This window comes from Gemmatimonas phototrophica (genome assembly GCF_000695095.2).
GTDB classification, from domain to species: domain Bacteria; phylum Gemmatimonadota; class Gemmatimonadetes; order Gemmatimonadales; family Gemmatimonadaceae; genus Gemmatimonas; species Gemmatimonas phototrophica.
The window spans coordinates 860,775-1,091,460 of the sequence record NZ_CP011454.1; the positions used below are offsets into that span (position 1 = coordinate 860,775).

Genomic DNA, 230,686 nt, shown 5'->3' on the forward strand with positions numbered 1-230,686 from the left:
GGCTCCATCCGGCACGAGCTAAGGCGACAATCTGCTCACGATAGGCCGCCGGATAGGCAGCGGGACGACGGGGCAGCGGGAAATTCCCCTCTCGCACAGAGATGGAGGCTCCACCGAAACGGGGCAACTTCAATCAGTAACTGGGTCACGTCATTTGTACCTTACCTGCTAAGCGGATAAAATTAAGACGAGCAACCGTGTAAAGCGCACGACCCTCTCGCCGTCTTGTCAGCAAAAGTAGTAAGGTTCATAGGTTCACGCGCAAAGTTTACATTATCAACAAACGACCACCACAAAACGCCAAGCTTACGATGCTGACCCGATTGCTGAGATCTGCAATTACCGAAACCTATGAATTTGTAAACCGATGTTTGCCTCCCAGGACTCATGCAACCGCCGTCATTGCCCCGGCATCACAAGGGAGCTTGGGTGACCAAGCAATACTTCAAGGTCTCCAAGACGGATTTGTGGATCGTGAGAAGTTTGGTGAATTGAATCAGATATGTTTGCCGAACTATCAAGCTATTCAACTACGCGGAGTTCAGTCCAGGCTTACTACAATAACTACGTCTCCCTATCGAGATCGGGTAATCCTTTCTGGAACGGCACTGTCTCACTCGAATCTCGTTGTTGCAGGTGCTGACATCATGGACGGGTACTATAACTCGGGTGATGTCACAATTCGCTGTGAGCTTTTGAATCGCTGGGTTGCTAACGGTAGAAAAGCTACCCTTGCTGGATTCAGTTTTAACGAAAAGCCCGCACAAGAAGCGGTCGTTGCGCTACAATCACTCGATCCCAGTGTCAGGGTGTTTGCACGCGACCCTTTATCGCTAGAGCGTCTTCTCGCAAATGGAATCAAGGCAGAACTTTCGGCGGACCTAGCGTTCCTTATGAAGCCCCAAATTGACGCGCAAGCGCATCACGAAACGATCGATTTCTTTGAGCGGCAGGCTCATGCGTCGGTAAAGGTGATCGGCGTAAATTTGCATGGCCCGCTTTTCAATGTAGATCACGCGAATCGGGCGAATGAGACGGCGAAAGCCGTTTCAACGTTTTTGCACAATAATCCTGATTGGTCTGCCTGTTTTGTGCCTCATGACTATCGAGGCGACTGTTCCGATCTTGACGCGCTTCAGAGTCTTCTGAGACATTGCGATCCAAGCCTATCGTCTCGAATTCATCTTGTGGAAAAAAAGCTATGTGCTTGGGAGGCAAAGTGGATCGCGCAACAGCTCTCGTTGGCTGTCTCAGGTCGGATGCATTTTGTAATCGCGTGTCTCGGGTCAGGCGTTCCTGCATTAGGCGCGAGCTATCAAGGAAAGTTTGAAGGTCTCTATCGTCACTTTGGTGTTGATGACATGGCTATTCAAGAGTCCTTCTGGTCCTCATCAGTGAATCTACTCGGAGCAATTGAAAGTGCCGTCAATCGACGAAAGAACATAAGTGATTCAATCCTCAAGGCTATTCCGGGTGTACGAGCACTTGCACAGCAAAACCTACCTACGTCCTAACGAAAGAGGATCGTCCACAGCTCCGTTAAGCCTAGGTATGTAGAAGCTCTCCCTTAACAGCCTCACTTATTGGGCTCTCAGGCAGTATTTGTCACACTGAATGACCCCATTTTCAGAAGACTGGCTTCGTTGAGAACAGTCGCCAATGTGTGAAAGTTCAGTGTTTATCGTCAACAAATCATTTGGGCCCTTTTGTACCTTGGTCTTCCACCCATTCAAACACAATTCGAAGGATCCTTAGAAACCCTTCAGCAAGGTGCACATAAGAAAGTGTCAACACCCAGAAGGCAAAAGCGAATTCTTGCAATCGGAAGCATGCCGCCCTTCCCGCCTCCATTAACAGGTGCGCAGCAGCGGGTATATAATGTCACAGCAGGACTCGCTAAGCACTATCAAGTTGTACTGATATGTCCGGAAAGAGCGGAGTATCCGACTGCTCCTTCAGCGCTGTGCTCTGAGTTGGGAATTCAGGAGTACATTGGAGTGCCGTTCTCCTCCAATCGCGGATATTCACGTTGGGCGGGTGCGGTAACAACCGCAGCAGCGCTGCTACCACGCGCGGTACCTGCTCACATTGAAGAATCAATCCCTATGCCGCTGCTTCACACGATTCAAGAGCTGCACATGAAAAGTCCTTTCGACGCGGTTTGGGCTTTCCGCTCGTGGTCTGCAGAACTTGCAAAGCGTGCAGGGCTTCGCTCAATCATTGCGGATATTGATGATTTTGAGTCAAGGATTTGGGCACAAGAGATTTCCTCACTCGGAAGCTACGGCCGCAAGCCACTTCATGTTCACCTGGCTAAACGACTTGCTAAATACGAGGAACGCCTCCACCAACGATTCTCTGCGGCCGTCGTGGTAAAGGAAGAAGATCGTGTGCTAATGACGAAGGAAGCAAATTGCAGGATATTTTGTGTCCCCAATGGAGCTGCGATTCCAGACGAAGGGTCTCTCATAAGGACATCGGTATCTGCTCCGTCAGCTCTGTTTGTTGGAACGCTCAACTACCAACCAAATATTGACTCCATCACATGGTTTGCCGGTGAGATCCTGCCCAAGTTATTGGAGTTGCACCCAATGCTCAAATTCATAGTTGTAGGAAAAGGTCGTCTCCCTGCGACGGCCTCCTGGGTGAATGATCATCCGCAGGTGGTCATTCACGAATCTCCAGCAACTCTACTACCCTATTACAATTCAGCCACTGTGGCGGTGGCGCCAATTCGAACTGGTGCAGGAACCCGAATAAAGGTACTTGAGGCGTTGGCTCACAAGTGTCCGCTCGTCGCAACAAGTGAAGCCGTGGCAGGAATTAACCTTACAAATGGTGTTCATTTTACTCGAGCTGACGATGTACAGGCTTTCGTTGAGGCATGTAGCAGAATCGTTCAGAACAGACAGCTTCAGTTGGACTTAGGCGAAGCCGGATACAATTGGGTGTCGCGCTTTGCATCATGGGCGAGAGCTGGAGATGATGCAGCCGCCGCTGTTTCGGCTGTTCTCGCCAAAGGCAACGAAGTCTAGCCGAACTTCGTTGCGCCCCAACACTAGGGGAAGCGGGTGTGCACCTGTCAATTATACTACTGCCTTCGAACAGCCATGTCAGTGGCTATTGGTAGTCCCTCAAAACGTCAACAATTCGACTGATTCCTTGCTGCTCTCTGACTCCGAAAGCATCAAGCAGTGTTGCAAATTTAAGTCTCATATTTGAGATCTCCGGAGTTCTAGCCAGAAGAAGTGAATACTTCCGTACGTCCGCCGATAATGTACGGATTTCGCGGCGTCCTTTAGTGGCTACCCACTGATTTTCGAGAGAGGCTTCTATCTCTAGCGGACAGGCCTCGTGGCCGGGATACGTTTGCCACGGCGTGGATTGCGCGAGTGCTGATAGGCTTCGAAACCATTCCATGTAGAGTTTATGCCCTAAACGCGCCGATAATGCACAGGAGAAATAGCACTGCAGAACGTTTAGATCATAAAAGGGCAACAGGAAGTGAATCCCGTTCGCTCCCAGGTTCTCGAAATGAAAGTCGAGATGACGCCGTTGATCATTTAGTGCAAAGAAAGTGAAGCTCGCGCGGTCGTCTGTTACCTTCTGAGCGTCCCGAACCGCTCGTTCAAGATCCGATCGAATCTCTTCTTGTACAAGTCTTCTATGTTTCCCAGAGAGAAGTAGCACTGGAATTTGAAGGTTGAATCTTTCAAATAGCGCTTCGGCAACAGGGATTGCGGGATTCGTGAACAGGTCAATTAACTCCTCAGTGCAGTACACGGCGCCTGCGCAGACACTACCTCCATCACCAGACCACGCCCAGGCCGGCCTAGTCTTCATGTCCGAGCTGTTCAGCGAGTCACCAAGAAGTCCTGCCCAATCAATTCGTCCTCCGGGAGGGCGAGAACTGTAGGAGAATTGCACCTTCGCTTCGCGAGCGAAACGTTTAGCAAGCATGAGATCCTGAGTGCCGGCATTAGCGAAACCAAATGTTATTGGATCTACTCCTGACTCAATTAGAGAGACCACAATTGAGCGTGAGTCAAGGCCGCCGCTCAAAAAAGCGATGTTGGAACCCGTTGCTTTATGTCTTATGTCGATAGCACTTCGAAAGGCTTCACGGATAGTTTTAACCTTATCAGAGAGTGCCGCCTCGGAAAGCTCGAGCTCACTCCAGTCAAAGTACCGCGATACGCTGAATCCTTCGATATCAACACGGATGTGCTCGGCAGGGGCGTTACGCGCGACTCCCTTCAGGATGGTTCTCTCGTTTAGCGGGAATCCGAGCAGACCCGTTTCAATGGCACCAACGATGTCCAGTTCGTAATCTACGGAATTTGTTGCAGCCTTTATTGACGAGGTTACCCTTAGCTCTTGATGATCATGCGACCTGTAAAATGGCCGTACCCCTAAGGCGTCGCCAAGGATGACCCCTTCTCCAGAGGCCTTGCATAACAGTAGTGCCGTGAAATTTCCTCTAGACTCGAGTGCTGCCTTTACCGCAATCCGTGAAAGCGATTTAACATTAACGTCAGTTACACTGTTGAGCTGACCAGCCTGGAGTGCAAACGCTCCACTGAACTCCTCCGCTACAATGATGGTGAGCTCTTTGGATTGCTCCATTCTGATGTCACCCTGGACCGAAATAGTCCAACTCGCGACTGTACCCTTGATCTCAATGCTACGTGTAGCAGAGTTATCACCCGCAATGCCGTTAGAAAGTGCGATGTGTACGCGCATCATTGCAGAAGTGGATTAGGGGCGGCCTACTATCAGAAATGCTGAAGACTTCAGTACTTCCAGAATCCCAAAGAATGATGGTTTTGCGCATAGACTTCGCAGCGCGAGAGTGAGGGAGTCTTTATATAGCCGCTCCTTCCGAAGGTGATAAGCAGCGTCTGCTTCCAGCGCGGCTATACGTGTCCAGACGGCTCGCTGAAAGCCAGCTTCGCTTTGGAAAAGCGGATGGCGCAGCAGTGAAGTGGTGTACAGGATCCTAGAATAGAGCGCAGCTGTGTCGCGCCTTGAGTCAAGTCCTGTACCACTACGGCGATAGACTGCAGTTGGGCAAGGCGAAAACGCGACAGTAGCACCAGCGAGCGCGCGCATCATAAAGTCGGCATCTTCAGCCACCACGAGCCTTCGATCAAAAGCAATGCCATGATCCTGTAGAGTCTCTCTTTTGAACGCACTCGCGATCACATTGATGGGACAGCCACTATTGGCTGTAATCGATCCTAGAGCGCTAGCGTTGACTATATGCCAGCGCCCATTGGTTCCTTCAGTGGCTGCGAGGATATCGGACAGCATTCCACGAATGCCTAGCGCTGATTCGGTACTGCGCTCACCGGTGGTAACATCCTCGAAAAGGTAATCTGTAAAAAGAATGCTCGCAGCCGGAATCGCCTTGAATGCCTCGCCGAAGAGCCGTCTTCTACCCGGAAGGAAGGTGTCATCACCGTCCAGGAAGCTGACCCACGTTGATTGGGATGCGTCGAGGCCTCTGTTCCTTGCTACAGAGACTGACTTGCTGGGAGACCCTGCAATGATCCGGATACGGACGTCTGATCGACTTAGCTGCTTAAGAATGTCGACAGAATCATCAGATGATCCATCGTCTGAGATGATGAGTTCATCGTCGTCGTCAAGTTGGTACAGGATGTCCGGAATGCTGTCTTTCAGCAAGCCGCCCTGATTGTAGCATGTTACGACTACCGACAGGTTTGACATTTCTTCTAACTCTTTTCGATCGTCTCAATTCCTGCAAGGACTCGAAAGCCTGCATTGTTTGACGAAAGATCCGCGAACGAACCGTCGCCTACTACACGCCCTTGATCTAGGACAATAATTCTATCGCAGGCTTCCACCGTCCGTAGCCGATGGGCAATGAGGATGATTGTACGACTCCCACGAAGACCGTTTACTGCTTCCATTACAGCGTCCTCAGTGATGCCATCAAGGGCGCTTGTCGCCTCATCAAGAATCAATACCTCTGGAGTATGGTAAAGCGCTCTCGCAATGCCAATCCTTTGTCTTTGACCACCACTGAGGCGGACGCCGCGCTCGCCAACTACGGAATCAACACCTTTTGGAAGTGATTCGACAAACGACAGGCATTGGGAAAGTGATAATGCCTGAAGCACCGCGTCTCGATTTATGCTCTCTGGTCGTACGCCGAGTGCAATATTCTCCGCAATCGTCGCATTAGAAAGAAAGACATGTTGAGGTACATATCCAATCTGTTCACGCCAGCTTGTGAGTCCCAAAGTGTCGAGCGACTGACCGCTTACCAGTATTTGACCCTTCTCAACTGGATAAAGCCCCAATAGCACGTCGATCAATGTGGTTTTCCCAGACCCTGATCTGCCCACGAAACCAATCGCTTCGCCTCGCTTTATTGAGAGGGATATGCCATTTAGGGCAGCATGTTGCGCGCCGGGATAAGAAAAGTGCACATCTTTCACAAGCAGGAGTGGCTCAACACGAGGGATCGGACTCTTCTCGTGGGCAGTGTTCTGCGGGATATTCTGAGTTGGCGGGATTTCGCTTGTATGAATCCAGGAGCTGTGGAGTTCCATGAGCATAGACTCATGGTATTTAATCTCCATCAGCGAAGCATAAAGCTGCTGAAATGACGGGATCAAACGAAACGCGACGAACGCAAACAGCGCAAGCGTTGAAATGGCAGAGGCTGCGCTTGTTCCTGATCCATCTGTGAGGGACAGGGCAATGAAAATAACTGCCATCATTCCTACAGGCTCAATGACGTTCCGTGGCAATGCACTGGCGAGCGTACTCTGCGCTTGGGTCTTGGCAATAAGTTTCGCGCTTGCCCTGAAAAGATGAACCGGAAGTTGAGTGCGCTCGAGTACCAAGAGTTCCTTTATGCCACCAAGTGCTTCAATCGCAATACGTGTGCGATTCGTATACGACTTTGAGGATGCCGCTCCGATTCGGGTCTGCCATTGCTTTAGTATCATAAACAGCAAGGCATAAGTGCCGCCGAACGTAAAAACTGCTATCGCTGCGGCTGAAGCGGCACGCGAGAGCAAAAGACCCACCAATGCGACAATAACGAGAGTGCGGGATCCAATGACGAGCGTTGCGGTGATGACTCGGGTCAGAGCGTCAACATTGTTGAACAGAATCTTGGTTAAGGTTGAACTGTCTGTCTTCGCATGAAACAGATATGGCTGACCTAAGAATCGCTCAAACAGCCCCACCGATACTTTGGCTCGAAGGCGATTCGCAAAGTATGCCTGATAGGTAGCATTGCTGGCCGAAACAATGCTGTTTAGGAGAACGAAGATGCAAACACTTACTCCCAGGTAAACGACCTCTTGTCGGGCCGTCTGTGCTCCAAGGTCAGTGAGGTAGCCATGCAAGCGTGGAAGTCGATCAATCTCACTCGGGTCCAGTAGTACAGCCATGAATGGCGCAATTGAGGCGACACCAACAAGCTCGGCGAGGGCCGCCGTCATACTCGTGAAGAACAGCGCAATGAGATGCAGCCGGTCTCTTCCGGTTATGAAAAGCCGAAATACCTCGCCGAGGCCTACTTTGCCCCGAGGGGGAAACTCAACCTGCAGTTCAAGATTCTTGGCGATCACTTCCGAATGCTATCCTTGCGCGCCCGCGGAAACTTATCCGACAGCGTATCGGTGTACTGACGCTCACCTTCACCAATGTAAATCTGGCGCGGCCGCGCGATCTTCTGCTCCTTGTCTAGAATCATCTCTTCCCACTGCGCCATCCAGCCGGACACACGCGCCACGGCAAACAATACCGTAAAGAAGTCCGTGGGGAATGCCATGGAGCGATAGATGAGCCCCGTATAGAAGTCCACGTTGGGGTACAGCTTGCGCGCAATGAAATAGTCGTCGCTCAAGGCAATGCGCTCCAGCTCCAGCGCAATCTCCAGGTCCTTGTCCATGCCCACCTGCGCAAACACTTCGTCGGCCAGCTTCTTCACGATGCGTGCCCGCGGGTCGTAGCTCTTGTACACCCGGTGCCCAAAGCCCATGAGGCGCTGCTCGCCTTTGCCGCTCTTTACCGCCTCAATGAACGCGGGAATGTTCTTCTTGTCGCCAATGTCGCTGATCATGCGCAACACCGCTTCGTTGGCGCCACCGTGCAGCGGGCCAAACAGGGCGGCAATGCCACCCGCTACCGCCGAGAACGGGTCAACACCGCTGGAGCCAATGGCGCGCACCGCGCTGGTGCTGCAATTCTGCTCGTGGTCGGCGTGCAGAATGAAGAGCACTTCCAGTGCCTTCACAAACACCGGGTTGGCTTCGTACTTGGGCTCCGACATGCGCGCTACCATGGAGAGGAAGTTCTCCGTGTAGCTCAAATCGTTGTCGGGATAGATGAAGGGCAACCCCTTCACGTGACGGTAGGCAAACGCCGCGATCGTCGGCAGCTTCGCCATGAGGCGAATCATGCTGATGTAGCGCTGGTGCGGGTCGTGAATGTCGCGCGCCTGCGGGTAGAAGCTCGACAGCGCCGCCGTGGCGCTGCACAGCATGTTCATGGGGTGCGCGTCGTACCGGAACCCTTCCAGAAACTTGCGGATGTTCTCGTGCACGTACGTGTGGAAGGTGATGTCGTGCACCCAGGTGTCGTACTGTTTCTGATCGGGCAGGTTGCCGTGACGCAGCAGGTACGCCACTTCCAGAAACGTGGCGTTCTCGGCCAGCTGCTCAATGGGGTAGCCGCGATAGCGCAGAATGCCCTTGTCGCCATCAATGAAAGTGATGGCGCTGCGGCACGACGCCGTGTTCATGAACGCCGGGTCGTAGCTCAGCGTGCCGAACTCGCCGGCTTCCCGCTTCACCTGCTTGATGTCGGAGGCGCGAATGTAGGTGTCGCCTTCGGGGCCTTCGGTGCGAATGGGCGCACTGTACGAGGCGCCGGTGCGGCTGTCGCGAATCTCGAGGGCGTCGGGGGCTGCAGTGGTGGGCTGGCTCATCGGAGAGTGACTACTCCAGACAACGCTGGGGAGGTGAGCAGGACATCGGGAACGCACACTATGTGCGACCGGGGAGTACGTACACCAAAAACTAAGGCCGTGCGCGCCACCGTGAGACTAGGGCCTCGGGGCAAGTCGAACGTCAAAGCCCAGGGCGGCGCCCGGGCGGCCGGCAATGGACAGATCGCGCAGCTCACTGTCCATAACGGCCAGCATCTGCTGGCACATGGCAATGCCGAGCCCGGCGCTGCTCACCAGGGGGTCGTTGGAGAGCTGTCCGTTGCGCCTCAGCTGCGCCTGCACTGAGGCGGGGAGCCCCATGCCGGTATCGGCCACGACAAATCGCACCAGGTGGTCGCCCAGCTCTTCGGCCGTCACCGTCACCGAACCGGTGGTGGTGAACTTGAGGGCGTTGGTCACCAAATTGAGCAATACACGATGCAAAGCGCCGGGGTGGCCAATGCGGCGGTCGGCGGCCGGGCCACTCCAGCGCAGCAGTAGCTGCTTTTCCTCGGCAATGGGGTGCACCAGCGCCCGGACCGTCTTCCAGACTTCGGCAATGCTGAAAGGCATGGGTGACGCCGACCCCACATCGTGGGCGGTGCCCCGGGCCACATCGAGGGCATCGTTGGTGAGCGACGCCACACCAAAGGCGGCCGAGTAGAGTAGCCCCAGCTGCTTCTCCTGCTGTGGCGTAACGGGGCCTGCCTGCCCGGTGCGCAGCCGCTCAATGAGCATGAGCATGCTGGAGAGCGGCGAGCGCAGATCGTGCGTGATACCCACCAGTAGCCGCAAGGCGTCGGGGAGCGCAGCGGAGGGCAACGGCGCACTGTCGTTGAGCGCCTGGGCGCCCTGCGCAACCAAGGCTGCAATGGCCTCGGGGCTTACATCGATGTTTTTCGCACCGACGGGTTCAGCGGTAAACCCGTCTGCCTGGTGCAGCACTTCGTCTGGTACTCCCGTCATTCAGACGCTCCCGACAGCACATCCCGCTTGAAGCCATGCTTCTCCATGAGGCGATAGAGCGTGGTGCGGTCAATGCCGGCCAGGCGCGCGGCCTTGCTCATATTGCCCCCTGCCCGGGTGGTGAGGCGGGCCAGGTATTCCTTTTCGAAATGCGCGATGAGATTGTCCTTGGCCAGGTGGAACGCCTCGTTCATGATGCCGGCTGGCAACCCTGTGTCGCTGGCCGCGCTGGCCGGCGCATCGTCGTACACCGGGATATCGTCGGGGGTAATGCTGCGCCCCCCGTCGGCAATTACGGCCAGGTGTTCAATGATGTTCTGGAGCTCGCGCACATTGCCGCGCCACGGGCGCGACTGCAGGAAGGCAATGGTTTCCGGCTCAAAGGATGGGGCCGGGGCGCCGCTGGCGCGGTGCCGTTCCCACGAGCGCTTCAAGAAAAACTCGGCCAGCAGCGGAATGTCTTCGAGTCGCTTGCGAAGCGGTGGCAACTTGATGGGTACCACGCGCAACCTATAGAAAAGGTCTTCGCGCAGCAGGCCCTGCTGTACCGCTTCCTGCGGGTCGCGGTTGGTGGCCGAAATGAAGCGCACATCTACCACGGCGTCCTGCGTTTCGCTGCCCAGCCGGCGCACGACACCGTCCTGCAACACGCGCAGCAGCTTGGCCTGCAGCGGCATGGTCATTTCGGTGAGTTCGTCCAGAAACAGCGTGCCGCCGTTGGCGACCTCCAGCAGTCCGGCCTTGTCGCGATCGGCGCCGGTAAAGGCGCCCTTGCGATAGCCGAACATTTCCGATTCAAGCAGGTTGTCGGGGAGGGCGGCGCAGTTCACCGGCACCAGCTTGCGCTGCGTGCGTCGGCTGTGCTTATGGATGAACTGGGCAATCATTTCCTTACCCGTACCACTTTCACCGCTAATCATGACCGACGCGTCGGTGGCCGCTACCTTCTGCGCCAGCTCAACCGCCTTGCGAAAGCTGGGGGACACTCCCAGCAGCGCCATGGGCTCACCACTGCCACTCTGGGTAACCAGGTTGGCCGGCTTGATGACTTCGCGGCTTTCGCGGGTGGCAGCGGCGGCGTGGGCCGCGCGCCCTACCAGTACTTGCAGGTGGCTGGCCGAGAAGGGCTTGGGGAGGTAATCCCATGCGCCGGCGCGCAGGGCGTCAATGCTGGACTGAACCGACGGATTTCCGGTCATAATGACCACAATCACGTCTTTGTGGGCCTCAACTGCCGCCTTCAGCACTTCCATGCCGGAGATGGAGTTCATGAAGAGGTCCACGAGTACCAGATCGAACTTGCGGCGGCGCACCATTTCGAGGGCTTCTTCGCCGCGTCCGGTGCTGGTCACATTATGGCCGTCCATCTGGAGGACGGAGACGCACCCTTCTCGGAGGGTGCGGTCATCGTCCACCACGAGGATGCGCATCCCCGTTCCCTTATCAGGAATGGTGGTTGCGCCGGCATCGGCGAGGAATGGATCAGTCATTGCGTATGCGGCGTAGGACGAATGCGGGCGGTGCGGAGTGAGGCATTGGTGCTGCAGGGCTGTTGCGCTCGTCCCATGTTGCCACAGGGTGTCGCACCGCAGCCGGAAATGGGGCGAATGCGGGGTAGAAGGCGAAATACCGTGACGCGTAGCCTACGTCAAGGGATTTCCGTTGCCTGCTTCCAACAGTCATCGTGTCGTGACTGCAACACTCGGCAAAAGGTCACCAATTTGTTGCAGAAACGCGGCTGGTCCGTGCGCTTACGCATCACCGTGTTGCCAACCAGATTGAACAGCCGTCATTAGCCAGACATTACGCCAGTTCCCCACGCCGTCATTTATAAATGTCCGGACAGCAGATTCAGCCCGTTTCGCCGCGCGATGTTGCGCTGGAACCATATCAGGATGGAGCCCCTCCGGCTGACTGGGGGGGCGGGCAGGAGGCAGCCCCGGAGCCCAAAGGGCCTTCGCTGGGGCGATATTTGGCGGCCATCAACCGCTTCAAGTGGCTTATTATGCTGCTTGGAATTGTTGGGGCGGGGGCCGGCTACATGGCCACCACCTTCATTGAACCCGAGTTTGAGGTGCGCGCCACCATCCTGCTGGAGCAGGGGACGGGGATAAGCAACGGCGGACAGAGTCGCGGCCCCATTCAAGCCGACGAACTGCTGCAGGCCTCGGGGTGGCAGGACTTGCTTCGCTCCTTTGCCATCGCCGACCCAGTGGTGAACAGCTTGGCCTTGTTTGTTACCCCCTCTGCCGCTGGCGACAGCACTCTGTTCCGGTCGTTCCGCGTAAGCGAGCAGGTTCCGCTCAGACCGGGTGCGTACATATTAAAGCTGACTGGCCAAACTTACACTCTGGAGACATCGGGTGGCCTGCAGGTTGAGCAGGGAGCAGTGGGCGATTCGGTTGGCACGCGTGTGGGCTTTATGTGGCAGCCCACATCACAGGCGCTGGCTGGGCGGAAAGACGTGGGATTCAATGTGCAGACGCCGCGTGAAGCGTCCATTGCGTTGATCAAGAAGTTGAAAATGAATCTGGCCAACGGTTCATCGTTCCTATTCCTCAATCTCACCGGCAACGATGCGCCGCGCACTGCGGCCACATTGAACGCGTGGGTCGAACAATTTGTGGTGGTGGCCACGGCACTCAAGAAAAAGAACGTCACCTCAGTGGCGGCCATTCTGGAAGGGCAGCGAGAGTTCGCCGCCAAGAGCCTCAACGAAGCCGAAGGCGCGCTGGAAAGTTTTCGCGTACGCACGGTAACGGAGCCCACCGAACGCCAGACCATAACCCCTGGCATTGAGCTCACCACCAACCCGGTCTTTGATAACTACTTCAGAGACAAGGTGCTGGCCGATGGCTACCAGCGCGATCGTGAAGCGCTCGAGCGCATTCTGAACGCCGGCAAGCAGGGCGCGCCCATCACCCGGGAAGCCGTGTTGAGTGTGCCCAGCGTAAACACCGACCCGGCCGCAGAAAATCTGCGGAAGGTGCTGGCGGAACAGGCAGATCGTGAGTTCAACCTGCGTCGCCTCCGCGAGAGCTACACCGACGAATACCAGAAGGTAAAGGACGAGCAGGCCGCACTGCAGACGTTGCGGACCGTCTCGGTGCCAGGCGCGCTTGATGCCTATTTGGGGCAGCTGCAGCTGCGTGAAAAAGCCCTCGTGGCCACCATTGATCGCAGCAGCAAGGACCTGCGCAACATTCCGGCGCGCACCATTGAGGAGCAACGGCTCAAGCGCCAGGTGGAGGTAAGCGATGCGATGTATCGCAACCTCAACCTCAAGGCGGCCGAAGCCAAACTGGCCGAAGCGGCCACCATTCCCGACGTCAGCATTCTTGATCCGGCCGTTGCACCCCTCAGGCCAACCAAGAACACCGCCCCGGTCATAATTTTCGCGGCAGTTGCTGCCATGCTTGGTCTTGGTGTGGTGCTGGCCATTTTACTTGATCAGGTGGACAAGCGCTTCCGCTATCCAGAGCAGGCCACGGACGATCTGGGGCTGTTTGTGCTGGGCGTGGTGCCGGTCATTCACAGCAAGGGGAAGCGCGGCAAGACGGATGAAGCTGCTCAGGTGGTGGAGTCGTTCCGCACCATTCGCATGAATGTGCGCTACGCCGCGGACCCATCGCGACCGCTCACCATGACGATTACCAGCCCTGGCCCCAACGACGGCAAGAGTCTTATCTCGAGCAACCTTGCTCTGAGCTTTGCCGAATCCGGGGCACGTACGCTGCTCATAGACGGAGACATCCGTCGCGGCGAGCTGGCCAAGACTTTTCAGATTACCAGCAAGCCGGGGCTCGTGGAATACCTGGACGGTACGGCGCTCATTGCCGAGGTACTGCATCCGGTCCAGTCGCACCCCAATCTCACGGTAATGCCAGGTGGCGCGCGTCGCCGTCGTGCACCGGAACTGCTGGCTACGCCACGGCTGAACCAGCTCATCAATCAGATGGCTGCCGAGTACGATGTGGTCATTGTAGACTCGCCGCCGCTTGGCGCCGGCTTTGATGCCTATGCGTTGGCGACCGCAACCGGTAACATGGCGTTGGTCATGCGCGCCGGCGTGACCGACCGCAAGATGGCCGCAGCCAAGATGCAGGTGGTGGATACGTTACCGGTTCGTGTCATGGGTGCGGTGCTGAATGGCATCAAGATGACCGGGGCATATCAGTATTATTCCTACTATCAGGACTATGCCGCGACCGATGAAGAGCCGGTGGCGCGTATCACCGACGGTACACGTGGAGATGGAGAGATGAAGCAGGGAGGGCGCTCGTGATGCGCCATACAGTGTTGGCCAAGCAGATTACCGGTGCCGCGTTGCTCGCCATGCTGGCGACGTTCCCGCTGCAGGCGCAGGAGGCAAGCCCCTCGGGCGCGCAGCGTGCTTCGCGTGCGGAGCTGGCCGAGCGGATATCAACGTTGGAGCGGCAGGTGGCAGGGAGCGCGCTCAAAAAGGATGCGCGAGCCAAAGCAATGGCAGAGGTCGCTGCAATAAAGGCGCGATTGCAGAGTGGTGATTTCAAGGTGGGCGATCGCTTTGTACTCACTATTCGGCAGGACAGCGTACGGTCGGATACGGTAGCCGTGCGCGACAGCCTTAAGGTCAGCATTCTCAATATTCCTGATGTCACACTGGAAGGCGTCTTACGCTCAGAGTTGGACGCGCGCATCAACTCTCATGTCGCACGATATTTGCGCAACGTGGATACGCGTACGCTCATTCTGACGCGCGTGTCCATTCTTGGTGCGGTACAGCGTCCGGGTTTTTATTATGCGGTGCCCGACCGTCCGCTGTCGGATTTGGTCACGCTGGCCGGCGGGCCGGCCCCAAACGCAAAGCTCACAGAACTAGAAGTTAACCGCGGCAGTGCTTCGGTGGTGAAGTCCAAGGACTCCAAGCGCTATCTGAAAGAGGGGCGTACGCTGGAGCAGGCAGATGTACAAAGTGGTGATGATGTTCATATTCCGCAGAAGCGAAAGATCAACTGGCAGCTGGCGGTTCAAATGCTGTTCATTCTCTCGTCGCTCACGTTTGCGTTCATCAACTTCCTGCGCTGGTACTACGACCGCGAAGTTTGAGCGTCTGATTATTCATGTCCCGATTTGAATCGGTAATCCCCATTTCCGGCGGTTCCAAGAGTGCTTCGCGCGGTGAGCGTGAGGCACCGGTTTCGGCGTCTCCGGAGATTGCCGAGTATGCCGGCGCCAACGGCCCCAATGACGACTTTGAGCCACGCGAGCGCTCGGAGCAGGCGTCACGCGTGTTCAATTTTTCTGTAGCGTTGGCCATGCTGGTGGTGGCCACGCCGGTTATGGCGGTCACGGCGGCGCTCATTCGTCTCACTTCGCGTGGGCCAGTTTTTTACACCCAGGTTCGGGTTGGCATTGACCGGCGGTGGAACCGTACACGGGCGCTGCACGAGCGGCGGCGGGAAGACCTGGGGGGCATTCCGTTCACTATTTACAAGTTCCGCTCCATGCGCGTGGACGCTGAGGTGAATGGGCAGGCGGTATGGGCCACGCAGAATGACGACCGGGTAACACCCATAGGGCGGTTCATTCGCAAGTCGCGCATTGATGAGTTGCCGCAGCTGTACAACGTGCTGGTGGGGGACATGAATATTGTGGGTCCCAGGCCGGAGCGTCCTTCAATCTTTGTGCGATTGCGGGAGCAGATTGAGGAGTATCCGGTGCGCCAGCGCGTAAAGCCGGGAATAACTGGTTTGGCGCAGGTCTCAAACCCCTACGATCGCGACCTGGATGATGTGCGGCGCAAGGTGTACTTCGACATCCAGTACATGCGTCGTCAGAGCCTGTGGGAAGACATTCGCATCATGCTGATGACGGTGCCGGTGATGATCTTCCGCATTGGGGCACACTGAGCACAATACAATAGGTAGAAGGTGACACGGAAAGCCTCAACACGTCCATTGGCTTCATAAAAAAGACCCCGCTTTTGGCGGGGCCTTCTTTATGAAGCCTGCAGAATGCGTTTACGCGACCGTATTGCGACGACGGCGTGACACAGCGAAGAGCGCCACGAGGCCAGCACCCATCAACGCGTAGGTGGAAGGCTCTGGAACAACCGTACCGCCTCCACCGATCTGTACGAGGAACGACTGGCGCCCGTCAATCGCCGCACCGTTGCCGTTCGCCCACTCATTCCGGTCAACCAGGATCATCCAGCTGTTGGAATACGCATTGGCAGCCTTGTTGAACGGACTCGCACTGGCCGCGCCATTGTTCGACGTGTTCCAGATGTCGGTCTGACGAGTGTTGTTGTTGGCCGTGATCGCGCCCGTCATATCGTAGCCGCTCGCTCTCTCGACCATATAATTGAGGTCCAGCACATTGATCTGGTCCCACTGAGCAGCGCGCAGACCGTCAACAACTCCCGCATTGGACAGGAAATCACCGAAAGATAACAGCGTGTAGTTCATGTTCGTGTTGTACGCGAACTGGCGCTGGCTGTCGAAGCAATAAAGGATCAGATCCTGAGGCACCGTCAAAGCTTTCGGTATGCCAGTGACAGTTGCGCGCCAGCCACCGCCGATCGTGCTGAAGCCGGCCGGGTTAGCCCGGGCGACCCAGTCGGCTTGGTTGTTCAGATTGCTGATGTTGACGGTGACGTTGGCAGGCGTCTGCGCGCCAACCGGCAGGCTCATCACGCTGACGGTCGCCACCGCGAGCAAAGATTTCGAAAAAAGCTTCATCGTACATTCTCCAAAAACGGGAGTGGCGGCGCCGGTGAGTCCTTTGTGCTCACCAGAAGCCCATGGCCGGCGGATAGCTTTCGCCGTTCGGAAACATTAATAGCAAACCATGTGCCGCCGATTCTATCGCTTGTCTTCCGCCGCCTAGTATTTCTCGCTTATTGGAAATAATTCGCAATGCCTTGATTGATAAGCACTTATGGCTATCCCTGGAGAGAGAAAATCCGCGGGGGCCTTTGCGTTGAAAATCAGTTGTCAAAAAGCAGCGGCACAATCGTCAATCTGCTGCAACAGGTGTGGTAGTCACGCATCAGAACAAAATTTTCTTGCTTCGGACGCCATCAGACAGAACCACGTCGATCCGGTTGCTTCCCCCAACGAAACTGTCTCCAGGCTTCCGCAAAAAGGCGAGTATCTGCCCGGTGTCTCGATCCCGAACCATCGCCATCCGGAAGGTCCGATCATCCCACGAGACTTGACGGCGTTGACCGTCAACCCTCGTAATCTTTGTCGCTGGGAGCTCGCGGGATTGAATGGTGTCATTCCCTCCAAGCAGTAGCGCGCTCCGCTTCCCTTCAGCCGACACCAAAGCCAGCGGTGATCTAAGGGAGCGGACTACGACACGTGCGATCCGCTCACGGGCAGACGCTTCGAGTGGTACGACAACAGCGAACTGCTCGCTCACGTCCTCGCTGGCATGATCAACATGATCCATCATGAAGAGTCTATGAGCAATCATCACTCCCATGTCGTCATACAGTTCGACTTCATGGGTTGGGCGCGCCGGTTCAGCCGTTGCGCGAGTTCTCACGGGGAAACTCGGCTCAAGTACGTACCCCGAGCTTCCGCCGTGCCCCCAGACCAGCAGACCCTCCTCAATGCCAGCGCTCACAACCGAACCCGAAATCGCCCTCCACCCTGCAACTCGTCCCCATGTCCAGTCGCTGACCCACTGATTCCCGCAATAACCCATAATATCCGTTGCGGTCGGGGATACAGCGCTATTGGTTAACGAATTCCAGCCCCACGCGCCGGTGACGCCTCCACTGTATGGGTAGGCAGAGGTGCCCGATACGCCACACGGGGCATGTGCCAGCGCGAAGTTGTGTCCCAGCTCGTGCGCGGCGATGTTTTTTGCCGATGGGAAATTGTCCCATCCCACTGCCGCACGACCAGGCTGATTTCCGTAGCCTGCAACGCCAGATCCGTAGGTTGCTTTCACTACTCCGTAGTAATGGAGTGTGCTGGTCGCACCGTCTGCGGCCCTCAAAGCGTTCATTTCGTTCAGCACCGTAATCCATGCTCCATTGCCATTGCCGGATTGGAGAGCCGCTGCGCTTGACGTGAAAGGCGCGCGCACGGTCGCACGAACTTCTTTCAGTGGATGAATCAGCTTTGCCAGTTCCAAATACTGTTCCTTGTTTGCGTCAGAGACATTGCCCGTCAGTCCCTGAACGGTAACCGGCACGAACCGAACATCGAGGGCCGCAACGTCGATGGTCGCGATCGCTGCCGGGGCCCCCGTTGATGGCCAGGTATTATCGGTGCGATTGGTCTCGCCAAGGGCATTTGACGGATCTATGTCAGCGAGAATACGAAGCCCCGCGCGAACATTCGCGGCTGGAATGACCGTGTTCCAGCTTGAGCCCAACACCCCTTCACTTATCGCGGTAGGAACCGATGTGGCAGGCGCTGCGATCGTGATTGTTGACAGCAGGGTGGTATTATCGTACACCCGTAAGCGAACACTCGGTCGCACACTGTTCGCCGCATCGGCGCGAACAAAGACACGTACGAGCGCGTCGCGACCAACGACCATTGCCGTGGTACCTGCCCAGTTCTGTACCGCTTGGGTGAGGTACACGTTTTCAATCATCAAATTCGGACTCCCTCCACCGCCACCGCTCACTGCATAGCTGAACGACGCGCTGCTGGTGCCACCCGTAGTAACCGTGGCATTCGCACTGGCCGGCGTTGGGGTATATGTGCTGCCGCTGTACACCACCGTCGCCGGCGTAATGGTGTACGCGCCACTCGGAAGTGAATCCGTTGTCACGGCCCCGGTAATGCTACGAGTGGCGGCGCCAGTGAGGCTGAAGGAAGGCGTTGCACCCATCGGCAAGCCGCTGGCACTCAGGGTGAGCCGGCCAAACTGCCCCGTATACGTGACCTGCGCCGGCTGCGCCACCAACGAGGCCGTCACGGTTACCGTGCGCGAGGTGGGCGACGGCGTGTAGCTGATGCCCGACGCCGATACACTCGACGCCGACACGGTATAGGTGCCAGGCGTCAGGTTGGTAATCGTCGTCGTGGCGGTTACCGAACGGCTGAAGGCATTGGGTCCGGTGACTGTCACGTTGCCATTCGTCGCACCGGGCAAGCCGCTCACCGTAACGGCAATGGCCCCGCTGCTCAGCGCGTATGTAACGGGAAAGCGCAGCGTATCACCCGCCAGCACGGTCTGATCGTAACTCGCGGGAGTGGGCGCGTAGCTGGAGCCACCGCTCACAATGCTCGCCGCAGTAAGGCGCCACCGACCGGCCGCTGCCGAAGAGAGCGTGGTGGATGTGGTGGGGTTGGTCACCACATTCGTGGGCGACGTAAGCGTAAGCGCTGCACTGCCGCCACTCGGTACGCCGCTGGTGTTGATGATCACCACCGCTGGCATGGCGCTATAGGTGGCCGTGCTGTTGCTGGAGGTATTGGTGGTAACCGTAATGGTGCCCGCTGACACCGCGCCGCTGTAGCTGCCCAGGGTGGTGCGAATGGTACGGGCAACCACGGTATAGGTGCCTGTGGGGAGTGCAGCGAGCGTGGTGGACTGAGCGACCACCTGCGAATAGCTGTTGGGGCCTGTGACCAGTACATCACCCACGGCGCCGGCGGGGAGGCCGGCGAGCGTGAGCACAATGCTCCCGGTCTGCGAGGCGTAGCTCACCGGCGCTGCCTGCGCCACCTGCGATGCCGTAACGGAGACGGTACGGGTTGCAGGCGACGGTTGATACGTAACGCCGCTCACCGTAATGGCCGATGCCGAAACGGTGTAGCTGCCCGGCGGCAAGTCGGTAAACGTCTGTGTGGCGGATACAATGCGGGAGAAGCCATTGGGGCCGGTTACGGTAACCACGGCCGTACCGCCGGCAGGCACACCACTGAGGCTCACCGCAATGGCGCCGGTGCTGATGGCGTAGGCCACCGGGAACTGCGCCGTGTCACCGGCAAGTGTTGCTTGCGATGATGACGTGGGCGTGGGGGCGTAGGAGAAGCCGCCGCTCTGTATACTGGCCGCACTGAGTGTCCACGTGCCCGACGTACCTGAGATGAACGTAGAGGCGGAAACCTGGGCAGGTGCCACGCCCGGTGCCGTCACCTGCACCGCAGCGGCCGCGCCCGATGGCACGCCGCTCAACGTGACGCGCGCCACGGCTGGCAAGGCGCTGTAGTTCACGGTGCCGGCAATGGTACCACCCACCGGCACGTTGACAATCTGCGACGCCGGTGATGGGTCGTAGGTGCCGAGTGTGGTGCGCACGCGCTGCGCAGAAAGGATGTAGCTGCCGGCAGTGAGTCCGGCAATGGAGCTACCTTGTGTCATGGTGCGCGTGTAGCCGTTGGGGCCGGATATCAACACGCTGCCGTTCGCGCCAACCGGTACGCCGGTAACCGAAAGAACCAGCGTGCCAGAGGGCGCGGCCACGGCGGAGTAGGTCACCGGTGCCGCCGCCGCGACCAGGCTGGCCGTTACCTCAACAACACTGGAGGCCGGCGCGGGCTGGTACGTGGTGCCACTCACCGTTACCGCCGATGCCGCCACGGTGTAGCTGCCTGGGGTAAGCCCCGTGAGCGTGGTGGTGCTGGTGAGCGCGCGCGTGAAGCCGCCTGGCCCTGTCACCGTGACTGTCCCGCTGGCACTAACCGGCAATCCACTCACCGACACCGCAAGCGCGCCACTCGATAGCGCATAGGGCGCGGCGAACCGCAGCTGATCGCGTGAACGCAGGGTGCCCGTTTGCGACGAAGGGGTCACGCTGTAGGAGTAACCACCCGCTGAGACCGTTTGGGCAACTAGTGTCCACTCACCAGTAACCGTCGTTTCAATGGTGTCGCTGCCGGTCACGACGGCACTGGCGCCACCGGGGCCACTCAACGTGATGTTGGCCGGTGTCCCATTGGGGAGTCCCGAAACAGCCACCACAATTTCCGAGCGACGCAGCGAGAGGCGGAACGACGTGCGCACGGCCTGCACGGTGGCAGCCGCTGAGATCACCAGCTCCTGCGTGGCCAGTTCGGGCACCCATTCTCCTTCTGGCGTGCTCACCGGGCTCACATTCACCTGGTATCGACCCAATGGCACACCGCTCACGGTGCCACTGGTGGTGAGCCGCCGTTCAAAGCCATTGGGGCCAACAATCACGATGTTGGCCGATGCCGTCGTCGGCAGACCGCCCACCTCCACCGCCACAATGCCGGTAAGGCCGTTGTCTTTCGCGATGGGGGTGGAGGGATCCGGAGCTACAGGCGCCGTGGCATCACCACTGCAGGCACTGAGCAAGAGGCCGAGCGAAACAACAGCAGCAAAGCGGGCGAGCATATTGGTACCACAAAAGGGCGAAGTCGGTGAGCTTCATCGCATCACTCCGAGGACGAGCGACCCTTGCTGTGGTTTGCTAAAAATGCCGGGACCGTAACAGCATTGGCTGAGCACACAACATTGTCAGGACAGATCGCGCGTGGCAGCCCCGACCGTGACGGTACGCACCTTGTGCGGTATATCACTCTTGAGGGCGCACTGTTACGGCGCCGCGCTTCGTGTCACTCCGGCGGCGCATTGCCGCCGGAGGGTATTGTGGTCATAGCCCGGTGTTGTGCTGTTCGTGCCGGGAATGTGATACCAGCATTGTCTGTGTCAGGGGCGATCGAGCAGCGCCTGAGCCACACGCTCTCCAGCCTTGCCGTCCCATCCCGCAGGGCGTCGTGGCGGAACGGAGCGTATGGCCTGTGCCACAAGCCCCGACAGTGTGGTCAGGTCGTGCACCAGCTGGTTCGTCCCTTCGACCACGGTGATGGGGCGCTCTGTGTTGGGGCGCAGGGTGAAACAGGGAATCCCCAATGCCGTCGTTTCTTCCTGCAAACCACCGGAATCGGTAATGACGGCGTGCGCGTTGCGCACAAGGTCCAGCATTTCGAAATAGGCAATCGGATCCGAGAGAGTGATGCCGCCAAGGTCGATTCCCAGTGCCTTCAACTGCTGTTGTGTTCGTGGGTGCGCCGGGAAGAATACCTGCCGTGTCTTTGCCAGTTCGACAAGTTCGGCACACACGGTCCGGAGTCGCTCGGCGTCGTCCACGTTGGACGGACGGTGCAGCGTGACCACAATGTGATTGCCAGTGGCGCCAAGCTTTTGGGCAAACCCGGTCTGTTCTGCCTTGGGGAGCGACGTGAACAGTGTATCAATCATGACGTTGCCCACGAAGACAATTTCATTTGCCGGTTCGCCTTCGGCCCGCAAGGTGGCTTCGGCATCGGTGCTGGGGGTGAGCAGCAAATCCGCCAGGCGATCGGTGACCAGTCGATTGATTTCCTCCGGCATGGTACGATCATTGCTTCGCAGCCCTGCCTCAACATGGGCAATACGTACGCCAAGTTTGGCGGCCACGATGGCCGTGGCCATGGTGGAATTCACGTCGCCGTACACCACCAACCAATCGGGGCGGTGCTCGAGAAGTACAGGTTCGAAGCGTTCGATGATGCGCGCCGTCTGGGCCGCGTGACTACCCGACCCCACTTCGAGATTCACGTCGGGGGCAGGGATATCGAGGTCACGGAAAAATCCTGCCGACATGGCTTCATCGTAGTGCTGCCCAGTGTGTACGATGATCTGCTCTATGCCAAGGGCGCGTGCCGCTTTATGTACCGGAGCCAGCTTGGGAAAGTTTGGCCGTGCACCGACGATATGAAGTATTTTCAAGATGAGTCCAAATTTGAGTGAAACCCGCGTCTCATACGACGACGACGGCGGACCGGCTGTCACGCCAAAAGTATCGCTCGGAGCGGTCTTCCGAAGGGTTCGTTTCACTCAAAGTGCTCGACAGCAATCAAACATTTACGTAACCAGGCCACCCACACGATGCCGCAACACCTCACCAACGACCGCGACTTTTCACAGCAGCTCATCGCGCGTATAGCAGACAGGAGCGCCGTCATCGGGGTGATCGGCCTCGGCTACGTGGGCCTCCCGCTGGCCATGGAATTCGTGCAGGCGGGCTTTACGGTCATTGGCTACGACGTGAGTCAGCGGGTGGTGGACCTGCTCATGGCCGGGCAGTCGCACATTCAGGATATTGCCGGCGACACGGTGCAGGCGGCGGTGGCGCAGGGGCGGTTTGTGGCCACGACGCAGGAAGATCGGCTGCGGGAGTGCGAGGCCATCTCCATTGCGGTGCCCACGCCGCTCTCCAAGACGCGGGACCCGGACATGGCCTTTGTGCTGAGCGCGGCGGACGCGATCGCGCGGCAGGCCCATCCGGGACTGTGCGTGGTGCTGGAGAGCACCACGTACCCGGGCACCACGCGGGAACTGCTGCAGCCCCGCCTGGAAGCCCAGGGGCTCACGGTGGGGCGCGACATCTTCGTGGCGTTCAGCCCCGAGCGGGTCGACCCGGGCAACCCGGTCTACCACACCAAGAACACACCCAAGGTGGTGGGCGGCATTACGCCGGCCTGTGTGGAGGTGGCCACGGCGCTATACCAGAGCTGCATCGACACCGTGGTGCCGGTCAGCTCGCCGGAAGCGGCGGAGCTGGTGAAGCTGCTGGAAAACACCTTCCGGGCCGTGAATATCGGGCTGGTGAACGAAATCGCGATTGTGTGTGACAAACTGGGGGTGAACGTCTGGGAAGTCATCGACGCCGCTGCCACCAAGCCCTTCGGGTTCATGAAGTTCACCCCGGGCCCGGGCATTGGCGGGCACTGCATTCCGCTCGACCCCCACTATCTCGCCTGGAAGATGCGCACGCTGAACTACAAGACGCGCTTCATCGACCTCGCCAGCGAGATCAACTCGCACATGCCGGAGTGGGTGGTGGAACGTACGGCCGCCTCACTGAACGACGTGTCCAAGGCGGTAAACGGCAGCCGCATTCTGGTGCTTGGTGTGGCGTACAAGCGGGATATTGACGATGTGCGCGAAAGCCCGGCGCTTGACATCATTCGCCTGCTTGAGCAGCGCGGAGCCCACGTGGAATTCCACGATCCGTTCATTGCGTCTTTCCGAGAGGATGATGGACATGTACGCAACGGTGTGGAGCTCAGCGACGAGATGCTTGCGTGGGCTGATGCCGTGGTCATCATTACCGATCACAAAGCGGTGGATTACCAGCGCGTCGTGAATCAAGCCACGCTCATCATGGACACGCGGAACGTGACAAAGGGGCTCGCCCCGGGCCGCGCCCGCATTCGCGGGCTGGCCGACTCGCCCGACGGTCGGTACGAGCGACGCGCGCTTCCGCGCGATCGGTGAAAAACAAAGAGGCGCCCACTGGGCGCCTCTTTGTTTTCGTGAGTTCAACTCACCCGCTTCGTCTTCTTCTTCAAAAAATCCATCAGCACGAACTGCCCCAAACTCATGGTGTTCGTGAAGTACGCCTTGCCGCGGCTGATCTGACTCATCTGCTTCACGAACTCCACCAGCGCGCGGTCTCGGGCCAACATGAACGTGTTGATCATGATGTTGCTCTTCCGGCACGCCGCCACTTCACGCAGCGTTTCGGCAATCACGTAGCCGTCCAGCCCCATGCTGTTCTTGTAGATCTGCCCGTCGGGCATGCTCAGCGCACTCGGCTTGCCGTCGGTAATCATGATGATCTGTCGCATGTCTTTCTTTTGCGACATGAGAATACGGCGCGCCAGCTTGAGCCCTTCGGCGGTATTGGTGTGGTACGGCCCTACCTGCGCGCGCGCCAACGTGGAAATAGGAATCTCCTCGGCGCTGTCATGAAAGAGCACCACCCGAATGGTGTCACCGGGGAACTGCGTTTTTATGAGGTGCGTTAGCGCCAGCGCCACCTTCTTGGCCGGCGTAAAGCGATCTTCGCCGTACAGAATCATGCTGTGCGAAGTGTCCAGCATGAGCACCGTGGCACAGCTTGAACGGAACTCGCTCTGCCGCACCATGAGATCCTTGTAGTCGAGATCAATGGGCACATCGAGTGAACCGTTGCGTGCCAATGCATTGGCCAGCGTGGCCGGCACGTCCAGGTTGAGCGTGTCGCCAAACTCGTACGGCTTGCTCCACGCGTCGCTTTCCACGCCCGTGCTCAACTGCGGCGTATCGTGGCTGCCTACGCTGCTCTTGCCAAAGCTGCCCAGCAAATGGCGCAGCGTTTTGAAGCCCAAAAAGTCGACACCCTTGTCGGTGAGGTTGAACTGCACATCCTTGGCCGCCGCCTGGGCAATGGAGCCCTTACCGGTCACCGGCTGGTGGCCACCGGGCACGTTGGCGCCCTGGTCGGTGGACAAAAAGCCGTCCTGAATGAGGCGCTGCACCAACCCGTCCAGCAGCTCGGCCAGCTTCTCTTCGCTTACCGAGTCCCCTTCGCCTCGCAACGCCTGCAGCATTTCGGGGGTCAGCTGCCCGCTCTCAATGAGCGCGCGCAGAATGGCGTCCTTGAGGGAGTCCACACTGCGGTCGCTCTCTTCTTCGCCGGGGTCGCCCCAGTATCCCTGATTCCCCCCCGCAAAGCCCGACTGCAACAGAAAGTCGGCCAGCTGGTCGAGCAATGCCTGCAAGTCGACGGCGTCGGCCAGCTGGGGGTTGAACTTGGTGTACGTATGAAACCGCATGGGGTGCCTCAGCAGACGAAGACAGCAGAATAGCAACTATACGCTTGGTGCCCCCTCCATGATCCCGCCAGCGCCAAAAACAAAACCCCGCCGTCCGGCAGGCCGGACTGACGGGGTTTCGTTCTGTTGTACCGGGTGAGCGTCACGCCCACCCACTGGAGCGAATCAGCCCTGCGTATTCCCGTTACGCTTGCGGCGGGCGCCGAAAAGGCCGAGCACGCCGAGGGCGCTGGCCAGCAGCGTGACCGTGGCCGGTTCCGGCACTACCGTGCCCGCCGACGTGGTCTGCATGGCGATGTCGTCGAACTCGAACGCCGCCTGGTTGGAGTAGAACTTGAGCTTCCGGAAATCCTGCGCCGCCGAGGCGTCGAGCGCGAAGTTGAGGCGGCGGTTCGACTGCTGCGCCGTCTGGTTGCCGTACATCGTGGTGAGCTCCTGACCAAGGATCTCCTTGAGCACGTTGCCGTTGGCGCCAATCAGCTGGACCTTCTGGCTCGAGGCGTAGTTGTCAATGGAGCCCCAGTAAAAGCTCAACGACGACACGCTGTTGTAGGAGTTGCTCGAGAGCCACGACGTGAAGTCGATGGTGATGGGGCTGTTGGGGTACGACGTGGTGGTGTAGAAGCCGCCGCCCGACATGCTGGTAGCCGGCTTGGCCCACTGTCCGGAGGCACTCACCGTCTTGCAGCCGCCACCGGAGATGGAGATACCGGCAGCCAGCCCTGTGGTGCTGAAGCCGTTCCCGGCGTTCCCGGCGGAGCAATCGTTGAAGTTCAGAATGTTGGTCTGGCCAGCCGTCGCCGTAAACGTCGACAAAGGTCCCACGCCCGGGTCCGGCGCGCCGTTCACCGAGGTCGCCGTGACCTGCGCGCCCGCGGTGGAAGCGACAGAAGCGAGCAGTGCAGCGCCTGCAAAAATTGAACGCATGGTGATCTCCAAAAGGATTGTCCGGCATTTGCCGAGTCTGCCTGCGGGGCAGGCTCTGGCTTACGGAAGTATGAATGGCAACTCATGTGCCGCCTGTCACCACGTGGGGGCGGCGGCCGGAGGCATTGCGCAGGTCATTGAATAGCAGTCACTTAACGAATATGTGACGTGGTGCAGTCTGCCCGTGAACTCATCATCATGTGCCACACATCCGACAGCGGTGTGGTGATCTTCCCACACGGATGGGTTTGGTCTGGTTGGACGTCATTGGCAAAGCCCCAGGCGCGAAACGGGGCCAGTGCCAACGATATTGCGACGTGCCCACGCCCCCCGCCAATCGCTCCGCCAACCCGTTCCGCGCCCTCGGGCGACACCGGAATTTCCGGATTTTCTGGACTGGGCAGACGCTCAGTCTGATCGGCTCCTGGATGCAAACCATGGCCGTGGGGTGGCTGGCGCTCCAGCTCTCCAACTCGGCGTTTGTGGTGGGACTGGTGGCCAGCGTGGGCGCCATTCCCATTGTGCTGTTCAGCATGCACGCCGGGGCGCTTATTGATCGCGGCAACCGCCTGCAGATTGTGCGCTTCACCCAGGCGGTGTTTCTGGTCCAGGCCAGTGTGCTCTGGTTGGTGACCTACACCGGCCACGTGAACATCCCGCTGCTGCTGGGGCTGCAGTTCGTACAGGGGCTGGCCAGCGCCGTGGAGATTCCGGCGCGGCAAAGCATGATTGTGCAGCTGGTGGGGCGGGACGACCTGCAATCCGCCATTGCCCTCAACTCCAGTGGCTTCAACCTGGCGCGCGTAGTAGGCCCCGCGGTGGGCGGCATAGTCATTAGCCAGTTCGGCATTGCCTGGTGCTTCGGGCTGAACGCCTTGAGTTTTGTGGCGGTGTTGTGGGGACTTTATCGGATCACCATTCCGCCGGTACAAGGTCAGCATAGCGCTATTTCCGCAAGTGAACAGAATACCCTCGCCACGCCGCTGGTGACCGGGGCACTCGCCCCGCAGGCGCTCTCCGCCACCCTGCGGCAGGCGTCGGCCGATGCTGCCGAGGGGCTGAGGTATCTGCTCAAGAAAGGGGATGTGCGGGATCTGCTGCTGCTTGTCACCACCGGTGCGGTGTTTGGTGGGCCGTTTCTCACGCTGCTGCCGGTGGTGGCCCGCGACCAGCTTGGGCTGGGCGCCGGCGGCTACGGCGTGATGCTGGCGGTGGTGGGGGTGGGCGGGCTGGTGGCCGCGCTGCTGGTGGCGGGGCCGCTGTCGCACCGCGCCCACAAAGGGCCGGTGCTCATGGCGGCGGCCATGCTCTTTCCCACGCTGCTGCTGATCTTTGCCTACACCCGCAACGTGTCGGTGGCCTACGCGCTGCTCTTTGCCGCCGGGCTGGCCATGATCACCTGGAACGCCCTCTCCAACGGCGTGCTGCAAATGATGGTGGAGGAGCGGTTCCGCGGCCGGCTCATGGCCTTCTACTCCCTGGTGTTTGTGGGGCTCTCACAGGCCGTGGGGTCCTTCGCCATTGGGGCCCTCGCCCGCCTCTTCAACGCCTCGGCGGCTATTGCGCTCTGCGCCGTGGTGCTGCTGGGGGCCAGCACCCTTACCATGCGCCGCTCGCAGTTTTGGCGGCGGGTGTAGGGGCGCAGGGCGCTCCGCCGCACCTGGAGCGCCGTCGCGCTAGAACCACCACGCAGTTCCCCCAAGCCCGCCTTCACCCGGCGGGCTTTGCTTTTTTCAGGGCCTTCACCCTGACCGCCTTTCTCCTGCTCCCTGGTGGCGGTTCTCCCTGCTACCCGCCTCCTGCTCCCCGCCCCCCGCCCCTTGGTGGCAGTTTACACCTCATGCCCGTCCCCCCCGCCCAACCTCGCCGCCTCCTCGTCACCGGCGCTGCCGGCTTCATTGGCGCCAACTTCGTGCACCACTGGCACGCCCGGTTTCCGCACGACCCCCTCGTGGTGCTCGACGTGCTGACCTACGCCGGCCGCCGGGGCACGCTGGCGCCGCTGGAAGCACAGGGGGCGCTCACGTTCGTGCACGACGACATCGGCAACGGGCCGCTGGTGCGTGAGCTGCTGGCCACGCACCACATAACGCACGTGGTGCACTTTGCCGCCGAGAGTCACGTGGACCGCAGCATTGCCGCCCCCGACACGTTTGTGCGCACGAATGTGTGGGGCACACACACGCTGCTCGAGGCGGCGCGCGCCGTGTGGTGCCAAGGCGGCCGCTGGCGCGAGGGGGTGCGCTTTCACCACATCAGCACCGACGAAGTATTCGGTGCGCTGGGTGCGCACGACGCACCGTTCACCGAGGCGAGCCCGTACCATCCCAGTTCCCCCTATTCGGCCAGCAAAGCGGGCGCTGATCACCTGGTGCGGGCGGCCGGCAACACGTACGGACTGCCGTACGTCATAACACACTGCGCCAACAACTACGGGCCGTATCAGCACACCGAAAAGCTGCTGCCGCACATGCTGCGGCGGGCGTTGATGGGAGAGAAGCTGCCGTTGTACGGCGACGGCCTGCAGCAGCGCGAATGGCTGCATGTGCACGACCATTGCGCCATGCTGGAGCGGGTGTTGCTGGCGCCAGGCGTAGAAGGGGAGTCATTCAACCTTGCCGGCTACGACGAGCGCACGAATCTCGACGCCGTGACGCAGCTGTGCGCCGTGCTGGACGCGCGTTTTGGCGCCGACCCGCTGCTGGCTTCGCGATACCCCGCCTGTCCGGCCGCGCGCGGGGAGCCCTGCATCTCGCTGCTGGCGCATGTCACTGACCGCCCAGGTCACGACCGGCGGTACGCGCTAAACGGCGACAAGCTGCGGACTCGATTGGGTATTGGTCCGCGCATTCCCTTCGCGCAGGGGCTGGCTGACACGGTGGATTGGTATCTCGCGAACGCCGGCTGGTAATAGGTGTGGGGCCTTAACAGCCTTACGAGGACTGCTCCGTGTGGGCGGACTGAGCGTCCGTACGAGGACTGGCTCCGGCATGATTCCAGCGGCGTACCGCTCTGGCTGGGCTGTTCATTCCTTTGATTTTTGGATCTCGCGGAGGTGGAGCGTGCCGGTCGAATTCACCGTCGCAGTCCTCGTCCGGACGCCGTATCCGCCTCATCGGGACAGTCCTCGTAATGCAGTGCTGCGGTGCCAGCCCGTGCACCGGTGTTGGTCGCGAGCTGGGTTCGAACGTCCGTACGAGGACTGGCTCCGGCATGATTCCAGCGGCGTACCGCTCTGGCTGGGCTGTTCATTCCTTTGATTTTTGGATCTCGCGGAGGTGGAGCGTGCCGGTCGAATTCACCGTCGCAGTCCTCGTCCGGACGCCGTATCCGCCTCATCGGGACAGTCCTCGTAATGCAGTGCTGCGGTGCCAGCCCGTGCACCGGTGTTGGTCGCGAGCTGGGTTCGAACGGCCTTACGAGGACTGCTCCGTGTGGGCGGGCTGAGCGTCCAGACGAGGACTGGCTCCGACATGATTCCAGCGGCGTACCGCCCCTCCTGATTGCCGTTCACCGCCATGCCCGCCCCAGCACAAATGGATTTGAATTAATCCGCGCCAAGGCGTACCGTAGCACAACGCTTCTTTCCCGCCCCTTCTCGCACCACATAATGCGATTCCTGTTCGGCCTGGCCCTCTGCGCCGCGCTCGCTGCCTGCGGAGGAGGTGGAGACCCTGCCGCCCCTGATGTGCCGGCCGTGGTCACCATTACCCCGAACGGCGCCGCCACCCTTGCCTCGGGGGCCGGGCTACAGCTCTCGGCCACCTACCGCGACACCAAGGGGAGGGTGGTGAACAATCCGTCCATTACCTGGACAACTGCCGACGCCAGCGTGGCCACCGTAGCCCAGTCGGGGCTGGTGGTGGGGGTGCGGACCGGTACGGCTGACATTACCGCCACCTCTGCCGGCGCCTCCAGCAGTGTTACGGTGACCGTGACGCCCGGGGCCGCGGTCAAGCTGGTGGTCACCACGCAGCCCGCCGGGGCCGCGTCGGGGGTACTGCTCACCACGCAGCCAGTGGTCGAGGTGCGCGACAACGCCGACAACCTGGTCACCACCGGGAGTGTGCTCGTGGCGGTTGGGGTGAGCGGCGGCACCGTGACCGGCACCACCAGCCTCACCGCGCAACAGGGGGTGGCGCGCTTCACCGATCTCACTGTGCGTGGCACCATTGGCTCACGCACTTTGGTGTTCACGTCGGGGGCGCTCGCGTCGGCAGCCTCCAACTCGTTCGACCTTTCCGCCGGCCCAGCGGTTGCCATTGGCTATCGCGGCACGCCACCGCGGCTGCGCAGTGGCATTGCCGGTGGCGCGTCGGGAGTGGCCGCGCAGCTGCTCGACAGCGAAGGCAACGACGCGGCGCTGAGCGGCCGAGCCGTGACCGTGGCGGTGAGCGGCGGGGCTGGCACCACGAATGTGTCGGGTACTGCCGCGGTGACCAATGCGCAGGGGCGGGCGCTCTTTTCGGCGCTCACGGTAACCGGTGTGGCGGGGGCACGCACGCTCACGTTCCGGGCCGACAACATTACCAATCCGGCCACCGCGACCCTCACCTTGCTGGGTGGAGCGCCGCAACGCGTAGTGGTCGAGCGCGACGTACCGCTCACGGTGGAGAGCAATACGATTGTTTCACCGGCGCCCATTGTGCGGCTGGTGGATAGCGTTGGCAACGCCTCTCCGGAGAGTGGCGTTACGATACGCGCCACGAGCAGTGGCGCCACGCTTGCGTCGGCCACGGCGGTCACCGATACGCTGGGGCGCGCCACCTTTTCAGGGCTGTCGTTTATCAGTGGGACTGGCGCTCGCACGGTGCAGTTTGCGGCGACCGGACTGGCCGAGGTGACCTCGAGGAGTATTGAGGTCACGCCACCAGATGTGTCGCCGCAGCCCACGAGCATTCTTACGGCAGCCAGCGACGCCGATACGGCGGTGCGCAACATCGAGTTGGGCACCACCACCAGTGTGCGCACGCCGTTTTTGCTGGCGCGCGACGCGCAGGGGCAAGCCATGGCCACGACCGGCGTGCGCTGGGTCTCGCGCGATCCCACGCGTGCCACGGTCGCCGCCGACGGTCGCATTACCGGCGCGCAGCCGGGGCGCACGTTTGTGGTGGCGCAGGCCAGCCGCAACGCCGGCATTGCCGATTCGGTGCTGGTGTTTGTGCCCAGGAGTGGGACTGGCCCCATCGTGCGCGCCACGCTGCCCAGCTATCGCGTGCGCACCGACACGTTCTCCATCACCATTGAAATCGTGCCGCGTGACGGACGCACGCTCTCGGCGGCCGACATGGAAATTGCCTGGCCCGGCAGTCGCGCCGGGGTGTTCTCGCCGTTCAATGTCACGGGTTTTTCGACACTCGCGGCCAACGTGCAGACCCAGTTCGTGGATGCGCAGCAATCGCTGCGTCTCACTTGGGCGTCCACCGCGCCAGTGAGTGGCGCGGTGCAACTCATTCGCTTGCGGTGTACGGTGAACCAACGCGGGCAGGGGAACCAGGTGGTCATTACGCTCAATCAGTTGCTGCAGGGTGATTTGTCGGACATTACGGCGGTGACGAGTGTGTTCAATCCGGTGGTGGTGATTCCGTGAAGAGCGAACTGATGAGGGAGCAGAGAGCAGGGGGCAGGGGGCGGGTTGCAGGGGGGCTTGTACTGCTCGCTTTGTTGCTCGCCGGCTGCGCCAAGCCGGATTTTACGGAGGCGGTGACACCGGAGGTGGCGACATCACTGGCGTTGCTGTCGCAGCAGCGCGGCGATACGGTGTCGCTCGACATTACGCTGGGTGGTGGCGCGCCTGCGGCGTTGGGGAGCTTTACTGGCGAAGTGGTGCAGCCGGCCAGCTGGCGCTTTGTGCAGTGCGATGCGCAGCAGCCGCAGGCGCTGTTGGCGTGCAAGGCGCACGACAGCACGGTGCGTGTGGCCGCCGCGTGGGCTGGGGGGACGCATGCGGGAGCGCTGGTGCGGCTCACCTATGTGCGCGCTGGCACGGCATTGCCGTCGGACGTATGGACGATGAGTGTGAGCGAAGCCCACAGCGTGCGCGGGCAGTCGCTTGCCGATTCGTTGCAGGTGCGCGCGCAGAGTGTGGCGGGGGTGGTGCGGTGAATCCTACCCCTCGCTTTGGCCTCAAGATGTTTGGAACGGCCTTGCGCGAGGACTGCTCCGTGCCGTTTGCTGGCTCGGCGCAACTCACGACGGCTGTGCGGTTCATTCGTGCCGTGAACGAGGACTGTGACGGTACATGCGACAGGCACTCTCCACCTCCTCAAGATCAAATACTAAAAAGATTGAACTCACCGCAGCAGTATGCCGCTTGCCCCTGCCGGGGCCAGTCCTCGTCTGGACGCCCTGTCCGCCGCAACGGAGCAGTCCTCGCAATAAGCAGTTCAAAACAAGCCAGCCCCAACATCAATACTGGCCGTAAGCTCACCACAATCTTCGCCGCACTGGCGCTGAGCGCCTGCCACGCGCAAAGCGGCCGCGCGCCCATCATTACCAGCGTCACGCCGGCCACGGCCAACATCACCAACGGCATACCGGTGGAAATCACCGTACACGGTGCCGGTTTTGATTCGCTCAACACGGTACACTTTGGCCGTCTCGTTATTCCGTCGGTGCCGCGGCTGAATGACAGCACGATGCGCTTTGGGGTGCCCGTTGATGACACCTTTCTCACCGATCGTGGGCCGGCGCCGGTGCAGCCGCTTGCCAGTGGCGCCTACGACATCCGCGTTGAAAGTCGACGCGGGCGCTCCAATGCCCTGCGCATTATGCTCGTGAACGACAAGGGGGCGCGATGAACACAGGGATCATGTCGCGCGTCGTGCGGCTCACCGCCGCAACGCTGTGCGTGGTGGCGGCCAGTGTCGGTGCGCAGCAGCGCGAAGGCGATTCAGAAGTGCGTCGCCGTGCGCTCATTGAGCAGTGGGACGGTGTGGCCGGAGCCACCGAGGCCAGCACCGGGGTGTCATTCACCAGTTGGCTGGCCGCGGTGGGGAGCGCCCGTGGGTCGCTGCGCGCGGCCGTAACGGTGCCGCAAGCACAACGGTGGACAAGCATTGGACCACGCGGGCTGTACATGGACAACGGTTTCTTTGGCTCGTTGCCGCAGCTCGACGCCGGTCGCGTACCGGCATTGGCGTTTCATCCTACCGATCGCAACATCATCTACGCCGGTACGTCGGCGGGTGGCGTGTGGAAGAGCACCAACGAAGGCGCCAGCTGGGTGCCGCTCACCGACACCGAGTGCTCACTGGCCACGGGCTCCATCGCTATTGATCCGGTGAACCCCGACATCGTGTACGTGGGTACGGGCGAAGTGTACGAAGCCACCGCCGGCTGCGGCGTGCTGCGCAGCACCGACGGTGGCGCCACGTGGAGCAGCTTTGGTGCGAACGTGTTTACGCAAAATGCTGCCACCTCGTGGGCCATTTACAGCCTGGTGGTAGACCGGGCCAGTGCCGGTACCACCAACGCCACCACGCTGCTGGCGGCCACGCTGCGTGGCATCATGCGCTCCACCAACAGTGGGCAAACGTGGACGGTGGTGACCCCTGCGCTCACGTTCAGCGACCTCAAGCAGCACCCCACCGACCCCAACGTACTGTACGCGGCACGCGTGGGCGTGGCGAGCAGCGCCTTTCCGCCGGGGCTGTGGCGCTCCAACGATCGCGGCGCCAACTGGGCACAGGTGGCCACCTTTGGCACCGACTCCGTACAGCGTATGGAGATTGCCGTCTCCCCCGCACGGCCGGGCAGTGTGTGGATGCTGGCCGGTCGCCCCGATCGACAGCTGGGCGGGCTCTGGCGCTGGGATGATGCCACCAACTCGCGCACCACGCTCGACGCCATCGGGCCACGGCAACCCGAACCTTCAGGGCGCATCAACTTTGGCGGGCAGAGCGACTACAACCTCATGATTGCCGTAGACCCCGTTGATGACAACGTCATCTACATTGGGGGCGTGCGCGCCTACAAGAGCGTGGACGGCGGCACGAGCTTCCGCGAAATGGCGGAGCGCATTCATGTGGACTGGCACGCCGTGGCCGTGGACCCCAACGACGCCCGCCGCGTCCTGGCCGGCAACGATGGCGGTCTGTTCCTGTCGCGCGACAAGGGATCCACGTGGCAGTCGCTCAACGCCGGGCTCACCACCTCGCTGCACTATCCGGGGTTGTCGCTGCACCCCACCGACCCCACCGGCGTACTCACCGGGCTGCAGGACAACGGCACCATCATCACGCGCAACGGCATCGCGCAGTGGAACGGCGTGTTTGGTGGCGACGGGGCGTTTACCGCCATCAATCCCGACGCGCCCACCACGTATTACGTGTCGAGTCAGAACGGCAATCTGTTTCGCATGAACGGCACCACCGGCGCCGCGACACGCATTTGGGTCGACACCACCACCGAACGGCGGCGCGCCTTCATTGCGCCCTTTGTGCTCGACGCGTCGCGTCCGTCGCGTCTCTACTTTGGCGGTGCACGACTGTTCCGCACGGAGAATCAGGGCGCCGCGTGGACGCCCATTTCCCCCGATCTCACCCGTGGCACCGGCGTGATCAATGCTATCGCGCTGGCGCCCAGCGATTCCAACGTGATTTTCGTGGGCACCAACGACGGCAACGTGCGCTACTCGCGTGACTTTGGTGCCACCTGGCTGGCGCCGCAAACCACGCTCCCCACGCGCACCATTACCGACTTCGCGGTGAACCCCACCAACGCCAACACCGCCGTGGTCACCATTGGTGGCTCGGGTGGTCCGCACGTGTACATCACCCGCGATGGCGGCGCCACGTGGAGCAACATTACTGGCACGCTGCCCGATGTCACCACGCAAGCCGTGGTCTGGGGTCCCGGCGGGCGCCTGTACGTGGGGAACATGTATGGCGTGTACGAAAGCACCAACGAAGGGCAATCGTGGACGCGCCAGAGCGGGATGCCCACCATTCGCATTACCGATCTGGTGTACAACGCCCGTACCAACCGACTCGTGGCTGCCACTTACGGTCGAGGCATCTGGGCCTACGACTTTGCTGCGGCCACCGAGGTGCTACGCGGTGACGTGAACAACGACGGGCAAGTGAACGCCGCCGACGCGTTGCTCATCCAGCAGGCGCTCATTGGCGTACAGATCCCGAGCACCGTGTCCCTCTTCCCCGCCGCCGACGCGAACTGCGACGGGAAAATGGAAATACTGGACGCCCTCGTAGTGCTGAAGTTCGCGGTAGGAGAAACCGTTGCGGGAGCGTGCGCAGGGACACGCCGGTAACTGCGGGAACCGCTGTAAAAGCGTTATGGGTTATGGGTTACCGGGTAACGGCGGGGAACAGCGCTGGTACAGCGCTGCTCCCCGCGGTGTCCGTGAGGCGCTGTTCCCGCAGCGTCCGTGCGGGGCACACACGCGCGGACGAAGCACTCAGACCTCTCAACTCGCTTTAATCGGGCCTCTCACCCTCGATATCCATCGCACACTCGATCGTCCCACCGCGCACCTCTGACTCGCGATTCTCCGATCTCAGATCTGACCCGTCTAAATCGCGCGACTGGAGACGAGTCTGAAGTTGACGTGGATGTCGTAGAGCTGTCCGTTGTCCACGCAGTAGGCCTTGGCGCCTGGGGCTGAACGCACCTGGTACGTGGTGGGATCGAGGCGCGTGACGGAGATGTACGAGGCGCCCGTCGTGGCGCCGTCGAAGACGATGTTCCAGCGCAGCGCATTGCAGCCGCTCCCCGTGCCGGAGAGGTTGACCGCGAAAATGCCGTCGCGGGTTTCGCCAACGGCAATCGCGCTTCCGAAGGTGGCAATGCTGCGCACATTCATGAACACGGGGCGCCGGTCTACGATGGCCACGCCTGCTTCATTCACATACGACAGCGTGACCTTGCGAGGAAACGCCGCGCAGGTCCGTGTCTTGCTGGTGGGGTTGTCGGTTTGCAGTGTTGCATCGCCACTCCCCGTGGCAGAGGCAAAGATGCGGGTGCTTACGCCACACACACCGTTGGCATATACCGACTCGGTGCTGCCGCTTGTGAGATACGCGCCGTCGCCGGTAAGTCCGCTGTTCGCGGCGGGGAGGTACCAGGTCGCGGTGGGGTCAGCCGTTGTGGTGGCTTTCGCAAACGCCGGACCGCCCACTTCGGTGGTGACTGGTTCGTTGGTGGTGCAGGCGCCGAGCGGTGCAAGCAGGGCGAGTAAACAGGCGAGCGTAGTGGACCGTCTCATGTGAGGCTCCGGGTAATGAGGTCGAGGTGAACCAACGACCTCATTACTCGGACAATCCATACCGGTTTGCGGTGGCTTATGGCAGCGCGCGCTTTTTGACGGTGAATCGCACATTGAGTGGATAGCTCACGCCATTGGCCGGACAATACGCGCGATTATTGGGCGCGGGTTGTGACTCAACGCTCCACGTATTGGCGTCAAGGCGCGTGACGAGCAATTTGTCGCCGGGCACGGAGAGCCCTTCCACGAGATCATTCCACCGGAGTGATGCACAGCGAGCGCTCCGGATGGACAAGGAGAACGTGAGCCCGCGCAGCGCGGTGCTGCCAATGGGAATGGTCAGTGTCCCGTTCTCAAGTGCCCGGAGATTGAAGAAGCCTGCCGTACGCTCCACATGGCCGTCGGCATAGTGCAGCGAGACGGTACGAGGGTACAGCGGGCACTGTCGGTCGCGGAAGTTGGGATTGTCTGTTTGCATGGTGGCATCGCCGCTGCCACTGAAGGCATTGGACGAAAACAGCTTGGCCGACACGCCACACACGCCGTTGTCGTACACCGATTCCTGACCACTCACGAAGGCGCCGTCGCTGCGCAGGCCGAGGGCGCTGTCGTCGAGCGGGAAGTACCAGGTGGTCTTGGGATCGCCCAGCACCACTTCGAAGACCTCGGCGCCTACTCCCTTCTTGCCGCCCACATTGGTCACAACAATGTCGTACGACCCAATGGTGGCGTTGGCTGGTACCGCAATGCGTGCCTTGAGTGTGCTGCTGTTCACGTAGCTGTTGGAGAGCACCTGCACCTGCGTGGTATCCCCCGCAATGGACCAGCGGGCTGATGCCCCTTTGGCAAAGCCGCTGCCGCTGATGGTCACATCAACGACGGTGTCGGTACTGGCGATGGCCGGTGAGGCCCCGGTGACGGACACGGTCGTGGTGCCGCCGGAACCACTGCCCCCGCCATTCGCCCTGGCGAAGGCCGGTGTTGCGGTGGCGTCAGTGAGCGTGCTGCCGCCACAGGCGGTGAGCAGCACGAGCGACAGGGTCGCTCGCAGGAAGGAGGCGGGCGTCATTGGGTAGTGGCTGGAGACAGGAACAACACGCGGCTGCGCAATGATACGGACAACGGCATCACGTTTGCGCGACGTGGCGGGGAAAAAAGAGGACCCGGGCGTGGCGTGGTGCGGCGTGGCCAACGCGTCATCGGCCATCGCCCGACAGCTGGTACGCCGCCCAACGATACGGGTGGGACTGCTGCGGATCGCGAATCATGAGCCGTTGCGCCGTGGCGAGTGCCTCGGGGGTGGACTGACGGCGACGCGCGGTGTGAAAGTGCCGGGCAAAGCGGGCGGCCGCAGCGTCGTCGATACGCCAGAGCGTCGCGACCACGTTGCGCGCACCGGCCATGAGCCAGGCGTTGGCCAGCGAAGTAAACTCTCCCCGCGCTTCAAAGCGCATGCCCTGCCCGTTGCCGACGGCGGTTTCGCAGCCGGAGAGAAACAGGAGCGGACTGCGTACGGTAAGGCCGAGGATCTCGTGCACTTCGAGGCGGCCATCATTGGCGGACGAGGTGGGCGTCGCACTGCCACGCAACTCCAGTCGCGAGAAGAGCGGATTGTGCGCATTCACCACGGCATGACTGGCCACGTGTACCACGCCGGGTTGCTGCACCAGCGTGCGCAACTGCTGCTCGCTGGCGTCTCCGTTCAGGTAGACCGTGCCGCCGCTTTGCGCCGCCGCGTCCTCCGCTTCGGCTCGCGAGCCGGGCAGGCGGTCGGTGAACGGCGCCAGAGCGCTGAACGACGGCGACGGCCATACGGGTTGGGGTCGCGCCGGCATGGTGCGCACCCCCACCAGGAAAGCGGCGCTGGGCAGGTTCACCAGGGTGATCTCTTCCACGAGATGCCGCTGGGTGGCTGCGTTGTACAGCGCACCAAAAGGCAGTGCCGTGAGCAGGCCGTGCGGAACCAGAACCCATTGGCGCACGGTGGCAGGCAGCAGGCGTTGCACGGGAGTCACCAGCGTTTCGTGCAGCGCGGACAGCAAGGGGATGGCGGCCTGGCCAGCGTGCCGCTGTCCGAGCAGCTCACGCACCAGTCCAATACGCGCCGCCAGCGAGTCCGTAGGCATGGGGATCGTCGCCACCCGTACCGCTTCGCGCGTCACCGCAAAAATCACCAGATGCTCTGGGGTGGCAAAGTACTCCACCAGCGCTTCGTGGCGTTGCAACACGGGTTTCACGTTTTGCGGCGTGGTGAACGCCGTGGCCGGAGTACTGGCGATCTCGTGACGCTCGTTCGGTAACGGCAGCCGACTGCGCAACGCCTCATAGGCACTCCGGGCCACGCGCAAACTATCGCGCAGCTCCTGCGTCGACGCCACGAGGGCGGCACTGCGGTCGCGCGGGGCGCGGTCTTCCTGCAGGCGAAGCCGATTCACCAACGCATCAATGCGTGCCAGCAGCGCATTGGCCTCCCGCTCCACGTACAATGGCGGGTCGGTTGTGCGACGGCCGTTGCGCTGCAGCGCCTCACGGCTCTCGCGGAGCCGCTCGGTGAGTTCGCGCCCGCGGGCGGCATCGGCGACGGCGAACGCATCATCCACCAATCCCTGCGCCAAAAGCGCGAGTGTCAGATCGGCGTAGACGCGCGCCCGCGCGGCGACATAGCGCTGGCGCAGTTCCCCCGCGGCGTACTGCGCCCGTACCTGTTCAATGGTCGCAACAGCCGCTTTCCCCTCGCGTACGGCTTCACGCCGACGTCCCAGCGCGGCGTAGGCACGCGCCTTCCATGCCAGCCGTTCGGCACGAACATCGGGGCCGGCCATCTCGAACAGCGATGTGGTGCGCTCAAGTTCGTGCAGCACCCCGGGCCAGTGTGACGCACGGGCCATCTGCCGGGCCGTGGCAAGTGCCAGCTGCGAAGCCGCCAGCGGGATATCCAATTGCCGGGCAACACGACGCGCCTCGGCCAGATGACGATCCGCGCGGGGATAGTCCCGCGCCTCCTCCGCCAGTTCGGCCAACAGCAAAAGATCCTCGAGCATCTGATACAGCAGCCCGTGGCGGGCATGCCCGTTCAATGCCGTGGTGGCCATGCGCTGCGCGGCCGACACATTCCCTCGTTGCTGCAGGGCGCGGGCCTGCTGGCGTCGCACCGTGAACTGTTCCTTGGGTTGGCCCAGCGAGTCGTTGAGGATCGCCGCCTGACCGTACACGTCCAGCGCGTGCTGCGTATCGCCGGCCTCGAGATACAAGTCCCCCTGGACGCGCAGATTTTCGGCCAGTTCTCCGGCAGCGCCAAGACGACGGGCCAGATCATTGGCACTGTCCAGCAACACAAACGCACGCTGCGGGGCGCCCATGGCGGCATACGCCGTGGCGAGTTGGCCGCGCGCATTGACCTCGAGGGTCGAGTCGCCGGTGGCACTGGCCAGCGTACGAGCCTCACGCAGCAGCCCGGTGGCGTCCAGCGCGGCCCCCCGCGCAATCTGCAAGGCCGCCAGATTGTTCAGCGTACGTGCGAGGTTCACCGTGTCGGCAAGCGTGGTGAACTGCAGGCGGGCCTCGGTGAATGCCTCGGCGGCCGCGTCGTACAGCGCTCGCTCCTGCAACACCAATCCCAGATTCATGCGTGCCTTGGCAACACCGGCCGAGTCGCCCGATTCGCGCGCCACGGTGGCCGCTTCCGTGAGCAGGCGGGTCGCATCGGAGGTGCGATCTTCTTCCCAGGCCAACAGCCCCAGACTGTTCAGCGACCGAAACAGCTCGTGGCGCATGCCCAGATGCCGCTTGAGGCGCAGCGCGGCCTCCCCCCATTGGCGCGCCGATACATACTCGCCACGCTGTTTGGCCGCCTGCGCCCGACCAGTGAGCGCCCGTGCAATTCGTGAGGAATCCGCGAGGCGTTCGGCCAATGTCTGGGCCTGCGTCCAAAGGACAGCGGCACTATCAGGCGCTCCGCGATAGAGCGAATCGCCGGCGGCCAGCAAGGCATCAATGCGCTGCTGCTCGGCGCTGAGCGGGGCGCGAGCCACGGCGTCGCGCCCGCTATCGCAGGCTGCGATCGCCAGCCACGCCGCCACCGACAGCCGACCGGCCACCAGATGGAACGAGGTCTTGGAAGGCGTGCGTGTGCGCCGCATGAGTGTGCCGTGGGTCAGCGCGGGACGAGCAGATACGCGCCGGTGCTGCGGCTGCGCCCATCGAGCTGCTGGGCCGTGACGCTCCACCACGCTCGTGGTGCAGCGCGTAGCACGGCGCGAGGGAGCGTGAGCACCGTATCGCTTGTGGCGGTAGCGTGTAAAACGCTGCCGACGTCGTTCTGCACCACCAGATCGTAGGTGGCCCCCGGGGCGGCCGAGCGCCACACGAGAATGAGGTCCGTGGTGTTGGACACCAGGGAGTCGCTGGTTACCACCGCCAGTGCCGTTTCAATCTCCGGGGACGGCCCAGCACCGGCAGAAGGAAGAGCGCCACGCGTGGTGTCTGGCGTAATCGATGGCGGGGTACTGCCACCGCCCCAGCGCATCATGACTATGACGGCGGCTGCCGCTGCCAGAGGGGCCAGGTACCGTACCCGCACGGTGGGGGGCGCGGGGAGCAGCCGTCGGACTTCCACCACCTCGCGGCGGCACTCGCTGCAGAGGGCAAGATGCTGCGCCGCCACCTGCTTCGCGGGGGCGGAGAGGGAGCCGTCAACGAACGCGGCCACGAGATGCGCATCGAGGTGTTCCTCGGCTGCGCGTGCGACTTCCGAATGCATGGGCGTCGTCATGGGATACTGCTCTCCACACCGCGGGCCTTGAGGAGGCGACGCAGGCTGCCAAAGGTGGCGTTGAGCCGACGGAACACGTGAAAGGCCGTGGGCAGGCCAAGCAAGCGGGCGATTTCGCTACCCGAAAGCCCATCGTGAAACCGCAGCTTGATGAGCAACTGCTCATCCGGGTTGAGCTGCGCCATGGCACTGCTCACGGCGTCCTGCAGCTCGCGGTGGCGCACGTCTTGATCAGGGAGCGGGGCCTGATCGTCAACGGTATGGGCGATCGCGAGATCCCCATCGGTGGTAAACCGTGCCAGGCGTCGCCGAAGCTGCAAACGCGCTTCCGCGCCGTCCTTGTCCTGGGCGTCCCGGGGGCGACCGTACTGCTGACGGTAGAAATCAAGACAGAGACGGCGCGCCACCACCGTCAGCCAGGTGGTCAGTTTGCTTCGGCCGTCGTTCCGGTAGCCACGCAACCGACGGAAGTTGTCTTCCTGCAGGCGTTCGAGGACAAAGGCATAGGCATCCATGGCCTCGTCGTACTGAGGAAAGACATCCCGCGCAATGTGCACGAGCAGCCGACTGTGGTCGGCCACAAAGACCGCCCACGCGGCATCGCGGGCGTCGGCAGCAGGGGCGTCAAGGAGCGACGAGAGAGAGGCGGGCAAAAATGCGCTGGCAATGGTCAACACATGATGACACGGACAATGCTAGCACTATTGCGCGGTTACAGCGGAACTGCGGTAACCGCTGTAAAAGCGTCATGGGTTATGGGTTATCGGGTTACCGGGTAACTGCGGTAACAGCGGGCCCGTGCGGGGCACGCACGCGCGGACGCCAGCACTCGGACCTCTCAACGTCGTGGTTATCTCGACCCTCTCACCCTCGGTATCCATCGCACACTCGATCGTCCCACCGCGCACCTCTGACTACCCCAGCGTCAGCCCGAGTCTGAGCGTCCTTCCCGGCTGCGGCAGGCCGCATTGGTCGTAGGCTGCGCGGTCTCCCAGGTTGTCCACGGCAAATACGGCGGCGAGTCGTTGCAGCAGGCCGCTGCGGCGCATGGTGAATGTTCGCGTGATGGCGGCGTCGCCAATGGTTTGCGCGCCCAGCTCTACCTGACGGGCGAGGTCGGGGTGCTGGCAGTATTGCACGCCCACGTGCCGGGCCATGAGGCTCGCACGCATACCGGCCACGAGGGGCGACGTCACGGCCAGTGACGCGCGCCGTTCGGGGTTATGCTCGGCGCGGCGCTCGTTGTTGGCGCTGGTGGTGATGGACGGGTCGAGCACTCTGATGCGCTGCAGCGTGGCGTCGCCGCTGAGCGTGGTGCCCTTGAGGGCACTCGGTGTCCACGAGGCCAGCAGCTCGAGGCCGTGGCTGCGGATTTCATCGCGATTGATGCGACGGAAGAGGCGATTGGGGAGCGAGATGCGCACCACCGCGTCGTCGAGTGTATGCCGGAAGCCCACGGCCTGCAGCTGCACGCCGCGCTGGGCAAAGGCTCCGCCGTCGAGGGTGATGCCGGCTTCCATGCCCAGCAGGCGCTCGGGGCGCAGCAGGGGGTTGGGATCGAAGCGATCGAGCGCTCCGCTGTACAGCTCACGCAGGGCGGCAAAGCGGGCTCGTTCGCTCACGGACGCGTGCAAGCGTACACCATCGTTGAAGCGCAACGTGCTGCCCAGCCGCCAGCCGGCACGCGACAGCGTGCCCAGCGACGGCCGCCCCCCCGACTGCGGTGTGCGTGCGTCGTCCTGCACGACGCCACCGCTCACCAGCAACCGCTCATGAATGGGCACATCGAGTTCGGCGCCCAGGCTCGCCAGTCGCTGTTCATAGCGGGTGGCGCGGGCAGTGGCGCGTTGCGCATCAAGCGTTTCGTCGTACACCACGCGGGTGCCGGTGGCCGCGACACGAAGCTGCGCGTTGCGGGGCAGGGAATGCGTGGCCGCAACCCGATAGACGTCACTGACCTCGTCACCCAGTTCTCTGGATAACAGCGTGTTGTAGCTGCGATTCGTGAAGCTTTCAATCTCCACCTGCTGCGTGCTGCGTCCGACGCTGGCTTGCAGAGAGCCGTAGCCCAATGAGGTTTTGCGCACTCCACTGCCGGCGGAAAGAATGCCGAGTGTGCGCGACTGCGACGGATAGCGCCAATAGCGCGGCAACTGGATGTGCTGTTCGGGGGCGACCCCTCGTTCCGTGTCGTAACCCGTGGCCGTGAGCCCCACAAAGGCACCGCTGCGATGGTCGTAGCGCACGGCGGCGTAGCCGTCGAGCTGTTGCTGGTCGGTGTTGGTACGCAGCGCGCGATTGTCCGGACTGCCCGGGTCGGCGGTGCCGCCGGTGAGCCCGTCGCCGAGGTTGCCGCTGGGGAGGGCAAACCCGTCGCGCTGGCGCTGCGTGATGCCACCGCGAATGCGCAGGGTGCCGCCGGCCACGTCCATGGGGCGGGCGGCGTTGAGCGAGAGGACCCGGGACGCGTACTGGTCTATGCCGGTGCCAATCTGCAGGGAGGTGGTGCGTGGCGTGCTGCGCGCGAGCGGCCCGTTGAGGTCCATGCGAATGACCCCGCCCAGGGTGTTAGCGCCCCCCAGCAGGGTGGCGAGGCCGCGTACCACCACGATCTGCTCCACCCCCGTGGTGGGGATGAGCGACGGGTCGGTGCGGGCGTCCCACCCCACCGTGAGCGGGAGCCCGTCGAGCAGCACCGCGGCCTGCCGGGAATCGGAGCCGCGGACGCCAATTTCCATCTCGCCACGCGAATTCTGGCGCACGAGCACAAACGCCGTTTGCCGCAGCACGTCGCCGATATGCGGCGCCGGCGCCAGCGGCACGGGAAGTGAATCGGGGCGAATGGTGACTGCGGTGGCGCCACCAGTGACCGACGGCGCACGAGCCCCACGAACCGTGATGGGCTCAATGCGCCGGGCGGAGGAGTCCTGGCTGGTCTTCTGGGCCTGTACCGAGGGAACAGCGAACAGCAGAGCGGCACACCACAACAGACGAACGGGGAGTGACATGCCGCATTCTGGCGGGGGCTGCCTTAACTCCGGATTAATTGGCGTGCGTTGCTGCTCACTGCCGTCTGTGTGGCTGCGGTCAGCCGTCTGCGGTTCACCAATGTCGTGAACTGCAAGACCGCAGACGGCAGCCACTCAGTTGGCAGATGCCAGGAGCAGCAGGCTTACCCGAAGTAGTCTTGCTGCCCCTTGCGACGCGACTCGCGCTCGGCGCGCGCATAAGTGCCGGCGTCGGAGCGCGAGATCTTGCGGCGTGCCACCAGCGCTTCGAGCACCAGCTCGCAGGCCACCACGATCATGGAGTCGTCGCCCTTCTTGGCGAGGCCGAGGGCAACGACGGTGTCCACCAGCCCCGGCACGAGGTCGAAGCCCTTGCGCACGACACCAATGGCAATGTCGTCGCCCACCTGCAGGGCGCTTCCCTTGTCGAACCACATGATGATCTCGTCGGTGTCGAGATCACCCGTGCGCTCGCGCAGTGTGGCGTCGCAGGCGCGACGAATGAGTTCGCGGGCAATGTTGTTGCCGCCCACCAGCTCACCTTCGTACTCGAGCTCAATCTTGCCGGTGATGGCGGGCAGGGCCGCATACACATCGGCCACACGCGGCACCGCTTCGCTATCGCCGTTGCGCAGCGCGCGCTGCTCGGCGTTGGAGACCACATTCTCCATGGCGGTAATGGGCATACGCTGCGAGACGCCACTGCGCTTGTCGATGCGCTTGTCGTCGCGTGCCTCGAAGGCAATGCGTTCCACCACTTCCTCAATGAGATCAGGGACGCGGATCTCCACGCTGTTGTCGCGCTGCGTCCAGGCTTCCTGGCGCGTGATGCTCACACCCAGCTCCACCGACTCGGGGTAGTGCGTAATGATTTCCGAGCCAATGCGGTCCTTGAGCGGCGTGATGATCTTGCCGCGCGCGGTGTAGTCTTCGGGGTTGGCGGTGAAGCAGAGCAGCACATCCAGTGACAGGCGCACGGGATAGCCTTTGATCTGCACGTCGCCTTCCTGCATGATGTTGAACAAGCCCACCTGCACCTTGCCGGCGAGGTCGGGGAGTTCGTTCAACGCGAAGATGCCGCGGTTGGCGCGCGGCAGCATGCCGTAATGAATGGTGAGCTCATCGCTCAGCAGGTGCCCCCCGCGGGCCGCCTTGATGGGGTCCACGTCGCCGATGATATCGGCCACGGTCACGTCGGGCGTGGCGAGCTTTTCCACGTAGCGCTGGTCGCGCGAGACCCAGGCAATGGGGGTGTCTTCGCCCGCTTCTTCGATGAGATTGCGCGCGTACTTGGAGATGGGGGCGAACGGATCGTCGTTCACCTCGCTCCCCTTTACCACGGGCATGGCGTCATCGAGCAGCGAGATCATGGCGCGCAGAATGCGCGACTTGGCCTGTCCGCGCAGTCCGAGCAGAATGAAGTTGTGCCGGGCCAGCAGGGCGTTGACGATCTGCGGCATGACCGTGTCTTCGTAGCCCAGCACGCCGCGAAAGAGCGGGCCGCCGTCCTGCAGGCGGGCAATGAGGTTGCGGCGAATCTCGTCTTTGACGGATTTGGGCCGATTGGTGGCGTAGCCGGAGCGCTTGAGCGCGCCGAGGGTCTCGGGGAATCGGGACACGGCGTGGGTACTGTTGGGGCTGCCAGAAAATGGGGCCGAAAAACCGCCCGGGGTACTATGCAGGTACAAGGCACAAGCGGGGCGAAGAGTGCCCGGATTTGCGGAAGGGGGGGAGAAGTCGCCGATCCAGGGGGCGGAGAGGCGTCATTTACAGTAACAACCGAAAATCTTTGTCCCACAACGGCTTTCCGTCCCCCCAGAAGTGTGAGGAGACGATTAAGGCGCCTTGACACCAGCGTCCGGTACCATACATTCCTGTCGCTTGACCCCGTCGGCACAGACGCCGGGGGGGCCGTGCGCTTTTAGGCTGCACGGCGCTCATCACCGCACCGTATGGAGTCTCATCATGAAGCGTATCGCCCTCGTCGCCGCTGCTCTCGTGCTCGCCGCCTGCTCCGCCAAGGAAGAGGCCCCGGCCGCTGACACGGCTGCCGCCGCCCCCGCCGCCGCCATGGATTCGGCCGCGATGGCCGCCCCGGCTGATTCGACCGCCATGGCCGCCCCGGCCGACTCGACCGCGATGGCCGACACGACCAAGCACTAATCTGCTTGCGTGAAGGAAAAAGGGGCCCGCTCGAAAGAGCGGGCCCCTTTTTTGTTTGGCTGAGAGGCGGGAATCTGATGTCTGTTGTCAGATGTCGGACAATCGAAGTGCGATGAAAACGGCGTTATGTGTTATGGGTTATCGGGTAACCGAGTAACCGCGGGGGCCCAAGCCAGTGCAGGGCACTCCCAGCGAGGATGAAGCACTCGCACCTCTCATCGTCGTCGTTATCTCGACCCTCTCACACTCGATATCCATCGCACCTCTCAACTCGCAACGCTCTCACCTCTGCGTCCCGACTCGCCCGTCTCACCTACTCATCAAACGGCAGCTCGACGACGCGGGCCGTGATGTCGCCCGCCGGCACGACGACCGTCACCGTGTCTCCCGGCGAGACCTCTCGGCGGATCATGGCCATGGCGATGGGGCCCAGTCGAGGCGAGATCACGCTGCTGCGCACATCGCCCACGTCCTTGCCGGTGGCATCGGCCACGCGCGCATGCTGCGGCATGGGCTGCTCGGCCATGAGTCCGCGCAGGTGGCGATTCACATGTCCGCGGAAGTGCACGCGCGCCACGGTCTCCTGGCCGGTGTAGCAGCCTTTGGTGAAGGAGATCGCGCCGAGGGTGTCGAGGTTGGCTTCCTGCGGAATGGTATTCTCGTCCATATCGACGCCGAAGGCGGGGCGGCCGCCTTCCACGCGCGCAATGTTCCACACGGCGCGTGACGCGCGGCGGCGTGTGGACGCTTCGAGTCGCTCCCGCACAATCTCGGCATCGCGGACATCAGCCATGATGACGAAGCCTGGCAGGCTGCCCATAACGGGCGCACGCACGAGACGCACGCTGACCGGGCCAATGTTCCACATGCCATGTGACCAGACGGGCCACTCCTGGAGGCCGCTCACCATGATGTCGCCGAGGTTCTCCACGGTGTGCATGGCGCCGCCAAGATTGGCGACCGCCTGCACGGCATTGGCGCCGTAGACCATCCAGGTGGCCCACTGATCGGACTCGTCGATGACCTTGGCCAAGCGTGGATTGATGTACTTGCGGGCCAGATCGAGCCACGCTGGCGCGCAGTGCCGCAGCACGGTGAGCATGAAACGGTCGTCGTGGGTGCGCGCGATGTACATGTCGCACACCACTTTCCCCTTGGGGGTCAGCGCCACGGCGTGCATCCCCATGCCCACTGCCAGCTGGCTCACATCGTTGGTGACCAGCCCATTGAGCGCCTCCATGGCCTTCGGGCCCTGAATGGTACTCCAATGGTTCATGGCCTCAAACCACGCGGCATCACGGCGCAGATCGAGATAGGCCTCAACGTCGTCACCCACGAGCGGCTCGGGGTACACGAGGGTGGGCGCAGACGATGCAGGACTGGTGGTTGGCTCGGTCACAGTCGCAACATAATCAGCCGCCACCGCCGCCGTATACGGCGTCATTTCCCAGGCGGACCGCGCCGTCACGGCGATCTGCATGGCGTTCAGGCGGTCGTGTATGGTGTCCCAGCTGCGCCGAATGGTGTCACCAGGGCCGCGGGGGGCGTCATCGCTGCAGCGCAGCAGTGATACGTGGTGGTCGAGTCCTGCCAGAGCGAGCAGCGGTTCCACATCGCGCCGCTCACTGTCGGCCCGCACCACCACCCGGTGGCCGGCGGCGGCGGCGCGCTGGAGTCGGGCCACCATCTCCGCATCGAACGATACGCCGTGTTGCACCAGCGCCCGGTAGCCCCGCTGTGCCCGCAGCGCAATCAACTCGGGCACCGTGGGGTCGCTGGCGGCAAGCGCGGGGAACAACGCCAGCGACGCTTCGAGAAACGTGCGGCCGGGCAGTGCCGCCGCTACGGTATTTGCATCGAGCACCTGCGACTCCGCGGCCGCCGCATCGAGGACGGCGTGCACGCGGAGGGGCGTAGTGAGGGCGAGTCCGCCGTCAAACGCGATGATGGTGGCGCGCAGAGACGATGGAATCAGAACGGCTTCTCGAGGCTCTCCGACTGCGGCGTGAACAGCTCCGCACCGGTTTCCGTGATCACCATGTCGTCTTCGAGGCGAATGCCGAATTCGCCGGGAATGTAGATGCCCGGTTCATCGGAGAACACCATGCCCGGGGCCAGCGGCAACGTGTTGCCGCGCACGAGATACGGCCACTCGTGCCCGTCCATGCCCATGCCGTGCCCCACGCGGTGCGAGAAGAACTTGTAGTCGGGGCCGAAGCCGGCGTCCACAATCACCTTGCGCGCGGCGGCATCCACCGCTTCGCAGGGCACGCCGGGCTTGGCCGCCGCCAGCGCCGCGCTCTGCGCCTTGAACTCGATTTCGAACACGTCCTTCATGCGCTGCGTGGCCTTGCCCAGCACAAACGTGCGCGAAATGTCGGAGCTGTACCCTTCCACCTTGCAGCCGCCGTCAATGAGCAGAATGCTCCCTTCGCGCACCACTTGCGGCGTCGCACTGCCGTGCGGGAGCGCACTGAATTCGCCCACCTGCACGCCGGCGGATCCGTTGTAGCCCAGGCGCTTGTGCGCGAGCGACACGAGATCCCCGAAGTCGTCCTGCGTCATCCCTTCCTTGAGCGACTTGTAGGCCGCTTCGTATGCCAGCAGCGTGACTTTGCTGGCGTGACGCATGAGCGCGAGTTCGTGCGCATCCTTCACGATGCGGCAGCCGGCGGTAACGGGCGTGCCACTCACCACCTTCACCTGCGGAATGTGCGCGGCGCCGTCGCTGAACTGAAAGCGCACCGTTTCTTCGGCCGCAATGGTGGCCGTGGCAATGCCGCGGTCGCGCAGCCCCTTGGCGAGAAACGCATACGGGTCTTCGTGCTCCTCCCACGCGTACACCGTGGCGTCTTTCCCCAACGGCCCGTTGAGCGCCTGCTCCAGCGCCCGCTCCTCTTCAAACTTGGGCGTGACGAGGAACGGCGCCCCCTTCACCGGAATGATCACCGCCAGCAACCGCTCGCTCAGTCCCCAGCGCATGCCGGCGAAGTACTCCATGCTGGTGCCGCCCGTGAGCATGAGGGCATCGAGTTTCTGCTCGGCCATCAATGTGCGGGCCTTCTCCAATCGCGCGCGGCGCTCGTCGACCGAAATGGGCACCACCCCGTCCTTCATGGGCGACAGCGCGGCAATGGCCGGGGGCAGATCGCCATCGGCAGTACCGGCAGAGCCCTTGGCGTCCGCGTCAGCCGTGGCGCAGCCAGCAAGGGAGAGAGCGGCAAGTGAGCCGGCCGACGTGGACAGGAAATCGCGACGAGAGGACATGGCGAGGTGCGGGGAAGGGGAGGGAGAAATACGGCGGTGTGGCGGGAGCGCGATTACGGCTGAATGCCGCCGCCGCCATCGCCGCCGCTTGACGCGCTGGCGGCACTGCTGATGCCAAGGGTGGCAGCAAGCACGGCGATGACGGTGCCGATCAGGATGAAGGTGCGCTTGCGCGAGTACGTCCGCTTTTGCACTTGCGCTACCAGTGGCGTGGCAATGGTGATGACGTCACCGTTTTGTGTGAACCGTTCACGCGAGAGCGTGGTGGTCTGGGTGACGGCAATGGTGATGCTGTCGCGCGAGACGCGCAGAATATCGCCGTCAATTTCGCGGATGTTGTCGCCGAGTTTCTGCCGGACGGCGCTGGTCCCATCGGTGGTGAGCACTACGACGCCTTCGCCCGGCGTGGGCGTGACCCCAGTGGCAACCGGCACGTTGCTGTAGCAGCCCATGATGGGGAGCGCGATGGTCCAAGCGGCAAGCGCGATCGTCGGCACGGCGGCGCGGCGCTGGCGATGAGCAGGAGCAGAGGAGTGCGACATATGTGGCGACCTGGAATCCATGGCGTTCAGACGGAAATGAGACGAAAGGCGAGGCCGACGATGCCCCTAACATACGGCGAAAGCGGGGACCGCGGAAACCGCTGTAACTGCGGTAACTGCTGTAAAAGCGTTATGGGTTATGGGTTACCGGGTTACCGGGTAACAGCGGGAACAGCGGGCCCGTGAGGGGCACAAAAGCGCGGACGAAGCACTCGGACCTCTCAACTCGCTTGAATCGGGCCTCTCACCCTCGATATCCATCGCACCTCTCAACTCGCAACGCTCTCACCTCCACGTCCCGGCTCGGCCGACTCAGATCTCAGTTCGCAGATCTCAAACAAACAGCCCCCCGATCGGATTCGATCGGGGGGCCGTTTGTCTACCGGTCCTGCGCCAGCTCGTTAGTTACAGGCCGCCGGGCGGTCCTGTGCGGGTTGCGGGGCCAGCGGGTTCTGCTGGCGCTCGTTGTACGAGATGGGGAAGAAGCAGGGGCGGAGGCCACGCGTGGACACCCAGCGGTCGGCGCGGATCTGGAAACGATAGTGATCCGTGAGACGACGCGCCTGCAGGAACAGCGAGACGTTACGCGTGTGAATGAGGATATCACGCGCCGACGGCGTGCCGGTCCACTCGGGGAGTCCATCCACCGCGCGAATCTGGTTGATGCGCGTGGCGAATTCGGTGGTGTTGTTCGTGGCGAGTGCGGCTTCGGCCAGGATGAGCAGCATTTCCTTGGCCGACGTGGCGGTCCAGCCCACGTTCACCGTGCTCGACAAGCGGCAGCACTCATCGATGTTCTTCTGCGTCACCGGGTCCACCGCGCCCGTGACCGGATCGCGCATGGCGATACCGGCCGCACCGTCCGCCGGACGGGTGCCGGCGGCGTTGGGGACGATGTAGCGGTTACCGGCGCGGATTTCGAGACGCGAATTCATCTCGGAGCCCGTGGAGAACCAGCCACCGGCGTTCTGCGCAATCACATCAAAACGATACCGGGCACCGTTGGTGCCGAACGCGGCCAGCGCGGCCGCGGCGTCGGCGTTGGCGCCGGCGTCGTTGATGAGCGGCTGCGTGGGGAAGCCACGCGGCGCGCGCAGGGTGGCCCACACGGCCTTCGACCACTTCGCCCGTGCCTGCATACCCAGCAGGCGCGCGCGCAGGGCCGTGTTGTTGAGCGTCGTGGCAATCGCGATGCCCTTGCCGGTGTACACGATGGCCGAGTCGAACATGATGCGCATGTTCGCTTCACCAATGGGCGCACCGTTGGCCACACGATCAGACGAGATGATGAAGTCTTCGTAGTTCTCGCCAATCAACGTGTAAATCGTGGCCGCCAGGAAGTACGCCTGACCCAGGTCGGCGCGGTTGCGCAGCGAGCCAGCCTTGTCGTACTCCTCGAGCTTCGGCAACACGTAGTTGGCCATCCAACGCGCCTGGCTCACGTACGGGAACTGCCCGTCCGTGTACTCGTTGAGCGGATCACCGAGGTCACCCACGTCGAGCAGGTTCCAGTATTCACGGGAACCCACCCACGTCAGTTCGTCGGACGCGGCCCCACTGGTGCCCGTGAGCTGGTTGCCCGCCGCGTTGACGGAGCCGTATAACCCCGTCACCAGCGACAGCGCGGCGGCCGACTGCGTGGCAATGGCGTCTTCGGTGACGGCGTTGGGATTCTTGACTTCCGTGGAGAACACGGTGCACGACGACAACGCCGCGGCGCCAAGTACCGCCGCAGCGGTACCGAGCGTACGACGGAGACGTGCCGTTCCCCCAAACTTGGTTTCAGACTGCATAAGGGTCCGGGCTCCGGATCAGAAGTTGAGGTTCAGCGCGAGCGACAAACGACGCGGGATCGGCAAGCCGAAACCGTCGGTGGCGTTCTGGAAGTTGTCCGCCAGCGAACCCGTCGAGCCGCGGCCGTTTTCGTTCGATTCCGGATCCTGACCAGGATACTTGGTCCACATCAGGAGGTTACGACCGGCGAAGGTGAGCGAGGCATCGCGGAATCCGAGCTTCTTGGCCATGTCGGCGCCGAAGTTGTAGGTGACCGCGAGTTCGCGCCACCGCAGGAAGCTGCCGTTCTGCCCCTGATACAAGCCGGGCTCGAGCAGGCGACGATAGCCGCGGATGTACGTCTCCGCGGCCTGGACACGCTGTTCCGGCGTGCTGGCCGGGTTCTGCATGACCGACTGCAGCTCCGAGAATTCCCGGCGGTTCGAGCCGATGGACGGGTGCTGCGACAGACGGAATCCGTCGGTGAGGTTCGACACCAGGTAGCCGGTGCGATACTCCAGCGTGTTCTGGATCTTCCAGTGGCTCGCAAACGACCACGTGCCACCAAAGGCGCCGGTCCACGTGGGTATGCTCTTGCCCACGCGCTGTTCGAACAGGATGCCGTTGCCCTCGTAGTCAGCCAGGAGCGGCTGCAGCGTGGACTGCACCGACGACTGCTGGATGTCACGCGGGGTGGCGAAATACGCCAGCAACTCTTCACGCGACGCGGCAGTGCCACGGCCGTTGAAGTTGATGGGGATCTGGCCGTTGTTGTAGCAGGTGATCGGCTTGCCTGCCGCGTTGGTGGCCGGCACGGTGCCGCAGGCGCTGGCGAGACGCGGCTCGTAGATGGAGCCGAGGGGCGCCCCTTCCTTGAGATAGATGCGATAGCGCGCGTAGCCGCCCGAGACGCGAATGGCCGGAGCGCCACCGAGGCTCGTGAGCGTCTGGTTGAGGTACGCCGCGTTGGCGAAGAGCTCAAGCTTGTTCGTGTTCTTGTTGATCACCTGCGAGCGCAGGCCGATTTCCATGCCGTTCGCGTCGATCGTGCCGATGTTGGTCAGCTGCGAATTGCGGAAACCACCCGACGTGGGGAAGGTACGCGGCACGAGGGCGTCGTTCACGGTACGGGTCCACGCGGTGTACTCGAGGGCGACCTTGTTGTTGAACAGGCCGGCTTCAAAACCCGCTTCCACTTCCGTCGAGATTTCGGGCTTGAGGCCCGGGTTGCCCAGCTGCGACGGAATGAGGCCGGAACCCACCGCGGTGACCTGCGGCGAGAACGTCGTGAACTGGTCGAAAGCGCCGGGCTGACGGCCCGACTGACCAATGGCCGCACGCAGACGGAAGGTGGAGAGCAACGTGGAGCTCCACCCCTGACGATCCGACGGCACCACGGAGAGCGACGCCTTGGGATAGAACACGCCGCCAGCATCCTTACCGAACGCGGAGGCGAAGTCGTACCGGCCGCCAACCGTGCCGAACACCCAGTCGTGCCAGCCGATCTGCGACTGCGCGAAGTAACCGCCGTTCACCGTGGTGAGGAACGACTCACCCGCGGAGATGTTCTGACCGCCGGCGCCGACCACTTCAATGCCGGGGCCCGGGAAGAAGGCCGACGAGCCCGTGTTGGTTTCGGTGCGGTTGTTGAAGACCTGCAGACCGGCCACGTTGGACGTGGTGAACGGGCCGAAGTCGCGGTTGTAGGCCAGCTTGCCGTCGAGCGTGAGCACGCGCGTGCCAGCCGAGAACACCTGACGCGACCCGTCCGGATTGTTGGACGTGAAGAGGTCGACGTTGTAGCCGAACGGCGAGAAGCCGAAGTCGCGCTGCGCGGCGTAGTCGAAGCCGAACGTGGACGACAGCGTGAGGCGCTCGGTGGCCGTGTAGGAGGCGTCCAGCGTACCGACATAGCGCTGCGTGGACGTCTTGTTGGTCACCTGCATGGCTTCACGGACCGTCATGAACGCCTGGTTGCCAAAGGCGTTGCCGGCGCCCGAGCAGCGGCCCGGGGAGATGTACGTGGAGGCGTTGCAGTTGGCGAGCTCGGGGCGCGCCATGTACGACAACGAATTCACGCCGTAGATGTTGTTGTTGTTTTCCGGCGTTTCGTTCGCGGTGTTGTAGTACGCGTTGTTGAAACGGACGCGGAGGTTCTTCGTGGGCACCAGCGACAGGTTGGCCGTGGTCTGGATACGACGGACCACGTCCTGCGCCGGGCCGTAATCGTTGCCACCGAACGGACCATTTTCGCGGTAGTAGCGACCGGACGCGAAGTAGGTGACGTTCTGGCCACCACCCTGCACGCTGGCAGAGGCGATGTTGCCGAGGCCCGTTTCAGTGATGTAGTCCTTGAAGACCGGCACTTCGAACACTTCGAAGGCCTTGAGGCCCGGCTTGTTCCAGTAGGTCGCGAGCGAGTCGGCGCGGGCCTGCGTGCGGGCGTAGCCCGAGTTGGGGGCCACACGATTGCCGAAGTCCACCGCGTCCTGCTGCAGCTGCATCGTCCACCGCGGCGAGCTGGAGGTGCCCGACTTGGTGAAGAACTGAATTACGCCGTTGGAGGCTTCGGTGCCGTACAGCGTGGCGGCCGCGGCACCCTTCAGCACTTCGACGCGCTCAATGGTGCTGGGGTCGATGTCGTCGATACGCGAGGGCGAACCACCGCCACCGTTACCGATGCCAAAGCCACCGCCCGAGTTGATACGCACGCCATCGACAAAGATGATGGGCTCGTTGGACTGCGAGAGCGAGGCGTTACCGCGGATGCGGATCTTGGCGCCTTCGCCCGAGAGACCACCGCTCACCAGACCCGACACGCCCGGCTCACGCGCGGTGAGCAGATTGGAGATGTCGTTGATGGGGGCGTTGGCCGGCGGCTGAATGACAGCCACCGTGTTGCCGAGGCGCTTGACTTCGGTTTTCTGACCGGAGCCAGTCACGACGACCTGGTTGAGCTGAATGGCGGACACCGTGACGGCAAAGTCGCGACGGGCGGTCTGGCCGCTCGTGACGGTGACCGTGCGCGTTTCACGGGAGTAACCGATGGCACGGACACGAACCACCACTTCCGCCGAACCGGACGGCGTGGGGATGCCGGTGATACGGTAGTTGCCTGACGCGTTGGTCATCGCACCAAGCTGGGTGCCATCGATCGTGACTTGCACGTTTTCGAGGGGACGCTGGCTGACCGCGTCGGTGACGCGGCCTTCGATGATCGCGGTGGGACCTTGGGCATGACTGCGCGCCAAAGGTACCGCCAAGGCGAGCAGCAACGCGGCGACGAAGCGTGAGCTTCGGGCGAGTAGAGCTCCGGGCATTCCTTAGCCTCCTGCAGGGACGAGGGGGGCCCAACCGAAGTCGGGCACGACGAACAAGCGAGCGAATATGCAGATTGTAACCGCGACCGGCAACCGCTCGTCACACCCACTTGTCCCCGATTATTCCGCTTGGGCGAACATTAGGTGCGTTTCACGCCCCGATTTACGTTCTTAATAGTGGAAAGTGGGACAAGCTGCGTAACGGACATTCGCGAAAGTCTGGCTGGGACGTCGAACGGCAAACTGCATTAGCGGTACGCCGCAAGCCCATGCCGGAGCCAGTCTTCGTTTGACGCCCCGTCCGCCCAATCGGAGCAGTCCTGGAAATGCAGCTAATGCCCTTACCCGGTTCGGTGAGCCCCCGCTTAGCGCCGCGCCTCGCGCAGCGCCTCCAGGAGCTTCACCGCCTCGCCGTTCGCCGCGTCGAGGGCCAGCGACCGCTTTACCGACTGTTCGGCCTTGGCCAGCTCCCCCGACTGCACGAACACCAGCGCCAGCTGGAAGTGGGCAGTGGCCAGCCCTGGATCGCGGGCCAGCGCCTGTTCCAGCCATGGCCGGGCCTCCGCGGCTCGCTCGCTGCGCAACAGCGTGGTGCCAATATTGAGGTAGGGAAGCGCCAGGGTGGGGTCGAGGGAAATCGCCCGCTCGTAGGCCCCGCGGGCGCCCTCCAGATCGCCGCCCTGTTCCAGAGCCACGCCGACATTGACCTCGGCCAGCGGCTGGCGCGGATCGGACTGCAGCGAAGCGCGGTAGGCCGACAATGCCGAAGGCATGTCGCCAACGGCGGCGTGGGCAAGCCCGAGGTTCACCAGCAGCGGTGCAGCGTTGGGGATGACCTGCAGCGCCGCCCGGTAGGCGGCGACCGCCGCGGCAGTGTTACCGGCCTCACGGGCGGCATCTCCCAGCCCGCCCAGCACCATGGCCCACCGGCGCCGCAACGCGCTCTGCCGGGGCGCCTGTTCAAGGTGCTGTTCAAGCGTGCGGCGAACACCGCGGTCATGGCCGCGCGTGTAATGCAGCGTGGCCAGCGCCAAAGCCTGGACATCCAGGTCGGGGCTATCCGCCAACTGCGTCAGCTGCGCCTCAAGCGTTGCGGGAACGCTCTCCATGCGCGGCTGCGCAAAACGATCCAGCCACTCGGCCATCCCCGCCACCTGTGCCATGGCGTTGCGAGAGGTGGGGTGCAACAGTTGTGACGTGGCCGTGGCCACATCGCTGTTGCCCCGGGCGGCCAGAATACCGGCAACGGCCGGCTCGTGCGGCTTGAGCGTGCCCCACCACCGGCGCGTCTGCGCTTCCAGCTCCTGCACCGACATGGTGGCATGACAGGAGCGGCAGGAGCCCACGAGTCCCAGCGACGAGTCGAGCGCCGCGCGCGGAATGGCAATGGTATGGTCGGAGCGCCCGTACCTGATGGCACGCCCCAGCTCGTGCTGCTGCTCGTAGGGCATGTGGCAGGACACACAGTTGCTGCCAGTGCTCTTCGCCGGATGCTTGGTATGCAGCGACACATTCTCGCGCTTGCTCGCGTGGCAGCTGGTGCACTGCCGGTCGTCCACGCGACCGGGAATGGGTTCGCCTGTCACGGTACGATAGCCTTGGCTATGCGGATCGTGGCACGACGCGCAGGTCATCCCGCCATTGCGATAGCAATCGCTGGCGTAATGCCCTTCCTGATAGGCAAAAGTGCGCGTGCGCCCGTCGGGGGTGAAGGGCGTATCACCCAGCTGCGACAGCGCGACGGAATAGAAATCGGTGAGTTGCGCACCTGGTGTGTAGCCGCTGGTCAGTCGCGTCTTGAGGGCGTGACAGCCCATGCAGGTGGCGACGCTCTCGTCTTTGGAGAGGGTGGCCAATGCCACCAGCCCGATGTCCGCACTCGTACTGCCCTGCTTCATGAGTTGCACATGGCGTGCGGCCGGACCATGACAGCTTTCGCAGTTCACGGCAAAGCTGGCAATGTCGGTGCGCCACTGCTTTTTGGTGTCGTCAAACCGCACGGAGATGTTGCTGCCGTGGCACGACTGACAATTGCTGAAGCGAGGCTCGTCACCCAGGATGCGCATGGGGGGCCAGTCGCCACAGTCGGCCAGCCGCATGCTGCGGGTAACGGGCTGCCACCCTGCGTTGGTACGCGTGCCGGTGTTGCAGAACCAGGTGCGGCTGTCCTTGCTCCAGTCGAAGGGCAGAAACCGTACGCTGCCATCCATCCAGTTGGTCACAAAGCCCTGCGTGCCGCCCCCCTGCATGTGCCCTCCACCAATCACACCGGTGACGGCATAGCTGGTATCGCGTTCGCCCTCGCGCTGCACGACAAACTCGTAGCGGCCGGCGTTCTGTCGCGGAATAACCGTGGCGTCGGCAAAGCGTATGGGCGCGCCGTTGAACGGGGCGATGACTCGCACATTATTACTGCGACTGCCCGGAATGCCGCCGGCGTTTCCGTGCGTGGAGGCCCGCCAGGCGCTGCTTTGCTCGGCGTGGCACGACGCACAGCTTTCGGTTCCGGCAAAGGCGCTGGCCGGTGGGGAGACCGGCGTCTCCAATGCAGCCGTTGAGAGCGGTGTGGTGGCGTCGGTGGCCGGTGTGGACTCTCCGGTGCACGCTGCGAAGGTGAACAGCGCCGCAAGCTGCGCGAGCCGCGGCGCAAGGCGTTGGGCAACACGGCGGCGCGTCATGGCTGCAGGCCGTCGCGTGACCAGGCGGGGGGCTGGCAGTTGCACAGCGTCCGGATGTACTGCACCAGTGCCCGGATTTGCAGCGACGTGAGCGACCCTCCAAAGGCGGGCATGCGGTGAGACTTGTTCATGATGGCACCGCCGGCCTCAATGGTGTCAAAGAGGGCATCGTCGCTACGCGCACTCATGGCTTTGCCGTCACCGTGTTTGGCGGGAGGCACGGGGAGCCGCGCGGCGTTGGGGCCATCTCCCTTGCCGGTGGCGCCGTGGCAGCCGGCGCACCATTGGGCGTAGAGTGTTTTGCCGTCGGTGCTTCCCGCTGCGGGCGACAGCGGGGCGGTTACGATTTGTGTCGCATCACCACCCAGGTAGCGCACGAGCAGCTGCCGTTCGCTGGCGGGCATGCGAATGCGCGGCATGCTGGCGCCGGGTTTGGTGTGTTGCGGATCGCTCACCATGGCAGCGATGTACGCGGCATCACGGCGGGTGCGTACATCGTCGAGCGCGGGGCCCAGCACACCGCCTTCGCCCTTGAGCTGGTGACACCCCAGACAGCTCGCCTTGTCGCGCAGCAGGCGTTCGGCCTTGGCGGTGGCAAAGGCCGACAGCGGGGCGGCAGGATTTTGCGCGCTGGTCGCGGCGGGGAGCGTCAGTATGGCGATGCAGTACAACACCCGAAGCAGCGGCGAGACGTGACGCACCAGCGGGCCTACTTCTTCACCGGCGGGTCGTCCATACGCGCACCGGTCCAGATGACGGCGGAGCCACAGCCATTGCGGGTCTGGAACTGCAACGGAATGCTGGACGTGCGAGCGTAGAGTTCCACGGCGCGCACATCCTTGGGGTTGATGATGTTGTCGAGGTCACCGTCCTCGATGTTCACCAGCATGCCGTTCAGGAAAATGGCCGGGGCGCAGTCGCCAGTGATTCCGCTGCTGCGTACCAGCACGCGGTCGCGACCGAACTGACCCGGCATGGTGACGATGCCCGGCAGGCCACGGAAGACGTCGCCCATATAGATCGGCGCTTTCCGCTTGATGTCCTCTTCGGTGAGGAAATGTCCGAAGCCCAGTTTGCGACGTCGTTCAAATTCTTCGAGCGGTACGGCCCGGTTGGCACGCACACGCAACGTGTCCACCGTGGTGACCAGCGGTGTGAGCGCCAGATCGGCAACCGCGTCTCGGTTGGCCCCCAGATCTACCGACACCCGGTGCGGCTGAAAGCCTACCGCGCGCGCTTCCACGGTGTAGCTGCCTTCGGGCAGATTGGCGAACTGATATTGCCCCGCGCTGTTTGCCGTGGCCTCAACGCCGGTGCCCCACACGGTGACGCGTGCCCCGTTCACGGGTTGCCCGGTCTGGTTGCGCGCCACCCCGCGTAACGTGGCCTTGCCTGTCAGCACGCTGGTCACGCGATTGCCCCTGACCTGCGCGCGCGTGGCGGACCCAATGAACAGATCGCGCAGCAGCAGCCCATTGCCTGGCACCGGCAACTCCACGAAGCCACTGCTGTCGGCCCCGGCAAAGCCGCGCACGGTAATGGCTCCATTCGGTGGGACGCCGCATACAGCGAACGTGCCTTCGGGGGTGCTGGTAGCAATGCGCACGTTGGGGACGCGCTCCAGCCCCTGCGGTGTGACGCGGTTGGTGTTGTATTGCGCCCGCACCCGTGCGGGAGTGCCAATGGATGCGCCATTGGCGAGGCGTACAGTGCCGAAGTACATGCCGCGTGGCAACTCCGGAGACGGAGCACCACAGCGCGCTTCGATCAGGGTGCTGGCCGACGGGGTGGCCAACTTGACCATCAGCGGCTCGTCCGAGGCGACTTCCACGCGCAGCAGGCTGCTTTCAATACCCAGGCTGTCGAGAAACGGGTGCAGGAAGCCGACGAGATACACCCCGGCAGGCACATCCTCAATCTGAAAGACGCCCTGCAGATTGGTGACCCCGGCCAAAATGCGCCCGCTGGTCGCGCTGTCGGCCGAGACCAGCTGCACCGTGGCGCCGGTCAGCATGCGGGAGCGCACGCTGTCCAGCACCTCGCCACGCACGCGTGCCCGCACGGGGCTCTGGGCGGACGCCGGCACGGCGGCGGCCAGCAGCAGTGTGCACAGGAGAGTTGAGACGGGAGAGCGCATGAGGCGAGAATAGGCCAGAGCGGGCGATAAGGCCAGACCCCCTCGCCTCTGGCGTCCGGCATCTGAGATCCAGGACTGCCGAGGCGGGACGGGGAGGTGAGAGCGTTGCGAGTCGAGAGGGGCGATGGATATCGAGTGTGAGAGCGTCGAGACAACCACGATGGTGAGAGGTCCGAGCAGTTGCCTCCGCGCGGATGTACCCCACACCGACGCCGCTGGGTTAGCCGCCTCTACCCGCAGTTACCCGGTAACCCAATAACCCATAACCCATGACGCCGTTTCAATCTCACCCTCTCCCTTCATGAGTCTCACCTCGCCAATCTCCCATCTCATTCATACGACGCCGCAAGGAGTTCGACCGGGTGCACGACTCTCACCTCTGACCTCTCCAGCAGCAGGCCGGCGCCGATTTGCATGAGGCATCCCGGGTTCCCGCTGGCGAGCAGTTCGGCGTGGCTCTCCTTGATGCGCGCCAGTTTGGGGGCGAGCACGGCGTCGGAGGTATCGGGCTCAACGAGATTGTAAATGCCGGCCGAGCCGCAGCACTGGTCGGCGTCTTCGAGCGGAATGAGATCAAGCCCGGGGACGGCGCCCAGCAGCTGCAGCGGCGGCTGCACGATGCGTTGGGCGTGCATTTGATGGCACGGGGGATCGTGGGTGACCCGCCTATCCATGGTGCGCGTGCCGCGCCGCGGTCCGGCGCTGGCCAGCAATTCGCTCACGTCGCGGGTGCGGGCCGCCAGCTCCTGGGCTCGTGTGGCGTAGGCCGGGTCGTCGTGCAACAGGTGCCCGTATTGCTTGAGCATGGCCCCGCACCCGGCGGCGTTCACCACGACGAGCGCTGACGGGTGGGCGGCAAACGCGTCAATGTTTTGTCGGGCGAGGGCGCGGGCGCCCTCGAGATCCCCGGCGTGTGCGTGCAGCGCCCCGCAGCACCGTTGCCCGCTGGTGGTGCACGGGGTGAAGCCGTTGTGATTCAGTGCCGAGGTCGTGGCCTCGTTGACGTGGGCAAAAAGCCCGGACATCACGCACCCTTCCAGCAACGTCACCGGCGTGCCGTTGGTGGCGGCGCGCGTTGTGGTACGGCGTGCCACATGGGGGCTGGTAGACGCCAGCATGGCCAACGGGAATCCCAGCCGCCGCGGGACGACGGGGGCGAGCAGGCGGGGAAGCCCTGTGGCGCGAACGAGGCGCGCGGCGGCGAGCGCCGTGCGCAGCAGCAGATGATGCTGAAACACCCAGAGCACCAGACGGGCCACTAGTGGGGTGCCGCGTACTGGTGCCATCGTTGCGCGCGTGGCCTCCAGCAGTTCGCCGTACGGCACGCCGCTGGGGCAGGCGGTTTCGCATGCTCGGCAGCCCAGGCAGCGGTCGATGTGCCGCCCGGCATCGCGATCGTCGAGCGCAATCTCGCCGTCGAGCATCCGTCGCATGAGCACGAGTCGCCCGCGCGGGGAATCGTTTTCGTCTTCGAGATTGACGTACGTAGGACACGCCTGCAGGCAGAAGCCGCAGTGCACACAGGCATCCAGTCCGGCAGCGGCCTGCTGCAACGGAGAGCCGGGCAGGGCACACGCCGGGGTGCCAATGGCAGGAGATGCGGAAGTCACCGTGGCCATGGTCAGACGTCGGGGTGAGCGAGTGAGGTGGCTTGCACCGGCGCGAGCCGGTTGAGCAGATCGCGCGGATCGAGGGCGCGTTTTACCCCGTCATCCAGCGGGATGCGCGGCGTGGTGGTGTGCCGTCCCTGGTCCATCACGACGGACATGGTGTGCATGGCCCCACCGGCGGCGGCGAGGCGGTACCAGGTCGCGATATCCCGCTCCACGGCGCCGGCCGCGTGCGCCGGCACGATCACGCGGAGCGAACCGTGTGCCGGATCGTAGAGCAGCGTCGCCAGTGGGAAGGCGTCGAGTGCCGCCCTCACAAACGGGACCGCGTCGGACCTGTGGGTGCGCGCGCGCAGCACCACCGTGTTGGCGGGGGTGTGTCGCAGCGACTCGTGTACCGACGAGGGGGCCATGACCGAGGGGGGCTCCACGCCAAACGACCGCACGAGCTGCAGCAGCGCGGCGGCGCGTGCGGCGTTGCCGGAGACACGCGCCCACAGTTGCGGCGCGGTGTCTGGAGCGAAACGCAGGAGCATGGGTAGCGGCGCTCGTTGCGCCACAATGCGCGGAATGAGATCGTCCACGCCACCCACCGCGGCATTGGGCACGGTGCCCATGTAGATGTCGTCGAGCGCCGGGCTGGCGTGCAGGCGCAGACTCACTTCAGTAATCACGCCCAGGGTGCCATAGGCGCCCGTGTGCAGCCGGACCAGATCGAAGCCGGCCACATTCTTCACCACACGACCACCTACCCGCGTGATGTCTCCCGCACCGGTGATGACCTGCAGCCCCAGCACGAGGTCGCGCATGGTGTAGTCGCCGTACGTGAGCGGGCCGTACGACGCCGTCGCGACGGCCGCCCCCACGGTGGCCGTGGTGTCGCCATAGGGCGCCAGCGCCAGCATCTGGGCGTGTTCCCCGGTAATCGCGCTCAGCTCCTCGAGCGTGGTGCCGGCGCCCACCGTGATCACCAGGTCGCCCGGTTCGTATTCCACCACGCCGCGCAGATGGCGCGTGGGGAGCGGCTGCGCGGGCGCCCAGGGACCGCCGCCCTCCAGCCAGGTACCACTGCCTTCGATGCGCAGCGGTTCCTGGGTGTCGCCTATTTGCTGGGCCAGCTCGCTTATGCGCTTCATTGCTCCGTGCGCGGCGCTGAAAGTGGTGCTGACTGCGAGATGGGTTGAACAGATCGCACGGAGGCATCAAAGGCATCCAAGGCAACAACGCCTACTCCAAGGGTTGGTTGGAAAAGGCTGCAAGATTCTGTCGTTCTTGGATGCCTCGGATGCCTCGGATGCCTCCGTGCCATCGGTTCCACGGTCACGAGGTTCGCCATTACTGCGCCCGCCGTACGGAAGCTGTGCCGTGCCATTCCCGACACGCATGCACCGGAACGACTTTCCCCGGATTCGCCCGCCGATCCGGATCAAAAACGCTGCGCACGCGGCACATGCTGTCGAGCGAGGCGGCGTCGAAGAGCGATTCCATGTACGGCAGTTTGTCGAGCCCCACGCCGTGCTCGCCGGTAATGGTGCCACCGGCGGCGATGCAGGCCAGCATGATCTCCGACATGGCCGCGTGCACCCGTGCGCTTTCGTCGGCGTTGGTGGCGTTGTACGGAATGTTGGGGTGCAGATTGCCGTCGCCAGCATGAAACACGTTGCAGACACGGACATCGTGGGCGGTGGCAATGGCATCAATGGCGGCCAGCACCGCGGGCAGTTTGGTGCGCGGCACCACGGCGTCCTGCACCACCAGCGCCGGGGCCAGTCGCCCCATGGCGCCAAAGGCTTTTTTGCGCCCCTGCCACAAGCGGGTGCGATCGGCGGCATCGGTGGCCACTGTCACGCCGCGCGCGCCGCTCTCCATACAGGCGGCGCGAATGATCTCCACGTCTTCATCCAGGCCAGCGGCGATGCCATCTACTTCGCACAACAGCACAGCGGCGGCGTCTACCGGATAGCCGGCGGCGTAGATGCTGGCCTCCACGCACCGAATGGTGGCGTTGTCCATCATTTCCAACGCGGCGGGCACAATGCCGGTGGCCACAATGCGCGACACGGCGCGGGCCGCATCGGCGACCGACGAAAAATCAGCCAGCAGCGTGTGCACCGCATCGGGGAGTGGCACCAGGCGCACGGTCACTTCAGTCGCAATGCCGAAGCACCCTTCGCTCCCCACAAAGGCCCCCAACAGGTCGTAGCCCTCGCTTTCGCCGTACGCGCCACCCAACCGTGTGACACTCCCATCGGGGAGCACCACTTCGCACTCCAACACGTGATTGAGCGTGACGCCGTACTTGAGGCAATGGGGACCACCAGCGTTTTCAGCTACGTTGCCGCCAATCGTGCACACCGTCTGGCTGGACGGATCGGGGGCATACTGCAACCCATAGCGCGTGGTTTCCCGCGAGAGTCGGGCGTTCACCACGCCGGGTTCTACGCGGGCCAGCCGGTTGACCGGGTCCACATCAATGATGCGCGTGAGGCGGTTGAGCCCAATGAGCACGACGTCGTTGGCGAGCGAGCCGCCCGACAATCCGGTGCCGGCGCCGCGCGGGACCCACGCCGTGCCAGTGACGGCAAGCGCGCGCACCACGGCAATGAGTTCATCACGCGTGCCGGGGAACACCGCCAGTGCAGGGGTGGCCCGGTATCCCGGCAGCCCGTCGGCATCATAGGGCGCGAGCTCGGCATGACGGGACTTGACCCACTTGGGGCCAACAATCGCGGACAGGGTCTCTCGCATGGGACTAAAGTAGCGAGCGGAGCGCGGGCGAGTGATAGGCGGATTCACTCCAACCCGTAACCCATACGCCAAACCCGGAACTGATCGGTTCCGGGTTGCGAGTGTGCGTTCCAAGTGCCGGGTAACGTGCCTAGAGCGGACAGATCCGCCCAACCGCCTGCTTCAGCGTGGCCAGATCAAACGGCTTTTGCAGCACATGCTGGTGTTCCGACAAGACACTGCCCGGTTCCGCATCAATCACCGCGTCACCCGTCGTGAGCAGCACCCGCATCGCGAGGGCAGGGCGTTCGGCCATGAGTGCACGGACAATGGCTTCGCCGGTGATCACGGGGAGATGCAGATCGCACACGCACACATCGATGCGGGCGTCGGTGTCGTCTGAACTGCTCAAGAGCAGATCCAGCGCCGCTTGTCCGTCCTGTGCTTCAAGGACTGCCCACTGCTGACGCTCAAACCACCGCTTCAGCGCAAAGCGAATGCCTGGTTCGTCGTCAACAATCAAGACTCGCGGCAATGCATCGCCTCCGGGGGTGAAGCAAACGGTGGATACCCGCGACACCGAGTATCCACCGTTCGCAATGTATTCCTGAGAGGTAATTCTTACAACGAGGTGCGTGTGGTGAACGGTAGATCACCTTACGGCTGAGTCAGCTTCCGGCTCGGTGATTACGCCGCACCCCAGAAGCCAGCGAGGGCATTGCCGTCGGGCGATTCACGGAGCTTCTCGAAGGCCCGTTCACGAATCTGACGAATGCGTTCGCGGGTGACACCCATGAGTGCGCCAATGCGCTCGAGCGTCATCGCTTCAGCCCCTTCATCGAGCCCGTAGTACAGATAGAGAATCTTGCGTTCGCGCGGCGTGAGGTACTTCCGGAAGACGCGGTCGATGAACTCGCGCATAAGACGGAAGTCCGTGCCGTCTTCGATGTCGGCGTGGGTCTCGCCAGCGAACCGCTCGCCAAGCGTGGAGGCTTCCCGATCCTGACGGTCGATGGGCGCGTCGAGGGAGACCTCGGTGCTGCTGATCTGGCGCGCGCTGCGCACCTGCTCAACGGGCTCGCCCAGCAACTTGGCCATTTCGGCATCGGTGGGCTCGCGATTGAGGACCTGGTTCAGCACCATCTCGCCGCGCGCCATCCGAATGAGCTGCGAATTCTGGTTGAGCGGGATGCGTACGCTGCGCGTCTGCTCGGCCAGGGCCTTCAGCACCGCCTGGCGCACCCACCACACGGCGTACGAGATGAACTTGACACCCTGATCGGGATCGAACTTGCGGACCGCCTTGAGCAGCCCCTCGTTGCCAATGGCGACGAGCTCCGAGAGATCGAGGCCATGCCCCTGATACTTCTTGACGTAGCTGATCACGAAACGGAGGTTCGCCGTCACGAGCCGTTCGGCTGCGGATTCGTCGCCCTTCTGGGCGAGGCGAGCGAGGCGGCGCTCTTCAGCCGCATCGGTGATCAGCGGGAGCTTCTGAATATCGTGGAGATACTGGTCGAAGGCCGTGGAAGGAGCGGAACGGAAGAACCCCTTGGAGCGGGTCTCGGAAGTCCTGGTCGCAGCTGCTGCCTGCATACGCCCTCGCCGACATGGTACAGAAGTAAGGCCTGGGGACGGCCCGGAACTGGGTGGGAACGCCACGATAACGGTCGCAGTCTGGACGGTCAATGAAAATTTTGAGTAAGTGACGAATAAAGTCAGTCTGGCGACAGTGTACCGACATTTGTGTGATTTTTAGGACAGAAATTTCCGATCAGTCTGCTAGGAATTGCTGTGGACAAGCGGTTTGTCCCAACAGGGTGTTGCGCCGGCGCAGCGCACCTATAGGACGTACCCCTCGCTTTTTTCGTGGCAGCGTCCAGCGTGCTCTGCTTTCACGCGAGGTGTCTTTCGCATCAATCATGAACTATTTGTAACGACTAGCGGGTCATTCACATCAGCCAGGGTGCTGTTCTGTGACGCCGCCCGCGCAGAGACCGTCGTGGGTGGCGAGTCAAATCATGTGGCACAATACATGAACATGGGATCATCAAACCCAACTTTTCACCCATTCGGTCACTCCCATGCGTCGTCTCCGCACCCTGCTGGTTCTCGCCACCGCTGCCTCGGCCTCCTTTGCCACCACCGCCGGGGCCCAGTCGTGCACCACGATGGCGGGCAACCTGGTCTCGAACTGCAGCTTTGAGAATCCGGGCCCGAGCGCGGGTCCCAACTATCAGTTCCTGAGCACCCTTCCCGGTTGGTCCGTGACGTCCGGCAACAAGTTTGAACGGTGGTCGAACGGCTTCAATGGCTTCACCTCGAAGGATGGAGTTGCCCATCTCGAGCTCGATTCGAACATCGGCAACACGAGCATCTGGCAGTATCTGTCCACCGTGGCGGGCCAGCACTACACGGTCACCTTCTCGGCGGCCCACCGCTCATTGAAAACCCAGTACAGCCAGCTGGAAGTGCTCATTGGTGGCCATAATCCGAGCAACAGCATCTTCACCACACCACAGATCACCAACGCCGACCCCGGGCAGTACCAGTGGGTGACGTACCAGACGTCGTTCACGGCGACCAGCAACAACACGAAGATCGTGTTCCGTGGTATCGGCCCGTCCAACACCTACGGCGACCATCTCGACAACATCTCGGTATCGGCCACGGCCGGTGGAGTCGTGTCCACCGTCCCGGAGCCCTCGACCTATGCCCTCATGGGCGCGGGACTGCTGGCCCTCGGCTTCGTCGCCCGCCGCCGCCGGTCAAACGTCTGAGATCTGAGACGGCCGAGGCCTGACGGAGAGGTCAGAGTGTTGTGAGTTGAGAGGTGGGATGGAAACGGCGTTATGGGTTATGGGTTATCGGGTGACCGAGTAACTGCGGTAGAAGCGGGGACGACCGCTGTTCCAGCGGCGTCGGTGAGGGGCACTTCCCGCGCCGACGCCAGCACCCGCACTTCTCATTGTCGTGGTTGTCTCGACCCTCTCACACTCGATATCCATCGCCCCTCGCGACTCGCAACGCTCGCACCTCGGCATCGCGAATCTGAGAACTCAGATCTGTTCTCTCAACGCAGTCACAACGAGGTCGTCGTGGACGGGTAGGGCCCACTTTCCTTCGGCCGGTTCCATTTCGCCGATCGATCGTGGCAGCGCGTAGCGGGCGGCGCCGCTGCGCGCTTTTTTGTCGCCGTGGGTCTCGGCCACGATATCCACGAGGCGAATGCCGGGAGGCAGTTGGACCGGAAGCCCGGCGCGCTCGAGAGCGTCGCGCACGGCCAGCGCGAGGCCATGGGATGCCAGCCCGGTGAGCTCGGCCAATCTGGCTTCGGTCACCATCCCCATGGCCACCGCATCGCCGTGCAGCATGTCGTAGTGCTGCACCTTCTCGATGGCGTGCGCGATGGTGTGACCGAAATTGAGGATCTGCCGCAGCCCTCCTTCCCGGGTGTCCTCGGCGACCACGTCGGCCTTGATGTGCACACTGGCCGCAATGAGTGCGGACATTTCCGGCGCGTGAGCGCCCTGCTCCTGAATGGCAGGGAGGGCCTGGAGCAGCTGATCGAAGTAGCTGGCGTCGGCAATGATGCCGTGCTTGAACATCTCGGCCATGCCGCTGCGCAGCACGGCGGGAGGCAATGTGGCCAACACGGTGGGGTCCATCACCACCGCCACGGGATTGTGAAACGCCCCCACGAGGTTCTTGCCGGCCGGTGTATCCACGGCGGTTTTGCCACCCACGGATGCGTCAACCATGGCCAGCAGGGTGGTGGGCACCTGCACCACCGGGAGGCCGCGCATATAGGTCGCGGCCACAAAGCCGGCGAGGTCGCCCACCACGCCCCCGCCCAGCGCAATGACCGTGGTATCTCGGCCAGCGCCCCAGGCCACCAGCGCGTCGGTGAGTTGGCCCCAGCGCTCGCGGGTTTTTTCCTGTTCGCCGGCCGGGATGGTAAACAGCTGGGTGCTGGCGGCAGGGAACTGCGCCACGATGGCCGCCGCGTGCAATGGCGCCACCGCGTCGTCGGAGATGATGGCTACCCGGTGGGAGGGGGCCACTTCACGGGTGATGTCGCCCACCCGCGCCAGTACCCCTGCCTCACAGTACACGGGGTACCCGAGTGGGAGGGGCAGGGGCACGGGCCGCCGAGTGGTCACGGCGTACGCCCTACCAGGTCACTTCGCCGGCGCCGGCCCGCTTGTTGGCCACCCGGGCCAGCATGAACAGCAGATCCGACAGGCGATTGAGATAGATGACCACGAGGTGGGGCAGCTCCACTTCACTGGCCAGGTGCACCACGCGCCGTTCGGCCCGGCGACACACCGTGCGCGCCACGTGCAGGGCGGCCGCCTTGGGGGTTCCCCCGGGGATGATGAAGCTGCGCAGCGGCTCGAGCTCCTGTTCGCAGGCGTCGATCGCCTTCTCCAGTTCATCAATGCGCTGCTCGTCGATGCGCGCCTTGGTGAGATGGTCGCGCATCTTTTCGAGATCGGGGGTGGCCAGCAGTGCCCCAATGGCGAAGAGGTCGCGCTGCACGGGCACGAGGACCTCGTCGATGCGCGGAATCATCTGAATGGAACGCGCCATCCCCAATGAGGCATTGAGCTCGTCGACGTCGCCGTACGCGTCAACGCGGGGATGGTCTTTGCCAACGCGGCCACCGCCAAACAGGGCTGTGGCGCCTTCGTCGCCGGAGCGGGTGTAGATCTTCATTCCGCATAATAAGCGGGTCCCCCGGGGAGTGGAGGATCACGGCGTGCGATCTACGGAAACGCCCGTCTTTTGTGTACTTTTGGAGCCATGACGACCCACGAGATCAAGGACCTGACCATCATTGGCGGCGGCCCCACGGGGATCTTCGCCCTGTTTTACGCCGGCATGCGCGGCGCCACGGCGCAAATCGTTGACGCGCTCCCCGAACTGGGGGGGCAGCTCACGGCGCTGTACCCGGAAAAATACATCTTTGATGTGGCGGGTTTCCCGCGGGTACTGGCCAAGGATCTCGTGCGGAACCTCACTGAACAGGCGGCCCAGTTCCATCAGGAGAAGGGCATTCCCGCGCACCTGGGGCAGCGCGTCGTGGGTCTCGAGGAGCACGACGACCATCTCGTGCTGGTCACGGACACCGATCGGTTTCCCACGCGGGCGGTCATCATTGCGGCGGGCATTGGCGCCTTCAGCCCGCGCAAATTGCCGCAGGCGTGCGCCGAACCGTGGTACGGTCGTGGAGTGCACGCGCTGGTGTCCAACCCGGAGGAGTTCCGCGGCAAGGATGTGCTGATCATTGGAGGCGGCGACTCGGCGTTTGACTGGTGCGCGCAGCTGCGTGACAAAGCCAAGAGCGTCACGCTCGTGCATCGCAGCGACCGGTTCCGCGCGCACGCTGCGACCGTGTCGGAAGTGCAGGCCGCTGCCGCGCTTGGTGATGGGCGAGTGAACGTGTTCACGTTCCATGAGCTCGAAGCCATTCAGGGCACCGACACCATTACCGGTGTGACCCTCAAGGACGTGAAGGCCAAGACGTCAAAGGACATTCCCTGCGACGTCATTCTGCCCATGCTGGGCTACGTCTCCGATCTCGGGGCGCTGCTCGAGTGGGACATGAATCTCGCGAAGGATGAGATCGTGGTCACCACCATGATGGAGACCGGCCGCAAGGGGGTGTACGCCTGTGGTGACATCACCACGTACCCCGGCAAGCTCAAGCTCATCGCGGCCGGTTTTGCCGAGGCGTCCATCGCCGTGAACCAGGCCGTGCACCATGTCTACCCGGACAAAAAGGTGGCACCGGGGCACTCGTCGAATCTCGCGATCTTCGGGCAGAAAGACGACTGAGTTCTGTGGTGCTGTTGACGCTGTCCAATGCACTGGAAGAGGCTACCGGACACGCGGATCAACTTTTCGGTACGCCATGTCCGTTAGCAGGTTCACGAGCACGAACACCAGCGACAGAAAGAGCACCGAGCCTTGCACGGCGGGGAGGTCGCGCCGGGAAATGGCCATCACGACATAGCGGCCGATCCCGGGCCAGCTGAAGATCGTTTCAGTGAGAATGCTGCCGGTGAGATACGCGCCGAAGTCGAGACCAATAACGGTCACGACGGGAATGAGCGCGTTGCGCAGCGCATGCCGAACAACGACTGCGCGTTCGGTGAGTCCTTTGGCGCGTGCGGTGCGCACGAAGTCGGCGCCCAGTACGTCCAGCATGGACGAGCGGGTGACGCGCGCGAGGTAGGCAATGCTGCGTGAACCCAACGCCAGCGCGGGGAGTACGAGAAACTCTATGCGGCCATAGCCTGAGGCCGGAAGCCAGCGCAGGGTGACGGCGAAGAGCAGAATGAGCAGCAGCCCTATCCAATACACCGGAAAGGAGATGCCCAGATACGTGCTGGCCAGCGCGAGTCGGTCAAACCACCCGTTGGGGCGCACCGCGGCGAGCACGCCGAGGGTGACTCCGGTGATCGTGGCGAGCAGCATGGCCGCGCCGGCGAGCAGCATCGTGCGCGGAAAGCGCTCGGCAATGTCGGTCACGATGGGGCGATTGGTGATGTACGACCGCCCCAGATCGCCCCGCAGAATGTTGCCGGCATAGTTCGCAAACTGGACCGGTAACGGCGCATCGAGTTTGAGCTCTGCCCGCAAGCGCGCCATGGTGGCCGCATCGGCCCGCTCACCAACCATGGCCTGCACGGGATCACCCGGCGCGACATAGAGCAGCAGGAACACGACCACCAGCACCCCAGCCAGCGTGGGCACGGAGAGCATAAGACGGCGGGCGAGCAAGGCGAGCATACCCAAAGTGTAACCGCCCGTGCCTCCTGAGACTACCAGACTGCCGTCTGTCGTCTGGAGACTGCCAGACGTGGATGTGTGAGCGTTGCGACTATCGAGGGGCGATGGATATCGAGTGTGAGAGTGTCGAGATAACCACGACCATGAGAAGTCCGAGCAGTTGCCTCCGCTCGGATGTGCCCCACACGGCCGCCGCTGGAACAGCGGCCGTCCCCGTTTTCCCCGCCCTTATTCGGTAACCCGATAACCCATGACCCATGACGCCGTTACTGCTGTTACTTCCCGGCGCCCAATCGAACCGTGGTCCAGCGCTGCCCGTTGAAGATGACCGGGACCTCGAAGCCTTTGATCCACGGCTGCACGGCGTACACCTCGTTGTAGAAGAACAACGGAATCATCGCCACCTGTGCGTGCGCCACGGAGTCGGCCGACTGGTACAGGGCGGCCCGCTTCACGGCATCGGCTTCGCGTCGTGAGGCGGTGACGAGGCGGTCAAAGGTGCTGTCCTGGAAGAACGACACGTTGCCGCCGGCGCCCACGTTGGCGCTGTGCAGTAGGGGATACAGAAAGTTTTCGGCGTCGGGATAGTCGGCATACCAATCCTTGACCACGAGGTCGGTCTGGCCCGCGCGCGCGGCGGCACGCATGCTGGGCGCATCGCGCTGCACGAGTTTGATGCGGATCCCCACCACACCCAGGTAGGCCTGAATCGTTTGCGCGAGTCGCGGCCACGGGTTGGTCTGGGAGCTCCACAGCTCCAGCTCCACGCCGTTGGGATAGCCCGCCTCGGCGAGAAGCTTCTTCGCCGCCAGCGTGTCGTACGCGTGCGGCGCGCGACTGGTGTTGGCCCCTTCGAGCGATGGCGGAATGACGCCGTTGGCCACGGTGCCGCGACCGGCAAGCAGCTGCTCCAGCAGCGTTGGCACATCGAGTGCGTGCGCGATGGCCTGCCGCACCCGCACATCCTTGAGCGGGCCGCGCGTGGTGTTGACGCCCATGTACCAGAGACGCAGCGCGGGCGCGCTCACCAGGGCGCCCTTCTTTTCGTCCGTGTTTTCCCACTCGCGGGTCTGATCTTCCGGCACGTACAGCAGGTCCACCGTGCCCGCTTCAAACTCCGCCACCGCCGTGGACGGTTCGGGAATGATGCGGGCAATGAGCGTGTCCACGCTGGGCGCGCCGTCAAAGTACGACGCGTTGCGGGCGAACTTGAGGTAGTCGTCGTGCTTCCACTCCACGAGCGTCCACGGTCCGGTGCCAATGGGCTTTTCGCTGAAATCAGCCCCCACACTGTCGGGTACAATGGAGGCTACCGGCATGGCCAGCAGTTTGGGGAAGATGGCCAGCGGTTCCGTGAGCGTGATGACCACCGTGCTGTCGTCGGGAGCCGTTACCCCCAGCGACGTCCCCTTGGCATCGGCCATCGCGCGGGCGCCCGCAATGGGATAGAGCGGCCACACCGTTCCCGCCTTGGTGGCCGGGTTGAGCACGCGCGTGAACGACTGCACCACATGGCGCGCCACGAGCGGGGTGCCGTCGTGAAAGCGGACACCGCGGCGCACATGGAACGTGTAGACGAGTCCGTCCGGTGAAACGTCCCACGAAGTCGCCAGGCCGGGTTCCACCTGACCGCCGGGGGTGAAGCGGGTCAGTCCGTCGAAGAGGTACGCCACGGCACGGCCGCTGGGAACGTCCGGGGCCCGTGCGGGGTCGAGTGACACCGGGTCGGACCAATCGCGCGAGTCCACAATCGCGTGACGATCGGGCGAAGAGTCCGCCTGCCGGCAGGCGCTCAGCGCCAAGGGCGCGATGCAGGCCGAGAGGCTCAGCAGGTGGGTGCGAGCGACCGAAAGAAAAACTGAGCGCGAATTGGTGCGCATGTTGTGGTTGACGGGGTGAGCGTGTCGGTTGAGCTTTGTAGGCTATAGAACGTGCGATTATTCGTCCATCTCCTCACTGCTGCCGTCGTCTACGGCGCGTCCGTTGCCGCCACTCCGCTCGCCGCGCAGGATCTCTCCTGTGAACGTGGTGATCGTGAGGTGCGGGCGCTCCGCTTCGCCGGCAATCGCGAATATCCCGCCTCGGTGCTGGCTGCGACAGTTGCCACCACCCCGTCAACACTACCGGGTGTCCCGTTGCTTGGCACCCGCCGCTGCCTCGATCCGGTGGAGTTTGCCCGGGATGTGCAGCGTCTGGAGACGCTCTACCGCCGTCGTGGCTACCCCGATGTGAAGGTGGACACCACCGTGCAGACGGTGAAGCCGTTGGTGATCGATATCACCTTCACCATTCGTGAAGGGGAGCCCATGCGGGTGTCGGGCTTCGGCATGCGCGGGGTGGAACGGGATCCCGACTTGGAAGGGGCGGCGCGCGATTTCCCGCTGCGTGTGGGAGGGCTCTTTGACCGCAGCGCCCTCGAAGCTGGGCGCGACACCCTCGTGCGGCGATTGCGCAACCTGGGGTGGCCGCAGGCCGAAGCACTGCTGGCCTACACCACCAATACGGCGCGTCGCACTGCTGACGTGGAAGTGACCGTGGTTCCCGGTGCACGGGCCCGCGTGGGGCGCATCGCCATTGATGTGGATACGAGCAATGGGCCCCGGTACGTGTCCGATGCCATGATTCGCCGCACGATGGCGTTGCGCGGTGGCGACTGGTATTCGGTGCGCCAGATCATCGACGCGCAGCGGAATCTCTATCAGACCGACGCCTTTCAGCGGGTGGAGTTGCAGCCGGACAGTGTGCAGCCTCCAGGCGATACCGTGGTGAATCTCACGGCGCGGCTGGTGCAGGGCGACCGGTATGCCGCGCGCGGTGGGCTGGGGTGGGCCACGCTCGACTGTTTCCGCGCCCAGGGCTCGCTCACCGACCGGGATTTTCTCCCGTATGCGCAGCGTCTCGAGCTCACGGCGCGGGTGAGCAAGATTGGTCTTGGGGCGCCGCTCGATGGCGCCGACGATTTTTGTCAGGGGCAGGCCCGCAGCGACCCGTACAGTCGCACGCTCAACTACTACACCTCCATGACGTTGCGGCAGCCCGTGCGCGCCAATCAGGCGCGGGTGCCGTCGCTCACGTTGTTCAGCAGCACCCTGTCGGAGTACAAGGCGTATTTGCGACGCACTCCCATTGGTGGGGTGTTCTCGCTCTCCGACCCCTTTGCCTTCCGCCCGTCGCCAAACACCCCGAGTACGCTGTCGTATCAGCTGGAGCTGGGACGTACCGAGGCGGAGCCGGCGTTTTTCTGCGCCGTGTTCAACGCCTGCGACGCGGATCTGCGCAACTTTCTGCAGCGCAACAACCGACTGGCTGCGCTGGAATTCTCGCTGTCTCGGCAGCGCGTGAATGATCCGTTGCGGCCCACCGGCGGCACCATTGTGCGGGCGACCGTCCGGCATGCCAGTACGCTCATTGGCTCCGATCAGACCCAACAGTTCAACCGCGCGACCGGCGATGCCTCGTGGTATCGGCAGGTGGCCGGTGCCACCATTACCGCCCATGTGCGGGCCGGTATCGTGCAGGGACGCGGCAGTGGCAATGGCGTGGGCAGTTTTATTCCGCCGCAAGAGCGTCTCTACGCCGGTGGCCCCACCACGGTGCGCGGCTTCCGCCAGAATGAGTTGGGGCCAGCGGTGTACATCGTGAGCGGGTATAGCACGATTGACGAAGACGGGGCGACGTACTTCCGGGCCGACGAGCAGAGCGTGGCCGAACGGGTGGTCCCCACGGGTGGCAACACACTGGTGGTGGGTAATCTCGAGGCGCAGTGGGCGAGTCCGGTGTTGCCCAAACTGCTTGAGCTGGCCGCCTTTGCTGATGCCGGACGTTTGTGGAATCGCGGATCGGGGGCGCGGGGGGCGTCGCTGCGTGCCGACGGGCCACTGATCAAGATCACGCCGGGCTTTGGTGTGCGTGTCGCCTCTCCGTTTGGCGCCATTCGCATCGACCTTGCCTACAATCCGTATGCGCTACCCGCCGGGGCTGCGTATTTCAACGCGCCGCTTCAGGAAGGCATTGCGCCGTTGTATTGCGTGAGCCCGGGCAATACGCTCACCGTGACGGGGGCCACCGTAAACGGACAACCCCCGGTGCAGCTGTCGGGCAGCTGTCCCTCCACGTATCGGCCGTCGCGTCGCACCGGGTTGTTCGGACGTCTCAATCCCAGCATCTGGATTGGGCAGGCGTTCTGATGACTCCACGCCCCGGGCACTCCGTATGACGCCGCGCCGACGCACCATTGTGCTGGGTACGGCCGCAGTGTTGCTCTCACTGCTGGTGGCCGTGGTGGGCGGCATCGTGTCCCTCACGCAAACCGACAGCGGCCGGGCGCTCATTTTGCGCACCGTGTTGCCGCTGGCACGCGCAGCGCTGCCGGGACGGTTGTACGTGGGCAAGGTGGGGGGCAATCTGTTCAACGACATCACCATTGATTCGGTGGATGTCCGTGCCCCCGATGGTACTCCGTTCCTGAGTACCGGCCCCATTCGGGTGCAGTTCGATCCTCGTGACTTGCTCGACGCCCGCATCGCGATCACGTCACTTGATGTCACGCGTCCGATCATCAATCTCGTGGACTACGGCAAGGACGACTGGAACTGGCGACGGGCGCTGCAGCGCAATCGCGGCAAGAAAAAAGCGCCGAGCACCAGTCGTTTTGGCAAATACATCGTGATTGATACGGTGTCGCTGCACGAAGCCACATTTGTCATGCATCTGCCGTGGCAGCTCCCCGATTCTCTCAAGGGCGCCAAGCGCGACAGCGCGCTCGCCTACAATCTCGGGCGATTGGATGGGGAGGTGCGCCGAGAGGACGGCCGCCTGGTGCGCATCTATCGGTTCGTGCGCGGCAATGTGGCCATGGGACGCACACGTCTTGCGCACCCCGACAGCGCCGGCATGCGCATCCCCATGCGGCGGCTGGACGTCATGTGGATCTATCCCCCCTTCTGGTTCAAGGACCTGTCGGGCGATTTCCGACGACTGGGCGACTCGCTGTGGGTGGACAGCGCCAAGTTCGATTTGCCGCGCAGCAAGGCTCGCGGAACCGCCAAGATTGTGTGGGGGAGTAATCTCCCGGTCCGCTATGATGTGCGCCTGCAACTGGACACGGTGGCGCTCAGTGATCTGGCATGGATTGACGAAACCGTGCCGCACACGGGCGGCGGGAAGGCCTCCCTCACCATGCGCAATGATCCGGACAACCTCAACATCATTGAGTACGCCATCACCAACATGGATGCGCGATCGCTCAAGTCGCGCATCCGGGGCAACATGACGTGGGGCGTTGGTGGGTTTGTCACACGACTCACCAATGTGAATCTTGATCTGGAGCCAGCGCACACGGATCTCCTGAAGTGGTTCAACGGTGAGCCCTTCCCGTATGACTGGCGCGGCGAGGTGCGCGGCAAGGTGGTGGCGCGTGGCGGCTACGTGACCGACTGGACGCTGGATGATGCGCAGCTGGTCTTCAGCGATGCCCATGTGCCGGGCGCGGTGTCCCGCGGACGGGCGGCCGGTGCGCTCAACATTTTTCAGCCTGCCGAGGCCATTCTCAAAGGCCTCGATCTCCGGATCGACTATCTGGATTTCCGCACACCGCGTTACGTGAACCCGGTGTTCGCCGAGTTGAACGGCTTTGCCCGCGGGACGGTCCGACTGGATTCACTCTGGTACGATGCCTGGTTCCGCGACGCGGACCTGGAGCTCGTGGACGGACCGGGACAGCCGTCCCGCTTTACCGGTGCTGGCCGGTATACGCTGGTGCCGGAAGGGGTGCTCTTTGATGTGGATCTCCAGGCGTTGCCCCTGTCGTACACCACGCTCTCCAACTCGTATCCCAACATGCCGCTGCGGGGCAGCGCGGTGGGACGGATTCAGGCCAAGGGCATGGCCGAAAAGTTTGATCTGCAAACCACGCTCTCCGGAGAAGGGGGCGAGTTGAGCTTTACCGGGGTGGCCGATGCGTTGGAGCCGGCTATGGGGGCAACGGGCACGTGGCGCGTTCGTGGCGGCAATTTGCAGGCGCTCTTCGGTACCAGCGCCATGCCCACGTCCACGCTCAACATGACGGGGACGGTGGACCTGCTTGGCGAGGTAGACGCCATGGGCGAATTCATCAATAGCACGATCAAGGGGCCGCTCACCGCCACCATTGACCAGTTCTCGCGCATCGCCGATGCGCGCGTGTTTGGCGGGAGTGCATCCATTCGGTTCGACGCCGGCGTGGCGCGCGTGGATACGCTGACGGTGGAGAGTTCCGCCCTGCGGATGGTGGTCCGTGGCGGGGTCGGCCTCGATCGCAGCAAGCGCGACTCGCTGCGCTTTTCGGTGCTGGTCGATTCGCTGGGCGGGCTGCGACCCTGGTTGTCACCGTCGGATTCCACCAAGAAAGCGTTTATCCTCCCCGCCGATACGTTGCGGGGGACGATGGAGCTCACCGGGTCACTCTTCGGATCCATCGACACGCTCGATACCGACGGCATGGATCTCGATGCGCGAGGCGACTTCCGAGATCTCGTCGTGGCCAGTTCGCGCAGTGTGCGTGCCGCCTTCGATCTCAACGTGAAGGATGTGCTGCGCGGCGCCAATGGTTTGCTCACGGCCTCTGCCGACTCGGCGTACGTGGCCGGCATCGATGTGGCGTCGGCGTCCGCGCGGTCCACGTTGCGCGGCGGACTGGCCGATCGCTTCCTCTTCTCGTTGCGCACGCCGTCGGAGTCGCGGATTGCGCTGGCCGGCGGCGTATCCCGACGTGGCGACTCCACTGATGTGAGGATCGATACGCTCACCGTGCGCGTGGACAGTGCCAGTGCGCGCCCCCGCGGATTCCTGCTGGCCGGTCCCAGTACGCTGCGGCTGTTGACCAACGGGGAAGGAATGCTGGATTCGCTGGTGCTGCAGCACACCGATACCGGACGGCTCTCGCTGACTGGGCAATTGGCCCAGAACGGAATTGTCAGTGGTCGCTTGGACGCGACCGCCGTGCCACTGGGGGATGTTGGGCGCTTGTTGCGACGCTCCGGCTTGGCCAAGGGCACCATGACCGCACAGGCTGTGGTGAGTGGCACGCGCGAGCAGCCACGCATGGACGGCACCATTATGCTGCAGGACGCGGTGGCGGGACGGGTTCGACTGGGAGAGCTGACAGCGTCGGCGCACTACGACTCGTTGCGGCTCTCGTTGAATGGCGCCCTGCGTGTAAACAATACCCCCGCCCTCACTGCCACCGCGTCGTTGCCCATGGATCTGGCGCTGGCCAGTCGCAGCACGCGCACCATCGACGAGCCGCTCACGGGTCGTATTCAGGCCAATCGCACCGATCTCACGCTGCTCGAAGCGCTGTTCCCCGATATCACGCGGGCGCGTGGAACGCTGGAAACGGATGTGCAACTCACCGGCACGTGGAAGCGCCCGCGGCTCCGCGGGCAGGTGCGCATGGATGGGGCGGCGCTCTCGCTGGAGAATCTCGGTATTCGCCTGGAAAATGCGACCGCCGATATCGGACTGACGGGGGACAGTATTCTCGTCCGTCGTTTCGGAGCGGTGAGTGGCGCGGCCACCGATACACTTGGGATCTCGGGGGTCATTGGGATCACGGAAATCGACAACCCGACGTTCAACCTGCGGCTGGCGGCCAACAACTTCCTCGCGGTAGACAAGGCGCGTTCGGCCACGCTGACGTTGACCACCACCACGCCCATCACCCTCACCGGCTCCAGCGACGCGGCGCGCCTGCGTGGGGCGGTGCGCGTCGATCGTGGTCGCGTGTACATCAGCCAGCTCACGCAGCGTCGGGCGCTCGATCTGAGCGACAACCTCGATCTGGTGGACACCACCCGACTGGCCATGAACGCGCTGCTCCCCAATGCCCCCAACATGCTCATGCGGAATCTGCAGTTGGACAACGTGCGCATTGGTATCGGGGATGACGTGTGGCTGCGTTCGCCGGAAGCCAACCTGAAACTTGGCGGACAGCTGCGGGTCACGCGGGCCCTCTCCCGCAATGGCGCGGGGGCGCAGTTGGCCCTGTCGGATTCGCTCACGGTGGAGCGTGGCACCTACCAGCTCAACCTCGGGCTGGCGCGCCCCAGCTTTGAGGTGGAGCGCGGGCTGGTGCGGTTCTTTGGCGATCCGGAGCTCACGCCCACGTTGGACATTGCGGCGCTGCACACCATTCGCGAAACGCGGGCGAATTCGAATCAGCAGAACGTGCGCATTCGGGTGAACATCGGGGGGACCGTGGATCGCCCCACGTTAGCGCTCACCAGTGCCGACAATCCGCCGCTGCCGGAAAGCGACATGCTGAGCTATCTGGTGACGGGCGAACCGGCGTATACGGTGCTCGGCAGCACCTATGCTGAGCAGGGCGCGACGTTGGCGCTGCGGTTGGCGGGGTCGTATCTGTCGAGCCGTCTGGCGGGCGGGCGCTTTGATGTGGTGCAGGTGGAACCCACTGCGCTGAATCCCGGGGATGCCGCCAACCTGCGTCAGAACGGGCTGGGCATCCTGGCCTCCACCCGTGTTGGCGTGGGCGGACAGGTGGCGCGGAACACGTTCCTCACCTTCAGCACCGGCCTCTGCGGCCTGGCCCCGCAAAACGGCGGCGGCAGCGGCGACGCCCTCTCGCTGTTTGCGCAGGGACTGGGGGTCAAGGTGGAGCGGCGCTTCGAGGGAGGGCTCTCCGTGTCCGCTGGCGTCGAGCCAGGCTCCAGCGCCCAAGCCTGCGGACGGCTGGGGATCAGCCGCACCTTCCAGCAGACCCCGCCCCAAGTGGGCATCGACTTCTTCAGACTCTGGACGTTTTCGAGGTTCTGATTTCGCGGATCTGAGATCGCGGATCTGAGATCGCGGATCTGAGACTGCCGACTCGAGATGTAGAGGTCCGAGCGTTGCGAGTCGCGAGGTGCGATGGATATCGACTGTGCGAGGCCCGATAACCACGATGGTGAGAGGTCCGAGCAGTTCCTCCGCGCGTGTGTGCCCCCCACCGACACCGCCAAAACAGCGCCCGTTCCCGCCGTTACCCGGTAACCCCATAACTCATAACGCCGTTTCCGTCGCCCCTCTCGCCTCACAAATCTGACCTCTGACTCCCGCCTCTCCCGTCTCTCGTCTCAGTACCGAGACGAGCCAAGGTAACGCGCCGTTCATGCTGCGTCGGTTAGTTTCCGAGTTCCCAGCTGGCTCGTCCTTGTGGTGCCCATGATCCAGACGTTTACGCCGTCCACGGCGACGGCCATCAAGTCGTTGCACGATATGCTCGACGCGATCGATCGCGCCGAGTCTACAGGTGCGCGCGTGCAGGTGGCGGCGAATCTGCTGCACGAGATGGGTTTCGACCGGGTCGTGCTGACGCTGCGGGATCCCTCGCTCAACCCCACCGTCGTGGCCCATGCCGGCAAGACGGACATGGCGTCGCTGACCGGGCTGGGGCTCAAACCGTTGCCGGGCGCCGTTTGGCGTCGGCGCTTGCCCCATCTTGAGCGCTTCCGGGTGGGCGATCTCTGTCTGCTGGACGGGAGCGATGAGTGGGTGGCCCGCGAGTTTTTCGGTGCGGATCCCTCGCCCGCCGGCGATGGGCAGAGCTGGCTTCCCACGGATCTGATTGTCGCGATTATGCGCGGGCCGAGGCAGGACGTGATCGGCACCATCAAGCTGGCCGGTGCCCGCGACGGGCGGCGCCCCAGTGATGCGCGCCGTCGTGACCTCGCTGCCATTGTGCGTCACCTGACGGCGCGGGTGTCGTACGACGCGCTGGAAGCGCTGGCCATGTTGCGTCACGAACGGTTGTCGCTGCTGCAGGAAGCCGGCGCGTCACTGACACGTTCGCTTGACGAACAGGAGATCATGCGCGAGCTCGCGCGCCAGGTGCAGCGCGCCATTCGGTGCGACGGTATCGCCGTGCTAGTCCCTGATTTGCAGCACGATATTCTCACCACGGCCTTGCGGCTGTTGCGTGGGGTGGAGCGCCCGCGCGGCCAGGTGCGCCTCGGGGAAGGGTTGGTGGCGGAAGTGGCGCGTACCGGGCGTCCGGTACGGGTGGGCGATCGTGAGGCCGACCGCGCCCGCGAGAAGGCGGGGCTCGCCCCGCCGCTGTCGATGTACGATATCGTCGGCGAATCGGGAGCGGCCACGAGTGCCGTGGCGGTGCCCATTCGCGTTGGGATCCGTCTGCTGGGCGTGCTGGCCGTGCACTCCACCAACGCCGACATGTACACGGCGGAAGACGAGGAGATGCTGGCCACGATGGCGTCGCAGGCCGCGACAGCCATTGCGAATGCCCGCCGCTACGCCGAGAGCGAGCGCGAACGCCGCACCACGGAAGCGCTCGCCGATGTGGCGCGCGCCGTGGGCGAGTCGCTGCGCCTCGGCGAAGTGCTGCGCCTCATTCTGCGCCATGCCGTCTCGCTGCTCAACGTGGAGGGCGCCTGCATTGCCCTGCGCACTGGCGACTATCTCCACATCGTGGCGTCCATCGGAACGGCCGATGTGCTGAGCGGGGTGCACCTCCCCATCAACGCGAGCCTGATCGGGCGGTCGGTTCTTACGAACGATCTCATTCTGGTGAATGAGTTCAGTGGCGACAATGCGCTGAACCGGTCGGTGCAGCATCTGATGCGCATTCAGCGCACGCTGATTGCGCCGTTTGTGACGGGCGGCGGCACCATTGGCGCCATCTCCATTCTCAATCGCGAGAAGCCGTTCGACGGAGAAGATGCCAAGGTGTTGCAGCGGCTGGCCGATCATGTGTCGGTGGCCATTGTGAACGCTCGGCTCTTTGAGGAAATCGAAAAAGCCACGCGTGAATGGAAGGTGGCCTTTGACAGTACTGCCAGCGGCATCGTGGTGCTGGAGGAATCGCTCACGGTCAGCCGCTGCAACACACGGGCGGCCGAGTTGTGCGGCTTCAGCATTCCCGGGTTGCTGGGGCGTCGTTTCCGCGATGCGCTGGTTGGTGCCGGCGACTCACCGGAAGGGCACCAGCTTGACGCCTTCATTTCACGCGCGCTCATCGACGGTGTGCCGGTACGCGGCACCGTGCGCGACATGGCGACCGGGCGCTTGTTCTCGCTGCTGGCGGCGTCGCATCCCGATGGCGGGTGTGTCATCACGTTTGACGACGTCACCGAAACCGCCCGCCTGGCGGAGCAGCACCGCAAAGTCCTCGATACCGTCTCCGACGCGATTGTCATCACCGGGCTCGATGGGCGAATCATCTTCGCCAATCCGGCGGCGCATACCCTGTTCGGGCGGGGCAACCTTGTCGGGGAGTCCGCGTCGCGGCTGGTGTCAGATGGTTCGCGGCTGGAGGTCGAAGAGCATGAGCAGGCCGGCCGCCGCGGCGAAAGCCGTCGGTACGAATGCGAAGTCATGCACGCCGACGGGTCCGCACGCATCGTTCAGGTCAGTAGTGCACCGTTGCACGAATTGCACGAAGTCACCGGAACGGTGTCCTGTCTGCGCGATGTAACGGCGCAGCGCGCTGATGCTCAGGCGCGCCAGCGCAGCGAAGAGCTGTACCGCCGACTCGTGGAGAGTGCAACCGACGCCATCTTCACGGTGGACGCTGACGGCCGTTTCACCAGCGTCAATGCCGGCTTCCTCAAGGAAGCGGGGCTCTCGCGTGACCAGGTGCTGGGGCAGCATTATCTCGCGCTGGTGGATCCGATGGATCGCCCGGTGGCCGACCGCGAGATGCGCGCGACGCTCGCTGGCGAGCGGCGACGGGCCCAGGTCCGCTGCATTGGCGTGAGTGGATCACGACTGACCATGGTCACCACGGCCCCGTTCGAGGACAGCGGCCAGGTGGTTGGGGCGCTCGGCATTGTCCGGGACATCACGAACGACGAAGTCCGACGCGAGGCCACCCTGCAACAGGCGCGACTCGCGGCCGTGGGGCAGTCGTTGGGACGTGTGGCCAATGAACTGAACAATCCGCTGGCCAGCCTGCTGGCCGTGGCGGAATTGCAAATCAGTTCGCCCACGATGGGAAGCGAGGACCGTCGCGCCGTGTCACAGATTGTCGAGGAGGCCAGACGCGCCTCGCAGATCGTGGGGCAGTTGCTCGATACCACCGGCGAAGCGCCACAGTTGGGCGGTACGCGTGCCCCGGTGGATGTGACCACGGTGCTGAAGCGCGCGCTGGATCATCACAGCTACACCTTGCGTTCCCTCGATGTCACGGTGGAAAGCGACCTGGCGTCTGCCCTCCGATTGGTGGACGGCGACCGTCTGCAGCTGCAGCAGGTGATTTCCAATCTCATCACCAACGCCGAGCAGGCGTTGAGTGAACATCACGGGCGACGCGAACTGCGGGTGACCTCCGCCATGGATGGGGAGCGCGTTCGGATTACCGTGAAGGACTCCGGGCCCGGCATTCAGCCGCAGCACCTGAGCCGGCTGATGGAACCGATGTTCACGACACGCGGATCGCGTGGCCACCGCGGCCTCGGGCTCACGATCACGCACACGATCGTTCGTGACCATGGTGGGCACCTCGAGGTGCACTCCACGCCGGGAGACGGGGCCGAGTTTACCATCGTCCTGCCTGCCCTCCCGGCCCATGTGAAGGGGCCCAATGCCGCCGGCGGTACTGCGGCTCAGCTGGAAGTCACGCCGGTGGATACGCAGGCGATCCCTGATGAGCAGTCGCGTGGCGAGGCCATTCTGCTCATCGAAGATGAACACACGTTGCGCGCTGCCATCAGCCGGTTCCTGCGTAGCAGCGGGTACGTCGTGGAGGTCGTCGACAACGGCAGCGCGGCCCTCGACCTGCTCAATAGCAAGCGCTTCGATCTCATTCTGCTCGATTTGCGCATGAAGGGCATTACGGGGGAGGATGTGTACGAAACCATGCAGGCCATGCACCCGGAGCAGTCGTCCAAGGTGGTGTTCATGACCGGTGATCTGCACAGCCCTCAGGCCTCCCGCTTCATTCGTCTGACCGGACGCCCGGTGCTGGCCAAGCCGTTTACGCTGGCCGAATTGGCGCAACGCGTACAGCAGCTGCTGGCCTCCCAGTAGCGTCGCAGTAACTTTTCAGGGTGACTTCCCTGACGCTTTCCACCGCCGATCGCTTCACGGTGCGATCGGCCATTGCCCCGCTCCTTGGCGAGGCGAGGATTTCCGCCTCGCTCACCTCCCAGCTGCTGGGGGGCGAAGTCGTGCACCTGGTAGACGGTCGCGGCGATTGGCTGCGCGTGCGTGGTGCCGACGAGTACGAAGGCTGGACGCACGTGGGTTACCTCATGCCGTGCAACGGGACCGAGGGCACGTGGCGTATTTCGCTGGGGTGTGTCACCCGCGATGCGCACGGGACGACTCGGCGTTGGCCCTTGGGGGCGCGCTTGGCGCCAACACATGAGGTGCTTGACGGTGACGCCATTGCGTTGGAGGCCCGCGCCTCGCGTTTCCCGCGCGCCGTGCAGGCCATCGCCGACAGCGCCGCCACGCTGTTCACCGGCGCCAGCTATCAGTGGGGCGGTGTGACCCCCTGGGGCGTGGACTGCTCGGGGTTGGTGCAGCGCGTGCTGGCACTGCATGGCGTACCACTCCCGCGCGACGCCTGGCAGCAGGCTGAAGCCACCACGCCGGTGCACGACGATGCGGCGGCGCTGCATGCCCCCGGCGATCTCCTGTTCTTCTCGGACCGCGACGACCGCCGCATCACGCATGTCGGCATCTCGCTCGGCGAGCGTCGCATGGTCCACAGTGCGCTCACCCGCGGTGGAGTGGCCATTGAGCAGATGGACCAGGACGAGCCCTACGTGGCGCGACTGCGGGCGCAGTGCACCGGAGTGCACCGCATAGGGGGATAGGGCCGTCAGCTCACCATCGCCGGCGGCTGCGTGGGCAGCGCGGGCGCCTGACCGCCGTGTACCTGCAGCGTGCAGGTGGCGGTATGCTGTGATCCGACATTGATGATCATGCGATACTCGCCGGTGACATCGAGTGGCAGATCGAGCTGAATGATGACCGGCATGTCGATCTCACTCGTGCCGGCCGGTGCCGCGCCAACTTCGAGTTCGGCCTGTGAGCTCCACAATTCGTTGCCACGCGGATTCATCCAGCGCAACGTGAGCGGGTGGACTCCCACATCCTGTGAGGTGGCCTTGAGGCGCAACACGAAGGTGGTGCGGGGATGCAGGGTAGGGAACTGGCCAACCTGCACGGCGTCAAAGACGCCGAGGATGTTGAGCTTCCCTTCCTGGGAGATGTTCGCCGCGTCGGCGAAGAGCGCAAAGGAGACATGCATCCGGTGAAGATAACCCACCTCGCGCTACCCCGGGTGCCGCTGCCCTGCCTACATTGGAAGATGTCGTCTCCGTCCTCCTCACCGGCCGCCGCCGAGCGTCGCCAGCCTCCCGCCGTCGCGACCCCGAACGGGTTCGGTATGACGGACGCCGGCCTGGTGCTCATGGCGACCATCTGGGGAGTGAACTACAGCGTGGTGAAGGCCGGGCTGCAGGCCATGACCCCGCTGTCGTTCACTGCAGTGCGCATGGTGTTCGCGGCGCTCGTGCTCTTTGCCGTGGCGCAATTCATCCGCGATGCGTGGCCCTCGCGTCGCGATGCGCTCCAGCTGTTTCTGCTCGGCCTGCTGGGCAATGGCTTTTATCAGCTGCTGTTCATCTCGGGCATGGCCCGTACGCGGGCCGGTGTGGCCGCGCTCATCGTCGCCGCCGGGCCAGCCTGGATTGCCATCATGTCCCGCATGTTGGGGCGCGAACGCGTGTCGCGTCTGGGATGGGGCGGGATTGGCTTGCAGCTGGTGGGTGTTGTCTGCGTGGTGGGCAGTACGCAGGGGTTTGAAGGCGGCGAGCAGGGGCTCATTGGCGCCGTGCTCATCTCGGCCGGCAGTATCGCGTGGGCGCTGTACAGCGTGCTGCTGCAGCCGTACACGCAGCGGGCCCACGCCCTGCATCTCTCGGCCATTACACTCGCCAGTGGCGCGCTGATGATGGCCATCGTTGGCTTGCCTGACATGCTGCGTCTCGACTGGGGCGCGGTGAGTCGTACCGGTTGGGGGGCGGTCGCCTATTCGGCGCTGGGCGCCATGGTGGTGGGGTACATGTTGTTCTACCACGGCGTTCGGGTGCTGGGCCCCACCAAGACGGCCATGTATGGCAATCTCCAGCCCATCATTGCCATCGCCGTTGCGTGGGCCATGCTGCACGAGACGCCCACCAGCTGGCAGCTGCTCGGGGCTGGATTCATCATGGCGGGGCTGCTCGTCTCGCGGACTGCCAAAGTCCGACCGGCCCCGGAAGCCCTGGAGGAAGCGGCATGAAGGTGGTGTTGTTTGATATCGATGGCACGTTGCTGCGCACGGACGGTGCCGGGCGTCGCTCCATGGAGCATGCCCTGTTTACCGTGTTCGGGGCGCACGGCGATCCCGCGTATCGCTACGATGGCAAGACGGATCGCCAGATCACCCGCGAACAGATGCGCTGGGCCGGTGTCTCCGATGACGTGATTGACGCCCGCATGCACGACGTGTTCAGTCTGTACGCCGAACGGCTGGCGCAGGAACTGGCGAGCGGAACGGAGCAGGCCGTGCTCATGGAAGGAATTCCGCCGTTGCTCGAACGGCTCGGGGCGCACGAGCACGTCACCCTGGGGTTGCTCACGGGCAATATCGAGCAGGGCGCAAAGCAGAAAATTCACGCCGTGAAGCTGGCCTGGGAGCAGTTCCTGGTGAACGCCTTTGGCAGCGATCACGAACACCGGCCCATGTTGCCGGCCGTGGCGCAGCAGCGTGCCCAGGCGCTGCTGGGTCGGGAGATCCCCGGTGAACAGATGGTGATCATTGGCGATACGCCGGCTGATATCCATTGTGGTCGATCGCTCAACGTTCGCGCCATTGGCGTGGCGACGGGGCGCTACTCGGTGAGCGAACTGTTGGCGCACGACCCGGCGGCGGTGTTTGCCACGCTTGCCAATACGGATGCCGTGGTGGAGAGCATCCTCGCGTGACGATATACATGGCGGACCGGGTTGGCACTGTATGAACTCCCCGTCGGATTTCCCCCCCGATGCGCTGTCGGTGCAAGTCGTGGGCATTGTGCGCGGGCGCGAGATCAATGCCACGGCCGTCGTGACGCTCGATACGGCGGCGGTGGTGTTGTCGTGGCCCACGGCCGCCGCCTGGCGTCTGGAGCTCGACGGCATTGAAGGCGTGGGCACGGGCCCGTCGTCGCTGACGGTGTACTTGCGTGACCACGATGTGCTGGAGCTCTCCGGCAGCGACGCGTTGCGTCCGCTGGCACAGGCCATTGTCGATCGTGCCTGTCGCATGCCTGAGCTCACGCGCGGCCTGCGTGAGCTGGGCGCCGTGCGCCGTACGGATATCCGCGCCAACGGCCGCAGTCCCCTGCATACCGCGCACGATATGTGGTTCGCGCCGCTGCTCGCGGCGCGGCAGGCGGTACATGGAGTGAGCGATCCATCGCGGCAAGTCACGCTCATGGATGGCGCTGCGTTGACCGCGGCCATGTCGGCAGCCTCGGCGCAGATTGCCACGACGCTCGCGCCGGAGAACGCCGCCGAACAGCGTGCGCTGGAAGCCGCCATTGAAGATGAAGCGGCGCCGCTGTTTGCCGCGCTGGAGCGGTTACGGCTGGCGGGTCAGACGGTACAGACCGGTGCGACGGATACCCGCATTGCCGACTGGCGCCGGTGGGTACTGGCGGCGCGCGATGTATTTGCGGGCGCCGACGAGGCGTGGGGTCAGATTGCGCAGATTGTGGGGGAGAGTTGAGCGCACGAAGACTGCAAACTGACAAGTCGAACTGACAACTGAAAACTCCTACTGACCACTGAAAACTCGTGAGCCGCAGGCGAGTGGTCAGTTTTCAGTTTGAGTTGTCAGTAATCAGTATCAGTTGTCAGTTCTCAGTCCAACTGGCATTCACCCGCACCCGCAATCGCTGCCGCATCCGCTCTTGGGTTTACGGGCCGCAGCGAGCGAAGCCCACGCTCGGCGCCCCACGAAAGCGGCGGCTGCGCCGACGATCAGGACAACCACGATCGTTTCCATCTCAGCCTCCCCAGCCAAGGGCGGTACCGCCCGCGTACACGATCCAGGCGGCAACGTACGCGAGCACCAGCATGTAGCCGAACTGAATCGTGGCCCATTTCCACCCGAGCGCGCCGCCACCGGCCTCGCGCACGGTAACGGCAACCGTGCTGATGCACATGAGAGCGAACACGTAGAACACCATGAGGCCAATGGCCACCAGCGGCGTGTACACGCGCTGCCCGGTGACCGGGTTGGTTTCGGCGACCAGCTTCTCCGTGAGTGCCGCTTCGTTCTCGCTGCCGACGCCGTAGATGGTGCCCATGGTGGACACAAATACTTCACGGGCGGCGAAGGAGGCAGCGATGGAGACACCAATCTTCCAATCGTACCCCAGCGGGCGCACTACAGGTTCAATGGCGTGCCCGATTTGCCCCAGGACGGAGTGTTCGAGTTGTTGTTCCTGCTGCGCTTCGGCGGGGAGTGACGCGTCCACGGCCGACTTGGGGTAGGTGGCCATGGCCCAGAGCACGATGCTGAGCGCCAGAATGACGGTACCGGCGCGGCGCAGGAACAGCTGACAGCGTTGCGCCACACTTACCAGCAGCGACCACGCGCTGGGCAACCGGTAGGGGGGCAGTTCGAGAATCATGGGGCGCACGGGCCCCTTGAGGAGCGTGCGCTTGAAGATGGCGGCCACCGCCAATGCCGCCACCGTGCCCAGCAGATACATGCCCAGCATCGTGGCGCCCTGCAGCGTGAGTCCCGGAATGAGCGACGTGGCGGGGACAAACGCACCAATGAGCAACGTGTACACGGGGAGCCGCGCCGAACAGCTCATGAGTGGCACCACCATGATGGTGGCGAGGCGGTCCTTGGGATCTTCAATGGTACGCGTCGCCATCACCCCCGGCACCGCACAGGCATAGCCGGAGAGCATGGGAATGAAGCTTTTCCCGTGCAGCCCCACCGTGCGCATGATGCGATCCATGAGGAACGCCGCGCGCGCCATGTACCCCGAGTGCTCAAGCAGCGTAATGAACGCGAAGAGAATGGCGATCTGTGGCAGAAAGACCAGCACCGAACCCACGCCACCAAACACGCCATCGACGACGAGCGATTTGAGATCGCCGTCGGCCATGCGGTCACCCACCGCGCCACCCAGCGCACCTATGAGCACCTCAATGCCGTCCATGAGTGGTGTCGCCCAGGAGAAGACCGCCTGGAAGACGACCGCCATGAGCACGAGAAAGATGACCGGCCCAAGCACCCGGTGCAGGGCGATGCGGTCAATCTGATCGCTGAGGTTCTGCTTGATGGTGCGAGGGCGGGACACCGTACGTTCAATGACTCCCGCAATCCACGCGTACCGCACTTCGCTTTCGAGGCGATTGGGGGTGAACCCGCGGTTCTTGAGCGTGGCCATGGCATCCTGGATCTGCACCTGCAGCTGGGGCACGGTGACCAGATGCGGTTCACTCTTGCTGACGCTGAGCAGCCGGAGCGCTTCCATCCCGGCGGCAGTCGGCGTGAGTCCGGCCTCCACCAGGCAGCTCTTGAGCGGCGCGAGGGCGTCTTCCACGTCGGCAGGGAGCACAAACTTGCGCGCCGGGGCCGGGAGGGAGGCGGCGGTAATCAGGGCCCGCTTGAGCGGATCGAGTCCTTCGCCGCGCTTGGCCACGGTGGGCACAATGGGCACGCCCAGCTCGTGAATGAGCTCCGGCACATCGATCGCAATCCCTTCGTCCTGCGCGACATCAAACTGATTCAGCGCAATGACGACCGGGATGCCGAGCTCGAGGACCTGACTGGCGAGAAAGAGATTGCGCTCGAGGTGGACGGCGTCGATGACGACGAGGACGACGTCGGGGGTCCACCGGTCGGCGTCCCGGTGCAGGAGCACTTCGAGTGCCACCTGTTCATCGGGCGACCCGGCGGACAGCGAGTAGCTCCCGGGCAGGTCGAGGACCGTAATGCGGCGGCCGTCGGGGCCCTTGAAGCCGCCTTCGACTCGCTCGACGGTGACACCGGCAAAGTTGCCGACGCGCTGGCGCAGCCCGGTGAGGGCGTTGAAGAGCGTCGTCTTGCCGGTGTTGGGGTTGCCAATGATGGCGACCCGCAGCAGCTCCTGGCGGCCGTCGTGACGGGCTTCAGTCGCGACCGGCGTGGTGCTGTCGGTCGGGGAAGGTTGGATAGTCGTCACGGGGTTGCGAGCGTGTGTCGCTGGAGGATCGCGACACGGGGCCAATCAGCGCCGTCGTGCGCGTCAGGCGCGCGCGGAGACAGGCTGGACGGTGATGCCCGCAGTGAGGGCGGAGCCGAGCGCGAGGCGCGTCCCGCGCACTTCGAGGAGCATGGAGTCCCGGGCGTCGATGATATTGACGGCGGTGCCTTCACAGAGGCCGAGCGCGCGGAGGCGACAGGCTTCATCACCGGAGCACTCGATATCAATGACGGTGGCGCGGGTTCCGGCGCGACAAGCGCTCAATGCGCACGTGGTGCGCGGAGCGAGGTCAGCGGGCTGGAGCGTAGGGAGGGAAGCCGAGCGCACGTGTCTAGTTGAGAATGGTTCTCAGGGGTGATATTGGAGTATACACGAGACCGGGCGATTCCCGCAATGGGGAATTGGGTGGTCGGCATTGATACCGTATAGAGGTCTGCAACTGCGGTTCGGGGAACGGCAACCGCGGTTCGGGTTTGGACCTGCCACGGCAGTCTTTGGACAGCCACTGCAGGTGTGGACTGCCACTGCAGTTGAGGAGCACGGCGGTTTGGGTTTCTGCGGAACGTGCCGCCCGGCTTCGCCTGGGCGGCACGTTCTTGGTGGTTGATGTACCAGCCACTGCAGTGGTCGTAAGGAAGCCACCAAAGGAATGCGCCCGCCCGGCAAAGCCGGCGGGCGCTTCCATACAGACCCCAACTGCGGTGCACCTCAACTGCAGTGGAGGTCCACAACTGCGGTGGCAGTCCAGAACTGCAGTGGCAGGTCTAAACCCGAACCGCGGTTGCCGTTACACGCTACGCCGACGTCCAACCATCAGCGCCACCCCGATCGAGCCAATCGTCAGCGCGATGATCTGGGCCGTGGTCAGCCCAATCGTGAGGGCGTCGTCCTTGGCGCGGAAGAACTCGACGATGAAGCGCTCGATACCGGCGGCGATGCAATAGGCGCCAAAGAGCCAGCCGTCCTTGTGGGTGTGCTTCCGGAACCGCCACAGGATGGCAAACATGATGAATCCCATGATGGTCTCGTACAGCTGGGTGGGATGCACGGCCACCACATCGGTCGGGTTCGTGCCGGCCGGAAAATCGACGCCGAACTGCGAGCTCATCACGGCGACCGTGCTGGGGGGCGCGCCCTCAGGGAACTGCGTGGCGAAGAACCCGTTGAAAGGGCGCCCGTAGTCGTCGCCCACGGCCCAGCAGCCGGTACGTCCTACCGCGTAGCCAGCCGCAATGGCAATACCTGCCACATCGGCGATACGCAGGAAATTGAGCTTCTTGTACTTGATGGTGGCCCAGCAGAGCGCCACCGACCCAATGAAGCCGCCCCAGAACACGAAGCCGCCGCGGCTGAAGAACGCGCCGGGGTCGCCGGTGAGCACCACGTAGTAGGTCTTGGCGCCAATGAGCGTACCAATGAGCGCCGCCATCACCACATCGGGAATGGCATCGGCCTCGCGGTCATGGCCTCGTCGCCACAGCTCGCGCTGACAGACGATCTGCGCAATGGCAAACGCGGCCAGCACGGCCAGCCCGAAGCCGGTGAGTTCCAGCGGGCCAAGGTGAAAGACCGTGGGGTGGTGCTGTATGGGAAAAAGCATCGTCAAAACTTACCTGAAAAAATCCCGGGGATCGGTAACGACGCCGTGGCGGTCATGGCCGGATCGGCGTGTTCCCCTTTCATGGCGCGAAACAGCCCCGCCGCAGCAATCATGGCCGCATTGTCGGTGGCCAACCGGGGCGATGGCGCAAATACCTCGCCCCCGCGTCCGGCAAAGCGTTCCCGCATGGCGGTCTGCAGCGCGCCATTGCAGGCCACGCCACCGCCCAGTACCACCCGCGTGCGACGTCGGAGTTTCGCCGCCCGATACACCTTCTCCACCAGCGTCTCGATCACCGCGTCCTGAAAGCCGCGCGCAATGCTGGCCCGCTGTCCCTCGAGATCACCCGCCTGCTCGGCGTGACGTACGGCATGCAGGACCGCCGTCTTGAGTCCACTGAACGAGCAGTCGAAGTAGTCGTCGTCGGAGATCACCGCGCGTCGCCGCAACATGGGGCGCGGAAACTGGTGCGGATGCCCATGCGATGGACTCGGGGCGGTCGCCGCCAGCTGTTCCACCGGACGGCCGCCGGGATACGGGAGCCCCAGCAGCTTGGCCACCTTGTCAAAGGCCTCGCCTACGGCATCATCGCGCGTCTGTCCCAGGAGTTGATAGCGCCCCCAGGCCGGCACATCCAGCAGCAGGGTGTGGCCCCCACTCACCAGCAACGCGGTGAACGGGGGCTGCGCGTGCCCATGCTCCAGCAGCGTGGCAAACAGATGCCCCTCGAGATGGTGCACGGGCACCACCGGCTTGCCATAGGCCAAGCCAAGCGCCTTGGCGTAGCTCGTGCCAACCAGCAGCGCTCCCACCAACCCTGGCGCGTGCGTCACCGCAATGGCGTCCACGTTGGGCATTTCCACCTGCGCATCCCGCAGCGCCGTTTCTACCGCCGGCACAATGCCGGTGAGGTGCTGGCGACTGGCAATCTCCGGCACCACCCCACCAAAGAGGCGATGCACGTCCTGCGAGAGAATGACCAGCGACTCCAGCGTCATGGCGTCGGGGGTGCCATGCACGATGGCGGCCGACGTTTCGTCGCAGGAGGTTTCGATGCCGAGGATGCGCACGCGAACGGGTGCGGCGTTACGACTTGGGCTGCGCGAGCAGCTGCTCGAGCAGACGCTTGTTGCCGTCGTAGTTCAGGGTAAGATCGGTGTGGCCAATGAGCCGCTTCCGCACCACCCCTTCGCGGTCGATGATGAACGTTTCCGGCACACCAGTGGTGCGATAAATGCCCTGAATGGATCCGGAGGCGTCGTGCAGCACTTCGAAGTTCAGGCCGAACTCCTTCACGAAGTCACGGATCTTCTGTTCTTCGCCTGCGTTGTCCACGCTGACCGCCACAATCTTGAGTCCCTTACCCCCCAGCTCCTGGTGCAGGCGCTCGATGGCCGGCATCTCCTCACGGCACGGACCGCACCAGGTGGCCCAGATATTGAGCAGAATGACTTCGCCGCGATAATTGCTGAGCGACTTCATCTGCGGCGTCGCATCGACGGTGGACGCCGCAAAGCCCGGCGCATCAGAGCCGGTGGTGACGTTGGTCAGTTCGTCCTTGAGGAAATGCGATGCGGTGAAGGCGCCGCCGACCAGAAAGGCCACGATGCCGAGCACCACCATCCACTGCTGTTTCGCGGTCATACGCTTTCCGAACAGAGGTTGCGCAGCACGGCGATTTCCTGCTGCGGATGTGCTGCCCCAAAGACGGCGTTGCCGGCCACGAACGTGTCGGCCCCCGCCTTCCAGCAGCGGTGAATGGTGTCGCGCGAAATGCCCCCGTCCACTTCCAGCACGGCGGGGCTCTGCGCCTGGTCAAGCAGGAAGCGCGCGCGTTCGATCTTGTCCACCGAGTAGTCGATGAACTTCTGGCCGCCGTAGCCCGGATTGACGCTCATGATGAGCAGCAGGTCGAGCATGTGCGCCACTTCTTCGATGGCGCTGAGCGGAGTGGCCGGATTGAGTGCCACGCCGGCTTTGACGCCCAGTTCCTTGATGCGCGCGAGCTGACGATCGAGATGGGGCGCCGCTTCCGCGTGAATGGTGAGCACATCGGCGCCCGCCTTCACGTAGTCTTCGAAATAGTTCTCCGGCTCCAGCACCATGAGATGCACGTCCACCACCTTGGTGGTGGACTTCTTCACGGCTTCAATGACCTTCACGCCGAACGACAGATTCGGCACGAACCGACCATCCATGACATCCACGTGAATCCAGTCGGCGCCGCCGGCTTCACACATGGCAATCTCGTCGCCGAGTTTCCGGAAGTCGGCGCTGAGGACGGACGGGGCGATGCGAACGTTCATGGGGCGAAAGGGGACGAGGGTCTGGACAACGTATCGGTGCCGGTCCGCCCGTCACTGAGGACGAGGGTGACCGGTGTTTGCGGGGCGACCTGGGCTCCGGCCAGGGGCATGGACGCGAGCACGGTGCCCGCCGGCTTGGACGACGCCTGGAACTGCACTTCTCCCACCTGCAGTCCGGCATCGAGGAGCGCGTTCCGGGCGGCGCCCTCTTCCATGTCTGTTACCTGCGGCACGGCAGTGAGTTCAACCGGCGGGGCTTCCGCCTCGCTGCTCACGCTGTCGGCCTTGCGTTTGGCTTCGGCGGAGCGCTCCTGAGCCGTCGGCTCGGGGATGCGCCCCTTGGCAATGCTGTCGAGCATGACGGCGAGCGAATCCACACCGGTGCCACGCCCCGGCTCGAGTTTGCTCACGGTCATCACGCCGGCGCCGGCGCCAATGGAGACACCGGCCACGATGGCAATGAGGGCGCGAATGCCCCACAGCTTGAACGCTGCTGCTCCGGCGCGGCGGCCGCCGTTCGTCGCCTTGGTCGTAGTCTTTTTGGTGGTAGCCATCAGGCACTCCTCCGGAGACGCGCGGCAAAGGCACCGTCAAAGCCGTGGCGATGCGGCAGCACACGCAGATACCCACCGTCGAGCACATCGTCGGGGACCACGCCGGGGGCCGGGGCCTCCAGCGTGAACTCCGGGTGTGCGGCCAGAAACTGCTGCACCTGTTCGTCGTTCTCTTCGAGCTCCAGTGAGCAGGTGCTGTAGATCAGCAAGCCGCCCGGCTTCACCACCGTCGCGGCGGCGCGCAGAATCTGCTTCTGCAATGCGCCCAGCACCGCAAAATCGCTCACCTGCAACCGCCACCGCGCATCCGGGTGCCGACGAAAGGTGCCAGTCCCGGTGCAGGGCACATCCACCAACACCGCTTCCACCGGGGTGATGGCGGGGTGCCTGGCATCGGCCACCAGCACATGCAGCCGCTCGGCATCCAACCGGCCAAAGCCGTTCATCATGCGATCCACACGCGTCATGTTCCGATCGGCGGCGAGCACCAGGCCAGCGCGGCGCGAGAGCTCCAGCGCCTTGCTCCCCGGTGCGGCGCACAGGTCGGCCACGGTGCTGCCTTCGGCCACATGCGCGTACTGCACCACCAACGTGGCCGCCGGGTCCTGCACGTAGAGGGCGCCCTGCTTGAAGGCGCCCAGTTCGGTGAGCGCCACCCCTGTGGCCAGGCGCAACGAATCGGCAACGCGCGGGACCTCGTGTGTTTCCACGCCAGCGCCATCGAGCATGGCCTCCAGCTGTTCGCGCACCACACCGTACGGACGCACCACAATGCTGGCTGCGGCGTTGTTGGCGTCGAGCAGGGCCCGCGTCTCCTCCATGCCCCAGCGCTCACTCCACCGCTGCACCACCCACCGGGGATGCGAGTACTGCTGCGCCAGCGCTTCCAGGGCATCCGAGGGCGTGGCTGGCTCAATGGTGGCCCGCTCCCGGTCAATGCGCCGCAATACGGCGTTGGCCAGCTTGCTGGCTCCAATACCGTGCCGCTGCTTGGTGAGCTGCACCATCTGCCCAATGGCGGCGTAGGGCGGCACGCTCCCCATACTGAGCAGCTGATAGGTGCCCAGTCGCAGCAGATCGGCCACGTCCACATCGATCTTGGCAATGCCGCCGCGCACGCGGTCGGCCAGAATGGCGTCGAGTCGGCCGCGACTGCGCAGCATCCCCCACACCAACTCCTGCACCCAGCGACGATCGCGCGCGTCGAGGGCCAGCGTCCGCTTTTCGAAGGCGCCATCCAGCAGCTGCCCCGCCCGCAGGTCGGCCAGCATGTTGGCCGCTGCGGTGCGTGACTCCGTCACATCGGGGCCTTTCTGTTCGCCCTGGTACGGCCGCTTCACGACACTCACGGCAACGCGTCCGGCGTCACGACGTCAAACTGATCGCCGGCCGCCACACCACGGCCACGGCCCCAGGACGCGGCCGTCATGCGCGGCTTGCCACTGGGCTGCACATCCATGAATCGCACGGCGCCCACGCCGCAGCGTACCAGCAACCCGTCGTCGCCGGCGCTGCGCACGGTGCCGGGAGGGCTGGCCTGCGTAGGTTCGTCCAATGCGGCATCGCTGCCATCGCCCACGACGCGCACCCCGAAGCACTTCACATCCTGTCCCTTCAGGGACGCATACGCCCCCGGACGCGGATCAAAGGCGCGCGCCACGCGCGACACCAGCGCGGCCGGCTGCGCAAAGTCGAGGCGCGCCATGGAACGATCGATCTTGGAGGCGTACGTGGAGAGCGCGTGGTCCTGCGCAATAGCACGCGACACCCCCGCCTCGATGAGCGTCAGTGCCTGCACAATGGCCAGCGCTCCCATCTCCGCCAGCTGGTCGTGCAGTTCCCCATAGGTGGTGTCCGGACCAATGGGGGTGCGCACCACATGCAGCATGTCACCCGCGTCGAGCGCTGGTACCATCTGCATGATGGTGACGCCCGTCTCCGTCATGCCCTGCAGGATGCACGCCTGAATCGGCGCCGCGCCACGCAGCTCGGGGAGCAGCGACGCGTGAATGTTGAGCGTGCCGTGTGGCGGCAGATCGATCACGGCCTTGGGCAGAATGTGCCCGTAGGCCACCACAACCGAGATGTCCGGCGCCAGCTCACGCACCTGCTGCATGAACGCATCGCCGCGCGGCTTGAGCGGCTGCAGCACCGGAAGGCCTTCTTCGAGCGCCACCACCTTGACCGGCGACGGGTCGAGCTGCGTGCGCGAGCGTCCCCGTGGTTTGTCGGGCTGGGTGACCACGCCCACCACGTCGTGCCCTTCACCGAGAAGGGCGCGGAGGGGCGGCACGGCGAAGTCTGGCGTGCCCCAGAAGAGAATTCTCACGGGGCCGCGTCGCCTTACGCGTCCGAGCCCGCGGCGCCCTTCTCGGGGGGCAGATCGCCCACCGGAAGCACGCGCAGATTTTTCGGATACTTGGACTTTTCGTAGTCCCACTCTTTCATGGCCGATCGCTTCTTGAGCAGGCTGAGTCGGTCGGTGAAGAGTTTGCCGTGCAGGTGATCGATTTCGTGCTGCAGGCAGCGGCCCAGGAGATTGGCCGCGTCTTCGATTTCGTACCACACCCCATCGATGTCCTGCGCCCGCACCGTCACCCGCGCGTGGCGGCTGACGTCGGCATAGATCTCGGGAATGGAGAGGCAGCCTTCTTCGCCTTTCACCAGCCCGCCGTCGTGACTGACGATTTCCGGGTTGATGACCACCAGCCGGGTGTCGTCGGCGTCCACCACACACAGACGCTCGCTGCGCCCCACCTGCGGCGCGGCAAGCCCCACACCCTTGGCGGCTTCCATCGTCTCGAACATGTCGTCCACGAGACGGCGGAGCTCCGGGGTGATTTGCGTAACGCGCTCGGTGTCCTGTCGCAGGATGGGAGAGCCGAGGACGTGAATATCGAGACGGGCCATGGAACCGAGCGCTTACGCGGCGGGGGTACCACCGCCAACCGCGGCAATACGGCCGCGTTCGACGATCAGCTTGCTCTCACCCGACTTGATCGTGATTCGATCGGCCAGGGTGGCGGCGCCGTCCTTGCCCTGTGAAGCGATGTGCAGCACTTCGCCCACAATGCCGCCGGCGGTGACGATTTCATCGCCCTTCTTGAGCGTCTTCACGCGCTCCTCGTGCGACTTGCGCTGCTTCTGCTGCGGGCGGATGAGCACGAAGTAGAAGATCGCGAAGATCGCGCCGTACATGAAAATCATCTGCGGGATGGCCTGGGTAGGCGCGCCCTGCAGAAGTGCGAAGCTGGCAATGACGGAAGCGGTCATGAGGCGGTCTTTCTGGAGTGGTAGCGGGCGAGCCAGTCACGGCTCCAGCCCTCGAACGTGCCGGCCTGGACGGCGGCCCGGGCGTCGCGCATCAACGCGACAAGGAAATGTACATTGTGCAGGCTCAGGAGGCGGAGTCCGAGAATCTCTTCGGCCACGAATAAGTGCCGGATGTAGGCCTTCGAGAAGCGGGTACAAGCGGCGCAGGTACACCCCACCTCCAGCGGCTCCGGGTCAGTCCGCCACTGGGCGTTCTTGATGCTCCGGCGCCCGGTGCTGGTAAAGAAGGCCCCGGTCCGGCCCATCCGGGTGGGGGCCACACAGTCAAAGACATCCACACCGCGGGCCACCCCCTCCACCAGATCCTCCGGGAAGCCGACCCCCATCAGGTACCGGGGGCGGTCGGTGGGCAGCTCCTCGTTGACCACGTCCAGCATGGCGTACATGTCGGGCTTGGCTTCGCCCACGGACAGGCCGCCAATGCCGTACCCCACCCAATCCCCCGCGTTGCGAATGGCCTGGGCGGACGCCCGGCGGAGGTCGGCATGAATTCCCCCCTGCACGATGGGGAAGAGCGCCTGCACGGGGGTGGGGGCACTGAGATCGGTGGCCTGGAGTTCGTCAAAGGCAATCCGGCACCGGTCGAGCCACCGGATGCTGCGTTCCATGGCCACCTTGGCCAGGTCGTGCGGCGACTGCCCGGGGACCACGTGATCGAATTGCATGATCACGTCAGCGCCCAGATTGCGCTCAATGCGCATGACCGATTCGGGGGTGAACTGCTGCAGCGACCCGTCAAGGTGGCTGCGGAATTCGACCCCTTCTTCCTGGATGGTGCGCAGCCCCTCCAGGGAGAACACCTGGAACCCCCCGGAGTCGGTGAGCATGGGCCCGGACCACTGCATGAATTGGTGCAGGCCACCCATGGTGCGCACGAGCTCATCGCCTGGCCGCAGGCGTAGGTGGTACGCGTTGGCCAGCACCATGGTGGCGCCCAGCCGCGACAGGTCTTCGGGATCGAGCGACTTCACGCTGGCGAGCGTGCCAACAGGCATGAACTGCGGCGTTTCCACGGGGCCATGCGGGGTGTGAAAGACCCCGGCCCGGGCGTGGCCGTCAGTGTGTTGGGTTTCGAAGGAGAAGTGGGACACGCCGGAAAATACACTGCCTGGGCCGTGCGGTGGCTTGTGGCGTTCCACTATTGCCGGCGTCTGGGCTGACACCGCTGAACGGCATTACGAGGACTGGTCCGTGTATTCGGACAGGGCGTCTGACCGAGGACGGCGACGGTGTGAGCGACCGGCACTCTCCACCTCCGCCAGTTCAACATTTTTAAAGATTGAACACACTGGCCGCAGCAGTACGCCGCCTGACTCATGCCGGAACCAGTCCTCGTTTGGACGCCCTGTCCGCGACATCGGAGCAGTCCTCGGTTGGCAGTTCCAACCCGGCTCGCGATTCGCACCGGTGCTTGGGCTGGCACCGCTGAACGGCATTACGAGGACTGGTCCGTGTATTCGGACAGGGCGTCTGACCGAGGACGGCGACGGTGTGAGCGACCGGCACTCTCCACCTCCGCCAGTTCAACATTTTTAAAGATTGAACACACTGGCCGCAGCAGTACGCCGCCTGACTCATGCCGGAACCAGTCCTCGTTTGGACGCCCTGTCCGCGACATCGAAGCAGTCCTCGTAATGCAGTTCAACGGGGCCCGTGGTACACCCCACACGTCAGATGATGCACATCGCATCACCGTACGAGTAGAACCGATACTCGTTCTCCACCGCCACCCGGTACGCATGCATGGTCTGCTCGTAGCCGGCAAAGGCCGCGACGAGCATGACCAGCGTGGACTTGGGCAGGTGAAAGTTGGTGATGAGATGGTCAACGCCGCGGAACTGGTAGGGCGGGCGCAAAAAGATGTTCGTGTCGCCGGTGTATGGCTGCACGATCCCATGCGCATCGGTGGCCGTCTCGAGGGTGCGCACGCCGGTGGTGCCCACCACCCAGATCTTGTTGCCGCGGGCCCGTACGGCATTCAGGCGGTCGGCGGCCTCTGGGGTCACCTCACACCATTCGTCGTGCATGAGGTGCTGCGACGGGTCCTCGTCGCTGACCGGGCGAAAGGTGCCCGCGCCCACATGCAGCAGCACATTCACGCGTTCCACGCCCTTGGCCTGCATCTGCGCCAGCAGGTCGTCGGTGAAGTGCAGCCCGGCGGTCGGCGCTGCCACGGATCCGGCTTCCCGGGCATACACCGTCTGATACCGATTCACGTCGCCCGCTTCGTCCGCCCGCTCAATGTACGGCGGCAACGGTACGTGGCCATGCGTCTCAATGGCGGCGAGCGGATCCCCATCGGTGTGGAGCTTCACGATGCGCGTGCGACGCGGCGTGGTATCCACGATTTCCACTTTGAAGCCATCGGCGATGGTGACCACGCGCCCCGGGCGCAGTTTGCCGCCCGGATGAATCATGGCTTCAAAGTGCACTCCGTCGGCGTGGCCCTCGGCCGGACGCAGCAACAGAATTTCGGCCGGTCCACCACTCTCACGATGCCCCAGCAGGCGCGCGCGGAACACTTTGGTCGTGTTCAGGACAATCGCGTCCCCCTCGGGAATCAGCCCCAGCACGTCGCGGAACGTGCGATGCGACACCCCTCCCGTGGTACGATCGACCACGAGCAACCGGCTCGCATCGCGCGGCTCAACGGGCCGCTGGGCAATGCGAGCTTCGGGAAGCTCGTAGTCATAGTCGGACGTACGGGCACCTTTCGGTGGCGAAACGCCCACGGAATCGGACGGGAGGGTCATAGAAGCTGCGAAAGACAATCGAAACGGCTCCGCCGCGCAACGGCTCGGCTCGTTTTCGTCCCGCCCGGATGTGTTTCCGTCCCTCCCGGGACATTAACGAATGGAAAACTCCGTATCCCGCGAAACGCGTTTCCCGGACCCCAGGTCCGATATTTCCACACGCAGCTTGTAACGGCCGCTCGGGGCTTCGCTCATATCCAGCGAGAGATAGTCCACCAGCGTTGGCGACGCGGCCGCGGTGCGGTCGAAGCTGATGGTGAACTTGTCTCGCGACTGCTGGGGGCGACCAACGGCCTTGCCCAGTCCATCCAACACCCGCACACCAAAGCCCAGCGGGCCACCGCGCTCGGTTCGTTCCACCGAAATGGCCACCCGGTAGCGGCCATTCCCCTGCTTGGCGGTCAACTCGTACAGCTCCCACACGAGGCCGACCGACGACCCCTTGTCGAAGGCCCCAACGCTCGGCGTGGTCACGACATCCTTCCAGCTGCCCGCGGCGTTCTTGCCGTCGGCCAACGCCGGCTTGGAGCCCAGCAGCACATCGCTCATGGCAAAGCCAGTCGTGGCCACAGGGTTGAGACGCACGGTGCCACGGGCCGCGCGACGCGTATCGGCCTGCAGCGCTTCCACGCGTACCACATTGATCCCCGGGCCCAATCGGCGCGTCCATGTGCGCCGCTCCCGTTCGGTCAGCGAATCGGGGGCATACGACCCCTGCGTGGATTCCATCCCCTGAACGCGCACGAACTGGTCGAAAATGCGGAAGTCGAAATCCACCGGTACCCGGTCCAGCGGGGTGTTGCGGACCAGTGAATCCAGAGGAACACGTGCCGCCACGACCGCATCGAGTGAATCGCCACCGGCCCGGAAGCGCGCCACGCGAACTGGTATGGTGTCGAGCATGTTCGTGGTGGCGATGTTGTCGAACGTCGCGGGCAACGCGTCGCGCACGCGGTTCACGTAATCCTGATCGTTGCGCGCGATCCTGGCCGTATTGAACGACGGCACCAGATCAAAAAAGAACACTGCGGTCGGGTACTCCCAGATGAGTGTGGCGTTTGCCGCAAACTCACTCGACGTCCATGTGTTGCCGGCGGACGTGATCTCCACTTTGGGGGGACCGTAGCGCACATAAATATCACCCCGGTCGGTGTCGGCTCCCCGCAACTCCATCTCCTCATCCGTCCAGCGGAAGTCGGCGTAGGTCACGCGCGCCAGAAATTCCAGCCTCAGCTCGTTCTCTGCCGTGAGCGTAAGCGGGTCGTTCATGAGCCAGTACATGGCTTCGAGGCCACGCTGCTGCTCAGCGGGCAACGACGCGAACTGCGCCGAGTCGGTGGTGGGCGTTCGCTTGTCCATCGACTTGGGGCGCAACAGCCGAGTGAAGCGCGTAAGGCGCTCGGCCTCGGCGTCGTCCATGAGCACGAGCGCCGAGTCAAATGCGGCCTTGGCGTCGGCAAAGCGACGGAGCCGGTGCAGCGCGAGTCCGCGCGCCAGCCGCGCCTGATAATCCACCGGAAATTGCGCGCTGCGGCGCGACGCGACGCTAAGTAGCTCTTCCCACCGATCCTTGGCCGCGAGCGTCATGTACAAATGACGACTGAAGCGCAGGTTGGTGGAATCGGCGCCCACGGCGGTGCGGAAATGATTGAGTGCGCTGTCGTACGACTCGGTGCCGGTAGGCGGCTCGATCTTCTTGAGAAAGCTGGACACCACATCGCCAGCATCCTTGCGCATGAAATTGTCGTTCCCGCTCAGTTGCACACGGCGGCCATCAGCGGCAAGACCACGATTGCCGATGGACTCGTAACTGCGCCAGGCGAACATGCCGGCGATATCCGACGCCACGGCCAGCGTAGCCATATCCCCAACGCGCTTGGCGGCATCGATGCCATCGTTGGCCTGCAGTCGTCCCGCCGCCCGGGCCATGGCGTAGCCCGATTTGAGCGTGAAACGGCCAAGACTTACATGATAGCGGGCACTGTCGGGCGCGAAGTTCACGGCCAGCCGCAACGAACTGTCGGCCGCCGCCACCATGCGCACCATCTTCTGCGAGGGGAATACGTTGGGGCGCATCCTGAGCCCTGTTTGCGCCCAGAGGTACATGCCCTGGTAATACCAGGAGACGGCATCGCGCGGGTTCTTTCGCACCGCGCTGTCGAGCAGCGCCAGCGCCCGCGTGGTATCACCCATACTGGCAATGGAGTCGGCGCGCGCAGCAGGAGTACCAGCGGCGGCACCGTAGGGGGCCACCAATTCGATGGCGGCTTGCGCGGAGAGGAGCGCGGGGACGACGAGCGCGACCAGCGATACCACGGCAAGTCGCGCACGACGGCGGGCAAGAGTCAGCATATCACCGAAAATCATTGAAGGCCTGGCACTCGCGCCGAGTTCGGCGCGCCGTGGTCAAAATAGGCCGGGTTGTTCGGCGCTGCCAATGGGTGGGACGAATCCCAGGTGACGATACGCATGCGCCGTGGCGACTCGTCCCCGCGGCGTGCGTTGCAGAAATCCGTGCTGCACCAGAAACGGCTCATACACCTCTTCGATGGTCCCGGCATCTTCGCCGATTGCCGCGGCAATGGTGCCGAGGCCAACGGGGCCACCGTCAAACTTTTCGATGATGGCTCGCAGGAGACGCGAGTCCATATCGTCCAGTCCGAAATGATCCACGTCGAGGAGCGACAGGGCTGCCTGTGCTACGTCGAGCGTGATGATGCCGTTGGCCCGGACCTGGGCGTAATCGCGCACGCGCCGCAACAGGCGGTTGGCCACGCGAGGCGTGCCGCGAGAGCGCTTGGCAATTTCGTGGGCGCCGGCCGCATCCATTTCCACCCGCAACACATCACCGGTACGCCGCACAATGACTTCGAGTTCTTCGACCGGATAGAACGCCAGCTGGTGCACCAGCCCAAAACGGGCCCGCATGGGCGCGGTCAGCATCCCCAGCCGGGTCGTGGCGCCCACCAGCGTGAACTTCTCGATGTTCATGGTGACCGTCTGCGCCTTCGGCCCTTCAGACAGGCGGATATCGATCTTGTAATCCTCCATGGCCGGATAGAGGAACTCCTCGATTACCGGGCGCAGGCGGTGGATTTCATCGATGAACAGCACATCGCCTTCGCGCAGGTTCGTGAGCGGCCCGACCAGGTCGCCCGGCTTTTCCAGCGCCGGGCCGGACGTGGTGGTGAGATTCACCCCCAATTCGCGGGCAATCAGATCGGCCAGTGTGGTCTTGCCGAGTCCGGGCGGACCAAAAAACAGGATGTGATCAAGCGGCTCCCGGCGTGCCTTGGCGGCGTCGATGGCAATACCAAGGCTTTCCTTGACCTTTTTCTGTCCAATGAACTCCGCCAGCCGCTGGGGGCGCAGCGACAGCTCAACAAGCCCCTCCTCGGAGAGGGCCTCAGGGGTGGTGATTTCCGCGCGGCTCATGGCCGGAAATATACCGAAAGGGGCTTTCTGAGTCGCCAAGGCAACATTCGGCCCCAATCCGCGTATCTTTCAGTATCACGTCCCATTCGAGACCGCCTATGACGCGTCGTACCCATTCGCTGCTTTCCGTTGCCGGCCTGGCTGCCCTGGTGGTCGTTGGCTCGGCATTTACGCTGCCTGGCAAACCCCTGCCCAAGGCCAAACTGGCCGTGACCACGCCGGCCAAGGCCACAGATCGTCCGTCGGCGCTGCTCACGGGGGCCGATGCCCAGCAGCCGGTGAACATCGACTGGCGCGTGCTGGCCGGGCTCGATTACACCAACGGCAAGGCCACCGATACGCTCAAGAAGCTGGAAGGCAAGCAGGTGCGCATTCCGGGCTTTGTGGTGCCGCTCGACGACTTTCAGGAAGAGGGCGCAGAGTTCCTGCTGGTTCCGTACTACGGCGCCTGCGTGCACACCCCGCCCCCGCCCCCGAACCAAATCGTGATGGTGGAGATGACTGGCAAGAAAGCCATCAAGCTCAACCTGTTCGACGCGGTGTGGATGTCAGGCACGCTCAAGATTGCCTCCGTGGAAAGCCCGTACGGTACGGTGGGGTATACGCTCGAAGGTCTCAAGGTCGAGCCGTACTCCTCCAAGTAGGTCGCGCCGCACGGCGTATTCCCTTTCGCATTCCCTTCGCATGACGACTCCGGCATCGACGGCTCCGGCCGTCGAACTGTCGAAGCTCCGATTCGCCTACCGGACTGGCCAGGATGTACTGGCAATCGATCACTTGTCGATTGCCCGCGGCGAGACGGTGTTTCTGCACGGGCCGAGCGGCAGTGGCAAGACCACGCTGCTCGGCCTTCTTGCGGGGGTCCTGCAAGCGACGGCAGGGCAGGTGAAGGTGCTTGGACAGGACTTCAGCACCATGTCCAGCGGTGCCCGCGATGCGTTCCGGGCGCGGCATCTGGGCTACGTCTTCCAGATGTTCAACCTCATCCCGTACCTCTCCATGCGGGAGAATATTCTGCTCCCCATTCGCCTCGAAGCGGCCCGGCGGGCGCGGCTCGGCGGGCGGTCGTTTGATGAGGCGGTGCGCGATGTGGCCAGTCAACTGGACATCGCCCGCTATCTCGATACGCCAATTGGCGAGTTGAGTGTAGGACAGCAGCAGCGCGTGGCGGCGGCGCGGGCGTTGATTGGCAGTCCCGAAGTGGTGATTGCCGACGAGCCCACCAGCGCGCTCGATACCGACCGGCGTGAACAGTTTCTCGAATTGCTCTTCAAGTCGTGCGCGAACGCCAGCGCGACGCTGGTCTTTGTCAGTCATGACCACACGCTCATGCCACTGTTTTCGCGCATTGTGGAGCTGGGTGAGATCAATGCCGCCGCGCAGGTGCATCGGGTCAATACGGCCACCTCTGCGGTGCCAACCGCCGGGGGGACGCCCTGATGCTCATTCTTCGACTGGCACTGGCCTCACTGCGCAGCCGCAAGCTGACCACGGCCCTCACGGTAGCGAGCATTGCGCTGTCGGTCACGCTGCTGGTGGGTATTGAAACGGTGCGCGCGGGAGTGCGCGACAGCTTTGCCGGCACCATTCGTGGCGTGGATCTCATTGTCGGCGCGCGTGGGGGCACGCTGCAGGTGTTGCTGAGCAGCGTGTTCGGCATTGGCAGTCCGTCCGGTTCGGTGCAGCTGCGTACCATGGAGCGGTGGCAGCAGCATCCGGCGGTAAAGTGGGTGGTACCGTATTCGCTGGGCGACAGCCACCGCGGCTTTCGCGTGGTGGGCACGAGCACGGAGTTCTACGAGCGGTATCGATTTCGCAAAGACGGCCGGATTACGTTCGCTGCCGGGGGCGTAGCGCAGGCCGACAGTGATGTGGTGGTAGGCAGCGAGGTGGCGGAGCGCCTCAACTACACAGTGGGCACCCCAGTGGTGGTCACACACGGGCTGCGCGACATCGGCACCAGCAATCATGAGGCGCATCCGTTTCGTGTCGTGGGGGTGCTGGCGCGTACGTTCACGCCCATTGATCGCAGCGTGTATGTGACGCTGGAAGGCATTGAGGCGATGCACGAAGAGGGGGAGTTCGCGGCTGCGCCATCAGCAGCTCCTCCGATGCCGGTTAAAACAGGAAGCAGGGAGCAGGATGCAGGGAGCAGGAAGCAGGCGGTGATTGCGGCGAACAAACGGCGGGCGGCGGCTATTCCCACCACGCCACCGGCGGGGGTGCCCATGGCGATGCCGGGCGCGGAACCACCGCCGGGAACGCCCATGGTGATGCCCGGGGCGTCGCCACCGCCGGGAACACCAACGGTCATGCCCGGTGCATCGCCGCCGCCGGGCGCCACGCTGGTCATGCCGGGGGCCGAGCCGCCACCGCAAGTCATGGAGCAGGTGAACGCGGCGGCGGAAAAGGCGCGCGAGGCGGCCAAGGCGAAAGCTGTAGCGGCGGCAGTTACGAGCGTTTCGAAGACGGATACGACCGACACGGCCGAGGCGGAACACGATCACGGCGACGACCAGATCACGTCGTTCTTCGTCGGGACCAAAAATCGCTTTGAAGCACTGATGCTGCAGCGTGAGATGAACACCGATCTTGCGGAGCCGCTCACCGCCATCATTCCCGGCGTCGCGCTGGGCGAACTGTGGCAGAACATCGGCAGCGCCGAAGTGGGGCTGCGCGTTATTGCCATGTTCGCGGTGCTCATCAGCATCACAGGCATGCTGGTGGCGCTGTACTCATCGCTGGAAGCCCGACGTCGGGAGATGGCCATTCTGCGGGCCATTGGTGCCGGGCCGCGTACCATTCTCGCGTTGCTCGTCCTCGAAAGCACCATGCTGGCGTTCCTCGGCTGCGTCATTGGCGTAGCCATTGTGTACGCGGGGCTCGCCCTCGGGCAGTCACCCATCGAGCAACGGTTCGGCATTCACCTCGCGCTGCGCGCGTTGGGGGAAACCGAGTACGGCTACCTCGCCATGGTGATGATTGCCGGCATGCTCATTGGTTTCGTGCCCGCGTGGAAGGCGTACAGAACCAGTCTGGTGGATGGATTGTCGCCGCGGGCGTAGGACCGAAGTTCCCGAACCACCGTTGCACTGTACAACTGATGACTGAAAACTCGAACTGACAACTGAAAACTTGAACTGTACACTGAAAACGTCCGCGCCCGAAGAAGTAGTCAGTTTTCAGTTGGAGTTGTCAGTTGTCAGTTGAAGTTTTCAGTCTTGAGTTTCCTCCTTCCCTCGAATCGCCCATGCATCGCCTCGCCCTCCTCACCCTCTCCCTACTCGCCGCAACCACCGCGCACGCTCAGCGCCCCGGTGGTCGCGGGCCGGCGCCTGTGGCACCCAACCCGCAGGCGCTACCCGTTTCGCCGGCGCCCGACTATGTGCGCACCACCGCACCCACCGACGCGAATATTCTGAAGCTGTGGGAAGAGGGTATGCAGCGCTCCAAGGCGGCGGCCTATGCGCAGGCACTGCTTGATTCAGTGGGGCCGCGCCTCACCGGGTCGCCCAACATGACGCGTGGCCAGGACTGGCTGCTGGCCACGTACAAGCAACTGGGCGTGTCCGCGCGGAAGGAACGCTACGGCACCTGGAATTCGTGGAAGCGAGGGGTGGCCTTTGCGCAGCTCACGGCGCCCCGGGTGAAGCCGCTGGAAGCCACCATGTTGTCGTGGAGCGGCAATACCGCCGGCAAGTGGGTGGACGGCGATGTGGTGACCCTCAAGCCGTATGCGTCACCCGACGAGTTCAAGGCGTGGTTGCCGAGCGTGAAGGGCAAGGTGGTGTTGGCGAGTGCGCCGCGCCTCACGTGCCGGATGCCCAGCCAGGTGGCGGAGTTCGCCACCCCGGCGTCGGCAGCGGCGCTCGATTCGGCACAGCGTGACCTCACGGCCACCTATCAGGGACTTACGCAGCGCGTGCCCACCTTCTACGCCGATCTCAAGGCGGCGGGGGCGGTGGCCGTCTTCGAGTCCAACTGGTCCAGTTTTCCCGGCGTGGACAAAATTTTCGGTTCGCCGCGCAACAGTGCGTTACCCACCTTCGATGTTGGCTGCGAAGACTACGGCATGCTCTTCCGCCTCGCGCAAAATGCGCAGGGCCCCAAGGTCAAGCTGATGGCGGAGAACGAGCATCTGGGTGAGCAGCCGGTGTTCAACGTGATCGCCGAGATCAAGGGCTCATCAAAGCCCAACGAGTACGTGGTGTTGTCGGCACACTTTGACAGCTGGGAAGGGCACAGCGGGGCGACCGACAACGCCACCGGTACGGTGACCATGCTGGAAGCGCTGCGCATTCTCAAGACGGTACTGCCCAACCCGAGCCGCACGATTGTGGTGGGCCACTGGAGTGGTGAAGAGCAGGGGCTCAACGGCTCCGGCGCCTTCGCGGCCGACCACCCCGAGGTGGTGAAGGGATTGCAGTTTCTCTTCAATCAGGACAACGGCACCGGCCGCATTGTGAGCACCGGGCCCAGTATTCTCCCGGAGAATGGCCCGCGGTTGGCGCAGTACATGGGGCAGATGCCCAGCCAGCTTACGCAGTACATCCGACTCAGCGGTCCCAGCGGCATTGGCGGCGGCAGCGACCACGCGTCGTTCCTGTGCTACGGTGCGCCGGCCGCCAGCCTTGGTGCGCTGTCGTGGGATTACAGCAACAGCACGTGGCACACCAACCGTGATTCGTTCGACAAGGTCATGCAGGATGACCTCAAGCACAACGCGACGCTCACGGCCATGTTCGCGTATCTCGCCAGCGAAGATCCGCAGCCCAGCTCGCGTACGCTCATGAGCCCGCTGCCGAATGGCCCCAACGGCCAGCCCATCACGATCCCCAGCTGCGGCAAGCCGCTGCGCGAATCGACGGGGTATCGACGGTAGCAAGAAGAAAAACTGGAAACTCATGACTTGCACTGACAACTGACGACTCCTACTGATGACTGAAAACTCCCGGCAGTCCGCCAGACGTTCTCAGTTGCCAGTTCGAGTTTTCAGTTTTCAGTTCGAGTTCTCAGTTGTCAGTTCCAACGTCCTACCGCCCCGTCAATTTCCCCAGCGCACCGCGTACGACTACGCTGACATCGGCAGCGCCGCCAGTTTCCAGCACGGCCCGCACGGCGCGATCCGCATCGGCCTGGTTATAGCCCAGCGCCATCAGGGCACGCATGGCGTCATCGGCGACGGGACTTGAGGGCGCGCCAGTGGCCGTGGGCCCGCTGCCCACGCTGTCCACCTTGTCGGCCAGGTCGAGAATGATCTGCTCGGCCTTCTTGCGCCCCACGCGAGGGACGCGCATGAGCGTCGTGATGTCTTTCTCGCGCAGGGCACGTACGACGCGCTCGGGGGTGAGCGCCGAGAGAATGCCCAGCGCCAGCGAGGGGCCCACGCCTTTGGCCACCAGCAGCTTCTGAAAGACCGCGCGTTCATACGCGTGCGAAAAGCCGAACAGCTGCCAAGCGTCCTCACGCACGGCGAGGTGCGTGAACAGCGTCACCTTCTGGCCAAGTGCCGGGAGTGCCTCGTAGACCGACAACGGAATGAGGCATTCGTAGGCGAGCCCGCCTGCCGTCATGACTTCCACGCGATCGAGTTCGCGGGTAATGAGCGTGCCCTGGACCTGCGAAATCATTTGCGCTTCTCCTGTGCTGCCTTGGCGAGCAGCGTGCTGAGCTTCAGTTCGGGCAGTTTGGGAAGGGTGGCTGTCATGCAGGCGCAGAGCGCGGCCGCCACCCCGTCCGCGGCATCGGCGGGCTGCGGTGCACTCTTGAGGCGCAGCAACCGCGTGACCATGAACTGCACCTGTTCCTTGGTGGCCGCCCCCCGGCCGGTAATCGCTTTCTTGATTTCCGCCGGCGGGTACTCGTGAATGGTGAGCCTGGCCTGCTGACCCGCCAGGAGAATGACACCTCGGGCATGCCCAAGCACCACCGTGGTGCGCACGTTCTTGGCGTAGAACACATCCTCGATCGCAATGGTATCGGGACGGTGGCGGGCAATCAGCTCGCTCACGCCCGCGTGCACCTCGTGCAGGCGCTGCGCCAGCGGATCGCGGGCATTGGTGCGAATCACCCCACACTCCACGAGTGTGGGGGCACGTCCCTCCAGGGCAACCACGCCAAAGCCGGTAACCGCTGTGCCCGGGTCAATCCCGAGCACGAGTTTCACGCGAGCCTCGTGAGCCGCCCAGTCGGCATCAGTCTTCGGCCATCGCGCTTTCGTCCATCTCGAAGTTGGCATCGACTTTCTGTACGTCGTCGAGCTCTTCGAGCGCTTCCAGCAGCTTGAGCAGGTTGGCGGCGTTCTCGCCTTCCACCTTCACGGTGTTCTTGGGCACCCAGGCGAGTTCCGCGTCTTCCACCTTGTACTTCTTCGACTCCAGCCCTTCCTTCACCGCGTGCAGTGCCGCCGGCTCGGTAGTGATGGTGAACTGATCGTCCTCGCGCACCACATCATCGGCGCCCGCTTCCAGCGCCGCTTCGATGAGCACGTCTTCGTTCACGCCCTCGGCGGACACCGACATCTGTCCCTTGCGGTCAAACATGAACGCCACCGAGTTGCTGGTGCCCATGTTGCCGTGGTTCCGCGACAGCTTGTGGCGCACGTCGGCGACGGTACGCGTGGGATTGTCGGTCACGGCGGCAATCATGATGGCCACCCCGCCCGGTCCGTACGCTTCGTACAGCACTTCGGTATACTCGGCGCCTTCCAGTTCGCCGGTACCCTTCTTGATGCCGCGCTCGATGTTGTCCTTCGGCATCGACACGGCCTTGGCATTGTCGATGGCGGTGCGCAGGCGCGGGTTGCCGCCAGGATCACCGCCACCGAGCTTGGCGGCCATGGTGATTTCGCGAATGAGACGCGTGAACAGCGAGCCCCGCTTCTTGTCGGTGGCCGCTTTCGCGCGCTTGATCGTCTTCCACTTACTATGACCAGCCACAGCCCGCCCTCAGTATGGTTTGGAGGGAAAATACCCACGCCGGCGGCCCAACTGCAGTAGTGGACACGCGTAAAAGCGTCATGGGTTACGGGTTAGCGGGTCACCGAGTAACTGCGGGAACTGCGGTTACCGCGTGAACCCGGTAACCCGGTAACCCATAACCCATAACGCTGTTACGCAGACGTCTCACTCCGCTACGTCTTCAAATCGCCCAAATCGCGCGTCGAAGTACAGGTCCACGTAGCCTTTGGCGCCGTCCCGGTTCTTGAGAATGAGCAGCTCGGCCGCTCCGGAGACGCCGTGGTCGAAGTCGTACATTTCTTCCCGGTAGAGCCCGAGCACCAGGTCGGCCTGCGCGCCCACGGTGCCGCCCAGCCCGAAATCCGTGAGACGGGGACGGCGGTCTGGCCGGTGGCGATCAAGGCCGGGCAGATGTGTGGTGAGCAGTACCACCACATGGTTCTTGAGCGCCAGTCGCTTGAGGGCCAGTACGGCGTAGCTCAGCGCTTCGTCCTGCCCGTGGTCGCGATGCAGTATGCCCTCAAGGGTGTCCACAATCACCAGACCGGCGCCCGGCGTCGCCTCCACCGCCCGCTCAATGTTGCTCAGCCCTCCCTGGAGGAACGTTTCCACCACAGGGACCTGATCGCGCAGCGAGACGGCTGCCGTGGCCAGGCGAATGCGCTCTTCGTCTGTCACCGCGCCCAGCCGGATATTCTCGAGAGAAACCTTGGCGCAGGTGGCCAGCGCCCGTTCGTATACTCGGTCGGGCTGCATTTCACTGGTGAGCAACAACGCCCGCTGCGCCCCGCGTAACGCGATGCCGAGGGCCAGCGCAGACGACCCTACACTGTCGTCGCCGCCAAGCACGACGAGGTCGCCGCGTCGGAATCCCCCCCCCAACGCCTTGTCGAGTGAGGGGAAGTTGGAGGGAACGAGGTCGAGATCGACCTCCCCCGCGGCGGCGCGATCGAGGCGGGCCACGATGCGGGTGAGGGGCGAAATGTCGTGGTCGTGCGGCATGGCGTACCGGCGTCGCGGGAGAATCAGGTCCCGGCGAGCTGCCGGGCGAGCTTTTCAAGCTCCTGCACGGATGGCCCGTCGAGATGCGCGCCGGCGGCGGCCACGAGGCTGCGCAGGGCGCCGGCCACCTGGAGCGGTGTGCCGGTGGTGGACTCCACACAGCGTGCAAAGGGCACACGGGTGGTCGCCGGGAGCGCGAGCGACGCCAGCCACACTTTGGCGGCAGCGGCCCGTGACGCCCGATCGGCCGGCGGCAGCGGCTCACCGGTACTCACGCTCAACGCCAGGCGAGCGGCCAGCAACGAGGCCAGGGCTACCTCCCGGCCACCACCAAGCGGCAGCCGCCCCGCGAGGGCGGCCAGAGCGGGGAAGGGGAAACGCAGTGTTTCCAGCGCGAAAGGCAGGGATTCGGTCAGCACAGGGGATATTCTACCATGTCGGCCCGCCGTTCGGTGGATCTGCCGCACAACTGTCGGTAGCGGCGTCGTTTATCTTTTCAGAATATGGCGCAACCGGCAAAAACCATCTTGTGGGTGGACGACGAGGCCGAGCTCCTCGAGCCCCACCGGCTCCTGCTCGGCGATAAAGGCTATGTGGTGGTGACCGCCACCAACGCCGACGACGCGCTGGAGTTGCTGCGGCGGCACAGCTACGACCTGGTGCTGCTGGACGAACAGATGCCCGGAACGCGGGGGCTGGATGCCTACAAGGACATCCGGGAGCTGTCGCCCACGTTGCCGGTGGTCATGGTCACCAAGAGCGAAGAAGACGCGACGCTCAAGGAGGCCATTGGCGCGAATATTCGCGACTATCTCGTAAAGCCCGTCACGCCGCGGCAGGTGCTGTCGGTAATCACCAAGATTCTCGATGGGCCGCTCATTCGCTCGCAGGCCATGGCACGCGCCTTTGTGGAGCGGTTCCGGGCCATTGAGCAGGAACGGTACGCCAATCTGGACTGGCGCGGCTGGATTGAGCGGTTCGCGGAGCTGATGCAGTGGGATGTGGAGCTGGCCGAAGCCGGGGAGCTGGGGTTGCACGAGTCGCTGCGCGGGCTGTATCCCGACATGCACCGCGCCTTTGCCGACTACATGCGTCGGGAGTACCCGCGCTGGCTGCGCGAGCTGGAAGGCGACCGTCCGCCGCTCTCGGTGGATGTGTTTCAGGAGTTCGTGCTGCCCGTGCTGCAGCGCGATCGCAAGGTGATTTTTGTGGTGATCGATTGCCTGCGTCTCGACCAGTGGCGGGTGCTGGAGCCGTTGCTGGCGCCGCTCTTCGAGGTGGAAACCACGCACTACTACTCCATTCTGCCCACGGCTACGCCCTACGCGCGCAACGCGCTGTTCAGCGGGCTGTTTCCGGGGGAGATTGCCGCGCGCTTTCCCGACTGGTGGGGAGAGCGCGACGACGAAACGCTCAACGCGCACGAAAAGGATCTGCTGGTCGCGCAGTTGGCCGAGCTGCAGGTGGCGGCCACGGTGCGCTACCAGAAGTTGACCACCGCAAACGATTCCGACGATCTCGAGCGGCATTTGCCGGCGGCCATTGCCGGGGAAGGGGTGCATGCCTTCGTCTTCAATTTCGTGGACATGCTCACGCATGGCCGGTCGGAGAGCATGATTCTGTACGAAGTGGCGCGCGACGAGATTGCGCTGCGGGCACTTACCAAGCAGTGGTTTGAGCGGTCGGCGCTGCTGTCGCTGCTGCGCGAGGCCTCACGCCGCAATATTTCGGTGGTCGTGACCAGTGACCACGGCGCGCTGCACTGCAACACGCCAGCCACGGTGTTTGCCAAGCGTGACGCCACCGCCAACCTGCGCTACAAGTTTGGCGAAGATATTCGCTCCGAAAAGAGCGAGCACGCGCTGCTCTTCAGCAACCCCGACGATTTGCGGTTGCCGCATCGCGGTCCGGGAAACAACTCACTCATCGCGGCCGGTGACACGTTCTTTGTGTATCCCACCAAGCTGCGCGAGTATCAGGGACGGTACAAAGGCTCGTTCCTGCACGGTGGTGTGACCCCTGAGGAGTGCATTCTCCCGGTGTCGCTGCTCACTCCCAAGCGCTGACCATGGCACAGACCGGGAATGTCCGGACGCCGGGCACGTTGCTTTGGCGGCGGCTCTGGCGCTTTGTGGGACCGCACAAGGGCAAGCTCTTTCTGGTGGTGTTGCTGAACGCACTGGCCGCCTTTGCCGACGTGTTTTCCTTCACGTTGCTGGTGCCGTTCTTCAACGCGTTCTTCAAGTCGGACCAGCTGTTGCCCACCACGGGGACGATTGGGCGGCTGCTGCAAAGCTCCATTGGTTTTCTGCTTGATGAGCAGGACCGCATGGGGTCGCTGCGCAATGTGATGCTCATCGTTATTGGCGCCGTCACCCTCAAGAACACGCTGGTGTGGTTCGCCGGGCAGGTGGGCGTCAAGTTGCAGGAGTTCGTGGTGCGTGATCTGCGCACGGCGGTCTATGCGCATCTGCTGCGGTTGCCGCTGCCGTGGTTCACGCGCAACAAGGTGGGGCAGATCATTTCGCGCGTGCTCACCGACACGAGCAACGCCAAAACGGTCGTCACGGAACTGGTGACCCGCTCGCTGTGGAGTGGCGCCCAGGTGCTTGCCACCCTCGTGGCCATGTTCACCACGTCGTGGCGCCTGTCGCTCGCCGCGCTGGTCATTGCGCCCATCACCATTGGCGCCATTCAGCCGGTGCTGCGCAAACTGCGCAAAGGGTACCGCACGCTGGGCAATGAGCAGGGCGAAATGACCAGCCTGGTGCAGGAAGTGGTGAGCGGCGTGCGGCTCGTGAAATCGTATCGGGCCGAAGGGCGCGAAGAGCGCAAATTCACCGACAAGAACAACGCCTTTGCGCGTGGCTTCGTAAAGGTCGGGCGGCTGGCCCTGCTGAGCGGGCCGGTCACGGAAACACTGGGCACGTTCACGGCGGTCGCCATTCTCTGGTACGGCGCTCAATTGGTGCTCGTGGAAGGCACGCTCACCGGCGCCGAACTGCTGGTGTTTCTGGTGCAGGTCATGCGTCTGTTGCAGCCGCTCAAGCAACTGTCGCAAACGCCGGCGGCGGCACAGCAGTCGCTGGCCAGCGCCGAACGTCTCTTCGAAATTCTGGATTCGCCGTCGGAGACGGCGGCCGACCGGGGAACGCGCACCACGGCGTCGTTTACCCGCGACATCGTCTTTGAGCACACCGGGTTTCAGTACACCGATGGCGCTGCGGCACTCATCGACGTGTCGTTCACCGCACGCAAGGGCGAAGTGGTGGCGCTCGTGGGTGCCAGCGGGGCCGGCAAGAGCACGCTGGTGGACTTGCTCCCGCGATTCATCGACCCAACCAGCGGGCGCATTCTGCTTGATGGCGTGGATTTGCGCGAGATCAAGCTGGATGCGCTGCGCACCCTTACTGGCATCGTGAGTCAGGATACCGTGCTGTTCAACGATTCCGTACGGGCCAATGTGGGCTTCGGCACGCCAGATGCCACGCAGGAACAGCTGAATGCGGCCGCCAGTGCGGCCAACGCGCTGGGCTTCATTGAAGCGCTTCCGGAGGGGTGGGATACCAACCTGGGCGAGCGTGGTACCCGGTTGTCCGGCGGGCAGCGGCAGCGACTGGCCATTGCGCGGGCGCTGGTGTCCGACCCGCCCATTCTCATTCTCGACGAGGCCACGTCGGCACTGGACGTGGAGAGCGAGCGACTGGTGCAGGAGGCCATTGATCGCCTGCTGCAGGGGCGCACCGTGTTCGTGATTGCGCATCGGCTGGCCACCATTCAGCACGCCGACCGCATTCTGGTTCTGGACGATGGTCGATTGGTGGAGGAAGGCACGCACGCGGCGTTGCTGGCGAGTGGTGGGGCTTACGCCCGTCTGCATGCGCTGCAGTTCGACCCGCGCCCCGAGTAGCGCCATGCGTGTGCTTGTGGTGGCCACCACCCCGCAGTGGGACGCCGGTACCCGGCTCATGGCCTCGCTGGCGGCCGGTCTTTCTGCGCGCGGCGATGTGGTGGCCATTGCCTGTGCCCCGCACAGTGCGTCCGAAGCGGCGATTGAACGCACGTGGCCCCGCATGTCGCTGCGCACCGTGACCGGGCAGGGGTGGTTCCGACAGGGGATGAGCTTGCGCGCCATTGTCACGGCGCTGCGCCCGGATGCGTTGCTGGTGAGTGGTGAGGCCGATGCGGTTCTGGCCGCGTTTGCGATGGGGAAGCGGGGCGGGATCGTACGCCGATATACCACCGATGAGCGCGAAGGGATGACGCTGGCCGATGCGCACGACGCGTTGCCGTGGCGGGCACGGTACACGCTGTCGCGGGCCTCCATCACGGCGTGGGGCGCCTCGTCGCTGGCGCTGGGATGGCCGATGGCTGATCCTCCCGCGGATACGGACGGTGCGACGTCGGTGCATCGACTCCCGGTGGTGGCGCCGCACATCGTGCTGGTGCCGGCCGCGATGCACGATGAGGTCACCGCCAACGCCTGCGGGCCATTGCGCATGTGCGATCACGGCACGGCGCGTTGCGGATCTCCTTGCTGGGTGAGGCCAGTGCCTTGCAGGCCACGCGACTGCACGCCGCAGCGCTTGATCTGTCAGGATGCGTACAGGTCGTACCGCTCGACACGCTGTTGCACCACGCGTTCCGCGGGCCGCATCCGCAGGCAAGTGTGGCCTGGATTGCCGCCGGGGGAGATGCCGGCGCGCTGGGCACGCTGGCGGCGATGCAGCAGGGCATGCCGGTCGTGGTGCCACAGGAGGCGGCCTACGCCGAGTTGGTCACGCCGGGCGTGACCGGCTTCCGCGTTCCGGCCGACTCGAGTGTGACGGTGGTGGCCGAGGTGGCGCGGGTGCTGTCGGACGCGTCGGCGCAGCGGGCGATGGGTGAAGCCGCCGCTGTTCGCGCCGCACGGGACTACGCGTGGGACCGCTTTGTGGATACGGCCGCGACGTTGCTGGCGCAGGCCGGCGGTGTGGCCGGGACGCGGGTGACGCGCCGGCCGTCACTCACCCCGGCCTGAGCATGAGCGTTCCGGTTTCCCCCCAGAGCGCGGCGCTCGCCAACGGATCGCAGACGTGGCGCAAGCTGCGCCGCGATGGCCGCAGTTGGCTGGGAGTGACGGTGGTGTTGGTGCTTGTCCTGCTGGCCATCGCGGCGCCACTGGTTACCAGCCACGATCCGTCGCGCATTGACCTGCGTCACACGCTGGAGGCACCCAGTCGTACGCACCTGCTGGGCACCGATGCGCAGGGGCGTGATGTGTGGTCGCGGCTCGTCTACGGCGCGCGCATCTCGCTGCTGGTCGGGTTGGCGTCGCAAGGGATTGCGCTCGCCATTGGCGTTGGCCTGGGGCTTGTTGCCGGCTACAGAGGCAAGTGGACGGATGATGTCGTGATGCGAATGGCCGACGTGACCCTGGCCTTCCCGTCGCTCCTGTTGCTGATCGCCATGGCGGCAGCCTTTGAGCCGTCACTCACCATGGTGTGTGTCGTGATTGGTGTGGTGGGGTGGGCGGGCATGGCACGACTGGTGCGCGGCCAGGTGCTGGTGGTGCGCGAGCTGGAGTTCGTGCAGGCCATGCGGGCCATCGGTGCTGGTGACGCCCGTATTCTGTTTCGCCACGTATTGCCCAACGTGATGGCGCCGGTGGTGATTGCCGGCACGCTGGGCATTGCCGGCGCCATCATGGCCGAAGCCGCACTCAGCTTTCTGGGACTCGGCGTACAACCCCCTACGCCCAGCTGGGGGGCCATGATTGCTGATGGGCGCGACCTGTCGCAGCTTCGGAATGCGCCGTGGACGTCGCTGGCGCCCGGGCTCGCCATCGGGTGCGCGGTGCTGGGCTTCAATCTGTTGGGCGATGCGGTACGTGACGCAGTGGATCCGCGATCCTGAGGGGCATGTTGCCATGGCGTTCCTTCTTTCTTCCGCTTACTGCCGCGTCTCATGATCGATACGACTGCGCTCCGCCATCGTGAATACGCCTGGATGGCCACCGATCCTGGCATCTACCTCAATGCGGCATCCGTGGGTCCCATGCCGCAACGGGCGGTCACGGTGGCGAATGAGTGGAGCGCCCTGCGCGCGCAGCCGCATCATCTCCCGTTTCAGCGCATGCTCGACGCGGCATCCACGGCGCGGCAGAATTTCGCCGCGCTGGTGGGAGCGGACGCTGACGAGATTGCGCTGATGCCCAACACCACCTACGGGCTCAACCTTGCCGCCCGCGCCTTGCCGCTCCGCCCCGGGGTCATTCTGTCCTTCGACGGCGAGTTCCCGAGCTGCGTCTATCCGTTTCAGGCACTGGGCTCACGCGGTATTGAGCTGGAGCTGGTGCCGCGCGTGAATGGGTTGCCTGACGAAGACACCTTGGTGCAGGCCATTGAACAGCGCACCGATGTGGTGGCGGTGGTGGTCAGCTGGGTGCAGTTCGCGACGGGTTTTGTGGCCGACCTCGAGCGCATTGGCCATGCCTGTCGGGGCAAGGGCATCTTTTTCATTGTGGATGGCATTCAGGGGTGCGGGGTGCGCCCCATCAACCTGCATGCCTTGCCGGTGGATCTGTTTGCCAGCGGCGCGCAGAAGTGGCAGCTAGGCCCGTGGGGGACCGGTTTTGTGTACGTGCGCCGCGAATTGATCACCGCGCTCGAGCCGCACGATGTGGGGTGGGCGTGCATGAAGAGCACCACCGATTACACGCGCCTCACCGACTACGAGTTCGATTTCTTCGATGATGCCCGTCGCTTTGAAGTGGTAACGCTCGCGTACCACGATTTTGCCGTGGCCAACGCCGGGACGTCGCTCCTGCTGGAGCTCGGGGTGGCCAACGTGGCCGCCCATCTCGACGCCTTGGGCACCCGCCTGGTGGAGTGGGCGCAGTCGCGGCGGGATGTGCGGCTCGTGACGCCGCCACTTTCGTCCCGTCGCGCTGGTGTCGTGGCCTTTGCTCCCGACGCGCTCGACGAAATGGCGGCCCGCCTCACACGGGCCCACGTCACGTTTACGGTGCGCGAAGGGGCAATTCGCCTCTCTCCACACTGCTACAACAGCATGGACGACATTCACCAGGTCCTCGGGCTGCTGGAGTAACGCGTTGCCGGTGCCGGATGCATCAAAACCACCGGCACCACTGGACCTGCCGTACAGACTCGCCATCTTACATGGGCAGGTCTCTCTTGCCCACAGATGTCTCGCCACTCCAAAGCTCGTCCCCCGATGGCCCTTGCGGAGCGCACCGTGTCGGAAGCGCTGCGGCTCTTTGTGCGCCATCCGCAGGGGGGCGCCGCCCCGCCGGCCGCCGCTCATGAGACGATGCCGGCCATTCGGGGCGACGAGCTGATTGCACTGGTGGATGAGCGGACACTGACCGCAGAACCACCGCCCATGGCGATGCTCGTGTATGCGCCAGCGCCCATGCTGATGGATACCCTGCGCTTTGATGTGAGCCAGGAAGAATGGCGTCCATTTGCCCGCGCCCACGACGAGGCGGCGGGCGCCGTGCTGCGGGTCGGCGCGATGCGCGGCGGCGTGCTGGTGGCCCTCGCCTCCGCGGAACGTCCGCAGGGGCGACTCTCGCGGCTGCGGGTCCTCGTGTCACCCACGTTCCGTCATATCGGGCTGGGTCATCTGGTGCTGCATCGCGCGGCGCGCGCCCTGCTGTACGACGGCCTGCTCCCCTACGCCCGCCTGGCCACCACCGACTTCGGGGCCCGTGCACTCGCCCGGGCCGTGGGATTTGTAAATATCACCCGCAGCCTCGGGCTGGGTGGCATGACGTTGGCCACCTGAAATCGCAGACGGCGTAGCGGCCAGCCTGAATTGCCGGTACAGAGCCGGCTCCGCGCAACTGCATTACGAGGACTGGCCCGTGTGGTCGGACAGGGCGTCTCGACGAGGACTGTGACGGTGGAGGCGACAAATACTCGCCACCTCCTCAAGATCCACAATCGAAAATAATGAACAACCGTGCGGCAGCAGTACGCCGCTCGACTCATGCCGGAGGCAGTCCTCGTTGGACGCCATGCCCGCCACATCGGAGCAGTCCTCGAAAGGCAGTTGCAGTCCGGGCCAGTCAACCGCGCCGCGGCGGTGGCCCGCACTGGGCCCAACCGCTTACGGCACCTGAATGAGGCCAAACTCGCGCTGGCCTTTCTTGATCAGCAGGTGACGACCGGGCAACAGCTGGTCATTCGACACCATGGCCGACGTCACCTTGGTGCCGTTCACGCTGATTCCGCCCTGCTCCAGCAGCCGTTTGGCCGCGCCACGTGACGCGGCGATACCCAGCAACACCAAACCGTGCAGCACATCCACGTCGGCCGACGTGCCCTCCGCTGGCGCCTCGTACACGGCAAACGGAATCTCCTCGCGTAACGCCCCCAGGGCCGCCGTCGAGAGCCCCTGCGGATCGGCCTTCTCAAAGAGCAGCGCCGATACTTCCTGCGCCACGCGTGCCGCTTCGGCACTGTGCACACGCGCGGTGACGTCGGCGGCCAACGCGCGCTGCGCCGCCCGCTTTTCCGGGGCGCTGCGCACCTGCTCGTCGAGGGCCGTGATGTCCTCGAGTGACAGCAGCGTGTAGAAGCGCAGGTAGCGGGACACGTCGCGGTCGTCGGCGCCCATCCAGAACTGATAAAACTTGTACGGCGATGTGCGGGCCGGGTCGAGCCACACCGAACCGCCGCCGGTGCTCTTGCCAAACTTGGTGCCGTCGGCGTTGGTGATGAGCGGGAAGGTCAGCCCGTGAGCCTCAGCGCCCTTCGACTTGCGAATGAGTTCCAGTCCGGCGGTGATGTTGCCCCACTGGTCGCTCCCACCCATCTGCAGGGTGACCCCTTCGCGTTGGTGCAGCTCGAGGAAGTCGTAGGCCTGCATGAGCATGTAGGTGAACTCCGTGAACGAAATGCCCGTCTCCAGACGGCTCTTCACCGAGTCCTTCGCCATCATGTAGTTCACCGAGAAGTGCTTCCCGGTATCGCGCAGGAAATCGATGAGCGAGATGCTGCAGAGCCAGTCGGCGTTGTTGACCAGCTTCGCGGCGCTGGGGCCCTCGAAGTCAAGGAACTTGGCCAGCTGCTTCCGAATGGCCTCGGCGTTGGCACCGATCGTCTCGAGGTCCTGCAAATTCCGCTCGTTGCTGCGCCCACTGGGATCGCCAATCATGCCGGTGCCGCCACCCACCAGCGCAATGGGCCGATGACCGGCGCGCTGCAGATGGACCAGTCCCATGATGGGTATGAGGTTCCCGACGTGCAGGCTGTCCGCCGTGGGGTCGAACCCCACGTACGCGGAGACCTGGCCGTCGGCAAACGCGGCCGGGAGGCCCTCGGTGTGCTGGCTGAGCAGCTCGCGCCAGGCGAGTTCTGCGAGGGGGGAGGCGGAAAGTGTGCGCTCGGACATGCTCAAAACATAAGCGCCCCCTGAAGTGGTACCGATCCCTCCGCCGGGGTGTACCTTCCACCCTGCTATGGCTCTCTTTTCTGTGCTTTCGCGACGCCCCTGGCTGGGGTGGCTCCTGGTGCTCGGCGTTTTTGGCGGGGCCATTGGCGCGGGCGTGCTCGCCGGCGCCTGGGCCGTCATTTGCCGGGATGGGCGCTGTCCCTCCATTGCCTCCCTCGAGCAGTACGTCCCACGGCAAACGTCCAAGGTCTACGCCGCCGACGGTCGGTTCATCACCGAGCTCGGTCTCGAGCGCCGGACGCTCATCACGCTCAAGGATATCCCCAAGCACGTCCGCGACGCGGTGATCATCACCGAAGACAAACGCTTCTACAGCCACGACGGGATCGACTACTTCCGCATCTTTGGCGCCCTCGCGCGCAATGTGCGCGCCGGCAGCTACGTGCAGGGGTTCTCCACCATCACCATGCAGCTGGCCCGTAACGTGTTTTCCGACCGCATCTCGCGTGAGAAAACACTGTTGCGCAAGATCAAGGAAGCCCGCGTCTCCCGGGCGATTGAGCGTCGATACAGCAAGGACAAGATTCTTGAGCTGTATCTCAATCAGGTGTATCTGGGGAACGGCGCCTACGGCGTGGAGACTGCGTCGCAGCGCTATTTCGGCAAGAGTGTGCGCGAGGTCACCGTGGCCGAAGCCGCCGTCCTGGCCGGGCTGCTGAAGGGGCCGGAACGGTACAACCCTCGCCGGTTTGCCGACCGGGCCATTTTGCGTCGCAACACGGTGCTGGAGCTCATGCGCCGCGGCGGAGCCATTTCCAACGCCGACGCCTCACTGGCCAAGGCCTATCCGCTGCAGCTGGCCGAACGCACCGAGTCGGGCGACGTGGCCCCGTATTTCGTGGAATGGGTACGTCAGGAGCTGGAGCAGCACTTTGGCAAGCGGTTGTACGCCGAAGGGTTGAAGGTGTACACCACCCTCGACGTGGACATGCAGACCGCGGCCGAACGGGCACTCGAGAATCAGCTGCAGGCCATTGAAGCCGGACGCCATGGCAAATACACGCACCTGACCTACGAAGCGTACCTGGCCCGAAGCGCCGAGGGCGGAGAGACCGGCGCGGCCAACTCGCCATATCTGCAAGGCTCGTTTGTCGCCATTGATCCGCGTTCCGGTGCGGTGCGCGCCATGGTGGGTGGTCGTGATTTTGGTGACAGCAAGTTCAACCGGGCCACACAGGCACTGCGTCAGCCAGGGTCGACGTTCAAGCCCATCGTGTACGCGGCCGCCGTGCACGAAGGCTTCGGCCCGGGGCAGGTGGTAGACGATTCGCCCATTGCGCTTGATCAGGTGAGCGGCGAAACGTGGACGCCCCAGAACTACGACCTGAAGTTCATGGGCAACATGCCCATGCGAAAGGCGCTGTATCAGTCACGCAATCTGGCCGCCATTCGCACCGGACTCGCGGTGGGCAGCGATGCGGTCATCACCATGGCACGTCGCTTTGGCATTACCACGCCCATCCCGCCGTATCCGTCGGTCTTCATTGGCTCCGCCGACACGTACCCCCTGCAAATGATCGGGGCGTACAGCGTTTTTGCCAATCTTGGCCTGCGCACCACGCCGCACAGCATCAGCAAGGTGGAGAACGCCGACGGCAAGGTGGTGTGGAAGCCGGAGCTGTCGCGCGAAGCGGTCCTGTCGCCCGAAGAAGCATGGCTCATGGTGAACATGATGAAGGATGTCGTGATTCGTGGCACGGGTGCGCGCATCTGGAGCTCCGGGTTCCGGGTCCCGGCCGGCGGCAAGACCGGCACCACCAACGATGGTGCCGACGTGTGGTTCATTGGCTATACGGCCGATCTCGTGGCTGGACTCTGGATGGGGTTCGACAAGCCGCAGAAAATCAAAAGCAATGCCCAGGGTGGTGAATTGGCGACCCCGGCGTGGTCGGCGTTCATGACCGAGGTCTACCGCCGCAAGCCGCAGCCGCCTGATTGGCCACGTCCCGATGGCGTCATCGTGCGCGAAATCGATGCCGCCACTGGGCGCCTGGCCAACGCCAGCTGCACCGCCGAACTGGCGACGGAGTTCTTTGTGCAGGGCTACGAACCCACCAAGACGTGCACCGACCCATCAGAACCGTCGCCGTTTACGCTGGACAGTGCGCGGGCCTCGGTGCGGCGTGATACCGCCAATCCGTTCCGACTGCCGCCGGACTGACGGCCGGTGAGCCCCGCGCACACGCTCTACACCGCCGACTGGGTGTTGCCCATGGTCACGCCCCCTCTTCCACAGGGGGCGGTGCTGGTGCGCGACGGACAGATTGCGTGGGTGGGACCGGCGGCCCATGCCACCGCACACATGCCCGCCGACACGCCCGTGCACGCGCTGGGCACCGTGGCGCTCATGCCCGGGCTGGTCAATGCGCACTCGCATCTGGAACTCACCGGACTGCGAGGCTTTCTCGAAGGGCTCGACTTCCGCGAGTGGTTGCGCACGCTCACCATTGTGCGGCGTGATCTGCTCTCTGAAGACGATCTGCTGGATGCCTCGCGCCTCGGCATCGCGGAAGCGCTGCGGCACGGCATCACCACGCTGGCCGACTGTACCGACTCGGCGTTGCCACTGGCCGCCATGCGAGAGCTGGGCGTGCGTGGCATTGGCTACGTGGAAGTCTTTGGCCCGGATCCGCTGCAATGCGACGAGTCGATGGCGCGCTTGCGGCAACGGGTCGCGGTGTTGCGGGCGGCCGATACGTCGCTCGTGCGCACCGGAGTCTCACCCCACGCACCGTACACGGTGTCGGCGACGCTCTTTGCGGCCACGGCCGCGTTTGCCCGCGCCGAAGAGCTGCCCATGGCGGTCCATGTCGGTGAGAGTGCGGCGGAAAGCGCTTTTGTCGTGGAAGGCACCGGCCCCTTCGCGGTACGACTGCGGGAGCGGGGCATTGCGGTCGCGCCGCAAGCGTTGTCGCCCATTGCCTTGCTCGAGGACACCGGCGTGCTGGCGGCGCGGCCACTGCTCGTTCACGTCATTCGTGCCGATGACCGTGACTTTGCACGCATCGCTGATCACGGCGCCACGATTGTGCACTGCCCCATCTCCAACGCCAAGCTTGGGCACGGCATCGCACCGCTCGACCGGATGCTGGCGCACGGGATTGCCACCGGCCTTGGCTCCGATTCGGTGGCGAGCAACGACCGCATGCATCTGCTGGACGAAGCGCGACAGGCTACGCTGTTCCATGCGGTCCGATCGGGCAGTCCTGACTCCTTGTCCGCCCACGACGCGCTCGGGCTTGCTACCCATGGTGGAGCGCGGGCGCTGGGGCTCGGTGACACAATTGGTACGATCGAGCCAGGCAAAGCGGCGGACCTCGCGGCGTTTGCCTTGGACGGCACCGATATTCAGCCGGTTCATGACCCGGCGGTGGCACTGGTGCACGCGTTGGCCGGGCGCGCGACGGCCCTTCTGGTCATGGTCGCGGGGCGTGTCTTGGTGCGGGACGGTCAGCTGCAGGCCGCCAGCGCTGACTGGGAAGCGCGACAACGTGTGACGGCGGCGCGGCTGGGGGAGTGGCGGCAGCGCCGTTCGCAGTGATATGCTTCGATATGCACCCGCGCAACGAACTGGCCGTCTTCAGGAGTAGCAGTCGCCGCAGAGCCTGCGGATGGCCCGTTGTTGCCACAAGGGTCGTGCACCGCTGAGCAGTACCTCTCCCCGCTCCCTGATGGTCGGCCTTTGTGTCGACGCAGTGGCGGGGATTTGTTTTGCCAGCAGCGCACGGTTGGCCGTCTACGACTCAGCGGAGGGTAGGGCGTGATTGCCGGATGTCTCGCACTGAACGCGTCGTACGAACCACTCACCATGGTGCCGCTTCGGCGTGCGCTGCGACTTGTGATCGACGGCAAGGCCGAGATCGTGGAAGCCGACAGCCACGCCGTGGTGCGCTCCGAGCGCCAGGCGTTTCCACGGCCGGCAGTGATTCGCCTGACCCGCTACGTCCACGTGCCGCGGCGTTTCCGCCGGCAGGTGACCAATACCTTCCTGTTTGCGCGCGACGACTATCAGTGCCAGTACTGCGGTCGGAAAGCCAACGAGCTCAAGCCGCGGGAGTCGCTCACGCGTGACCACCTCATTCCCATGTCGCGCGGCGGCACGAATGAATGGTCCAACGTGGTCACGGCCTGCAGCAGCTGCAACACCAAGAAGGCCAACCGAATGCCGAACGAAATCGGCATGCAGCCGCTGCACACGCCGGTGGAGCCGCACTTCGTGCATCTCTCCTGGGCCGTGCGACGTCTGACGCCCATTCAGGCCCAGTACATCCGGACCTTCTACGGCGAGGATACGCTGCGCGAACTCGAGAAGATCGAGGGGGCTTCGCTGGCGGTGTAGGAGGATGGGAACAACTGACGACTGAAAACTCAAACTGAGAACTGACAACTCGTACTGTGAACTGAAGACTTCCTACGGTCCGCGGGAGTTTTCAGTAGTCAGTCTGAGTTTTCAATTCTCAGTTCGGGTTGTCAGTACTCAGTGAACTAAAACGTCATCGTCGGACTTCTCGCCTCCAGCTGTCTCACCTCGCCCCCCAGAATGCGCGAGGCCAACGTGCGCACGCCACGGGTGAGCGCGGACGCCGGGCTGCGTTTGCCTCGCACGGCGGGAGTGGCTTCGCCGCGCAGCCAGCGCTCCACTTCATCGAGGTCGGAGACGTCCAGCGTTTGCAGTTCGGCCTGCACGAGGATGTACCCCTTCTGTCCTCGCCTGGGCGTTGGCAGCGTCGGCAGATAGGCCAGCTCGCTGGCGGCGCGGGCGTCGGCGAATCGCAGGTAACTGCCCAGTGGGGTCACGCGCTCTCCCACCAGGCGCGCCACTTCGTAGCTCTTTTCAATGACGTTGTACTGCACAATCACATCCCACTCGGCGCGGCCACGGACATCGTCGAAGTAGCGCCCCACCGTCCACACTTCGGCGCGAATATGCAGGCGCGCCGGAAACCCGTTCCGCAGCAGTTCGCCAAATGGCTGTTCCTCAAGCACGTTGCGCACCGCCACCAGCGGCGGGTACGACTGCGCGGTGACCCGAATATCAATCTCCGGACGCGCTTGCGCCTGCGCCACAACGCTGCCGCCCGCGAGGAGCAGCAGCGTCAGCAACAGGTACCGCACTACGCGGCGCTGTGGCATACGGAAGAAGGTGGCCGGAGAGATCAGAAGCGTCGTCCGAGTCGCACGTAGACATTGGGCGACACCCCACTCTGCGAGACAGCCTGCGCGATGTACACGCCGAAGTCGCCAAAGTCGAAGCCGCCACCCAGGTCGGTGCGCCAGGTGCCGATATCCGGCACACGGTTGCGGCCGAAGCGCAGCGGATCGGCCGCCAGATCAGCTGCCGTACGCACACCCGACGTTCCGTGATTCACGAGCCAGCCGCGTCCACTGTTGGCGAACACCACCCAGGTGCCGTCGGCGCCGCCGCGGCCAAACTGCCAGCGGCGATCGCCGCCATCGTCATCACCGAACGGCTCAAAGCGGAAGTCCCCCTTCCACTCCACCTGCAGCAGCGCCATGCGCTCACACTGGGCTGGTCGGCCCAACGCCGCGTAGCCGGCCTCGTCGCCCGTGGCACAGGTGCCCACATCGTTGGTGCCAAGCGACCGACGGAAATCAAAGCCGGGCAGCGCATCAATACCGCTCACCGACAGCCGGCGCTGTACCGGTAGCGGATCACCGTTCATCCAACCGCCAAACACCGCGCGCAGATTGAGCTGCGCGTTGGGGCCCAGTCGGTTGTAGCGACGCAGGTCAAGGAGGGCGCGGCCGTAGGCCAGTCGGGTGTCGGCAACGCTGCTGGCTGTGGCCGCCAATGGGCGAGCCCCCGCGGTAAGGGCATTGCCGGGGAGGAAATCGGTGCTGGTTCCTCGCTCGTATTCCCCCCGCAGATACCAGCCGGAGAGCGGGTTCTTCGGATTCGTGCGAGTGTCGAAGGTGCCGCTCAGCGTGAGCAGGCGCATGACCCCTTCGTCACCCTGCGGGTTGGGACGTAACGCCACCTCATCATTCAGCCGGAACACATCGCGGCTGCGGCGCGCGTTCCAGCGCTCCTCGCCAACCGAGGCCCGCAGTTCGTGGCCTCGGCCGGCGAAGATCGACACATAGCCCTGTGCGCCGTGCCGCTCCCAGTAATCGCGGTAGTCGCGGGAGAAGAGAAACGTGGCCAGCCCCACTTCGGCGTCCGTAAGCTGCCAGCGTTCCATGGCGTCCACTTCGTCAAACAGCCGGCCGCCCACGGCGATGCCCCTCGTGTTCCCCTGACGCACTTCGAAAAGCACCCGGTGACCCAGGTTCTCATCCTTCCAGACGAGTTGGTCGCCGGTGCGGAAGATGCCAAAGACCTCGGCGCGTACCCGCGTATCACCATGGCGGGTGCGGAACCGGGGCCCGATAAAGATGGGGAGCCCCTCGACGCGATTGTATGTATGGGCGGTGGTAACGAAGAGCTGGCTCTGCGTGCTACCCTCATCCTCGTCGCGCACCCACTCCGAGAAACGGGTTAGAAAATCGGTGTCCGCCACCAGCGTGTCACCCGACTCCTGATAGCGATAGCGCGAACTCCAGACGCGGATTTCCCCCGCCACATTGGGGCGCTCTGGTGATTCAAAGGTGCCCCCCAGTACGGTGAGCCCTTTCCCCAGGCGGGCGCCGTCGGCCAAAAACGCGTCGCCATTGAGCACCACGACATCGCCGTAGACCACGCCGGACAAGCGGGCATTACCATTGAGAATGGCCAGGTCGCCCCTTACGGTATCGGTGGCGGCGAGCGTGAAATCGCCGCGCACCCGTCGCGTGGTGGATGCGTTGAACAGGTGCGTCACCTCGAGGGCCACCTCTCGCGGCACACTGCCCACCCGGCGCTCGCGCTGAGCCAACGCATCCCGTTGCGGGACCGCCAGAGCGGCCAGGACCACTGCAAGCGCCAGCGTGGACGGGCGCCGGAAACGGCGAGCGGGGCGAACATGACCTGAGGCGGTCATGGAAACAGTCATCCGGTACTCCTGCTGAGGTTCGCGTCCGGAGAAGGCAGGTCGTGTACCAGTGCGACCTGGATCACCCTTCCCGATGGCGGCGCAGGGGATCACGCGGGCTTTCTCCGAGGGAATATCACCCGTTCCGGGCCCCTCGCGCACGGGGACGGCGGCAGCTGTCGCCGAACGTCGGTGCGCACAATTGAGGACACCGGTGTGTCGGACCGTTACGGGGAAAGACCGATGGACATCTGCTTGTCTCGAAAGGTTTGAACGCCCCGCTATTCGGTGGCCGAGGCCAATCCCAAACGCCGCATACGGCGATACAGGTTGGGGCGATCGGTCTGCAGCCGCCGCGCCGCTTCGGCCACGTTCCCGTCGCTGTGCGCCAACGCGGCCGCAATGAGTCGGCGCTCGTAGGCGTCGAGCGCGTCGCTCAGTGGCAGCAGGTCGCCCGCATCCGTGACGGACACACCGTTGGACGGGGTCCGCTGCCCCGGACCGTGCGCGGCCTCCGGAATGACCTGCACCACGTCGGCGCGCGAGACCTCGCTGCCAGCATGCAGAATGGCCAGCCGCTCCACCACATTGGCCAGTTCACGCACATTGCCCGGCCAACGGTACGCACTGAGTGCAGCCAACGCGTCGGGGTGCCATGTGACCTGCGGACGCCCCGTGCGGGTGCGGTGGCGGGCCGAAAAGTGGCGCACCAGCGCCGGCAGATCCCCCGGCCTGTCGCGCAGCGGCGGCAGTTGCATGGGGATGACGTTCAACCGGAAGAAGAGATCTTCCCGGAAAGAACCGTCGGCCACGGCCTTGGCGAGATCCTTGTTGGTGGCCGCCAGAATGCGCACATCCACTTTGATGGGCTTGCCGCCACCCACCCGCTCAATTTCGCGGGCTTCAATGGCGCGCAGCAACTTGGCTTGCGCCTCCGCCCCCAGGTCGCCCACCTCGTCCAGAAAGAGCGTCCCGGTGTGTGCCAATTCAAAACGACCTATACGGCGTTCCGTAGCGCCGGTAAAGGCGCCGCGTTCGTGACCGAACATCTCGCTCTCCACCAGATCACGCGGAATGGCCGCACAGTTCACGCGCACAAACGGCTTGTCACGTCGCGGGCTGGATTCGTGCAGCGCGGCCGACACCAGTTCCTTGCCGGTCCCCGACTCGCCGGTAATGAGTACTCGCGCGTCGGTTGGGCCAATGCGCGCGATCATGGCGCGCACGTCGCGCATGACGGGGGAATCCCCAATCATCTCGCCCGAAATACCCAGGTCTTCGCGCAGCGCAGCGGCCGTGCGACGCGCCTGGCGCAGCTCAAACGCCGACGCGAGGGCGAGCAGCACGCCTTCCGGTGTGAGCGGCTTCTCGAGGAAGGTGAAGGCCCCCAGCTTCGTGGCGCGCACCGCGTCCGTGAGAGCGGCGCGCCCGCTCATCATGACCACCGGTACATCGGGGCGGCGCTCGCGCAGCTTTTCCAGGAGCCCCAGCCCATCAAGCTCACCCGGCATCATGAGATCGATGAGCGCGATGTCCGGTTCCAGCGCTTCCGCGAGGGCGAGACCCGTGCTGCCGTCGGCGGCATCGCGCACATCATAGCCCTCGGCGCTGAGCAGCGCCCCGACCATGCGTCGGATGTTCGGTTCGTCGTCAACGATGAGGACGCTGGGCATACGGCGGCCTTACGCCCGATGGTTGGCAACGGGCACGCCGGCCGGGACGTCCACCGGAATGGCCGGCTGCCGTTCGGAGAGCAGCCGGTTGGTAAAGCGTTGCCCCTCGGCCAGTCGCTCCATTTCAATGGCGACCGTATCCACGTTGCGTTCAAGTGTTTCGAACCGTTCGCGAAGGCGCGCCTCGAGCGCGGCGGCGTCGTTGTTCGACACATTCTTGCGATTGAGCCAACGAATGACCGCGCGCGAAATGGGCCACCAGATAAGAAAGATGGAGAGCGTGGCCGGCACCGCCCAGGCAATCTGTGCGGCCTCGCGTGGCACAAGGTCGCGCATGGGGATGACCTGCGTGGTCCCATTTTGCGACAGGGTAAGCACGCCCTTGTCGAAGTTGACGCTCACCGGATTGCCGTCGGAGTTGAAGACGATGGCGTTGGGTGCGGCGGGCGGCGGCGGCGGCTCCGCGGGATCCGTTGCATCGACCGCGTCGACCGCACGCTCGGCCTCCCGAATGGCGTTCTCGATCTGCTGGTCAGCGGCAATACGGGCTTGCTCTGCCGTGGCACGTGCCTGTTCGCCGGCCACGCGCGCCTGTTCGCCGGCCACGCGCGCCTGTTCCGCGTTGCGCACGGCCTGATCGGCATTGGTGCCGGCGGACCTGCCGGTCGACCCGAGGGAGAGACCAAAGCGCATGGTCACGGTGAGCTGCGGGGTCATCGGATGCGTTCCATATCGGCCGGCGCGCGGTCGGCCAGCAGTTTCGAGGTAAACCGTTGTCCTTCACTGATGCGTTCGACTTCCACGGCGACGGAATCGATGGCCTGTTCAATGGAGGCCAACCGATCTTCAATCGCCCGGTGCTGCTTGATGTCGTCGCGCTTCTCTATTCGCCGGCCGAACGCTTTGGCGATTGGCGTACCGATGGAGGTAATGGCGACCATGGCACTGATGGCGATCATGATGTCCACGACGCCCTCGGGCAGCGCTTTGCGGCGTGGCTCGCTGGGGGCGGCGGGCGCCGTGGTCGCCTGACCGGGGGCGGCGTCGGCACTGGAGATACTTCCGTCCTCACCAATCTTGATGCGCTGGACCTTGCCGTCGGCCTGCTGGATGCTGATGACCTGGCCACTGCCTGTTTTGAGCACTTCAACCACTGCTGGATCTTGCTGCATCACGTCTCCCGTCATGACGCCGTCACCGGCAGTCGCATCGTCATCGTGGTCCCTTGCCCGAGAGTGCTCTCCGCCTGGATGGTCCCCTGATGCGCCTGCACGGTTTGCAGGGCAATCGCGAGTCCGAGCCCGGTGCCGCCAGGCTTCGTTGTCACGTAGGGATCAAAAATGCGGGCCAGCGTGTCCGGGGCGATACCACACCCGCTGTCCCTTACGGCAATGACCACCCAATTGGTGTCAGCCGGGGACGAGGAATTTTCCGCCGCCACCGTAATGGCGACCGTTCCGCCGGCCGCGGTGGCGTCAACAGCGTTGAGCAGCACGTTGGTCACCGCCCGGACCAACGGTTCGAAATAGGCCGTCACCAACGGGAGCCCCGGCGCAATCTGCAGGTCGAGCGTCAGCCAGTCGGGAACGATGGTCTCCGCCACCCGGCTCACCAGTTCGGCCAGGTCCACCTCGGCCGCCGGGCCGTCGGGGAGGCGGCCAAACTGCGCGAAGCTCTTGGCCATGACCTCGAGGCGGGTGGCCTCTTCGGCCAGCACATCCACGGTATCGCGGAGGTCGTCGGGGACCCCGCGACGCAGCCGGTCCACCGCAAATCGAATGGGGGTGAGGGGATTCTTGAGCTCGTGAGCAAACCGCCGCGCCGATTCGCGGAACGCTTCGGCGCGCTCGGCCTCAAGCGCCCGTTTGCGTCCCGACTCCAGCTCCGTGGCCATGGTCCGCATCCCGGTGCGGAGCACTTCGAATTCCGGCGCACCGCGGCGGTCGGTGTGGGGTGGTATGGCGCGGCCGCTGCGAATGAGCCCCGTCCAGCCAACCAGTTCGTCGAGTGGCCGACTGAGCTGTCGGCTGAGATGACCGGCCACCCGCGACGCGCCCAGTGCAATCAGCACGACCACCAGGACGGCGCCGACCAACACCAACCGCATGGAGCGTTCGGTGACAAAATCAAAACGGCGCGCCAGCTGGACCGACTCGCGGAGCTCCGCCTGATGGCGTTCCAGCGCGGCGCGCTGGGCGGGGGTGAGCGGGGCTGTTTCAACCACGCGGAACGCCTCGTCGCCGCTGACGGCAATGCGTTCCCAGGCGGAACGGGCCGAGAAGAGCGAGAGGGTACGGGAGGCGGCACCGGCCCAGACCAGCGTGACCGCCACCGTGGGGACCACGGCAAAGAGCAGCAGCATGGCGAAGAGCCGTGTGCGGAACGGCGCCCGGGATGACTCCCGGGCCGCGGTCGAAGAGGTGGGACGGGCCCCGGTGGCAGAGAAATCCTCGTCCGGTTTCGTGGCGGTCAACTTCCGCATCTCGTTCATAGTCCATAATTTACGGTGTTGTACCGGATAACGCGTCCCGATAGTACGGAGTGAGATGGCAGCCTCGTGGTCCCTCGCCCCTCTAATTGCCCAGCGTGCGCAGGAGCATCCTGATCGCCCGCTGGCCACAACTGGGGAACGGACATGGACATACCAGCAGGTGGACGCCGACGCGTCCTCCCTGGCGGCAGCCTTCTCTGAACTGGGACTTGGCGCAGGCGACCGCATTGCGGTGAACCTGCCCAACGGTGTGGAGTGGATCATCACCACGTTGGCGGCGGCCAAACTGGGAGCGGTGCTCGTGCCGGTCAGTCCGTTTCTGGGCGTGCACGATCTGCGTTACCAGTTGCGACATGCCGAGGCGAGTGCGGTCGTCACCATCGAGCGATGGAACGGCGTGGACTTTCTGCAGCGGTTCGAAGAACTGCTGGGCGATCTGCCCGACCTGCAGTATGTCGTCACGGTGGGCGACGAAGACCTCTGGTACGACGACCGGATTTTTCAGTTTGAAGATCTGGTGTCGAGCGGGGCGGCCAAAACGGTGCCCTTGTTCGATGACAGCGACGACACGCGGGATCTGGCGGTCGTCTACACGTCAGGCACGATGGGCAAACCGAAAGGGGTGCAGCTCTCGCACCGGGCCCTCGTGGAGAACGCCGTCCGCACCGCGCAGGCCCTCGAGTTGTCTCCCGAGGATCGCGTGCTGGCGGCGGTGCCGTTTTGTGCCGTGTTCGGCCTGAGCGCCATGCTCGGAGCCATGGCCAGCGGGGCCACGCTGGTCACGCAGCCGACGTTTGAACCGGCGGGGGCGTTGGCGCTCATTGCCAGTGCCCAGGTCACCGTGTTGCACGGAGTCCCCACGCAGTACCACCTCCTCATGCGTGAGGAAGGGTTCGACCCGTCGCGTCTCCGCTCGCTGCGCACTGGCCTGATGGCCGGCAGTTCGGTGGGCGAAGCGCTCGTGCGCAAGGTGCGTCGCTGGTGCGACGTGCTGGTGGCGTACGGCCTCACGGAAACGGGTGCCGTCGTCACGATTACCCGCTTCAGCGATAGCGAAGCAACCCGGCGCGATTCCGTGGGCACACCAATGCCTGGCATTGATGTGATGGCCATGGACGTCCTGTCGGGCGAGTTGCACGGACCCGAAGCGGTCGGCGAAATCGCCGTGCGCGGGTCCAACCTCATGCGGGGCTATCTCCGCATGCCGGCGGAGACTGCCAAGGTCCATACGCCGGACGGGTTTTTTCTCACCGGTGATCTCGGGATCATCGATGAGGACGGAACCGTGAGGATCCTCGGACGTCGCCAGGAAACGATCTCCCGTGGAGGCACGCAGCTGTATCCGCGTGAACTCGAAGATCGCCTGCGCGCACATCCCGCGGTGGACGATGTCTGCGTGATCGGGGTTCCCCATGATGTCATGGGCGAACTGGTCTGCGCGTGCATCGTGGCAGTGGAAGGGGCCGTTATCACCGGTGACGAAATCAAACGATTCGCCCGGGACATGATGGCGGCCGACAAGGTTCCCGACCTCGTCCGCTTCTTCGATACGTTCCCCATGACGGGGAGCGGCAAGGTGCGACGGCGAGAGCTCGCGCGGTCTATCGCGCTGAGTGCGAACACCATGAGCGCATCGGCGCTCCACGCGAACGCGCTCGATCACCCAGTTCCGTACCCAGGTTAGTGCTTACATGAGTCGTCATCCGTCCCGGTCAGGCGCATCGTCGCCGGCCCGCATCATTGCGCCGTTCCACCGCGGCCCGTCATCGGTCGCCCCCATGGCCCCGATGTCCCAACCCAATGTCGCGCCGCCGGCGCACGCGCCCAATGCGGCGCTGCTCATCGACTTCGATAACGTCACGATGGGCATTCGTTCCGACCTGCAGGAGGAGCTCAAGAATCTCCTCTCGTCGGACATCGTGAAAGGCAAAGTGGCGGTGCGTCGCGCCTACGCCGACTGGCGCCGCTACCCGCAGTACATCGTCCCGCTCACCGAAGCGTCCATCGATCTCATCTTCGCGCCGGCCTACGGTTCGTCCAAGAAAAACGCGACGGACATTCGTCTCGCGATCGATGCGCTCGAGCTGGTGTTCACGCGCCCCGAGATCGGCACCTTCGTGCTGCTCAGCGGCGACTCCGACTTCTCGAGCATGGTCATCAAGCTCAAGGAGTACGGCAAGTACGTGATTGGCGTGGGCATCCGCGAGTCGTCGAGCGATCTGCTCGTGATGAACTGCGATGAGTACTACTCGTACAACGCACTGGCCGGCCTGACCAAGAACGGCGAAGACGAAACCACGCGCTGGGATCCGTGGGAGCTGGTCACCGAGTCGGTGTCGCGCATGAAGCGCAACGGCGACGTGATGCGCTCCGATCGCCTCAAGCAGGTGATGCAGGAAATCGACGCGTCGTTCGACGAGAAGAATCTTGGCCACCCCAAGTTCTCGCGCTTCGTGCACGAAGCGCAGCAGCGTGGTCTGCTCAAGGTCACGAAGCTCGAGAGCGGCCAGCTCGAAGTGGATATGCCGGAAGGCGTGCCGGTCGCGGCCGTCGCATCGTCCGCCGCCCCTGCGGAAGGCGAAACGCGCGAAGCGCGGGAAGATCGCGAGCGTCGTGGTCGCCGGGGCCGTCGCGGCCGTGGCCGTGACCGGTTTGATCGCGATCGGGAGCCGCGCGACGGTGAACCGCAGGAAACCGAGGCGGTGGATGGCGAGCCGGCCGATGGCGCGGTCGATCCGGCGCTCGAGGTGACGGCCGAAATCCCGATGCCAACCGGCGAGCCAGTGGATCCGCTGGCCATCATTCAGGCGGTGGGCATTCGTCCGCTCCCCACCGATCTGGTGCCCGATGCGGCCTCTGCCAATGCGGCCCCCGAGGCTGGTGCGGCTGATGGCGCCGAGTCGCGTGGCGAGCGTGATCGCGGTCGTCGCGGGCGTGGTCGTGGCCGTGACCGGTTCCGCGACCGTCGGGAGGAGCGCGCCGTTGAAGGTGAGGTGGCGCGGGCGCCGGAAGCGGCGCGTCCCGAGGTCTCGCCGGCCTTCCAGAGCACGGATGTGTCCGATACCATTGGCCGCAGCGGTGAACGGCTCACGCGCAGCGATGCGTTTGATCTCGTGCGTCGGTCGGTGGAGTCGCTGGTGCAGGGCGATCAGGTCACCACGGCGAGTGCGACCCGTCAGCGGGCGTTTGAACTGCTGGGCCGTGACAGCGAGTCGCTGGCGACGCGCATGTTCGAGCGCATCCTGCAGGACTCGCACGATGCCAACATGATCGACCTGCGTCGTCGGGGCGATGACTGGGAAGTGGCGCGGGCGGCCGACGCGGCGAGCATTGTGGAGCAGCTCAAGGCGGTGGACGACCAGCAGAAGGCGGAGGCCAAGGCGGCGCAGGCGCTGTTGCCCGCGGCTCCGCGTGGTATGGGCGCCCGTGGCATTGGCGGTCGCGGCAAGGGCCCCGGTGCGCCGCCCCCAGACCTGCTGATGTTCGGTGTGGTGGGCGCTCGTCCGGCCGCCCCGGCCAGCAACGGTGCCACCCCGGCTCCGGCTCCGGTCGCTGAGGTTGCGGCTGCCCCGGCGGCGGAAGCGCCGACGGTGGTGATGGACGCCGCGCCGGAAGCCCCGGCGGCGGCCAAGGCGGCCCCCGCCAAGGGCAAGAAGCCCGCGGCCAAGGCTCCGGCCAAGGCTCCGGCGAAAAAGGCCGCCAAGGTGGCTGACAAGCCTGTCGCCAAGCCGGCCGCCAAGCCGGCTCCCAAGCCCGCGGCCAAGGCTCCCGCGAAGGCGGCCAAGGCATCGGCCAAGGCACCGGCCAAGGCGCCAGCGGCCAAGAAGGCCGTCGCCAAGGCGCCGGCCAAGAAGGCGGCCAAGAAGCGCTAAGGCCTATGCATCCCGGTGCTCCCCTGCCGCCCGCGTTCTATGATCGCGACGCGGCAGTGGTGGCCCGGGCGCTGCTGGGCACGGTGCTTCGGCACGAAACATCCGAAGGGGTGGTCAGTGGCCGGATCGTGGAGACCGAGGCATACCTCGGTCCTCACGATCCGGCTTCGCATTCGGCGGTTGGCCGCACGGCGCGCACCTGGCACATGTTCGGCCCGCCCGGCACGGCCTATGTGTATTTCGTGTACGGCATGCACTGGTGCGTGAATGCAGTGACCGGCGCTGATGGGTATGGCGCCGCGGTGCTCATCCGGGCCGTGGAGCCACTGGAAGGGATTGGTCGCATGCGCGCGCGGAGACCGCGGGCTCGCCGCGACCAGGACCTCGTCAACGGACCCGGCAAAGTGTGCGCGGCGTTTGGTATTGATCGTACGCTCGACGGCACGTCGCTCACCGGCGCGGGCGCGCTGACCATTGTGGCCGGTGATGACGTGCCGGATGAGCACGTGCTGGTCACACCGCGCATTGGCATAACCAAGGCGGCGGACTGGGCGCTGCGCTTTGTGCTTAGAGCAGCCCCGCCACTTTTCCCGCGTCCTTGAACGCGGCCACCACCGCGTCGAGATCGTCGCGCGTGTGCGCCGCCGACACCTGACAGCGTACCCGCGCTTCTCCTTTGGGCACCACCGGGAAGCCGAACCCCGTCACAAACACGCCGCGCTCGAGCATCAAGTCGCTCATGCGAATCGCCAACGCCGTTTCGCCCACAATAATGGGCACGATGGGCGTTTCGCCCGGCAACGGGTTGAACCCCGCCTCCTGAATAGCGGCGCGGAAGTAGCGCGAGTTCTCGTGCAGGCGCGTGACGAGCTCCGGGTGGGACTCCGTGAATTCCACCGCGGCCAGTGCGCTCGCCGCCACCGTAGGCGGCAACGCATTGGAGAACAGCTGCGGACGCGAGCGCTGCGTCATGGTGTCGCACAGGGCGGCCGACCCGGCAATGAAACCACCCGCCGCGCCACCCAGCGCCTTGCCCAACGTGGAGGTAATGATGTCCACCTCACCCATTACGCCAAAATGCTCGGCGGTGCCGCGCCCCGTTTTGCCCAAAACACCCGTGGCATGGGAGTCATCCATGACCACGATCGCCCCTTCCTCGCGGGCGATCTGCAGAATATCCGGAAGCTTCGCAATGGCACCTTCCATGGAGAAGACGCCGTCGGTCCAGATGATCTTGCGCTTGGCGTCCTTGTTCGCGCGCAGCTTCTCGCGCAGGTCGTCCATGTCGGCGTGCTTGTACACCGCCGTCGTGCACTTCGTCATGGCCTTGGCCAACCGCACCGAGTCAATGATGGACGCGTGGTTGAGCGCGTCGGAGATGACGAAATCCCCTTCGCGCGCGATGGTCGGCGTGAGCGCTTCGTTGGCGTTCCACGCCGACACATAGCTCATGCTGGCCTCGGTCCCCACGAAGCGGGCAATGGCGGCCTCGAGGTCACGGTGCACGGTGAAGGTGCCGCAGATGAAGCGCACGCTGGCCGTGCCCGCCCCGAACTGATGCAGCGCCCGGACCCCCGCTTCCACCACGCTGGGTTCGTTGGCGAGGCCGAGGTAGTTGTTGGAGGAGAGCACGATGACTTCGCCGCGCCCTTCCATATGCACGCGTGCCCCCTGCGGCCCTTCGATGTAGTTGAGGCGCTTGTACGTGCCGGCGGCCTTGAGGGCGTCGAGCTCGGCCTGCAGTTCCTGAGTCAGTGACATGAGGTGGGGTGGCTCAGCCGATCGTGAAGATGATTTTGCCCGCGTCGCCGGACTTGATGAGGTGCATGGCCTCGTCCACCGCTTCGAGCGGCAGGCGGTGCGTAATGACCGGCGTGGGGTCGAAGGCACCGGAGCGCACAAAGCGCGACATCTGGTGCCAGGTGTCGTACATGCGACGGCCAACCACGCCGTAGATGGTGAGCCCCTTGAAGATGATCTCGGTGGCGAAATCGATGTCGATGGTGCGCGACGGAATGCCGAGCATGTTCACGCGGCCGGCCGGGCGGGCGAGCGCAAACGCCTGGTGCACGGCGCTCGGGACGCCCGACATTTCGAGCACGACATCGGCGCCGTGTCCGTCGCTGGCCGCCATGACGGCGGCGTGGGCCTGGTCGGGGTGCACCGCGTCATGGGCGCCCATGGTGCGCGCCAGTTCGAGACGCTTGGGGTTGATGTCGGTGGCAATGATGCGGGCCGCCCCCGCCGCCTTGCAGATGCCCACCGCAAAGGCGCCAATGGGGCCGCAGCCGGTGATGAGCACGACGCTGCCGGGAATGTCGGCGGTGAGGGCGGTGTGGAAGGCGTTGCCCATGGGGTCGTGGATGCCGCCAATGTCATAGCTGATGGCGTCATCGAGGTGCCACACATTGGTGGCCGGCATGGCGATATACTCGGCGAAGCAGCCGTCCCGATCCACGCCAATGATCTTGGTGGAGGGGTCCACGTGGGCGTTGCCCGTGCGGCTGAAGAGCGAACGGTCGTCCACGATATGCCCTTCGGCGGTCACGCGGTCGCCGATTTTGACGCTTTCAACGAGGTTGCCCACCGCGACGACATCGCCGGCAAATTCATGGCCGCAGATGAACGGCGGCGTGCACCGGCCGGACGCCCAGGCATCCCACTCGTAGATGTGCACATCGGTGCCGCAGACGCCAGCGCTGCGCACGCGGATGAGCACTTCGTCGTCGCGGATGGTGGGCTCCGGAACTTCCGTGAGGGTGAGGCCGCGTCCGGCGGTCTGCTTCACCAACGCTTTCATGACGCTCCAAGGCTGAACCGGAGACGTGCTCCGGAGAGAGAGGCAACGGGAGGAACGACTAAACTCGCACGGGAGCGGGGGGCGTGGAAGCGGTGCGCGCACGGAATTCGGGCGTCGCTGCGGCGTCGCGGTGATGTAATCGCGCGCGTTCTTTATACGCACTATTGCGCGTTTGAATTATCCACGCGTATATTCGCGGTAATTCAACGACTTGCGCGAACTGTCCACATCCGACTTCCCCAAGCTTCTGATTCACGTCGCATTGGGGCGCGCAGTCCTTATCGGCAACGCGTGGCGATAAAACGGCACGAGTTCCACCCGAAGTTGTGCGTCGCAAGTGCGACTCCCTTGTTTGAAGCTGACCGCTTTGCGTCGGCTTCCGCTTCGCCGTCGTTGCTCGCGCCTCTGCGCGGAACGGTGGCGTGCTCCGCTGTCCCCACCGCACAGCGTTTGAGCGCCGACACGGATTTTCCCATCGGTTTCGTTGCCTTCGGAATGGGTGCAACGTCTTCCCACAACGAGTCTTGCGTGGTCACCGCCGGAAAAATGGTTGTGACACCACGGTCCAGGTCTGCAACGCGCGCTGCAGCGCGGTCGCGGACATTCCACTACCCGCGCCTCTTCGAGGCCGTGTAGCGCAATACGACGCGGTGCATGCGCCGCCCGTGTTGTGCGCTCACCTTTCCACCGGGGGAAAGTGAGCATTTCCACCTCTCGTGAGAGGGTTGTTCAAATGGCTCCTGCCAAGAAGGCCGCCAAGAAGGCGGCGAAGAAGGGTGCGAAGAAGGTCGCGAAGAAGGCCGCCCGCAAGCCGGTGAAGAAGGCTGCGAAGAAGGCTGCGAAGAAGGGCGCCAAGAAGGTTGCCAAGAAGGCCGCCAAGAAGGGCGCGAAGAAAGTCGCCAAGAAGGCCGTAAAGAAGGCGGCGAAGAAGGGCGCGAAGAAGGTAGCCAAGAAGGCGGCCAAGAAGGGCGCCAAGAAGGCGGCCAAGAAGACCCGTAAGCCTGCGAAGCGCGCCAAGAAGGCGCCTGCTGCTGCCCCGGCTCCTGCCGCGGCGTAATTCGCTCGTTAGCGATCTCGCAGTACCCATACACGCGAAAGGCGCCGGCTTGTCTGCCGGCGCCTTTCACGTTTCTGTCAACTGTTCTCAGCCCTGCGTGAGGCGGCTTGCCTTACGCCATGCTGGCTGACGGCAGGTGAGCTCAGGCGTGGGCGGCGACCAGTTGGGTGGATTCGTCTTGCACGTCGCTTTCGTCCGGTACCGGACCCCAGACAAACGCCGAGAAGCGCGTGGCGCGCTCGCCACGACCGCCGTCCGCGATGACGATGCCAATGGGTTCCTGACTTTCCGTTGGGGGCAGCAGATGCTTGAGTCGCATAATGGGTGATCCTCCACCCGAGGTGTGAAGCGCGCAGAAGCCGTGGGCGCCGTTCGGTGTCACCGTAGACGCACGTTGACGCTGATTCTAATAGCAGGGTTGGTGCCAATTGCCAGAAGTTTTCTATCTCGTTCATTGACAATGGCTTAATGGCACTCTGCGTCCCGTCCCGGGACGGCTCGTGTCCTCTTGACACGTCACAAAAACGACAAGGCGTGTCGTTTCGCGACACGCCTTGAAAAGATCCCCGCCAGCCAGTGGTTACGCGACGGCGGCTTCCTTCCGCGCCATGAACGTTTCGCGGCGGTTGGCGCTGCGCTCCACGCTGATGGTCCAGCCGCTGTAGCGCGACGTGAGCTCTTCAATGGGAAAGGCCTCGTCGACCGTGCTGTCCGTGCCGGCGACGATGGTTTCCACCAGGTGCACACCGCCGTCTACGGTGGCGCTCTGCAGCACCTCAATGACCCGCGCCCGATCCTGCGCGGAGAGCCCGGTAAACGCACTGGGCGTGCAGACTACGGCGTGCAGCGCCACGTCAGGGGCCCAGGCCCCCAGGTCGGCGCAGTAGCCACGAACGCGCTCGGTGAGCCCTGCGGCCTCGGCAGCCCGCACCACGCGCTCCACGGCGTCTTCTGCCGGCTCCACGGCCGTTACGGCGGCGCCCCGGGCGGCGAGATAGAGGGCCGGGCCTTCGCGCTCCGCACCGGCCACCAGCACATGACGGTCACTCGTGTCGGCCAGCTCGCGCACGAGCATGGCGTTCGGATCGAGCCCCCAGTGCTCCGGCTTGCGGTACTCCTCAAGCATCTTGAGGCGTCGGCGCTTCCAGGTGGCATACGCGGGGAGCCGCAGGCGCCGCGAAATGATGCGGTCCACTTCCTGCCACACCAGAATCTCGGTGAGCGCGATCTGGTCCGCCTTACGGAGGGCCTCAACCGCTTCATCACCGATTTTCAGCAACGAGCCGCGCGAGACCGAGTCTTTGTAGTCCTCGATTTCGCGCTCGACGTACAGCTCGTACTCGTACTTGAGTGACCGGGGAGAACTGATAGCGCTACCCCTCGGGGCGTGGAAGGAATGTGGATAACTTATGTCCGATCGGGAAAACCGCAAGGGGCACTTTTGTGATTCCTTGCACGCTAAGTATGTAAAATCACAAGCGTTTGCCCGTCGACCCGTCGGAAACTGCCCGTTGCCCCCATCTCTTGAGCTATGCCGGAACTTCCAGAAGTTGAGCACGCCGCGAGCCGCCTGCGCGAGGCGGTTCTGGGGCACACGATTGCCCGGGCTGCCGCGCTGCACCCCAGCCAGCAGCGATGCTTTCCGGAAGCCGCCCAACAGGCCGTGGTGGGGCTCCGTATTGACCGGATCGAACGCCGGGCCAAGGTCCAACTGCTGCGCCTTTCCAATGGGGCCGTACTGGAGGTGCACTTCCGCATGACCGGCGACTGGGAGTTCACCGCGCTGGCTGACGCCCCTCCGCGTCTTGAGCGCGTGCGCTTCGAAACCCTGGAAGGCACGCGGGTCAGCCTGGTGGATGGGCGCGCATTCTGCGTGGTGACGCTGCACGCGCCCGGCCAGTTCGTGCCCATTGCGGCCGGTCCGGAACCGCTCACCGACGACTTTACGGTCGACGGTTTTCTGGCATCGCTTGCCAAGCGGCGCGCCCCTATCAAGCCTGCACTGCTTGATCAGCAGCTGGTGGCTGGGGTGGGCAACATCTACGCGAGTGAAGCGTGCTGGGAAGCGCGCATTCATCCGGCCACCGCGGCGAATACGCTCTCACGTGCACGCGTGACCCGGTTGCGTGATGCCATTCAGCTGGTACTCCACACCGCACCCACCGGACGGTACTACGCGCGTGATGACGTGAATGAGCGAGAGATCTGGCGCGTGTATGGAAAGGATGGTGACCCGTGTCGTCGCTGCGGCTCACGCATCTCACGATTGGTGCAAGCGGGGCGCAGGACCTTCTATTGCGGGCGATGCCAGCGGCGATAGCAGCTCCGGGAGCGGCGGGGGCACTACCGGAGCCAACCGCGGTTCCACGAACGGACTGCGCTTTCGTGAAGACGAAAATCCCACCACGCCGCGCGCGTGGACCGCACGTTCAAACGCCACGAGTGTATCGCGCGCGGTGGCGGCCCACGTAAACAGCGCGGCGCGGTGCCGTCCGGCGTCGCGCAACGACGCCCGCAGTTCGGCATTCTCTGCCAGTTGCTGCATCACCTGCGCCATCCCCGTGGCATCGTCCCATGGCACGTAGCGCGCCGCACTGCCGGCGACCTCCGGGAGCGAGCTTTCGTGCGAACAGATCACGGGCGCGCCGGCCCGCATGGCCTCCACGACCGGTAGTCCAAACCCTTCGTACCGCGAGGGAAACACCAGGGCGATGCAGCGCCGATAGAGCGTCGTCAGCTGCTGATCACTGACGTATCCTACATGCGTCAACCAGGGCGCCCGCCCCAGCAGCCCCCGCGTTTCCCGCGCCGGTGATGGGCCGCATTGTACGAGTGGGATACGCACACCACGGGCCCACAACGCGTCCATGGCTTTGTACAACGTAGGCAGGTTTTTGCGCGCGTCCTGTCCGCCTACCGTCAGAAAGAACGGGCCGGTCAGCTGTGCCGCGTCGAGTGGCGTGCTGTCGTCGGCGAGATGCAGCGGGAGATCGTCGGCCGCCAGCAACGTGACGCTGATGCGCGAGGCATCCGCCCCCACCTTGCTCACCAGTTCGTCGCGTGAAAACGAGGAGTCGGTCACGATGGAGTGGCTCAGCTGCGCGGTGCGGACATAGCGACGCTTGTACTTGGCGCGCTTGAGCACCTTCCACCACCGGTGGTCCAGCTGCAGCATGGGTGAGATGTCGTGCACCGTGACCACCATCGTGGCCTCGTGCGCTGGTGCTGTGACGAAGTTCCACGGATACCACACCACATCAGCCGTGGTGTGCGGTAGTCGATCCACCGTCTCCACCCACGTGCGCGCATTCAAGGCAGGATGCAAGGTCTGCAGCAACGTGCGCATGGCCTCCGTATCGCCAGCCCTGTCCACGTACATGGTGAAGTGCAGGTCAGGGCGTTGCTCGCTGAACTCGCGCAGCAGGTTGTGCACATATCGGCCAATACCCCGCTGCTCCTGCAACAGTCGGCTGGCCTCCACCGCGAGGTGACGCACCGCCATGGGGTGGGCATTTCCGCGAGCGGGCATTCGGCAACCGGGTGAGGGACACAGCACGACACTCGTTACTGCAACAACTGGCAGCCTCTGTACCCTACGTACACGCCACTGCCAGTTCTGTACTGGCCGTCACAACCGCATCAGCCCATCGCCTCCAGCAGCGCCCCTTTCAGATATCCGGTTTCCGGCACATTGATGAGTTCGGGGTGATCCAAAGGCTGCCCCGTGAAGGCCCGCAGCGCAAACCGCCGTCCGCTGTCGGCCACCGCCTCACTCAACATCTCGAAGAACAATCCGCGCGACAGATGAAAGCTGCAGCTGGCGGTGAACAGCAGTCCGCCCGGTGCCAGCAGCTTCATGGCCTGCAGATTGATGTCTTTGTATCCACGCAATGCGCCATCCAGCGCCCCGCGCGTTTTGGCAAACGCCGGCGGGTCCACCACAATGGTGTCAAACGTGCGCCCTTCCTTGTGCCACGCCCGCAGCACGTCAAACGCATCGCCTTCCACCGGTTCAATATTCGTCAACCCGTTACGCTCGGCGTGCTCATGCACACGCGCCAGCGCCGGAGCCGAGACGTCCAACGCGCACACATGATCGGCGCGCTTGGCGAGGTGCAAGGCAAAGCTGCCGTGGTACGCAAAACAGTCCAATGCCTTGCCGCGAGCCAGCCCACCAATGAGCACGCGATTTTCCCGCTGATCGAGAAACGCGCCTGTTTTCTGCCCATCCCACGGCGCCGCGATGTAGCGCACCCCGTGCTCCAGCACTTCCACCGTCCGGGGCACGTCGCCGAACAGCAGCTTCACTTCCCGCGGGAGTCCTTCGCGATCACGCGCGGCCGGGTCGTTGCGCGCCAGAATACCCGTGCATCCCGTCAACTCCCGCAGCGCCCGCACAATGGTCTCGGTCCACACATCCACGCCCGCCGACAGCAGCTGCACCACCAGCGCGTCGCCGTACTTGTCTACCACCAGACTGGGGAGCCCGTCCCCTTCTCCGTGCACCAGTCGATAGGCGTTCGCCTCCGCCGCCAGTGGTGCCCGACGGGCAATGGCGGTGCGCAGGGTGTCGTACCACCACCCCTCGTCAATCACCCGCTCCGGGTTGGCCTCCATCCGGCGCAGCGAAATTTCCGAACGCGGACTCCAAAGCGCCCAGCCCAATGGCGCACCATTGGCCGCCTCCACACGCACCACGCCGGCGGGCAATTCCGGCACCCGTTCCACATCACTGCGAAACACCCACGGGTGCCCGCCACGCAACCGTTCCGCCCCACGTCGCGACACCACGGCCACCTCTCCACCCACCATCGGCGCTGTGGCATTGCGTCGCGGCACCGTGCCGCGGGGCTCGCCCGCCGACTGACGCGAACGGTTTCGTTGGGAATGACGGCGGTCGGGGCGATTCACAGGGAAGTCTCGGCGAAATACAGGAAGGGTCGGCGCACGGCGCCTCGGCGGTCAGGCAACGCGCGCTGTACTGGGCACATACTGGTCAAGGCCGCGTTCACAGCGTGTCAGACGTTCCTGTACCGTGCGCAGGAAACGCTCATGATTACGCTCGACGGCATCGTTGCTGGCCTGCTTGTGCCACAGATGATAGCAAACCGCGGCGAACTTGAGATTGCGGCGCTCAAGTCCGGCATTGCAGAGGCGGGTGGCAAGTTCACTGTCTTCGCGCCCCCACCCCTCTATGGCTTCATCATACCCGTTGACCTGGATCAGGTCATCGCGCCAGAACGCCATGTGACAGCCGCGCACTCGGCGAAGCCCTCGCCGCTCTCCGCGAACAAAGCGCGCCAGCCAGGGCAGGTGGAACGCGTTGACGCGGTTCTCTATGCCTGCCGTGAACGGACCCAGCGCCGTGGACTGGCCACTCAGCAGTCGCTCGGTGAGCGTAGGGGTGAGCAGCGCACGTGATCCCTGCACCCACGAGCCACGCTGAGCGAACTGGACGTGCGCCGCAATGAATCCCGGATGCAGCACGATGTCGCCGTCAATTTGCACGACGTAGTCACCGCGCGCGGCGGCGATGGCCTTGTTGCGAATGGCGGCCAACCGAAAGCCGGTATCCTCGTGCCACACGTGCACGAGAGGCACTGGCAAGCGCTTCACCTCGCGTTCGACCAAGGCCCGTGTCTCACTGCCGGAGCCATCGTCGGCAATGAGCACTTCGTACGGCATGACCTGCTGATTCCGCACACTGGCCAGCACCAATTCCAGTGCCCGTGGCCAATTGTACGTGGCCACCACCAGGGAAATGGTGGGGGCTGGCACTCCACTCACCGCGACCGACCGCTGGCCACCGCCGCCGCGGCGCGCTTGGCGGCCTTGATCTGCGCAATGGCTTTGGTGTGCTGCGCAAACGTTTCGGTGAACTCGTGCCCACCATCAGCGCGCGCCACAAAAAACAGATACGGCACATCGGCCGGTGCGAGCGCGGCGGCAATGCTGGCTTCGCCCGGGTTGGCAATGGGGCCCGGGGGCAGGCCGGGATACTTGTACGTGTTGTACTTCGACTCGACTTCGAGATCCTTGTAGAGCACGCGCCCGACGTGCTGCGGCAGCGCGTACTGCACCGTGGGATCGGCCTGCAACAGCATGCGCTTCTTCACGCGATTCCAGTACACCGCGCTGATGAGCGGCCGCTCTTCAGGCTTCCGCGCCTCTTTCTCAATGATGCTCGCCATGGCCATCGCGTCGTGCCGCGAGATGGCCATGACCTTGAGGCGTGCGTCCCATTCGGGCTTCCACACGTCGAGGAAACGCTCGATCATGGCATTCACCGCTTCGCGCGCGCTGGTGCCATCGGCAAAGCTGTAGGTGGCCGGGAAGAGATACCCTTCCAGTGAGGGCACCGGCACGTTCAGTTCGCGCAGCCACGCGGAATCGGTTACCGCCGCACGAACCGAGTCTTCCGGCACGCGCAGGGCTTTCGCCAGAACCGGCGTGATGTCGCGCAGGTCGAACCCCTCGGGAATGACGACCGTGCGCACGAGGCCGCGCCCGGTGACGAGCGCGTTCAGCACGTCGCGGTACCCGGCGTCCGACGCAAAGCGGTAGGTGCCCGGCTTGATGTCCGTGGCGCTCCCCGTGAGCCGCGCAAACAGCCGGAACAGGACAGGGGAGCCAATGACGCCTTGGGCCTCGAGTGAGTCGGCAGCCACCCGCACGCTGGCGCCCTTGGGCACCACGACGCGTGCCACCGCCCCGGACGGACTCGCACCGCCGCCAATTTCACGCCACACCCACGCGCCCATCACAATCGCTGCCGCGAGCACGGCAAGGCGAATGACACGCGAGTTTTTGGATTTCTTACGAGGCATGGTTGAGTGCGTGGGCTCTGGTGTCCCTGTAGGGCCGAGTGGGATTGGACCTGAACGAAGGAGGTGAAGAGGTGAGGAGTTGGGGAGAAAAACGCTTAAAGGCTCTCCTCAGCTTTTCACCTCTGCACCTCCGTCCATCAGGCACTACAACACCTGCAGGCACGACAACACCTGCCCAGCACGAATTACACGTCATCTGCCGACAGATCGCCGCTGGCCACCACCATTTCCCCGAGCTCCACTCCCTGCGACGCGGCGCGGAGCACACTCTCCAGCAGCACACACGCCGCCATGGCGTCGACGTCCCCTTTGCGGCCACGCGTGGATCCACCCTGCTCGCGGATACTGCGCAACGCCGACGACGTGGTGAACCGCTCGTCCACCAGTCGAATGGGGAGCGACTGGCGCGACGCCAGCTTGGCGGCAATCTCACGCACTTCGCGCGTGCGATCGGTCTCGGCGCCGGCCGGGTCGAACGGCAGCCCGAACACATAGCCCGTGGCCCCCAGCTCCTCGGCCTGCCGCATCAGCTCGGCCAGCGGTGGGCGTTTGCCGGCGCGGCGCGTGAGGACGCCAACCGGCGAGGCCAGCATGCCCAGCTCGTCGCTCACGGCGAGCCCGATCCGCTTATCGCCCCAGTCTACGGCGAAGAGCCGACCCACCTGCGACATCAGGCTTCCGCCATCTGTTCAAAGAACTCCTGATTGCTCTGCGCGCGCTCCATGCGCTTGAGCAAAAAGAGCATCGCTTCGTCGCTCGGCATGTCCGCCAGGAACGTGCGCAGCAGGAACGTGCGCTGCTGCTCCTTGGCGGTCAGCAGCAGCTCTTCACGCCGCGTTCCCGACTTGTTGATGTCGATGGCGGGGAAGATGCGCTTTTCGGCCAGTTTGCGATCGAGCACCAGCTCCATGTTGCCCGTGCCCTTGAACTCCTCGAAGATCAGCTCGTCCATGCGCGAGTTGGTCTCGATGAGCGCGGTGGCCACAATGGTGAGCGAGCCGCCCTCGGTGAGGTTGCGGGCGGCACCAAAGAACGCCTTGGGCTTCTGCATGGCCGTGGCTTCCATGCCTCCCGACATCAGCTTGCCACCCTGCGGGGCCACCGCGTTATGAGCGCGGGCGAGGCGGGTGATGGAGTCGAGCAGAATAACGACATCCTTGCCGCTCTCCACGAGCCGCTTGGCCTTTTCGAGCACCATGCCGGCCACCTGCACGTGCCGTTCCGCCGTTTCGTCGAAGGTGGAGCAGATCACTTCGGCGCTGGGGCAGTTGGCCTGCATATCGGTGACCTCCTCGGGGCGCTCATCAATGAGCAGCACGATGAGCGTCACCTCCGGATGGTTCTCGGCAATTGCGTTGGCGAGCTGCTGGAGAAGGATGGTTTTGCCGCCCTTGGGGGGCGCCACGATAAGGGCGCGCTGGCCCTTGCCGAGGGGGGCGATGATGTCGCAGATGCGGGTCGCCACTTCGCCGTTCTTCCGTTCGAGGTTGAGTCGCTCGTCGGGGTACTTGGCCGTCAGGTTATCGAAAGCGCTGCGCAATTTGGACTGCTCGGGGTCACCACCGTTGATGCGCTCCACCTTGAGGAGCGCGAGGTACCGTTCCCATTCCTTGGGCGGGCGCACTTCCCCCATGACCGTGTCACCGGTTCGGAGGTCGAAACGCTTTACCTGGGAGGGGGAGACGTAGATGTCGTCGGGGCCGTGCAGGTAGTTGAAGTCCTGGGCCCGCAGAAAGCCGTAGCCTTCGGGGAGGACTTCGAGCACCCCTTCACCGTAGAGCGTCGTTTCGGTTTCGAGCAGGGCTTGCTCGATGCGGAAAATGAGTTCCTGCTTACGGAGCCCCGTGACGCTGGTGAGTTGCAATGACTCAGCCAGGGCCAGGAGTTCAGGAACCGATTTCCGCTTCAGCTCGGCGACGTGCACTAGGCAAAGAAAACGAGGGGAGCGCGGGGCTTGCCCTGAAAGGCGAAGCCATGCGCGCGGCAGGACTCGAACCTGCGACCTTCTGCTCCGGAGGCAGACGCTCTATCCAACTGAGCTACGCGCGCAATACGGCATTCAGCGCTGGCAACGAACTGCCCGCGGGGATCCGCCTGGCGAGCCGGACCCCGGAGGCCCAGGCTCGCAATCAGACAGGGGAACCTAACCGGGCGGGGGGGATAGGGGCAAGGAAGGGGCGCGGTCTGTGGCCAATGCGGTCCGGCGCCTAGCTTTGCACCAGCGGCCCCACAGGCCACACCTCATTGGAGCACCAATGCGCGCGTATCTCGTGCTCGCAACATTCGTGGCCCTCGCCGGTCGTCTCCCCGCCCAAGGCGCCGTCGACACCCTCGCCGCCGTGCGCGTGGTGGCACCGCGCATGGTCACGCCGCGGGTGATTGCGTCGGTCACGATGGACCGGTTTGAGGGGGGTGCCCCCGTCGAGGGCGTGCGCGATGCGGTGCTTCTGGGGAAGGAGCAGATCGCCATTGTGGATTGGCGGCATCCGCGGGTGCAGCTGTTCAGTTATACCGGCGAGTTCAAGGGGCGCATGGGACTGAAGGGAGATGAGCCCGGGCAGTTTGCGCTACCGTACCGCATGGTGTCGTGTGGCAATGGCAACATCACGGTGCTCGACATTGGCAACCGACTGGTGAACGAGTTCTATCAGGATGGCACGCTCCGCTATACGGTGCCGCTGGCGGCGCCGCCGCAATCGTTGGCCTGCTGGCCCAACGGCGAGGCGGTCGGTGTGTTTGTGCGTGCGGACTCTACGGGGATGCTGCGCGCCAATGTGCGACCGCTCGATACGTTGGACGTGCCGCGGGCGCCACTGCTGAGCGTGCCCGCCGGTGAGGTGCTGCTCATGGGCGCGGCCCTGCAACTGGGTGCCTCTCGCTATGGAGTGTGGCACGGTACCGGCGACACCAACACCATCACGTTTCGTTCGTGGCCCACGCTGATTCCGCGCGAAGACTCGGTTGGCACCAGCGGGCGCCCCACGACCCAACTGCTGAAGCGCGCCGCCATTGAGCAGCTGGCCCGGGAAGCCGATATCCCCACGCGAGCGCGTGTACAGCTGATGCTCGATCTGCAGAAGGTGCCGACTCGCACAACGCTGCCCGCCTATCGTACGGTTCTGGTGGACAGTGAAAGCCATGACGCGTGGGTTGTGACCTCGCCGGTGGGCAACCGGCGGCTGGACATCACCATCCTGTCAATCGATGGCCAAAGCCGTCGCACCATTCGCCTCAATGGCTTTGAGCTGCTGTCGGTGCGCGGCGATGAGGCGCTGGTGGTCGGTGAACGTCTGGCGGATGGTAGCGCGGAGTTGGTGGTGTATTCGGTTGCCCTCCCGTCTCCACCTCGCTGATGGGCTGGATACCCCCCGGGGGAGATGGGCAACAATTGGCATGCGTTCAAATGCATCCCCGTGCCGTTTTCGGGTGACAGAGAAATGACGTTCGAGGGCTAGTGTAGCGCGGAGTCTGTTCGTGTCTCTCACCCTCTGAAGCAACGGCGGGCCAGTGCCTCCCATTTCGTCATGTCAATGCTGAACACACGGGGCGTTTCGGCGGCTGGCACACCGGTTTCAGTCGTTGCGCTCATTGCCATGCTGGCGTGCACCGGGGCGGAAAACACTCCAGTTGATTCGTCCTCCAGCCTCGAACTTGCCGCCGGCGACCACGTCGATTCCGGTGCCACGGGAACCGTCTTCCTGCCCGTCTCCGCCTTGGAGGCCCGCGATGGCGACCTCATCCTTCGCGTCAGCACCACCGGCCAGGTACGCTCCGAAGCGGTCGTGCCACTACGCGCTGAGGTGGCGGGTACAGTGGCGCAACTAATCATGCGCGCCGGCGACCAAGTGGCGGCCAGAACGCCACTCGTGAAGCTCGACCCGTATCCGTTCGATCTCGCGGTACGCGAGGCACAGGCCCGCGCCGACGAAGCGGAGCAGCGCTTTCTCGAAAGCTATGTGCCGGAGTCTCTGGTCACGGGGCGCGGGCCCACCCCCGAGCAGCGCAAGGCGCTCATGAACAAGTCGGGGCTCACCGGTGGGCGGTTACTCCTGGAACGGGCTCGCTACGAACAGGCCCGCGCCGTGGTCACCAGCCCGGTGGCGGGGGTGGTGCAAAGCATTGATGTGGCGGTGGCTGAAAAACTGTCTGCCGGTCAACCCATTGCCACCGTGGTGGACACGCGCAGACTGCGCGTGGAAGCACAGGTACTGGAGCACGACCTGTCGCTCATACGTGTGGGCGGCGAGGCCATTGTCACCAGCGCCGGCGCCCCCGACCGGCCGCTGCGTGGACGCGTGGATGCGTTGCTGCCACTGGTGGACAGTGTGGCGCGCTCGGGACGCGCCATTGTGCGCCTCACCGGCGATGGCACGCTGCGCCCGGGCATGTACGCCGATGTGCAGCTCGAAGCCACACGCCTGCGCAATCGGCGCCTCGTACCCACACGGGCGGTCATCGAGCGCGATGGACGCCCGTTGGTCTTCGTGGTGAAGGACGGGCGCGCGCAGTGGACGTACATCGTGCCCGGGCGCAGCAATGGCGTGGACACCGAAGTGCTCCCCGATAGCAGCACCGGCGAAATTCCCGTGAAGGCCGGTGACCCGGTAATTGTGGAAGGGCATCTCACGCTCACCCACGATGCGCCGGTCAAACTGTTGCCCAAGCCCGACTCACGACCGCGCACGCCTACGCCATAGCGCGGGAGACCACGCATGAGTCTCGCCGCCGCTGCTGTTCACCGCCCGGTTGCTACTGTCGCCGCCATTCTTGCCGTGCTCCTGCTGGGCGCGGTGTCACTCACGCGGCTGCCCGTCTCGCTGCTCCCTGATGTCGCGCTGCCGGTGCTCACCGTGCGCACAGTGTACCCCGGCGCCGCGGCCCCCGAAGTGTCGCGATTCGTGGCCGAACCCATCGAGCAGGCCATTGGCGCCACGCCGGGGTTGGTGGAGCTGCGCAGCGTGAGCCGCAACGGCGAGGCCACCACCACAGCGCGCTTTGCCTGGGGCACCGATATGCGAGCCACCGTGCTGTCGGTGCGAGAACGGCTCGATGCGTCGCGGGGCGCCCTTCCACAGAAAGCAGAACGCCCCACGCTGCTTACCAGCGACCCCGGTGAGCGCCCCATTGCCGTGCTGGCCATGACATCGCGCCCCAGCACGGGGCAGGGGCAGGGGGGCGCCGACCTGCGCACACTCGCACGCACCGCCGCCGAGGTACACGCACGACGCCTCGAGCAAATTGAAGGCGTCGCCAGCGTGGCCGTGGCCGGCGCACCGCGCGACGAGATTCGCGTGAGCGTCGATCCCGATCGACTCCGAGCACTCGGCGTCACCACCGACGACGTCGCCGAAGCGATCAAGCGGCAGAATGTCACCGGCGCCGGTGGCACCATTCGTCGCGGACAGTTTCGCTTCGCCGTGCGCGCACTCACAGAGTTCCGCAGCGCCGACGAGCTGCTCGTCACCCCCTTTGGTCCACCACAACGCGGGTTGCTGCTGCGCGATGTGGGTACGGTGCAGCTTGCCCTGGCCGAGCCAGATACACGCACACGCCTCGATGGCACCGATGCCGTTGGACTCGTGGTGTACAAGGATGCCGGCGCCAACACGGTGGCGGTCACCTCGCGGCTCATGGCGCAGGTGGCGCAACTCGAGCAGGAGTATCCGGGGCTCGCACTCACCGTGGTGGCCGCACAGGCTGATTTCGTCGTCGACGCGCTCTCCAACCTCGGACAGGAAATCGTCGCCGGCGGACTTCTTTCGCTGCTCGTCATACTGCTCTTCCTGCGCGACTGGCGTTTGTCGCTCGCTATTGGCCTCACGGTGCCGCTGTCGGTGCTCATGGCACTCGTCGCGCTGCAGGCGCTTGGCGTGAGCATCAATGTGCTTTCCCTTGGCGGTCTCGCCCTCGGCACTGGCTTGTTGGTGGATACGGCTATTGTGGTGGCCGAAGCGGTAGGGCGGCGGCGCGACGAAGGCATGCCGCTGCGCGAGGCGGCCGTTACCGGTACCAATGACGTGGCGGCGCCGCTCTTTGCCGGTACGCTCACCACGGTGCTGGTGTTTGGGCCCATTGTGTTTGTGCAGGGGCTGGCCGCAGCGCTCTTTCGCGACCTGTCGCTGAGTGTCGTGACCACCGTGGCGGCCAGCCTGTTGCTCGCGCTCACGCTCATGCCGGTCATGATTGTTGGGCGACGGCGCCGGGAGCCAATGGAGCACCCGGCGCCACACGCTCCACAACCTGCGCGCAATGGGCGTCTCGACAAACTGGGTGCACGGCTCGCCGCCTCTTATGAGCATGGCATGCGCTGGTCGTTGGCGCATCCGGCGGCGGTGTTGGCCATGGCCGGTGCGCTGCTCGCGGTCACGGTCGTACTGGTGGCGCGTCTCCCCAAGGAAATTCTTCCCCGCGTGGACGAAGGCGTACTGGTGGCGCAGCTATCGCTGCCGCAGGGCACCGCGCTCGACGCCACCACTGCACAGGTCGCGCGGCTGGAACGCGCCGCCCGCGCACTCGGCGCGCGCGACGTCTACGCCCGAGTGGGCAAAGCCACTGACGAAGAAGTTCTCGCCGGCGCCGACCCGGGGTCGAGTGCGTCGGCGCAGCTCATCATTGCCGTACCGGAGAACCGCGACGCGGCGCGCCTCGCACAGCAGCTCCGTGCCGCGGTTCCTGATCTGACGCAGGGCTCGTTGGCCATTGACCTCGCGGGGCAGTCGGAGTTTGGCGCGCTCATTGGCCGCGAAGGGAGCCTCGTGCGTGTGGAGCTGTCGGCCGCATCGGCTGCGCTATCGCAACAGTGGAGCGACTCGGTGCGCCAGGCACTGCAGGCGTTGCCCGAGTTGGCCGATGTGCGAGATGCCTACGCCAGCACCCAGCCGCTGGTGGAGCTGTCGCTGCAACGCGACCGGTTGGCCGAGCGTAACATTGCCCCGCAACAAGTGGTGAGCGCGCTGGCGGGCGCGCTGGGTGGTGTGCCGGCCAGCGAACTGAGGGAGACAGACCGGCGCACCCCCATTGCCGTGCGCTACGCCGGTGTGGCCAACGAGAGTCTCGACGCCGCGCTGCGCACGCCGCTCAACGGCGTGCCGCTGTCGCAACTGGTGCAGGTGCGTGAAACGCGTGCGCCACTGGAGGTGGTGCGCGTGAATCAGCGCCCCGTCAGCCTGGTGGAAGCGCTGGTGGAAAGCGGCGGCACCGCGCGCGCCAATAACGAAGTACAGCGGGTCCTGGGCGCCATGACCTTTCCACCCGGTATCAGCAGGCAGGTGGGCGGTGCCGACGCCGAACGCGAACGCACCAGCAACGAACTCGTGCTGGTGGCGGTGCTCGCGGCGGCACTGGTGTTTCTGGTAATCGCCGCCGAGTTCGCAAGCTTTACCATTCCACTGGTGGTGATGCTTACGGTGCCGCTGGCTGGTGCAGGTGCGGTCATTCTGTTGTGGCTCACGGGACAATCGCTCAACGCGGTGAGTCTCATTGGCATTGTGGTGATGATCGGCATGGCCGATAACGAAGCGGTGGTCAAGCTGGATGCCATACGAGCGCTGCGGGAGCAGGGCGTACCGCTGCACGACGCCATTCTGCAGGGTGGCGCCAGGCGGCTGCGCGCCATTGCCATGACGAGTATTACCACCATCACAGGCGTGTTGCCGCTGGTCTTAGGTTGGGGGAGCGGCGGATCGCTGTATCAGCCGTTGGCAGCTGGTATCATTGGCGGCAGCATTACCGCCTTGCTTGTCACCTTCTTCCTGCTCCCCACCGCGTATGCGGTGCTGGAGAAGAAGCGCGGTGCATAAGTGCGCGCGATAAACCGGTTGAAGCAGCGATGCGCGCGCTCATAAACGCCGCCACGCGGCGCCCCGCCGTCATGTGGGCGCTGGCGGTGGCGTTGCTCATGGCCGGCGGCATCGCGTTCACGCGACTGCCGCTGGCCACGCGCACGTCGGTGGAGCTGCCTCGACTCATGGTCAGCAGTTACTGGCCTGGTGCGTCGCCGGAAGTCATCGAGACATACCTCACGTCGCCCATTGAAGCGGCGGTGCAGGGAGTGCGCGGCGTGAAGCGCGTGAACAGTACCAGCCGCGACGATGCGTGCATGCTCACGGTGGAACTCGAACCGCGCGCCGATGTGCCGCTCACGCGACTCGCCATTCTCGAACGGCTCGAACTGCTGCGGCGAGAACTGCCCCCCGGGGCCTACCAGCCGCAGGTCAGCAACTACGTGCCTGAAGGGCTCGAAGAAGCGCCGCTGCTCTCGCTCACCATTGGCGGGCCGTACACGCCGGGCACACTGCAGCGGGTGCTCGAGGAACGGGTGCAGCCGCGCCTCGCGAGTGTGCCGGGAGTGGCCGGTGTGTTTGCGCGCGGAGGTACACAACGCGGTGTATCGGTGAGCTACGACGCAGCGCGTTTACGCCAACTCGGCATTCCCCCCGAACGACTCGCGCAGGTCGTGGGAGCATCTCGGGTGGTGCAATCGCTCGGCACGCTCAGCCAAGGTGGACGGGTCCGTGCGGTGGTCCTGCACGATGCGCCGGCGGCCATTGCCTCGCTCGACTCGCTGCCGGTGGTTGGCGCGGGGGGGCGACGCTTCCGCCTGAGCGAACTGGCGGTGGTACGCGCTGACGAGGATGCGCGTGGCCAGTTTTTTCGTATTGACGGCCAACCCGCCGTGGCGCTCGACATCACGCGGCATCCGGGAGCCGATGCCATTGCCACCGCCGCAGCGCTGCGCACGGAGATTGCGGCGGTGCAGGGTACGCTCCCTACCGGAGTACGCCTGGTCATTGCTGTCGACGAAAGCGAAGGGCTCGCGCGTGAACTGAACGATCTCGCCAAACGTGGGGCGATTGCCACGGTGGCGGTGTTGCTCGTACTCCTGCTGTTTATGCGCCGCGTGCGTGCGGTAGCGGTGGTCATGGGTACGACGTTGGTGGCCATTGGAGGCACGGCGCTCACGCTCTACCTGTTCGACATTCCGGCCAATCTGCTCACGCTCGCCGGTCTGGGGATGGGCGTGGGTATTCTCGTGCAGAACGCCATAGTGGTGGTGCAGCGGCTGCTGCGCGAACCCGAGGGCGCGGCGTCCCGCGCCGAGGTGACGTATCGCATGGCGCCGGCGGTGTTGGGAGGTTCGCTCACGACGGCGGTGGTCTTGGCACCGTTTCTCTATTTGCAGGGAGATGCTCGCGCCGCGTTTGCACCGTTCGCGCTGGCGTTTGTGATTGCGCTGGGGTGGAGTGTATTCACGGCGCTGGTCATGGTGCCGGCGGTGGCCCGTGGGCTGGGCACGATGGCACGTGAAGCGGAGCAGGAGGTACAGGCTTCGCCCACATGGCCACGTACCGCGCGCGTGTACGAGCGGGTCATGCTGTTCACCGTGCGCTTTCGCTGGACGACGCGACTCGTTGCCGTGGCGTTGCTCGGAGTGATGACGTGGGGCTTCGTGGCCAAGGTGCCCAAGTCGAGCTTCGGAAACTGGGGTGAACGGCGCAGCACGCTGTCGGTAGGCGTCACGTTCCCGCGTAGCTCCGACCTGGCCACGCTCGACGCCGCCCTGCGCGACTTTGAGCAGCTCGTGAGCAATCGCCCGCAGGTGGAGCAAGTGCGGACCAGTGGCGGTGGCGCGAGCGCACAAATGGTGGTGCGCTTTACGCGCGATGGCGGCATGAGCGCGGAGCCACTCGAACTGCAGGAACTGCTCACGCAGCGCGCGGTGCTGGTGGGTGGCGCGAGCATCTACGTATCGGGCGAGGGCCCCGCGTTTTCGAACGGCGGCGGTGGTGGCACCATGTCGAGCTTTCGCGTACAGGTCAAAGGCTTCTCCTACGAGGGCGTCGATAAACTCGCCGGTGACCTCAAGTCACGGCTCGAACGCATTACGCGGGTGCGCGACGTGCGTGTCACGAGTGGTGGCTGGTTTGGCGGCGAGCGTGGCTCCCAGGTGACGCTCGAACCAGACCGCGTGGCGCTCGCGCGATTCGGGCTTACGGCCGAGAGCTTTGTGGCCGCTGTGTCGCGCGAAGTGCGAGGGCCCGTGGGGCAGCAGCGGCTCGAAATTGGCGGCGAAGAAATGCCGGTAACGGTCAAGGCGAGCGGTGCGCGCGATCGCCCACTTGCCGAACTCGAACGCGCGCTGCTGCCATCCATGTCGGGCACGCCGGTGCGCATCAGCGATGTATCGCGCGTGGCCGAACGGGAAGCGCTGGGCAGTGTGGTGCGCGAAGACCAGCAGTACATCCGTCAGGTAAGCTACGATTTCCGCGGCCCCAACAGGCTCGCGCAGCGCACGCACAAAGCGTTTGTGAAATCGTTGTCGGCACCGGCCGGTTACACCTTCACCGATCGCACTGAGGGTGGTTTCGGCATGGACGACGGCAGCCAGCGGGGGCTCTGGCTCGTTTTCGCACTCGGTGTCGTGCTCGTGGTGCTGAGCGTGGCACTGGTATTCGACAGCATCTGGGGCGCGGCCATGGTGCTGCTCTCGTTGCCGCTCGCGCTGTGCGGCGTGGTGGCCGCCTTCTGGTTCACCGGCGCCGCCTTCACTCGCGAGGCGGCCGTGGGCGTCATTCTCGTGGTAGGGCTCTCAGTCAATCAAACCATTCTGCTGGTGGACGCCGCACTCGCTACGCGCAAACGCACCGGCCCCCTCAGCGCTGAGCAGGTAGTGCACGCCGCGCTCGATCGCGCCGGCATGATTGTGCTGGTCACCTGCACGGCATTGGCGTCGCTGGCACCGCTCAGCATTGGCACCGCTACCAACACGCTCTTTGGCGCCATCGCCCTCGCCACCGCCGGCGGCACAGTGGCCGGCACACTCGGCGTGCTCTTTTTTATGCCGGCGCTGCTTGTTGGCCGCACCGCGTCGACGCGAACGACGGGGGGAGCTGTGCCTGATCGAGAGAGCTGAGGAGGTGAAGAGGTGTGGAGAACGTCCTTAACGGTTGTTCTCCTCAACTCCGCACCTCCCCACCTGCTTCGCTCGGGCACAACCCACGTTCCCGAACAACCAATCTCAGCCCAAACGCACCACTACTTATGCGACAACGTCCACACGTACGCCGAGACGGCGGTGATTTGCGTGTCATTGAGGTTCATGCGTCCGCCACGGGCGGGCATGGCGTTGGGCCGGCTCGCCACCTTGAATTTGTCCTTCGGCACACCGCTTACGATGATTGCCCGAATTTCTTCAAAACTGCCAGTGGTGAGCTGATCCCACTGCGTGTCGGCGAGCACCGGGCCGTTCGCGGCACCAACGCCCTTGGCGCCGTGGCAGCGCATGCAGCCGCCGTTGTTGAAGAGCGAATCACCCAGCGCGACAGCGGCCGGCGTGACCTCGGGCGGCGTAACGATTTTGGCGGCCGTGCCAGCGCCGGTCGCACCAGCACCACCCGAGCGGCAGGCGGCAAACACCAGCAAAAGCGAGAGTGCAGCAAGTGAGCGCATGAGAAAACGGCTGATGGTGGGTAAAGGGGTGCAGCCGAACCGGACCGCAATGTCCGTCAGCGGTAAACGTGCATCCACTTGGCCGACATCGCTATTTTTCAACCATGACAGCCATTGCATATCTCGGAACGGGGCTGCTGGGTAGCGGCTTCGTGGAGGCCGCGCTCGGTCGCGGCGACAGCGTCACGGTCTGGAACCGCACTCGTGAGAAAGCCGAGGCGCTCGCCGCCCTTGGCGCCACCGTGGCAGACACCCCGGCAAATGCCGTACGCGGCGCCGAACGGGTACACCTCGTACTCAAGGACGACGAGGTGGTGGAAGAGATCGTGGCCGCCCTGCGCCCCGGACTCGGCGCCAACGCCATCATCTGCGACCACACCACCACGCAGCCGGCGCTGACGGCCGAACGGGCCCAGCGGCTCAATGCCCAAGGGGTGCACTATCTGCACTGCCCTGTGTTCATTGGCCCCGCCGCAGCGCGTCTGGCGCAGGGGATCATCATGGCCAGCGGCCCCGAGGCGCTCTTTGCCCAGGTCAAGCCGGCGCTGGAGCAGCAGGCCCAGAAGGTGGTGTACTGGGGCGAGCGTTCCGATCTCGCGGCGGCCTACAAGCTGATGGGCAACGCCTTCATCATTGGCCTGGGCGCGCTGGTGAGCGATGTGTTTACGCTCGCGGCCGGCAGCGACGTGTCGCCAGCCGACTCCCTCAAGCTGCTGGAATTTTTCAACCCCGGCACCATGCTGCAGAACCGGGGCAAAAAGATGAGCGAAGGCGATTTTGCGGCGAGCTTCGAGCTCACCATGGCCCGCAAGGACTTACGACTGATGCTCGAAACCGCCGGTGCTCGGCCCCTTGCGGCACTGCCCAGCATTGCCGCGCGCATGGACGAAGTGATTGCGCAGGGGCACGGGGCCGAGGATTTCGGCGTAATTGCGCGCGATGCCGTTACGGCCGCGCGGGTCCCATGATGTTCTTCGTGAAGAGCGCGATGGCAACGGCGATAATCGCGATCTGACCAATCGGACCGACGGCAAGCACCACCTGGAAGATCGACGAGATCAGGAGGAGCGGAAGCTTGATGATCGGCAGCAGGAAGTCGGCGTTGGCCGGATGATCGAAGAACGGCATTGGCGGGGGCTGGTTAAGGGTCCGGGGCGAAAGCTACAAGCCACAGGGGGCAAACTGCAGCCCCGGGCCGGGGGTTCCGTATCGCCGGTCGGCCGGCCCGATATTCGAACGAATTCCCCTCTTCCGGTGTCCAAGGGATAGTGTCCTACATCACGTGCCAGCCCTAGCCGACATCCAGCGTCATCTTGGTGACGATTTCACCCTTGAGCGGGAGCTTGGGGGTGGGGGCATGTCACGGGTCTACGTGGCACACGACAAGCGGTTGGACCGTCGGGTGGCCATCAAGGTCTTGCGCCCCGAGCTGGCGGCCGGGGTGAGTCTGGAGCGGTTCCGGCGGGAAATCCGCCTGGCGGCGTCACTCCAGCACCCGCTCATCGTGCCAGTGCTGGACACGGGAGAGATTGACGGCCTGCCGTACTTCCTCATGCCGTTTGTGGAGGGGGAGTCGCTGCGCACCCGGCTGTCGCGTGGGCGGCTGTCGGTGGTGGACACGGTGCGTATCCTGCGCGACGTGGCCCGGGCTCTGGCGGTTGCGCACAGCCGCGGGGTGGTGCACCGCGACATCAAGCCGGACAATGTGCTGCTGGCCAACGATGCGGCGGTGGTGGCGGATTTTGGCGTGGCCAAGGCCTTTGCCAACGCCCGTCACGGGGGGAGCGGTGAGTACCCAACGGGTATCGCGCACACCACGGAAGGGGTGTCGCTGGGCACCCCCGCCTACATGGCGCCGGAGCAGGTGGCCGCCGATCCGCAGGCATCGTTCCCCATTGATCTGTACGCCGTGGGGGTGCTGGCGTACGAGATGCTCACCGGGGCGCCGCCGTTCACGGGGCGCCCGCCGCAGCAGATTATGGCGGCGCACATCGCCGAGAAGCCGGTACCGGTGCAACAGCAGCGCGCCGATATCCCGCCGGCTCTCGCCGGCCTCATCATGCATTGCCTGGCGAAGGATCCGGCCCAACGCCCGGTGAATGCGGCGGCGCTGGTGGAAGCGCTCGAGGACCCGCAAATGATGAGCGGCAGCTTTACCCCCATCGCTGATGATGGCAGTGGAAGCGAAGCGTTGCGCGTGCTCACCGGTGGTCAGCCGCGGATGCCGGCGCGCACGGGGGCGGGAAAGGTGCGGGCGTGGATGGCTGTGGTGGGGGCCTGTCTGGTGGCCGCTATCGGGTGGTGGGCGGGGCTTCGTGAGGGAGAGGCCATTGTCAGCGGTGCCGCCGACAGCACCACGTTGGCGGGAGTCGCTGCTCCCGACACGATGCCCAGCGTGGCGGTGTTGCCGTTTGTCTATCTCAGTGCGGATACGTCGCAGGCCTTTGCCGCACAGGCCATCACCGAGGCCATCACCGATGCGCTCACCCGCGAGCGCGGGCTGCGTGTGCATTCGCGCGCGGCCTCAGAGGCACTGCAGCGGCGGCTGGCGGCGGGCGATACCGCGCGGGTTCCGGTGCGCACCCTGGTGGAAGGGGTGGTGGAAGTGCAGGGCGAGCGCGTGCGGCTCACGGTGCGATTGGTGGACGCGCGTGATGGCTTTACGCTGTTCGCCGACCGGCTGGAGGGAACCCGGGACAACTTGTTCGCCATGGAAGACGATGTGGCGACCGCGATGCGCGACCTGCTGCGCTCGCATTTTCAGCTCCCGGCGGCGGCCGACGGTGACAGTCGAACGAGCAGCGCGCAGGATTCCTCGGGGAATCGGTTCCAATAGTCCAACAGCACTGGACTGGACAGTCCGAAAATGAGGGTGTTCCCCTCTCGGAATTTCGGTCCAGACTCATGTGGAACGCCTTGCCAATTGCGGTGGACAATGCATTAGGATGTAGAGATCGGACCTCCCCAGCCGAATCACCCGATGTTTGTCCGTGCGTCGAGCGACGCACGTCTTTCACCCACCGGAGCCCATTTGCCAACCCAGGATGACATAGGATTGAACGCGTCAGCAGCAGGCGCGTTCGTTACCCCGGACGCAGACGAACTTCTGACGGAATCGCGTGAACTGTTGCGCGAGGTGTTGCCCCCACTGGTACGCCGCGAACATGAGTGGGCCGGCGCTCTTGTGCATGTCCGGACACACATGGCCAGAGTCATGCAGGCGCTGCGGCTGCACGCCGGGGTGCCTTCGGCGTATGCTGGCGACGAAGACATCCGGGTATTGGTCCACGAGGTGTATCTGAGCGTGGCCGGCGTGGTGGGGCTGCTTGATGATGGCGCCCAGTCGGTGGGCCGGCATCCGTTGCACACGGGTCGCTATGTGCGCGTCACGGTGGCCAACGCCATGCAGACGCTGGCCACCATGTGGCTCCCTGCGGTACCGGTATTCCGCGTGTCGCCCCGCCTCATGATGTAACGTGGGGAATGACCACCCCGCGGTCTTACGGCGTGGTCTTCTTGAGATGTTGCGCGTACCACCCCAGCAGGCGGGTATGGAAATCCGTCCAGTCATCCATCGATGACAACGGCACACCATGCCCGCCATTTGTATAGGTCACCCACGTGACCTCTTTCCCCAGCCGTCGCAGCGCGTAATACATCTCGCGGGTGTTGATGGCCGGGACGTTGTGATCCTGCTCGCCGGTCATGAGCAGCAGCGGTGTGGTAATGCGATCGGCAAACATCACGGCCGAATGCGCGATGTACTTCTGGGGCTGCTGCCAGAGCGTGGCGCCCAGACGATCCTGGCTCTTTTCGGCGGCGTGCGTATTCCGTACCCCCAGGCGCGGTGAGTCGGTATAGAAACTCACCATATCCACCTTGCCGCTGATGTTGATGGCGGCCTTGAAGCGTGCGGTTTGCGTGATGAGCAGATTGGTGGCGTAGCCACCGTAACTCGTGCCGTGCACTCCCAATCGGGTGCTGTCGGCAATGCCCAGCTCAATCACCTTGTTGGCGGCGGCCGTCACGCTTTTCACCCACGCTTCGCCCGGAAACCCCACGTCAAAACGCACGCTGGGCTTGACCACCACATAGCCGTTGGCGTTGAGCAGATTGGCGGTGGCGTCCCAGCTGTCATTGAAAAAGTCTTCGTAGATCAACATGACCGTGGGGTAGCGCTGCCCTTTCACGTAATTGGCCGGGTAATGCACGACGCCAAACTCACGTGCGCCATCCGCGTCGAGCCATTGCAGCAGTTCCGTTTGCCCCAGGGAGGTCTGCGCGAGCGAAGGATTGGCGTTCGTGAGCGGTTGCCAGCTGGTCAAGGCGCCCCGCAGCGCAAACAAGTCGGCGGGACGATTCCCGGCGCCGGCGCTCACCACCAGCGTACTGCCATCGGCAGACACCGTGCTGGCGCCAATGATGCGGGAATCGGTGGGCACCGTATCCAGCCGCCGCGCGGCAATGTCGTAGCGCAGCATGGCGCGCTCCCACGCCGTACGCGACTCCATGGTCATGAGCAGCTGCTGATCGTTCTGCATGGCCCCGACATATCGCACCCGCGGTGTGGTCAGCACCGAGTCGCTGCTGGCTACGATCATGGTACGCTCACGCGACGCGGTGTTGAGCAGCCACACGCCATCACGATTGGTCGCCACCAGCGCGGACGTGCCAACCCACGCGACGGGCGTGAATCGTTCGCGCGCCCGCCGTGTACGTGCGGTGCTGGAGGTATCGCTGCGCGGTGTGGTGTCCCCCGCAAGGCGGGTCCGGGACGTATCCCCAAGGATGCCCACGAACAACTGATCGTCGCGCGTAAACGCGTAGCGCCGGCCGTCCCGGTCCCACACCGGGCGAATGGTGCGCAGGGAGGGGAAGAGTTGCGTGGGGGCGCCACCAGCGGTCGGGCGCACCCACAATTGCTGCTCGGTCCCACCAATCACGTCGTAGTCGGTCTTTTTGGTGATGTCCTCCGAATACACCACCAACTGCCCGTCGCGCGTGAGCTGCCACTGCTGGCGCATCCCTTCCGGCAGAACTTCAGTCAATGCACCACTTCGGCGATCGATTTGCACGACCGATTCCACCGCGCCCAGCCGCTGCAGCCCATTCCAGGCGAGAAATGGTTCCGTACTCGACTGTACAATGCGCGGCCCCGTCGTGAGTCGGGCAAACTCGGCCGTCGCCTTTGTACGCCACGCCTCGCTGCGCACGGCCAGCACGAGGCTGGTGCCGTCAGAATTCCACCGCATATCCGAACCGGCAAAAGCGTAGCGCCCCCCTGGGATGGTCAGCGAGCGCGTCCGCCGCGTGGCGCGGTCCCACAGCAGTACGTCAAAGCGGTCGTCCTGCCGTTGTACCAACACCGCCAACACGCCCGCGTCCGGGCTCCACGCCGTCCCGCCTATGACACGGGGCTCGGTGAAGAGCGGGATCCGCTCACCGCTCCGCGTATCAATCACCCACGCCTCCCGTCGCTGTGGTGCGGCGTAGGTGGGATCGCCAAAGTTGCGGTTGTAATCAATCCCCATGCTGCTGCGTGGGCGCGCCATGAGCGCCACGGCAAACCGGCCGTCATCGCTCAGCGCACTCAGCGTCGTGGTGCGGATATCCAGCAGATCATCCAGCCCCAACGTGCGGGGAGCGCCCGATTGTCCAGTACTCGCGGCTGTCGCCGCAGGTTGCGCGCGAAGTGCACCGGTCACAGGGAAGATGAGGGTGACGGCAACAAGCAGCGCGTGGCGGGTAGAACGCGAAGGACGTGGCACGGGAGAGCACCCCGGATGAAGACGTGAGCGTACGGAATCCGGACAAATTGGTGCCCCAACAGGGCTGAGCGTAAGGAAACGCCACCTCCCCAGTACGCCGCCTGTCGGGTGAATCCTCACGGACAAGGGGGTTTTCACCCGCTGATGCCCAAGGCACCGTCACGGCAGACTACGAGGTACATGCCGTCGCTCATTCGTTTCTCCGTTGCTCAGCTGTGCGGAACGCTCTGTCTTGCGTTGCCCGCATCCGTGTTGGCCCAGCCGGCCGCTCCGCGCGATTCCGCGCATGGGGCCCGCCTGCCGTTCGGCACCGGCGAGGTGCTCGACTACAAGGTGAACGTGTCCTTCGGCGGCAACATTGGCCACGGGCAGATGCGAGTGGAGGGCCCCGTGGCCGAGCGTGGTGTCACCACATGGCGCCTGGTCTCGGAAATGAAGGCCAAGCGGGCCTTCGTGAAAGCCACCGACAAGACGACCTCGTGGATTGACCCGCTCCGCTTTGCCACCACCCGTTTTGAAAAGGTGGAGCGGCATCCGCTCTCCAACTCCAGCGAAACCGTGGAGATGGATCTCGTCGCCGGGACGTGGCGTGAGGCCAAGGGGGAGCCCCAGGCGCTCGCCTCTCAGTTCCCGCTGGATGAGCTCTCCTTCCTGTACTTCCTGCGCACGCTGCCGCTGGACAAGGAAGGGTCGCACCACTTCAACCGCCACTTCGATGACACGCGCAACCCAACCATGGTCACGGTGGGCGCGGAGGAAGCGGTGGACACACCGCTCGGTACGTTTCCGACCCGCGTGGTCATCATGCACGTGCGCGACCCGAAGCACTACAAAGGGGTTGGGCTCATCAAGATCAACATTGATCTGTCGGCATGCCGGCTCCCGGTACGCATCGTGAGTCGCATGCCCATTGTGGGCACCACCACCCTCACGCTGGTGGGACGAACGGACTCGCCAAATCACTGCGAGTCGTAACGCCCCTGCCTCGCACCATGGGCCGGTAGTCGGATAACCCCCTACAGGTGCGAGATGAGACCCTCACCAAAGATACGGACAGCCCCGACCGCGCGCCTGCGGTCCCGAAGCGAATCTCATCCACACAGGTGATACGCTAGTCGGACCAAACACTTCTGCTGCACTGAGGACAACACGATGCGCTCCCTGATTTCGCATCTCTCCATATCCGCCGCCGCGCTGCTGCTCATCGCCGCCACCCCGAGCAGCATTCCCGGTGCACTGACGCTGGGCGAAGGGAGCCGCCTCTGGTTTGACGGAACATCCACTCTCCGCAGCTGGAGCTGCAGCGCCGACAAGATCGACGCCACGCTCAACTCGCCGGTGGATGACGTCATCGACCACACCCTTGATGGCAAGAAAGTGGCAGGCACCGTGCAGGTGGATTTCCCCGTGAGCAAGCTCGAGTGCAAGAACGGCACGATGAACGAGCACATGGGCAAGGCGCTCAAGACCAAGGAATTCACGAACATCCGCTTCACGATGACGAGCTACGATGTGGCCAAGGGCAGTGCCGTAACCGGCACGCTTCAGGGCACGCTGCAGCTGGCCGGCAAGACGATGCCGATTTCGGTGCCGGTCACCTTTGGCACGGCGGCCGACGGCGCGATGCGCGTCACCGGCAAGGTGCCCGTGAAAATGACCGACTGGGAAGTCAAGCCGCCCACGCTCATGCTCGGCTCCATCAAGGTCGGGCCCGTGGTCACCGTGAACTTCGATCTCCAGCTGCAAAAGGGCACCACCGTTACGCAGTAAGTATGACGTCAGTACGCAGTACCAACACTCCCCTCTCATTCAATTCCGAGACACGATTTTATGACTCGCACTCGTCTCCTGGTTGCCGCCACCGGTCTGCTGGCCGCCCTCAATCCCCTTGGCGCGCAGTCTACCACGGATAGCGCTGGCGTTTCGCAGCGCACGCTCGATATCCAGTATCTCCGCCCGCAGGATCAGCGCGGCATCAACATGTTCGAAACGCCGAAGGTGGCGGGTGCCGCCTACAATGGCTTCAAGGTGCAGTGGGGCGCGGCCTTCGCGCAGCAGTTCCAGGGGCTGACCCACAAGAACACGGCCGACTCGGTGTTCCAGGGCGCCACGGCAGCCGTTCCGGGCAATGCTGGCGCCGCTGCTGTCGCCAATCGCAATCGCTTGCAGCGCATCGGCAACGGCTTCAACAACGCCGTTGCCAACGCCTACATGCACGCGCAGCTCGCCAAGGGTATCCGTATTCAGCTCACCAGCTATCTCTCGGCGCGCCACCATAACGAAACGTGGGTGAAGGACGGCTTCATTCAGATTGACGACACGCCCATCGATCTGCCGATCCTCAACTCCATCATGAAGTACACGACCATCAAGATCGGCCACTTCGAAGTGAATTACGGTGATTTCCACTTCAAGCGCTCGGACAACGGTCAGGTGCTGTACAACCCGCTCGTCGGCAACGCCATCATGGATGCCTTCACGACCGAAGTGGGTGCCGAAGCGATCTTCCAGAAGAGTGGCTTCCTCGCCGTGGCCGCACTGACTAACGGTGAAGTGCGCGGACAGATTCTCCGTGCCTCCGATCGCTCGCCCGCCTTCATGGGCAAGCTGGGCTTCGACAAGCAGTTGAACGCCGATGTGCGCACACGGCTGACGGCGTCGTATCGCAACCAGGGATCGGCCGCCAACAACACGCTCTACAGCGGTGACCGCGCCGGCTCGCGCTACTACTACGTGCTCGAAAACTACGTCTCCACGGAAGCGGCCAACTTCACCTCGGGCAACATCAACCCGGCCTTCACCGACAAGGGCAACAGCGTCATGGTGAACCCGTTCCTCAAGGTGAAGGGCGCCGAGTTCTTCGGCATGTACGAAGTGGCCAAGGGTCGTGCGGCGCCGAATACGAACCCGACGCGTGAAGTGAAGCAGTACATGGCGGAAGGCACGTATCGCTTCCTCAAGGGCGACAAGCTCTTCCTGGCGGCCCGTTGGAATCAGGTAACCGGCGACCTGGGTGGCCTGAACAACAACATCACCGTGACCCGGGCGAACGCGGGTGGTGGCTGGTTCATTCTGCCCACGCTGCTGCTCAAGGGCGAACTGGTGACCCAGAAGTACGAAGGCTTTGCCCGCACGGACATCCGGAACGGTGGCCAGTTCCGTGGCTTCATGCTCGAAGCGGCCACCAGCTTCTAAGGCGGGACGTCACACCACGAAGCGTCAGCGCCACGATCAGCGGGCCTCCGTTCCCTCGGGAACGGGGGCCCCTGCCCGTTTCGCCCTTCCATTGCCGATGCGCGCCCGAAGGGTAGCTTCGCGTCATGGCTCTCTTCCTCGCTCTCCGACGCGGCGTGGTTTGGTCCGCCGCCTTCGTCTTCAGCGCGTCCTGCACCAGCCTGCTGGACGCTCAGCCAGCTTCGGCGGCCGGTCGATCGTCGCGTCCCCAGCCCGCGCTTCGGCACGGATTTGCTCCCGAACGGCTGGCGCGCATTGACACCATGCTCAACGAAGCGGTGCGACGTGAGGAGGTGGGAGGGCTCGTGGCCTATGTGCTGCGTGACGATCAGGTGGTGTACGAACGCGCCGTCGGGTGGAGCAATCGGGAGCAGCGCATTCCCATGGCCCCCAATGCCCTGTTTCGCATTGCTTCGCAAACCAAGGCGCTCACCAGTGCAGCGGTGCTGATGCTCATGGAAGAGGGAAGATTGTCGCTGGGCACACCCGCCAGCCGGTTCATGCCGACCTTTGCGCGCACCACGGTCGCGGAACGGACGGATACCGGCGTGACCATCGTGCCGGCGCGGCGCCCCATCACCATCAAGGATCTGCTCACCCATACCGCCGGCATTTCGTACGGCGTGGATGCGACGGTGGCCGAGAAGTATCGGGCCAAGGGGCTAGGGCCGGCAGCAGGCTATGGCTGGTATACCGCCGACAAGAGCGTGCCCATTTGCACCACCATGGATACGCTCGGGACATTGCCGTTTGTGGCCCAACCCGGCCAGCGTTTCGTGTACGGCTACAACACCGATGTGCTGGGGTGCATTGTGGAGCGGGCGTCGGGGAAGCCACTCGATGTGTTTTTGCGCGAACGGCTCACGCAACCGCTGGGCATGATGGATACCCACTTCTTCGTGCCGGAAGCCAAGCGCGCGCGCCTGGTCACGGTGTACAGCAGTAGCGCGCAAGGCACCACGCGGGCCGAAGACGGTGCGAAGGGTCAGGGGCACTATGTAGACGGACCACGCATGAGCTTTGCCGGTGGTGCCGGGCTGGTCTCCACGGCGCAGGACTATGCGCGCTTTTTGCAAATGATCGCGCACCGAGGCAGCTGGCGTGGCACGCACTATCTCGCGCCGCACACCGTGGGGCTCATGACCTCACACCAGATTGGAGCGCTCTACGGGCCCGGCCTCGGGTTTGGGCTGGGCTTTGAGACGGTGGAAGCATATGGCGCCTCCAACCTGGCCTCCCGGGGAACGTTCGGCTGGGGCGGCGCCTACGGATCCAATTACAAGGTTGATCCCGCTGAGGGATTGGTCATTGTCGTGATGATGAACCAGCTCCCCAACACCAGTGACGTGGTGGCACGCTTCCAAACCATGCTGTATGCGGCATTGATGGAGAGCCGGGCGCGGTAGTTGGCCGTTGGTCTTCACCACCCTTTCCAGAGAATCCCTATGCCTCGCGCAGTGCCTCGGCTCGTTTCACATCTGACGCTCTTGGTGGCGCTGATCATCGCGCTGCCACGTGCGGCCCACGCCACCTGGTCGGTGATCGCCGTGGACAAAGCCACCGGACGGGTGGTCATCGCGTCAGCCACGTGCGTGAACAACACCGACAGCTTTCTGATGGGCGTGCAAGCCGTCATCGTCCCCGGCAAAGGCGTCGCCGCCTGTCAGGCCGGTGTCGATCGCACCAAGGCCAATCAGATGCTGGTGTATCGCGAGTTGCAGAAGGGCACCGACCCGGCGCGCATCATCGAGATGCTCTCGGAAGACCCGGCCTTCCAGTCACGGCAGTTTGGCATTGTGGACCTGCAGGGCCGCCACGCGGGGCACTCCGGACTCGCCAACGGCTATGTCACGCAGGACATGCAAGGGCAGGTGCCGGGCACGGAGATCTACTACTCCATTCAAGGCAATATTCTTCGGCCGGGTGACGTGGTCCCCAACGCCGTGCGAGCGTTTGTACAGACCCAGGGCTCGCTCACCGATCGGGTCATGGCGGCCCTCGAAACCGCGGACCGCTTTGGAGGGGACAGTCGATGTGACTGCCCACCGTTGCCGGCTGGCGGGAGTGCGGCGCTGATCGCCTGTGAAGGGCGGACATCGTACATCGCCTACATCCTCATGGCCAATGCCACCGACACCAGCGGCGATTCTCACAACAATGGCACGTACGCCATGTATCTCACGGTGACGCAGCCCGATCAGGGTGGCCCCAACGCCATCAAGCCCGGGGAGAATCTCAATCCGGTCAAAACCCTGCGCCTGCGCTACGATACGTGGCGCAAGACGCAGCCGAGGAGCTTCAAATGACCCGCCGTGCCACACGATGGATTGCTCTCGCAGGAGGGCTGGCCGTTGCCCTGAGCACCGCACCGGGGCTGCTGTCGGCGCAGCCCCGCGCTCCCATGCGGGTGCTGTCGCTCACATCAAGTGCGTTTGACGATGGGGCGCTGATCCCCGCGCGCCATGCGCAAACCGGGCGCGATGTGTCGCCGCCACTGGCGTGGCGTGGCGCGCCCGATTCCACGCGGAGCTTTGTGCTGGTGGTACACGATGCGGACGCCGCTGCCGGCGATGGCACCGACGATCTGCTGCATTGGCTGGTTTGGAATATTCCCGGCACCGCGAACTCGCTGCCGGAAGGGATGGCGGCCGGCGCACAGCTCCCCAACGGCGTGCGCCAGATCAGTGCGAGTGGCCCCTACTATCGCGGACCGGCGGCGCCGGCCTCGGGTCCGGCTCATCACTATGTCTTTGAGCTTTACGCACTGGATATCGCCGTCAGTCAGGCACCGGCGGCCCTGCCGCCAGCGCTCACTCGCGCGACCATCATGCGGGCCATCAGCGGGCATGTGCTCGCGAAAGGTGTGCTGGTGGGGCGGTACCAGCGACCGGCACCATAGCGGGACTAGTTGTTACCAGCTTGACACACGGGGAAGGTGAGGTGGTGACGAAGGCAGGAGAGAATCGACCATGCGCATTCTCTTCTGCACCGACACCTATCCACCACAGCTCAATGGCGTGAGCGTCGTGACGGCCGCGATGGTGGCGGGGCTGCACCGTCGGGGATGGGAGTGTGCGGTGATTGCGCCTACGTACCCACCGGGAACGCGGGACGTGCTGCCTGTTCCGGTGGCGGTCGCACAGCATGCCGTCCCGGCGTTCTCGTGGCCTCCGTATCCTGACGTTCGGCTTGCCCTGAATGCGCGCGGTCGGGTACGCGACATCATTCGGGACTTTGCGCCCACGGTGGTGCACTGCGCATCCGAGCTCGCGATCGGGCGCGCCGGATTGCTTGAGGCGCGGGCCCACGGCATTCCCGTCTGCACCACCTACCACACGGATTTTTCGCGCTACTGTGACGCGTACGGTGTGCCCTGGCTGCGACCGGCGGTGACCCGTTGGATTGCCCGGTTTCACCGGCGGGCAGATCTCACCCTGACGCCGTCCCGCGCGGCACGCCAGTCACTGCACGATCTCAACGTTCGTCATGTCCGCGTCTGGAGCGGCGGCATCGACGCCGATCAATTTCATCCCCGACACTTCTCCCTCCTCACGCGCCATCGCCTGGCCATGGGCCAGGCGTTCACGTTCCTGTACGTCGGGCGACTGGCGCCGGAGAAGAGCGTGGAGGTGGTGCTGAGCGCGTTCGCGCGGCTCGCTGCCCAGTGCCCGGCGGGCAGCGTCCGGCTGCTGGTGGCCGGGACCGGCCCCAGCGAGGCGGCGCTGCGCAATCAGGCCCCGCCAGGCGTGACATTTTTGGGAGCGGTGAACCGCGCGACGGAACTCCCGGCGCTGTACGCGAGCGCCGACGCGTTCGTGTATGCCTCAACCACCGAAACGTTGGGGCTGGTCGTTCTGGAGGCGATGGCGTCCGGGCTGCCGGTCGTGGCCACCCCGGCGTTGGGGGTGGGTGACTTCCTCGAAGATGGACGCAACGGGCTCGCGTTTCCCGCCTATAACGTAGACGCCTGTGCGCAGGCCATGCGGCAGTTGTGCACTGGGGAGTCGCTGCATGAGCGACTGCGATCGGGGGCCCGCCAGACGGCGGAGCGCTTCGCCGATGGTGCCGAAATGGATCGGCTTGATGGGGTACTGCAGGATCTCGCCCACACGCCCCTGCCCGAAGCGCCAGCCCATCGCCTCTTCAACGCGGCGCGTGCACTGCCAGATAGTCGCTGAACAGGGCATCCCAGATCGCGCCCCACGAACGCGCGAGCGCCACTTCCCGCGCTCGGAGCCCACGACGAACCACGTCGGGGCGATCTTGCACTGTTTCGTGCAGCACCTGGGCAAACGCATCCGCTTCACCAGGCGTGGCCAACCACCCGGTGTCGGGCGGTACCACTTCGCGTGAGGGGCCGACATTGGCGGCCAGCACCGGCACACCAGACGCCATGGCCTCCAGCATCACGTTGCCAAAGGTGTCGGTGGTACTCGGAAAAATGAGCACGTCACTGCTGGCGTAGGCCTCGCTCAAGGCGGGGCCTTCCAGTTTCCCCGTGAAGGTACTCCCTCGAGGGGCTGCGTTCCTAGCGGTGTGCTCGTAAGGGCCATCACCCACAAACAGGCAGCGAATTTTCCCCGGGTGCGCGTCGGCGACCTGATGCAGGGCGGAGATGGCCACGTCGATCCCCTTTTCGGCGGCGAGCCGGCCGACATAACTCACCACCAAAGTGCCGGCATCGGCTCCCAGCCGCTCGCGAAAGGCCTCACTGCGATACGACGGCGAAAAACGCTCGCTGTCTACGCCACGGGACCACACAGAACACCCGGTAAAGCCTTGTGCCGTCACTTCGTTCACAATGGACTGTGTCGGGCAATACGTACGCTGTCCGCCGTTGTGGAACCAGCGCAGGTAGGCCCACCCTGGCGTTGCCAGCAGCCCAAGGCCGTAGTGTCCGGCGTACGCCGTAAAGCTGGTGTGGTAGGAGGAGACGAAGGGCACCCCCAACTGCAGCGCCGCCCGCCGCCCGGCCAGCCCAACTCCAAACTCCGTGGCCGCATGTACCAGCGTCGGGTTGAAATCACGCAGCGCCGCGATCACCGCCGTCGAGGACGGCCAGGCGAGTTGCAACTCGGGATACGCCCAGAACGCCCGGCTCGGGAAGCGCACGGTGTCCGGGTGCGGCTGCGCGTGGGCATCGGTAGTGGTAAACACTCGTACCTGCCCACCACGGGCGCGTACCGCCTCGCACAACCGCGCAAGCGTGCGCGCCACGCCGTTGACCTGCGGATGAAAGGTATCGGTGAACAGGGCGAGTCGCAGCCCCGTCAGATCACTCACGGATGTCGACACGGCGCGTCAGGACTCCCGACCGTCAACAACACGTTGATAGACCGCGAAGAGTTGATTCAACACCGTGGGCCAGCCGTGTTCGGCCGTCGCGAAGCCCTCGGCGCGCTCGCCCAGTTGGGTGAGATCCGCATCAAAGATGCGCACCCCCTGTGCTGCCACGGCACTCGCATTCCCCGCTTCGTACGTGAGACCACCACCACTGCGCAGGACGTGCTCCGCCACGGCGCCACGGTGTGCACTGAGCACCGGCGTGCCACAGGCCATGGCCTCGACGGCCGAGAGCCCGAAGGTTTCCGCCGGCCCGGGCGCGACATACACATCAAGAGCGGCCAGCAGGTCGGCGAGGGCGTCGCGTTCCTGCAGGTACGGGACAAAGAGCACGCGCGGGCCGTAGGGATGCGCGCGGAGTCTGGCCTCTTCCGGGCCCGCGCCTACCAGGACCAGACGGGCACCAGTGGTGCGCTCGACGTGTGCCCATCCATCGAGTACCACGTGGAGTTCCTTTTCGCGCGCAAAGCGCCCCACGTAGCCCGCCAGAGGCCCTTCGGGCAAGCCGTGCGCGTGGCGGGTTGCTTCGCGGTCTTGTCGTCGTGCCGACGTGAAGGTGGTCAGATCGACCCCGAGCGGTACATGCTCCACCCGCTCGATCCCCTCCCGACGCAATTCATCTGCACCGCCGCGTGTGGCAACAATCGTGGCACTGAACAGGCGATCGAGCTGACGCAGGTACGCCCAGGTTGCCTTGGTCAGGCGCCGTTGTGTGGTGGCACTGCCACCCACGACGCGCGAGAGCACCCCGGCGACATCGGTGTGATGAAAGCTGACCATGGGAATCCCCTGTCGTTTCGCTTCCGGCGACAGGAGCCAGGGGACCATGAACGGGCTGCCGACCTCGATGATGTGGGGACGTTCGTGGCGCACGATACGCGCCAGCGAGCGCCACGAGAGCATGACGCGATACGGCTTGTGACGCGGGATTGCCGGACCACGCAAGCGGAACAGGCGCACGCCGCTCTCGTCGCTGATGGCGTCCTGATCACCGGGCACGACAATGGACTGTCGGAGGTGCGGACGCGCGGCAACGAAGCGTGACTTTTCCCGGAGATAGGTCCGTATCCCGCCCGATGTTTCCCCAAACCATTCCGTGGCATCCAGAACCCCCAGCGACGCCTGTGGCCGCAGGGGTGGAGCAGACGACGTATCGATCAACGCAGGAGTGGGTACGCCGTAAGCAGGGCAATAGCCTGGCCAACCAGCACGTCACCCGGGTAATGCACCCCGAGCATCACGCGCGAAAAACCGACCAGCAGCGCGAGAATGAGCAGCGGTACGGCAAGGGCCGGAAAGGCGGCGGCAAAGCCGACCGCGACGGCCATGGCGGCACAGGCATGACCGCTGGGAAACGAGAACCGATCAGGGACATCCACGAGTGACGCCACCGACCCATGCAACCGTGGGCGCGGACGTCCAACCGTGCGTTTGATGCACTGGACGGCCAGGTGCGACCATCCCAGCAGGAGCAGGGTGCGCCAGCAGACTTGCCACATGACCATCGGATGGATGAGGGCCAGCAGCGTCAGTCCAATGCTGGCGACGGCGCCCCCCAAATGGGTGATGGCCGACCAGAAATGGCGTTGCAGGGCGGCACACGATGGCGTAAGCGCCAGTCGGGCGAAGACGGCACGATCCCGTGCGTCGAGTCGCTGAATCCATGGGGTCATGGCCTAACATGATGAGATCGTTCGGCGACGATCTCATGGGCATCGTGCAACGCACGAGTAACGCCCCGGCCCCGGAATGATCACGAAGCCGGGGCGTTTGGTGTGCCCGGAAGGTCGATGGCGCGCGTTACGTCAGCAGCTGACGCACCGGTGGTTGTTTTTCGCGCCCATCCCTTCGAGCAGCTTGATGGTGTCGAGGTAGGGGGAGGTGCGCTGAATGGGGCCGTTGGCCATGTCCACCGTGGTCTGGCCCGTGCGGGCCACGAGCGTGGGAGTGGCGCCCTTGGACACGAGGTACTTGATCATCTCGTTGTCACCGCGCGCGGCGGCATGATGCAACGGCGTGTAGCCGGCAAAGTCACGAGCATTCACATCGGCGCCCAGCTCTTCCACCAGCATCTTTACCGTGGGGAGCCAGCCGTCGTTCACGTGACGGTGATCGTTGCCCGCGAACCCGGTGCCGTAGCCCACCCCGGCCGCCGCGTGAATGGCCAGGATACCAAGCCCCCCTGGTGGCACAGGCGGCAGGCCGGAGGGATCAGCCGCAGGGGCTGCCGCACCCGGACGCCGCGCCCGTGGCGCCGGCTTGATGGTGCCAATGGCGGGGTCGGCGCCGGCCTTGAGCAGAAGGCGCATGGCGGTGGTGTCCGTGGCGTACGCCGCGCGCAGGAAGGGCGTGGCGCCGTTGAAGTCCACCCCGAGATTGTCGCGGTTGTACGTGGTATACCAGAGGGAGCGTGAGAGGCGCGCGTTGGGGTTGGCCTTGGCCGTCAGCAGCGCCTGCATGACCTCGATGTACGTGGCCTGCTGCTGCAGCTGAAACGCTGGCTGCGGGGTGCGGGTACTGGGGGCCCATTCCTTGTTCAGCACGGCAAAGAGGGGCGCCGCACCGGCATCACTGGCCAGGTTCGGATTCGCTCCGCGCGCAATGAGTACCATGGCCAGATCGTAGTGGCCATTGATGGTGGCCATGAGCAAGGGGCTGGTATGGTCGCCGGCGCTCACCTGATTGATGTCCGCCCCGCCGTCGAGCAGCGCGACGGTGGTTTCCACTTCCCCTTCGCGTACGGCCAGCAACAGGGCCGTGAGGCCGCCCTGGACGCCCAGCAGCTCGTTGTAGGCCGGATTGTCGTCGTCCAGCCCCCGACCGCCCTGCGCGGCCAATCGGGCCTCCTCGGCGGCGGTGGCCGCCCGCACGCCGGCAATCGCCTGCGCCGACGCAGCAGCCTGCTCCACTTCACGCGATGCCTTTACGGCGGCCTGCACCTGCGCGGGGCTGGGCATCCAGTTGGGATTGTTGGCCTGCCCCTGCTGTTCGCGCAGCTGTTGCAAGAGCGCGTCGCGACGGTTCTTGGCCTGCCGGTCCTGCGCGGCGCTGGCCATGATGTCCATGGTGCGCGCCGCCAGGGTGTGATTGGCTCCCGCCTTCAACAGCAGTTGTACGGCCGCGGTGCGCCCTTTGCCGGCCGCGATCATGAGCGGGGACTGGTTCCAACCCGGCTCAATGGCATTCACATCGGCGCCAGCCTTGAGCAGGGCAACAATGGCCTCGGGCACGCCGGATAACGCGGCCAGATGGAGTGGGGTCACCCCTTCGGCGGTGGTGGCACGGGCATTGGCGCGCGCCGAGAGCAGCTGGCGTACCACGGCGGCGCTTCCCGCCTCGCTGGCCACGTGGAGCGGCTGGTATGCCCCCACGCGCGTCGTCGTTGACAGGCTGGCCTTGGACCGCAGCAGGAGCGCCGTCATGGCGGAGTCCCCGCGCTGGGCTGCCCAGTGCAAGGCCGTCATGCCATCGCCTTGGGCGACATTCACGTCCGCCCCCTTGGCCACCAGCGTACGCAGCGTGGCCAGATCGCCCTGCATGGCCGCGTCTGCAACTGGTGCAGTGCCGGGCCCAATGGGGAGCCGTGGCACCCACCCTGGCAGCAGCGCCATGGGGAACACCATGGCGGCGCCCCCAACCAGCTGGCGCGCCATGCGCGGCAGCACGCGCGAAACTCGAGTCAGCATGTGTGGATCTCCAAGGTCAGCACGCGTTCAGAAGGTGAACTCGCCATTGCTGTCACCAAAGGTGTTCAGGTCGTCCATGCCGATCTTGTGCAACAGGCTGAGCATCGCGTTGGCCATGGGGGTCCCGTCGGGGGCGCGCAGATGCTGATTGCCGGCGTCCTTGCCATGGCCACCGCCCAGCACGATGAGCGGACAGCGCCGGTGATTGTGCGTGTTGCTGTCCGACATGGGCGACCCGTAGATGATGGTCGTCCTGTCGAGCAGCGGCGTATCCCCGTCCATCGTGGTCTTGAGCTTGTCCAGCAGATACGGCAGCAGGCTCACGTGATACTTGTTGATTTCGGCGAACTCCTTCACCCGTGCCGGATTGTTGCCGTGGTGCGAGGCGGGGTGGAAGCCGGTCATGACCCCGCTGTCCGGGTAGACGCGTGCCGAGGCGTCGCGCCCCATCTTGAACGAGAACACGCGCGTCATGTCACTCTGCAGGGCGAGCACCTGCAGGTCGAACATGATCTTCACGTGGTCGCCGAAGTTGTCGGGCACGCCGGCCGGCGCGCCGGCCAGTTCGCGCTCTTCCCCTGACGTGTTGCGCGCCTCCACCTGCTGAATGCGCCGCTCGATTTCACGGATGTGATCGAGATACTGCTCCATGCGACGCCGGTCGCCGGCGCCCAATTCGCGGTTGAGCTGCGCTACACGACCCGTGATCCAGTCGAGAATGCTGCCGGTGCTCTTGTTGCGCGCGGCGCGTTCCTCCGGGGTGCCGCCGGCCCCGAACAGCTGCTCAAACGCCACCCGCGGGTCGCGAATCATGGGCAGTGGATCGGTGGGCGAGCTCCAGCTGATCGAGTCGGTGTACATGCACGAATAGCCGTACGCGCACCCACCCGCGCGGTCCAGCGGTTCAATGCACAGCTGCATGCTGGGAATGGGCGTGGCCTGTCCGAAGCGCTTGGCGTACAGCTGGTCCAACGACGTGCCGGCGAAGATGTCGGAGCCTTCCGTCTGTGTCGGATGCGATTGCGTCAGAAACACCGCGCTCGAGCGGAAATGGTCGCCGCCGATTTCTTCCGGCTTGTACGCCTCCGCCATTCGCACGTCGGTGTTGCTGATGATCGTGAGATACTGCCGCCACGACTCCAAGGGCGACAGCGACGTTTTGGAGAGATCGAAGGCGCGTCCGGTCGTGGGCGGCGCCCAGAGGTTCTCGGTCAGTCCGAACGGTGCACAGCCGGCGGCGCCGTGCACCATTTCGAGCGCGAGCAACCGGGTGGGATTGGCCGCGTGCCCGAGGCGACCCAGCACGTTGGCGGGTGTCATGGCGTCGAGGTACGGCAGCGCCACCATGGTGCCCATCCCCTTGAGAAACGTGCGGCGCGGCATGGGCTGCCGGATGATATTGGCCATGACTGTGCTCAGTGAAAACGCGAGGACGCGCCCGACGGGCCGCTCTCGACAGTGGTGGACGATTCGAGCTTCTGCATACGGAACGCGGGGCTGCGGACCACCCCCATGATGTACGCTGACATCCGGTGCTGCTGGCCACCGGCGTCGCGGACAATGCGGCGCACGCTGGGCATATCGTGGGCTTCGATGCGACGGCCCACGGCATAAGCCATCAGATTGCGCGTGAACGTGCGCAACAGCGCATCCTGGCGGCGCAGCAATGCCGCTTGCAGTTCGCCGGCGTTGTTGGCGGTCGTGCCATCCCACAGGTCGCCGCGCGAGTCGATGGGCATGCCGTTGTCGCGCCGCCGCAGTTTCCCCGTGACATCGTACTGTTCGAGCGCGAGGCCAATGGGGTCCATCATCTTGTGGCAGCTGCTACACGCGGGATTCTTGCGGTGCTGCTCCATGCGCTCCCGCACCGTCAGCGGACGCGCCCCATCGCTGCCCGGAGTGGCTTCCAGATCGGGCACGCCGGGCGGCGGCGGTGGCGGCGGGCTGTTGAGCAGCACTTCCATGACCCACTTGCCGCGCTCCACCGCCGAGGTGCGTGTGGCATGCGACGTGAGCGTGAGGACACTCGCGTGCGACAGCAAGCCACGTCGCGTGGCGTCGGGATACTTCACCCGGCGGAACGCCGGCCCCACCACGTTCTTCATCCCGTAGTGTCGCGCCAGCTGTTCATTCACGAAGGTGTAATCGGCCCGGTACAGATCGAGCACCGGGCGGTCGCGCTTCACCAGATCGTCAAAGAACATCTCGGTTTCGCGACGCATGCCGTTCTTGAGCTGCTCATCGAAATCGGGATACTGGCGGATATCCGGGGTCACCACATCGAGATCCGGCAGGCGCAGCCACTGCGCGGCAAAGCGCGTGGACAATGCCTGCGCGCGCGGATCGGCGAGCATGCGTTTCACTTCGCGCTCAAGGCCACCGGGCTGCGACAGTGTGCCGCGCGACGCGGCCGAAATGAGCGCGGGGTCGGGCGGCGCCGACCAGAGGAAGAAGCTCAGTCGTGAGGCCAGATCGATGTCACGCAGCGCGTACGGCGTGTTGAGTGTGGCCGAGCTGGGCGCCCGCTCAAAGCGGAACACGAAATCAGGGCTGGCCAGCATCCCCTCGAGCGCGAGGCGAACGCCCTGCTCGAAGCTGCCACCGGTGGTGCGCCCCGCGTCGTACAGCGACATGAGCCCCTGCCGATCATCGTCCGTAAGCGGACGACGGTAGGCCTGGGTCCCCAGCCGGTTCACAATGGACAGCGCACAGGGGCGTTCGCTGGCCGCTGACGTTGGGCGGCAGGAAAAGAGCTGGCGCCGCACCGGCGAGTCGCTCACGCCCGTGGGTGCATAGGGACCGGTCACCGTGAGTTCCCGCAAGTGCGGCAACAGCGTGAAGCCGTAGGCTACCGCGTTCGACGTGCTGTTCAGCGAATACTTGAGCGGCGAAATGAGATCCTGCACCACGCCCTGGAAACGCGGCGGAATGAACGCCGCGGAAATCTTGTGCGGTCCGGCCGTGACTTTGACCGGCAGCGCACCCTGCGCCACGCCGTTGGGGTCGGACGCGTGCATGAAGCGGTCCACTTCAATCAGCGCAACGCGTTCGCCATCCACGGCGATCTCCAGCGCTTCTCCACGGGCCAGTCCACCGGCAAACGCGCCGGTCGTTTCGTGGAAGAAGTTCACCCCGAACCGGTATTCCCCGTCGGCGGGGAACGTATGCGTCACCACCATACCACCGCGCGTGCCGTAGGGCGCGCCCTCCACGTGCGTCGTCTGCGACGCCATCTTGGGCATCGTGTACGTGGTGGCGCCGGCGCTGGCTTTGGCGTTCCCAACGGCGAGCCAGCTGATGTCACCCGCAGCACGCAGGTACGCGCCCAGCAACGTCGGGGAGAGCGCCTGCACGTCCGCAATGTTGTCGAAGTTGTCGCTCTTGGTATCGGGCGGCAGATAATTGGCCGCGTCAACCTCGAGCCCGAGCAGCTGCTTGACCGCGGCCTGATATTCGGCGCGATTCAGTCGCTGAAAGGTACGGCGCCCCGGATCCGGGTTGAGGACGGCCATCGAATCCAGGCGCGTCTCCAGTTCCAGGACGAGTGCGTCGAGCGTGTCCCCCTTGGGGCGCGCCGAACCCACTGGCGGCATCATCCCCGCGCGCAACTTGGCAACCATGCCTTCGGCCACGTCCATCTGACCAAAGGGGGTGGCGACATCAAAGCGCGACAAGGTGAGGTTGCCACGCTTCATGGTGTCGTTGTGGCACTTGCCACAGTACTGCTTGACCACCCCGTTCAGCGCGGCGGGTGCCATGCGGGCCGGGACGGCGGCGCGCCGCGGCAACACGGGATGCGACACGGCAGGGAAGGGGCGGGATACAACGGCCGGGCGGGCGGGCGGTACTGCAGCGCGAGGCGAGGGACGAGCGTTGCCGGAGGAGGGAGACAGCAGGGCAACAGACAGCGTCACAGCCAGCGCGGAACTCGTCTTCATGCCGTACCCCTGGTACGAGGCGGGAAACTGCGACGAAACGCGCGACAACACTGTAAGCTGCGGATAGTCCCGTAGGGACGCAAGGAACGGGGGGAAACCGAACGTAACCGCGTCATGGGTTATGGGTTATCGGGTTACCGTGTAACAGCGGTAACAGCTGGAACCGCGGGTACCGATGCACGCGGTTATCCGGTCACCCGATAACCCATAACCCATAACGCCTTTGCAGAATCGCCCTTACAAACCGCCGTTTCCGCGGTACCTTCGCCCCTGTCCTTTCCTTCGAGACTATGACGCTCCCGTTCGCCGCCGCTCTGGTGGCCGTTCTCGTGTTCGCGCCGGCGTCCGCGCCCGCCCAAAAGCCAGCGGCTCCTCCGTCGGCCACTGTTCAAGCCGACTCCGCCGTCGAAGCGCATGCGCGCCTTCATCTGGCGCTCAATGGCCTGCGTGATCGAGAGCAGGTAGAACTCGCCGAGCCCAAAAACAAAAAGCCCGATCTGCAGGCGGACATTCGCCAGCGGTATCGGGCTTTGCGGGCAGACTCCCTCAAAGCACACGGCGCCACGGCCGCGCAGTTTGCGGCCATGACCCAGCGCATCAGTGGGGATGATGCGTTACGGACGGTGTTTGAAGCGGCCTTGGAGCGGCTCAGCAAGAAATAGCGGAGCCGCTCCAGGGGGCCGCGTCGTGGCGCCTATTTCCGCGCCTCCAAAATGGCAGTGGCCCGCTCTGCCAGATCGGCCCAGTGGGCCTTGTGTACCGCACCCGCCGCGGTGGTCGATAACGTCCGGGCGTCGCGCTGGAGTGCGCGCAACTGCGCCCGGGCCAGCGCCGGCAGGTCACTCTGCGGGACGTTCGGCGCCGTGACAAACGGCGTGAAGCGTGGCGCCTGACCGCCAAATCCGCCGGGGCCCTGACCGCCGACGGGTGCCGCGGGAGGTGCAATCAGCGCCTCAAGGCGCTGCACATACACCCGCTGCAGCGTCCGCCGGTGAGCGTCCGGCGCCGCGCCGTTGAACAGCGCGCCCCTCACATCGCCCATGAACTCCGCCAGCGGATACGCGGCGGCCGCATCATAGTGCTCGGCCTCGGCCAACCGGCCCAGGCGCGCCGGTGACAAAAGAGAGGTGAGCACTCCGGCCGACCGCGCGCCGACCACCGTGTTGGGGCCAATCCGCGTCGTGATGCTGGCCGGCATCAGCCACTCCGGCGCGCTGAAGATGTTGCTGCTGATGAACGCCAGCGCCGCCTTTTGGCGTGTCTTGGGTACCACGCGATACACGGCCCCCGTCTGCTCACCGACTTTGAGGTCCACTTCCACGCCACCCACCACCGTCGCCACGTGGTTCACGTTGCCGAACCACCGGCCCACCGTCTCCTCGTAGAGTTCGCGCAGCTCGCCGAAGTCTTCCCCTGGCTTGCTGGTCCACGCGGCGAGATTCGGCAGGACGCGCTTGTAGTTCGCGGTTGAATACGTGGTGGCTTTCACCGGATCGTCGCCCAGATCTTCGGTCTGGTTGCGCGGATCGCCCGCCGCCAGCTGCTGCGAAGCAAAACGGTACGGAAACGGGCCGCTCTGCTGTGTGAGCCACCGGTTGAGGGTGGGGCGTTCTGCCTCTGCCGTCGGCGACGCAATGACCCGATAGCCCCAGTTGATGGCGTAGTCATCGAACGGGCCGACCCGACGAATGAAGTCCTTGGCTTGCAAGCCGTCGCCAGGCTGCGCCACGTAATTCTGCCGCGCGTAGTCCATGATCGTGGCGCTCACCCCGAATACGCGCGTAAACGACGGGCTGCGCAGCGAGTCCACCGGAAACGAGGCCGAGGCGATCATGTTGTGCTGCAAGCCGAGCGCGTGGCCGATTTCATGCGTGATGACCTGTCGCATCGTTTCGCCCATCAACTCCTCGGGAATATCGAGCGACCGGGCCAGCGGATTGGCGGCGCCGGTTTCCATGATGAGCCAGTTGCGATACGAGCGCATGTGGTTGTGGTACCACGTGATCTCGCTGTTGATGATTTCGCCGGAGCGCGGGTCGTGGGTGTGCGGCCCGGTCGCATTGCGCACGAGGCTCGCCGCCCATCGAACAATGCTGTAGCGCGCATCGTCCATGTCGAAATCGGGATCTTCCGTCTTGCTCGGGGCTTCCTTGGCGAGAATGGCGTTCTTGAATCCCGCTTTCTCAAACACCTGCTGCCAGTTCTCCACGCCTTCCTTCACGTACCGCTTCCAGCGCGCGGGGGTGGCGGGGTCGAGGTAGTACACGATGGGCTTGATGGGCTCCACCACCTCACCGCGCGCGTACGCCGCCGGGTCCTTGGGCTCGAGGCGCCAGCGGGTAATGAACTCCTCGCTCTCCGCCTTCTGGACATCCAAGCCGTAGTTCACGCGATTCACCGAGAAGTACCCCACCCGGGCATCGGCGTGACGCGGGCGCATGGGCACCTTGGGGAGCAAGACGATCGACTGACGCGTCTCCATCGTCACGGTGGCCCCATCCGCATCGCGGGGCGGAGTGGCGGCGTCGAACGTTTGCACCTGCCGCACTTCGATGTTGATGGGGAAGCTGCGCACACTGGCGATGTAGCTGCGCGCCGCATCGTAGCGGCGTACCCCATACGCCCGTCGCTGGGCCGCATCCAATCCGCTGGTAGCCGGATTGTCGTTGCCAAAGAAATCCGTCACATCAACCACGTACGACGCGCTGTCCTTGCCAAAGGCGGCAATGGGAAAGGCGCCAATAATGGCCGGATAGTTGTTCTGCGCCACGCTACGCGCAATGGGCAGCGTGTCATCGGCCACGGCACCGGTGTTGATACTCTTGAGTACGATGCGCTCATTCACGCGTTCAAAGCGCACCAGACGCTCCGCGAGCGAGCTGCCGGCGCTCAGAAACCCACCGGCACCGGCCGGCACGCCAGAGACGCGCGTGACCATGAGAAAATCGCGCCCGGCCAGCGAGTCCGGGACTTCAAAAAAGTACCGGTCGTCCACGCGATGCACCGAAATGCCGCCCCGCTCCGTACGCGCCCGCGCCGGAATGACCTGAGCGTACGGCCGCGGTCCGCGGCGCGCTGCTGCGGCACCGTCGATGGCCGGCCCGACACCGACCGGGGGCTGCGCCCCAACCGGCGGCGTTTGTTGGGCGCCCGTGCCGTCAACGGGTATGGCAATGCACGCAACGAGGGCGAGCGCGGGTATTCTGAAATCAGGCATGGTGGCAAAGCAGAGGGAGACTGGCGCCGAACACGAAAGCGGGACGAGATGCGCAATACTGTGTGACAGACGTCGAGAAGGCGAGGTAGAGCGACGTAGAACGGTGAAGTTCCAACTGCAGCCTCACCAGCGGTACGCCGACCTCCAGCATAGTGCCCACGACTTCCCTGATCATTGCTACGTACAACTGGCCGGCGGCGCTCGATATTGTGCTGCGCAGCGTGCGAAACCAGCGCTGTCTCCCTTCGGAGGTCCTGGTGGCCGATGATGGGTCGGGAGAGGCCACCCGGTTGATGGTCAAGGCGCATCAGACCGATTTTCCGGTCCCGTTGCGGCACGTATGGCATGAAGACCGGGGGTTCCGGCTCGCCGCCATCCGCAATGAGGCCATCCGTCAAGCCACCGGCGAGTACATCGTCCAGGTGGATGGCGACATCGTGTTGCACCCGCGGTTCATTGCGGCCCACACGCGTTTCGCCCGCCGTGGCAGCTATGTGCAAGGCAGTCGGTGCATGCTGGCGCCCGGGATTACCAGCGATCTGCTCCGGACGCGCCGGCATGAGGTGCGCTGGTTTGCCCGCGGCCTCGGAAATCGGCAGAACGCGTGGTACGCCCCCTGGATTTCGCGCTTCGTTGGCGGACCACGGGATGCCGACCGGCGAACCCGGGGCTGTCATATGGCGTTCTGGCGGGACGATTTACGCTCTGTCAACGGCTACGACGAACGGTTCGTGGGATGGGGACGCGAAGACAGTGAGCTGGCGGCGCGACTTATCCACGCCGGTATCCGGCGTCGGAACTTCAAGTTCGGCGCAGTGGCCTATCACCTGTGGCACCCCGAGGCGCCACGCGATCGCTACAGCGTCAACGACGCCCACTATGAGACCACCCTGCGGGAAGGTCGCCAACGCTGCGAGACGGGGTTGGTGCACGCCCTCTCGCCACAATGATGGCGGAGCGCTAACGTTGCGCCATGTCTTCACTCCGCTCCTGTCCATCCGCGCGGCGTTCCCGCACCCACGTCCTCACCACCATGCTGGCTCCCCTGGCGGTGAGCCTGCTGGCGGGGTGCTACAGCTATCGCCCGTTGGCCAATACGTCTGTGCCGGCCCGGACCGATCTCCGGCTGTACTTCACCGCCGATGGCGCCCGCAGTTTGCGCGATGCCGCCGGCTTTGAGCTGCGGCAGCTGGACGGCGTGGCGGTGCGCACGCTGGCGGACAGTGCCGTCGTCGTGCGCCCCAGTACGGTCCTGACGGTAGACGGTAATGAATTGCCGTGGCGTCGCGGCGAACTGGTGGTCCCCTGGCGTACGGTGGAGCGTTCCCAGCAGCGCACGATGGACAAACGTCGGACGCGCGGGTTTGCGGCGGTCATGGGCGCCGTCTTTACCGGTGTGGTGTACTTCGCGCTCAAGAGCATCAGCGGTGGCAGTGGTGCCACGCTTCAGTCAGGCGGCGGCGTTCCGGAATAGCTCGGGACAGCCTCCTCCCTTCAGCTCGTACCGTCTCCACTGGCGGCCAAGGCGCCCGCCGCACGCGGTTTGCGCGACAGCAACGCTGCCGACAGGAGGATGTACACCACGCCAACCGGCAGTGGTTCGAGCATCGTGATGGCGGCGTTGGTCAAGGGATTGTCGTATATCACCTTGAATTCGTCCATCTCGACGTTCATGGCGGCAATCTCCTGCGCCGTGGCACCGCGCGCTTCCAGCTTTTTCAGCGACGCCGCCTTGTACACGGCAAAAAAGTTGCTCTGGCCGCCAAAGTACCAGGCCTCCCACGTGGCGGTGTAGCACGCACTTGCCACGAGCATGATGGCGCTCCCCACCAGCACACCCCGCCCGAAGGTGATCGTGCGCGCCGGCTGGCGATCGCGGTACTGACGCACCCCGAAATAGATGCAGGTGAAGGCCACGACCATCGTGGCGTACCCCACCAGCATGCCATAATCCATGCCGAGCTGTTCATGAAATGGCAGCGTGGCGGCGAACATGGCCGACAGCACCGCGCCCCCCAGGAACCCGTACTTCAGGACGACCGACTTCATGACAACCTCCGTGGTGGTGAATGAAGCGGTATCCTGGGCAGAACCAACGGGTGGCGCGTCACCCGAACGGGTGATTTTTCGCCTCCCCGCCAAAAATCACCCGTTCAGGGGAGCAGACCAGCGTCGCGGGCCATCTGCACTGCCTGTGTCCGCCGCGTAGCCTGCAGCTTGAACAACACCCGGCTGGTGTGCGTCTTGACCGTATTCTCACTCACCGACAGCCGGGTGGCCATATCACGCGTGCTCAGCCCTTCGGCAATGAGGGTCAGCACGTCGTATTCACGCGGCGTCATCCCCAGCTGCGCCATGGCGTTTGCATTCGGTACAAAGGCCGAGCCCCCCGCGGAGGCGGGAGTGGTTGCGGTGGCGGCAGTAGGCACCGGCACCTCCACTCGTTCCAGCACCCGCTCCACCACCACCCGCTCGCGGGGCGACGTGAGCTGTCGGCCAAACCAGAGCCCCAGCCCCACGCAGACCACGGCGACCACGCCGGCGTACACGGAGGCCGTATCGGTCAGAACCAGCCACCGATACTCCGCGACTTGCAGGGCGGTGATTGCCAGTCCGGTCACCAGGCCGTACAGCAGGACCGTTTTCATGCGCGCCCCAACGGCTCATGGGCAGTCACCCCAATGCGGGGGCCCACCTGGCTGCTCAGCACCGGATGTAGTTTGGAGATGGTCACCGCCAGCAATCTACTGCCGCGCTTCGCTCCTTCAACGCGACGATCCATGCCTCTCCCTACCGACGCCGAGCTGAATGCCATTGGCGTCCTCAAGCGCCGCCTCATCGAAGCGCGGGTGCTCGCCCCCATGCTGGACGCCATGAGTGCCCGGTTCGGACGCGAGGCGGTCCAGGAGATCGCCCGGTCCGTCATCATCGGCCTGGCCGAGGCCCAAGGGGCACAACTGGCCAACAGCGTGGGCGGGTGTTCACTCGCCCATTTCGAAGGCACGCTCGATCGCTGGAAAGCGGATGACGCGCTGCAAATCACCGTGCAGGAGTCCACGACTGAGCGCTTTGCGTTCGACGTCACACGGTGCCGGTACGCCGAGATGTACCGGGAGCTCGGCATCCCCGAGCTTGGTGCCATCCTGTCGTGCAATCGTGATGCCGCGCTGATGGACGGCTTCAACCCCGACGTGGCGTTCACCCGCACCCAGACCATCATGGGCGGCGCCACGCACTGCGACTTTGTCTATACCCTCAAGCGCGCGCCCCGCGCGAGCGCATGAGCCACATGCCCGTGCACGCAGATGTAGTAGTCGTTGGGGGCGGTCTCGCGGGGCTGACGGCGGCCGTGCAGTTGCAGGCGCGAGGCGCACGTACGGTAGTGCTGGAAGCCGCCTCGCTCCCCGGCGGGCGCATTCAGTGTGTGCGAGATGCCGAGTCGTCGGTGCCGGTGGCCGATCTCGGTCCCACCTGGGTCTGGCCCGCGTTTCAGCCCGCCGTGACGCAGTGGATGACCGAACTCAATGTGTCGGCTCTCGCTCAGTACCATGACGGTGATGGCATCCTTGATGGCTGGGCACCAGCGCCCGAGCGGTACCTGCTGCCGTCTCAAGAAGGGATGACACGGCTGGTGGGCGGCCCGACCGCGCTGGTTGATGCGCTACTCGCGCGATTGCCCGTCACCAGTCTCCACACCGGGGCGGCGGTGAGCCGTATCCAACAGGACGAGCCGGGGGCGCTCCGTGTGATCACTGCAGGGGGTGAGCGATATGTCGCGCCACACGTGGTGCTGGCAACGCCGCTGCGGGTTGCCGCCCACACGATCGACTTGCCGCCACTCGATCCCCTCGTCGAGGCCCTGATGCGTGACACCCCCACCTGGATGGCGCCGCAGGCCAAGGTGGTGGCGATCTACGAAACCCCCTTCTGGCGTGCGCGAGGATTATCCGGCCGCATTGCCAGTCGCGTGGGCCCGCTGGGCGAAGTGCACGACCATACACCAGCCACCGAAACGTGCGGTGCGCTGTTCGGATTTGCCTCCTGGCCGCCCGCCCAGCGCCAACACCGTGAGCGTTTCGAGGCTGCTATTCTGGCCCAACTGCAGCGGTGCTTTGGCCCGGAGGCGGCAACACCACAGGCCCTGCACATCAGGGACTGGGCCGACGTTCCGTTCGCGGCCACACCCGCGGACCTGACGGAGCCCCCGCGGCATCCCGACCCTGCACCGGCACTACTGCGGACGCCACACTGTGATGGACGGCTCCTGCTGGCCGTTTCGGAAACGTCGGAAACAAGCACCGGCCTCATTGAGGGGGCTCTGCTGAGCGGCGAGCGTGCCGCTCGACTGGTTGTGTAGCCATATTGTTAGCACTGGCCACGGCGTTTGATGCCGGTGAAGCGTCTCTCCAAACGGACGGTGTGATGTACGGAACGGTGATTGCGGTGCATAACGTGTTGGCGTGGCTGGTGCTGGCCATTGGGCTGATGGTCCTCGTGCAGGCGGTCACCGCCAAGGCCACATGGGGACCGGAGCAAACATCGTGGGTGCGACGGCTCACGCTGCTGGTGCACCTGCAGTTTGTCGCCGGGCTGGTGCTCTGGTTCGTGAGTCCTACGGTCGCCGCCGCGCGCGCAGTGATGGGGACAACCATGAAGGACGCGGCGCTCCGTCGTCTGGTCGTTGAGCATCCCACCCTCATGCTGCTGGCCGTCGTGGCCGCCACCGTCACCAGCGTGATGGTACGGAAGGCGCCGAGCTCCGAGACCAAGGCCAAGAAGGCCCTCATGGGCACACTGCTCACGCTGGTCCTGGTGGCGGCCGTGATTCCGTGGCAGAACCTCATTTCGCGCTGGACCGCCTGACCATTCCGCGAGACGAATGGCTGTGGGGGTGGGACACCACCCCCGGCATCGTCTCGGTGTGGGCCGAGGAGTCCGGACAGGCGACCGTCTGGCGACGGCCCGACGGTGGAGCCCTCCTGACGGAGAGGGCCAAATTCCGCCCCTGGGTCCTGCTGTCGTCGGTTGACGATCTGCGGGCGGCTGGTGTGCGCTACCAGCATGATGACGGTGACGCGAACGCGCCCGGCATTCGCGTGCGAGAGCTCGCGGGGCCGGGCGCGTTGCGTGTGGCCGTGTCGGCAGAGCGCTGGAATGTGTTGGAAACGGCCATCTGTCGCGGGGCCTCCAAGCGCCTCGGGCAACGCATTACCCGTGTGCAGCAACTGCCACGACACGAGCGACACGTCCTGCCGCCGGAGGAGCAATACCTCGTGGCAACCGGTCGGACCTACTTTCGCAATCTTGCGTTCGCGCAACTGCAACGGCTGCAGTTCGATCTCGAGACCACCGGGCTTGACCCGCGTGTTCATCGCATTTTTCTCATCGCCGTTGGGACACCGCACGGCGATGTGGAGCTGCTGGAAGCGCGCGGCCAGGACGATCACGCGGAAGCCGACCTGCTCAGGCGTTTCGTGACGCGGGTGCAGCAGCTTGATCCCGATGTCATTGAGAATCACAATCTGCACGGGTTCGATCTGCCGTTTGTGCGGCAGCGTGCCAAACAGCTGCGCGTACCGTTGCCGCTTGGGCGGCTGCACCATACGGCGCTGGTGGAGCGCGCCGCCATGCGTGGCGTGTCGAGTGATCGCGATGGGGCTGATGAGCGACGGGTACGGCTCATTGTCCCTGGGCGCGAATGCATCGATACGCTCGACGCCGTCCGGCGTTACGACTTTGCGGCGCGTGAATTGCCCGGCTACGGACTCAAGGCGGTGGCACGTCACTTCGGGCTCTCCGGGCCAGCGCGCGAACTGATCCCTGGCGATCGGATTCACGCCGTGTACGCCAGCGATCCGGATCGCGTACGGCGCTACGCCGCCGCGGACGTTACCGAAGTTGCCGGACTGGCCAGGATTCTGGGGGGCGCCGCCTTTGCGCTCGCGCGCATGGCGCCCCGGCGCTACGAGCGGCTCGCCGATGCCGGAGCAGCCACGGGAGTCATTGATCCGTTGCTCGTGCGTGCCTATCTGCGGGCGGGGCACGCGCTGCCCGCGCACGCTGATGGCGACGGCACGGTACACAGCGGGGCCGCGCTCTATCTGTTCACAGCCGGTGTGGTACAGCGGGTGGTGAAGGTGGACGTGGCCAGTCTGTATCCGTCGCTCATGCGCGCGTTTCGGATTGGCCCGGTACGTGATCCGCTGCAGGCGTTGCTGTTCCTGGTGGACCAGCTGGTGGAGCAGCGGTTGCACGCCAAGCAGCGGGCCAAAGAGGCGGCGGCCGGATCGGACGAACGTTTCACGCAGGAGGCCATGAGCGCGGCCATGAAGCTCGTGGTCAACTCGGCGTACGGGTATCTGGCCGCCGGCGACGGGCTCACGCGCTTTGCCGACGTGCACGCCGCCAACGAGGTGACGCGTCGTGGCCGGGAGACGCTGTTACTCATGTGTCGTGCACTGGCCGAGCGTGGCGCTCAGCTCATTGAAGCCGATACCGATGGGGTGTACTTCGGCGTCCCCGACCACTGGAGTGAGCACGACGAGCGCGCGATGGTGGATACTGTGGCGGCCCTGCTGCCACCGCTCGTTCGGCTGGAGTTTGAGGGGCGTTACGCCGCCATGCTGTCGCACGAAGCCAAGAACTATGCGTTGCTGACCTTCGATGGCCGCCTGCAGCTGAAAGGCGTGGCCTTTCGGTCCAGCCGCGCAGAGCCGTACGGTGAGGCCTTCCTGCGTACCGCCATTGCCCGACTGCTGGCCGGCGATGTCATTGGGGTGCGCGCGGCCTATCTCGACACGCTGACGGCGCTGCATGGCCGTGCCGTGCCCACGGTAGACGTGGCATCGCGCGTGCGCCTGCGGAAATCCCCCGAGGCCTACGCGCGATCACGCCAGCAGCGCCGGGAGTTCGCTTATGAAGCCCTGTGGCAGAGCGGGCGCCAGCAGTGGGCGCCGGGCGATCGTGTACGCGTCTACCGCGGCGCCAACGGCACCGGGCGCGTGATCGATGAAGTGGAAGACGAGGCACGGCTCGATCACGATGCGCGCGACTACGATGTGGCGTACTACGCGGCGTTGCTGCGCCGGACCTTTGCCGCGCGATTGGCGCGCGCGTTCCATGCCCACGACTTCGACCTGCTCTTTGCCGACGCCGAGCAGCTTCCGCTCTTTGCGCCGGCACTGGAGACCATCCGGCCAGTGGCCACCCGCGAGGATGACGTGTGGCAGCTGTTGGAACCGGAACCGCTCAGTACAACAGGCCAGACGTAGATACCACGCCGCTTGTAGTGGCCGACACACTGTACGGGGTGCCTGCCGCGGTCCAGCTGTTGGCGTTGAAGGTGCCGCCCGCGGGGACCCGCAATACCTGCATGGCTCCGTAGACGAGCGGGGCTGACAGGGTGGAAGCCCCGCGACTGGCGGTGGTTACCAGATACGCGCCGTTGCCCGTTCCAAAGACGGTCGCCGTGCCGGCCGCCGTAATGCCCACACCGGCGCCCTCATCGACCGCGAGCCCGCGCGGGGCACTGGCTTTCCCATCGGCCTGAAGCCGGGCGAGAAAGGTGTACAGCCGTCCCATACGATCCCGTGGCACGAAGTGCGGCTCCGCCAGCGTGTTCGTGAGCTGCGGCACGTTGAACAGATTCCGCGCAAACGTGATGGACGGGTCGTACGGGTTCGCGAGCGCCATGGCCGATGTGGTGGACACGGTTTGCGCTGAGTAGATGTGCTCGCTGAGTACATTGAGCCCCGCACTGGTGCCACCCACCGCCGCGCCCTGACCGAGCCGCGCGTTGACGGCGCTTTGCAACGCCGTACCCGTCCAGAGATTCACATACGTGGACTGGTCCCCACCGGCAAAGAAGATGACCTCGGCTTTCCCAATGGCATTCGACACGGTGGCACTGTTGGCGCCAGCCACCGAGGTAATGACAAAGGTGGTGACCGTGTTGGCCCCCAGCTTCGCGAAGTACGTGTTGTAACCGCTGCTGCCACTCGTCCGGAGCACCACGACGTCGCCGAAGCCCGAACCGCTGGTGCGTGTGCCGCCCTGCGCGAGCAGCCATTTCATGCCGGCGGCATCGTCGGTGCCACCGCCGGCCACGTAGACGGCCCGATTGCCCCCGTTCGTGGTGACATCCGGGCCCTTGCCGGTCACGTACATCTGAAACCCGGTGCTCGGCTGTTTGGCAAACAGAGCGTCACCGGGTGCCGTCGGCAATGCACTGTCCTGATGGCAGGCGGCGAGCAGCGCGACTGCGGCGAGGCGCGTCCCGTATGCAAAGTGTCGAGACGTCATGGCAGGGCACGAAGGGATTGGGATGGACAGGCATGCCGCGACGGCATTTCGCCGGGCGCCGCGAAAGAATGCACTAGCGCGTTCCCACCGGATAGAGCAGGTAGGGTTGAATCCGCGCACGAAAGCGGGCCGCGTCTGCATTCCACCCCTCAAGAAGGGCATCAATCGTGCCTTTTTCGACTGCGTTGGCCAGCGCGTCAGTCCCCGCCAGCAGATCGATGCTGCGCCGCCGGTTGGGACCGTTCAGTGCTTGCCCTCGCCACGAGAATTCTTTGGGGTGCGCGACGTAGAACGCGCGCAACATCCGGATCCCCACTTCGACGGGGCGAACCGCATTGCGATCGGTGACCACCACCTTGATCATGGGGATGGTCGTTCCGCCAAACTTGTAGCCGGCTTCGATGGTGCGGGTGGTCGTGTCAAAACGCACGCCAGGCATCCTCAGCGCGTTGAGCGCGCTGGCTACTGCGGCATGATCGGTGAGATAATCCGCACCGATCAGCGTGAACGGGGCGTCGGTGCCGCGCCCCTCGGTGGCATTCGTCCCCTCAAAGAATACGGTGCCGGGATACAGGAGTTCGGCGTCGAGGCTCCGCAGGTTGGGCGACGGATTGACTCGCGGCAGACCGGTTTCGTCGAACCACAGGTCCCGCGTGTACTGCTGCATGGGAATGACGGTGATGTCTGCGTTGAGCGCCTTCGTGCCCACGAGGTAGCGCATCAACTCACCAGGTGTGAGACCATAGCGAAGTGCGACCGCGTGCTGTCCGACCAGTGACCGGTAGGCGAGATCGAGGATGTTCCCCTCAACTCGGTCCGCGCGAATGGGGTTGGGGCGGTCCAGAATGATGATGGGCTTGCCGGCACTCGCGGCGGTCAGGGCCAGCGTCCACTGGTACGTGTAGACACGGGCCCCGACATCCTGGATGTCGTAGATCAGCACATCAATGTCTTTCAGCATGTCCGGCGTGGGGACCCGCACCGCACCGTACAGCGAGTGCACGGTGACGCCTGTTCTGGCATCCACCCCGCTGCCGACCTTTTCACCGGCCTTGGCTTCTCCGCGGATGCCATGCTCAGGGCCATACAGTGCCGTGAGCTTGACGCCGGGGGCGTTGAAGAGCAGGTCGACGGTGCTGGTGCCCTTCCGGTCGCGCCCCGAGTGATTGGTGAGCAAGCCGACACGCTTGCCCCTGATGAGATGCAGGGAATCGGCCAGCAGCACTTCGATGCCCGGGATGACGTTGCCACGCTTGGCCGTCGGTTGGCCGTCCGGGAGGTCGCGCGAAGCCCCCCACGGGGCGGGTGGCGGAGGCACCGGCGTGCGGAGATCAAACTCCACACGAAAACGGCGGGAGGTCCCTTCACGCTCCAACTGATAGACGAAGGTGCTCGTGGTGACGTCCACCGTCCACACGTTGGTGCGGGCGGCCGGAATCATGGCTTTGGTGAGGCTGTCAGCGGCAAAGGCCATGCGCGCCGCCGACCCACCGGGACGGGCCTCCCCGCCATACTGGGTCACGGCGTCCGCCGAGCCATCCTCGTGCCGATGATCGTGCTTGAGCCGCACGCCGTCGGCCGTGCGAGTGAACACCCACGTCCGGGAACGATTGTCGCCGACATGAAAGGGGACGCGAACCGTATCGCCGCACTCCCGTACGTGCATCACCAGGCGTTGTCCCAGCATGGCACTGTCGGTTGGCTGGGGGTTGATCAGCCGGCCTTCGAAGGCCTGGCCGCAGCGGGCCCGCAGCGCCTGCAGGAAGTCGTCGGCCGGGTCGCGGGGGCGGGCGGGTACGACGGCGGCCAGGGTCAGCAAACCGACCAGCAGGGGCAGGGGGATCGGCATGGCGGTGTGGCGGGGCAGAGGAATTGAGGGGAATCTGAAATGAAAACCCGGAACCCCAAACTCCAACCCACAACCCGGAACTGATCAGTTTCGGGTTGTGGGTGAGGGTTACGGGTTCGAGCAAAAAACAAAAACCCGCCAACGATGTAAATCGTTGACGGGCCTCTATTTATCTCAGTCGGGGCGACAGGATTCGAACCTGCGACCTCGTGCTCCCGAAGCACGCGCTCTACCGGGCTAAGCTACGCCCCGTTGACTGTCCAACACCCATGATCCGGATGACGTGCCCCCATTCGGATCTCAAAATGCGCCTGGAAGGACTCGAACCTCCAACCTTCTGATCCGTAGTCAGATGCTCTATCCAATTGAGCTACAGGCGCAACGGATCGTGTATCACCTACTGCCAGCGTGTCCCACTCCCCTTGCCACGAGGGCAAGGGACCAGCAACCTAGTGAGTCTTTTCGGCCGTCGCTACTGCTCCGTCCGCTGATTTTCACCCGGGTACCACACCTACGATGGGTCGTACAAGACTCGAACTTGTGACCTCCACGATGTCAACGTGGCGCTCTAACCAACTGAGCTAACGACCCTCGACATCGGCCCTACAGAGCGGGAAACGGGACTCGAACCCGCGACCCCAACCTTGGCAAGGTTGTGCTCTACCAACTGAGCTATTCCCGCGTTTCACCCCTCCAGCCCAAACCGGAGGGAACCGCCGACCCGCTTTTGGTCTTGGTGAAAGTACACCAGACCGAACCGATCGGGGTATGGAGCTGAGGGGAATCGAACCCCTGACCTCTTGAATGCCATTCAAGCGCTCTCCCAACTGAGCTACAGCCCCGGCACCCCTTACCTCCCCGCACCACAAACCATGACCAGCGTCCGTGCCCGCAGGGTATCAGGAACCGCGCAGTCTAGTCAGGTGTATGTCCGGCGTCAAGCAGACTCGCAGAACTCGCACTGGCGAATAGCTCGCGGTGGCGTATCTTGCATGGCTCCCCCCAGTTCGCTGATGAACCTGCCGATACTCGGCAGGGCCAGCACAACCGGTGCGGGATCCGGGGTGAGTGCCGGCGCCGATGGCTGGCAAGCCGACCCCCCGTTTCGCAGCTCTTTTTTCGTCTCCTCTGCAGGGATGATGTCTCATCCCGAGGTTGCATAGCACACCATGACTGAAGTCAAGCGGAAGCGCCGTCGCGCGGCCCCCGCGGGCATCGCGCCCAGCGAACCGGAACGCGACATCCTCGACCAGTACCTCTACGAAGTCTCGACCTATCCGCTGCTCAAGGCCGCGGAAGAAATCGAGCTCGCCAAGAAGATCCGTGCTGGTGACCAGGATGCGCTCCAGGAACTGGTGAAGCGCAACCTTCGCTTCGTCATTTCCGTCGCCAAGAAGTACCAGAACCGCGGCCTGCCGCTCATCGACCTGATTGGCGAAGGCAACGTGGGGCTGCTCACCGCGGCGCGGAAGTTCGATCCTGACCAGGGCGTCAAGTTCATCTCGTACGCCGTGTGGTGGATCCGTCAGGCCATTCTGTCGTCGCTGGCGCGCCAGGGACGCACGGTTCGCGTGCCGCTCAACCGCACCGCCGACCTCTCGCGTATCATCAAGGCCTCGGAAATCCTGCGCCAGAAGCTGCGCCGTGAGCCGTCGCCCGAAGAGCTCGCGCAGGTCACCGGCCTGTCCGTAGACGTCGTGCAGTCGCTCGCCGCCCTCAACACCGGCGACGTGCGCCTCGATGCGCCGATGGATCCCGATGGCGATCGCTCGCTCATCGAACGGTTCGTGGCCGACGAAATGCCCGACACCGAAGAGGAAGCCATGAACCGCTTCCTCACCGACGAAATCGAGCAGGCGCTCTCCACGCTTCCCCCGCGTGACGCCAAGGTGCTCCGCCTCTACTTCGGCCTCGAAGGCGGACGCGAGCACACCCTCGAGGAAATCGGCTCCATGCTGGGCGTGACCCGCGAGCGTGTGCGCCAGCTTCGCGACCGGGCGCTCAAGCGCCTCCGCGAAGGCGATGTCGGACGCGCGCTGAGCAGCTTCGCGGCGTAAGCAGCACCGGCCGCGACACCGCGGCCACGCACAACGCGAAACCCGAACTCAAAACCCGGAACCGATCAGTTCCGGGCCCTGAGTTCGGGTTTTGCGTTTTTGGGGGTCGCGAACTAGCCACAATCGCCCGAAGCCGTCATATTTGTGATCCGATGATCGAATTCAAGAACGTCCACAAGGCATTCGGCCCCAAAAAGGTCCTCCGCGGCTTCTCCCTCACGGTCAACGAGGGAGAAACCATGGTGATCATCGGCTATTCGGGAACCGGCAAGTCCGTCGCCATCAAACACATCGTCGGCCTGCTCGAGCCCGACGAAGGCGAAGTGTGGGTGGACGGGCTCCGGGTCGATCAACTCTCGCGCAAGGACCTCTACGCGCTGCGCGGCAACATCGGCTACGTCTTTCAGTTTGCCGCGCTGTTCGACTCCATGACCATTGGCGAAAACGTGGCCATGGGGCTGCGCAAGCAGGGAGAACTCACCGAACAGGAAATCGGGACTCGCGTTACCGAAGCCTTGAATCTGGTGGACCTCCCCGACGTGCAGAACCGCATGCCCTCCGAACTCTCGGGGGGGATGCGCAAGCGCGTCGGCATCGCGCGCGCCATTGCGCTGCGCCCCAAGTACATCCTGTACGACGAACCCACCACCGGCCTCGATCCGGTCACCTCGGCCACCATCGATCAACTCATGGTGCGCATGCGTGAACAGTTGGGCGTCACCGGCATTGTCATTACCCACGATATGCGCAGCGCGTATACCGTGGGCACACGCATTGCCATGTTGTACGAGGGACAGGTGCATGCTGTCGGCACGGTGGACGAAATCCAGCACAGCAAGGATCCGCTCGTGCGGCAGTTCGTGGAAGGGCGTCCTACCATTGACGATGAGTCGGTCCTCGTGGCCGGGTTGCCGGGCAGCTTGCCGCCCGATGTGGCGACCACGCCCCATCGCTGATGATGCCCATGCCCTCCCGCGACCCGCACAAGCGCCCACGCGCCAAGCTGGAGACCTCGGCTGGGGGCGTCGTGTATCGGTTGCAGGACGGCGAACCGCTGTTTCTGCTCATTCGCGACAGCTACAAGAACTGGGGGTTTCCCAAGGGACACCTCGAGACCGACGAAGCGCCGGACGCGGCGGCCGTGCGTGAAGTCCGTGAGGAAACCGGACTGCACAACGTGATGCTCGACGGGGAGATCGACACCATCGACTGGTTCTTTCGCTTTCGCGGAAAGCTGGTACACAAGGTGTGTCACTTCTTCCTCATGCGCACCGAAGCCGAAGACACCATTCCGCAGCGCGCCGAAGGGATTACCGCCTGCAAGTGGGCCTCGTTCAGCGAAGCCCTCGAGATGGTGTCGTACGCCAACGCGCGGGACGTGCTGCTGCGCGCCAACGCCATGGTGCAGGGCGTTGATGTGAATCTCGATCCGGCCGAAGCGCCGCGTCGCGCCACCCCGCCCGCGTCCATGCAGGCGCTGGCGCCTGTAGTGCCGTCGGCTCCGCGTTCCGCGTCCTGAGTTCGCGCGACATGTCCCCTGCCACCAAAGCGTCGGAATCGACGGCGGCCATGCTGTGCGTGGTGGCGCTGCTCAAGCGTGATCGGGCCCGGCACATGGTACGCGCCGCTTTTCCGCGCCGCCGCGCGCATGTGGTGGCCGCCAAGACCGCCGCTGAGGTAGAGGCGCACTTGGTCAAGGAGTTGGTGGACGCCGTGATCATTGACGCCGGCGCGGGGGACGACGCGCACCGCTTGTTGTCGCGCGCCGACGAGTTCTCGAGTGTGCCGTTCCTGCTCATCACCACGCTGCTGCCGGCCGATGCCCCGCTGGTGGCCAGAGCCGCCGAATCCGGCGTCTGCGACCTGCTGGTGGAAGGCGTGGACGATGCCGCGGCGCGCGAGCTGGTGTCCCGCCGAGCCTTTTCGGCCCGCTTCGAGCGGGCCCTCAGTACGCCCCCGGCCACGCTGCACCTCGAAACCCCCCTCCAGATTGCCGTCTGGCAGAGCGTGGTCAAGCGCGCCGGTCGCCCCGTGCGCACCGACCAGCTGGCCAAGGAACTGAGCGTGTCCCGCGAGCACCTCTCGCGCAGTTTTGCCGTGGGGCAGGCGCCTACCCTCAAGAAGGTCATCGACCTGGTGCGGGTGCTGGCGGCCGCCGAGCTCTCCAAGAACTCCGGCTATGACGTGCGCGACGTCGCCGAGGTGCTGGGCTTTGCCAGCTCGTCCCATCTCTCCAGTACCACCCAGCGGCTCGTGGGGGCCAAGGCCTCCAGTCTCAGCCGGCTCCGGGCTATGGATCTCCTGGAACGGTTCAGCCGTTTCGCCGCCATGCCAGACGGAGAGGAAGAGCGGGTTGCCCCAGCTCCGTCCTTGTGATAATTTTCACAAGCTGTTCCCGAATCGTATCCAACGCTTAAAAAACGCCTCGTAACATGGCCACCCAGACCGCCCTGCGTCCCGGCGAAATAAAGGACATCCTCCTCCGTGAGATCGAGGCTGCCGACCTCGCCGATCTCAATGTCGAGGAAGTCGGTACCATCCTTGAAGTGAAGGACGGTATCGCCCGCGTCTACGGCCTCGGTAAGGTCATGGCCGGCGAAATGCTCGAGTTCACCGCCTCCGAGACCAAGCAGGTCATCACCGGCATGGCGCTGAACCTCGAAGAAGACAACATCGGCGCCGTCATCCTGGGCGACTACCTGCAGCTCAAGGAAGGCGACGAAGTCCGCCCCACCGCGCGCGTGCTCGAAGTCCCCGTCGGTCCCGAGCTCATCGGCCGCGTCGTTGATCCCCTCGGTCGTCCCATCGACGGCCTCGGCGAGATCCGCAGCACCACCTTCCGCAAGGTCGAATCGCCGGCGCCCGGCATCATCGTGCGTCAGCCCGTCAAGGAGCCCCTCCAGACGGGTATCAAGGCTATCGACTCCATGATCCCGATCGGCCGCGGTCAGCGCGAGCTCATCATTGGCGACCGCTCCACGGGCAAGACCGCCGTCGCGATCGACACGATCATCAATCAGAAGGGCCAGGGCGTCATCTGCGTTTACGTCGCCATTGGGCAGAAGGCCTCGACGATTGCCTCGGTGGTGGAAAAGCTGCGCCAGGCCGGCGCGCTGGAGTACACCATCGTGGTGGCCGCCTCGGCGTCCGACCCGGCCCCCATGCTCTACATCGCGCCCTACTCGGGCTGCTCGATGGCCGAGTACTTCATGTACAACGAGGGCAAGCCCACGCTGTGCGTGTACGACGACTTGTCCAAGCAGGCCGCGGCGTATCGCCAGCTGTCGCTCGTGCTCCGTCGTCCGCCCGGCCGCGAAGCGTATCCGGGTGACGTGTTCTATCTCCACAGCCGCCTCCTCGAGCGCGCCGCCAAGCTGCGCGAAGACGACGGCGTGGTGGACGGCAAGGTCATTCTCAAGCCGGGCGGGTCGCTCACTGCGCTCCCCATCATTGAGACGCAGGCCGGCGACGTGTCGGCGTACATCCCGACCAACGTGATCTCCATCACCGACGGTCAGATCTTCCTTGAGACCGACCTGTTCAACGCCGGCATTCGCCCGGCCGTGAACGTCGGTATCTCGGTGTCACGCGTCGGTGGTTCGGCACAGACGAAGGCCATGAAGGGCGTGGCCGGCCGTCTCCGCCTCGACCTCGCGCAGTTCCGCGAACTCGAAGCCTTCGCCGCCTTCGCGTCGGATCTCGACAACGCGACCAAGCGTCAGCTCGAGCGCGGTGCGCGCACGGTGGAAATCCTCAAGCAGGGGCAGTACTCGCCCATGCCGTTCGAAGAGCAGGTGGCCGTCATTTATGCGGTGACCAACGGCTTCCTCGACACGATCGACACCGGCAAGGTGCGCGCGTGGGAGAAGGGCTTCCTCGAGTATCTCCGGGCGCAGTTCCCGCAGGTCCTCGACGGCATGCGGACCACCAAGGCGCTCAGCAAGGACGCCGAGGCGGAGCTCAAGCGTGGCATCGAGCAGTTCACGAAGTCGTTCGTCGCCTGAGTCGCTGAGCCATGGCTAAGGGCCGCGAACTGAAGGGGCGCATCAAGTCCGTCGAGAACACGCGCAAGATCACGCGCACGATGGAAATGGTGGCCACTTCCAAGATGAAGCGCGCGGCAGATCGCGTGTCGGCAGCGCGTCCGTACGCGCTGGCGCTCGGCGAGGTCCTGTCGCACGTCTACACCCCGGAGCTGGCGGAGCAGTTTCCGCTGCTCCGTCGCCCCGCGCAGATCAAGCGCGCGGCGCTCGTGGTGCTTACCGCGAATCGTGGACTCTGCGGCGCGTTCAACACCAACCTGCTTCGGGAGTCGCGTGCACGCCTCACGGAGTGGGAAGGACAGGGCGTGTCCGTGGAACTCCATGTCGTGGGGCGCAAGGGCATTGGTTTCTACAAGTATCTCGGTCGCACGCTGGCCGGGTCGCGCGCTGATATCGGCGATCGCCCCAGCTCCGCCGATGCGGCCTCGCTGATTGACGGACTGATGGAGCGGTTTGCGGCGGGCGATCTCGACGCCGTGTTCATCACGTACGCGAAGTACAAGTCGGCGCTCTCCACCCCGCCAGCCACCGAACAGGTGTTGCCGGTGGTGGCGCCCGCTACGGTGGGTGGTAGTGATGTTGCGCGCGATTTCATTCTCGCGCCCTCGGCTACGGAGATCCTCGAAGCACTGTTGCCGCTCTATGTGCGCAACAGCGTCTACCGCGCCCTCGTGGAAACGGCGGCCGGTGAGCAGGGCGCCCGTCGGACGGCCATGAAAAACGCCACCGATAACGCCACCGAGATGTTGCAGCTCCTCAAGCGCACGTACAACTCGGCGCGTCAGGCGCAAATCACGCAGGAAATCGCCGAAATCGTCGGCGGTGCATCGGCACTGCAGGGCTGACGTTTCACCATATCCAGTACGCACTCATGGCTACCACTGCCGCGCCGACCACTGTCGGCAAGATCGTTCAAGTCATCGGGCCCGTCATCGACGTGGCCTTCGAGAACGATCATCTGCCCGAGCTCTATAACGCCGTTCGCGTCGAAGCGACTTCGCCTGACGGCGCCCGTATCAACGTGACCGCCGAAGTGCAGCAGCACATCGGCCGCAACCAGGTTCGCGCCGTGGCCATGTCGTCCACCGACGGCGTCACGCGCGGCATGGATGTCATCGATACCGGATCGTCCATCACGGTGCCCGTTGGCGCGCCGGCGCTGGGACGTATCCTCAACGTGCTCGGTGAGCCCGTTGACGACGGCGAGCCCATTCCGGCGAGCGCCGAACGCTGGCCCATTCACCGCAAGCGTCCGGACTTCGTCAACCTCGAGCCCAAGACGGAAGTCTTCGAAACGGGCATCAAGGTGGTTGACCTCGTTGCCCCGTTCGTGAAGGGTGGCAAGATCGGTCTCTTCGGCGGTGCCGGTGTCGGCAAGACGGTCATCATTCAGGAGCTCATCAACAACGTCGCCAAGGGGCACGGTGGTAAGTCCGTGTTCTGTGGCGTGGGTGAGCGCACGCGCGAAGGCAACGACCTGTATCTCGAATTCCAGGAAGCCGGAATTCTCGATAAGGTGGCGCTGATTTACGGCCAGATGAACGAGCCGCCGGGAGCGCGTCTTCGCGTCGCCCTCGCGGGTCTCACTGTGGCCGAGTACTTCCGCGACCAGGAGAACGCCGACGTGCTGGTGTTCGTCGACAACATCTTCCGTTTCACGCAGGCTGGTTCGGAAGTGTCGGCGCTGCTCGGACGTATGCCGTCGGCCGTAGGCTACCAGCCCACGCTGGCCACCGAAATGGGTGAGTTGCAGGAGCGCATTACCTCCACACGCAACGGCTCCATCACCTCGGTGCAGGCCATCTACGTGCCCGCCGACGACCTTACGGACCCGGCGCCCGCGACGGCCTTTGCGCACTTGGACGCCACGGTCGTGCTCAATCGTAAGATCACCGAGCTGGGCATCTACCCGGCCGTGGATCCGCTCGATTCCACGTCGCGCATTCTCGATGCGCAGTACGTGGGTGAGCGCCACTACACGGCGGCGACCACCACGCAGCGCATTCTGCAGCGCTACAAGGAACTGCAGGACATCATCGCCATTCTCGGCATGGACGAACTCTCGGAAGACGACAAGAAGATCGTCGGACGGGCGCGTCGTCTGCAGCGTTTCATGTCGCAGCCGTTTGCCGTGGCCGAGCAGTTCACGGGTATCCCCGGCAAGTACGTGAAGCTTGAAGAGACCATCTCGTCGTTCGAGCGTATCTGTGCGGGCGAGTTCGACAATCTCCCCGAGCAGGCGTTCTTCATGGCCGGCGGTGTGGACGACGTCGTGGCCAACGCCAAGAAGCTCCAGGGCTAAGACGTGAGCGATTCCCTCAAAGTGTCGGTGATCTCGCCCGAGCGCGTGCTGTTCGAAGGCACGGCTCGGGGGGTGATTGCCCCGGCGTTTGACGGCGAGCTGGGCATTCTGCCCATGCACGCGCCGCTCATGACGTTGCTGGGGCGCGGCACGCTCCGCGTGGACACGGTGGACGGTGAGAAGCGGTTTGCCGTAGACGGTGGATTTTTGCAGGTGGTGGATGACGCCGTGCGCGTCGTCACGGAACAGGCGAGCGCCGCGTAACGCGCTCGGGTGGGGCGAGTGTGTAGTTGGTAGTTCAGCTCCTGTAGTTAGTGTGCCGCGCCCACTGGGCGTGAGTGTCGCCGCGGGGCTCGTCGTGCAGAGCGGTGCCCGACGAGCCACCGCGACGACCGGACAATGAATGCGGGGCGAACGCCCCCCAATGGGACCACGAGGCAACGATCGCGTTGCGTGGGCCGTAGGAGAGGCAGGAAACGCTCCCACCTTTGCGTTTCGTGCACGGTGCAGGTCGCAGCGTGTCTGCTCGCGTCTTTCCACGCTCCCCATGGCTCTCCGCGTTGCCGTTCTCGGCCAGCTTCCCGAAACGCTGCTTGCCCAGCTGTCGGAACTGGCTCTTTCCCTCGATCTGACAATCCTGCCGCAGGCGACCACGGTGCCTGGTGCTCAGCAGGCGTTGTCGGCCCCCGTCCCGGACATCGCCGTGGTGGGGAGCTCGTTCACTGACGGGTCGGCGTACGCGTTTCTGCGCGCCCTGCCCCCGGGAGACCGCCCGGTGGGGCTGGTCTGCGTGGGGAGCCGCGACGAGGAAGCCGTGGTGGCGTTTGAGTTACAGGCCACCGACTTTGTGCTCTTGCCCGCTCCCTCGGCGCGTTTGCTGGAGGCGGTCAGTCGGGCTCGGCAGCAGGTGTTGCAATTGGCGCTCCTGCGCACGGCCGACGAACTCCAGCGGCTGCTCAGCGAAGCCGGGGCGGCTGGTGGTGTTGATCTTTCGGCGTTGTTCAGCGCGCGGACCGGACACGGGCAGGTGCTCGCCCCGGATGGCCTTGGTGCTAACGGGGAAGGGGCGCGCCGGCGTCGGGCGGTTGGTGGAACGGCCACCGGCACCCTCATCGCGTCGTCACCCTGGCGGGCTCCGTCCCGTGTGACCGCAGACCGGAGTGGGCGGGCTCGTGATGGCGCCGATGAAGCGATCCTCGACCTGACGCAGGAAGATGGTGGGCGCGCCGGGAGTGAGGCGCGGCCATTGCGCGTCCTCGTCCGCGAAGGGCGTCGGACGCGCTTCGTGCCGCTGGCTGAGGTGGACTGGTTCGAGGCCGATGGCAATTACATCCGCGTGCATACCGCCGGCGAGAAATTCCGTACCCGCGGTACCATTACGGCCATCGAGTCGGCCCTCGACCCGCGCCAGTTCGTGCGTATCCACCGGCGAATTGTGGTGAATATGGATCGGGTCCGCGAAATGACCCCGTTGCCCGGCGGCGATGGGCTGCTGGTGTTGGGCGATGGCGCCACGCTGCGCCTCTCGCGGACGTACCGGTCCCGGGTGCGGTAATAGGGCAGCGCCTGGCGCGGCGCCGAACCACAACAGGGGAGATGGCAGCCACACAGATGGCAGCAGGCGGCCAGAGCAGTCCCTGGCCCCTGCCATTTGAGTGGCTGCCGTCTGCATGCTGCCTTCACCGCCCCAGCTGAACCCAAGTCCTCGGAGCACTCAAGTGACGCACGTCATGGGTCTGCTGTTGGTAGTTCCGTAGACACGGAACATCCTACATCTGGAACGGAGTGTCACTCCGCATGCCGCTTTGGGCGGGGGAACCCGGAGGAACTTTGTGGGACGAGTCGTGAGCAAAACGGTGCCCGTTCCGAAACATCTAGTCCGAGTCGTTCTCGGTTCGTCCCACCGAGCGTACGATTTTTCATTGACACGGACGCGGTCGGTGCTAGTTTGCCGCTCTGGTATTCCTCAGGTGTCTCAACACTGAGTCTACCGTGCTTCGCTGTATTTCGGTGAAACGGAGACCTGTTGCCGGCTGGGCGGCGCTTTGCAGCGCACCACCGGGAACGGGTGTTCAGCTTTTTTTCGTAGTCTGGGCCGACGCGTGCCGCGCGCGATCGGCTCACCCAGTGTCGGATCGCTGCTTTCTTGGTCACCGGATTGGTGGTCAGGGTTGCCGCGGCCGGCGTTGTAGGCGTTTTGGGGCCCCGCGCTGGTGCGTGGTTACGAAACGTTGTCCCGTGGCACTACCCTCCCGGAGGAGCAGATGAGGTTTCTTGGACGTCGTCGGTGGTTATTCGCGACGGTCCTAGGCGTAGCCCTGGCCGCGCCGATCACTGCCGCACAGGCCCAGACCGGTAAGTTGACCGGTGTGGTCACCGATGCGGAAAGCGGCAAGCCCATTGAGGGCGTCGCGGTGGTCATTCAGGGTACCACGCTTGGGGCCAATACGAACGCTGCTGGACGCTACTTCATCATTTCGGTTCCGCCCGGGACCTATACGGTGCAGGCCCGTCGGTTGGGCTTCCAGAGCGTCAACGCCACAGATGTGCGCATCACCATCGACGTGACGCGCGAACAGAACTTCAAGATCAAAGCCACCAACCAGACGCTGGCCGCCATCACGGTGCAGGCGGAAAAGACCCCGCTCATTGAACGTGGACAGGTGGGTTCCGGCAGCACGATCAGCGAAGAGCAGATTCAGTCGCTCCCCGTGACGTCCATTGCCGGGGTGCTCGCCCTGCAACAGGGCTTCCAGGAAGTCCCGCAGAACACGAGCCTTATCTCGGTCGCGGAAGAGCAGCGGAACACGTCACAGCCTATCCGCGTGCGCGGTAGCCGTGGCGGTTCGACGCTTTCCATGATTGACGGTGTGCCGATCAACAACTCGATCTTCGGGTCGAACGCCATCGACATCAACTCGTTTGCCGTCAGTGGTGTGGACTTCCGCCGCGGCAACATGGACCCGCAGTACGGCAACGCGCTGTCGGGTATCGTCAACAGCTCCATCCGTGAAGGCGGCTCGCAGGTCGCGGGCTCGATCAGCTTCCAGAACGGCACGTTGCCGGGTGAGCTGTTCAACTCCACGCAGGACAAGCTGGGTGGCAACAACCTGCTCCGCGGTTACCTCGCGGGCCCGGTGCCGGGGACCAACTCCAAGTTGCGTTACTCGGTGTCCGGTCAGGTCGAAAGTGGCGCCGCCCGCGTGCTTGAGTTCGACCAGGACATCTTCTCGGTCAACCAGGACGTCGAGCGCTCAGAAGTCCTTCCGGCCTACTCGCGCGACCTCATCAAGGGGTGGCAGGCGTTCGGTGGCCGTCAGAATGCGCAGTTCGTGGGCAAGCTCACGTTCCTGCCGTTCGACAACACCAAGATCAACTTCACGGCTATCGGGGCCGAGCGCGCGAATCGTCCGTACGATCGCCGCTTCATGTTCTCGTACCAGCCCGACCCCCTGTCGCTGGTGAACAACCGCGCCGACTCGTTGTTCGTCATTAACGACCAGGGTCTGGTGTTGCAGCGCGATCTGACGCCCACGTCCATTCGCGACAAGAGCAACATGTTCATCGCGTCGGTCGAACAGCGGTGGGGGCGCAGCTCCCTCACGTTGCGCGCTGCCCAGCTCGATTTTGAACGCGTCACGTGCCCCATCTATCGTGGTGTCTGTTTGCCGGCGCCGTTCTGCCAGGCCAACTTCGCGCAGGGCTTCATCAACCCGTCGCCCACGCTGTGCAGCACCGTGCCTGATCAGGGTGCTACCGGCCAGCTGTTTGGCGGTGAGAAGTTTACCGATCGGACCTTCCGCGCCGACTTCCAGTCGCAGGTCACCGACCACAACAACCTGCAGTTCGGTGCCCAGCTCGTGCAGCACGATCTGGTGTACAGCGACCGCGCGGCCGGCCCTGGTCAGTCGGGCATTACGCCGCTCACGTATCAGGTGTACCGCGCCAAGCCGTACGATGCCGCCGCCTACGTGCAGTCGGTCATCGAATACGACTTCATCAGCATCCGCCTCGGCGGCCGTTTTGACTACGGCGTCGCGCGTGGCAGCAGCTTTGCCAACCCGCTCGACCCGGCCAACGGCACCACGGCCCGTGAGGTGTGCAACGGTGCTACGGTCGCCGGCAAGCAGCTGCTGAACGCGCAGGGCCAGCCCTACGGCACTACCGGCTGCTTCGCGTCGGCAGAGAATCCGGCCACCAAGCGCCCCATTCTGCTCGACTCGGCCACCTCCATCGCGCAGGGTGACGACTTCACGGCCGCGCGGGCGCGGACCGCGTTCAGCCCGCGCATTGGTGTGAACTTCCCGCTCACCGAGCGTTCGCAGCTGTTCTTCAACGCCGGTCGCTACACCAAGGTCCCCAATTACGCCGACGTGTATCGCAACACCGGCACCGGGACCGTGGCTGGCCTCACCGCCGACGCCGACCGCTATTGCGCCGCCACGCAGGTAAAGCCGGGCACCGCCGAGTGCGCCCCGGATATCCGCGCCACCAACCCCACGTACGTGGGTAACGTGAACCTGCTGCTCGAAGAAGCCAAGTCGTACGAAGTGGGCTACTCGACCACGTTGGGTGAGCAGAACAACTACGGTCTGCAGGTGGCGGTGTACAACCGCTCGGAAACCGGCCTCACGGGTATTCGCGCCAGCCGCGCCCTGAACGACATCGGCTCCACGTACGACGGGTCGGCGCCGCAGTATCGCGTGGTGGTGAACGGTGACTTCCTGACGGCGCGTGGTATGGAAATCTCGCTCGACCGCCGCCTGTCCAACCGCTACCAGTACAGCGTGAACTACGGCATTGCGCGGTCCACGTCCAACTCTCAGGCGCCAGATCGCGCCGACGAAATTGCGCGGACCGAAGCGAACCGCGTGCAGCTCATTGAAACGCTGACCGACGGCAACATTACGCACACGGCCAACGCGTCTGTGACCTATCGCGTGCAGAACGACCTGCCTACGTTGCCGTTCAACGCCGGCCGTCTGCTGCGCAACACCACGGCGAGCTTCACCTACCAGATCCGTAGCGGCAATCCGTACACGCCGGTGCGTGCCACATCACTGGCCAACATCGGTGTCACAAACGCTGCCTCGGATATCAACTCGGGCACGGCGCCCAGCGTGCAAGACATGGGTCTGCAGCTCGACAAGCGCTTCGCCATCAAGAACGTGAACTACTCCGCCTTCTTCCGTGTGAGCAACCTGCTCGATCGCAAGAACTGCGCGCAGGTGTTCGTGAATACCGGCAAGTGCGACGCCGGCTTGCGTGACTTCCAGAACCGTCGTGTTGGCAACACCGGTGACGTGACCACGTCTACCGGATTTGACCAGCCTGAATTCATCGGTGCCCGCCGCAGCCTGTTCACCGGCATCACCGTCAGCTTCTAAGTCCCCCTCCCGAGCACGATGACTTTCATCATGGATTCCATCAGCCTGTGCGCGACCGACGCGCGGCGCCGCCTCCGGGCAGCGGCCGCGACGCTGGTGGTCGCCGGAGGCGCCTTTGGTGTGCCAGCCACGATGCAGGCACAGGGGGGGCTCACGCCTCCTCTCACCAGCATCGACAGCATGCGTGCCGACGGCAGCTTCGTCACGAAGCAGCTTTCCGCTGCCCCGAATGCCTTCAACCTGTTTGCCGGCGAAGACCTGGCTTGCGGTACCTACCGCGGCACCGGCGACATGACCGGCGGTACGCAAAACGAAGGTGGCCCGGTGTCCAACCAGGCTGCCGGCAGCCAGGACTGCGTAGCCAGTCAGCGCGGGTTTTACTTTGCCATGCCCATTGTGGGCGGGTCTGGTCCCAGCAACTGGCGAAAAATTCGCGCCGTGTATCCCAACGCGCGTACCATGCTCGGCTCCCCAGGCTATTCCGGCTTTTTCACCTTTGCCTTTGGTCCGCAAAAGAAGTCCCTCGGACCGGCAGACGGTCAGTTCGGCAAGACCTTCTCGGGCGTGACCTCGGCCAACGACGGTTCCTGCCGCGGCAACCCCAACACCTTCCGCTTCCTGGGTAACTCGCTGCTGGCGACCAAGGATTGCCCGGAAACCTGGGGCTCCGAAGGGTTCAAAGGCAAAGCCGTCATTCCTGACGCGACGTGGCTCGATCGCTTCAAAGCCAACCCCACGGGCTTCTCGTGGGACGAGTGGAAGATTCCGGCCACGGCCTATGATCCCAGCAATATTCTCGGGACGCAGCAGCTGTACGGCTTCATGTCCGACTATTACCGCGAGCAGAAGCTGCGCTTCGGATCGGTGGTGGCTGGCGGCGCCGGCGCGCCGAGCGAACAGGGGTACCCGATGGGTATCGAGTTCAAATTCGAAGCGTTCCAGTTCGGTAATCCGGCGGTGCGCAACACCATCTGGTATCAGTTGACGATGGTGAACAAGAGTGCCGACGTGTACGGCGTGGGCGTGGATTACGACTCGTTGTACTACGGCCTTGGCCCGGGCATGGCGTCCAATCAGAACGCCAACGCCATGTACTTCCAGCCGCAAGACGGATCGGTGTACATCGTGCGCTCCGGTGCCTCCGGCAACTGTAACGCCACGTCGTACCCCAAGCGTTACGCGGGTCAGACGTTGGGGTGTAACAGCACGGCGGCCGGTTTCGGTGGCGGCGCGATGGTTATCTCGTTCCTCAAGTCACCGTTGGGTGACCTGCGCAACAAGTTGTTCACGCAGCCGTCCAGCCCGTACTACGCCCCCAACCATCCGAACGCGGGTGATACGATTACGTACAATCACGCCGCGTGGGGTGCTTTCGGGAACAACAACCTGCAGTTCAGCATGCGCGGGGCGTTCGGCATGGTCTCGGGTATCGAATCCGACTACCTCGACGGTCGTACCCCCGCTCAGCTTGGCGCTGCCGATTATCTGAACAAGTTTCGCCCGGAAGAATGGAGTGGAGTGGTTCCCGACGCCGACCAGGCCCGATTCAACAAGTTCGTTCCCGGCAGCACCATCAATCCGGCCACCGGCCGGCTGTTCGGCAAGTGGGATTACAACAAGGATGGTATTCAGGACACCATTTCGGTGCCTGGCTGTGGCAGTCAGGGTTGCCATGTGTTGTGGAGCGATACAATCCCGGGCGGCTATCGCAATGGTGGCTGGGGCAACATCATGAACACCTTGACCGCAGGCCCCTTCAGCCTGCGCGCGAGTGATACCACACAGTTCCTGTTCGCCTTTACGTGGGCCCCGGACTCGTTGCAGACGCGCACGCGCGTGGACGCGATGCTCAATGCGTATCTCACCAACTACGCCGGCCCCACTCCCGTTGCACTTCCGACCATCACGCCGGGTGTTACGTATACGGTGGCGTCGGCCGAGTTCGTGGACTCCTCGCGCGCTGGTGTGGCCGACGCGTCGGTGGGTTCGCAGATCACCATTCGGTATCCGCAGATTTCGCCCGTTGATCAGTTCATGCTCCGCTCGATCGCCAAGATCCGGCAGGACTCGATTGACGACGTAGGCAATGTGCGGCGCGTATTGCGTCTCAACCCGGGACTGCTGGCGCGCATGACGGCGCGCGCCAACGACAACCTGGCGGCGGTCTACATCTTCAAGTCGTGCAACCAGGGCAACACCTGGACTACCAGCAGCGGTAACGTTGGGGCGTGTGTGGATGCGCCCACGCGCAACATCGACGCCGGTGTGCAGGCGTTCAACTGGCGTCCGTGGGCCACCACGACGTACGCCAACGGTATCCCGGCGGCGGCCACCGTGTCGGAGTTCGTGATGGGCGGCCGGACCTACGTGTATTCGCTGGTCACCCGTACGCGCGGCTTCTCTGACTTTGCCATCGTGGACAGCAGCGCCACGGGCTTTTTCAGCACCGACGTGCAGAATGCGTTGAGTGTCACCAAGGACACCATCAGCTCAGCGTTGGCCGGCAGCGGGCCTAGCACCATCACGGTGTACGCGCCCATCACCAACGCAGCGGGTCGGTCCTTCGCCCGCGTGGATACCTCCACGGTGCTCGGTAAGGCGACGCAGGACGTGATCGTGGGCAACGTGAACAACGACGCGTCGGGTCGTACGCGCATGGTGTTCGCCAACCAGTTCATCGTCCGCAAGACGATCGACACGATTACGAGTGCGGCGTCCACCACCATCTCGGCCCGCTACATCGTACCCAGTGCCACCACGTCGCCGACTGGAACGCGGGTGGTGAACTTCCTGGCACGTGAGCAGCAGTTTACGGTGGGGCAGAATATTCCGGTGCGCGTGGGCACGGCGCTGCTCGCCGGCACGGCACGTGGTGTCACCGGCTCCTCGCGTCTGTTTGTCGATACGGTATCGGCACCAGCCAACAGCATGGGCTACGTGTGGGTCACGCAAGATGGACGCCCCATCTACATGACCAGCGATCAGTACGCGGCCAACTTCGACCGTGATCAGCTCAGTTCGCCGCTGTACCCGGGCTACACGGTCCGCTCGCGCGACAGCTCGAACGCGGCCACCGGTATGCGTCAGGAGTTGCTGCCTTCCGGCACGGTCCGCGATCGTGACTACCTGGTGCGTGCGCCGGGCGACACCATCCAGCCAAACGCCAAGCAGTTTGCCATTACCGTGCGGCCTATCACCGCGGTGACGGGCAACACCTTGCCCAAGCGTGTACAGGGTGGGGCGTATACCCTGACGTGGCAGACGGACCCGTGGGGCCCCAAGGCACCCTTCCGTCTCGATCCGCCCCAGGCATTGCAGGCCACCATCGATACGTCACTTAACGCGATGGCGGCACTGGCCACCAACAGCACGATCACCGACGCGAAGTACAACGCGATGATCGGGGCCACCACGGCCCGTCCGCTGGTGCGGGTGCGCCTGCCGTTTACTATGAAGTACACCGACCCGGAAGACGGTCGGGTAGAAGATGTGAAGTTTGCCATGCTCGCCCGGGCCACCCCACAGGCGCGCACGCGACTCATGGGTTCCGGCAACGACACGATCCGGGTCAACGTGCCCGACAGCCTCTGGCTGCCGGGTGACACGCTGTATGTCATTCAGCGCGTACCGACGGACAGTGCCGTGACCATCGGCGGTGCCCGCACGCTGGTCCTCACCACGGATGCTGAAGGTGGCGCCAATGCCTTCCGCCCCATTCGTGTGCTGGCCGACTCCATTGGCTTGAGCAAGTTCCTCGTTGCCTGTACACCGAACGCGACGTCCAGTGGTACGCGGACCAACACGTTTGACCAGCAGACCTGTAACCCGCTGGTGATCAATACGCGCGGTGCCACGCCTACTGGTGGATACTTGCCGGTGGCGGCCAACTGGTCGCAGTTCTTCGAACTCACCAAGACGTTCGATCCGCGCTCGGTGAAGGCACTGGTGGCCACGCCGTTCTCGTCGGCCAACGAGATCACCAAGGAAACGCTGTCCAAGATCAGCGTGGTGCCCAACCCGTACATCGTCCGCTCGGACGTGGACGACGTGACGCCGGCCAATCGGACGTCGGTGGGCAACATCGTCTTCACCGGTCTCCCCGATGAAGGCACCCTGCGCATCTACTCGGTCTCCGGGCAGTATCTCCAGGAACTCAAGTGGACGGCCAGCGATCTCCTGCGATCCGGCAACAACTCCACCTCGGGCGATCTGGCGTACAATCTCCGTACACGCGAGGGCATCGACCTCGGATCGGGGCTTTATCTGTTCGTCGTGACGGCCACTGGTGAGCGGGGCAAGAACCAGGTGCATCGCGGCAAGTTCGTGATCATCCGCTAACGGAGTCGAGATGAAGATCATACGGAACATCGGCGTACTCGGAGCCGCCACGACCCTGCTGGCAGCGCCGTTGAGCGCCCAGGGTCCAGGCGGTCTCCTTCCGACGCCTGAAACCAAGGCCACGCGTCAGGGTACGCGTGGCGCCAACTTCCTTCATATCGGTATTGGCGCCCGAGGGGGCGCCATGGCCGGCGCCATCGGCAGCACCGTGAACGGTCCGACCGCCTGGTATTGGAACCCGGCAGGGGCGGCCACCAGCGAAATCATTTCCTTCGCGGGCGGCTACCAGAACCTCTATGGCGACCTCGGGCTCACGCAGTCGTATGCCGCCGCCTCCATTCCGCTCCTGGGCGGTGTGGTAGGGTTCTCGGTCAATTCACTGTCGTCGGGCGAAATCAAGCGCACCACCGAAGCCAATCCCTTCGGTGAGCGTCTCGGTGGGTCCACCTTTGCGTGGACCTCCACCGCGGCCAGCCTTGGCTATGCCAAGCGTCTGACGGATCGCCTCAACATCGGCACGCAGCTCAAGTACATCACCGAAGGCATCACCGACGCCAACACGGCATGGGTGGCGGCGGACATCGGCACGCAATTCAACACCGGGCTGTATGGCGTCACCATTGGTGGTGCCATCCGCAACGTGGGTCGGTCGTCACGCGCCGGTGGCGCGCTGCTGCAGCGCGTTATCCAGACCACCGACGGCTCGCAGTTGCAGGAAGGCCGTCGTGTGGATCTGTGGACGCGCCCCACGGAAATTCCCGTGACCTTCCAGTTCTCGCTTGGCTCGCAGATTCTCGGTAGCGCCGATGCGCTGTTCGGAAAAGGCAGTGGCAACAACGCCGTCAACGCCGAACTGACGCTGACCGACGGTACCGACATTTCCACCCAGTATGCACTCGGCGTGGAGTACGCGTACAAGAACATGTTCTTCGTGCGCGGCGGCAAGCGGATGTACAACGATGATCGTGAAACGGGCATCGATAACGCCGGCACGCTTGGCCTGGCTGGTGGCTTCGGCCTCCGGGTGCCTCTGCTCGGTCGCAATGTGCGCTTCGACTACTCCTATGAGGGTGCCGGCGCACTGCAGAACGTTCAGATCTTCTCCTTCGAGGTGGGCCGATGAAACGTGTGATGCTTGCGGCCGCCTTGGTGGCACTGGCGGCGACGACCGCGCAGGCGCAGGTGGCCGACAAACGCTTCAGCGTAACCACCCGACTGGGCACGGTCACGCCGGAGCGCTCCTCGAGTCTTGATTTGGCTGGCCTCGTTGGTCTCGATACCGAGTACTCGCTCAACAAGTATTTCGGCACGGGTGTCTCGGTGGACGTCACGCGTGGCAACACGCACCGTGAAGACTTTGTGGCGCGACTCCGCTACGGCAATCCAACGGCTGGTGGTGGTGACACCATCTACTATCAGTACGTCGGACAGCCGGTGAACACCATTCACATCGGCGCGTTCGGCGTGGCGCGGTATCCCACCAAGCGCATTACCCCGTTTGTCATGGGCGGGTTCGGCACCTATACCATGTTGCTCGATACGCAGATCAACGGGAAGGCCGCCATCAAGAACTCGGCGTCGTACACCCTGGGTGGTGGTGTGTCGATCAAGTTCACGGAGCGTAGTGGCATCCAGATTGACGCACGCCAGCTCACCATGCGGAACTTTGACCGTGGGTTCATTGATCCCACGGCCGGGCGCAATCCGAACACGGTGTTTCCGGAAGACTTCCCGTCCGTGCCGGCGGCGAAGAACACGGCGGCCAATTTCATGCTGTCCCTTGGCTTCCGGTACATCCCCGGCAACATCGGGGGCAACTAATCATGAAACCCATGCGTCTCGCAGTCCTGACGTCAGTTGCATTCACGGTGGTGGTGGCCGCCGCCTGCAGTGAGGAGCGCGCCATTACCACGGAGCCGATCGGCGCTCGCGGTTTTGGGCAGAACCTCATCAAGAGCCAGTCCAACCTGCCTCGCGGCCGAGCCATCTTCCCCACGTCCCCCATCGCGTCGGCCAATCCGGCCGCCGACTCCATCATTGTGGAACTGGGCGGGCTCGACTCCCTCTCGGGCGGCAACTATGTGGTGTGGGTCGGCAACGACTCCGCTACCAAGTTCGTTCGCGCGACGGGTACGCTCACGGTGCTGCGTACCGACACCACGCTCAACGCGCAGGGTGATCCGGTATTCACCACCACGTCCGCGTCGTTGGGTACGGTGAATCAATTCTCCACCGGTGGGTCCAACCGCCTGATGCGTTTCGCCACCACACGTGCGGCCATCGGCATGACCAATGCCGACTCGGCCAACCTTGTGCTGGTGTCCGTGGAAACGGGTACCGCTGGCGCCACGCCGGGCACGCGCCGTCCGCTCTGGGCGCGTCGCAGCCAGTCGGCCGCTGTTGGTGGTCGCATTACGGGTGGCTTGCGCTTCGGCAACTACAACTCACGACTGGCCAGTGAATACGTCTTTGCGACGTCCACTGCGGCCAACGCGGCATTTGGTCCGGCGGCGTTTTCCGCCAGCACGCTCATCATCCCGCGTGGCCGCATCGAAGTGCGCGGCGCCATCTACACGGTGAACGATTCGAATTACTATCGTCCGCCGGTGGGCTATTACTACGAAGCGTGGACCATCCGCACGGATACACTCGGTCGCTTCATCGATACGGTCAGCCTTGGCCACAAGGCCACGCCGTTCCCGGGGCGCTTGAGCTTCTTTGACGCCGACACGCAGATCACTGATCCGCAGTACATGTTCGGCACGCCTTCGCCGGTCATCTTTGCCTCGCAGCATCGGGTGTCGTCCGACAGCATTCCCGCCGCGGTCGTGAACGGCACGCCGTGGCGCGAGTTTGCGTGGACGTACGTGACGCTGCAAAACAAGCTGTCACCGGCTGGTCGTATGGGTGCCAACGTCGTGATGCTGGTCAACAACCCGTCGTCCATCTCGTTCCGCTAAACACCGCGGTTGATTGGGCGAAGTAAAACAAAACACGGGCGCCGAGGATTCCTTCCTCGGCGCCCGTGCTGTTTTTATCCAAAGCTACCTCGTTAGGTCCCGTACCAGTTTGGCGGAGGTGCGGAGCTGTGGAGGTGAGGAGAAACTGAAATGCAGCAGTGCTCCACTCCTCATCACCTCCACACCTCCTTCGTTCAGGCCCGTACCAGATTGGCGGAGGTGCGGAGCTGTGGAGGTGAGGAGAAACTGAAATGCAGCAGTGCTCCATTCCTCTTCATCTCCACACCGCCTTCGTTCAGGTCCGTACCAGATCGGCGGAGGTGCGGAGCTGTGGAGGTGAGGAGAAACTGAAATGCAGCAGTGCTCCGGCGGAGGTGCGGAGCTGTGGAGGTGAGGAGAAACTGAAATGCAGCAGTGCTCCACTCCTCATCACCTCCACACCTCCTTCGTTCAGGCCCGTACCAGATTGGCGGAGGTGCGGAGCTGTGGAGGTGAGGAGAAACTGAAATGCAGCAGTGCTCCATTCCTCTTCATCTCCACACCTCCTTCGTTCAGGTCCGTACCAGATCGGCGGAGGTGCGGAGCTGTGGAGGTGAGGAGAAACTGAAATGCAGCAGTGCTCCATTCCTCTTCATCTCCACACCTCCTTCGTTCAGGCCCGTACCAGATTGGCGGAGGTGCGGAGCTGTGGAGGTACGAAGAGCTACGGTACCAGCCGCACCAGCCCACTGCCGCTACGGTCACCCACCCAGAGCACGCCGTTGCGCGCCACGATAGACGTCGCATACGCGACCTGACGGGATGCGCCGAGGATGGTGGGAGAGGGAGAGAGCCTGATGCGTGTGACCCCGTCCACGCCACCAGCAACAAACAGATCGTCGCCCATGAACGCCAGGTCGAACGCAAAGCGAGGTTCCCCCTTGAGGCGCCACGGCGCCTGCTGCACCCCTGTCGGCTGTGCCGCGAGATTCCCGCGTGGCCAGATGATGACCCCCTCGGTACCCACGGCGGCCGCAATCCAATTGTTGCCACTGGAGATACTCGACACTCTGGTTCCCGTGGCCGTACGCGCCGCGAGCACGGGCGATGCACTGCTCCCGGCAGGTGGTATCATGACTTCGTACAATGCGGAGTCCGTGGCCACCCACCAGCGCTTGGCTGTGGCGTCGTAGTGCGCCGCCGAAACGTTGGAAGGCGCCACCACCGTGTCCACACGCGGCTGTCCGTCACGCAGGTGACGGATCTGCAAGCGTTGCCCCTCGGCGACCAGGATGATGTCCTCGTTGGCGGCCAGCGCATCAACTGCACCTGGCAATAGCCGCGATAACCGGCCGGCCGTGATGGGTGTTTGCCAGAGTGCCGTCCCGGTACCAATGAGCAGCGTGGAATCACGGCCATTCACGGCCACCTGGCGAATGAGGCTCAGTCCACCGCCTCGCCGCTGCAACGCCGCCGGGCGCGGCGCCGCGGTGACCACCTGAACACCACTGTCGGTGGCCGCGAAGACCAACGAGTCGAGCACGGTAAGCGCGAAGGCTTCGGCCGGTAGCTTCAGGCGCGCGGCGTTGAACGACAGCGCATCGCCGGCGCGCGGCGCCAGCGCACGTCGCTGCGCCGCCAGTTCACGCGACAAAAATAAGCCCGTAAGCGCCCCACTGATGCTCAGATAGGGCAGGGCACAGTCCCAGGCCCCGCACTGCCCCGCCCGTTCGCCCCGATCACTCGCGTGGTGATAGCCGAAGGCCAGGGCCGCACCAACGGTTGCCCCCAATCCCATCCAGCGGAAGCGGTGATCGTTGGGCAGTGGTCCCATGGTTTCCGACACCCCCAACGGCGCCCGGGTGGACTCCGGAGCACGTTGTGCCGCTGCCGAGAACAACGGCGCGGTCATGAGCAGAGCTGCGAAGGCTGCCGCCGTAGGCGGTCGTGAGGAGGCTCGCGACTGGCCGCGAGCAGAACGGAAGGAGGTCATGAGCGGGCCACGCGGAAGAAACGTGCAGAACGTGCCGTCTGGCCAGAGACGAGATCCGTAATGACGACCTCGAGGCGATAGAGGCCAGCCGGGGAGGTGCCAAGCCCGATGGTGTTTACCATCGGGGTACGCTCGGAGGTTCCCGCAGGCATCTCGCGCGTGAAGCGGACCGTGAGTTCCTCGTTCCCTTCACGGGTCAATCCCACAAAGTCGGCCGCATCGAGCAGAAAGCGCAGCGACGCGTTGCGATTGCTGCGATCGATTTCCACCAGCGTTACCCGGAAACGCACCTCGGCCTTGAGCCGCTTCTCGGGCGAGGGGCGCAACCCATACGTCTCCCAGTACACCGAAAACGGCTCGCGCTGCGCCATCGTCAGGTCGCCTTTGGGAATGATGCCCGCACGCTGCCAGCCCCCAAGCGGGTCGTCGGACGAGGTGACCCGTTCGGTAATCATGACGTCACTCATCTCGAGAATATCCCGACGGGCCCGCGCAATGTCGATCTCCATGTGCGCCCGTGCGACCGCGCCCGACACGTTGGCGTCGTTCCCTTCGACCCGGACGCGAATGGGGCCGGCTGGTACGCCCTGCACAAACGTGCGCGTGAACAGCCCCGACGCCGGCAGCGTCAGCGTCACGGTATCGCGCTGTACCTGCCTCAAGTTCAACGGGCGACCGATGTACAGACTGGTGAACAACGACCCCTGATCAAGCTCCACCGCACCGTACAACCGCCGAGGGTCGAATGCATGCGACACGACCAGTTGGGTGGTGCTGTCGTTCGCCCCACGGAATCGGGACACCTGCACGGCCACTGAATCAATGGCGCGCAACGCATCCACATTGTCGAGCAGAAAGGGCGCATCCTCGCGCGACTCTTCGGCCAGTCCACGCATGGGCCCTGCAAACGTAGCGTAGTTCATGGCCGGAGGAGCCGAAAATACGAACTGCCGATCCTTGCGAGGATAGTACCACACAATGGTGATGCGCCCGGTGGTCTCGGCGTAATCGGCGGAGTTGGTTGGGGCGAACGTCGCGACAACCGGAGGCTCTCCGTACCGGATGAGAATAAGACCGCGATCGGTGCGCCATCCCACCTGCCGCATGTCCACACTGGTGAAGCGCAGCTCCGCCACCGCAATCCGCGCCAGAAACTCCAGTCGCGCTTCGTTCTCCGGGGTTTCCAGCAACGGGTCGGCCGCTTCCCAATACGACGAGTCGGTGAGGCGCCGATCGGCCGCCGACAACGCATCATACGACACCGAGTCCCGTCGTCGGAGAATGCGTCCCAGATTCGTCATGGCGTCGCGCTCCTCCAAAGGCAGGAGCTTCAAGGCCGACTCAAACAGCGTGTCGGCCGCCGCGAAATCATTCACACGGTACGCCGCCAGCCCCGCCGCGAGGCGCAGATCACTGCCGCCAGTACGGGCGTCGAGGAACGGGCGCACCACCCGCCGCATCTCTTCGTAGCGTTTCTGGTCGTACAACAGGCCGAGCAACCCAATGGCACTGCGCTCGTACGTTGGTACCGCCGCCAGCCCGCGGCGGTACATTTCTTCCGCTTCCGTGCGGTCAGTGGCACCTACATTGGGAATGGGGCGCGCATTCGACTCCAGAAACTCCCGCGTGTAATGACGGCGCAGCATGGCTTCGTCGGGGTCGAACATCAGGCCGGCATTCGCCACCAGATAGCGGTCTTTGGCCGTGAGATACCGGCGCTCCTTGATCTGCCCGATCTCCCAGGTGATCTCGGCAATGAGCGCCTGATCCTGCTGCTCTTCCGCGACCCGCAGCGCCTTGCGCATGATGCGTTCGGCTTCCACGCGCAGGAGGGGGGTGAGCAGTCGGATTCGCCCGATCTCCAGCAGGTAGCGCGCGTTCTGCGGATCGAGCTCGGAGGCGCGGTCGAGCAAACGCCACGCGACAAAATTGCGAGGTACATCACCAACCCGGAGAAATGTGCTGCGCGCCAGCAACACGCCACGCTGATACAGCACTTCGGGATTGCGCGGGGCCCGGTCCTGCGCGTGTTCCAGTGACTTGAGCGCGGCAGCGGTATCGCCAGCGGCGACCGAGGCGCGCGCCGCCGAAAGCAACGAATCCACTTCCGGGGTTGTCACGTATGAGCGTGAGCGAGCCGCCGGAGGCTGAAGGTGAACCGCTGACGGCGCCGCATGAAGCTGGTGGTGCGGCAACAGGCAGCTTAGACACAGCCCTACGGCAACCGCGGTCAGTGTCTGACGAGGAGAGTTCGGGGCGGTACGGATCCCGAAAGCCGGCGGGGAGGTAGTAGCATCCACTGTAGCAGGATAATCTCATGGCAGTGCCGCGCGGAACACCAGAAGTGGCATCGTCGTCCTCTTGTCCCAAGGAGAATTTGAGCATGGTGCGTTTTTCGTGGCGTCGCGTGTGTGCCGTTGGTGCCTCCGCCTTTGCGCTGTCCGTGGCCGTCCCGGCAGCCACGGCCGGCGCGCAGGCCTACAACTACCCCTCCATGCAGACCCCGCGCGCCAGCACGCGCGACTATACCGCGGGGATTGTCGGTGGGGCCGGCACCTCATTCCTGTTCCAGTGGCGTGAAGGCGCCGGAAAGGGACTGCACTGGCAGCTCGATGCCGGCTTTGCCGACCCCGAGGGCGGCGTGGATCCGCTTCTCTTCGTAGGTGGCGGGTTGGGCAAGGAGCTGACTCGGGCCACGAACGATCAGCCGCTCGACGTGCTCTTCACGGCGGGTGTGGGTGCCGCATTTGGGGGCAACAGCACCGTGTTTCGGGTGCCGCTTGGCGTGAGTGTGGGGCACACCTTTGAGTTGGAGCAGAACATGTCGCTCACCCCCTTCGTGCATCCCCGCCTCTCGGTGGATGCCTGTGGCCGCTGCGGCCGCAACAACGACTCGCGCACCAACCTGAGCGCCAACTTTGACGTTGGGGGGCATTGGCAGGTGAACCGCCAGTTCGGCGTCCGGGTGTCGGCCTCGTTCAGCGGCTCCGATCTGGTGGGGACCGACGAAACGGTCGCCATTGGCTTTAACTGGACGCCGGCCGGGCTGGCGCGCCGCTAACGGCACGTGCCACGGGGTGGGGCCATGGCGGGTCGCAGTTAACTTCCGCTCGCCATGACCCGCATCCTCGGAATCTCCGCGTTCTTCCACGACAGCGCCGCCTGCCTGGTGCAGGATGGCGTCATCGTGGCCGCGGCGTCCGAAGAACGGTTTTCGCGCCGCAAGGGCGATGCGGCGTTCCCCACGCAGGCGGCCGCCTGGTGTCTACAGCAGGGCGGGGTGGACGCCCGCCACCTCGACGCGGTGGCCTTCTACGAAAAGCCTATCCTGCATCTCGACCGGCTCTTCGAAAGCTGGCTGTATACGGCGCCGCGCGGGTGGCGGGCGTTCCTCAAGGGCGGACCCCTCTGGGCCCGTGACAAGATTGATCTCAATGGCGCCATTCGCCGCGGGCTCGGTGGCTACGAGGGCCGACTGCTCTGGTGCGAGCATCATGAGTCGCACGCGGCCAGCGCGTTTTACCCGTCACCCTTTCCGCGGGCCGCGCTTGTCACCATGGACGGCGTTGGTGAGTGGGCGACGGCCAGCATGGGCGTCGGGGAAGGCAACACGTTGCGCCTCACGCATGAACTGCGCTATCCCGACTCGCTGGGGCTCCTGTATTCGGCGTGTACTTATCACGCCGGCTTCAAAGTCAATTCGGGCGAGTACAAGCTCATGGGGCTCGCGCCATTCGGCACGCCGCGCTTCGTGAATACCATCCTCACGCATCTGGTGGACCTGCGCGACGACGGATCCTTCCGCCTGCACCGGAAGCCCTTTGGCTACGTGGACGGGCTGCGCATGACCACCCCCCACTTCGATGCGCTCTTTGACGGGCCGCCGCGCACGCCGGAATCGCCCATCACGCCGCGCGACATGGACCTCGCCGCATCGGTGCAGGTGGTGACGGAGATGATCGTGCAGCGCATGGTGCGTACCGCGGTGCAGTACAGCGACTGTCGCGATGTCTGTCTTGCCGGTGGCGTCGCGTTGAACGCGGTGGCCAATGGCACACTGCGGCGTGAGGGGATCGTGGATCGCCTCTGGGTCCAGCCTGCCGCTGGTGACGCCGGCGGGGCGCTTGGTGCGGCCCTGCTGGCATGGCACCGGTACTATGGCGGCGTCCGGCCGGTGCGCGATCACGACATCATGCAGGGAGCCCTGCTCGGCCCATCGTTTTCTGACGAGGAAATTGGCGCGCAGTTGCACGCCGCCGGCGCCGAGGTTGAGCTGCTGGGGCGCGAGGCCGTCATGCAGCGGGCGGCGCAAAGTCTGGCGCGTGGTGGCATCGTTGGCTGGTTCGACGGGCCGATGGAGTTTGGTCCGCGTGCTCTTGGCGCACGATCCATTTTGGCCGATCCGCGACCGGCCGACATGCAGCAGCGCCTCAACGCGCACATCAAATTGCGCGAGGGCTTCCGTCCGTTTGCGCCCGCCGTGTTGGCGGAGCATGCGCACGAATACTTCGAAGGGATCGACGGTGATGCGTCGCCGTACATGTTACAGGTGGTGCCGGTCAAACCCGACGCACCGCCTCTGCCAGCCATCACCCATCGCGATCACTCCGCACGGGTGCAAACCGTGACGGCTGATCGTACCCCCGGTTTCCATGGCGTGCTGCAGGCGTTTCATCAACTGACGGGGTGTCCGGTTCTGGTGAACACCAGTTTCAATATCCGTGGCGAACCGGTGGTACATACGCCGGCGGAGGCGTTCGCCTGTCTCATGCGGACGGACATTGATGCCCTGGCGATTCCGCCGTACTTCGTGACGCGCACTACGCAGCCCACACTTGGCGATGCGCGCTGGAACATCGCGCTGGAACCGGATTGATGGATCACCAAATGAAGGAACGCACCGCAGACCGCATGACGGCATCTGCCGACAGCGTGCCCTCACCACGTCGCTTTGGCCTCACGCTGGGGCCGGCGCTGCTCGTGGTGGCTGCCGTTGCATGGTGGCGCGCGGCCTTGGGCGCTGCGCAGGGAGTCGCGGCCGTCGGGCTGCTGCTGGTCACGGCCGGGTTGCTGGCCCCCACCGTGCTTGCGCCTCTCTCGCGCGGGTGGATGGCCTTCGGGCACCTGCTGGGGCGTGTTACGACGCCACTGTTTTTCACCCTGTTATGGGTGGTTGCCTTTGTTCCCATCGGCCTCCTGCGGCGTACGTTCTCGCGCAGTCCCCTGGCGCGTGATCCGGAGGCCCTCTCGTACTGGGTGCCCCGTCCGCCCATTGCGCCGGATGTGGCGCGGGCCTCCATGGAACGGCAGTTTTGACGCATGACCATGCTGCGCGAACTCTTCGCCTTTTTGCGCGTCAACAAGAAGCTCTGGCTACTCCCGATCGTGCTCGTCTTCGTGGCGCTCGGCACGCTGGTGGTGCTGGCCCAGGGCTCGGTACTGGCGCCGCTCATCTACTCGATCTTTTGAGGCGGTCCCTGTGACGTCGAAACGTTCACGCGGATTTGCCATCGTCGCGCTGGCGCTGCCGTTTCTGCTGTTTGGGGTGATCGAAGGCGCCACACGTTTGCTGTGGACCGATGGCGCCATGCCCTTGTTCATTCCGAGTGCGGCGGGCAATGGAGCGTGGCTCATGCCCAACCCGGTCGTCGCTGCCCGCTGGTTTCCCGGAGAAGCGTCACCACCGGCGCCCAACCCAGAATTCTTCCGAGCGCAGAAATCCCCGAATGGTTTTCGGGTGTTCGTCTTGGGCGAGTCGTCGGCGCAGGGGTTTCCGTATCCCCGCACCGGTTCGTTTGCCCGGCTGCTGGATGCGGCGCTCACTGATGCGCTGCCGGGGCGCGACGTAGAGGTGATCACGTTGGGCATCGCTGCCACGAACAGCTATGCCATGCTGGATGTCCTCCCAGAAGTCATCGCGCAGCACCCTGACGCGGTGCTGTACTACGGCGGACACAACGAGTATGTGGGGGCCCTCGGCGCCGGCGCGAGCATCCGACTGTCCGCCAGTCCGGCGCTCACGCGCTTCTTCGTGCGGTTGCAACATCTGCGCTCGGTGCGAGCGCTCAATCGGTTTGTCGCCCAACGACGAGCCCGAGGTGCGGCCGGCGCCATCGATCCGGCGGCGGCGAGCTTCATGGAGTCGGTCACGAGCGGCAAGGAAGTCGCATCGGACTCGCCAGAGTATCGCGTTGGGGTGGAGCAATTCGAGCAGAATCTCGAACGCATCGTGCAGAGCATGGTGCAGGCCGGTGCGCCGCTGTACGTCGCCTCGACGCCCAGCAACGTGCGCGACCAGCCACCATTCGCGTCGGCGGGGAACAGCGCGGCGCGGGAGGCCTATCGCGCGGCGCAGGGGGCGCTACAGGCCGGTGACAGCGTTCAGGCCCGCACGGCGTTTGTGCGGGCCCGCGACCTCGACGTGGTACGGTTCCGTGCGCCCTCGGTGTTTGATTCGGTCGTTCGCCGCGTGGTGCAGCGCGCCGCCGCAGGGGTGACATACGTGCCCATGGTTGAGGCGTTCGCCGCGCAGAGTGTGGTGGGTGTGCCCGGACGTGACTTGTTTCTCGAACACGTGCACCCCAACCGCGATGGTGTGCAGTTGTTGGCACGCACCTTTCTGCAGGCCATGATCGAAACGCCCCCTCCCGGCACCACGTTTGAGGCCGCACGCGTGCGGCCGATGGTGGAGTACGAGCGCCGGGTGGCCGTGACCCCTTTCGACGAGCGCATTGCCGCGCATCGTGTGGCGGCGCTGGGGGCGCGCTGGCCCTTTGTGCCGCTGGATAGTCAGGGCGATTACCGTGGGCGCTACATCCCAACCGGTTTCGCCGACTCGCTGGCGTTTCTCGTGGCCGGTGGGGCACGTCCGTGGGAGTTTGCCAAGCTCGAACTGGCGCGTCGGTTGGAGGCGGGCGGCAATGCCGCACAGGCGATTCAGGAGTATCTGGGGCTGGCGGGCGATCAGTTCATTTTTGCCGAACCGCATACCCTGGCCGGGGCAGCCCTGTTTCGGGCTCGCCGCTTTGCCGAGGCCGATTCCCAGTTCGTGCAGGCCATGGCCATTGCGCCCACCGCCGATCTGGCGGTCGCGCGCGCGCGCATTGCCGGCGACCGCCAGGACTGGCCCGCGGCGCTCGCGATGCTGGACATCGCGCAGAAACTGGATCGATCACGCGCGGATGTATTGTACCAGCTCTCCCTCGCCCAGTCGCTCACCGGCAACCTGGCAGGTGCGCAACAAACCGCGCGCGAGCTGCAGCGCCAGCACCCGCAGTTCCCGGCGCTGCCGCAGCTACTCAGTGTGCTCGGCCTGCCACGGTAAGGACGACTCAAACGCCGAATTCCAACCCAGTACCCGGCACTGATCAGTTCTGAGTTTTGCGTGTGGGTAATGAGTTCAGGTAGATCACCGCGCCGCGGACGAGTCGGCTTGGCACCAAGCTTTCCCGGCCTGCGTACGGTCACCATGATTAAGGCCCTTACCGTCCCCGCTCAGGAGAAGCCCATGCGAGTCCACACCGCGTTGCGTATACGCAGCCAGCTGCACGGGCTGCTCCTGGCGGTGGTGCTGGTGGGCACGGTGGGGGCGCCATCGCTGGCCCGGGCGACTCGTGGGACGGTGCGTCGCGCGGTGATGCAAACTGGCACCATCCGCGGCGTGGTGCGTGATGCCCAGGGAACACCGGTGGCGAGCGCCGAGGTGCAGTGGTTGTCATCGGGCGCGGTGGTGCGCAGCAAGGACGACGGCAGCTACATCCTGAGCGGTGTGCCGGTGGGCCCCGTGTATGTGCGGGTGCGACGTATCGGGTATCTCGCCACCCAGCGGGAGATCGCGGTGTCCGGGCAAGGGGCGGCGACCGCCGATTGGACGTTGGCCCGCGCTCCGCAGGAGATGGCCGTGCTCACCGTCAACGCACGACGCGAACCATCGGACAGCCGGCTGGCGGGCTACCGCGCCCGCTTGGACGCCAAGCGCGGGGGGTATTTCATCACCCGTGAACGTATTGAGCAATCGGGCAATCGCAGTATGCTCGACGCCTTTCGGGGAATCCCCGGGGTCCGGATTGGGACCCCGCCGCGCGGAGTGAACGCCGGCCGGTTGGTACGGTTCCGCTCCAGCACGTGTCAGCCGCTGGTGTTCATAGACGGGTTCGCCGCCTCGGCCACCGACTTCGATTTTGAATCGATAGATCTCAACATGGTGGAAGGGATCGAGATCTATCTGTCGTCGAACTCCGTGCCCCCCGAACTGATGGGGCCGCGCGGCTTGGAGCAATGCGGCGTGGTGGCCGTCTGGTCGCGTCCGGCGCAGGCGCGGACGCCCAAAGCCAAAGGGACCGACGAACGACGGGCGGAATTGCTCAAGGAGTTGGCCGCGGGGACGGTGCTGACGGCAGAGCAGGTGGACACCGCCGCCACCCTGACCAATGGCGACCTCGAGGTGGACTATCCTGAAGTCTTGTGGCGCACCGGAGTGAACGGACAGGCTACCGTGGAGTTCGTCATCGATCGGACTGGGCGCATTGACTGGGGGACCCTGGCCGTGATCTCGGCCACCCATGCCCCCTTTGGCGCGGCCGTGATGCAGGCGCTGGTGCCTACCAAATGGGACGCCGCGATCAAGGGACAGTCTCCAGTGGCGCAATTGGTGGTGCTGACCATCGAATTCACGCATCCGCCGGCGCCGACAGGCGTGGTTGCCAATCGCTAAGGTGTTTCAGTAAAAGAGGTTGCGGAATTACGGCCGACGCCGGAGCACGGCAAGTCGGAAATGCTTTGAACCACTGCGCGGGCCGCGTCAAGCCCCAGTGAAGGAGGGACGAATGACATTGCGGCGGGTTCAGGTGGCCGTTTAGGTTGCCGCTACTTGTGTCGGCATCGTCACATTTAGGTCCCGGAACGTCACGGTGACGCGACAGGAAACGACGGTGTTGTAGCAGTAACAGCAGGGGTTGCGTCCGCGGCGGTACGCCGACCGATGTGACCAACAGGTCCCCCCACAGGACCGCTCGTAACTCCCCCTAGAAGAGGACAACAGATGGGAAGCGCACAGTCAGCAATGCGCGTGCTGCGTTCAGCGGCCGGCATTGTGCTTCTGATGTCGCCGATGGCCGCTGCGCAAGCGCAGCAGGCGGTCATCCGCGGCACCGTCACCACGCAGGGCACCGGCGCGCCGATTCCGGCGACCGTCGCCATCCAGACGATGGGGCTCTCCGCCATCGCGACCGAACAGGGTCGCTACTCACTCACCGTGCCGAACGGTCGAGCCACCGGCCAGTCGGTCGTTGTGACGGCCCGCTTCATCGGCTATACGCCGCTCAGCAAGACCATCACCCTGAGCGCTGGCGACCAGACGATCAACTTCGAGCTGAAGTCCGATCCGTTCCGCCTCAACGAAGTCATCACGACCGGTACCGCCGACGGTCAGTCGGTCAAGAAGCTTCCGTTCTCGGTGGCCAAGGTCTCGGCCGAACAGCTGAAGGACGTGCCGGCCTCGTCGCCCGTCGCCGCCCTCGCCGGTAAGGTTGCCGGTGCGCGCGTGGCGTTGGGCGTTGGTAACCCGGGTGCGGCCCCGGCTATCCGTCTCCGTGGTTCAACGAACCTCGGCGTTGGTGGCTCGGCGCCCCTCATCATTGTCGACGGCGTCATCACGCGCTTCTCCATCGCCGACATTGACGCCCAGGACATCGAGTCCATCGAAGTCCTCAAGGGTGCTGCCGCGTCGGCCTTCTACGGCTCCGACGCTGCCAACGGCGTGCTCTCCATTACCACCAAGCGTGGTAAGGACATCAAGGACGGCACCACGCGGGTCTCGGTCCGTTCAGAATTCGGCAACTCGGCGCTCAACCGCTGGGTGCCGCTCAACGAGTTCCACAACTACACGCTCAACCCCGATGGCTCCATCCTGCAGACGACCGCTGGCGCGCGTCCGCTCGATGGCCTCATTTCGGACAACGTGTACCCCACCACGGGTGACAGCCGCTACCGCAACCAGCTGCAGGAATGGCTGGGCAACGGCAATTTCTATTCGAGCAACGTGCAGGTGGGCTACCGCCGCGGCGGCACCAACCTGAACAGCTCGTTCACGTCGGATCACAACGCCGGCGTGCTGCCGTTCCGTTCGGGCCAGTTCCGTCAGTCGGCCCGCGCCAACGTGGACCAGCAGATCAACAGCAAGGTGGACTTCGGGACGTCGGTCACGTACTCGCTGAACCGCAATGACTACGATCCGAACGACAGCCAGGGCTGGTTCGCCCTGCTGCAGGCGCCGCCCGACATCGATCTGACGCGCCCGAACGGCCCGAACGATCCGGTTGAGTTCAACCCGGTGCTGCCGTCATGGGCCGCCAACGCCCGTGGCAACCCGCTCTATGGCCTCAAGAACTCGGCCCTCGAGCTGCGTCGCGAGCGCTTCCTTGGCTCGGCCAACCTGCGCTACCGTCCCACCGATTGGCTGCGCATCGAAGGCCAGTACGGCACGGACCGCTCCAACACGGGCAGCCAGTCGTACGACTTCAAGGGCTTCCTGAATTCGTCGGGCCTCCCGACCGATGGTAGCCTTGGTCTCTCCACGGGCGTGAACGTTGCCGAGAACATTCAGGGTAACATCATCGCCAGCAAGCTGTTCTTCGGAAACCTGCAGTCCACCACGCGCGCCACGTACCTGCTCGAAAAGCAGACCAACAACGGCTTCAGCGCGTCGGGTAACGTGCTCACCGTCGTGGGTGTGCCCGACCTTGACGCCGTGAACCCGGCCAACAACTTCGTTGGCTCGAGCCGCACGACGCGCAACGCGCAGAACTACTTCGTGTCGCAGGCGTTCGACTACAAGGACAAGTACGTCGCTGACTTCCTCGTGCGTCGTGACGCGTCGTCGCTCTTCGGCGCGGCCACGCGCTGGGCGAGCTTCTACCGTATGTCCGGCTCGTGGCGCTGGAATGAAGACCTCAAGATCCCCGGCATCCAGGAAGGCCGTCTCCGCGCCTCGCGCGGTACCGCCGGTGTTCGCCCGGGCTTCTTTGACCAGTACGAGACGTACAACGTGTCGCAGGGGCAGATCAGCAAGGCGCAGCTCGGCAACAAGAACCTGAAGCCGGCCACGCAGACCGAAAACGAATACGGCCTCAACGTCACGTTCCTCGACAAGTTTGACGCGGAACTCGTGTACGCCGCTCGTCAGACCGAAGATGCCTTCCTGAACGTGCCGCTGTCGCTGGCCCAGTCGGGTGGTTTCACGTCGCAGGTGCAGAACGCCGCGACCGTGTCGGCCAAGACGTGGGAATTCTCGCTCCAGACCCGTCTGTATGACGGTAAGGACGTGGGCTACTCCATTGGCTTCACCGCCGACCGTACCCGTCAGCGCATCGACAAGCTCGGCCGCGCCCCGTTCCGCGTCGGTGCCGGTGGGCAGAGCCAGAACGTCTTCTTCTACAAGGAAGGCGAAGCGCTCGGCATCATCTACGGCAAGAAGTGGCTCCGCTCGATGGACGAAGTTGCGCAGCAGAACCTCGATCCGGCGCTGTACACGATGAACAGCGACGGCTACGTCGTGCTCAAGAGCCGCCTTGGTCTGGGCTCGGAAGCGCCCATCGCGTTCAAGGATGAGAGCGGCAGCGATCAGGTTGTGATTGGTGACGTGAACCCCGACTTCTCGTTCGGCTTCACGCAGAACCTGCGCTTCAAGAACCTGTCGGTGTACGCGCTCATCGATGGTGTGAAGGGCGGCGACATCTACAACTTCACGAAGCAGTGGATGTATCAGGACGGCCGTCACGGCACGCAGGGACAGGGCAACCGTCCCGAAGCCGATCGTCGCCCACTCGCCTGGTATTCGGGTGGTCTGTACGACGGCCTTGGCGCCAACTCGCACTTCGTCGAAGACGGCAGCTATGCGCGTCTCCGCGAGCTCAGCGTGGCCTACCAGTTCACGCCGAATCTGCTGCGGAAGGTTGGCATCAACGGCCTGGCCAACGGCTTCAAGTTCTCGGTGGTTGGTCGCAACCTGCTGACGTGGACGGATTACACGGGCTTCGACCCCGAAGCAACCTCGGGCGGCGACTTCAACTTCCGCATCGACGGCTTCCGGTACCCGAATTTCCGCACGATCACGGCGATGATCGACGTGTCGTTCTGATCCCGCTGATTACATAACGGAGACTATTTGTGAAGACTCGTATCCTTCGCTCGATGCTGGCGCCCGCCGCGATGTTGTCTGTCGCGGCCTGCGCCGAGCTCGAGGTGGCCAATCCGAACAACCCCGATATTGCGCGCGCGCTGGCCAGTCCGGCCGACGTCGCCAAGATCGGCAAGTCGTCGGTGAACAGTTGGTTCATCGTCTCGACGCACCAGGAGCCGTACATGATGCTCCAGGTCACGGCAGACGCTGGAACGTCCAACTTCGGCAACTTCGGCATGCGCTTCAACAACCTTGAGCCGCGCATTGCCTACAACAACAATTCGGCCGGCACAGACGCTGCGGCCACCGTACGCCCGTGGGACAGCAACTACGGCGCGCTCGGTGCTGCCAACGATGCGCTGAAGGCGATCGCGGCCGGTATCGTAATTCCGGGAACGGACGGCAACGCCAAGACGCAATCCGCGGCGCTCTTCGCTCAGGCGGGTGCGCTCACCAATCTGGCGCTGCTGTTTGACAAGGCCTTCGTCATCACGGAGCGCACGGATCTTTCCAAGGCCCCAGAGTTGATCCCGTACGCGCAGGTGCGTGACTCGGCGCTCAAGAGCTGGGATGCCGTTATTTCCCTCACGGCCGGCAAGACGTGGACGTGGGACGCTGACGTGTTGCCGCTCACCGTGCCGCAGACGGCCGCCAACATCAACCGCGTTGCCAACACCATGGCGGCGCGTACGCTCATGTTGTCGGCTCGTACGGGTGCGGAAAACACGGCCACCAACTGGCAGCGCGTGTTGGCTTACGCCGACAAGGGCATCACCGGCACGGGCCTCACCGACATCGACTTCAGCGTCCTCAACGACGGTGACAACGTCTGGTACAGCCAGATCCAGAACTACGGCAACCTCGATTCCTGGACCCGCGTGGACCA

The 230,686-nt window shown here is 64.2% G+C and carries 174 protein-coding genes and 6 tRNA genes (2 of these 180 only partly in view); 83 read left to right on the forward strand and 97 right to left on the reverse strand.

Annotated elements, in window-relative coordinates; genetic code table 11:
- Positions 1-133: the beginning of a transposase gene (locus GEMMAAP_RS03645; RefSeq protein ID WP_145978982.1), read on the reverse strand. Its footprint begins 239 nt before the window's first position; the window shows 133 of its 372 coding nt (coding positions 1-133); it begins with the start codon at positions 131-133; its stop codon lies off the left edge, out of view.
- Between the two features lie 178 nt (positions 134-311).
- Here GEMMAAP_RS03645 and GEMMAAP_RS03650 point away from each other — a divergent pair, with 178 nt between their 5' ends.
- Positions 312-1,514, forward strand: a complete 1,203-nt coding sequence (locus tag GEMMAAP_RS03650; RefSeq protein WP_082821037.1) for a polysaccharide pyruvyl transferase family protein — start codon at positions 312-314, stop codon at positions 1,512-1,514.
- A gap of 315 nt (positions 1,515-1,829) precedes the next feature.
- Complete coding sequence (locus tag GEMMAAP_RS03655) at positions 1,830-3,035, forward strand: glycosyltransferase family 4 protein (RefSeq protein ID WP_082821038.1); 1,206 nt, start codon at positions 1,830-1,832, stop codon at positions 3,033-3,035.
- 85 nt (positions 3,036-3,120) lie between these two features.
- On the opposite strand, the gene GEMMAAP_RS20255 is transcribed toward GEMMAAP_RS03655, so the two are convergent.
- The 6 genes from GEMMAAP_RS20255 to GEMMAAP_RS03685 form a co-directional block, all read right to left on the reverse strand.
- On the reverse strand, positions 3,121-4,746 hold the full coding sequence (locus tag GEMMAAP_RS20255) for an asparagine synthase-related protein (protein ID WP_075071413.1): 1,626 nt from the start codon (positions 4,744-4,746) through the stop codon (positions 3,121-3,123).
- A gap of 12 nt (positions 4,747-4,758) precedes the next feature.
- Entirely contained in the window at positions 4,759-5,733 is a 975-nt protein-coding gene (locus GEMMAAP_RS03665) for a glycosyltransferase family 2 protein (protein WP_075071414.1), read from the reverse strand.
- 5 nt (positions 5,734-5,738) lie between these two features.
- Positions 5,739-7,613 carry an ABC transporter ATP-binding protein gene (locus tag GEMMAAP_RS03670; protein ID WP_026850199.1) on the reverse strand — a complete coding sequence of 625 codons (1,875 nt, stop codon included), beginning with the start codon at positions 7,611-7,613 and terminating at the stop codon, positions 5,739-5,741.
- On the reverse strand, positions 7,610-8,974 hold the full coding sequence (locus tag GEMMAAP_RS03675) for a citrate synthase (protein ID WP_053334296.1): 1,365 nt from the start codon (positions 8,972-8,974) through the stop codon (positions 7,610-7,612). The genes GEMMAAP_RS03670 and GEMMAAP_RS03675 overlap by 4 nt, the downstream gene beginning before the upstream one ends.
- Before the next feature lie 117 nt (positions 8,975-9,091).
- Positions 9,092-9,940 (reverse strand): sensor histidine kinase, encoded by an 849-nt coding sequence (locus GEMMAAP_RS03680; protein WP_026850198.1) that lies wholly within the window; start codon positions 9,938-9,940, stop codon positions 9,092-9,094.
- Positions 9,937-11,430, reverse strand: a complete 1,494-nt coding sequence (locus GEMMAAP_RS03685) for a sigma-54-dependent transcriptional regulator (protein ID WP_053334295.1) — start codon at positions 11,428-11,430, stop codon at positions 9,937-9,939. Before GEMMAAP_RS03685 ends, GEMMAAP_RS03680 begins: the two co-directional genes overlap by 4 nt.
- Positions 11,431-11,774: 344 nt before the next feature.
- Between GEMMAAP_RS03685 and GEMMAAP_RS03690 the strand changes: the two genes are divergently transcribed.
- The 3 genes from GEMMAAP_RS03690 to GEMMAAP_RS03700 are packed head-to-tail and all read left to right on the forward strand — an operon-like array spanning position 11,775 to position 15,831.
- Positions 11,775-14,225, forward strand: coding sequence for a polysaccharide biosynthesis tyrosine autokinase (locus tag GEMMAAP_RS03690; protein ID WP_026850197.1), 2,451 nt, complete (start codon positions 11,775-11,777; stop codon positions 14,223-14,225).
- Between the two features lie 50 nt (positions 14,226-14,275).
- Complete coding sequence (locus GEMMAAP_RS03695; RefSeq protein WP_158514720.1) at positions 14,276-15,028, forward strand: polysaccharide biosynthesis/export family protein; 753 nt, start codon at positions 14,276-14,278, stop codon at positions 15,026-15,028.
- 14 nt (positions 15,029-15,042) lie between these two features.
- Entirely contained in the window at positions 15,043-15,831 is a 789-nt protein-coding gene (locus GEMMAAP_RS03700; RefSeq protein ID WP_053334294.1) for a sugar transferase, read from the forward strand.
- Between the two features lie 111 nt (positions 15,832-15,942).
- Here GEMMAAP_RS03700 and GEMMAAP_RS03705 read toward each other — a convergent pair whose 3' ends face one another.
- The 3 genes from GEMMAAP_RS03705 to wecB all read right to left on the reverse strand — a co-directional run bounded on the left by GEMMAAP_RS03705 (position 15,943) and on the right by wecB (position 22,693).
- Entirely contained in the window at positions 15,943-16,662 is a 720-nt protein-coding gene (locus GEMMAAP_RS03705; RefSeq protein WP_026850195.1) for a PEP-CTERM sorting domain-containing protein, read from the reverse strand.
- A 310-nt stretch (positions 16,663-16,972) separates the two neighbouring features.
- Positions 16,973-21,253 carry a M66 family metalloprotease gene (locus GEMMAAP_RS03710; protein WP_026850194.1) on the reverse strand — a complete coding sequence of 1,427 codons (4,281 nt, stop codon included), beginning with the start codon at positions 21,251-21,253 and terminating at the stop codon, positions 16,973-16,975.
- 315 nt (positions 21,254-21,568) lie between these two features.
- Positions 21,569-22,693 (reverse strand): non-hydrolyzing UDP-N-acetylglucosamine 2-epimerase, encoded by a 1,125-nt coding sequence (wecB, locus tag GEMMAAP_RS03715; RefSeq protein ID WP_343125107.1) that lies wholly within the window; start codon positions 22,691-22,693, stop codon positions 21,569-21,571.
- Positions 22,694-22,789: 96 nt separating this feature from the next.
- Between wecB and GEMMAAP_RS03720 the strand changes: the two genes are divergently transcribed.
- A complete protein-coding gene (locus tag GEMMAAP_RS03720; RefSeq protein WP_026850192.1) occupies positions 22,790-24,181 on the forward strand; it encodes a nucleotide sugar dehydrogenase in 1,392 nt (463 codons plus the stop codon).
- Positions 24,182-24,225: 44 nt separating this feature from the next.
- Here the strand turns inward: GEMMAAP_RS03720 and GEMMAAP_RS03725 are convergent, their stop codons facing one another.
- Positions 24,226-25,503 carry a vWA domain-containing protein gene (locus tag GEMMAAP_RS03725; protein ID WP_026850191.1) on the reverse strand — a complete coding sequence of 426 codons (1,278 nt, stop codon included), beginning with the start codon at positions 25,501-25,503 and terminating at the stop codon, positions 24,226-24,228.
- Between the two features lie 165 nt (positions 25,504-25,668).
- Positions 25,669-26,430 (reverse strand): PEP-CTERM sorting domain-containing protein, encoded by a 762-nt coding sequence (locus tag GEMMAAP_RS03730; protein ID WP_026850190.1) that lies wholly within the window; start codon positions 26,428-26,430, stop codon positions 25,669-25,671.
- Positions 26,431-26,747: 317 nt separating this feature from the next.
- Between GEMMAAP_RS03730 and GEMMAAP_RS03735 the strand changes: the two genes are divergently transcribed.
- The 6 genes from GEMMAAP_RS03735 (at position 26,748) to GEMMAAP_RS03765 (ending at position 35,701) form a co-directional block, all read left to right on the forward strand.
- Entirely contained in the window at positions 26,748-28,067 is a 1,320-nt protein-coding gene (locus tag GEMMAAP_RS03735; RefSeq protein ID WP_026850189.1) for an MFS transporter, read from the forward strand.
- Positions 28,068-28,270: 203 nt separating this feature from the next.
- On the forward strand, positions 28,271-29,341 hold the full coding sequence (rfbB, locus tag GEMMAAP_RS03740; RefSeq protein ID WP_043581099.1) for a dTDP-glucose 4,6-dehydratase: 1,071 nt from the start codon (positions 28,271-28,273) through the stop codon (positions 29,339-29,341).
- Positions 29,342-30,040: 699 nt separating this feature from the next.
- A complete protein-coding gene (locus GEMMAAP_RS03745; RefSeq protein WP_026850188.1) occupies positions 30,041-32,020 on the forward strand; it encodes an Ig-like domain-containing protein in 1,980 nt (659 codons plus the stop codon).
- Between the two features lie 74 nt (positions 32,021-32,094).
- On the forward strand, positions 32,095-32,535 hold the full coding sequence (locus tag GEMMAAP_RS03750; protein ID WP_158514721.1) for a hypothetical protein: 441 nt from the start codon (positions 32,095-32,097) through the stop codon (positions 32,533-32,535).
- Between the two features lie 182 nt (positions 32,536-32,717).
- Positions 32,718-33,230: an IPT/TIG domain-containing protein gene (locus GEMMAAP_RS20260; protein ID WP_145978985.1), complete on the forward strand. Its 513-nt coding sequence runs from the start codon at positions 32,718-32,720 to the stop codon at positions 33,228-33,230.
- A gap of 11 nt (positions 33,231-33,241) precedes the next feature.
- Positions 33,242-35,701: a dockerin type I domain-containing protein gene (locus GEMMAAP_RS03765; RefSeq protein WP_158514722.1), complete on the forward strand. Its 2,460-nt coding sequence runs from the start codon at positions 33,242-33,244 to the stop codon at positions 35,699-35,701.
- 261 nt (positions 35,702-35,962) lie between these two features.
- On the opposite strand, the gene GEMMAAP_RS03770 is transcribed toward GEMMAAP_RS03765, so the two are convergent.
- The 7 genes from GEMMAAP_RS03770 to GEMMAAP_RS03800 form a co-directional block, all read right to left on the reverse strand.
- Positions 35,963-36,655: a hypothetical protein gene (locus GEMMAAP_RS03770; RefSeq protein ID WP_026850183.1), complete on the reverse strand. Its 693-nt coding sequence runs from the start codon at positions 36,653-36,655 to the stop codon at positions 35,963-35,965.
- A 76-nt stretch (positions 36,656-36,731) separates the two neighbouring features.
- A complete protein-coding gene (locus GEMMAAP_RS03775) occupies positions 36,732-37,724 on the reverse strand; it encodes a hypothetical protein (protein ID WP_145978986.1) in 993 nt (330 codons plus the stop codon).
- 127 nt (positions 37,725-37,851) lie between these two features.
- Entirely contained in the window at positions 37,852-40,794 is a 2,943-nt protein-coding gene (locus GEMMAAP_RS03780; protein WP_026850181.1) for a CHAT domain-containing tetratricopeptide repeat protein, read from the reverse strand.
- Between the two features lie 14 nt (positions 40,795-40,808).
- Positions 40,809-41,426, reverse strand: a complete 618-nt coding sequence (locus GEMMAAP_RS03785; RefSeq protein ID WP_026850180.1) for a zf-HC2 domain-containing protein — start codon at positions 41,424-41,426, stop codon at positions 40,809-40,811.
- Positions 41,423-42,103 (reverse strand): RNA polymerase sigma factor, encoded by a 681-nt coding sequence (locus GEMMAAP_RS03790; protein WP_026850179.1) that lies wholly within the window; start codon positions 42,101-42,103, stop codon positions 41,423-41,425. Before GEMMAAP_RS03790 ends, GEMMAAP_RS03785 begins: the two co-directional genes overlap by 4 nt.
- A gap of 237 nt (positions 42,104-42,340) precedes the next feature.
- Positions 42,341-44,434, reverse strand: a complete 2,094-nt coding sequence (locus tag GEMMAAP_RS03795; protein ID WP_026850178.1) for a TonB-dependent receptor plug domain-containing protein — start codon at positions 44,432-44,434, stop codon at positions 42,341-42,343.
- Between the two features lie 164 nt (positions 44,435-44,598).
- Complete coding sequence (locus tag GEMMAAP_RS03800; RefSeq protein WP_043581097.1) at positions 44,599-46,053, reverse strand: magnesium chelatase ATPase subunit I; 1,455 nt, start codon at positions 46,051-46,053, stop codon at positions 44,599-44,601.
- Between the two features lie 346 nt (positions 46,054-46,399).
- Between GEMMAAP_RS03800 and GEMMAAP_RS03805 the strand changes: the two genes are divergently transcribed.
- Complete coding sequence (locus GEMMAAP_RS03805; RefSeq protein ID WP_026850177.1) at positions 46,400-46,597, forward strand: hypothetical protein; 198 nt, start codon at positions 46,400-46,402, stop codon at positions 46,595-46,597.
- 313 nt (positions 46,598-46,910) lie between these two features.
- Here the strand turns inward: GEMMAAP_RS03805 and ygfZ are convergent, their stop codons facing one another.
- The 13 genes from ygfZ to GEMMAAP_RS03870 all read right to left on the reverse strand — a co-directional run bounded on the left by ygfZ (position 46,911) and on the right by GEMMAAP_RS03870 (position 66,247).
- Positions 46,911-48,500, reverse strand: coding sequence for a CAF17-like 4Fe-4S cluster assembly/insertion protein YgfZ (gene ygfZ, locus GEMMAAP_RS03810; RefSeq protein ID WP_026850176.1), 1,590 nt, complete (start codon positions 48,498-48,500; stop codon positions 46,911-46,913).
- Between the two features lie 68 nt (positions 48,501-48,568).
- Complete coding sequence (locus GEMMAAP_RS03815; protein WP_026850175.1) at positions 48,569-49,864, reverse strand: M24 family metallopeptidase; 1,296 nt, start codon at positions 49,862-49,864, stop codon at positions 48,569-48,571.
- Positions 49,865-49,917: 53 nt separating this feature from the next.
- Positions 49,918-50,406: a hypothetical protein gene (locus GEMMAAP_RS03820; protein WP_026850174.1), complete on the reverse strand. Its 489-nt coding sequence runs from the start codon at positions 50,404-50,406 to the stop codon at positions 49,918-49,920.
- A 401-nt stretch (positions 50,407-50,807) separates the two neighbouring features.
- Positions 50,808-52,199, reverse strand: a complete 1,392-nt coding sequence (locus tag GEMMAAP_RS03825) for a RagB/SusD family nutrient uptake outer membrane protein (protein ID WP_026850173.1) — start codon at positions 52,197-52,199, stop codon at positions 50,808-50,810.
- A gap of 18 nt (positions 52,200-52,217) precedes the next feature.
- On the reverse strand, positions 52,218-55,499 hold the full coding sequence (locus GEMMAAP_RS03830) for a SusC/RagA family TonB-linked outer membrane protein (RefSeq protein WP_026850172.1): 3,282 nt from the start codon (positions 55,497-55,499) through the stop codon (positions 52,218-52,220).
- A 365-nt stretch (positions 55,500-55,864) separates the two neighbouring features.
- Positions 55,865-58,177, reverse strand: coding sequence for a tetratricopeptide repeat protein (locus tag GEMMAAP_RS03835; protein WP_026850171.1), 2,313 nt, complete (start codon positions 58,175-58,177; stop codon positions 55,865-55,867).
- Positions 58,174-58,878 carry a c-type cytochrome gene (locus GEMMAAP_RS19945; RefSeq protein WP_202969185.1) on the reverse strand — a complete coding sequence of 235 codons (705 nt, stop codon included), beginning with the start codon at positions 58,876-58,878 and terminating at the stop codon, positions 58,174-58,176. The genes GEMMAAP_RS03835 and GEMMAAP_RS19945 overlap by 4 nt, the downstream gene beginning before the upstream one ends.
- A gap of 8 nt (positions 58,879-58,886) precedes the next feature.
- Complete coding sequence (locus GEMMAAP_RS03845) at positions 58,887-60,314, reverse strand: carboxypeptidase regulatory-like domain-containing protein (protein WP_026850170.1); 1,428 nt, start codon at positions 60,312-60,314, stop codon at positions 58,887-58,889.
- A 329-nt stretch (positions 60,315-60,643) separates the two neighbouring features.
- Positions 60,644-61,924, reverse strand: coding sequence for a (Fe-S)-binding protein (locus tag GEMMAAP_RS03850; RefSeq protein ID WP_158514723.1), 1,281 nt, complete (start codon positions 61,922-61,924; stop codon positions 60,644-60,646).
- Positions 61,925-61,935: 11 nt separating this feature from the next.
- Positions 61,936-63,060 carry an FAD-binding oxidoreductase gene (locus GEMMAAP_RS03855; protein WP_053334292.1) on the reverse strand — a complete coding sequence of 375 codons (1,125 nt, stop codon included), beginning with the start codon at positions 63,058-63,060 and terminating at the stop codon, positions 61,936-61,938.
- Positions 63,061-63,259: 199 nt separating this feature from the next.
- A complete protein-coding gene (locus tag GEMMAAP_RS03860; protein ID WP_043581093.1) occupies positions 63,260-64,672 on the reverse strand; it encodes an FAD-binding oxidoreductase in 1,413 nt (470 codons plus the stop codon).
- Between the two features lie 130 nt (positions 64,673-64,802).
- Entirely contained in the window at positions 64,803-65,174 is a 372-nt protein-coding gene (locus GEMMAAP_RS03865; protein ID WP_026850168.1) for a response regulator, read from the reverse strand.
- Positions 65,175-65,338: 164 nt separating this feature from the next.
- Positions 65,339-66,247, reverse strand: a complete 909-nt coding sequence (locus tag GEMMAAP_RS03870; RefSeq protein WP_053334291.1) for a sigma-70 family RNA polymerase sigma factor — start codon at positions 66,245-66,247, stop codon at positions 65,339-65,341.
- A 488-nt stretch (positions 66,248-66,735) separates the two neighbouring features.
- Between GEMMAAP_RS03870 and GEMMAAP_RS03875 the strand changes: the two genes are divergently transcribed.
- Positions 66,736-67,431, forward strand: a complete 696-nt coding sequence (locus tag GEMMAAP_RS03875) for a DUF642 domain-containing protein (protein WP_026850167.1) — start codon at positions 66,736-66,738, stop codon at positions 67,429-67,431.
- Positions 67,432-67,710: 279 nt separating this feature from the next.
- On the opposite strand, the gene aroB is transcribed toward GEMMAAP_RS03875, so the two are convergent.
- Both aroB and GEMMAAP_RS03885 read right to left on the reverse strand, forming a co-directional pair.
- Positions 67,711-68,796 (reverse strand): 3-dehydroquinate synthase, encoded by a 1,086-nt coding sequence (gene aroB, locus GEMMAAP_RS03880; protein ID WP_075071416.1) that lies wholly within the window; start codon positions 68,794-68,796, stop codon positions 67,711-67,713.
- A 28-nt stretch (positions 68,797-68,824) separates the two neighbouring features.
- Complete coding sequence (locus GEMMAAP_RS03885) at positions 68,825-69,370, reverse strand: cob(I)yrinic acid a,c-diamide adenosyltransferase (RefSeq protein ID WP_026850166.1); 546 nt, start codon at positions 69,368-69,370, stop codon at positions 68,825-68,827.
- 87 nt (positions 69,371-69,457) lie between these two features.
- Here GEMMAAP_RS03885 and GEMMAAP_RS03890 point away from each other — a divergent pair, with 87 nt between their 5' ends.
- The gene (locus GEMMAAP_RS03890; RefSeq protein ID WP_026850165.1) at positions 69,458-70,492 is read left to right on the forward strand and encodes an NAD(P)/FAD-dependent oxidoreductase; all 1,035 of its coding nucleotides are present in this window, start codon (positions 69,458-69,460) and stop codon (positions 70,490-70,492) included.
- A gap of 42 nt (positions 70,493-70,534) precedes the next feature.
- On the opposite strand, the gene GEMMAAP_RS03895 is transcribed toward GEMMAAP_RS03890, so the two are convergent.
- Together GEMMAAP_RS03895 and GEMMAAP_RS03900 are read right to left on the reverse strand one after the other, a co-directional pair.
- Positions 70,535-71,449 (reverse strand): ABC transporter permease, encoded by a 915-nt coding sequence (locus GEMMAAP_RS03895; protein ID WP_026850164.1) that lies wholly within the window; start codon positions 71,447-71,449, stop codon positions 70,535-70,537.
- A gap of 275 nt (positions 71,450-71,724) precedes the next feature.
- The gene (locus GEMMAAP_RS03900; RefSeq protein ID WP_026850163.1) at positions 71,725-73,329 is read right to left on the reverse strand and encodes an ABC transporter substrate-binding protein; all 1,605 of its coding nucleotides are present in this window, start codon (positions 73,327-73,329) and stop codon (positions 71,725-71,727) included.
- 51 nt (positions 73,330-73,380) lie between these two features.
- Between GEMMAAP_RS03900 and GEMMAAP_RS03905 the strand changes: the two genes are divergently transcribed.
- From GEMMAAP_RS03905 to GEMMAAP_RS03920, 4 genes are all read left to right on the forward strand, one after another.
- Entirely contained in the window at positions 73,381-75,636 is a 2,256-nt protein-coding gene (locus tag GEMMAAP_RS03905; protein ID WP_026850162.1) for a BamA/OMP85 family outer membrane protein, read from the forward strand.
- 25 nt (positions 75,637-75,661) lie between these two features.
- A complete protein-coding gene (locus GEMMAAP_RS03910; protein WP_043581090.1) occupies positions 75,662-80,260 on the forward strand; it encodes a translocation/assembly module TamB domain-containing protein in 4,599 nt (1,532 codons plus the stop codon).
- Between the two features lie 387 nt (positions 80,261-80,647).
- The gene (locus tag GEMMAAP_RS03915; RefSeq protein WP_026850161.1) at positions 80,648-84,469 is read left to right on the forward strand and encodes a PAS domain S-box protein; all 3,822 of its coding nucleotides are present in this window, start codon (positions 80,648-80,650) and stop codon (positions 84,467-84,469) included.
- Between the two features lie 20 nt (positions 84,470-84,489).
- Positions 84,490-85,263 (forward strand): C40 family peptidase, encoded by a 774-nt coding sequence (locus GEMMAAP_RS03920; protein WP_026850160.1) that lies wholly within the window; start codon positions 84,490-84,492, stop codon positions 85,261-85,263.
- 5 nt (positions 85,264-85,268) lie between these two features.
- On the opposite strand, the gene GEMMAAP_RS03925 is transcribed toward GEMMAAP_RS03920, so the two are convergent.
- Positions 85,269-85,700: a DUF6941 family protein gene (locus GEMMAAP_RS03925; RefSeq protein WP_026850159.1), complete on the reverse strand. Its 432-nt coding sequence runs from the start codon at positions 85,698-85,700 to the stop codon at positions 85,269-85,271.
- Positions 85,701-85,760: 60 nt separating this feature from the next.
- Here GEMMAAP_RS03925 and GEMMAAP_RS03930 point away from each other — a divergent pair, with 60 nt between their 5' ends.
- The 3 genes from GEMMAAP_RS03930 to GEMMAAP_RS03940 are packed head-to-tail and all read left to right on the forward strand — an operon-like array spanning position 85,761 to position 88,205.
- Positions 85,761-86,735, forward strand: coding sequence for a DMT family transporter (locus tag GEMMAAP_RS03930; RefSeq protein WP_158514724.1), 975 nt, complete (start codon positions 85,761-85,763; stop codon positions 86,733-86,735).
- Complete coding sequence (locus tag GEMMAAP_RS03935) at positions 86,732-87,421, forward strand: HAD family hydrolase (RefSeq protein WP_026850157.1); 690 nt, start codon at positions 86,732-86,734, stop codon at positions 87,419-87,421. The genes GEMMAAP_RS03930 and GEMMAAP_RS03935 overlap by 4 nt, the downstream gene beginning before the upstream one ends.
- 31 nt (positions 87,422-87,452) lie before the next feature.
- Positions 87,453-88,205, forward strand: coding sequence for a hypothetical protein (locus GEMMAAP_RS03940; RefSeq protein WP_026850156.1), 753 nt, complete (start codon positions 87,453-87,455; stop codon positions 88,203-88,205).
- 150 nt (positions 88,206-88,355) lie between these two features.
- On the opposite strand, the gene GEMMAAP_RS21275 is transcribed toward GEMMAAP_RS03940, so the two are convergent.
- From GEMMAAP_RS21275 to ruvB, 16 genes are all read right to left on the reverse strand, one after another.
- Positions 88,356-88,484, reverse strand: a complete 129-nt coding sequence (locus GEMMAAP_RS21275; RefSeq protein WP_484494430.1) for a FeoB-associated Cys-rich membrane protein — start codon at positions 88,482-88,484, stop codon at positions 88,356-88,358.
- Position 88,485: 1 nt separating this feature from the next.
- Positions 88,486-90,666 carry a ferrous iron transport protein B gene (gene feoB, locus GEMMAAP_RS03945; RefSeq protein ID WP_053334289.1) on the reverse strand — a complete coding sequence of 727 codons (2,181 nt, stop codon included), beginning with the start codon at positions 90,664-90,666 and terminating at the stop codon, positions 88,486-88,488.
- A gap of 63 nt (positions 90,667-90,729) precedes the next feature.
- A complete protein-coding gene (locus GEMMAAP_RS03950) occupies positions 90,730-91,014 on the reverse strand; it encodes a FeoA family protein (protein WP_043581088.1) in 285 nt (94 codons plus the stop codon).
- Between the two features lie 460 nt (positions 91,015-91,474).
- On the reverse strand, positions 91,475-92,287 hold the full coding sequence (lgt, locus tag GEMMAAP_RS03955) for a prolipoprotein diacylglyceryl transferase (protein ID WP_026850154.1): 813 nt from the start codon (positions 92,285-92,287) through the stop codon (positions 91,475-91,477).
- 2 nt (positions 92,288-92,289) lie between these two features.
- Entirely contained in the window at positions 92,290-93,357 is a 1,068-nt protein-coding gene (gene tsaD, locus GEMMAAP_RS03960; protein ID WP_026850153.1) for a tRNA (adenosine(37)-N6)-threonylcarbamoyltransferase complex transferase subunit TsaD, read from the reverse strand.
- 16 nt (positions 93,358-93,373) lie between these two features.
- Positions 93,374-93,931, reverse strand: a complete 558-nt coding sequence (locus tag GEMMAAP_RS03965; protein ID WP_053334288.1) for a TlpA disulfide reductase family protein — start codon at positions 93,929-93,931, stop codon at positions 93,374-93,376.
- Positions 93,928-94,593 carry a ribulose-phosphate 3-epimerase gene (gene rpe / locus GEMMAAP_RS03970; protein WP_026850152.1) on the reverse strand — a complete coding sequence of 222 codons (666 nt, stop codon included), beginning with the start codon at positions 94,591-94,593 and terminating at the stop codon, positions 93,928-93,930. Before rpe ends, GEMMAAP_RS03965 begins: the two co-directional genes overlap by 4 nt.
- Positions 94,590-95,147 (reverse strand): PASTA domain-containing protein, encoded by a 558-nt coding sequence (locus tag GEMMAAP_RS03975; protein WP_026850151.1) that lies wholly within the window; start codon positions 95,145-95,147, stop codon positions 94,590-94,592. Before GEMMAAP_RS03975 ends, rpe begins: the two co-directional genes overlap by 4 nt.
- Positions 95,147-96,487 carry a 16S rRNA (cytosine(967)-C(5))-methyltransferase RsmB gene (rsmB, locus tag GEMMAAP_RS03980; protein WP_158514725.1) on the reverse strand — a complete coding sequence of 447 codons (1,341 nt, stop codon included), beginning with the start codon at positions 96,485-96,487 and terminating at the stop codon, positions 95,147-95,149. Before rsmB ends, GEMMAAP_RS03975 begins: the two co-directional genes overlap by 1 nt.
- A 5-nt stretch (positions 96,488-96,492) precedes the next feature.
- On the reverse strand, positions 96,493-97,587 hold the full coding sequence (fmt, locus tag GEMMAAP_RS03985) for a methionyl-tRNA formyltransferase (RefSeq protein ID WP_338011327.1): 1,095 nt from the start codon (positions 97,585-97,587) through the stop codon (positions 96,493-96,495).
- The gene (gene def / locus GEMMAAP_RS03990; RefSeq protein ID WP_075071417.1) at positions 97,491-98,057 is read right to left on the reverse strand and encodes a peptide deformylase; all 567 of its coding nucleotides are present in this window, start codon (positions 98,055-98,057) and stop codon (positions 97,491-97,493) included. Before def ends, fmt begins: the two co-directional genes overlap by 97 nt.
- A gap of 12 nt (positions 98,058-98,069) precedes the next feature.
- On the reverse strand, positions 98,070-98,420 hold the full coding sequence (gene yajC / locus GEMMAAP_RS03995) for a preprotein translocase subunit YajC (RefSeq protein WP_053334286.1): 351 nt from the start codon (positions 98,418-98,420) through the stop codon (positions 98,070-98,072).
- On the reverse strand, positions 98,417-99,571 hold the full coding sequence (gene tgt, locus GEMMAAP_RS04000) for a tRNA guanosine(34) transglycosylase Tgt (protein ID WP_026850149.1): 1,155 nt from the start codon (positions 99,569-99,571) through the stop codon (positions 98,417-98,419). The genes yajC and tgt overlap by 4 nt, the downstream gene beginning before the upstream one ends.
- A gap of 579 nt (positions 99,572-100,150) precedes the next feature.
- Complete coding sequence (gene queA / locus GEMMAAP_RS04005) at positions 100,151-101,233, reverse strand: tRNA preQ1(34) S-adenosylmethionine ribosyltransferase-isomerase QueA (protein ID WP_053334285.1); 1,083 nt, start codon at positions 101,231-101,233, stop codon at positions 100,151-100,153.
- Between the two features lie 93 nt (positions 101,234-101,326).
- The gene (locus GEMMAAP_RS04010; protein WP_026850147.1) at positions 101,327-103,585 is read right to left on the reverse strand and encodes a GWxTD domain-containing protein; all 2,259 of its coding nucleotides are present in this window, start codon (positions 103,583-103,585) and stop codon (positions 101,327-101,329) included.
- Positions 103,586-103,639: 54 nt separating this feature from the next.
- Complete coding sequence (gene ruvB, locus GEMMAAP_RS04015) at positions 103,640-104,668, reverse strand: Holliday junction branch migration DNA helicase RuvB (protein ID WP_026850146.1); 1,029 nt, start codon at positions 104,666-104,668, stop codon at positions 103,640-103,642.
- Positions 104,669-104,766: 98 nt separating this feature from the next.
- Between ruvB and GEMMAAP_RS04020 the strand changes: the two genes are divergently transcribed.
- From GEMMAAP_RS04020 to GEMMAAP_RS04035, 4 genes are all read left to right on the forward strand, one after another.
- Positions 104,767-105,312 (forward strand): DUF3299 domain-containing protein, encoded by a 546-nt coding sequence (locus GEMMAAP_RS04020; RefSeq protein WP_053334284.1) that lies wholly within the window; start codon positions 104,767-104,769, stop codon positions 105,310-105,312.
- A 40-nt stretch (positions 105,313-105,352) separates the two neighbouring features.
- Positions 105,353-106,108, forward strand: coding sequence for an ABC transporter ATP-binding protein (locus GEMMAAP_RS04025; protein WP_053334283.1), 756 nt, complete (start codon positions 105,353-105,355; stop codon positions 106,106-106,108).
- Positions 106,108-107,733, forward strand: a complete 1,626-nt coding sequence (locus tag GEMMAAP_RS04030; protein ID WP_026850145.1) for an ABC transporter permease — start codon at positions 106,108-106,110, stop codon at positions 107,731-107,733. The genes GEMMAAP_RS04025 and GEMMAAP_RS04030 overlap by 1 nt, the downstream gene beginning before the upstream one ends.
- Before the next feature lie 185 nt (positions 107,734-107,918).
- Positions 107,919-109,550 carry a M20/M25/M40 family metallo-hydrolase gene (locus GEMMAAP_RS04035; protein ID WP_026850144.1) on the forward strand — a complete coding sequence of 544 codons (1,632 nt, stop codon included), beginning with the start codon at positions 107,919-107,921 and terminating at the stop codon, positions 109,548-109,550.
- Positions 109,551-109,701: 151 nt separating this feature from the next.
- Here GEMMAAP_RS04035 and ruvA read toward each other — a convergent pair whose 3' ends face one another.
- The 5 genes from ruvA to GEMMAAP_RS04060 all read right to left on the reverse strand — a co-directional run bounded on the left by ruvA (position 109,702) and on the right by GEMMAAP_RS04060 (position 113,048).
- Complete coding sequence (gene ruvA, locus GEMMAAP_RS04040) at positions 109,702-110,298, reverse strand: Holliday junction branch migration protein RuvA (RefSeq protein ID WP_026850143.1); 597 nt, start codon at positions 110,296-110,298, stop codon at positions 109,702-109,704.
- Positions 110,295-110,834 (reverse strand): crossover junction endodeoxyribonuclease RuvC, encoded by a 540-nt coding sequence (gene ruvC / locus GEMMAAP_RS04045; protein WP_238588179.1) that lies wholly within the window; start codon positions 110,832-110,834, stop codon positions 110,295-110,297. Before ruvC ends, ruvA begins: the two co-directional genes overlap by 4 nt.
- 28 nt (positions 110,835-110,862) lie before the next feature.
- A complete protein-coding gene (locus tag GEMMAAP_RS04050; protein WP_026850142.1) occupies positions 110,863-111,606 on the reverse strand; it encodes a YebC/PmpR family DNA-binding transcriptional regulator in 744 nt (247 codons plus the stop codon).
- 186 nt (positions 111,607-111,792) lie between these two features.
- A complete protein-coding gene (locus GEMMAAP_RS04055) occupies positions 111,793-112,629 on the reverse strand; it encodes a DnaB-like helicase C-terminal domain-containing protein (protein ID WP_026850141.1) in 837 nt (278 codons plus the stop codon).
- A gap of 23 nt (positions 112,630-112,652) precedes the next feature.
- A complete protein-coding gene (locus tag GEMMAAP_RS04060; RefSeq protein WP_026850140.1) occupies positions 112,653-113,048 on the reverse strand; it encodes a hypothetical protein in 396 nt (131 codons plus the stop codon).
- A gap of 84 nt (positions 113,049-113,132) precedes the next feature.
- Between GEMMAAP_RS04060 and porX the strand changes: the two genes are divergently transcribed.
- From porX to GEMMAAP_RS04090, 6 genes are all read left to right on the forward strand, one after another.
- On the forward strand, positions 113,133-114,695 hold the full coding sequence (porX, locus tag GEMMAAP_RS04065) for a T9SS response regulator signal transducer PorX (protein ID WP_026850139.1): 1,563 nt from the start codon (positions 113,133-113,135) through the stop codon (positions 114,693-114,695).
- Between the two features lie 2 nt (positions 114,696-114,697).
- Positions 114,698-116,539 carry an ABC transporter ATP-binding protein gene (locus tag GEMMAAP_RS04070; protein WP_053334282.1) on the forward strand — a complete coding sequence of 614 codons (1,842 nt, stop codon included), beginning with the start codon at positions 114,698-114,700 and terminating at the stop codon, positions 116,537-116,539.
- 573 nt (positions 116,540-117,112) lie between these two features.
- Positions 117,113-117,649 (forward strand): glycosyltransferase, encoded by a 537-nt coding sequence (locus tag GEMMAAP_RS04075; protein WP_082821047.1) that lies wholly within the window; start codon positions 117,113-117,115, stop codon positions 117,647-117,649.
- 2 nt (positions 117,650-117,651) lie between these two features.
- Positions 117,652-118,524, forward strand: coding sequence for an ABC transporter permease (locus tag GEMMAAP_RS04080; RefSeq protein ID WP_053334281.1), 873 nt, complete (start codon positions 117,652-117,654; stop codon positions 118,522-118,524).
- Positions 118,525-118,575: 51 nt separating this feature from the next.
- The gene (locus tag GEMMAAP_RS04085) at positions 118,576-119,718 is read left to right on the forward strand and encodes an aminotransferase class V-fold PLP-dependent enzyme (protein ID WP_026850135.1); all 1,143 of its coding nucleotides are present in this window, start codon (positions 118,576-118,578) and stop codon (positions 119,716-119,718) included.
- A 126-nt stretch (positions 119,719-119,844) separates the two neighbouring features.
- A complete protein-coding gene (locus GEMMAAP_RS04090; RefSeq protein WP_026850134.1) occupies positions 119,845-120,417 on the forward strand; it encodes a GNAT family N-acetyltransferase in 573 nt (190 codons plus the stop codon).
- Positions 120,418-120,741: 324 nt separating this feature from the next.
- On the opposite strand, the gene tyrS is transcribed toward GEMMAAP_RS04090, so the two are convergent.
- Entirely contained in the window at positions 120,742-122,028 is a 1,287-nt protein-coding gene (gene tyrS / locus GEMMAAP_RS04095; protein WP_026850133.1) for a tyrosine--tRNA ligase, read from the reverse strand.
- 67 nt (positions 122,029-122,095) lie between these two features.
- Here tyrS and GEMMAAP_RS04100 point away from each other — a divergent pair, with 67 nt between their 5' ends.
- From GEMMAAP_RS04100 to GEMMAAP_RS04110, 3 genes are all read left to right on the forward strand, one after another.
- Complete coding sequence (locus GEMMAAP_RS04100; RefSeq protein ID WP_043581085.1) at positions 122,096-124,249, forward strand: penicillin-binding protein 1A; 2,154 nt, start codon at positions 122,096-122,098, stop codon at positions 124,247-124,249.
- Between the two features lie 6 nt (positions 124,250-124,255).
- Complete coding sequence (locus tag GEMMAAP_RS04105; protein ID WP_026850131.1) at positions 124,256-125,629, forward strand: amidohydrolase family protein; 1,374 nt, start codon at positions 124,256-124,258, stop codon at positions 125,627-125,629.
- 219 nt (positions 125,630-125,848) lie between these two features.
- The gene (locus tag GEMMAAP_RS04110; RefSeq protein ID WP_026850130.1) at positions 125,849-126,427 is read left to right on the forward strand and encodes an HNH endonuclease; all 579 of its coding nucleotides are present in this window, start codon (positions 125,849-125,851) and stop codon (positions 126,425-126,427) included.
- A 146-nt stretch (positions 126,428-126,573) separates the two neighbouring features.
- Here GEMMAAP_RS04110 and GEMMAAP_RS04115 read toward each other — a convergent pair whose 3' ends face one another.
- From GEMMAAP_RS04115 to GEMMAAP_RS04140, 6 genes are all read right to left on the reverse strand, one after another.
- Positions 126,574-127,221 (reverse strand): hypothetical protein, encoded by a 648-nt coding sequence (locus tag GEMMAAP_RS04115; protein ID WP_026850129.1) that lies wholly within the window; start codon positions 127,219-127,221, stop codon positions 126,574-126,576.
- 23 nt (positions 127,222-127,244) lie between these two features.
- Entirely contained in the window at positions 127,245-129,068 is a 1,824-nt protein-coding gene (locus tag GEMMAAP_RS04120; protein ID WP_158514726.1) for a BamA/TamA family outer membrane protein, read from the reverse strand.
- A 272-nt stretch (positions 129,069-129,340) separates the two neighbouring features.
- Positions 129,341-130,732, reverse strand: coding sequence for a sigma-54-dependent transcriptional regulator (locus GEMMAAP_RS04125; protein WP_026850127.1), 1,392 nt, complete (start codon positions 130,730-130,732; stop codon positions 129,341-129,343).
- A gap of 9 nt (positions 130,733-130,741) precedes the next feature.
- Positions 130,742-131,449 carry a hypothetical protein gene (locus GEMMAAP_RS04130; RefSeq protein ID WP_026850126.1) on the reverse strand — a complete coding sequence of 236 codons (708 nt, stop codon included), beginning with the start codon at positions 131,447-131,449 and terminating at the stop codon, positions 130,742-130,744.
- Positions 131,446-131,919 (reverse strand): hypothetical protein, encoded by a 474-nt coding sequence (locus GEMMAAP_RS04135; RefSeq protein ID WP_026850125.1) that lies wholly within the window; start codon positions 131,917-131,919, stop codon positions 131,446-131,448. Before GEMMAAP_RS04135 ends, GEMMAAP_RS04130 begins: the two co-directional genes overlap by 4 nt.
- On the reverse strand, positions 131,916-133,214 hold the full coding sequence (locus GEMMAAP_RS04140; RefSeq protein ID WP_145978990.1) for a sensor histidine kinase: 1,299 nt from the start codon (positions 133,212-133,214) through the stop codon (positions 131,916-131,918). Before GEMMAAP_RS04140 ends, GEMMAAP_RS04135 begins: the two co-directional genes overlap by 4 nt.
- A gap of 64 nt (positions 133,215-133,278) precedes the next feature.
- Between GEMMAAP_RS04140 and GEMMAAP_RS04145 the strand changes: the two genes are divergently transcribed.
- Genes GEMMAAP_RS04145 through GEMMAAP_RS04155 form a run of 3 tightly spaced genes read left to right on the forward strand, consistent with a single transcriptional unit; the run spans position 133,279 to position 137,697 of the window.
- Positions 133,279-134,907 carry a class I adenylate-forming enzyme family protein gene (locus tag GEMMAAP_RS04145; RefSeq protein WP_075071420.1) on the forward strand — a complete coding sequence of 543 codons (1,629 nt, stop codon included), beginning with the start codon at positions 133,279-133,281 and terminating at the stop codon, positions 134,905-134,907.
- A gap of 7 nt (positions 134,908-134,914) precedes the next feature.
- On the forward strand, positions 134,915-137,095 hold the full coding sequence (locus GEMMAAP_RS04150; protein WP_053334280.1) for an NYN domain-containing protein: 2,181 nt from the start codon (positions 134,915-134,917) through the stop codon (positions 137,093-137,095).
- A gap of 5 nt (positions 137,096-137,100) precedes the next feature.
- Positions 137,101-137,697: a DNA-3-methyladenine glycosylase gene (locus GEMMAAP_RS04155; RefSeq protein ID WP_026850121.1), complete on the forward strand. Its 597-nt coding sequence runs from the start codon at positions 137,101-137,103 to the stop codon at positions 137,695-137,697.
- Here GEMMAAP_RS04155 and GEMMAAP_RS04160 read toward each other — a convergent pair.
- On the reverse strand, positions 137,663-138,856 hold the full coding sequence (locus GEMMAAP_RS04160; protein WP_026850120.1) for a glycine C-acetyltransferase: 1,194 nt from the start codon (positions 138,854-138,856) through the stop codon (positions 137,663-137,665). The two genes, GEMMAAP_RS04155 and GEMMAAP_RS04160, sit on opposite strands and share 35 nt — an antisense overlap.
- A gap of 13 nt (positions 138,857-138,869) precedes the next feature.
- On the reverse strand, positions 138,870-139,895 hold the full coding sequence (gene tdh / locus GEMMAAP_RS04165) for an L-threonine 3-dehydrogenase (protein ID WP_026850119.1): 1,026 nt from the start codon (positions 139,893-139,895) through the stop codon (positions 138,870-138,872).
- A 733-nt stretch (positions 139,896-140,628) separates the two neighbouring features.
- On the opposite strand from tdh, the gene GEMMAAP_RS04170 reads away from it, so the two are divergent.
- On the forward strand, positions 140,629-140,952 hold the full coding sequence (locus tag GEMMAAP_RS04170) for a hypothetical protein (RefSeq protein ID WP_179947319.1): 324 nt from the start codon (positions 140,629-140,631) through the stop codon (positions 140,950-140,952).
- 142 nt (positions 140,953-141,094) lie between these two features.
- On the opposite strand, the gene GEMMAAP_RS20485 is transcribed toward GEMMAAP_RS04170, so the two are convergent.
- Together GEMMAAP_RS20485 and GEMMAAP_RS04175 are read right to left on the reverse strand one after the other, a co-directional pair.
- Positions 141,095-141,271: a hypothetical protein gene (locus tag GEMMAAP_RS20485; RefSeq protein ID WP_158514727.1), complete on the reverse strand. Its 177-nt coding sequence runs from the start codon at positions 141,269-141,271 to the stop codon at positions 141,095-141,097.
- A gap of 261 nt (positions 141,272-141,532) precedes the next feature.
- Positions 141,533-142,231, reverse strand: a complete 699-nt coding sequence (locus GEMMAAP_RS04175) for an SAM-dependent methyltransferase (protein WP_026850117.1) — start codon at positions 142,229-142,231, stop codon at positions 141,533-141,535.
- A gap of 252 nt (positions 142,232-142,483) precedes the next feature.
- On the opposite strand from GEMMAAP_RS04175, the gene mutM reads away from it, so the two are divergent.
- Positions 142,484-143,272: a bifunctional DNA-formamidopyrimidine glycosylase/DNA-(apurinic or apyrimidinic site) lyase gene (gene mutM / locus GEMMAAP_RS04180; RefSeq protein ID WP_026850116.1), complete on the forward strand. Its 789-nt coding sequence runs from the start codon at positions 142,484-142,486 to the stop codon at positions 143,270-143,272.
- Here the strand turns inward: mutM and GEMMAAP_RS04185 are convergent.
- The 7 genes from GEMMAAP_RS04185 to GEMMAAP_RS04215 form a co-directional block, all read right to left on the reverse strand.
- The gene (locus GEMMAAP_RS04185) at positions 143,213-144,481 is read right to left on the reverse strand and encodes a glycosyltransferase family 4 protein (RefSeq protein WP_082821049.1); all 1,269 of its coding nucleotides are present in this window, start codon (positions 144,479-144,481) and stop codon (positions 143,213-143,215) included. The two genes, mutM and GEMMAAP_RS04185, sit on opposite strands and share 60 nt — an antisense overlap.
- A gap of 110 nt (positions 144,482-144,591) precedes the next feature.
- A complete protein-coding gene (locus GEMMAAP_RS04190; RefSeq protein WP_202969187.1) occupies positions 144,592-145,863 on the reverse strand; it encodes a class I SAM-dependent rRNA methyltransferase in 1,272 nt (423 codons plus the stop codon).
- Positions 145,864-145,914: 51 nt separating this feature from the next.
- Entirely contained in the window at positions 145,915-146,730 is an 816-nt protein-coding gene (locus GEMMAAP_RS04195; RefSeq protein WP_043581264.1) for a glycosyltransferase family 2 protein, read from the reverse strand.
- Between the two features lie 5 nt (positions 146,731-146,735).
- Positions 146,736-147,779 (reverse strand): endolytic transglycosylase MltG, encoded by a 1,044-nt coding sequence (gene mltG, locus GEMMAAP_RS04200; RefSeq protein ID WP_082821050.1) that lies wholly within the window; start codon positions 147,777-147,779, stop codon positions 146,736-146,738.
- 185 nt (positions 147,780-147,964) lie between these two features.
- On the reverse strand, positions 147,965-148,450 hold the full coding sequence (ruvX, locus tag GEMMAAP_RS04205) for a Holliday junction resolvase RuvX (protein ID WP_053334276.1): 486 nt from the start codon (positions 148,448-148,450) through the stop codon (positions 147,965-147,967).
- The gene (gene rho / locus GEMMAAP_RS04210) at positions 148,450-149,703 is read right to left on the reverse strand and encodes a transcription termination factor Rho (RefSeq protein WP_026850113.1); all 1,254 of its coding nucleotides are present in this window, start codon (positions 149,701-149,703) and stop codon (positions 148,450-148,452) included. Before rho ends, ruvX begins: the two co-directional genes overlap by 1 nt.
- Positions 149,704-149,754: 51 nt before the next feature.
- Positions 149,755-149,828 (reverse strand) — tRNA-Arg (locus GEMMAAP_RS04215).
- Positions 149,829-150,034: 206 nt separating this feature from the next.
- Here GEMMAAP_RS04215 and GEMMAAP_RS04220 point away from each other — a divergent pair.
- The 4 genes from GEMMAAP_RS04220 to GEMMAAP_RS04235 all read left to right on the forward strand — a co-directional run bounded on the left by GEMMAAP_RS04220 (position 150,035) and on the right by GEMMAAP_RS04235 (position 158,691).
- Positions 150,035-151,132 (forward strand): NHL repeat-containing protein, encoded by a 1,098-nt coding sequence (locus tag GEMMAAP_RS04220; protein ID WP_026850112.1) that lies wholly within the window; start codon positions 150,035-150,037, stop codon positions 151,130-151,132.
- A 171-nt stretch (positions 151,133-151,303) separates the two neighbouring features.
- On the forward strand, positions 151,304-152,476 hold the full coding sequence (locus tag GEMMAAP_RS04225; RefSeq protein WP_075071421.1) for an efflux RND transporter periplasmic adaptor subunit: 1,173 nt from the start codon (positions 151,304-151,306) through the stop codon (positions 152,474-152,476).
- 15 nt (positions 152,477-152,491) lie between these two features.
- The gene (locus GEMMAAP_RS04230) at positions 152,492-155,578 is read left to right on the forward strand and encodes an efflux RND transporter permease subunit (RefSeq protein ID WP_075071422.1); all 3,087 of its coding nucleotides are present in this window, start codon (positions 152,492-152,494) and stop codon (positions 155,576-155,578) included.
- A 29-nt stretch (positions 155,579-155,607) separates the two neighbouring features.
- Positions 155,608-158,691 (forward strand): efflux RND transporter permease subunit, encoded by a 3,084-nt coding sequence (locus GEMMAAP_RS04235; protein ID WP_043581084.1) that lies wholly within the window; start codon positions 155,608-155,610, stop codon positions 158,689-158,691.
- Positions 158,692-158,813: 122 nt separating this feature from the next.
- Here GEMMAAP_RS04235 and GEMMAAP_RS04240 read toward each other — a convergent pair whose 3' ends face one another.
- Entirely contained in the window at positions 158,814-159,227 is a 414-nt protein-coding gene (locus GEMMAAP_RS04240; protein WP_026850109.1) for a c-type cytochrome, read from the reverse strand.
- Between the two features lie 104 nt (positions 159,228-159,331).
- Here GEMMAAP_RS04240 and GEMMAAP_RS04245 point away from each other — a divergent pair, with 104 nt between their 5' ends.
- Positions 159,332-160,195, forward strand: coding sequence for an NAD(P)-dependent oxidoreductase (locus tag GEMMAAP_RS04245; RefSeq protein WP_026850108.1), 864 nt, complete (start codon positions 159,332-159,334; stop codon positions 160,193-160,195).
- Here the strand turns inward: GEMMAAP_RS04245 and GEMMAAP_RS04250 are convergent.
- Complete coding sequence (locus GEMMAAP_RS04250) at positions 160,173-160,355, reverse strand: hypothetical protein (protein ID WP_026850107.1); 183 nt, start codon at positions 160,353-160,355, stop codon at positions 160,173-160,175. The genes GEMMAAP_RS04245 and GEMMAAP_RS04250 overlap by 23 nt on opposite strands.
- A 154-nt stretch (positions 160,356-160,509) precedes the next feature.
- Here GEMMAAP_RS04250 and GEMMAAP_RS04255 point away from each other — a divergent pair, with 154 nt between their 5' ends.
- Together GEMMAAP_RS04255 and GEMMAAP_RS04260 are read left to right on the forward strand one after the other, a co-directional pair.
- Positions 160,510-162,063, forward strand: coding sequence for a protein kinase domain-containing protein (locus GEMMAAP_RS04255; RefSeq protein ID WP_158514728.1), 1,554 nt, complete (start codon positions 160,510-160,512; stop codon positions 162,061-162,063).
- A gap of 219 nt (positions 162,064-162,282) precedes the next feature.
- Positions 162,283-162,702, forward strand: a complete 420-nt coding sequence (locus tag GEMMAAP_RS04260) for a hypothetical protein (protein ID WP_026850106.1) — start codon at positions 162,283-162,285, stop codon at positions 162,700-162,702.
- A gap of 25 nt (positions 162,703-162,727) precedes the next feature.
- Here the strand turns inward: GEMMAAP_RS04260 and GEMMAAP_RS04265 are convergent, their stop codons facing one another.
- Positions 162,728-164,932, reverse strand: coding sequence for a S9 family peptidase (locus GEMMAAP_RS04265; RefSeq protein WP_158514729.1), 2,205 nt, complete (start codon positions 164,930-164,932; stop codon positions 162,728-162,730).
- A gap of 243 nt (positions 164,933-165,175) precedes the next feature.
- Here GEMMAAP_RS04265 and GEMMAAP_RS04270 point away from each other — a divergent pair, with 243 nt between their 5' ends.
- The 7 genes from GEMMAAP_RS04270 (at position 165,176) to GEMMAAP_RS04300 (ending at position 172,407) form a co-directional block, all read left to right on the forward strand.
- Positions 165,176-165,970 (forward strand): DUF3108 domain-containing protein, encoded by a 795-nt coding sequence (locus GEMMAAP_RS04270; protein WP_026850104.1) that lies wholly within the window; start codon positions 165,176-165,178, stop codon positions 165,968-165,970.
- A gap of 177 nt (positions 165,971-166,147) precedes the next feature.
- Positions 166,148-166,765 carry a YceI family protein gene (locus GEMMAAP_RS04275; RefSeq protein WP_026850103.1) on the forward strand — a complete coding sequence of 206 codons (618 nt, stop codon included), beginning with the start codon at positions 166,148-166,150 and terminating at the stop codon, positions 166,763-166,765.
- A 60-nt stretch (positions 166,766-166,825) separates the two neighbouring features.
- On the forward strand, positions 166,826-168,190 hold the full coding sequence (locus tag GEMMAAP_RS04280) for a hypothetical protein (RefSeq protein ID WP_053334274.1): 1,365 nt from the start codon (positions 166,826-166,828) through the stop codon (positions 168,188-168,190).
- Positions 168,191-168,315: 125 nt separating this feature from the next.
- Positions 168,316-169,635 (forward strand): serine hydrolase domain-containing protein, encoded by a 1,320-nt coding sequence (locus tag GEMMAAP_RS04285; RefSeq protein WP_043581083.1) that lies wholly within the window; start codon positions 168,316-168,318, stop codon positions 169,633-169,635.
- 39 nt (positions 169,636-169,674) lie between these two features.
- On the forward strand, positions 169,675-170,535 hold the full coding sequence (locus tag GEMMAAP_RS04290; protein WP_026850101.1) for a DUF1028 domain-containing protein: 861 nt from the start codon (positions 169,675-169,677) through the stop codon (positions 170,533-170,535).
- Positions 170,532-171,128, forward strand: a complete 597-nt coding sequence (locus tag GEMMAAP_RS04295; protein WP_053334273.1) for a YbhB/YbcL family Raf kinase inhibitor-like protein — start codon at positions 170,532-170,534, stop codon at positions 171,126-171,128. The genes GEMMAAP_RS04290 and GEMMAAP_RS04295 overlap by 4 nt, the downstream gene beginning before the upstream one ends.
- Positions 171,129-171,198: 70 nt before the next feature.
- Positions 171,199-172,407 (forward strand): glycosyltransferase family 4 protein, encoded by a 1,209-nt coding sequence (locus GEMMAAP_RS04300; RefSeq protein WP_053334272.1) that lies wholly within the window; start codon positions 171,199-171,201, stop codon positions 172,405-172,407.
- On the opposite strand, the gene GEMMAAP_RS04305 is transcribed toward GEMMAAP_RS04300, so the two are convergent.
- The 6 genes from GEMMAAP_RS04305 to GEMMAAP_RS04330 form a co-directional block, all read right to left on the reverse strand.
- Positions 172,373-173,524, reverse strand: coding sequence for a glycosyltransferase family 4 protein (locus tag GEMMAAP_RS04305; RefSeq protein ID WP_082821053.1), 1,152 nt, complete (start codon positions 173,522-173,524; stop codon positions 172,373-172,375). The two genes, GEMMAAP_RS04300 and GEMMAAP_RS04305, sit on opposite strands and share 35 nt — an antisense overlap.
- A 6-nt stretch (positions 173,525-173,530) precedes the next feature.
- Entirely contained in the window at positions 173,531-174,733 is a 1,203-nt protein-coding gene (locus tag GEMMAAP_RS04310; protein WP_026850098.1) for a glycosyltransferase, read from the reverse strand.
- Positions 174,730-175,245, reverse strand: coding sequence for a phosphatase PAP2 family protein (locus tag GEMMAAP_RS04315; RefSeq protein WP_053334270.1), 516 nt, complete (start codon positions 175,243-175,245; stop codon positions 174,730-174,732). The genes GEMMAAP_RS04310 and GEMMAAP_RS04315 overlap by 4 nt, the downstream gene beginning before the upstream one ends.
- Positions 175,246-175,377: 132 nt before the next feature.
- Positions 175,378-177,258: an ankyrin repeat domain-containing protein gene (locus GEMMAAP_RS04320; protein WP_082821054.1), complete on the reverse strand. Its 1,881-nt coding sequence runs from the start codon at positions 177,256-177,258 to the stop codon at positions 175,378-175,380.
- Positions 177,259-177,285: 27 nt separating this feature from the next.
- On the reverse strand, positions 177,286-178,665 hold the full coding sequence (locus GEMMAAP_RS04325) for a DUF1552 domain-containing protein (protein WP_043581081.1): 1,380 nt from the start codon (positions 178,663-178,665) through the stop codon (positions 177,286-177,288).
- 8 nt (positions 178,666-178,673) lie between these two features.
- Positions 178,674-181,061, reverse strand: a complete 2,388-nt coding sequence (locus GEMMAAP_RS04330; protein WP_053334269.1) for a DUF1592 domain-containing protein — start codon at positions 181,059-181,061, stop codon at positions 178,674-178,676.
- Positions 181,062-181,486: 425 nt separating this feature from the next.
- On the opposite strand from GEMMAAP_RS04330, the gene GEMMAAP_RS04335 reads away from it, so the two are divergent.
- Positions 181,487-181,858, forward strand: a complete 372-nt coding sequence (locus GEMMAAP_RS04335; protein WP_026850095.1) for a hypothetical protein — start codon at positions 181,487-181,489, stop codon at positions 181,856-181,858.
- A 32-nt stretch (positions 181,859-181,890) separates the two neighbouring features.
- On the opposite strand, the gene GEMMAAP_RS04340 is transcribed toward GEMMAAP_RS04335, so the two are convergent.
- Positions 181,891-184,413: a zinc-dependent metalloprotease gene (locus GEMMAAP_RS04340; RefSeq protein WP_053334268.1), complete on the reverse strand. Its 2,523-nt coding sequence runs from the start codon at positions 184,411-184,413 to the stop codon at positions 181,891-181,893.
- Positions 184,414-184,565: 152 nt separating this feature from the next.
- Here GEMMAAP_RS04340 and GEMMAAP_RS04345 point away from each other — a divergent pair, with 152 nt between their 5' ends.
- The gene (locus GEMMAAP_RS04345) at positions 184,566-185,363 is read left to right on the forward strand and encodes a glycosyltransferase family 2 protein (protein WP_043581079.1); all 798 of its coding nucleotides are present in this window, start codon (positions 184,566-184,568) and stop codon (positions 185,361-185,363) included.
- A gap of 23 nt (positions 185,364-185,386) precedes the next feature.
- On the forward strand, positions 185,387-185,887 hold the full coding sequence (locus GEMMAAP_RS04350; RefSeq protein WP_145978995.1) for a hypothetical protein: 501 nt from the start codon (positions 185,387-185,389) through the stop codon (positions 185,885-185,887).
- Between the two features lie 20 nt (positions 185,888-185,907).
- Here GEMMAAP_RS04350 and GEMMAAP_RS04355 read toward each other — a convergent pair whose 3' ends face one another.
- Entirely contained in the window at positions 185,908-186,462 is a 555-nt protein-coding gene (locus GEMMAAP_RS04355) for a DUF4199 domain-containing protein (protein ID WP_026850092.1), read from the reverse strand.
- 104 nt (positions 186,463-186,566) lie between these two features.
- Positions 186,567-187,061 (reverse strand): response regulator transcription factor, encoded by a 495-nt coding sequence (locus GEMMAAP_RS04360; RefSeq protein WP_026850091.1) that lies wholly within the window; start codon positions 187,059-187,061, stop codon positions 186,567-186,569.
- 132 nt (positions 187,062-187,193) lie between these two features.
- On the opposite strand from GEMMAAP_RS04360, the gene GEMMAAP_RS04365 reads away from it, so the two are divergent.
- Genes GEMMAAP_RS04365 through GEMMAAP_RS04380 form a run of 4 tightly spaced genes read left to right on the forward strand, consistent with a single transcriptional unit; the run spans position 187,194 to position 191,684 of the window.
- The gene (locus GEMMAAP_RS04365) at positions 187,194-187,697 is read left to right on the forward strand and encodes an L-2-amino-thiazoline-4-carboxylic acid hydrolase (protein WP_043581077.1); all 504 of its coding nucleotides are present in this window, start codon (positions 187,194-187,196) and stop codon (positions 187,695-187,697) included.
- 5 nt (positions 187,698-187,702) lie between these two features.
- Complete coding sequence (locus GEMMAAP_RS04370; protein ID WP_053334316.1) at positions 187,703-188,770, forward strand: flavin monoamine oxidase family protein; 1,068 nt, start codon at positions 187,703-187,705, stop codon at positions 188,768-188,770.
- 5 nt (positions 188,771-188,775) lie between these two features.
- The gene (locus GEMMAAP_RS04375; RefSeq protein WP_053334267.1) at positions 188,776-189,276 is read left to right on the forward strand and encodes a hypothetical protein; all 501 of its coding nucleotides are present in this window, start codon (positions 188,776-188,778) and stop codon (positions 189,274-189,276) included.
- Positions 189,243-191,684, forward strand: coding sequence for a DNA polymerase domain-containing protein (locus GEMMAAP_RS04380; RefSeq protein ID WP_238588180.1), 2,442 nt, complete (start codon positions 189,243-189,245; stop codon positions 191,682-191,684). Before GEMMAAP_RS04375 ends, GEMMAAP_RS04380 begins: the two co-directional genes overlap by 34 nt.
- Here GEMMAAP_RS04380 and GEMMAAP_RS04385 read toward each other — a convergent pair.
- The 7 genes from GEMMAAP_RS04385 to GEMMAAP_RS04415 form a co-directional block, all read right to left on the reverse strand.
- Entirely contained in the window at positions 191,662-192,714 is a 1,053-nt protein-coding gene (locus tag GEMMAAP_RS04385; RefSeq protein ID WP_053334266.1) for a cyanophycinase, read from the reverse strand. The two genes, GEMMAAP_RS04380 and GEMMAAP_RS04385, sit on opposite strands and share 23 nt — an antisense overlap.
- A 73-nt stretch (positions 192,715-192,787) precedes the next feature.
- On the reverse strand, positions 192,788-194,563 hold the full coding sequence (locus tag GEMMAAP_RS19950) for an exo-beta-N-acetylmuramidase NamZ family protein (RefSeq protein ID WP_053334265.1): 1,776 nt from the start codon (positions 194,561-194,563) through the stop codon (positions 192,788-192,790).
- Between the two features lie 178 nt (positions 194,564-194,741).
- A tRNA-Pro gene (locus GEMMAAP_RS04395) sits at positions 194,742-194,815 on the reverse strand.
- A gap of 54 nt (positions 194,816-194,869) precedes the next feature.
- Positions 194,870-194,943, reverse strand: a tRNA-Arg gene (locus tag GEMMAAP_RS04400).
- A 137-nt stretch (positions 194,944-195,080) separates the two neighbouring features.
- Positions 195,081-195,154: transfer RNA gene (locus GEMMAAP_RS04405), tRNA-Val, on the reverse strand.
- Between the two features lie 18 nt (positions 195,155-195,172).
- A tRNA-Gly gene (locus GEMMAAP_RS04410) sits at positions 195,173-195,245 on the reverse strand.
- An 87-nt stretch (positions 195,246-195,332) separates the two neighbouring features.
- Positions 195,333-195,405 (reverse strand) — tRNA-Ala (locus GEMMAAP_RS04415).
- A 327-nt stretch (positions 195,406-195,732) separates the two neighbouring features.
- On the opposite strand from GEMMAAP_RS04415, the gene GEMMAAP_RS04420 reads away from it, so the two are divergent.
- The 14 genes from GEMMAAP_RS04420 (at position 195,733) to GEMMAAP_RS04485 (ending at position 215,650) form a co-directional block, all read left to right on the forward strand.
- A complete protein-coding gene (locus GEMMAAP_RS04420) occupies positions 195,733-196,620 on the forward strand; it encodes a sigma-70 family RNA polymerase sigma factor (protein WP_012682199.1) in 888 nt (295 codons plus the stop codon).
- Positions 196,621-196,772: 152 nt separating this feature from the next.
- Complete coding sequence (locus tag GEMMAAP_RS04425) at positions 196,773-197,576, forward strand: ABC transporter ATP-binding protein (protein ID WP_053334264.1); 804 nt, start codon at positions 196,773-196,775, stop codon at positions 197,574-197,576.
- An 8-nt stretch (positions 197,577-197,584) separates the two neighbouring features.
- Positions 197,585-198,139 (forward strand): NUDIX hydrolase, encoded by a 555-nt coding sequence (locus GEMMAAP_RS04430; protein WP_158514730.1) that lies wholly within the window; start codon positions 197,585-197,587, stop codon positions 198,137-198,139.
- 11 nt (positions 198,140-198,150) lie between these two features.
- Positions 198,151-198,996 carry a helix-turn-helix transcriptional regulator gene (locus tag GEMMAAP_RS04435; protein ID WP_026850086.1) on the forward strand — a complete coding sequence of 282 codons (846 nt, stop codon included), beginning with the start codon at positions 198,151-198,153 and terminating at the stop codon, positions 198,994-198,996.
- 56 nt (positions 198,997-199,052) lie between these two features.
- Complete coding sequence (gene atpA / locus GEMMAAP_RS04440) at positions 199,053-200,624, forward strand: F0F1 ATP synthase subunit alpha (protein WP_026850085.1); 1,572 nt, start codon at positions 199,053-199,055, stop codon at positions 200,622-200,624.
- An 11-nt stretch (positions 200,625-200,635) separates the two neighbouring features.
- The gene (gene atpG, locus GEMMAAP_RS04445) at positions 200,636-201,508 is read left to right on the forward strand and encodes an ATP synthase F1 subunit gamma (protein WP_026850084.1); all 873 of its coding nucleotides are present in this window, start codon (positions 200,636-200,638) and stop codon (positions 201,506-201,508) included.
- A 26-nt stretch (positions 201,509-201,534) separates the two neighbouring features.
- Positions 201,535-202,965 (forward strand): F0F1 ATP synthase subunit beta, encoded by a 1,431-nt coding sequence (atpD, locus tag GEMMAAP_RS04450; RefSeq protein WP_026850083.1) that lies wholly within the window; start codon positions 201,535-201,537, stop codon positions 202,963-202,965.
- 3 nt (positions 202,966-202,968) lie between these two features.
- Positions 202,969-203,229, forward strand: coding sequence for an ATP synthase F1 subunit epsilon (gene atpC, locus GEMMAAP_RS04455; RefSeq protein ID WP_026850082.1), 261 nt, complete (start codon positions 202,969-202,971; stop codon positions 203,227-203,229).
- A 283-nt stretch (positions 203,230-203,512) separates the two neighbouring features.
- Positions 203,513-204,520, forward strand: coding sequence for a response regulator transcription factor (locus tag GEMMAAP_RS04460; RefSeq protein ID WP_053334261.1), 1,008 nt, complete (start codon positions 203,513-203,515; stop codon positions 204,518-204,520).
- A gap of 709 nt (positions 204,521-205,229) precedes the next feature.
- Entirely contained in the window at positions 205,230-208,352 is a 3,123-nt protein-coding gene (locus tag GEMMAAP_RS04465; RefSeq protein ID WP_145978997.1) for a TonB-dependent receptor, read from the forward strand.
- Positions 208,353-208,382: 30 nt separating this feature from the next.
- Entirely contained in the window at positions 208,383-212,690 is a 4,308-nt protein-coding gene (locus GEMMAAP_RS04470; RefSeq protein ID WP_158514731.1) for a hypothetical protein, read from the forward strand.
- A gap of 10 nt (positions 212,691-212,700) precedes the next feature.
- Positions 212,701-213,813 (forward strand): PorV/PorQ family protein, encoded by a 1,113-nt coding sequence (locus GEMMAAP_RS04475; protein ID WP_026850080.1) that lies wholly within the window; start codon positions 212,701-212,703, stop codon positions 213,811-213,813.
- Positions 213,810-214,511, forward strand: a complete 702-nt coding sequence (locus GEMMAAP_RS04480) for an outer membrane beta-barrel protein (RefSeq protein WP_026850079.1) — start codon at positions 213,810-213,812, stop codon at positions 214,509-214,511. The genes GEMMAAP_RS04475 and GEMMAAP_RS04480 overlap by 4 nt, the downstream gene beginning before the upstream one ends.
- A gap of 11 nt (positions 214,512-214,522) precedes the next feature.
- The gene (locus GEMMAAP_RS04485; protein WP_145978998.1) at positions 214,523-215,650 is read left to right on the forward strand and encodes a hypothetical protein; all 1,128 of its coding nucleotides are present in this window, start codon (positions 214,523-214,525) and stop codon (positions 215,648-215,650) included.
- A 703-nt stretch (positions 215,651-216,353) separates the two neighbouring features.
- On the opposite strand, the gene GEMMAAP_RS04490 is transcribed toward GEMMAAP_RS04485, so the two are convergent.
- Positions 216,354-217,541 carry a hypothetical protein gene (locus tag GEMMAAP_RS04490; protein WP_026850077.1) on the reverse strand — a complete coding sequence of 396 codons (1,188 nt, stop codon included), beginning with the start codon at positions 217,539-217,541 and terminating at the stop codon, positions 216,354-216,356.
- Positions 217,542-217,618: 77 nt separating this feature from the next.
- Positions 217,619-219,742: a GWxTD domain-containing protein gene (locus tag GEMMAAP_RS04495; RefSeq protein ID WP_043581073.1), complete on the reverse strand. Its 2,124-nt coding sequence runs from the start codon at positions 219,740-219,742 to the stop codon at positions 217,619-217,621.
- 263 nt (positions 219,743-220,005) lie between these two features.
- Between GEMMAAP_RS04495 and GEMMAAP_RS04500 the strand changes: the two genes are divergently transcribed.
- From GEMMAAP_RS04500 to GEMMAAP_RS04530, 8 genes are all read left to right on the forward strand, one after another.
- Positions 220,006-220,683: a hypothetical protein gene (locus GEMMAAP_RS04500; RefSeq protein WP_026850075.1), complete on the forward strand. Its 678-nt coding sequence runs from the start codon at positions 220,006-220,008 to the stop codon at positions 220,681-220,683.
- A gap of 54 nt (positions 220,684-220,737) precedes the next feature.
- Complete coding sequence (locus GEMMAAP_RS04505) at positions 220,738-222,498, forward strand: carbamoyltransferase family protein (RefSeq protein WP_026850074.1); 1,761 nt, start codon at positions 220,738-220,740, stop codon at positions 222,496-222,498.
- Between the two features lie 11 nt (positions 222,499-222,509).
- Positions 222,510-222,938 carry an SxtJ family membrane protein gene (locus tag GEMMAAP_RS04510; RefSeq protein ID WP_145978999.1) on the forward strand — a complete coding sequence of 143 codons (429 nt, stop codon included), beginning with the start codon at positions 222,510-222,512 and terminating at the stop codon, positions 222,936-222,938.
- 3 nt (positions 222,939-222,941) lie between these two features.
- On the forward strand, positions 222,942-223,091 hold the full coding sequence (locus GEMMAAP_RS20725) for a DUF5989 family protein (protein WP_169804577.1): 150 nt from the start codon (positions 222,942-222,944) through the stop codon (positions 223,089-223,091).
- Positions 223,092-223,101: 10 nt separating this feature from the next.
- Positions 223,102-224,946, forward strand: coding sequence for a GSCFA domain-containing protein (locus GEMMAAP_RS04515; RefSeq protein ID WP_026850072.1), 1,845 nt, complete (start codon positions 223,102-223,104; stop codon positions 224,944-224,946).
- Positions 224,947-225,090: 144 nt separating this feature from the next.
- Positions 225,091-226,335, forward strand: coding sequence for a TonB family protein (locus GEMMAAP_RS04520; RefSeq protein WP_026850071.1), 1,245 nt, complete (start codon positions 225,091-225,093; stop codon positions 226,333-226,335).
- Positions 226,336-226,683: 348 nt separating this feature from the next.
- Positions 226,684-229,758 (forward strand): SusC/RagA family TonB-linked outer membrane protein, encoded by a 3,075-nt coding sequence (locus GEMMAAP_RS04525; RefSeq protein WP_026850070.1) that lies wholly within the window; start codon positions 226,684-226,686, stop codon positions 229,756-229,758.
- 29 nt (positions 229,759-229,787) lie between these two features.
- On the forward strand, positions 229,788-230,686 hold the 5' portion of the coding sequence (locus GEMMAAP_RS04530; protein WP_145979001.1) for a RagB/SusD family nutrient uptake outer membrane protein. The gene runs 604 nt beyond the window's last position; the window shows 899 of its 1,503 coding nt (coding positions 1-899); it begins with the start codon at positions 229,788-229,790; the stop codon falls past the right edge of the window.

Bases quoted from the DNA above. Each gene is read 5' to 3' on its own strand.
- GEMMAAP_RS03650 (WP_082821037.1), top strand. From the start codon at position 312: ATGCTGACCCGATTGCTGAGATCTGCAATTACCGAAACCTATGAATTT.
- GEMMAAP_RS03655 (WP_082821038.1), top strand. From the start codon at position 1,830: ATGCCGCCCTTCCCGCCTCCATTAACAGGTGCGCAGCAGCGGGTATAT.
- GEMMAAP_RS20255 (WP_075071413.1), bottom strand. From the start codon at position 4,746: ATGATGCGCGTACACATCGCACTTTCTAACGGCATTGCGGGTGATAAC.
- GEMMAAP_RS03665 (WP_075071414.1), bottom strand. From the start codon at position 5,733: ATGTCAAACCTGTCGGTAGTCGTAACATGCTACAATCAGGGCGGCTTG.
- GEMMAAP_RS03675 (WP_053334296.1), bottom strand. From the start codon at position 8,974: ATGAGCCAGCCCACCACTGCAGCCCCCGACGCCCTCGAGATTCGCGAC.
- GEMMAAP_RS03680 (WP_026850198.1), bottom strand. From the start codon at position 9,940: ATGACGGGAGTACCAGACGAAGTGCTGCACCAGGCAGACGGGTTTACC.
- GEMMAAP_RS03685 (WP_053334295.1), bottom strand. From the start codon at position 11,430: ATGACTGATCCATTCCTCGCCGATGCCGGCGCAACCACCATTCCTGAT.
- GEMMAAP_RS03690 (WP_026850197.1), top strand. From the start codon at position 11,775: ATGTCCGGACAGCAGATTCAGCCCGTTTCGCCGCGCGATGTTGCGCTG.
- GEMMAAP_RS03695 (WP_158514720.1), top strand. From the start codon at position 14,276: ATGCTGGCGACGTTCCCGCTGCAGGCGCAGGAGGCAAGCCCCTCGGGC.
- GEMMAAP_RS03700 (WP_053334294.1), top strand. From the start codon at position 15,043: ATGTCCCGATTTGAATCGGTAATCCCCATTTCCGGCGGTTCCAAGAGT.
- GEMMAAP_RS03705 (WP_026850195.1), bottom strand. From the start codon at position 16,662: ATGAAGCTTTTTTCGAAATCTTTGCTCGCGGTGGCGACCGTCAGCGTG.
- GEMMAAP_RS03710 (WP_026850194.1), bottom strand. From the start codon at position 21,253: ATGCTCGCCCGCTTTGCTGCTGTTGTTTCGCTCGGCCTCTTGCTCAGT.
- GEMMAAP_RS03720 (WP_026850192.1), top strand. From the start codon at position 22,790: ATGCCGCAACACCTCACCAACGACCGCGACTTTTCACAGCAGCTCATC.
- GEMMAAP_RS03725 (WP_026850191.1), bottom strand. From the start codon at position 25,503: ATGCGGTTTCATACGTACACCAAGTTCAACCCCCAGCTGGCCGACGCC.
- GEMMAAP_RS03730 (WP_026850190.1), bottom strand. From the start codon at position 26,430: ATGCGTTCAATTTTTGCAGGCGCTGCACTGCTCGCTTCTGTCGCTTCC.
- rfbB (WP_043581099.1), top strand. From the start codon at position 28,271: ATGCCCGTCCCCCCCGCCCAACCTCGCCGCCTCCTCGTCACCGGCGCT.
- GEMMAAP_RS03745 (WP_026850188.1), top strand. From the start codon at position 30,041: ATGCGATTCCTGTTCGGCCTGGCCCTCTGCGCCGCGCTCGCTGCCTGC.
- GEMMAAP_RS03765 (WP_158514722.1), top strand. From the start codon at position 33,242: ATGTCGCGCGTCGTGCGGCTCACCGCCGCAACGCTGTGCGTGGTGGCG.
- GEMMAAP_RS03770 (WP_026850183.1), bottom strand. From the start codon at position 36,655: ATGAGACGGTCCACTACGCTCGCCTGTTTACTCGCCCTGCTTGCACCG.
- GEMMAAP_RS03775 (WP_145978986.1), bottom strand. From the start codon at position 37,724: ATGACGCCCGCCTCCTTCCTGCGAGCGACCCTGTCGCTCGTGCTGCTC.
- GEMMAAP_RS03780 (WP_026850181.1), bottom strand. From the start codon at position 40,794: ATGCGGCGCACACGCACGCCTTCCAAGACCTCGTTCCATCTGGTGGCC.
- GEMMAAP_RS03785 (WP_026850180.1), bottom strand. From the start codon at position 41,426: ATGACGACGCCCATGCATTCGGAAGTCGCACGCGCAGCCGAGGAACAC.
- GEMMAAP_RS03795 (WP_026850178.1), bottom strand. From the start codon at position 44,434: ATGTCACTCCCCGTTCGTCTGTTGTGGTGTGCCGCTCTGCTGTTCGCT.
- GEMMAAP_RS03805 (WP_026850177.1), top strand. From the start codon at position 46,400: ATGAAGCGTATCGCCCTCGTCGCCGCTGCTCTCGTGCTCGCCGCCTGC.
- GEMMAAP_RS03815 (WP_026850175.1), bottom strand. From the start codon at position 49,864: ATGTCCTCTCGTCGCGATTTCCTGTCCACGTCGGCCGGCTCACTTGCC.
- GEMMAAP_RS03820 (WP_026850174.1), bottom strand. From the start codon at position 50,406: ATGTCGCACTCCTCTGCTCCTGCTCATCGCCAGCGCCGCGCCGCCGTG.
- GEMMAAP_RS03825 (WP_026850173.1), bottom strand. From the start codon at position 52,199: ATGCAGTCTGAAACCAAGTTTGGGGGAACGGCACGTCTCCGTCGTACG.
- GEMMAAP_RS03830 (WP_026850172.1), bottom strand. From the start codon at position 55,499: ATGCCCGGAGCTCTACTCGCCCGAAGCTCACGCTTCGTCGCCGCGTTG.
- GEMMAAP_RS03835 (WP_026850171.1), bottom strand. From the start codon at position 58,177: ATGACGCGCCGCCGTGTTGCCCAACGCCTTGCGCCGCGGCTCGCGCAG.
- GEMMAAP_RS03845 (WP_026850170.1), bottom strand. From the start codon at position 60,314: ATGCGCTCTCCCGTCTCAACTCTCCTGTGCACACTGCTGCTGGCCGCC.
- GEMMAAP_RS03855 (WP_053334292.1), bottom strand. From the start codon at position 63,060: ATGAAGCGCATAAGCGAGCTGGCCCAGCAAATAGGCGACACCCAGGAA.
- GEMMAAP_RS03860 (WP_043581093.1), bottom strand. From the start codon at position 64,672: ATGCGAGAGACCCTGTCCGCGATTGTTGGCCCCAAGTGGGTCAAGTCC.
- GEMMAAP_RS03870 (WP_053334291.1), bottom strand. From the start codon at position 66,247: ATGCAGGCAGCAGCTGCGACCAGGACTTCCGAGACCCGCTCCAAGGGG.
- GEMMAAP_RS03875 (WP_026850167.1), top strand. From the start codon at position 66,736: ATGCGTCGTCTCCGCACCCTGCTGGTTCTCGCCACCGCTGCCTCGGCC.
- GEMMAAP_RS03885 (WP_026850166.1), bottom strand. From the start codon at position 69,370: ATGAAGATCTACACCCGCTCCGGCGACGAAGGCGCCACAGCCCTGTTT.
- GEMMAAP_RS03890 (WP_026850165.1), top strand. From the start codon at position 69,458: ATGACGACCCACGAGATCAAGGACCTGACCATCATTGGCGGCGGCCCC.
- GEMMAAP_RS03895 (WP_026850164.1), bottom strand. From the start codon at position 71,449: ATGCTCGCCTTGCTCGCCCGCCGTCTTATGCTCTCCGTGCCCACGCTG.
- GEMMAAP_RS03900 (WP_026850163.1), bottom strand. From the start codon at position 73,329: ATGCGCACCAATTCGCGCTCAGTTTTTCTTTCGGTCGCTCGCACCCAC.
- GEMMAAP_RS03910 (WP_043581090.1), top strand. From the start codon at position 75,662: ATGACGCCGCGCCGACGCACCATTGTGCTGGGTACGGCCGCAGTGTTG.
- GEMMAAP_RS03915 (WP_026850161.1), top strand. From the start codon at position 80,648: ATGATCCAGACGTTTACGCCGTCCACGGCGACGGCCATCAAGTCGTTG.
- GEMMAAP_RS03925 (WP_026850159.1), bottom strand. From the start codon at position 85,700: ATGCATGTCTCCTTTGCGCTCTTCGCCGACGCGGCGAACATCTCCCAG.
- GEMMAAP_RS03930 (WP_158514724.1), top strand. From the start codon at position 85,761: ATGTCGTCTCCGTCCTCCTCACCGGCCGCCGCCGAGCGTCGCCAGCCT.
- GEMMAAP_RS03935 (WP_026850157.1), top strand. From the start codon at position 86,732: ATGAAGGTGGTGTTGTTTGATATCGATGGCACGTTGCTGCGCACGGAC.
- GEMMAAP_RS03940 (WP_026850156.1), top strand. From the start codon at position 87,453: ATGAACTCCCCGTCGGATTTCCCCCCCGATGCGCTGTCGGTGCAAGTC.
- GEMMAAP_RS21275 (WP_484494430.1), bottom strand. From the start codon at position 88,484: ATGGAAACGATCGTGGTTGTCCTGATCGTCGGCGCAGCCGCCGCTTTC.
- lgt (WP_026850154.1), bottom strand. From the start codon at position 92,287: ATGCTTTTTCCCATACAGCACCACCCCACGGTCTTTCACCTTGGCCCG.
- GEMMAAP_RS03965 (WP_053334288.1), bottom strand. From the start codon at position 93,931: ATGACCGCGAAACAGCAGTGGATGGTGGTGCTCGGCATCGTGGCCTTT.
- rpe (WP_026850152.1), bottom strand. From the start codon at position 94,593: ATGAACGTTCGCATCGCCCCGTCCGTCCTCAGCGCCGACTTCCGGAAA.
- GEMMAAP_RS03975 (WP_026850151.1), bottom strand. From the start codon at position 95,147: ATGGCTACCACCAAAAAGACTACGACCAAGGCGACGAACGGCGGCCGC.
- def (WP_075071417.1), bottom strand. From the start codon at position 98,057: ATGGCCCGTCTCGATATTCACGTCCTCGGCTCTCCCATCCTGCGACAG.
- yajC (WP_053334286.1), bottom strand. From the start codon at position 98,420: ATGACCGCTTCCGTCATTGCCAGCTTCGCACTTCTGCAGGGCGCGCCT.
- queA (WP_053334285.1), bottom strand. From the start codon at position 101,233: ATGACCCTCCCGTCCGATTCCGTGGGCGTTTCGCCACCGAAAGGTGCC.
- GEMMAAP_RS04010 (WP_026850147.1), bottom strand. From the start codon at position 103,585: ATGCTGACTCTTGCCCGCCGTCGTGCGCGACTTGCCGTGGTATCGCTG.
- ruvB (WP_026850146.1), bottom strand. From the start codon at position 104,668: ATGAGCCGCGCGGAAATCACCACCCCTGAGGCCCTCTCCGAGGAGGGG.
- GEMMAAP_RS04020 (WP_053334284.1), top strand. From the start codon at position 104,767: ATGACGCGTCGTACCCATTCGCTGCTTTCCGTTGCCGGCCTGGCTGCC.
- GEMMAAP_RS04025 (WP_053334283.1), top strand. From the start codon at position 105,353: ATGACGACTCCGGCATCGACGGCTCCGGCCGTCGAACTGTCGAAGCTC.
- GEMMAAP_RS04030 (WP_026850145.1), top strand. From the start codon at position 106,108: ATGCTCATTCTTCGACTGGCACTGGCCTCACTGCGCAGCCGCAAGCTG.
- GEMMAAP_RS04035 (WP_026850144.1), top strand. From the start codon at position 107,919: ATGCATCGCCTCGCCCTCCTCACCCTCTCCCTACTCGCCGCAACCACC.
- ruvA (WP_026850143.1), bottom strand. From the start codon at position 110,298: ATGATTTCGCAGGTCCAGGGCACGCTCATTACCCGCGAACTCGATCGC.
- GEMMAAP_RS04055 (WP_026850141.1), bottom strand. From the start codon at position 112,629: ATGCCGCACGACCACGACATTTCGCCCCTCACCCGCATCGTGGCCCGC.
- porX (WP_026850139.1), top strand. From the start codon at position 113,133: ATGGCGCAACCGGCAAAAACCATCTTGTGGGTGGACGACGAGGCCGAG.
- GEMMAAP_RS04070 (WP_053334282.1), top strand. From the start codon at position 114,698: ATGGCACAGACCGGGAATGTCCGGACGCCGGGCACGTTGCTTTGGCGG.
- GEMMAAP_RS04080 (WP_053334281.1), top strand. From the start codon at position 117,652: ATGAGCGTTCCGGTTTCCCCCCAGAGCGCGGCGCTCGCCAACGGATCG.
- GEMMAAP_RS04085 (WP_026850135.1), top strand. From the start codon at position 118,576: ATGATCGATACGACTGCGCTCCGCCATCGTGAATACGCCTGGATGGCC.
- GEMMAAP_RS04090 (WP_026850134.1), top strand. From the start codon at position 119,845: ATGGCCCTTGCGGAGCGCACCGTGTCGGAAGCGCTGCGGCTCTTTGTG.
- tyrS (WP_026850133.1), bottom strand. From the start codon at position 122,028: ATGTCCGAGCGCACACTTTCCGCCTCCCCCCTCGCAGAACTCGCCTGG.
- GEMMAAP_RS04100 (WP_043581085.1), top strand. From the start codon at position 122,096: ATGGCTCTCTTTTCTGTGCTTTCGCGACGCCCCTGGCTGGGGTGGCTC.
- GEMMAAP_RS04115 (WP_026850129.1), bottom strand. From the start codon at position 127,221: ATGCCACAGCGCCGCGTAGTGCGGTACCTGTTGCTGACGCTGCTGCTC.
- GEMMAAP_RS04120 (WP_158514726.1), bottom strand. From the start codon at position 129,068: ATGACCGCCTCAGGTCATGTTCGCCCCGCTCGCCGTTTCCGGCGCCCG.
- GEMMAAP_RS04125 (WP_026850127.1), bottom strand. From the start codon at position 130,732: ATGCCCAGCGTCCTCATCGTTGACGACGAACCGAACATCCGACGCATG.
- GEMMAAP_RS04130 (WP_026850126.1), bottom strand. From the start codon at position 131,449: ATGACCCCGCAGCTCACCGTGACCATGCGCTTTGGTCTCTCCCTCGGG.
- GEMMAAP_RS04135 (WP_026850125.1), bottom strand. From the start codon at position 131,919: ATGACGGGAGACGTGATGCAGCAAGATCCAGCAGTGGTTGAAGTGCTC.
- GEMMAAP_RS04140 (WP_145978990.1), bottom strand. From the start codon at position 133,214: ATGCGGAAGTTGACCGCCACGAAACCGGACGAGGATTTCTCTGCCACC.
- GEMMAAP_RS04145 (WP_075071420.1), top strand. From the start codon at position 133,279: ATGGCAGCCTCGTGGTCCCTCGCCCCTCTAATTGCCCAGCGTGCGCAG.
- GEMMAAP_RS04150 (WP_053334280.1), top strand. From the start codon at position 134,915: ATGAGTCGTCATCCGTCCCGGTCAGGCGCATCGTCGCCGGCCCGCATC.
- GEMMAAP_RS04155 (WP_026850121.1), top strand. From the start codon at position 137,101: ATGCATCCCGGTGCTCCCCTGCCGCCCGCGTTCTATGATCGCGACGCG.
- GEMMAAP_RS04160 (WP_026850120.1), bottom strand. From the start codon at position 138,856: ATGTCACTGACTCAGGAACTGCAGGCCGAGCTCGACGCCCTCAAGGCC.
- tdh (WP_026850119.1), bottom strand. From the start codon at position 139,895: ATGAAAGCGTTGGTGAAGCAGACCGCCGGACGCGGCCTCACCCTCACG.
- GEMMAAP_RS04170 (WP_179947319.1), top strand. From the start codon at position 140,629: ATGGCTCCTGCCAAGAAGGCCGCCAAGAAGGCGGCGAAGAAGGGTGCG.
- GEMMAAP_RS20485 (WP_158514727.1), bottom strand. From the start codon at position 141,271: ATGCGACTCAAGCATCTGCTGCCCCCAACGGAAAGTCAGGAACCCATT.
- mutM (WP_026850116.1), top strand. From the start codon at position 142,484: ATGCCGGAACTTCCAGAAGTTGAGCACGCCGCGAGCCGCCTGCGCGAG.
- GEMMAAP_RS04185 (WP_082821049.1), bottom strand. From the start codon at position 144,481: ATGCCCGCTCGCGGAAATGCCCACCCCATGGCGGTGCGTCACCTCGCG.
- mltG (WP_082821050.1), bottom strand. From the start codon at position 147,779: ATGCCTCGTAAGAAATCCAAAAACTCGCGTGTCATTCGCCTTGCCGTG.
- ruvX (WP_053334276.1), bottom strand. From the start codon at position 148,450: ATGTCGCAGGTGGGTCGGCTCTTCGCCGTAGACTGGGGCGATAAGCGG.
- GEMMAAP_RS04220 (WP_026850112.1), top strand. From the start codon at position 150,035: ATGCGCGCGTATCTCGTGCTCGCAACATTCGTGGCCCTCGCCGGTCGT.
- GEMMAAP_RS04225 (WP_075071421.1), top strand. From the start codon at position 151,304: ATGTCAATGCTGAACACACGGGGCGTTTCGGCGGCTGGCACACCGGTT.
- GEMMAAP_RS04230 (WP_075071422.1), top strand. From the start codon at position 152,492: ATGAGTCTCGCCGCCGCTGCTGTTCACCGCCCGGTTGCTACTGTCGCC.
- GEMMAAP_RS04235 (WP_043581084.1), top strand. From the start codon at position 155,608: ATGCGCGCGCTCATAAACGCCGCCACGCGGCGCCCCGCCGTCATGTGG.
- GEMMAAP_RS04240 (WP_026850109.1), bottom strand. From the start codon at position 159,227: ATGCGCTCACTTGCTGCACTCTCGCTTTTGCTGGTGTTTGCCGCCTGC.
- GEMMAAP_RS04245 (WP_026850108.1), top strand. From the start codon at position 159,332: ATGACAGCCATTGCATATCTCGGAACGGGGCTGCTGGGTAGCGGCTTC.
- GEMMAAP_RS04250 (WP_026850107.1), bottom strand. From the start codon at position 160,355: ATGCCGTTCTTCGATCATCCGGCCAACGCCGACTTCCTGCTGCCGATC.
- GEMMAAP_RS04270 (WP_026850104.1), top strand. From the start codon at position 165,176: ATGCCGTCGCTCATTCGTTTCTCCGTTGCTCAGCTGTGCGGAACGCTC.
- GEMMAAP_RS04275 (WP_026850103.1), top strand. From the start codon at position 166,148: ATGCGCTCCCTGATTTCGCATCTCTCCATATCCGCCGCCGCGCTGCTG.
- GEMMAAP_RS04280 (WP_053334274.1), top strand. From the start codon at position 166,826: ATGACTCGCACTCGTCTCCTGGTTGCCGCCACCGGTCTGCTGGCCGCC.
- GEMMAAP_RS04285 (WP_043581083.1), top strand. From the start codon at position 168,316: ATGGCTCTCTTCCTCGCTCTCCGACGCGGCGTGGTTTGGTCCGCCGCC.
- GEMMAAP_RS04290 (WP_026850101.1), top strand. From the start codon at position 169,675: ATGCCTCGCGCAGTGCCTCGGCTCGTTTCACATCTGACGCTCTTGGTG.
- GEMMAAP_RS04295 (WP_053334273.1), top strand. From the start codon at position 170,532: ATGACCCGCCGTGCCACACGATGGATTGCTCTCGCAGGAGGGCTGGCC.
- GEMMAAP_RS04300 (WP_053334272.1), top strand. From the start codon at position 171,199: ATGCGCATTCTCTTCTGCACCGACACCTATCCACCACAGCTCAATGGC.
- GEMMAAP_RS04315 (WP_053334270.1), bottom strand. From the start codon at position 175,245: ATGACCCCATGGATTCAGCGACTCGACGCACGGGATCGTGCCGTCTTC.
- GEMMAAP_RS04320 (WP_082821054.1), bottom strand. From the start codon at position 177,258: ATGCTGACTCGAGTTTCGCGCGTGCTGCCGCGCATGGCGCGCCAGCTG.
- GEMMAAP_RS04325 (WP_043581081.1), bottom strand. From the start codon at position 178,665: ATGGCCAATATCATCCGGCAGCCCATGCCGCGCCGCACGTTTCTCAAG.
- GEMMAAP_RS04335 (WP_026850095.1), top strand. From the start codon at position 181,487: ATGACGCTCCCGTTCGCCGCCGCTCTGGTGGCCGTTCTCGTGTTCGCG.
- GEMMAAP_RS04340 (WP_053334268.1), bottom strand. From the start codon at position 184,413: ATGCCTGATTTCAGAATACCCGCGCTCGCCCTCGTTGCGTGCATTGCC.
- GEMMAAP_RS04350 (WP_145978995.1), top strand. From the start codon at position 185,387: ATGTCTTCACTCCGCTCCTGTCCATCCGCGCGGCGTTCCCGCACCCAC.
- GEMMAAP_RS04355 (WP_026850092.1), bottom strand. From the start codon at position 186,462: ATGAAGTCGGTCGTCCTGAAGTACGGGTTCCTGGGGGGCGCGGTGCTG.
- GEMMAAP_RS04360 (WP_026850091.1), bottom strand. From the start codon at position 187,061: ATGAAAACGGTCCTGCTGTACGGCCTGGTGACCGGACTGGCAATCACC.
- GEMMAAP_RS04365 (WP_043581077.1), top strand. From the start codon at position 187,194: ATGCCTCTCCCTACCGACGCCGAGCTGAATGCCATTGGCGTCCTCAAG.
- GEMMAAP_RS04370 (WP_053334316.1), top strand. From the start codon at position 187,703: ATGCCCGTGCACGCAGATGTAGTAGTCGTTGGGGGCGGTCTCGCGGGG.
- GEMMAAP_RS04385 (WP_053334266.1), bottom strand. From the start codon at position 192,714: ATGACGTCTCGACACTTTGCATACGGGACGCGCCTCGCCGCAGTCGCG.
- GEMMAAP_RS19950 (WP_053334265.1), bottom strand. From the start codon at position 194,563: ATGCCGATCCCCCTGCCCCTGCTGGTCGGTTTGCTGACCCTGGCCGCC.
- GEMMAAP_RS04420 (WP_012682199.1), top strand. From the start codon at position 195,733: ATGACTGAAGTCAAGCGGAAGCGCCGTCGCGCGGCCCCCGCGGGCATC.
- GEMMAAP_RS04425 (WP_053334264.1), top strand. From the start codon at position 196,773: ATGATCGAATTCAAGAACGTCCACAAGGCATTCGGCCCCAAAAAGGTC.
- GEMMAAP_RS04430 (WP_158514730.1), top strand. From the start codon at position 197,585: ATGCCCTCCCGCGACCCGCACAAGCGCCCACGCGCCAAGCTGGAGACC.
- GEMMAAP_RS04435 (WP_026850086.1), top strand. From the start codon at position 198,151: ATGTCCCCTGCCACCAAAGCGTCGGAATCGACGGCGGCCATGCTGTGC.
- atpA (WP_026850085.1), top strand. From the start codon at position 199,053: ATGGCCACCCAGACCGCCCTGCGTCCCGGCGAAATAAAGGACATCCTC.
- atpG (WP_026850084.1), top strand. From the start codon at position 200,636: ATGGCTAAGGGCCGCGAACTGAAGGGGCGCATCAAGTCCGTCGAGAAC.
- atpD (WP_026850083.1), top strand. From the start codon at position 201,535: ATGGCTACCACTGCCGCGCCGACCACTGTCGGCAAGATCGTTCAAGTC.
- GEMMAAP_RS04460 (WP_053334261.1), top strand. From the start codon at position 203,513: ATGGCTCTCCGCGTTGCCGTTCTCGGCCAGCTTCCCGAAACGCTGCTT.
- GEMMAAP_RS04465 (WP_145978997.1), top strand. From the start codon at position 205,230: ATGAGGTTTCTTGGACGTCGTCGGTGGTTATTCGCGACGGTCCTAGGC.
- GEMMAAP_RS04470 (WP_158514731.1), top strand. From the start codon at position 208,383: ATGGATTCCATCAGCCTGTGCGCGACCGACGCGCGGCGCCGCCTCCGG.
- GEMMAAP_RS04475 (WP_026850080.1), top strand. From the start codon at position 212,701: ATGAAGATCATACGGAACATCGGCGTACTCGGAGCCGCCACGACCCTG.
- GEMMAAP_RS04480 (WP_026850079.1), top strand. From the start codon at position 213,810: ATGAAACGTGTGATGCTTGCGGCCGCCTTGGTGGCACTGGCGGCGACG.
- GEMMAAP_RS04485 (WP_145978998.1), top strand. From the start codon at position 214,523: ATGCGTCTCGCAGTCCTGACGTCAGTTGCATTCACGGTGGTGGTGGCC.
- GEMMAAP_RS04490 (WP_026850077.1), bottom strand. From the start codon at position 217,541: ATGACCGCGCCGTTGTTCTCGGCAGCGGCACAACGTGCTCCGGAGTCC.
- GEMMAAP_RS04500 (WP_026850075.1), top strand. From the start codon at position 220,006: ATGGTGCGTTTTTCGTGGCGTCGCGTGTGTGCCGTTGGTGCCTCCGCC.
- GEMMAAP_RS04505 (WP_026850074.1), top strand. From the start codon at position 220,738: ATGACCCGCATCCTCGGAATCTCCGCGTTCTTCCACGACAGCGCCGCC.
- GEMMAAP_RS04510 (WP_145978999.1), top strand. From the start codon at position 222,510: ATGAAGGAACGCACCGCAGACCGCATGACGGCATCTGCCGACAGCGTG.
- GEMMAAP_RS20725 (WP_169804577.1), top strand. From the start codon at position 222,942: ATGACCATGCTGCGCGAACTCTTCGCCTTTTTGCGCGTCAACAAGAAG.
- GEMMAAP_RS04520 (WP_026850071.1), top strand. From the start codon at position 225,091: ATGATTAAGGCCCTTACCGTCCCCGCTCAGGAGAAGCCCATGCGAGTC.
- GEMMAAP_RS04525 (WP_026850070.1), top strand. From the start codon at position 226,684: ATGCGCGTGCTGCGTTCAGCGGCCGGCATTGTGCTTCTGATGTCGCCG.